Annotated in this window: 191 protein-coding genes and 3 tRNA genes (1 of these 194 only partly in view); 91 read left to right on the forward strand and 103 right to left on the reverse strand. The window is 66.4% G+C overall.

From position 1 onward, the window contains the following. The 3 genes in view from nhaA to AC3WJR_RS15390 are tightly spaced (each overlapping or abutting the next) and all read left to right on the forward strand, a layout consistent with a single transcriptional unit that may run on beyond the window. Nucleotides 1-758 carry the 3' portion of a Na+/H+ antiporter NhaA gene (gene nhaA / locus AC3WJR_RS15380; protein ID WP_492725807.1) on the forward strand. 466 nt of this gene lie to the left of the window's left edge, so 758 of the gene's 1224 nt are visible here — the last part of the coding sequence; the start codon falls outside the window, past its left edge; it ends in the stop codon at nt 756-758. Beyond that, the gene (locus AC3WJR_RS15385; protein WP_492725809.1) at nt 751-1755 is read left to right on the forward strand and encodes a histone deacetylase family protein; all 1005 of its coding nucleotides are present in this window, start codon (nt 751-753) and stop codon (nt 1753-1755) included. Before nhaA ends, AC3WJR_RS15385 begins: the two co-directional genes overlap by 8 nt. Beyond that, a complete protein-coding gene (locus AC3WJR_RS15390; protein WP_492725811.1) occupies nt 1755-2957 on the forward strand; it encodes an MFS transporter in 1203 nt (400 codons plus the stop codon). Before AC3WJR_RS15385 ends, AC3WJR_RS15390 begins: the two co-directional genes overlap by 1 nt. A 260-nt stretch (nt 2958-3217) precedes the next feature. Here the strand turns inward: AC3WJR_RS15390 and AC3WJR_RS15395 are convergent, their stop codons facing one another. The 4 genes from AC3WJR_RS15395 to AC3WJR_RS15410 form a co-directional block, all read right to left on the reverse strand. Further along, nucleotides 3218-4147: an electron transfer flavoprotein subunit alpha/FixB family protein gene (locus AC3WJR_RS15395; RefSeq protein ID WP_492725813.1), complete on the reverse strand. Its 930-nt coding sequence runs from the start codon at nt 4145-4147 to the stop codon at nt 3218-3220. After that, nucleotides 4144-4890 (reverse strand): electron transfer flavoprotein subunit beta/FixA family protein, encoded by a 747-nt coding sequence (locus tag AC3WJR_RS15400; protein ID WP_492725815.1) that lies wholly within the window; start codon nt 4888-4890, stop codon nt 4144-4146. The genes AC3WJR_RS15395 and AC3WJR_RS15400 overlap by 4 nt, the downstream gene beginning before the upstream one ends. A gap of 221 nt (nt 4891-5111) precedes the next feature. Then, the gene (gene sucC, locus AC3WJR_RS15405) at nt 5112-6311 is read right to left on the reverse strand and encodes an ADP-forming succinate--CoA ligase subunit beta (protein ID WP_131531954.1); all 1200 of its coding nucleotides are present in this window, start codon (nt 6309-6311) and stop codon (nt 5112-5114) included. 396 nt (nt 6312-6707) lie between these two features. Continuing rightward, nucleotides 6708-7643 (reverse strand): ribose-phosphate pyrophosphokinase, encoded by a 936-nt coding sequence (locus AC3WJR_RS15410; RefSeq protein ID WP_354278788.1) that lies wholly within the window; start codon nt 7641-7643, stop codon nt 6708-6710. 150 nt (nt 7644-7793) lie between these two features. Here AC3WJR_RS15410 and gltX point away from each other — a divergent pair, with 150 nt between their 5' ends. Continuing rightward, nucleotides 7794-9119, forward strand: a complete 1326-nt coding sequence (gene gltX, locus AC3WJR_RS15415; RefSeq protein ID WP_492725817.1) for a glutamate--tRNA ligase — start codon at nt 7794-7796, stop codon at nt 9117-9119. Nucleotides 9120-9198: 79 nt separating this feature from the next. Here the strand turns inward: gltX and AC3WJR_RS15420 are convergent, their stop codons facing one another. Then, nucleotides 9199-9381 (reverse strand): hypothetical protein, encoded by a 183-nt coding sequence (locus AC3WJR_RS15420; RefSeq protein ID WP_354278786.1) that lies wholly within the window; start codon nt 9379-9381, stop codon nt 9199-9201. Nucleotides 9382-9656: 275 nt separating this feature from the next. Then, the gene (locus AC3WJR_RS15425) at nt 9657-9938 is read right to left on the reverse strand and encodes a hypothetical protein (RefSeq protein WP_492725818.1); all 282 of its coding nucleotides are present in this window, start codon (nt 9936-9938) and stop codon (nt 9657-9659) included. Between the two features lie 407 nt (nt 9939-10345). On the opposite strand from AC3WJR_RS15425, the gene AC3WJR_RS15430 reads away from it, so the two are divergent. The 3 genes from AC3WJR_RS15430 to AC3WJR_RS15440 all read left to right on the forward strand — a co-directional run bounded on the left by AC3WJR_RS15430 (nt 10346) and on the right by AC3WJR_RS15440 (nt 11798). Further along, nucleotides 10346-10519 (forward strand): DUF465 domain-containing protein, encoded by a 174-nt coding sequence (locus AC3WJR_RS15430; RefSeq protein ID WP_354278784.1) that lies wholly within the window; start codon nt 10346-10348, stop codon nt 10517-10519. An 89-nt stretch (nt 10520-10608) separates the two neighbouring features. Then, nucleotides 10609-11058: a hypothetical protein gene (locus AC3WJR_RS15435; protein ID WP_492725820.1), complete on the forward strand. Its 450-nt coding sequence runs from the start codon at nt 10609-10611 to the stop codon at nt 11056-11058. Further along, on the forward strand, nt 11055-11798 hold the full coding sequence (locus AC3WJR_RS15440; protein WP_492725822.1) for a TorF family putative porin: 744 nt from the start codon (nt 11055-11057) through the stop codon (nt 11796-11798). Before AC3WJR_RS15435 ends, AC3WJR_RS15440 begins: the two co-directional genes overlap by 4 nt. Before the next feature lie 216 nt (nt 11799-12014). On the opposite strand, the gene AC3WJR_RS15445 is transcribed toward AC3WJR_RS15440, so the two are convergent. Next, a tRNA-Gln gene (locus AC3WJR_RS15445) sits at nt 12015-12088 on the reverse strand. Between the two features lie 188 nt (nt 12089-12276). On the opposite strand from AC3WJR_RS15445, the gene AC3WJR_RS15450 reads away from it, so the two are divergent. Further along, the gene (locus AC3WJR_RS15450; RefSeq protein ID WP_492725824.1) at nt 12277-13389 is read left to right on the forward strand and encodes a Ppx/GppA phosphatase family protein; all 1113 of its coding nucleotides are present in this window, start codon (nt 12277-12279) and stop codon (nt 13387-13389) included. Beyond that, nucleotides 13386-14060, forward strand: coding sequence for an RlmE family RNA methyltransferase (locus tag AC3WJR_RS15455; protein WP_492725826.1), 675 nt, complete (start codon nt 13386-13388; stop codon nt 14058-14060). The genes AC3WJR_RS15450 and AC3WJR_RS15455 overlap by 4 nt, the downstream gene beginning before the upstream one ends. A gap of 218 nt (nt 14061-14278) precedes the next feature. On the opposite strand, the gene rpoZ is transcribed toward AC3WJR_RS15455, so the two are convergent. After that, on the reverse strand, nt 14279-14623 hold the full coding sequence (gene rpoZ / locus AC3WJR_RS15460) for a DNA-directed RNA polymerase subunit omega (RefSeq protein WP_010161409.1): 345 nt from the start codon (nt 14621-14623) through the stop codon (nt 14279-14281). Between the two features lie 138 nt (nt 14624-14761). Here rpoZ and AC3WJR_RS15465 point away from each other — a divergent pair, with 138 nt between their 5' ends. Beyond that, nucleotides 14762-15934: a phospholipase D-like domain-containing protein gene (locus AC3WJR_RS15465; protein ID WP_492725829.1), complete on the forward strand. Its 1173-nt coding sequence runs from the start codon at nt 14762-14764 to the stop codon at nt 15932-15934. Nucleotides 15935-15981: 47 nt separating this feature from the next. Beyond that, complete coding sequence (locus tag AC3WJR_RS15470; protein WP_492726184.1) at nt 15982-17229, forward strand: MFS transporter; 1248 nt, start codon at nt 15982-15984, stop codon at nt 17227-17229. Between the two features lie 439 nt (nt 17230-17668). Here AC3WJR_RS15470 and AC3WJR_RS15475 read toward each other — a convergent pair whose 3' ends face one another. After that, on the reverse strand, nt 17669-19951 hold the full coding sequence (locus AC3WJR_RS15475; protein WP_354278778.1) for a CDC48 family AAA ATPase: 2283 nt from the start codon (nt 19949-19951) through the stop codon (nt 17669-17671). Between the two features lie 359 nt (nt 19952-20310). Between AC3WJR_RS15475 and AC3WJR_RS15480 the strand changes: the two genes are divergently transcribed. Further along, the gene (locus AC3WJR_RS15480; protein WP_354278777.1) at nt 20311-21201 is read left to right on the forward strand and encodes a LysR substrate-binding domain-containing protein; all 891 of its coding nucleotides are present in this window, start codon (nt 20311-20313) and stop codon (nt 21199-21201) included. A gap of 127 nt (nt 21202-21328) precedes the next feature. Here the strand turns inward: AC3WJR_RS15480 and AC3WJR_RS15485 are convergent, their stop codons facing one another. Further along, nucleotides 21329-21784 carry a peptidylprolyl isomerase gene (locus AC3WJR_RS15485; RefSeq protein ID WP_242138131.1) on the reverse strand — a complete coding sequence of 152 codons (456 nt, stop codon included), beginning with the start codon at nt 21782-21784 and terminating at the stop codon, nt 21329-21331. A gap of 127 nt (nt 21785-21911) precedes the next feature. On the opposite strand from AC3WJR_RS15485, the gene mgtE reads away from it, so the two are divergent. Both mgtE and AC3WJR_RS15495 read left to right on the forward strand, forming a co-directional pair. Next, on the forward strand, nt 21912-23309 hold the full coding sequence (gene mgtE / locus AC3WJR_RS15490) for a magnesium transporter (protein ID WP_354278776.1): 1398 nt from the start codon (nt 21912-21914) through the stop codon (nt 23307-23309). Between the two features lie 24 nt (nt 23310-23333). Then, the gene (locus AC3WJR_RS15495; protein WP_354278775.1) at nt 23334-23759 is read left to right on the forward strand and encodes a DUF1489 family protein; all 426 of its coding nucleotides are present in this window, start codon (nt 23334-23336) and stop codon (nt 23757-23759) included. 24 nt (nt 23760-23783) lie between these two features. Here the strand turns inward: AC3WJR_RS15495 and AC3WJR_RS15500 are convergent, their stop codons facing one another. From AC3WJR_RS15500 to AC3WJR_RS15525, 6 genes are all read right to left on the reverse strand, one after another. Then, nucleotides 23784-24500 carry a head GIN domain-containing protein gene (locus AC3WJR_RS15500; RefSeq protein WP_492725832.1) on the reverse strand — a complete coding sequence of 239 codons (717 nt, stop codon included), beginning with the start codon at nt 24498-24500 and terminating at the stop codon, nt 23784-23786. Nucleotides 24501-24544: 44 nt separating this feature from the next. Beyond that, nucleotides 24545-25264, reverse strand: coding sequence for a head GIN domain-containing protein (locus AC3WJR_RS15505; protein WP_354278773.1), 720 nt, complete (start codon nt 25262-25264; stop codon nt 24545-24547). 522 nt (nt 25265-25786) lie between these two features. Next, nucleotides 25787-26320, reverse strand: a complete 534-nt coding sequence (locus tag AC3WJR_RS15510) for a CarD family transcriptional regulator (protein WP_010161421.1) — start codon at nt 26318-26320, stop codon at nt 25787-25789. A gap of 239 nt (nt 26321-26559) precedes the next feature. After that, nucleotides 26560-26901, reverse strand: a complete 342-nt coding sequence (gene fdxA, locus AC3WJR_RS15515; protein ID WP_131533043.1) for a ferredoxin FdxA — start codon at nt 26899-26901, stop codon at nt 26560-26562. Between the two features lie 33 nt (nt 26902-26934). Then, nucleotides 26935-27279, reverse strand: a complete 345-nt coding sequence (locus AC3WJR_RS15520) for a S4 domain-containing protein (RefSeq protein WP_492725835.1) — start codon at nt 27277-27279, stop codon at nt 26935-26937. After that, nucleotides 27272-29800, reverse strand: coding sequence for a helicase-related protein (locus tag AC3WJR_RS15525; protein ID WP_492725837.1), 2529 nt, complete (start codon nt 29798-29800; stop codon nt 27272-27274). Before AC3WJR_RS15525 ends, AC3WJR_RS15520 begins: the two co-directional genes overlap by 8 nt. Nucleotides 29801-30063: 263 nt before the next feature. On the opposite strand from AC3WJR_RS15525, the gene AC3WJR_RS15530 reads away from it, so the two are divergent. After that, nucleotides 30064-31530, forward strand: a complete 1467-nt coding sequence (locus tag AC3WJR_RS15530) for a M23 family metallopeptidase (protein WP_492725839.1) — start codon at nt 30064-30066, stop codon at nt 31528-31530. A gap of 25 nt (nt 31531-31555) precedes the next feature. On the opposite strand, the gene AC3WJR_RS15535 is transcribed toward AC3WJR_RS15530, so the two are convergent. After that, the gene (locus tag AC3WJR_RS15535) at nt 31556-32128 is read right to left on the reverse strand and encodes a Uma2 family endonuclease (RefSeq protein WP_354278769.1); all 573 of its coding nucleotides are present in this window, start codon (nt 32126-32128) and stop codon (nt 31556-31558) included. A gap of 57 nt (nt 32129-32185) precedes the next feature. Between AC3WJR_RS15535 and AC3WJR_RS15540 the strand changes: the two genes are divergently transcribed. Further along, the gene (locus tag AC3WJR_RS15540) at nt 32186-33754 is read left to right on the forward strand and encodes a lysine--tRNA ligase (RefSeq protein WP_492725841.1); all 1569 of its coding nucleotides are present in this window, start codon (nt 32186-32188) and stop codon (nt 33752-33754) included. An 11-nt stretch (nt 33755-33765) separates the two neighbouring features. After that, nucleotides 33766-34590, forward strand: coding sequence for a shikimate 5-dehydrogenase (locus tag AC3WJR_RS15545; protein ID WP_492725843.1), 825 nt, complete (start codon nt 33766-33768; stop codon nt 34588-34590). Nucleotides 34591-34614: 24 nt separating this feature from the next. Here AC3WJR_RS15545 and AC3WJR_RS15550 read toward each other — a convergent pair whose 3' ends face one another. Beyond that, a complete protein-coding gene (locus tag AC3WJR_RS15550) occupies nt 34615-34887 on the reverse strand; it encodes a GNAT family N-acetyltransferase (protein ID WP_354278766.1) in 273 nt (90 codons plus the stop codon). Nucleotides 34888-35015: 128 nt separating this feature from the next. On the opposite strand from AC3WJR_RS15550, the gene AC3WJR_RS15555 reads away from it, so the two are divergent. Genes AC3WJR_RS15555 through recQ form a run of 3 tightly spaced genes read left to right on the forward strand, consistent with a single transcriptional unit; the run spans nt 35016 to nt 37346 of the window. Continuing rightward, on the forward strand, nt 35016-35249 hold the full coding sequence (locus tag AC3WJR_RS15555; protein WP_492725846.1) for an antitoxin MazE-like protein: 234 nt from the start codon (nt 35016-35018) through the stop codon (nt 35247-35249). Next, nucleotides 35246-35581, forward strand: coding sequence for a type II toxin-antitoxin system PemK/MazF family toxin (locus AC3WJR_RS15560; protein ID WP_492725848.1), 336 nt, complete (start codon nt 35246-35248; stop codon nt 35579-35581). Before AC3WJR_RS15555 ends, AC3WJR_RS15560 begins: the two co-directional genes overlap by 4 nt. Next, the gene (gene recQ, locus AC3WJR_RS15565; protein ID WP_492725850.1) at nt 35574-37346 is read left to right on the forward strand and encodes a DNA helicase RecQ; all 1773 of its coding nucleotides are present in this window, start codon (nt 35574-35576) and stop codon (nt 37344-37346) included. Before AC3WJR_RS15560 ends, recQ begins: the two co-directional genes overlap by 8 nt. Before the next feature lie 90 nt (nt 37347-37436). Here the strand turns inward: recQ and AC3WJR_RS15570 are convergent, their stop codons facing one another. The 4 genes from AC3WJR_RS15570 to AC3WJR_RS15585 form a co-directional block, all read right to left on the reverse strand. Further along, nucleotides 37437-37616: a hypothetical protein gene (locus tag AC3WJR_RS15570; RefSeq protein WP_492725852.1), complete on the reverse strand. Its 180-nt coding sequence runs from the start codon at nt 37614-37616 to the stop codon at nt 37437-37439. A gap of 17 nt (nt 37617-37633) precedes the next feature. Next, nucleotides 37634-39220 carry a GMC family oxidoreductase gene (locus AC3WJR_RS15575; protein ID WP_492725854.1) on the reverse strand — a complete coding sequence of 529 codons (1587 nt, stop codon included), beginning with the start codon at nt 39218-39220 and terminating at the stop codon, nt 37634-37636. Between the two features lie 106 nt (nt 39221-39326). Beyond that, entirely contained in the window at nt 39327-39722 is a 396-nt protein-coding gene (locus tag AC3WJR_RS15580) for a hypothetical protein (protein WP_492725856.1), read from the reverse strand. Nucleotides 39723-39741: 19 nt separating this feature from the next. Then, a complete protein-coding gene (locus AC3WJR_RS15585) occupies nt 39742-40176 on the reverse strand; it encodes a protein tyrosine phosphatase family protein (RefSeq protein WP_492725858.1) in 435 nt (144 codons plus the stop codon). Nucleotides 40177-40338: 162 nt separating this feature from the next. Between AC3WJR_RS15585 and AC3WJR_RS15590 the strand changes: the two genes are divergently transcribed. From AC3WJR_RS15590 to AC3WJR_RS15605, 4 genes are all read left to right on the forward strand, one after another. Further along, the gene (locus AC3WJR_RS15590) at nt 40339-40578 is read left to right on the forward strand and encodes a hypothetical protein (protein ID WP_492725860.1); all 240 of its coding nucleotides are present in this window, start codon (nt 40339-40341) and stop codon (nt 40576-40578) included. Nucleotides 40579-40660: 82 nt separating this feature from the next. Continuing rightward, nucleotides 40661-41755 (forward strand): mechanosensitive ion channel family protein, encoded by a 1095-nt coding sequence (locus AC3WJR_RS15595; protein ID WP_492726187.1) that lies wholly within the window; start codon nt 40661-40663, stop codon nt 41753-41755. Between the two features lie 102 nt (nt 41756-41857). Next, nucleotides 41858-43309, forward strand: coding sequence for an ATP-binding protein (locus tag AC3WJR_RS15600; protein WP_492725862.1), 1452 nt, complete (start codon nt 41858-41860; stop codon nt 43307-43309). Nucleotides 43310-43393: 84 nt separating this feature from the next. Continuing rightward, nucleotides 43394-44137, forward strand: a complete 744-nt coding sequence (locus tag AC3WJR_RS15605; RefSeq protein WP_492725864.1) for a hypothetical protein — start codon at nt 43394-43396, stop codon at nt 44135-44137. A gap of 89 nt (nt 44138-44226) precedes the next feature. Here AC3WJR_RS15605 and AC3WJR_RS15610 read toward each other — a convergent pair whose 3' ends face one another. The 3 genes from AC3WJR_RS15610 to AC3WJR_RS15620 are packed head-to-tail and all read right to left on the reverse strand — an operon-like array spanning nt 44227 to nt 46641. After that, nucleotides 44227-44649, reverse strand: a complete 423-nt coding sequence (locus AC3WJR_RS15610; RefSeq protein WP_492725866.1) for an acyl-CoA thioesterase — start codon at nt 44647-44649, stop codon at nt 44227-44229. Next, a complete protein-coding gene (locus tag AC3WJR_RS15615) occupies nt 44649-45422 on the reverse strand; it encodes a sulfite exporter TauE/SafE family protein (protein ID WP_492725868.1) in 774 nt (257 codons plus the stop codon). Before AC3WJR_RS15615 ends, AC3WJR_RS15610 begins: the two co-directional genes overlap by 1 nt. Nucleotides 45423-45432: 10 nt before the next feature. Continuing rightward, entirely contained in the window at nt 45433-46641 is a 1209-nt protein-coding gene (locus AC3WJR_RS15620) for an LL-diaminopimelate aminotransferase (RefSeq protein WP_354278754.1), read from the reverse strand. 190 nt (nt 46642-46831) lie between these two features. On the opposite strand from AC3WJR_RS15620, the gene AC3WJR_RS15625 reads away from it, so the two are divergent. From AC3WJR_RS15625 to clpS, 3 genes are all read left to right on the forward strand, one after another. Next, the gene (locus AC3WJR_RS15625; RefSeq protein WP_492725870.1) at nt 46832-48583 is read left to right on the forward strand and encodes a PHA/PHB synthase family protein; all 1752 of its coding nucleotides are present in this window, start codon (nt 46832-46834) and stop codon (nt 48581-48583) included. A gap of 136 nt (nt 48584-48719) precedes the next feature. Next, the gene (locus AC3WJR_RS15630; protein ID WP_492725872.1) at nt 48720-49547 is read left to right on the forward strand and encodes a phasin family protein; all 828 of its coding nucleotides are present in this window, start codon (nt 48720-48722) and stop codon (nt 49545-49547) included. A gap of 132 nt (nt 49548-49679) precedes the next feature. Then, nucleotides 49680-50018: an ATP-dependent Clp protease adapter ClpS gene (clpS, locus tag AC3WJR_RS15635; protein ID WP_354278751.1), complete on the forward strand. Its 339-nt coding sequence runs from the start codon at nt 49680-49682 to the stop codon at nt 50016-50018. Nucleotides 50019-50035: 17 nt separating this feature from the next. Here the strand turns inward: clpS and AC3WJR_RS15640 are convergent, their stop codons facing one another. Next, nucleotides 50036-50770: a Crp/Fnr family transcriptional regulator gene (locus AC3WJR_RS15640; RefSeq protein ID WP_492725873.1), complete on the reverse strand. Its 735-nt coding sequence runs from the start codon at nt 50768-50770 to the stop codon at nt 50036-50038. Between the two features lie 148 nt (nt 50771-50918). Here AC3WJR_RS15640 and murA point away from each other — a divergent pair, with 148 nt between their 5' ends. From murA to AC3WJR_RS15660, 4 genes are all read left to right on the forward strand, one after another. Next, entirely contained in the window at nt 50919-52202 is a 1284-nt protein-coding gene (gene murA / locus AC3WJR_RS15645; protein ID WP_354278749.1) for a UDP-N-acetylglucosamine 1-carboxyvinyltransferase, read from the forward strand. A gap of 191 nt (nt 52203-52393) precedes the next feature. Beyond that, nucleotides 52394-53503 carry a serine hydrolase gene (locus tag AC3WJR_RS15650; protein ID WP_492726189.1) on the forward strand — a complete coding sequence of 370 codons (1110 nt, stop codon included), beginning with the start codon at nt 52394-52396 and terminating at the stop codon, nt 53501-53503. A gap of 48 nt (nt 53504-53551) precedes the next feature. Next, a complete protein-coding gene (gene polA / locus AC3WJR_RS15655; RefSeq protein ID WP_492725875.1) occupies nt 53552-56308 on the forward strand; it encodes a DNA polymerase I in 2757 nt (918 codons plus the stop codon). A gap of 8 nt (nt 56309-56316) precedes the next feature. After that, nucleotides 56317-57834: a lipopolysaccharide biosynthesis protein gene (locus tag AC3WJR_RS15660; protein ID WP_492726190.1), complete on the forward strand. Its 1518-nt coding sequence runs from the start codon at nt 56317-56319 to the stop codon at nt 57832-57834. A gap of 251 nt (nt 57835-58085) precedes the next feature. Here the strand turns inward: AC3WJR_RS15660 and purH are convergent, their stop codons facing one another. The 4 genes from purH to AC3WJR_RS15680 all read right to left on the reverse strand — a co-directional run bounded on the left by purH (nt 58086) and on the right by AC3WJR_RS15680 (nt 63700). Continuing rightward, complete coding sequence (purH, locus tag AC3WJR_RS15665) at nt 58086-59651, reverse strand: bifunctional phosphoribosylaminoimidazolecarboxamide formyltransferase/IMP cyclohydrolase (protein WP_492725877.1); 1566 nt, start codon at nt 59649-59651, stop codon at nt 58086-58088. Between the two features lie 67 nt (nt 59652-59718). After that, nucleotides 59719-61461 (reverse strand): heparinase II/III family protein, encoded by a 1743-nt coding sequence (locus AC3WJR_RS15670; protein WP_492725879.1) that lies wholly within the window; start codon nt 61459-61461, stop codon nt 59719-59721. Then, nucleotides 61462-62124: a ribulose-phosphate 3-epimerase gene (rpe, locus tag AC3WJR_RS15675; protein WP_492725881.1), complete on the reverse strand. Its 663-nt coding sequence runs from the start codon at nt 62122-62124 to the stop codon at nt 61462-61464. It lies immediately after the preceding gene. A gap of 301 nt (nt 62125-62425) precedes the next feature. Beyond that, the gene (locus tag AC3WJR_RS15680) at nt 62426-63700 is read right to left on the reverse strand and encodes an RsmB/NOP family class I SAM-dependent RNA methyltransferase (protein WP_492725883.1); all 1275 of its coding nucleotides are present in this window, start codon (nt 63698-63700) and stop codon (nt 62426-62428) included. A gap of 102 nt (nt 63701-63802) precedes the next feature. Here AC3WJR_RS15680 and AC3WJR_RS15685 point away from each other — a divergent pair, with 102 nt between their 5' ends. Continuing rightward, entirely contained in the window at nt 63803-63970 is a 168-nt protein-coding gene (locus AC3WJR_RS15685) for a DUF1674 domain-containing protein (RefSeq protein ID WP_354278741.1), read from the forward strand. Nucleotides 63971-64228: 258 nt separating this feature from the next. Here AC3WJR_RS15685 and AC3WJR_RS15690 read toward each other — a convergent pair whose 3' ends face one another. Continuing rightward, complete coding sequence (locus tag AC3WJR_RS15690) at nt 64229-65206, reverse strand: NAD(P)H-dependent glycerol-3-phosphate dehydrogenase (protein WP_492725885.1); 978 nt, start codon at nt 65204-65206, stop codon at nt 64229-64231. Then, nucleotides 65203-66234, reverse strand: coding sequence for a tRNA (adenosine(37)-N6)-threonylcarbamoyltransferase complex transferase subunit TsaD (gene tsaD, locus AC3WJR_RS15695; RefSeq protein WP_354278739.1), 1032 nt, complete (start codon nt 66232-66234; stop codon nt 65203-65205). The genes AC3WJR_RS15690 and tsaD overlap by 4 nt, the downstream gene beginning before the upstream one ends. A gap of 108 nt (nt 66235-66342) precedes the next feature. Between tsaD and hemC the strand changes: the two genes are divergently transcribed. The 3 genes from hemC to AC3WJR_RS15710 all read left to right on the forward strand — a co-directional run bounded on the left by hemC (nt 66343) and on the right by AC3WJR_RS15710 (nt 69083). Beyond that, nucleotides 66343-67278, forward strand: coding sequence for a hydroxymethylbilane synthase (gene hemC, locus AC3WJR_RS15700; RefSeq protein WP_492725889.1), 936 nt, complete (start codon nt 66343-66345; stop codon nt 67276-67278). Further along, the gene (locus tag AC3WJR_RS15705; protein ID WP_492725892.1) at nt 67275-67958 is read left to right on the forward strand and encodes a uroporphyrinogen-III synthase; all 684 of its coding nucleotides are present in this window, start codon (nt 67275-67277) and stop codon (nt 67956-67958) included. The genes hemC and AC3WJR_RS15705 overlap by 4 nt, the downstream gene beginning before the upstream one ends. 216 nt (nt 67959-68174) lie before the next feature. Beyond that, nucleotides 68175-69083 carry a hypothetical protein gene (locus AC3WJR_RS15710; RefSeq protein WP_492725893.1) on the forward strand — a complete coding sequence of 303 codons (909 nt, stop codon included), beginning with the start codon at nt 68175-68177 and terminating at the stop codon, nt 69081-69083. A gap of 31 nt (nt 69084-69114) precedes the next feature. Here AC3WJR_RS15710 and AC3WJR_RS15715 read toward each other — a convergent pair whose 3' ends face one another. From AC3WJR_RS15715 to AC3WJR_RS15725, 3 genes are read right to left on the reverse strand one after another with little or no spacing between them, the layout of a single operon-like run. Beyond that, entirely contained in the window at nt 69115-69912 is a 798-nt protein-coding gene (locus AC3WJR_RS15715) for a DUF72 domain-containing protein (protein ID WP_492725895.1), read from the reverse strand. 48 nt (nt 69913-69960) lie between these two features. Further along, entirely contained in the window at nt 69961-70446 is a 486-nt protein-coding gene (locus AC3WJR_RS15720) for a metallophosphoesterase family protein (RefSeq protein ID WP_492725896.1), read from the reverse strand. Then, on the reverse strand, nt 70443-71519 hold the full coding sequence (locus AC3WJR_RS15725) for an SPL family radical SAM protein (protein WP_492725898.1): 1077 nt from the start codon (nt 71517-71519) through the stop codon (nt 70443-70445). The genes AC3WJR_RS15720 and AC3WJR_RS15725 overlap by 4 nt, the downstream gene beginning before the upstream one ends. Before the next feature lie 149 nt (nt 71520-71668). Between AC3WJR_RS15725 and AC3WJR_RS15730 the strand changes: the two genes are divergently transcribed. Continuing rightward, entirely contained in the window at nt 71669-72469 is an 801-nt protein-coding gene (locus tag AC3WJR_RS15730; protein WP_492726192.1) for a class I SAM-dependent methyltransferase, read from the forward strand. Between the two features lie 27 nt (nt 72470-72496). On the opposite strand, the gene AC3WJR_RS15735 is transcribed toward AC3WJR_RS15730, so the two are convergent. Both AC3WJR_RS15735 and AC3WJR_RS15740 read right to left on the reverse strand, forming a co-directional pair. Continuing rightward, a complete protein-coding gene (locus AC3WJR_RS15735; protein WP_492725900.1) occupies nt 72497-73144 on the reverse strand; it encodes a DsbA family protein in 648 nt (215 codons plus the stop codon). A 143-nt stretch (nt 73145-73287) separates the two neighbouring features. Further along, a tRNA-Gly gene (locus AC3WJR_RS15740) sits at nt 73288-73362 on the reverse strand. 179 nt (nt 73363-73541) lie between these two features. Here AC3WJR_RS15740 and AC3WJR_RS15745 point away from each other — a divergent pair. Together AC3WJR_RS15745 and AC3WJR_RS15750 are read left to right on the forward strand one after the other, a co-directional pair. Continuing rightward, on the forward strand, nt 73542-74438 hold the full coding sequence (locus tag AC3WJR_RS15745) for a tetratricopeptide repeat protein (RefSeq protein WP_492725901.1): 897 nt from the start codon (nt 73542-73544) through the stop codon (nt 74436-74438). Then, on the forward strand, nt 74435-75061 hold the full coding sequence (locus tag AC3WJR_RS15750) for an LON peptidase substrate-binding domain-containing protein (protein ID WP_492725903.1): 627 nt from the start codon (nt 74435-74437) through the stop codon (nt 75059-75061). The genes AC3WJR_RS15745 and AC3WJR_RS15750 overlap by 4 nt, the downstream gene beginning before the upstream one ends. 243 nt (nt 75062-75304) lie before the next feature. Here AC3WJR_RS15750 and AC3WJR_RS15755 read toward each other — a convergent pair whose 3' ends face one another. After that, nucleotides 75305-76522: a UbiH/UbiF/VisC/COQ6 family ubiquinone biosynthesis hydroxylase gene (locus tag AC3WJR_RS15755; RefSeq protein ID WP_492725904.1), complete on the reverse strand. Its 1218-nt coding sequence runs from the start codon at nt 76520-76522 to the stop codon at nt 75305-75307. A gap of 113 nt (nt 76523-76635) precedes the next feature. On the opposite strand from AC3WJR_RS15755, the gene AC3WJR_RS15760 reads away from it, so the two are divergent. The 4 genes from AC3WJR_RS15760 to ribA all read left to right on the forward strand — a co-directional run bounded on the left by AC3WJR_RS15760 (nt 76636) and on the right by ribA (nt 81894). After that, nucleotides 76636-78969, forward strand: coding sequence for a DNA translocase FtsK (locus AC3WJR_RS15760; RefSeq protein ID WP_492725906.1), 2334 nt, complete (start codon nt 76636-76638; stop codon nt 78967-78969). Nucleotides 78970-79256: 287 nt separating this feature from the next. Then, nucleotides 79257-79820: a LolA family protein gene (locus AC3WJR_RS15765; protein ID WP_492726194.1), complete on the forward strand. Its 564-nt coding sequence runs from the start codon at nt 79257-79259 to the stop codon at nt 79818-79820. Between the two features lie 212 nt (nt 79821-80032). Beyond that, nucleotides 80033-80824: an exodeoxyribonuclease III gene (locus AC3WJR_RS15770; protein ID WP_492725908.1), complete on the forward strand. Its 792-nt coding sequence runs from the start codon at nt 80033-80035 to the stop codon at nt 80822-80824. Next, entirely contained in the window at nt 80821-81894 is a 1074-nt protein-coding gene (gene ribA, locus AC3WJR_RS15775) for a GTP cyclohydrolase II (protein WP_492725910.1), read from the forward strand. The genes AC3WJR_RS15770 and ribA overlap by 4 nt, the downstream gene beginning before the upstream one ends. A 136-nt stretch (nt 81895-82030) precedes the next feature. Here ribA and AC3WJR_RS15780 read toward each other — a convergent pair whose 3' ends face one another. Both AC3WJR_RS15780 and AC3WJR_RS15785 read right to left on the reverse strand, forming a co-directional pair. Then, nucleotides 82031-82693, reverse strand: coding sequence for an HAD family hydrolase (locus AC3WJR_RS15780; RefSeq protein WP_492725912.1), 663 nt, complete (start codon nt 82691-82693; stop codon nt 82031-82033). A gap of 19 nt (nt 82694-82712) precedes the next feature. After that, complete coding sequence (locus AC3WJR_RS15785; RefSeq protein ID WP_492725914.1) at nt 82713-83390, reverse strand: YggS family pyridoxal phosphate-dependent enzyme; 678 nt, start codon at nt 83388-83390, stop codon at nt 82713-82715. 22 nt (nt 83391-83412) lie between these two features. Between AC3WJR_RS15785 and AC3WJR_RS15790 the strand changes: the two genes are divergently transcribed. Then, nucleotides 83413-83922 (forward strand): thiamine phosphate synthase, encoded by a 510-nt coding sequence (locus tag AC3WJR_RS15790; RefSeq protein ID WP_492725916.1) that lies wholly within the window; start codon nt 83413-83415, stop codon nt 83920-83922. A 123-nt stretch (nt 83923-84045) separates the two neighbouring features. Here AC3WJR_RS15790 and AC3WJR_RS15795 read toward each other — a convergent pair whose 3' ends face one another. Further along, nucleotides 84046-84756, reverse strand: coding sequence for a hypothetical protein (locus AC3WJR_RS15795; protein WP_492726196.1), 711 nt, complete (start codon nt 84754-84756; stop codon nt 84046-84048). Between the two features lie 278 nt (nt 84757-85034). On the opposite strand from AC3WJR_RS15795, the gene AC3WJR_RS15800 reads away from it, so the two are divergent. Genes AC3WJR_RS15800 through AC3WJR_RS15815 form a run of 4 tightly spaced genes read left to right on the forward strand, consistent with a single transcriptional unit; the run spans nt 85035 to nt 89699 of the window. Continuing rightward, nucleotides 85035-85484, forward strand: a complete 450-nt coding sequence (locus AC3WJR_RS15800; RefSeq protein ID WP_354278721.1) for a DUF3576 domain-containing protein — start codon at nt 85035-85037, stop codon at nt 85482-85484. 13 nt (nt 85485-85497) lie between these two features. Beyond that, complete coding sequence (gene leuS, locus AC3WJR_RS15805; protein WP_492725917.1) at nt 85498-88152, forward strand: leucine--tRNA ligase; 2655 nt, start codon at nt 85498-85500, stop codon at nt 88150-88152. Then, the gene (gene lptE, locus AC3WJR_RS15810) at nt 88149-88661 is read left to right on the forward strand and encodes an LPS assembly lipoprotein LptE (RefSeq protein ID WP_492725919.1); all 513 of its coding nucleotides are present in this window, start codon (nt 88149-88151) and stop codon (nt 88659-88661) included. The genes leuS and lptE overlap by 4 nt, the downstream gene beginning before the upstream one ends. Before the next feature lie 21 nt (nt 88662-88682). Further along, a complete protein-coding gene (locus AC3WJR_RS15815; RefSeq protein ID WP_492725921.1) occupies nt 88683-89699 on the forward strand; it encodes a DNA polymerase III subunit delta in 1017 nt (338 codons plus the stop codon). 7 nt (nt 89700-89706) lie between these two features. On the opposite strand, the gene AC3WJR_RS15820 is transcribed toward AC3WJR_RS15815, so the two are convergent. The 10 genes from AC3WJR_RS15820 to hemE form a co-directional block, all read right to left on the reverse strand. Then, nucleotides 89707-90615, reverse strand: a complete 909-nt coding sequence (locus AC3WJR_RS15820) for a ParB/RepB/Spo0J family partition protein (RefSeq protein ID WP_492725923.1) — start codon at nt 90613-90615, stop codon at nt 89707-89709. Continuing rightward, a complete protein-coding gene (locus AC3WJR_RS15825) occupies nt 90612-91406 on the reverse strand; it encodes a ParA family protein (protein WP_492725925.1) in 795 nt (264 codons plus the stop codon). Before AC3WJR_RS15825 ends, AC3WJR_RS15820 begins: the two co-directional genes overlap by 4 nt. Then, nucleotides 91403-92017 (reverse strand): 16S rRNA (guanine(527)-N(7))-methyltransferase RsmG, encoded by a 615-nt coding sequence (rsmG, locus tag AC3WJR_RS15830; RefSeq protein ID WP_492725927.1) that lies wholly within the window; start codon nt 92015-92017, stop codon nt 91403-91405. Before rsmG ends, AC3WJR_RS15825 begins: the two co-directional genes overlap by 4 nt. Then, a complete protein-coding gene (mnmG, locus tag AC3WJR_RS15835; RefSeq protein WP_492725929.1) occupies nt 92014-93858 on the reverse strand; it encodes a tRNA uridine-5-carboxymethylaminomethyl(34) synthesis enzyme MnmG in 1845 nt (614 codons plus the stop codon). Before mnmG ends, rsmG begins: the two co-directional genes overlap by 4 nt. A gap of 53 nt (nt 93859-93911) precedes the next feature. After that, complete coding sequence (mnmE, locus tag AC3WJR_RS15840) at nt 93912-95201, reverse strand: tRNA uridine-5-carboxymethylaminomethyl(34) synthesis GTPase MnmE (protein ID WP_492725931.1); 1290 nt, start codon at nt 95199-95201, stop codon at nt 93912-93914. After that, entirely contained in the window at nt 95198-95425 is a 228-nt protein-coding gene (locus AC3WJR_RS15845; RefSeq protein ID WP_354279396.1) for a DUF6489 family protein, read from the reverse strand. The genes mnmE and AC3WJR_RS15845 overlap by 4 nt, the downstream gene beginning before the upstream one ends. A 94-nt stretch (nt 95426-95519) precedes the next feature. Then, entirely contained in the window at nt 95520-96161 is a 642-nt protein-coding gene (locus AC3WJR_RS15850) for a YjbE family putative metal transport protein (protein ID WP_492725933.1), read from the reverse strand. Between the two features lie 126 nt (nt 96162-96287). Continuing rightward, nucleotides 96288-97544 (reverse strand): transcription termination factor Rho, encoded by a 1257-nt coding sequence (gene rho, locus AC3WJR_RS15855; RefSeq protein WP_277969826.1) that lies wholly within the window; start codon nt 97542-97544, stop codon nt 96288-96290. Between the two features lie 188 nt (nt 97545-97732). Further along, nucleotides 97733-98191, reverse strand: coding sequence for a HemJ family protein (locus AC3WJR_RS15860; protein WP_492725935.1), 459 nt, complete (start codon nt 98189-98191; stop codon nt 97733-97735). Then, the gene (gene hemE / locus AC3WJR_RS15865; protein ID WP_492726199.1) at nt 98191-99222 is read right to left on the reverse strand and encodes a uroporphyrinogen decarboxylase; all 1032 of its coding nucleotides are present in this window, start codon (nt 99220-99222) and stop codon (nt 98191-98193) included. The genes AC3WJR_RS15860 and hemE overlap by 1 nt, the downstream gene beginning before the upstream one ends. A 340-nt stretch (nt 99223-99562) precedes the next feature. Here hemE and AC3WJR_RS15870 point away from each other — a divergent pair, with 340 nt between their 5' ends. From AC3WJR_RS15870 to AC3WJR_RS15920, 11 genes are all read left to right on the forward strand, one after another. After that, nucleotides 99563-100387: a pyruvate, water dikinase regulatory protein gene (locus AC3WJR_RS15870; RefSeq protein WP_492725937.1), complete on the forward strand. Its 825-nt coding sequence runs from the start codon at nt 99563-99565 to the stop codon at nt 100385-100387. Beyond that, on the forward strand, nt 100384-100980 hold the full coding sequence (locus AC3WJR_RS15875; protein WP_492725939.1) for a Maf family protein: 597 nt from the start codon (nt 100384-100386) through the stop codon (nt 100978-100980). Before AC3WJR_RS15870 ends, AC3WJR_RS15875 begins: the two co-directional genes overlap by 4 nt. After that, on the forward strand, nt 100977-101789 hold the full coding sequence (gene aroE / locus AC3WJR_RS15880) for a shikimate dehydrogenase (RefSeq protein ID WP_492725941.1): 813 nt from the start codon (nt 100977-100979) through the stop codon (nt 101787-101789). The genes AC3WJR_RS15875 and aroE overlap by 4 nt, the downstream gene beginning before the upstream one ends. Then, on the forward strand, nt 101786-102385 hold the full coding sequence (gene coaE / locus AC3WJR_RS15885; RefSeq protein WP_492725943.1) for a dephospho-CoA kinase: 600 nt from the start codon (nt 101786-101788) through the stop codon (nt 102383-102385). The genes aroE and coaE overlap by 4 nt, the downstream gene beginning before the upstream one ends. 4 nt (nt 102386-102389) lie before the next feature. Continuing rightward, entirely contained in the window at nt 102390-103079 is a 690-nt protein-coding gene (gene dnaQ / locus AC3WJR_RS15890) for a DNA polymerase III subunit epsilon (RefSeq protein WP_354278707.1), read from the forward strand. Between the two features lie 97 nt (nt 103080-103176). Next, the gene (gene hpf, locus AC3WJR_RS15895; RefSeq protein WP_492725946.1) at nt 103177-103767 is read left to right on the forward strand and encodes a ribosome hibernation-promoting factor, HPF/YfiA family; all 591 of its coding nucleotides are present in this window, start codon (nt 103177-103179) and stop codon (nt 103765-103767) included. An 84-nt stretch (nt 103768-103851) separates the two neighbouring features. Continuing rightward, on the forward strand, nt 103852-104319 hold the full coding sequence (locus AC3WJR_RS15900) for a PTS sugar transporter subunit IIA (RefSeq protein WP_492725948.1): 468 nt from the start codon (nt 103852-103854) through the stop codon (nt 104317-104319). Continuing rightward, the gene (locus tag AC3WJR_RS15905) at nt 104297-104773 is read left to right on the forward strand and encodes a PaaI family thioesterase (protein WP_354278704.1); all 477 of its coding nucleotides are present in this window, start codon (nt 104297-104299) and stop codon (nt 104771-104773) included. The genes AC3WJR_RS15900 and AC3WJR_RS15905 overlap by 23 nt, the downstream gene beginning before the upstream one ends. Continuing rightward, a complete protein-coding gene (locus tag AC3WJR_RS15910) occupies nt 104770-105111 on the forward strand; it encodes a DUF1491 family protein (protein ID WP_492725949.1) in 342 nt (113 codons plus the stop codon). The genes AC3WJR_RS15905 and AC3WJR_RS15910 overlap by 4 nt, the downstream gene beginning before the upstream one ends. 153 nt (nt 105112-105264) lie before the next feature. Continuing rightward, nucleotides 105265-105900 (forward strand): cell wall hydrolase, encoded by a 636-nt coding sequence (locus tag AC3WJR_RS15915; RefSeq protein ID WP_492725951.1) that lies wholly within the window; start codon nt 105265-105267, stop codon nt 105898-105900. A gap of 50 nt (nt 105901-105950) precedes the next feature. Continuing rightward, nucleotides 105951-106469 carry an MmcB family DNA repair protein gene (locus AC3WJR_RS15920; RefSeq protein WP_354278701.1) on the forward strand — a complete coding sequence of 173 codons (519 nt, stop codon included), beginning with the start codon at nt 105951-105953 and terminating at the stop codon, nt 106467-106469. Between the two features lie 22 nt (nt 106470-106491). On the opposite strand, the gene AC3WJR_RS15925 is transcribed toward AC3WJR_RS15920, so the two are convergent. Continuing rightward, a complete protein-coding gene (locus tag AC3WJR_RS15925; protein WP_492725953.1) occupies nt 106492-107106 on the reverse strand; it encodes an ankyrin repeat domain-containing protein in 615 nt (204 codons plus the stop codon). Between the two features lie 64 nt (nt 107107-107170). On the opposite strand from AC3WJR_RS15925, the gene AC3WJR_RS15930 reads away from it, so the two are divergent. From AC3WJR_RS15930 to AC3WJR_RS15940, 3 genes are read left to right on the forward strand one after another with little or no spacing between them, the layout of a single operon-like run. Then, entirely contained in the window at nt 107171-107779 is a 609-nt protein-coding gene (locus AC3WJR_RS15930) for an SCO family protein (protein ID WP_492725954.1), read from the forward strand. Next, nucleotides 107767-108207: a YcgN family cysteine cluster protein gene (locus AC3WJR_RS15935; RefSeq protein WP_354278698.1), complete on the forward strand. Its 441-nt coding sequence runs from the start codon at nt 107767-107769 to the stop codon at nt 108205-108207. Before AC3WJR_RS15930 ends, AC3WJR_RS15935 begins: the two co-directional genes overlap by 13 nt. Further along, complete coding sequence (locus tag AC3WJR_RS15940) at nt 108204-108890, forward strand: M48 family metallopeptidase (protein WP_492725956.1); 687 nt, start codon at nt 108204-108206, stop codon at nt 108888-108890. Before AC3WJR_RS15935 ends, AC3WJR_RS15940 begins: the two co-directional genes overlap by 4 nt. On the opposite strand, the gene AC3WJR_RS15945 is transcribed toward AC3WJR_RS15940, so the two are convergent. The 5 genes from AC3WJR_RS15945 to AC3WJR_RS15965 all read right to left on the reverse strand — a co-directional run bounded on the left by AC3WJR_RS15945 (nt 108854) and on the right by AC3WJR_RS15965 (nt 114426). Further along, entirely contained in the window at nt 108854-111040 is a 2187-nt protein-coding gene (locus AC3WJR_RS15945; protein ID WP_492725958.1) for a transglycosylase domain-containing protein, read from the reverse strand. The two genes, AC3WJR_RS15940 and AC3WJR_RS15945, sit on opposite strands and share 37 nt — an antisense overlap. Before the next feature lie 99 nt (nt 111041-111139). After that, nucleotides 111140-111556, reverse strand: coding sequence for a peptide-methionine (R)-S-oxide reductase MsrB (msrB, locus tag AC3WJR_RS15950; protein WP_354278695.1), 417 nt, complete (start codon nt 111554-111556; stop codon nt 111140-111142). Nucleotides 111557-111560: 4 nt separating this feature from the next. Next, on the reverse strand, nt 111561-112691 hold the full coding sequence (locus tag AC3WJR_RS15955; protein WP_492725959.1) for an NAD(P)/FAD-dependent oxidoreductase: 1131 nt from the start codon (nt 112689-112691) through the stop codon (nt 111561-111563). Beyond that, nucleotides 112670-113356, reverse strand: coding sequence for a methyltransferase domain-containing protein (locus tag AC3WJR_RS15960; RefSeq protein ID WP_492725960.1), 687 nt, complete (start codon nt 113354-113356; stop codon nt 112670-112672). The genes AC3WJR_RS15955 and AC3WJR_RS15960 overlap by 22 nt, the downstream gene beginning before the upstream one ends. After that, nucleotides 113353-114426 (reverse strand): type III polyketide synthase, encoded by a 1074-nt coding sequence (locus tag AC3WJR_RS15965; protein ID WP_492725962.1) that lies wholly within the window; start codon nt 114424-114426, stop codon nt 113353-113355. Before AC3WJR_RS15965 ends, AC3WJR_RS15960 begins: the two co-directional genes overlap by 4 nt. A 211-nt stretch (nt 114427-114637) precedes the next feature. Here AC3WJR_RS15965 and AC3WJR_RS15970 point away from each other — a divergent pair, with 211 nt between their 5' ends. Together AC3WJR_RS15970 and AC3WJR_RS15975 are read left to right on the forward strand one after the other, a co-directional pair. Continuing rightward, on the forward strand, nt 114638-115333 hold the full coding sequence (locus AC3WJR_RS15970) for a phosphatase PAP2 family protein (protein ID WP_492725963.1): 696 nt from the start codon (nt 114638-114640) through the stop codon (nt 115331-115333). Continuing rightward, entirely contained in the window at nt 115330-116163 is an 834-nt protein-coding gene (locus AC3WJR_RS15975; protein WP_492725964.1) for an inositol monophosphatase family protein, read from the forward strand. Before AC3WJR_RS15970 ends, AC3WJR_RS15975 begins: the two co-directional genes overlap by 4 nt. 31 nt (nt 116164-116194) lie before the next feature. Here AC3WJR_RS15975 and htpG read toward each other — a convergent pair whose 3' ends face one another. The 4 genes from htpG to AC3WJR_RS15995 all read right to left on the reverse strand — a co-directional run bounded on the left by htpG (nt 116195) and on the right by AC3WJR_RS15995 (nt 121321). Next, nucleotides 116195-118090 carry a molecular chaperone HtpG gene (htpG, locus tag AC3WJR_RS15980; RefSeq protein WP_492725966.1) on the reverse strand — a complete coding sequence of 632 codons (1896 nt, stop codon included), beginning with the start codon at nt 118088-118090 and terminating at the stop codon, nt 116195-116197. Nucleotides 118091-118439: 349 nt separating this feature from the next. Beyond that, the gene (locus AC3WJR_RS15985) at nt 118440-119852 is read right to left on the reverse strand and encodes a hypothetical protein (RefSeq protein ID WP_492725968.1); all 1413 of its coding nucleotides are present in this window, start codon (nt 119850-119852) and stop codon (nt 118440-118442) included. A 348-nt stretch (nt 119853-120200) separates the two neighbouring features. After that, nucleotides 120201-121046, reverse strand: a complete 846-nt coding sequence (locus AC3WJR_RS15990) for a hypothetical protein (protein ID WP_492725970.1) — start codon at nt 121044-121046, stop codon at nt 120201-120203. A 188-nt stretch (nt 121047-121234) separates the two neighbouring features. Continuing rightward, a tRNA-Leu gene (locus tag AC3WJR_RS15995) sits at nt 121235-121321 on the reverse strand. 123 nt (nt 121322-121444) lie between these two features. On the opposite strand from AC3WJR_RS15995, the gene AC3WJR_RS16000 reads away from it, so the two are divergent. Beyond that, nucleotides 121445-122827, forward strand: a complete 1383-nt coding sequence (locus AC3WJR_RS16000; RefSeq protein ID WP_492725971.1) for an MATE family efflux transporter — start codon at nt 121445-121447, stop codon at nt 122825-122827. Here the strand turns inward: AC3WJR_RS16000 and AC3WJR_RS16005 are convergent. After that, nucleotides 122778-123551, reverse strand: coding sequence for a zinc-ribbon domain-containing protein (locus AC3WJR_RS16005; RefSeq protein ID WP_492725973.1), 774 nt, complete (start codon nt 123549-123551; stop codon nt 122778-122780). The genes AC3WJR_RS16000 and AC3WJR_RS16005 overlap by 50 nt on opposite strands. 223 nt (nt 123552-123774) lie before the next feature. Here AC3WJR_RS16005 and ftsE point away from each other — a divergent pair, with 223 nt between their 5' ends. From ftsE to AC3WJR_RS16025, 4 genes are read left to right on the forward strand one after another with little or no spacing between them, the layout of a single operon-like run. Next, entirely contained in the window at nt 123775-124506 is a 732-nt protein-coding gene (ftsE, locus tag AC3WJR_RS16010) for a cell division ATP-binding protein FtsE (RefSeq protein ID WP_492725974.1), read from the forward strand. Beyond that, nucleotides 124503-125390, forward strand: a complete 888-nt coding sequence (locus AC3WJR_RS16015; RefSeq protein WP_492725976.1) for a cell division protein FtsX — start codon at nt 124503-124505, stop codon at nt 125388-125390. Before ftsE ends, AC3WJR_RS16015 begins: the two co-directional genes overlap by 4 nt. Next, the gene (locus AC3WJR_RS16020) at nt 125387-125929 is read left to right on the forward strand and encodes a YdcF family protein (RefSeq protein WP_492725978.1); all 543 of its coding nucleotides are present in this window, start codon (nt 125387-125389) and stop codon (nt 125927-125929) included. The genes AC3WJR_RS16015 and AC3WJR_RS16020 overlap by 4 nt, the downstream gene beginning before the upstream one ends. Continuing rightward, a complete protein-coding gene (locus AC3WJR_RS16025; protein ID WP_492725980.1) occupies nt 125926-126636 on the forward strand; it encodes a lysophospholipid acyltransferase family protein in 711 nt (236 codons plus the stop codon). Before AC3WJR_RS16020 ends, AC3WJR_RS16025 begins: the two co-directional genes overlap by 4 nt. Before the next feature lie 199 nt (nt 126637-126835). On the opposite strand, the gene AC3WJR_RS16030 is transcribed toward AC3WJR_RS16025, so the two are convergent. Further along, nucleotides 126836-127744 carry a prephenate/arogenate dehydrogenase family protein gene (locus AC3WJR_RS16030; protein ID WP_492725983.1) on the reverse strand — a complete coding sequence of 303 codons (909 nt, stop codon included), beginning with the start codon at nt 127742-127744 and terminating at the stop codon, nt 126836-126838. Between the two features lie 99 nt (nt 127745-127843). Between AC3WJR_RS16030 and metX the strand changes: the two genes are divergently transcribed. Genes metX through AC3WJR_RS16050 form a run of 4 tightly spaced genes read left to right on the forward strand, consistent with a single transcriptional unit; the run spans nt 127844 to nt 130449 of the window. Next, nucleotides 127844-128959, forward strand: coding sequence for a homoserine O-acetyltransferase MetX (metX, locus tag AC3WJR_RS16035; protein ID WP_354278680.1), 1116 nt, complete (start codon nt 127844-127846; stop codon nt 128957-128959). After that, nucleotides 128956-129393 carry a GNAT family N-acetyltransferase gene (locus tag AC3WJR_RS16040; protein WP_492725986.1) on the forward strand — a complete coding sequence of 146 codons (438 nt, stop codon included), beginning with the start codon at nt 128956-128958 and terminating at the stop codon, nt 129391-129393. Before metX ends, AC3WJR_RS16040 begins: the two co-directional genes overlap by 4 nt. Next, nucleotides 129390-130022, forward strand: coding sequence for a methionine biosynthesis protein MetW (metW, locus tag AC3WJR_RS16045; protein WP_492725988.1), 633 nt, complete (start codon nt 129390-129392; stop codon nt 130020-130022). Before AC3WJR_RS16040 ends, metW begins: the two co-directional genes overlap by 4 nt. Nucleotides 130023-130050: 28 nt before the next feature. Further along, nucleotides 130051-130449: a response regulator gene (locus AC3WJR_RS16050; protein ID WP_492725990.1), complete on the forward strand. Its 399-nt coding sequence runs from the start codon at nt 130051-130053 to the stop codon at nt 130447-130449. Nucleotides 130450-130452: 3 nt separating this feature from the next. Here AC3WJR_RS16050 and AC3WJR_RS16055 read toward each other — a convergent pair whose 3' ends face one another. From AC3WJR_RS16055 to AC3WJR_RS16080, 6 genes are all read right to left on the reverse strand, one after another. Continuing rightward, complete coding sequence (locus tag AC3WJR_RS16055; protein ID WP_492725992.1) at nt 130453-131976, reverse strand: sensor histidine kinase; 1524 nt, start codon at nt 131974-131976, stop codon at nt 130453-130455. 32 nt (nt 131977-132008) lie between these two features. Further along, the gene (gene ssb / locus AC3WJR_RS16060; RefSeq protein ID WP_492725994.1) at nt 132009-132587 is read right to left on the reverse strand and encodes a single-stranded DNA-binding protein; all 579 of its coding nucleotides are present in this window, start codon (nt 132585-132587) and stop codon (nt 132009-132011) included. A 29-nt stretch (nt 132588-132616) separates the two neighbouring features. Then, a complete protein-coding gene (gene feoB / locus AC3WJR_RS16065; protein WP_492725996.1) occupies nt 132617-134482 on the reverse strand; it encodes a ferrous iron transport protein B in 1866 nt (621 codons plus the stop codon). 14 nt (nt 134483-134496) lie between these two features. After that, nucleotides 134497-134769 carry a FeoA family protein gene (locus tag AC3WJR_RS16070; RefSeq protein ID WP_354278673.1) on the reverse strand — a complete coding sequence of 91 codons (273 nt, stop codon included), beginning with the start codon at nt 134767-134769 and terminating at the stop codon, nt 134497-134499. Between the two features lie 272 nt (nt 134770-135041). Beyond that, complete coding sequence (locus AC3WJR_RS16075; protein ID WP_492725998.1) at nt 135042-135746, reverse strand: COQ9 family protein; 705 nt, start codon at nt 135744-135746, stop codon at nt 135042-135044. A gap of 9 nt (nt 135747-135755) precedes the next feature. Further along, on the reverse strand, nt 135756-136709 hold the full coding sequence (locus AC3WJR_RS16080; protein ID WP_492726000.1) for a DMT family transporter: 954 nt from the start codon (nt 136707-136709) through the stop codon (nt 135756-135758). 53 nt (nt 136710-136762) lie between these two features. Between AC3WJR_RS16080 and AC3WJR_RS16085 the strand changes: the two genes are divergently transcribed. Next, complete coding sequence (locus tag AC3WJR_RS16085) at nt 136763-137851, forward strand: alkene reductase (RefSeq protein ID WP_492726002.1); 1089 nt, start codon at nt 136763-136765, stop codon at nt 137849-137851. Between the two features lie 304 nt (nt 137852-138155). Here AC3WJR_RS16085 and AC3WJR_RS16090 read toward each other — a convergent pair whose 3' ends face one another. The 11 genes from AC3WJR_RS16090 to AC3WJR_RS16140 form a co-directional block, all read right to left on the reverse strand. Then, complete coding sequence (locus AC3WJR_RS16090) at nt 138156-139529, reverse strand: cytochrome P450 (RefSeq protein ID WP_492726004.1); 1374 nt, start codon at nt 139527-139529, stop codon at nt 138156-138158. A gap of 202 nt (nt 139530-139731) precedes the next feature. Next, nucleotides 139732-140292 (reverse strand): GNAT family N-acetyltransferase, encoded by a 561-nt coding sequence (locus AC3WJR_RS16095; RefSeq protein WP_492726006.1) that lies wholly within the window; start codon nt 140290-140292, stop codon nt 139732-139734. Beyond that, a complete protein-coding gene (ribH, locus tag AC3WJR_RS16100; protein ID WP_492726008.1) occupies nt 140285-140704 on the reverse strand; it encodes a 6,7-dimethyl-8-ribityllumazine synthase in 420 nt (139 codons plus the stop codon). Before ribH ends, AC3WJR_RS16095 begins: the two co-directional genes overlap by 8 nt. Beyond that, complete coding sequence (gene ribB / locus AC3WJR_RS16105) at nt 140704-141867, reverse strand: 3,4-dihydroxy-2-butanone-4-phosphate synthase (RefSeq protein WP_354278666.1); 1164 nt, start codon at nt 141865-141867, stop codon at nt 140704-140706. Before ribB ends, ribH begins: the two co-directional genes overlap by 1 nt. Next, nucleotides 141857-142489, reverse strand: a complete 633-nt coding sequence (locus AC3WJR_RS16110) for a riboflavin synthase (protein WP_492726010.1) — start codon at nt 142487-142489, stop codon at nt 141857-141859. The genes ribB and AC3WJR_RS16110 overlap by 11 nt, the downstream gene beginning before the upstream one ends. Before the next feature lie 3 nt (nt 142490-142492). Next, nucleotides 142493-143509 (reverse strand): bifunctional diaminohydroxyphosphoribosylaminopyrimidine deaminase/5-amino-6-(5-phosphoribosylamino)uracil reductase RibD, encoded by a 1017-nt coding sequence (gene ribD / locus AC3WJR_RS16115; RefSeq protein WP_492726012.1) that lies wholly within the window; start codon nt 143507-143509, stop codon nt 142493-142495. A gap of 2 nt (nt 143510-143511) precedes the next feature. After that, nucleotides 143512-143862 carry a hypothetical protein gene (locus tag AC3WJR_RS16120; protein WP_354278663.1) on the reverse strand — a complete coding sequence of 117 codons (351 nt, stop codon included), beginning with the start codon at nt 143860-143862 and terminating at the stop codon, nt 143512-143514. A gap of 51 nt (nt 143863-143913) precedes the next feature. After that, nucleotides 143914-144588: a TonB family protein gene (locus AC3WJR_RS16125; protein ID WP_354278662.1), complete on the reverse strand. Its 675-nt coding sequence runs from the start codon at nt 144586-144588 to the stop codon at nt 143914-143916. 124 nt (nt 144589-144712) lie between these two features. Next, on the reverse strand, nt 144713-145363 hold the full coding sequence (locus tag AC3WJR_RS16130) for a heme exporter protein CcmB (RefSeq protein ID WP_492726014.1): 651 nt from the start codon (nt 145361-145363) through the stop codon (nt 144713-144715). A gap of 7 nt (nt 145364-145370) precedes the next feature. Continuing rightward, nucleotides 145371-145970 carry a heme ABC exporter ATP-binding protein CcmA gene (gene ccmA, locus AC3WJR_RS16135; RefSeq protein WP_492726016.1) on the reverse strand — a complete coding sequence of 200 codons (600 nt, stop codon included), beginning with the start codon at nt 145968-145970 and terminating at the stop codon, nt 145371-145373. Next, the gene (locus tag AC3WJR_RS16140) at nt 145967-146374 is read right to left on the reverse strand and encodes a metallopeptidase family protein (protein WP_492726017.1); all 408 of its coding nucleotides are present in this window, start codon (nt 146372-146374) and stop codon (nt 145967-145969) included. Before AC3WJR_RS16140 ends, ccmA begins: the two co-directional genes overlap by 4 nt. 50 nt (nt 146375-146424) lie before the next feature. On the opposite strand from AC3WJR_RS16140, the gene AC3WJR_RS16145 reads away from it, so the two are divergent. Continuing rightward, nucleotides 146425-146718: a 4a-hydroxytetrahydrobiopterin dehydratase gene (locus AC3WJR_RS16145; RefSeq protein WP_354278658.1), complete on the forward strand. Its 294-nt coding sequence runs from the start codon at nt 146425-146427 to the stop codon at nt 146716-146718. A 28-nt stretch (nt 146719-146746) separates the two neighbouring features. Here AC3WJR_RS16145 and AC3WJR_RS16150 read toward each other — a convergent pair whose 3' ends face one another. The 6 genes from AC3WJR_RS16150 to ispG are packed head-to-tail and all read right to left on the reverse strand — an operon-like array spanning nt 146747 to nt 150321. After that, on the reverse strand, nt 146747-147103 hold the full coding sequence (locus AC3WJR_RS16150) for a TfoX/Sxy family protein (RefSeq protein ID WP_492726019.1): 357 nt from the start codon (nt 147101-147103) through the stop codon (nt 146747-146749). Next, a complete protein-coding gene (locus AC3WJR_RS16155; RefSeq protein ID WP_492726021.1) occupies nt 147103-147582 on the reverse strand; it encodes a GNAT family N-acetyltransferase in 480 nt (159 codons plus the stop codon). The genes AC3WJR_RS16150 and AC3WJR_RS16155 overlap by 1 nt, the downstream gene beginning before the upstream one ends. Beyond that, nucleotides 147579-148430: a DMT family transporter gene (locus AC3WJR_RS16160; protein WP_492726201.1), complete on the reverse strand. Its 852-nt coding sequence runs from the start codon at nt 148428-148430 to the stop codon at nt 147579-147581. The genes AC3WJR_RS16155 and AC3WJR_RS16160 overlap by 4 nt, the downstream gene beginning before the upstream one ends. Nucleotides 148431-148468: 38 nt before the next feature. Then, nucleotides 148469-148867, reverse strand: a complete 399-nt coding sequence (locus AC3WJR_RS16165; RefSeq protein ID WP_492726023.1) for a type II toxin-antitoxin system VapC family toxin — start codon at nt 148865-148867, stop codon at nt 148469-148471. Then, complete coding sequence (locus AC3WJR_RS16170; protein WP_492726024.1) at nt 148846-149142, reverse strand: AbrB/MazE/SpoVT family DNA-binding domain-containing protein; 297 nt, start codon at nt 149140-149142, stop codon at nt 148846-148848. Before AC3WJR_RS16170 ends, AC3WJR_RS16165 begins: the two co-directional genes overlap by 22 nt. 36 nt (nt 149143-149178) lie before the next feature. Next, nucleotides 149179-150321 (reverse strand): flavodoxin-dependent (E)-4-hydroxy-3-methylbut-2-enyl-diphosphate synthase, encoded by a 1143-nt coding sequence (gene ispG / locus AC3WJR_RS16175; RefSeq protein WP_242137921.1) that lies wholly within the window; start codon nt 150319-150321, stop codon nt 149179-149181. A 133-nt stretch (nt 150322-150454) separates the two neighbouring features. Here ispG and AC3WJR_RS16180 point away from each other — a divergent pair, with 133 nt between their 5' ends. From AC3WJR_RS16180 to AC3WJR_RS16195, 4 genes are all read left to right on the forward strand, one after another. Further along, nucleotides 150455-151597, forward strand: a complete 1143-nt coding sequence (locus tag AC3WJR_RS16180) for an acyltransferase family protein (protein ID WP_492726027.1) — start codon at nt 150455-150457, stop codon at nt 151595-151597. Then, entirely contained in the window at nt 151594-152505 is a 912-nt protein-coding gene (locus AC3WJR_RS16185; RefSeq protein ID WP_492726029.1) for an isoaspartyl peptidase/L-asparaginase family protein, read from the forward strand. The genes AC3WJR_RS16180 and AC3WJR_RS16185 overlap by 4 nt, the downstream gene beginning before the upstream one ends. 70 nt (nt 152506-152575) lie before the next feature. Next, nucleotides 152576-153745, forward strand: coding sequence for an ATP-binding protein (locus tag AC3WJR_RS16190; RefSeq protein ID WP_354278651.1), 1170 nt, complete (start codon nt 152576-152578; stop codon nt 153743-153745). A 67-nt stretch (nt 153746-153812) separates the two neighbouring features. Then, complete coding sequence (locus AC3WJR_RS16195; RefSeq protein WP_492726031.1) at nt 153813-154688, forward strand: S1/P1 nuclease; 876 nt, start codon at nt 153813-153815, stop codon at nt 154686-154688. Nucleotides 154689-154716: 28 nt separating this feature from the next. On the opposite strand, the gene AC3WJR_RS16200 is transcribed toward AC3WJR_RS16195, so the two are convergent. The 9 genes from AC3WJR_RS16200 to AC3WJR_RS16240 form a co-directional block, all read right to left on the reverse strand. Next, complete coding sequence (locus AC3WJR_RS16200; RefSeq protein ID WP_492726033.1) at nt 154717-154962, reverse strand: hypothetical protein; 246 nt, start codon at nt 154960-154962, stop codon at nt 154717-154719. Further along, complete coding sequence (locus tag AC3WJR_RS16205) at nt 154955-155167, reverse strand: type II toxin-antitoxin system antitoxin (protein WP_354278648.1); 213 nt, start codon at nt 155165-155167, stop codon at nt 154955-154957. The genes AC3WJR_RS16200 and AC3WJR_RS16205 overlap by 8 nt, the downstream gene beginning before the upstream one ends. Before the next feature lie 10 nt (nt 155168-155177). Next, nucleotides 155178-156077 (reverse strand): SPFH domain-containing protein, encoded by a 900-nt coding sequence (locus tag AC3WJR_RS16210; protein WP_492726036.1) that lies wholly within the window; start codon nt 156075-156077, stop codon nt 155178-155180. 379 nt (nt 156078-156456) lie between these two features. Further along, nucleotides 156457-156966: a peptidoglycan-associated lipoprotein Pal gene (gene pal, locus AC3WJR_RS16215; protein ID WP_354278646.1), complete on the reverse strand. Its 510-nt coding sequence runs from the start codon at nt 156964-156966 to the stop codon at nt 156457-156459. A gap of 88 nt (nt 156967-157054) precedes the next feature. Beyond that, nucleotides 157055-158476, reverse strand: coding sequence for a Tol-Pal system beta propeller repeat protein TolB (gene tolB / locus AC3WJR_RS16220; RefSeq protein ID WP_492726038.1), 1422 nt, complete (start codon nt 158474-158476; stop codon nt 157055-157057). A 10-nt stretch (nt 158477-158486) separates the two neighbouring features. Next, on the reverse strand, nt 158487-159584 hold the full coding sequence (locus AC3WJR_RS16225; protein ID WP_492726040.1) for a cell envelope biogenesis protein TolA: 1098 nt from the start codon (nt 159582-159584) through the stop codon (nt 158487-158489). A 13-nt stretch (nt 159585-159597) separates the two neighbouring features. Then, nucleotides 159598-160035 carry a protein TolR gene (gene tolR / locus AC3WJR_RS16230; RefSeq protein ID WP_354278643.1) on the reverse strand — a complete coding sequence of 146 codons (438 nt, stop codon included), beginning with the start codon at nt 160033-160035 and terminating at the stop codon, nt 159598-159600. Between the two features lie 3 nt (nt 160036-160038). Further along, nucleotides 160039-160731 carry a protein TolQ gene (gene tolQ / locus AC3WJR_RS16235; RefSeq protein ID WP_492726203.1) on the reverse strand — a complete coding sequence of 231 codons (693 nt, stop codon included), beginning with the start codon at nt 160729-160731 and terminating at the stop codon, nt 160039-160041. Between the two features lie 13 nt (nt 160732-160744). Continuing rightward, complete coding sequence (locus AC3WJR_RS16240) at nt 160745-161248, reverse strand: YbgC/FadM family acyl-CoA thioesterase (protein ID WP_492726042.1); 504 nt, start codon at nt 161246-161248, stop codon at nt 160745-160747. Nucleotides 161249-161338: 90 nt separating this feature from the next. On the opposite strand from AC3WJR_RS16240, the gene AC3WJR_RS16245 reads away from it, so the two are divergent. Further along, on the forward strand, nt 161339-162097 hold the full coding sequence (locus tag AC3WJR_RS16245) for an ABC transporter ATP-binding protein (protein ID WP_492726044.1): 759 nt from the start codon (nt 161339-161341) through the stop codon (nt 162095-162097). After that, entirely contained in the window at nt 162094-163539 is a 1446-nt protein-coding gene (locus tag AC3WJR_RS16250; RefSeq protein ID WP_492726046.1) for a hypothetical protein, read from the forward strand. The genes AC3WJR_RS16245 and AC3WJR_RS16250 overlap by 4 nt, the downstream gene beginning before the upstream one ends. A 13-nt stretch (nt 163540-163552) precedes the next feature. Here AC3WJR_RS16250 and AC3WJR_RS16255 read toward each other — a convergent pair whose 3' ends face one another. Both AC3WJR_RS16255 and AC3WJR_RS16260 read right to left on the reverse strand, forming a co-directional pair. Then, the gene (locus tag AC3WJR_RS16255) at nt 163553-165346 is read right to left on the reverse strand and encodes a diguanylate cyclase (protein WP_492726048.1); all 1794 of its coding nucleotides are present in this window, start codon (nt 165344-165346) and stop codon (nt 163553-163555) included. A 161-nt stretch (nt 165347-165507) separates the two neighbouring features. Continuing rightward, nucleotides 165508-166539: an NAD(P)H-dependent flavin oxidoreductase gene (locus AC3WJR_RS16260; RefSeq protein ID WP_492726050.1), complete on the reverse strand. Its 1032-nt coding sequence runs from the start codon at nt 166537-166539 to the stop codon at nt 165508-165510. Nucleotides 166540-166585: 46 nt separating this feature from the next. Here AC3WJR_RS16260 and AC3WJR_RS16265 point away from each other — a divergent pair, with 46 nt between their 5' ends. The 5 genes from AC3WJR_RS16265 to AC3WJR_RS16285 all read left to right on the forward strand — a co-directional run bounded on the left by AC3WJR_RS16265 (nt 166586) and on the right by AC3WJR_RS16285 (nt 170500). Then, nucleotides 166586-167002, forward strand: a complete 417-nt coding sequence (locus AC3WJR_RS16265) for a secondary thiamine-phosphate synthase enzyme YjbQ (RefSeq protein WP_492726051.1) — start codon at nt 166586-166588, stop codon at nt 167000-167002. Between the two features lie 92 nt (nt 167003-167094). Next, entirely contained in the window at nt 167095-167952 is an 858-nt protein-coding gene (locus tag AC3WJR_RS16270; RefSeq protein WP_492726052.1) for an NAD(P)-dependent oxidoreductase, read from the forward strand. 103 nt (nt 167953-168055) lie between these two features. Next, nucleotides 168056-168439: a hypothetical protein gene (locus tag AC3WJR_RS16275; protein ID WP_492726054.1), complete on the forward strand. Its 384-nt coding sequence runs from the start codon at nt 168056-168058 to the stop codon at nt 168437-168439. A gap of 311 nt (nt 168440-168750) precedes the next feature. Then, nucleotides 168751-169791, forward strand: a complete 1041-nt coding sequence (locus AC3WJR_RS16280) for a hypothetical protein (protein WP_492726056.1) — start codon at nt 168751-168753, stop codon at nt 169789-169791. A gap of 10 nt (nt 169792-169801) precedes the next feature. After that, entirely contained in the window at nt 169802-170500 is a 699-nt protein-coding gene (locus tag AC3WJR_RS16285; protein ID WP_492726057.1) for a hypothetical protein, read from the forward strand. A 14-nt stretch (nt 170501-170514) separates the two neighbouring features. On the opposite strand, the gene AC3WJR_RS16290 is transcribed toward AC3WJR_RS16285, so the two are convergent. Beyond that, the gene (locus AC3WJR_RS16290; protein ID WP_354279384.1) at nt 170515-171774 is read right to left on the reverse strand and encodes an aspartate kinase; all 1260 of its coding nucleotides are present in this window, start codon (nt 171772-171774) and stop codon (nt 170515-170517) included. A gap of 54 nt (nt 171775-171828) precedes the next feature. On the opposite strand from AC3WJR_RS16290, the gene ubiG reads away from it, so the two are divergent. After that, entirely contained in the window at nt 171829-172569 is a 741-nt protein-coding gene (ubiG, locus tag AC3WJR_RS16295) for a bifunctional 2-polyprenyl-6-hydroxyphenol methylase/3-demethylubiquinol 3-O-methyltransferase UbiG (protein WP_492726059.1), read from the forward strand. 310 nt (nt 172570-172879) lie between these two features. On the opposite strand, the gene AC3WJR_RS16300 is transcribed toward ubiG, so the two are convergent. Further along, the gene (locus AC3WJR_RS16300; RefSeq protein WP_492726061.1) at nt 172880-174421 is read right to left on the reverse strand and encodes an ABC transporter permease/substrate-binding protein; all 1542 of its coding nucleotides are present in this window, start codon (nt 174419-174421) and stop codon (nt 172880-172882) included. Then, on the reverse strand, nt 174418-175215 hold the full coding sequence (locus tag AC3WJR_RS16305; protein WP_492726063.1) for an ATP-binding cassette domain-containing protein: 798 nt from the start codon (nt 175213-175215) through the stop codon (nt 174418-174420). The genes AC3WJR_RS16300 and AC3WJR_RS16305 overlap by 4 nt, the downstream gene beginning before the upstream one ends. A 158-nt stretch (nt 175216-175373) precedes the next feature. On the opposite strand from AC3WJR_RS16305, the gene AC3WJR_RS16310 reads away from it, so the two are divergent. Then, nucleotides 175374-176159 carry an SDR family oxidoreductase gene (locus AC3WJR_RS16310; RefSeq protein ID WP_492726065.1) on the forward strand — a complete coding sequence of 262 codons (786 nt, stop codon included), beginning with the start codon at nt 175374-175376 and terminating at the stop codon, nt 176157-176159. A gap of 65 nt (nt 176160-176224) precedes the next feature. On the opposite strand, the gene ppa is transcribed toward AC3WJR_RS16310, so the two are convergent. From ppa to AC3WJR_RS16325, 3 genes are all read right to left on the reverse strand, one after another. Next, nucleotides 176225-176797 carry an inorganic diphosphatase gene (gene ppa / locus AC3WJR_RS16315; RefSeq protein WP_354278628.1) on the reverse strand — a complete coding sequence of 191 codons (573 nt, stop codon included), beginning with the start codon at nt 176795-176797 and terminating at the stop codon, nt 176225-176227. Between the two features lie 57 nt (nt 176798-176854). After that, a complete protein-coding gene (locus AC3WJR_RS16320) occupies nt 176855-178780 on the reverse strand; it encodes a M61 family metallopeptidase (protein ID WP_492726067.1) in 1926 nt (641 codons plus the stop codon). A 106-nt stretch (nt 178781-178886) separates the two neighbouring features. After that, nucleotides 178887-179537 (reverse strand): DUF1345 domain-containing protein, encoded by a 651-nt coding sequence (locus AC3WJR_RS16325; RefSeq protein WP_492726069.1) that lies wholly within the window; start codon nt 179535-179537, stop codon nt 178887-178889. 134 nt (nt 179538-179671) lie between these two features. Between AC3WJR_RS16325 and hisS the strand changes: the two genes are divergently transcribed. From hisS to AC3WJR_RS16345, 4 genes are all read left to right on the forward strand, one after another. Continuing rightward, nucleotides 179672-180919 carry a histidine--tRNA ligase gene (hisS, locus tag AC3WJR_RS16330; protein WP_492726071.1) on the forward strand — a complete coding sequence of 416 codons (1248 nt, stop codon included), beginning with the start codon at nt 179672-179674 and terminating at the stop codon, nt 180917-180919. Between the two features lie 43 nt (nt 180920-180962). Beyond that, nucleotides 180963-182036 (forward strand): peptide chain release factor 1, encoded by a 1074-nt coding sequence (gene prfA / locus AC3WJR_RS16335; protein ID WP_354278624.1) that lies wholly within the window; start codon nt 180963-180965, stop codon nt 182034-182036. Between the two features lie 244 nt (nt 182037-182280). Further along, complete coding sequence (gene prmC, locus AC3WJR_RS16340) at nt 182281-183099, forward strand: peptide chain release factor N(5)-glutamine methyltransferase (RefSeq protein ID WP_492726205.1); 819 nt, start codon at nt 182281-182283, stop codon at nt 183097-183099. 256 nt (nt 183100-183355) lie between these two features. Then, nucleotides 183356-184462, forward strand: coding sequence for a DUF4167 domain-containing protein (locus tag AC3WJR_RS16345; RefSeq protein WP_492726073.1), 1107 nt, complete (start codon nt 183356-183358; stop codon nt 184460-184462). Nucleotides 184463-184515: the final 53 nt, after the last annotated feature.

Genomic DNA, 184515 nt, shown 5'->3' on the forward strand with positions numbered 1-184515 from the left:
TGCTCGGGGCCCGCGCGAGCCCTGCGCTCAAGCTGTTCCTCGCGACGGTCGCGATCGTCGACGATTGCGGCGCGGTCGCGATCATCGCGGTCGCCTATACCAGCCAGCTGGACCTGATCGCGCTGGCGGGGGCGGTCGGCGTGGTGCTGCTGCTGCTCGCGCTCAAGCAGCGGCGGGTCATGGCGATCTGGCCGTATCTGGTCGGGTTCGTCGCTTTGTGGTGGCTGGTGTTGCTGTCGGGCGTCCACGCCACGGTCGCAGGCGTCGTCACCGCCGCGCTGATCCCCGTGACCAAGTCGCCCGGAATGCCCGAAGCCGCCGAATCGCCGCTCCACCGGCTCGAACACGCGCTGTCGCCGTGGGTCGCGTTCGGGATCGTGCCGCTGTTCGCCTTCGCCAATGCGGGCGTGTCGTTCGCAGGCATATCCCCCGCAGTGGCGCTCGACCCGCTGGTGCTGGGCATCACCGGTGGTCTGTTCCTCGGCAAGCAGGCGGGCATTTTCGGCGGCGTCGCGCTCGCCGAACGCCTCGGCATCGCGAGCCGCCCGGCCGGCATGACGTGGATGCAATTGTACGGCGTCGCGTTGCTGGCGGGGATCGGTTTCACGATGAGCCTGTTTATCGGGGGACTCGCCTTTCCCGGCAACGCCGCGTTGCAGGACGAGGTCAAAATCGGCGTGCTCGCCGGATCGACGCTGGCGGCGATCGCCGCTTATGCGGTCCTGCGGCTTTGCCCAACGAAGGTCCGTGATGCGTAAGTTCTTCTCTCCCCGGCAATTGGCGCATGCGCCCGCGCGCGAACTCCACAATGGCGGGTTCACCGCTTATGCCGAGACGCCCGCACGCGCCGGGACGATCCTGCGCGCGATCGGGGGCGCGGAAATACCCGAGGATCGTGGCGATGCGGCGATCCGCGCGGTCCATACCGACGACTATCTGGACTTCCTCAGGAACGGTCCGGCGCGCTGGGCCGCAGCGGGACGACCGGGAGATGCGATGGGCTATGTCTGGCCGGTGGTCGGGCGCAGGTCGCTCAAGCTCGACCGGATCGACGGGCAGATCGGGCGCTATAGTTTCGACGCCTCCACCCCGCTGACCGCGCAAAGCTGGGAATCCGCCCATGCCAGCGCGCAAAGCGTGCTTGCGGCCACCCATGCCGTGCTCGATGGCGAGCGCGCCGCCTTCGCCTTGTGCCGCCCGCCCGGCCATCATGCGGGCGCGGACTATTACGGCGGCTATTGCTACCTCAACACCGCCGCGATCGCTGCGCAGGCCGCACGCGACGCCGGACGGCAGCGCGTCGCGATCCTCGACATCGACTATCACCACGGCAACGGGACGCAGGACATCTTCTGGGATCGCGGCGACGTGTTCTACGCGAGCATCCATGCCGATCCAGTCAGCGATTACCCCTTCTACTGGGGCCATGCCGACGAGACCGGAACAGGCGACGGGGAAGGCACCACGCTCAACTTGCCATTGCCGCAAGGGTCGCAGCTCGCCCCGTTCCGCCGTGCGCAGGACCAGGCGCTGGAGGCAATCGCCCGGTTCGCGCCCGATCTGCTCGTCGTCAGCTTCGGTGCCGACACGTGGGAAAGCGACCCGATCGCGCATTTCAAGCTGACGACCGACGATTACGCCGTGCTCGCCCGCGACATCGCCGCCTGCGGCTGGCCGAGCGTAATCGCGATGGAAGGCGGCTATGCGGTCGACGCGCTCGGGGCGAACGTCGCCAGCCTGTTGTCCGGGTTCTGATGGAGCCCCACGCCAAGGGGACGGCAGGCTATCGACGACTGACGCTGGCGATGCTGTTCGCAGGCTTCTCGACCTTCTCGCTGCTCTATTCGGTCCAGCCGTTGCTGCCCGTCTTCGCGCAGCAATTCGCGGTGAATGCGGAGGGCGCGAGCCTCGCGGTGTCGCTCGCCACCGGCCCGCTTGCGATCGGCATCCTATTCGCGGGCGCTTTGTCGGACCGGATCGGGCGCAGGCCGATGATGGTCGCCGCGATGTTCCTGGCCGGCCTGTTCAGCCTCGCCACCGCGGTCGCGCCCGACTGGACGACGCTGCTCGCGCTGCGGTTTGCGACCGGCGTTGCACTGGCGGGAGTCCCCGCGGTGGCGATGGCCTATGTCGCGGAGGAGGTCGATGCGGGATCGGTCGGCTCGGCGATGGGGCTGTATATCGCGGGCAGCGCGATCGGCGGGATGGCGGGACGGCTGGGGGTCAGCCTGATCGCGGACATCGCAGACTGGCGCTGGGCGCTCGGGATCGTCGGGCTGGCCGGGCTGGCGATGGCAGAGGCGTTTCGGCGGCTTGCCCCCGAATCGCGCGGCTTTATCCGGCGGTCCCGGCAGCGCGGGGGCGCGTGGCAGATCACGCGCGCGCTGTTTGCGGACCGTGCGCTTCCGCTGCTCTATGCCGAGGCGTTCCTGCTGATGGGATGCTTCGTCACCATCTACAATTACGTCGGGTTCCGGCTGATGGCCCCGCCCTACCAGCTCGGGCACGCGGCGGTCGGTGCGATCTTCCTGCTGTATCTGCTCGGATCGGCGAGTTCGGCGTGGTTCGGCGGACTGGCCGGGCGGCGCGGGCGGCGGCTGATCTTCTGGATGCCGGTGGTGCTGCTGATCCTCGGCATCGTGCTGACCGCCACGACCCCGTTATGGAGCGTGATCGGCGGAATCGCGGCGGCGACAATCGGCTTCTTCGGCGCGCATTCGATCGCTAGCGCGTGGGTCGGTCGTCGGGCCGCCGAAAACCGGGGCGCGGGGGCGGCGCTATACCTGTTCTTTTATTATGCGGGGTCGAGTGTGCTCGGCTCGGCCGGGGGGATCGCCTGGACACGCGCTGGCTGGCCCGGCGTGACGCTGTTCTGTCTGCTGCTGGCGGGGGCTGCGCTGATCATTGCGCTGCTGTTGCGGCGCGTGCTGCCGCGCGAGCCGCAACCGACTGCTTGATACCGTTCCCACGGCGGATCCGTGGCAGGCGTGGAACGAGACGAGGTTCAGCGGACCGATGCGCTGCTCAACCGCGAGCCCCCACGCGTGGCGCGCAAGCGATTCGCTGAACCTGCCGACTCGAACACGCTGCCCCCCCGAGCAACAGGGGGTTCATGCAGAGTATTCAGGCGGCGGACAATTAACAATGTTGCGTTACCATAACAAAACGGGCGACCCGCAGGCCGCCCGTTCGTGTGTCTCCCTGATCGGTTCGTACGTCAGAGCTTGCCGGTCAGTTCCGGAATGATCTTAAACAGATCCCCAACCAGGCCGATGTCCGCGACCTGGAAGATCGGCGCGTCCTCGTCCTTGTTGATCGCGATGATGACCTTCGAGTCCTTCATCCCCGCAAGATGCTGGATCGCCCCCGAAATGCCGACCGCGACATAGACTTCGGGCGCAACGATCTTGCCGGTCTGGCCGACCTGATAGTCGTTCGGGGCATAGCCCGCATCGACCGCCGCACGGCTCGCACCGACGCCTGCGCCGAGCTTGTCCGCCAGCGGATCGATCAGTTCGTGGAACTTCTCGCCCGAGCCGAGCGCGCGGCCGCCCGAGACGATGATCTTCGCGCTGGTCAGTTCCGGACGCGTGTTCGCCGCGATCTCGGATCCTGCGAAGGTCGACAGACCCTTGTCGCCGGTCGATGCGACCGCCTCGATCTCGCCGCTGCCGCCCTCGGTCGCTGCCTTGTCGAAGGCGGTACCGCGGACGGTGATGACCTTCTTGGCATCCGACGACTGGACCGTCGCGATCGCATTGCCCGCGTAGATCGGACGCGTGAACGTGTCCTCGCTCTCGACCGACAGGATATCGCTGATCTGCATCACGTCGAGCAGCGCAGCGACGCGTGGCGCGATGTTCTTGCCGTGCGTGGTCGACGGCGCGACGAACGCGTCGTGCGTGCCCATCAGCTCCACGATCAGTGGCGCGACGTTCTCGGCGAGCGCATGCGCGAATGCCGCGTCGTCCGCGACATGGACCTTGCCGACGCCCGCGATCTTCGCCGCCGCCGCAGCGACCGCGTCGAGCCCTTGCCCGACGACGAGCAGATGGACTTCGCCGAGCTTGCTCGCCGCGGTCACCGCGGAAAGCGTGGCATCCTTGACGGCGCTGCCGTCATGTTCGACCCAGACAAGCGTCTTCACTTCGAAATCCCCATCGCTGCGAGTTTCATCACCAGTTCGTCGACATCGGCGACCTTGATCCCGGCCGACCGCTTGGACGGCTCGACGACCTTGAGCGTCGTGATCCGCGGCGTGACGTCGACACCGAAATCGGCAGGCGTCTTGTTCGCCATCGGCTTGGACTTGGCCTTCATGATGTTGGGCAAGGACGCATAGCGCGGCTCGTTGAGGCGAAGATCGGTGGTGATGATCGCGGGCAGCTTGAGCGTGTCGGTCTCCGACCCGCCATCGACTTCGCGCGTCACGTTGACCGAGCCGTCGGCGACCTCGACCTTGGACGCGAACGTGCCCTGGCCCCAGCCGAGCAGGCCTGCCAGCATCTGGCCGGTCTGGTTGTTGTCGTCGTCGATCGCCTGCTTGCCGAGGATGACGAGGTCGGGCTGTTCCTCCTCGACGATCTTGGCGAGAATCTTGGCGACGCCGAGCGGCTCGACGCGGGTGTCGCTGACGACGAGGATCGCGCGGTCCGCACCCATGGCGAGCGCGGTGCGCAGCGTTTCCTGCGACTTCTGCTCGCCGATCGAGACGACGACGATCTCGGTCACGCCCTGTGCCTTCAGGCGGATCGCTTCCTCGACCGCAATTTCGTCGAACGGGTTCATGCTCATCTTGACGTTCGCCAGATCGACGCCCGTCCCGTCCGCTTTCACGCGGGGTTTCACGTTGTAATCAAGCACCCGCTTGACCGGTACCAGCACCTTCATCGGCTATCCCTTCCAAGGTCGATTGCGTTCGCCGCCTATCTTTGAGGCGGTGCATCTGGCGATCAGATGGCTATTTTCCGTGCTTTTCGCAAGTCCGGTATGGAAAACCCGCATTGCCGTAAGGGCATTTGCCCGGCTGAGCCGAACCCTACCCCGTCCCAACGAAAAAGGGGGCCGGACGTTTCCGCCCAGCCCCCCTGTTTTCGAGACGTGAAGCCGAATCAGGCGGCCTTCTGAACCTCGGCAACGATCTTCTTGGCGGCATCGCCAAGGTCGTTCGCGGGAACGATCGCGAGACCCGAGGAGGCGAGGATTTCCTTGCCCTTCTCGACGTTGGTGCCCTCGAGGCGGACGACCAGCGGCACCGAGAGGTTCACTTCCTTCGCCGCGGCAACGATGCCCTCGGCGATGATGTCGCAGCGCATGATCCCGCCGAAGATGTTGACGAGAATGCCCTTAACCGCAGGATCGCTGAGGATGATCTTGAACGCCGCGGTGACCTTCTCCTTGTTCGCGCCGCCGCCGACGTCGAGGAAGTTGGCCGGGAACATGCCGTTCAGCTTGATGATGTCCATCGTCGCCATCGCGAGGCCGGCGCCGTTGACCATGCAGCCGATGTCGCCGTCGAGCTTGATGTAGGCGAGGTCGTACTTCGACGCTTCGAGCTCGGCGGGATCTTCCTCGGTCTCGTCGCGCAGCGCGAGCAGGTCCTTGTGACGGAACAGCGCGTTGCCGTCGAACGCGACCTTCGCGTCGAGCACGAGGAGCTTGTTGTCCTCGGTCACCGCGAGCGGGTTGATCTCGATCTGCTCGGCATCGGTGCCCATGAACGCGTCATACAGCTTGGACGCGACATTCGCGGCCTGCTTGGCGAGATCGCCCTTGAGCTCGAGCGCGGCAGCGACCGCACGGCCATGATGCGGCTGGAAACCGGTTGCCTGGTCGATGTCGATCGCGTGGATCTTCTCGGGCGTGTCGTGCGCGACGGTTTCGATGTCCATCCCGCCTTCGGTCGAGGCGACCATCGACACGCGGCCAGTGGCGCGGTTGACGAGCAGCGCGAGGTAGAATTCCTTGGCGATGTCGACGCCGTCGGTGACGTACAAGCGGTTGACCTGCTTGCCCGCGTCGCCGGTCTGGATCGTCACCAGCGTGTTGCCGAGCATGTCGGTCGCGGCCGCACGAACGTCGTCAGCGGTCTTGGCGAGGCGAACGCCGCCCTTTGCGTCGGGGCCGAGTTCCTTGAACTTGCCCTTGCCGCGGCCACCCGCGTGGATCTGGGCCTTGACGACGTAGAGCGGTCCGGGGAGCTTTTCCGATGCCGCGACGGCTTCCTCGACCGACATGGCCGAAAAGCCCGCGGGAACCGGCACGCCGAATTTCGCCAGGAGTTCCTTGGCCTGATATTCGTGGATGTTCATGGGTTCGTGCCTTTCCGGGGTCGGGTTTGTGAGTGCCTAAAGCACAGCGGGCGCGACGAATCCACCCCTTGCAATGGCTGGCCTTAGCCACACCCGCGCCGTCATCCTCGCGGAGGCGGGGATCCATACGGGCTGAACGCAGGGATTGCGGGCTCTGGCGTCAATGGATTCCCGCCTTCGCAAGACCTCTGCATAAAGGCGATCGGAGGTTTGATCGTCACCCGTGCCCCTAAGGCTGCCGTCATGCTGAACTTGTTTCAGCATTTACCTCGCAACAGGCATAGTCCGGACTCGCGGATGGCTGGATCCTGAAACAAGTTCAGGATGACGGACGGTTCTTGCAGACCTCTTGCCTTCGCAGGAATGACGGACGTCGAGGTGGGCGCGGCCCAGTCCTCAGTCAAACAGCGACGACACCGAGCTTTCATCCGCGATCCGGCGGATCGCTTCCGCCAGCAGCGGGGCGATCGTGAGGTTGCGGATCCGCTTGGCCCCGTTGATCACTTCATGCGTCCCGATCGAATCGGTGATCACCAGTTCCTCGAGCGCCGAGCCCTCGACCCGCGCGACCGCGCCGCCCGAAAGAACGCCGTGGGTCACGTAAGCCGCGACGCCCTCCGCGCCCGCTTCCTTGAGCGCGGCGGCCGCGTTGCACAAAGTCCCCGCCGAATCGACGATATCGTCGATCAGGATGCAGAAGCGCCCCTCGACCTCGCCGATGATGTTCATCACTTCGGATTCACCCGCGCGCTCACGACGCTTGTCGACGATCGCGAGCGGTGCGTTGTTGAGCCGCTTGGCGAGCGACCGCGCACGCACCACGCCGCCGACGTCAGGCGACACAACCATCAGGTTGCGGTCGCCGTAGCGCGTCAGGATATCCGCGGACATCACGGGTGCGGCGAACAGATTGTCGGTCGGGATGTCGAAGAACCCCTGGATCTGCCCGGCATGGAGATCGACCGACAGCACACGGTCCGCGCCCGCGACGGTGATGATGTTGGCGACCAGCTTGGCCGAGATCGGTGTACGCGGGCCGGGCTTCCGGTCCTGCCGCGCGTAACCGAAATAGGGCACCACCGCGGTGATCCGCTTCGCCGACGCGCGTTTCAGCGCATCGATGCAGATCAGCAATTCCATCAGATTGTCGTTGGCAGGGTATCCGGTCGACTGGATCACGAAGACGTCCTCGCCGCGGACATTCTCGTGGATTTCGACGAACACTTCCTCATCGGCGAAGCGCCGGACGCTCGCCTGAGTCAGCGGAATCTCGAGATAGGCGGCGATGTCGCGCGCCAGGGGCAAGTTGGCGTTCCCGGTCAAAAGCTTCATGTGCGGGTGCCCCTGTGTTCGACCAAGCGTTACGAAAAAAGTCGCCCCTCCCTTAGAAGCGGCTTTCGCATCGCGAAAGGGGTTGATCGGATCGGCACGTCGCGTTCGCCGGCGCTTGCCCCGCCGCGTGCCCGTGCGTAGGCCGATGGAATGACCGTTCGCACGCGTTTCGCACCCTCCCCCACCGGGCATCTCCACGTCGGCAACATCCGTGCTGCCCTCCATAACTGGCTGTGGGCGCGCGCGCATGGCGGCGAGTTCTGGCTGCGGATCGACGATACCGATGCGGAACGCAGCGAGGAACGCTTCGTCGACGCGATTCGCGCGGATCTTGCGTGGCTCGGCCTGGTCCCCGATGGCGAGGAACGGCAGTCCGCCCGCTTCGCGCTATATGAGGCGCGGTTCGCGGCCTTGCGCGATGCGGGCCGGATCTATCCTGCCTATGAAACGTCGCAGGAACTCGACCTCAAGCGCAAGATCGCAGCGGGGCGCGGACTGCCGCCAATTTATGATCGCGCCGCGCTCGCGCTGTCGGACGCGGACCGGACCGCGCTGGAAGCCGAGGGCGTTCAGCCGCACTGGCGCTTCAAGCTCGACCACGAAGCGCCGATCGTGTGGGACGACCTGATTCGCGGACCCCAGAAATTCGACGCCGCGACGATGAGCGACCCGGTCATCCGCCGCGCCGACGGATCGTGGTTGTACATGCTGCCCTCCGCGATCGACGATGCCGAGATGGGGATCACGCATGTCGTGCGCGGCGAGGATCATGTGTCGAACACCGCGCTTCAATTGCAGATGTTCGCGGCGATGGGCGTTGCGCCGCCAGCGTTCGCGCATGAGGCGTTGCTGACCGGCGCGGAAGGCAAATTGTCGAAGCGGCTTGGGTCGCTCGGCGTTGCGCATTTCCGCGAGATCGGGATCGAGCCCGAAGCGGTGCGCGCGCTGCTCGCGCGGATCGGGACGAGCCTGCCGGTCGAGCCGCTGGTTGACGTGGCGGCACTGGTCGAGAGCTTCGACTTCGCCAAATTCGGCCGCGCACCCGCGCGCTTCGACGAAGCGGAACTGGCGGGGCTCAACGCCAAGATCGTCCACCAACTCGATTTTGCGCAGGTTGCCGACCGGCTTCCCGCCGGGATGGGCGAAGCGGAATGGGCGGCGGTGCGGCCCAATCTCGCGACGGTTGCGGAGGCTGCCGACTGGTGGCGCGTGATCGAGGGGCCGATCACCACCGAGCGTGACCCGGCGGATGCCGAGTTCCTCGCGTCCGCCGCACGGCTGACCAACGTCATCGCCTGGGATGCCGACCCGTGGCACGCGCTGACCACCGCGCTCAAGGCCGAGACCGGGCGCAGCGGCAAGGCGCTGTTCCTTCCGCTCCGCCGCGCCTTGACCGGGCTCGACCACGGACCGGACATGAAGGCGCTGCTGCCGCTGATCGGACAGGATCGCGCACGCGATCGGCTGGCGGGGTAGCGTCCGACAGCGTCGATCGCGCAGCGTCAGCGCATCCGCGGTCGTCAGAGGAACCGGTGCGCCGCGATACGGCCCACGGTTACCAGGCGCGCGGTGGAGACCCGACGCGCTGTGCCACCGCTTGCTCGACTTCGTTGAGCTGCGCCTTGGTCATGACGCCCGATGCGAGCATCGCCCGCATCAGTTCATCGACCAATGCCGCCAGGAAGTGGACTTCCCCACGTTCGGAAGCAGTGTCTTGACCCTCGCCGTTCACGTCCATCACAAGTCTTCCACGCCAGTTAATCCGATTGCGACGAGTAACCGATAGCTGCTGTTGACCGGTTATGTCACAGAAAATACGACCTTCTGGTGATGGGGCATGCCCTTCTGCGACGGCCAGACTTCGCTGTCTGTGACCACAAACCGCCGTGGGCCGCCCCGTGCGTCGGCCCCCGATGCGGAAAGCCGCTGCCCGGGCGGCATGCTTTGGGTACCAAGCGCATTCGGGTGCACGTCCTACCGGTAAGGGTCCAGGCAGATCACCAGCGACAGTGTCTAATTCACCGTCGAAAAAATGGCATGCAGCAAAACCGGAACTCCAACCAGGACAATCAATACAAGCAGATTCTGCTGACGGACCCATTGCAGCCAAGTCTCGGCTCTCGCATCATTTTCGATCGATACCGCTTCTGCGAATTCATCGACACGGTTTCCGCCGAGCTCTGCGCGAAGATCTTTCGCGCGGTGCGGATGGTGTGGCCGAGACGATGGAGCATCGCATTTCTGCTTGTGTCCCAGCGGACGAAGGTCGTCGGTTTTCAAGATAATGTCGGTCACTGTGCGGTTTCCGTTTATTCGAGATCAAGGTCGCGTGAAGCGCGTCCCAAAGGTCAGATCGAATAAAGCCCGAACTCAAACGGCGGATTGCCGTGAGCCCGGGCTAACCGCGTGCGGCGAGTTGGCCGGCGTGGTCGCAAAACCGCTTATGTGTCGGGGGAACGGACATAAGATATACATCGTATGCCGTCCCCGTGATGTCAACGTGCCCCGAATTCCGCCGCAATCATATTGACCCGGAGCAGCGATCCACTAGTTTGACTGGGCGGGCCGGGCCCCTCTGGCGCTTGTCTTTTGACGAGCGTGATGTCGGACCGCATCGAGGTAGCTCGATGTATAGGCCTGGCCTGCTTGCCTGCTTCTATCTCGGCTGAATCGATTGTTCGATCGTTGGTTGGAGAGCGGCTTTGACGATATTTTCCTACAAACTGACCCAGCTGCACAGGCGTCTGGATGATCAGATTCGCGCCGAGATGAAACGACGCATGCCAGATACTTGGCGGATACTGCGGCTTAAATGGCTGCGCCTGACCGTGAAGGAACGCCTGCGGACATCCCCCTGGCAACCGCAATCGCGGTAAACCGAAAGGCGGCGACCGCGCAGACGGATCGCCCGCAAGAATCCGCGTGACCGGTCAGGATGGATCGGAACTGCAAGAGGAGAACGGATATGGCTTATTTTCTAACCGCCGGACTGGTGCTCGCCGCCACTGGCGCGGCGCTCGGCATGACCGTCGATCACCACAACGAAATGGATCATCACAGCGGTCCGGTCGCGGTCAAATATCGCGGCGACGTGGTCATCACGCACAAACAGGTTGGCGCGGTGACGCCCACCGGAGCAGCATCCTCGCTCCGCTGCGATTGGGCCGCAACCATGGCCGTCACCCGCCACGCGGTCGCAGCATCGGGTACCAGGCTGGTCCGCACGATCGACACCGACCCCGTAGCCACCGGCACCAGAGCCGGGTGGTGCATGACCAGCCACCGGGCGATCACCAAGGAAGTCGCCGGCAAGGCAGCGCACATGCAGCGTCACCTGATCGTCCTGGCGCAAGACGACGAGCAGATGCTGCGGGTCGAACTCGACAGGATCCACGGTTCACAGGGCGCGGGATGATCCGGCACCTTCGAATGCGTGGTGTGCTCGCCGCCGCGACCTGCGGCCTGATCCCGCCAGCCGTTGCCCAGGAAACCCGATCGGCAACGCTCGAGGCGATGAGCGAGGAGGAACGCCGCGGCCTGAGCTGGAGCGAGGGCCGCGCCGCACTGGGAGGCGATTTGCACGTCTCGACAGGCAGGCTGGTTGCTTCGGCGCGTGCGGTGACGATCCGCAACAGCATCCGGCACGGCGGGGCGGATGCCGTGGTCGACCTTGCGCTGGGGACCGGGTGGGATGTTGGTGCCGTGAAGCTGCGAACCGAAGTCGTCGGGCATGCATTCGTCGGCGCGCGCGGACGGATGGATTATGTCGAGGCCGGTGGATCGGCAAGCTATGCCTATGGTCCGCTTTACGCCACCGTCGGGGTGATCGGCGCGCCGTCACAGCGCGCGATCGGTGGCAGCAACGTGCATGTCTACGCGGACCTCAACGCCGGCATTCCCGGCACCCCGCTGACCATTCTCGCGGGAGTGGGCCATTCGTCGGGCAAAAGCAGCGATTCGGTCCGAGCGGATCGCCTCCGGCCGGGCGGAAAGTACAGCAACTGGCGACTCGGCCTCGAACACCATCGCGATCGCGTGACGATCGGCGTCGATTATATCGGCACCGATGTATCCGCCGCCGGTGCGGTTGATACCTTTGCCGACCGGCGCAATGCGACGGACCGGATCATCGGCCGGCTTCAGGTCTCGTTCTGACGATTGCGACCGTTGGTGCAGGCGCAGCGGGGCCTGACGGCCTTTTCAGGCAGCGGTCGTCCACCGCGATCATCATCGAACCCATGAACTTCCGGCAGGTCGGGGGTGAAAGCCCCCGCACCAATGGTCGAGCGATCAACTCCATTGCGCGTCAAACGCACGACCGCCGCCCTCCCCTGTCAGGGAGGTCCGGATCTACGGTCGGAGGAGAATGGCTGGATGCCCCGTGAGGATTCGAACCTCAATAGGCGGTATCAGAAACCGCAGTCTTACCATTAGACGACGGGGCAACGCCGGGCCGCGATCTAGGCGGCGCGCGCGCGGGTGTCAACCGGTCTGCGCATCTCCCTTTGCGACAGGTGTTTCGCATCGCTTGCTGCAACGCCATGCCTGCGCTAGCGTTACCCCCAAGCACCGAACGGCGCGCGTATCCCCGCGTAGCCGCGACGGTAAAACAGAATAAGCGAGTTTTAACGGCATGGGGGACGTTCCGCCCGATATGCCGGTCCGGCAGGCCCGCCCTGCCCGTTCGGCGCCGATCCACGGCCGCGAGGTCCGTGGCAAACCAGCCAACGGCAAGAAGCCGGGCGTCGGCAGACCTGTGGGCCAGGCACCGCGCGGTCGGGACAGCCGACATTTCGCGGCGCTCGACCTCGGCACCAACAATTGCCGGCTGCTCATTGCCCGGCCGCAAGGCGACGGTTTTGCCGTGGTCGACGCCTTTTCGCGAATCGTGCGGTTGGGCGAGGGATTGGCCAAATCGGGGCGGTTGAGCGACGCGGCGATCGAACGGACGATCGTCGCGCTCAAGATCTGCGCCGAAAAGCTCAAGCGCCGCAACGTGACGTTGTCGCGTGCGGTGGCAACCGAGGCGTGTCGCCGCGCGGAGAATGGCGCCGAGTTCATCGCCCGCGCCTATGCCGAGACCGGCATCCTGCTCGACATCATCACCGCGGAGGAAGAGGCGCGGCTTGCGGTGCTCGGGTGCCATGCGCTGATCGAACCCGGCGACGATCCCGCACTGGTGTTCGACATCGGCGGTGGATCGACCGAACTGGTGCTGGTCGACACGGCTGGTGAGACGCCGCGCGTGCTCGACTGGCATAGCGCGCCCTGGGGGGTCGTATCGCTGACCGAGAGCGCCGGGCATGGTCCTCCAGGGGCCGATGGTGGCGCGGACGGGCGCGCTGCGGCCTATGCGCGGATGCGATCGCTGGTTGCCGAGAGCATGGCGGTGTTCGCGGCGCGGTTGCCGCGGGGGATCGCGGTGCCGCGGCTGCTGGGCACGTCGGGGACGGTGACGACGCTTGCAAGCGTCCACCTCGGGCTGTCGCATTACGATCGCTCGCAGGTCGACGGGTTGATCGTTCCCGCCGCGGCGATGCGGCGGATCAGTCTCGACCTCGCCGGGCGCGATCTGAACCAGCGCGCGCAATTGCCGTGCATCGGAACCGAGCGCGCGGATCTGGTCGTGGCGGGCTGCGCGATCCTCGAGACAATCCTCGATTTATGGCCCGCCGAACGGCTGGGCATCGCCGACCGCGGCATCCGCGAGGGCATCTTGCGCCGATTGATGGAGAGTTCTTCGTGAGCAGAGACGGCGGCGGACTTCGCGTCCGCGTAAAGACCGCGCGCAAGCGCACCGCGCAATCGACGCGCTGGTTAGAGCGCCAGCTCAACGACCCTTATGTGAAGCGCGCCAAGGCGGACGGGTTTCGTAGTCGCGCCGCGTACAAATTGTCCGAGCTTAACGAGCGGTTCGATTTCCTCAAGGGCAAGCGCCACGTCGTCGATCTCGGGATCGCGCCGGGCGGCTGGGCACAGGTGGTGCGGCGGCAGGTGCCCAAGGCGGCGATCGTCGGGATCGATCTGCTCCCGGTCGATCCAATCGACGGGGTCGAGATCCTCCAGCTCGATTTCATGGACGACGTCGCGCCCGAGCGGCTGATGGCGGCTTTGGGCGGCGCGCCCGACCTCGTGCTGTCCGACATGGCGGCGAACACCGTCGGGCATCCGCAGACCGATGCCTTGCGCACGATGGGACTGGTCGAAGCAGCGCTCGATTTCGCGATCGACGTGTTGCAGCCAGGCGGTGCGTTCGTCGGCAAGGTGTTCGCGGGCGGCGCGGATACCGCGCTGGTCGCGGAAATGAAGCGCAACTTCACCAGCGTGAAACATGCCAAGCCGCCCGCGAGCCGCAAGGCGTCGTCGGAATGGTATGTCGTGGCGCAGGGGTTCAAGGGGCGGAAGGTCGAGGAATAGCCTCGGCCGCATGGCTGCGGCGTCGATGCTCACCCGGAATGGCGCATCCGGGGCAAAGGCCCTTCGACTTCGCTCAGGGCGAACGGTTGGTGGTGGTAGGCGCCAATTCCACCATGACGCTGACACGGATGTGCAGTGGTCACCACCACATCCGTTCCGGCTGAGCGAAGTCGAAGCCCCCGGCACGACGCCGGGGTCAAACTCCGCTCAGAAAGGCCTCAGCCCTCGTAGTCAGCACCCAGATTCTGGTTGCGCGGCGGTGCAGCGGCGGTGAGGCGGAGTGCCTCGGCCGATGCCGACAGGCTGCCGACCGCATCCGCTTCGTCCTCGTCGTCGACCTGGACGCGCTGGAGACCGTTGATGACCGACTCCTTCAGATGCGCCGGGCGCACACGCTCTTCCGCGATTTCGCGCAAGGCAACGACCGGGTTCTTGTCGCGGTCGCGATCGACGGTGAGGTCGGCACCACCCGAAATGGCCCGTGCGCGCTGGGCAGCGAACAGGACGAGATCGAACCGGTTGGGGATCTTGTCGACGCAATCTTCGACAGTGACGCGCGCCATGAATGGCTTCCTTCGCAAACGACGGTATTCGGAAAGATGATCCCCTAGGGGGCGGGGCCGGGAGAGTCAAGAAAATCGGGGCTTGCCCGTACCCCCGCACCTTGCGGCGGCCCGCGGTTGGCGGCATCACCCGCCGCAATGACCGTGCCCGCCCCCCAGCCGACCTTCACCGTGGCGGGCAACCGGCTGACCATGCTCGATACCGGACCGCGCCGACTGGAAGCGCTGATCGGCCTGATCGACGGCGCGAAACAATCGCTGCGGGTGATCTTCTATATCTATGTCGATGATTCCGCGGGCGAAGCGGTTGCCGCTGCCTTGCTCCGCGCCGCCGCGCGCGGCGTGACGGTGAAGCTGATCGTCGACGGACTCGGCAGCGAAGCCGCTGCGGCGAACGACTTCTTCACGCCGCTTCGCGACGGCGGGGTCGAGGTCTGCCGCTTCGTGCCGCGCTGGGGCCGACGCTATCTGCTGCGCAACCACCAGAAGCTCGCGCTCGCCGATGGCGAGACCGATAACCCGCACGCGATCATCGGCGGGTTCAACGTCGAGGACAGCTACTTCGGCACCCCCGCCGAACAGGCGTGGCGCGATCTCGGGCTGGTTGTCGAAGGCCCGGCGGCACAGCGCATCACCGGCTATTTCGACGTGCTCGCACGCTGGGCGGGCCAGCCCAAGCCGCCGCTGCGCACCTTGCGGCGCGCGCTGTCGCGGTGGAGCGAGCCGCAAGGGACGGTCCGCTGGCTGTTCGGCGGGCCGACGCGGCGGCTGTCCCCCTGGGCGCGCGCGGTGAAGCACGATCTGCGCACGGCGACGCAGGTCGACCTGATCACCGCCTATTTCGCGCCCAATCCCGGGATGCTGCGCAAGCTCGACCGGGCGGGGATGCGCGGGCGGGTGCGGATCGTGCTGGCGTCCAAGAACGATCATGGTGCGGCGATCTGGGCGTCGCGCTTCACCTATGCGGGGCTGCTGCGCAAGCGCGTCCACATCTACGAATATCAGCCGACCAAATTGCACACCAAGCTCTTCCTGATCGGTGACGTCGTCTATATCGGCTCGGCCAATTACGATATCCGCAGCCTGTATCTCAACCTGGAGATGATGTTGCGGATCGAGGACCCCGTGTTTGCCGCGCATGTCCGCCGCTATGTCGACGGCGAGGTGGCAAATTCAGAGGCGATCACGCAGGATCTCTACAAGGCGCGCACCAGTCCGTGGATGCGGGTCAAACAGGCCGCCGCCTTCTTCGTGATGACCGTGCTCGACTATAACATCACCAAACGCCTCAACTTCGGGCCCGAGCGGTGAAGACGGCCGCACGCGTCGATCGCGACTTCGCGTTGCTGTTCGTCGTGATGCTGACGATTGCGGGGGGCAACACCGCGCTGCAGTCGGTCCTCCCTGCGCTCGGTCGGTCGCTGCGGGTGCCGGACAGTGCAGTCGCCGCCGCCTTCTCGGTCTCCGCGCTGCTGTGGGTGATCGCCGCGCCGTTCTGGGCACGCCGGTCGGACCGGCATGGGCGCCGCGCGATGATCCTGCTCGGGATGGGCGGGTTCTGCGTGTCGCTGCTGGTGTGCGGGATCTTCCTCACCGCGGGGATCAACGGCTGGATCGGCGGGACGACCGCGTTCGTCTGCTTCATCCTCGGGCGGCTGATCTACGGCAGCTTCGGCTGCGCCGCGCCGCCCGCGGTCCAGGCGCTGGTCGCGGGCAACACCACCCGCGCCGAACGGACCAAGGCGCTGACGCTGCTCGGCTCGGCCTTCGGGCTGGGGACGATCCTGGGGCCGACGATCGCGCCGTTCCTCGTGCTCGGGACGATCGCGGGCGTAGAAATCGGGCTGGCGGGGCCGGCGTTCCTGTTCGCTTTGTTCGGGCTGTGCGTCCTGATCGCGGTGCGGCGCCTGCTCCCCAACGATCTCACGCCCGACACCGCGACGCACGGTGCCGCCAACGCCTATCCCTCGATCGGCGGCCAGAGCAGCGGCGCGAGCATCGTCGCCGCGACCGAGTCCGACACCGAACTGCAGGCCGAACAAGTCGCTTACCGTGACCCACGGATCCGCCCGTGGCTGATCGCGGGGCTGGTATCGGGCCACGGGCAGGCGATGACCGGGCAGGCGATCGGCTTCCTCGTCATCGACCGGTTGAACCTCGCACCCGCGGAAGCGCTGCAGCCCACCGGAATCGTGCTGATGATCGGCGCGCTCGCCGCCTTGCTGGTGCAATGGGGGATCATCCCCAATCTCGACCTTCGCCCGCGCGCGATGATGCTGGCGGGACTCGCGATCGCCGCGGTCGGCTGTGCGCTCACCGGGCTGGCGACGTCGCTATACACGATCGCCTGCGCCTATGCGCTCGCTTCGGTCGGGTTCGGCTTCACCCGCCCCGCCTTCACTGCGGGCGCATCGCTCGCGGTCGGGCACCATGCGCAAGGCTCGGTCGCGGGCAAGGTCACGTCGGTCAACGGTGCCGCCTTTGTGCTCGGGCCGTCGATCGGCGTCGGCTTGTACGAGGCGCAACATGCGCTGCCCTACCTGGTGGCAGGGGCAGCGATGATGGCACTGTTCGGTTATGCCTGGATGCGGTTGCGCGAGCGATGATCCTCCCCTCCCTGGAAGGGAGGGGATCGAGGGGTGGGTCCGCCCGTCATCGAACGCTCCGCCCGACTACGGGCCGCCCCACCCCCAGCCCCTCCCCTTCGCGGAGGGGAGCGGAAGGGTCAGCGCACGTCTTCCTTCGCGCGCGGCGGGAAGGCGAAGCCGATCGGCTGTAGCGCGGTCGCATCCTGCTTGAGCCGGGCCGACATCGCTTCATATTCGCGCTCGAGTTCGGGCGTCACCGACGCCCGCGAATCGCCCTGCGCGGCGATGATGGCGCTGTTCGGTTATGCCTGGATGCGGTTGCGCGAGCGATGATCCGACCTCCCCTCCCCGGAAGGGAGGGGATCGAGGGGTGGGTCGGCCCGTTATCGAACGTTCCGCCCGAGCACGGGCCGACCCACCCCCAGCCCCTCCCTTTTCAGGGAGGGGAGCAGAAGCGTCAGCGCGCGTCTTCCTTCGCGCGCGGCGGGAAGGCGAAGCCGATCGGCTGTAGTGCGGTCGCGTCCTGCTTGAGCCGGGCGGACATCGCTTCATATTCGCGCTCGAGCTCGGGCGTCACCGACGCCCGCGAATCGCCCAGCGCGGTTTCGAAATGCGCCATCGTGACGTGGTTGACCGTCATCGATTCGCGCAACGCTGCAAGCCCCGCGCGCCGCACCACGTCTTCGAGATCGGCACCGGTGAAGCGATCGGTCTTGCCCGCGATCACGTCGAGATCGACATCCTCGGCAAGCGGCATCTTGCCCGTCTGGATCGTCAGGATGCGCTTGCGCCCCCCGCGATCCGGCACGCCGACATAGACCAGTTCGTCGAACCGGCCCGGACGGAGCAGCGCCGGATCGATCAGATTGGGCCGGTTGGTCGCGCCGATCACGACGACCGACTGAAGTTCCTCCAGCCCGTCCATCTCCGCGAGGATCGTGTTGACCACCCGCTCGGTCACCTGCGGCTCACCCCCGCCGCTGCCGCGCGCGGGCACCAGCGAATCGAGTTCGTCGATGAAGATCACGCATGGCGCCACTTGCCGCGCGCGTGCGAACAGCTTGGCGATCTGCTGCTCGCTCTCGCCATACCATTTGCTCAGCAGGTCGGACGATTTGGTCGCAATGAAGTTCGCCTGTGCCTCGCGTGCGACCGCCTTGGCGAGCAGCGTCTTGCCGGTGCCAGGCGGGCCATACAGCAGGAAGCCCTTCGCTGGGCGAATCCCCAGACGGCGGAACGCCTCGGGGTTCTTGAGCGGCAGCTCGACGCCTTCCTTGAGCCGCATCTGCGCAGAATCGAGCCCGCCGACATCGTCCCAGCGGACGCGCGGGGCCTCGACCATCACTTCGCGCATCGCGCTCGGCTGGACGCGCTTCAACGCATCAAGGAAATCCTCGCGCGTCACCGCCAGCGTATCGAGCACCTCGGGCGGGATCGTGCCTTCGGACAGGTTGAGCCGCGGCATCAGCTTACGCACCGCCTCGATCGCCGCCTCGCGTGCGAGTGCAGCGAGGTCAGCGCCGACGAAGCCATAGGTCGTCCGCGCGAGTTCGCCGAGATCGACCTTGTCGCCGAGCGGCATGCCGCGGGTGTGGATGCCGAGGATCTCGCGCCGTCCGCGTTCGTCGGGAACGCCCACCACGATCTCACGGTCGAACCGGCCGGGACGCCGCAGCGCCTCGTCGATCGCCTCGGGGCGGTTGGTCGCAGCGATCACCACGACGTTGGCGCGCGCTTCCAGCCCGTCCATCAGCGTCAGCAACTGCGCGACGAGGCGCTTCTCCGCCTCCCCCGACACCTGCCCGCGCTTGGGGGCGATCGAATCGATTTCGTCGATGAACACGATCGAGGGCGCGGCCTTGGCGGCTTCTTCGAACACCTGCCGGAGCTTGCCTTCGGATTCGCCGTACGCCGAGCCCATGATCTCGGGCCCGTTGATCAGGAAGAATTCAGCCGCGGATTCATTGGCGACCGCACGCGCAAGGCGCGTCTTGCCGGTTCCGGGTGGCCCATGCAGCAAAACGCCCTTGGGCGGATCGACGCCAAGACGCTGGAACAGTTCGGGATAGCGCAGTGGCAGCTCGACCATCTCGCGGAGCTGGTCGATCGTCGGGCCCATCCCGCCGATATCGTCGTACGTGACGTCGGCGCGGCGTGCTTCCTTGGGCTCCTCATATTCGGGGCGAAGCTCGATCTCGGTCGTCTCGTCGACATGCACCACGCCCTTGGGCACGGTCGAAATCACCGCGAGGCGAATCTCCTGCAGCGCATAAGCGGGCGCGCGCAGCATGTTCTGGACACCTGGTGGCATGTTGTCGACGCGTTGCTGCCCTGCGGTAGCGACGACGTCGCCCTGGCACAAAGGCCGCCCGAAGAAGGTCCGCTTGAGCGCGTTGGACGAGCCCTGCAATCGCAGGTTCTGTTGTGCGGGCGCGAACACGACGCGGGTCGCCGCCTTCGATTCGATCTTGCGCACCTCGACGAAGTCGCCCGATCCGACGCCGGCATTGGCGCGCTGGAGCCCATCAATCCGGATGATCTCGAGTCCCTCATCCTCGACATAGGGCGCGACCGCGCGCGCAGGGGTGGTCGACTTGCCGACGATCTCGATCACGTCGCCCTCGCCGATCCCAAGCGCCGCCAGCATCGAGCGCGGCACATGCGCCAGACCCCGCCCGCTATCTTCCGCGCGGGCATTGGCAACCTGCAATTTCCGAATCGGCGCCTCGGCGTCCGCCATAGTCATTCCCTCACGAAACCCGCTGGTGAGCGCGCGAGATAGGGGGTCGGTTCCGCGAATACGAGGGCGCGCGCCGGGGCGGCCCGGTTCCGAGCGCGATCTGCGCGCGATCTGCGCCCGATCTGTAAAAGACAAAAAAAGGGCCGACCCCGGAGGATCGGCCTTGAAAGTTTTAGGAGAGGATGCCTGAAAGGCACCGTCTAAGTGCACCGCAGCGGATTATGTTGCAAGTGCGAAAGGATCGGATACGATTGCGCTTTGTGCAATCGACGTTATTAATTGCACCTGTAGCGCATAGCCGTCCTGAACCATGCGCAGCATGGTGCGTCGCACCATTCAACAAAGAAGGGGCATCCGATATGCGGCGCCTGCCACCACTCACCGCGATCGAAGCCTTCGTCCAGGTCGCGCGCACGGGATCGATCAAGGCCGCTTCACAAGAACTTGCGCTGTCACCCCCGGCGCTGAGCCGTCGCATCCAGGCGCTCGAACGCTTCATCGGTCGCCCGTTGTTCGAACGTCGGCATCAGGCGGTCGTGCTCAATGCGGACGGCGACCGGCTGCTCCAGCAAATTGCCCCCGCTCTGGACCAATTGTCCGATGCGGTCGAAGTGATGACGAGCAATACCGACGTGTTGCGGCTGCGGCTGGGCATCCTGCCGCTTTATGCGTCGCAACGGTTGTTCCCGCGACTCGGCGAACTGCGCAACCGGCATCCCGAACTGCACCTCGACATCGACACCAGCACGCACAACATCGCGCGGCTCGGCGAGGGGCTCGACGCGGTGATTGCTTTGGCACGCGATATCGACCCGGCGTTGTACGCGCGGCGGCTCGATCGCAACCAGGTCTATGTCATCGGCGCACGCTCGCTGATCGAGGGGCCGGATCCGGTGGTACGGCCGGAACAGCTTTCGGGGCTCACTGCGCTGGTTCACCGCGAGATGCCCGACACGTTCACCGCGTGGCGCGCGGCCGCGGGGCTGACCGAACTCGAGCCGCTGGCGGTCGATCATTTCGATTCGGGGGCGTTGATGCTCGAGGCGGCGGCGCAGGGGCTCGGCATCGCCTTCATGCACGAAAGCCATTTTGCGGATGCCAACGATGCGCGGATCGTGCGGCTGTTCGATATCTCGGTAGAAAGCCCGTACAGCTACTGGTTCGCCTGCCGCCCGCGCGCGCTGGCGCAGAAGCCGGTGAAGCTGTTCCACGACTGGCTGATCGCCACGATCGCGGACCCGAGTGTGTAGCAAAATTAGCCCCTCCCCTTCAGGGGAGGGGTTGGGGGTGGGGCAGTGCCTCGCAGAGAGGTTCACTCTGCTGGACTGCCCCACCCCAACCCCTCCCCCGAGGGGGAGGGGCTTTTAGAAAGAACCTTTAAGCAGCCGTCGCCTTCAAAATCTTGCCCGGCTCGCGCGGCGGCTCGCCCTTCGGCAGCGCGTCGATATGCTCCATGCCCGACGTCACCTGGCCCCACACGGTGTACTGGCCGTCGAGGAAGCGTGCATCGTCGAAGCAGATGAAGAACTGGCTGTTCGCCGAGTTCGGATCGTTGGTGCGTGCCATCGACGCGACGCCGCGGACATGCGGCTCCTTCGAGAATTCGGCGGGGAGGTTGGGCTTGTCCGAACCGTGCATGCCGGTGCCGGTGGGGTCGCCGCCCTGCGCCATGAAGCCGGGGATGACGCGGTGGAACACGACGCCGTCATAGAAGCCGTCGTTCGCCAGCTCGGCGACACGCGCGACGTGCTGCGGCGCGAGATCGCCGCGCAGCTTGATCACGACATCGCCGCCATCGAGGGTCAGCGTCAGGGTTTCGGGAAGATCGGCCATGTTGGGCTCCTGAAATGGGGATGACGCTGCCGTAGCGATGCAGCGTCGGAGAGGCAAATCGCCACCGATTGGCTTTGTTCCCATATCGGGCTAGAGCGCACCCCCGGCGGGCAACAGGAGGTCCATGATGAGCGAGACCGAGCTCCTTCCCGAAAACGACGGCGCACAACTCGACGAGGACGATCGGCTCAAGCCCGAATTCGTTCGCGCGGTGCTCGATGCGGTCGAGGCGGGCGATGCGGAGGGTGCGCGCGCGCTGGTCGAGCCGCTCCATCCCGCCGACATCGCCGATCTGTTCGAACTGACCCCGGCGGATTGCCGCGCGGCGCTGGCGAGCGCGATCACCGACCTGCTCGACGGCGACGTCTTCGCCGAAATGAACGATTACGTCCGCGAGGATCTGATCGATTCGCTCTCGGCGAGCCAGGTCGCGGATATCGCGTCCGAACTCGACACCGACGATGCGGTCGCGATCATCGAGGACATGGAGCCCGCCGACCAGCGCGAAGTGCTCCGCGCGCTCGACCCCGACGATCGCGCTGCGATCGAGGAGGCGCTGAGCTATCCCGAGGAATCCGCCGGCCGCCTGATGCAGCGCGAGCTGATCGCGGTGCCCGAACATTGGCGCGTCGGCGACGTGCTCGATTATCTGCGCACGCATGACGCGCTGACCACCGATTTCTGGGAAATCTTCGTGGTCGACCCGGCGCACAAGCCGATCGGAACGGTCGCCTTGTCGTGGATCCTCCGCACCCCGCGCGGGATTGCGATCAGCGACGTGATGCAGCGCGAACAGACGCTGATCCCGGTCGACATGGACCAGGAAGAAGTCGCGCTGCGCTTCCAGAAGTACGCGCTGATCTCAGCGGCGGTGACCGACACCGGCGGTCGGCTCGTCGGCATGATCACGGTCGACGATATCGTACACATTATTTCCGAGGAAGCGAGCGAAGACATCCTGCGCCTGTCGGGCGCGGGCGACGGCGACATCAACGAACCGATCCTGCTGACCGTGCGGACGCGGATCACCTGGCTGGTGGTCAACCTCGGCACCGCGATGATCGCCGCGTCGGTGGTCGGTGCGTTCCAGGGTCAGATCGCGCGCTTCGCATTGCTCGCGGTGCTGATGCCGATTGTGTCGGGGATGGGCGGCAATGCGGGCACGCAGACGCTCGCGGTCGTCGTGCGCGCGCTCGCGACCAACCAGCTGACGAGTTCGAATACCGCACGGATGATCCTGCGCGAATTCCGCATCGCCGCCGCCAATGGCGCGATGTTGGGCGTATTGGTCGGCACCGGGACCTACCTTGCGTTCGGCAATGTTGGGCTCGCGATCGTGATCGCGATGGCGATGGTGATCAACAATCTGATCGCGGGGCTGGCGGGCGTGCTCGTCCCGGTGTCGCTGGAACGCGCCGGGGTCGATCCCGCGGTATCGTCGGCGGTGTTCGTGACGACGATGACCGATGTGATGGGTTTCTTGTCGTTTCTGGGGCTTGCGACGCTGTGGGGGCTTGGCGGCTGACGTGCGCGCGCCCAAATCGGCGACATGTTGCATTTGACCAAGGTTGCGTTCGGCGCGACGAGCCTCGAACATCTCGCCGAACGCCTCAAGCAACGCGCCGCGGACGGGCCGGTGTTTCTCACCACGCGCTATCTGCCCAAACGGCACGAGGAAATCGTCGGTGCGGACGGCCAAGGGGATGGCAAGGGCGGCTCGCTCTACTGGATCATCAAGCACACGTTGGTCGCGCGCTCGCCGATCCTAGGCTTCGGCGAGGCCGAGGGCGGGCGAGTCGCGATCCATATCGACCCCGCGCTGGTGCTCACCGAAGGCCGCCCCAAGCGCGCGCACCAGGGGTGGCGCTATCTTGAGCCGGGGGATGCACCCGCCGATCTGGGCGGCGACGTCGTGGTGGGGGATGCGATGCCCGCCGCGCTGATCGGCAAGCTCGCGGCGCTGGGGCTGATCTGACGAAGGCTTACGGCGTCTCCCCCCTTACGGCGCCGCCTCTACCCCGCATCGGATCGGCCCGCTCGCCGCCTTGGACACCCGGCACGTCGGCTTGCCATAGATCGTCACCGCGCCAAGCCCGGTGCTCGTCGCATCGGCGGTGTAGCGTGCGGTCGCGGTGATCGTCCCCGATCCGTCAAGCCGCACCGTCAGCGCATCGCTGCGCAGCGCGGCGGCAGCGATCCCGCCGGTCCCGCTGGTCAGCAACCGGACCCGACCCCCGCGCCCGCCGAGCGTCATCGCGCCCGTCCCGAGCAGCGTCGCGTTGAGCTCGTCCGCGTCGAGCGCAGGCGCGACGATCGATCCACTCCCCGTCACTGCCAAATCGACTCGCTGTGCGCGGAACGGCCCCGCCACCGTCAGCCGCCCGCCACCGATGACGGTCGCACCGCGCAGCATCGGCACCCCCAGCCGGATCACGAGCGGTTGCGCACCGCCGCGCCGCGGCACTTCACCCCAGCCGCGGCTGCCCGCACGGACGATCAAAGTGCGCCCCTCGACCCGGATGTCGAGCCCGTCGCTCGCTTCCGCCGGCCCCTCCGCCCGCGCCGAGGGCGGTGCGCGCGTCGTCAGCGCGACGTCGAACGGGCCGTCGATCCGGATCCGGTCATAATCGGTGACGACATAGGACCGGCCTGTCGCTGCCAGCGCAACACCAGGCATTGCGAGAAAAAGCAGGGTGAGCAGGCGGACAAGGATCATCCACAGGGCATCGCCGCGATTCCGCGCTCAGGCAAGCGCCCGATTCACCCGCCGCAGCGGACGTTGCCCGATCCGGTCTTGCTCACTGAACACCGCGCCTGCGGCCCGAGATCGACATCGCCCGATCCCACCAGCGAAACCTGCGCCTGCCCGACGACGTCGGCGCGGACATCCCCCGATCCCGCGAGCGAGACGGTCGCCGACCCTGCCTTGACCCCGCCCGCCGACACGTTGCCCGACCCGGCAAGCTTGACCGTCAGCCGCTCGACCCGGCCCCTGGCGTCGATATTGCCCGACCCGGCCACCGTCAGCCGGGCATCGGGCACCGTCAGCGTCGCAATCGACAGATTGCCCGACCCGGCAGCCTCCCCGCCGAAGCGCTGCCCATCGACCCGGTCGATCGCAAGGTTGCCCGATCCGACGATCTGCGCGGTGACGATCCGTGGCATCGTCACGAACACCTTCACGCCGCGCCGTCCGCCGCCCCAGCTCATGCCCGCAAGGTTTTTCTTGCGCCCGACCTTCAACGTATCGCCGTCGCGGAGGATCTCGAGCTTGTCGAGTTCGGCGCTCGGCCCTTCGGCCCGGACCGAGAAGCCGGTGCCGACGCGGACATCGACATCGTCCGATCCCCGCAGCGAGACCCCGCTGAAATCGGTGATCGCGAAGGTGCGGGTGGTTCCTGCGCCCGCGGAGGTGGCCGCATCGCTGGTGTTGGAACATCCCGCAAGCGCGACGGCTGCGAGGAAGGACAGACTGCGCATACGCTACCTCCTGTGTGTTGCCTTATTAGTACACCGTCCGCTTTCGGATGCAACCCCTGTCGTGGGCCCGCCCCCTCCACACGCCGTGATGCTGAACGTGTTTCAGCATCCACCGTGCGACAGGCGCGGACCGTCAATGCGGCGCGGTGGCCCCTGAAACACGTTCGAGGTGACGCAAGGGGCGCGAGCGCCGTCCCACTCCAAACGCGCCGTCATGCTGAACTTGTTTCAGCATCCACCATGCGACGGGCACGGACCGTCATCGCGGCGGGGTGGACCCTGAAACGAGTTCAGGGTGACGCAGGGTGGGGGGGGTCCCGTGCCTCTTCATCCCACCCGTCATGCTGAACTTGTTTCAGCATCCACCGTGGGACCGGCACGGACCGTCATCACGGCGCGGTGGACCCTGAAAGACGTTCGGGTGACGCCGGGAGTGGGAGCGCCCCCGCTGCCCCCAAACGAAAAAAGGGGCGACCGTCGCCGGCCGCCCCTTTTTCAAACCGCGGTATCCGCAAAAGAACGTCAGGCCGGAGCCTTGTCCTTGTTGTGGATCGCCGCTGCCTTGCGCAAAATCTCGAGGATCTTTTCCTGCGCGGTCGGCTCGTCGACCTGCTCCATCGCGGCGAGTTCGCGCGCGAGGCGGCTGGTCGCGCCTTCGAAGATCTGCCGCTCGGAATAGCTCTGCTCGGGCTGGTCGTCGGCACGGAACAGGTCGCGGACCACTTCGGCGATCGACACGAGGTCGCCCGAATTGATCTTGGCTTCATATTCCTGTGCACGGCGCGACCACATGGTGCGCTTGACGCGCGGCTTGCCGGTCAGCGTCTCGAGTGCCTCACGCAGCGTCTTGTCGCTGGAAAGCTTGCGCATTCCGACGCTTTCGGCCTTGTTGGTCGGCACGCGCAACGTCATGCGCTCTTTTTCGAACCGCAGAACATAGAGTTCGAGCTGCATCCCGGCGATTTCCTGCCGCTGAAGCTCGATCACACGGCCAACGCCGTGCTTGGGGTAAACGACATAATCGCCGACGTCGAAGGACAGCGCCTTGGCAGCCATTCCGTTGGACCTTTCTGTGGACCGGGTATCCGGTGCAACGCACTTCTCGCAGCAAAGCTGCATCAGCGCTCGCAGGGTGGTGGGTTGATACGTCTCCGTGTCGGACAGCGCCTGAAGCACCGTCCGTCGTCACCCTTTTAACACAGTCGCAACAAAATTACCAGACAAAGGTCGCGCTCGCGCCGCTCCCGACGGGATCGGACGCACGACGACGTGCCATTTCCGGCCAATCCGGTCGATCAGTCGCCCGCGCCGGGCTCTGCCGAGAAGAACTTGTCGTACTTGCCGGTCTCGCCCTTATGCTCGTCGGCGTCGGCAGGCGTCTGGTTCGCCTTGCGCGTGACGTTGGGCCACTGGCTAGAGAAGGTCGTGTTGAGTTCGAGCCACGGTTCGAGACCGCTTTCCGTATCGGGGAGGATCGCTTCGGCGGGGCACTCGGGCTCGCAGACGCCGCAATCGATGCATTCGCTGGGGTTGATGACCAGCATGTTCTCGCCTTCATAGAAGCAATCGACCGGGCACACCTCGACGCAGTCCATGTACTTGCACTTGATGCAGGCATCGGTGACGACGTAGGTCATTAGGTAACTCCCGGAGCAACGAACTCGACGCTGCTATGCGCGAGCGTCCGCCCCGTCAATGTTTGCGTCACTGATTGCGGTGGCTGTCCGGTCATTTTCGATCAGGTCGACGTAGCACGCCCGCCCCGCTTCGGGCGGGCCGCGACGCTCGGGCAGGCATTCGACGCGGATCGCGCGAATCCGCCCCGAGGGGGTGGCGAAGGCGAGTACGCTCCCGATCCGCACCGCCGCGGCGGGCCGGTCGACCGCGCGCCCGTCGATCCGCAATCGTCCGCTCGCGGCCATCCCTTGCGCGATGCTGCGCGTCTTCACGATCCGGGCGAACCAGAGGAAACAGTCGAGCCGCATGCTCGGGCCGCGGGGGAAAGCTTCAGCCATGCACCGCCAGATCGGCAAGCGCCGCAAAGTGCGTGCCGCGCGGGGCGACGACGGGACGGACGGTCGGCAGCCCACGCCAGACCCAGCGCGGTACCGTATCGTCGGCGGCAGGGGGCGCAGCAGCAGGAGCCGGGCGGAAGCCGAACCCCGCCATCAGTTTCTCGATCGTCGGCGGGGTCAGTCCCATCGACAGCGCGAGTGCGGGATCGAGCGCGAACGGCTGTCGACCCGCCGCACCGCGCGCGTCATGCGCCGCGCGCGCGATTCGTTCGATCAGGTCGATCCGCACCGCTTGCGCCGCGATCGGGCGATAGCCGTCCACCAGCGTCGCGCCGGGCGTGCCGCGCACCAGCACACTCGCGCCGTCGCGCGGTGCGTCGGCGATCCCGCGCGCGTCGCGGATCGCGAACAGGGCGCGCCGCCAGCGTGCGGCGGCCGGCTTGAGCAAGCGCGGATCGAACAGGTCGAGCGCGCCGATCGTCACCCCCGCCCGCCGGAACGCCTTGCGCGCGACGCCGTCGAGCTTGTCGAGCACCGCCACCACTTCGCTCCGCGCGACCATCCCGCCGCCCGCAACCAGCGCCGCCGCGACCGCGCGCGATGCAGGACTGGCGGCCGGATCACGCTGGACCGAGTCGAGCAGCACCGGCCCCGGCAGGGCGCGTGCGACCGAATCACCGAACCAGCCGCGCAGCCGCTGCTCGATCTTGGCGCGGAGCGTCACGTCGAGGCAATCGAGCGCGCGGTCGAGCACGATGCGCGGGCGCACCAGGCTTTGCCCCGGCGCAAAGGTCGCGACCGTAAAGTCGCGCCACAGCAGCACCGGCGTCTCGCCCGCCTCGGTGCGCAGCGACAGGTCGGCATCCGCCGCTTCGGCGAGCGCGATCCCTCGCTTGCCGCGCTCGTCGCCCAGCCGCCGTTCCGCCGCCGCAAGCAGCATGCGCTTGTCGTTCGCGCGCGCATCCGCTGCGACCGTGAAGCGGAACCCGTCGAGCCGCCCGATCGCATGATCCTCGACCATCACTTCGCCTTCCGGCCCGATCGTGACGGGGAGCATCCGCGGATCCGCGCCGATCTGGCGCATCAGCAGCGTCGTGCGCTTGTCGACGAAGCGTTGCGTCAGGCTGGCGTGGAGCGCATCCGACAACCGTTCCTCGACCGCACTCGCGCGCGCCGCGCCCTGCGCCGGGTCCGCCAGCCAGTCGCGCCGGTTGGCGATATACGCCCAGCTCCGCGCCGCCGCGATCCGCCCGGCGAGCGTCTCGACATCGCCGACCACCGTATCGAGCCGCGCCAGTTCCGCCGCGAACCAGGCGTGCGGGATATGCCCCTGCCCCTCGCTCAGATAGCCGAACACGCGCGCGACGAAGCGGGTATGCGGATCGACGCCGAGTTTACGGAAGTCGGGCAGCCCGCACGCCGCCCACAGCCGCTCGACCATCGCCGGATGCCGCGTCCGCGCGCGTACCCAATCCTCTTCGGCCAGGCGCTTGAGCACCGCAAGATCGACCGATTGCGGGGCAGCGCGCAGGCGACGGTTCTCGGGCTTGGCTTCGAGGCTTGCGATCAGTGCGGCAACGCTCGAGAAATCGGGCTCGCCCTCGCGCCAGTAGAGATGTTCGAGCGGCGGGAAACGATGCTCCTCGATCGCGAGCACTTCCTCGGGGCCGAACGCCCCCGGCCCTTCCTCGACCAGCGCGCCGAACGTCCCGTCGCGCTGGTGCCGCCCTGCCCGTCCCGCGATCTGCGCCATTTCGGCGACGGTCAGGCGACGCTGGCGGTGGCCGTCGAACTTGTTGAGGCTGGCGAAGGCGACATGGTTGACGTCCATGTTGAGCCCCATGCCGATCGCATCGGTCGCGACCAGATAATCGACCTCGCCCGCCTGGAACATCGCGACCTGCGCGTTGCGGGTGCGCGGGGACAGCGCGCCCATCACCACCGCCGCGCCGCCGCGCAGACGCCGCAGCATCTCGGCGACCGCATAGACTTCCTCCGCGCTGAACGCGACGATGACGGAGCGTTTCGGGAGGCGGCTGATCTTCTTGGCACCCGCATAGCTCAGCGTCGAAAAGCGCGGGCGGTTGATGATCTCGATTCCCGGGACCAGCGCCTTGAGCATCGGGCGCAGCGCTTCGGACCCGAGCAGCATCGTCTCGTCGCGCCCGCGGGCGCGCAGAATGCGATCGGTGAAGACATGACCCCGTTCCAGATCGGCTCCAAGCTGCGCCTCATCGACTGCAACGAACGCCAAATCGCGGTCAACCGGCATGGATTCGGCTGTGCACAGGAACCAACGTGCGTCTTTTGGGACGATCTTTTCCTCGCCGGTGATCAAGGCGACGCGGTTCGCGCCCTTGATCTTAACGACCCGGTCATAGACCTCGCGCGCCAACAGGCGCAGCGGAAAGCCGATCATGCCGCTGGAATGCCCGCACATTCGCTCGACCGCGAGATGCGTCTTGCCGGTGTTGGTCGGCCCGAGCACCGCAGTGACGGCGCTGTCGTGGTGACGTTGCATGACACAAGCAACATCGCGTCCCCAGAGGCGATACGCAACCATCCCGTTTGCAAAAAAAGACCGCGAGATCATCGCCCAGCCACCGATATGCCGCCGACCCGGCGTGTTCCCGACGCGGTCGTATCGTTCGAACGGTTGACCGCATCCCACCCCATCGCAGGCGGCGGTTAATTTGACTTTAGGACTTGGGCGGCACAGTCCTCGGGCCCGACGCTGCGGGGCAGATCAGGCGGCGGACAACGGATTTCGGGGTCGAAACAGCCTTGTTTGTACCAAATTTGAACGACGTGGAGACTTCGGGCGGCAGCGCAGCGCTGTCCTTCGGCCGCGCCATTGTGCCCGCGGCGCAGACCCGCCGACTCGAACGCCTGCGCGCCGCCGCGGGCCGGGTCGATTGGGTGCCCGACCTCGGAACCCGCATCGGCTCGCGCGACTGGTGGCGCGGTGCCGCGACCTGCGCCGCGCTGTGCGTGACCGCCTTCGTCATCGCACCGCCGCTCACCACGCCGCTGCTCGGCGCGGCCGCCGCACCGATGATCGGCACCGACCGCGAGGAAGCGCGTGCGCAGATGATCGCGCCGCTTGCCTGGGGCGCGGATACCGGGCGGCACATGGCGTCGAACGATCTCGTCCGTCCGCTGACCGAAGCCCCCGAACGCCCGGTCGAGCAACGCACCGCGACGGTCGGCCACGGCGACAGCCTGGGCGACATGCTGCAACGCGCCGGCCTGTCCGAGCGCGATGCGCAGGACACGGTTGCGCTCGTCGCGACGACGGTGCCGCTCGACACGCTCAAGCCCGGCACGCAGATCCCGCTGACGCTCGGTCGCCGCCCCAACCGTAGCGTTGCGCGCCCGCTCGAGGCACTGTCGCTGCGCGCGCGGTTCGATCTCGCGCTCGACCTCAAACGCGTGGGCGACCGGTTGGTGATGGAGCGCCGCGCGATCGCGGTCGATGACACGCCGCTTAGGATCACGGGCGCGGTTGGCTCCAGCCTGTACCGCTCGGCGCGCGCGGCGGGGGTCCCGATCCGCGCGGTCGAGAGCTACATCAAGGCGATCGCGAGCAAGGTCGCGGTCGGCCAAATCGATTCGAACGACACCTACGACCTGATCGTCGAGCGCCAGCGCGCCGCGACCGGCGAAACGCAGCTCGGCAAGCTGCTGTTGGCGGGGCTCGGCCACGGTGGACGCAAGACGCAGTTGGTCCAGTGGAACGACGGCACCTGGTATGAAGCATCCGGCCAAGCCGAACGGCAGGGGCAGTTCACCATGCCGGTATCGATGGCGCGCGTGACCTCGAGCTTCGGGATGCGCTTTCATCCGCTGCTCGGCTTCTCGCGGATGCACAAGGGGATCGACATCGGCACCGCCACCGGCACGCCGATCCACGCCCCCGCCGACGGCGTGGTCGCGTTCGCCGGGCGCAGCGGGGGTTATGGCAATTTCCTCAAGATGGCGCACGGCGGGTCGATCGTGACCTGCTACGGGCACCTCAGCCGTTTCGCGGTGCGCGCAGGCCAGCGCGTGTCGCGCGGGCAGGTGATCGGCTATTCGGGCAACAGTGGCCTTTCGACCGGACCGCACCTCCACTGGGAAGTGCTGCGCGGCGGGGTTGCGGTCAATCCGCGCGGCTTCTCCTTCTCCAGCCTTGCGACGCTTTCGGGGGAGCAGTTGCGCGCGTTCCGGGCGAGGGTTTCCGGTCTCCTCGCGGTAAAGCCGGGCGCCTGAAAGCCCTGAACACGGAGCGTCGCGCTCAGACCAGTCCCGTGCCGTCGATCACGAGGTCGGGCAACGTCGCGCTGGGCACCGCCCCGGCGAGCGGGAGCGACCTGCGGTGCGAGAACCCCTCCGCCGATACCGACCAGAATTGATGGACGGTCGTCTCCGCGAGATCGACGACCCAATATTCCGGGACGCCGTGCCGCGCATAGAGCGCCAGTTTCGCGCCGAGATCGTTCTCCAGCGTCGTATCCGACACCTCGACCACCAGCGCGACATGCTCGATCCGGAAATAATCGCGCGCCATCGGCGCATCGACGACAGCAACGTCGGGTTCGGGAAGATTATACGGCGGTAGCGCGAGCGTTGGCTCGACCACTGCGCTGAAGCGCGAGCCCGTCGCTTCCAAAGCGGCCTGCAACCGATACATGAGCTGACTTTTGACGAAGGTATGCGGGCGGAATTCTGCGCTCATTCCGACGATCATCCCCTCGATCAACTCGACCTTTTTTAAATCGGCGAACGCGCCCGTGCGATCGAGCACCTCGAAGTCCTCGATCCGGAGCTTGACCGGATGCGGCACGTTCACGGGGATCGTCATGTTCATGGCACAAACAGCATAGCATTTGCGCTTGCCCCCCTAAAGCGGCAAACGCGGGGGATTATGACCGACACAGCCTTTCGCACCGCCGCCCAAGACTCCAAAGCCTGGCCCTATGAGGAGGCGCGCAAGCTCCTCAAGCGGTGTCCCGACGGCAAACCCGGTGGCGCACCCGTCATCTTCGAAACGGGCTACGGTCCCTCGGGGCTGCCGCATATCGGCACGTTCAACGAAGTGCTGCGCACGACGATGGTGCGCCACGCGTTCCAGACGCTGTCCGACGCGCCGACCCGGCTGATCGAGTTCAGCGACGACATGGACGGGTTGCGCAAGGTGCCCGACAACGTTCCCAACCAGGCGATGCTGACCGAGCATCTCGGCAAGCCGCTCAGCCGGATTCCAGATCCGTTCGAGAAGTTCGAGAGTTTCGCCGCGCACAACAATGCGATGCTGCGCGATTTCCTGGATCGCTTCGGGTTCGAATACGAATTCATCTCGTCCGCCTCGCAATATGAAGCCGGCGTGTTCGACGATGCGCTGAAGGGCGTGCTGCGCAATTATGCCGCGATCATGGGCGTGATGCTGCCGACGCTACGTAAGGAGCGCGCCGCGACCTATTCGCCGATCCTGCCGATCAGCCCCAAGACCGGGGTCGTGCTTCAGGTCCCGGTCGAGGTCGTCAATGTCGAGGAGGGCACGATCCGCTTCACCGACAGCGACGGCGAAGTGCTGGTGCAATCGATCCTCGGCGGCCACGCCAAGCTGCAATGGAAAGTCGACTGGGCAATGCGCTGGGTCGCGTTGGGCGTCGATTACGAGATGTACGGCAAGGATCTGATCGACAGCGGCGTGCAATCGGGCAAGATCGCGCGCGTGCTCGGCGGTCGCCCGCCGGAGGGGCTGATCTACGAGATGTTCCTCGACGAAAAGGGCGAGAAGATCTCCAAGTCGAAGGGCAATGGCCTGACACTCGAGCAGTGGCTCGATTACGGCACGCAGGAGAGCCTGTCCTTCTTCGCCTACCGCGAACCCAAAAAGGCCAAGCAGCTCCACGTCGGCGTCATCCCGCGCGCGGTGGACGACTATTTCGACTTCCGCGGGAAATATGCCGCGCTTCCGGTCGAGCAGAAGCTCGGCAATCCGGTGCATCACATCCACGACGGCGCGGTGCCGGGGACGACCCCGCCGGTGACGTTCGGGCTGCTGCTCAACCTTGTCGGCGTACTCGGCGCGGGCGCGACCGCGGAGCAGGTGCGCGGCTACCTCAGCAATTACGTTGAAGGCGAGATCACGCCCGAGCTCGACGCGCTGATCGGCCATGCGCTCGCCTACAACCGCGATTTCGTCGCGCCAACGCTCCAGCGTCGCAAGCCCCTGGGGATCGAGGTCGCAGCGCTCGAACGGCTCGATCGCGATCTGGCTGCGGCACCCGCGGATGCCTCGGCGGTCGACTTGCAGAACATCGTCTATGCGATCGGCAACGAAGGCGGGTTCGATCCGCTGCGCAGCTGGTTCGGCGCGTTGTACGAAACGCTGCTTGGGTCGTCGCAGGGGCCGCGGATGGGCAGCTTCATCGCGCTGTACGGGATCGACAACACTCGCACGCTGATCGCCGAGGCGCTGGCGGACTAAGGAAGAGGCACATGCCCAACAAGCCCCTGATCAATCGTGACACGCGGCTGTGCATGTCGCTGGCGGCGCGCCCGGGCAATTTCGGGACGCGCTTCCACAACCGGCTGTACGAAACGCTGGGGCTGGATTTCGTCTACAAGGCGTTCTCGACGCAGGACCTGGAAGGCGCGGTGCGCGGGATCCGCGCGCTCGACATTCGCGGCTGCGCGATCTCGATGCCGTTCAAGGAAGCGGTGATCCCCATGCTCAACGGGCTCGCGCCCTCGGCGGCGGCGATCGATAGCGTCAATACGATCGTCAACGAAGACGGCGTGCTGACCGGGCACAATACTGATTATGCCGCGGTTGCGCGGCTGATCGCCGATATCGATCCTGCCACGCGCTTCGTGCTGCGGGGGTCGGGCGGGATGGCGAAAGCGGTCGCGGCCGCTTTGCGCGACGCGGGCTTTCGCGACGGGACGGTCGTTGCGCGCAACGCGGACGTGGGACAGACGCTGGCGGCGCTCTACGGTTTCGGCTGGCGTGCCGACGTGGACCAGGACGCGGGGGCCGGACTGCTACTCAACGTCACGCCGATCGGCATGACCGGCGGCGACGCAGACGCGCTCGCCTTCCCGGAAGCGATGATCGCGGCAAGCACGGTGGTGGTGGATGTCGTCCAATATCCGCCCGAAACACCGTTGCTGCGGGCAGCACGCACGGCCGGCAAGCGCGTGATCACGGGGGCCGAAGTCGCGACCTTGCAGGCGCTCGACCAGTTTGTGCTCTACACCGGCGTCACCCCTGACGCCGAACAGGTTGCCGAAGCCGCTGCATTCGCCCGCGCAAACGGTTGAAATCGGCACCTAGGTTAGGGCACCCTACCCTAGCAGCGCGCGATATTCCGGGTGTTTCTCGATATAGGCCGTCACGAACGGACATTGCGAAATGACCTTCAGTCCGCGGTCGCGCGCCGAATCAAGTGCGGCGCGGATCAGCTTGGATGCGACTCCTCGCCCCTCGATCGCCTTGGGGACGATCGTGTGGGTGAAGACGATCGTGTCGCCCTCCAGCTGATACGCCGCAACGGCGCGCTGGCCACTCACGATCAGTTCGAATTCGGCCTCGGCCTTGTTGTCGGTAACGCGTTCCATAGCCTTGCATGTGCTGTGCAGCCCCGGCTTGTGCAAGAACGTTTCGTGAAAACCTTGTGAGCGCACCCCGCCAGCGTTACATGTAACGACACCGTCCGGAGACCGCCGCAATGGGCATGGAACGACCGATGACCAGCGCCGAACGCGTCGCCAAGCGCCGCGCGGCGCTCCGCGCGCAGGGCTTGCGCGCGCGGACCTTGTGGCTGCCCGATCGCGCGAGTGCAGCGTTTCAGGCGAACGTCGTCCGGGACACGGCGGTGATCAACGCCATGCAGGGCGAAACCGATACGTCCGCCTTCATCGAAGCGGTCCAGCATTGGCCCGATGCGGACTATGATTGGGGTCCGGACGGCGCACCGTGACGCGCGGTGACATCGTCACCGTCGCCGCAGGATCGGGCTTTGCGGGAAAGCCGCGCCCGGCGCTGATCGTCCAGGACACCGCCTATCTCGGGATTTCGACGATCGTCCTTGCGCTCATCACGAGCGACGACCGCGCCAGTCAGCTGTCGATCAGCGTCCCCGTCACCCCGAGCGCGACGAACGGGTTGCGCGTGCAATCCTATGTCACCGTTCACGAACTGGTGACGGTTCGGCGTGAAAAGCTGGACAAGCATGTCGGCAAGCTCGAAGAGCCCCTGATGCGCCGTGTCGATCACGCCATCATCCTTTTTCTTGGCCTAGACCGTGGTTGATCCTCTCCCCATCCTGCAATCCACCTTCGGCTTCCCGGCGTTTCGCGGCGTCCAGGGGTCGGTCGTCGAGCGCGTGCTCGCGGGCGAGAACACGCTCGCGGTGATGCCGACCGGCGCGGGCAAGTCGCTCTGCTATCAGCTTCCCGCGGTCGCGCTCAACGGCACCTGCGTCGTCGTCTCGCCGCTGATCGCGCTGATGCACGACCAGCTGCGCGCGGCGACCGCGATCGGGATCAGCGCGGCGACGCTGACCTCGGTCGACACCGACCAGATGGAGACGATCGCGCGCTTCCGCCGCGGCGACCTCGACCTGCTGTACGTCGCGCCCGAACGCGCATCGAGCCAGAGCTTCCGCGACTTGCTCGGACAAGCGCCGCTCGCGCTGTTCGCGATCGACGAAGCACATTGCGTGTCCGAATGGGGGCATGACTTCCGCCCCGATTACCGCCTGCTCCGCCCGCTGCTCGATGCGTTCCCGGACGTGCCCAGGCTGGCGCTGACCGCGACCGCCGATGCGCACACCCGCGCGGACATCCTCGACCAGCTCGGCATCCCGCACGACGGGATGATCGTCGCAGGCTTCGACCGTCCCAACATCCAGTATCGCATCAGCCCCAAGGACAATGCCACCCGCCAGATCGCCGACCTGATCGCGGAGACGCCCGGCGCGGGGATCGTCTATGTCCAGAGTCGGGCTGGCACCGAGAAGATGGCCGAGGCGCTCGCCAAGACCGGCCGCCCGACGCGCGCCTATCATGCCGGGCTCGATCCGTCGGTCCGCGCGCGTAACCAGGCCGATTTCGTCGCGTCCGAGGATATGGTGATGTGCGCGACGGTCGCGTTCGGCATGGGGATCGACAAGCCCGACGTCCGCTTCGTCGCCCACGCCGGTCTGCCCAAATCGATCGAGGCCTATTATCAGGAAACCGGCCGCGCGGGGCGCGACGGCGATCCGGCGATGGCGCATCTCTTCTGGGGTGCCGAGGATTTCGCGCGTGCACGCCAGCGGATCGGCGAGGTCGAGCCTGCGCGCCAGCCGGGCGAGCGGCAACGGCTTGCGGCACTCGGCGCGCTCGCCGAGACCGCGGGGTGCCGCCGCCGCATCCTGCTCAAGCATTTCGGCGACGATTCGCCGGAGAATTGTGGCAATTGCGACAACTGCATCTCCCCGCCCGCCAGCGTCGACGCGACGGAGGTGGCGAGGAAGTTCCTTTCCGCCGTCTTTCGCACGGGCCAGAGCTTTGGCGCGGGCTATATCGAACAGGTCCTGATGGGCCAGTCGAGCGAACGCAGCCTGATGAACGGGCATGAAGCGCTCGGCGTATTCGGGATCGCCTCCTCCCCGGAGGAAGCCGCGCTGATCAAGCCGGTCGGACGCGCGTTGCTGCTGCGCGATGCGCTCCGCGCGAACGATTTCGGCGGGCTGGAGTTCGGCCCCGGCGCCCGCGGCATTTTGAAAGAGAACGATCGCGTCGACCTGATCGTCCCGCCCAAGCGGACCCGGCGCGCGCGCGGCGGAGCAGGCAGTGGTGCGGCGGCGAACCCGAGCGGCGATCCGCTGTTCGAGGCGCTGCGTGCCAAACGCCGCGAACTCGCGCTCGAGGCGAGCGTGCCGCCTTATGTGATCTTCCACGATTCGGTGCTGCGCGAAATGGCAAACCTGCGTCCGGCATCGCTCGGCGCAATGGGGCGGATCACCGGGGTCGGGACGCGCAAACTCGAGGCGTATGGCGAGGCGTTTCTGGCGGTAGTGCGACGGTTCTAAAGGGACTGGCGTCGGGTCGGGCGAATGGCCAGCCGGTACGAATCGCCGCCTGCGCGGGGATGACACCTGGGAGGACCACTTCCCTCAAGCTCAAGCGCGATCCTCGCGGCCTTCGTCCAAATCGTCTTCGCTGCCCGATGGCCCGGTCCCCTTTTCCGCCCGCGCCGCGCGAAAGCGCCGCGCCGCTAGCACAGCGCCGAGTGCGAAGCCGCCGGGGACGAGGAGCATCACTGCCGCCGTCCCGATCCTGGTCCAGTCCTTACGATCCATGGCCAGCGCCTAGGCGCTTACCTGAGGTCGGTCGTCACGAAATCGGCACAGCGTTCCCCGATCATGATCGACGGTGCATTGGTATTGCCCGAGACGAGCTTGGGCATCACCGATGCATCCGCGACGTACAGCCCCTCCACCCCGCGCACGCGCAGCCGCGGATCGCAAACGGCGTCCGCATCCGACCCCATCCGCGCGGTCCCGACCGGGTGATACACCGTGTCCGCACGCGAGCGGATCAGGTCCTCGAGCGCCGCGTCGTCGGACAGGTCGACCGGGTGGCGGTCGCGGCCCATATGATCGGTCAGCGGGGGCTGTTCGAGGATGCGGTACATTGCGCGGACACCGGCTTTCATCACCGCCATGTCGCGCGGATCGGTCAGGAAGGCGGGGTCGATCGCCGGCGCGTCGTGCGGGTCGGTCGACGCCAGCCGCACCGTTCCGTGGCTTTCCGGGCGGAGCACGCAGACGTGGCACGAATAGCCATGCCCTTTCACCTTGGTCCGGCCATGATCCTCCAGCGCAGCCACCACGAAATGGAGCTGGACGTCGGGCGCGGGCGCATCGGGCATGACCTTGAGGAACGCGCCTGCCTCGGCGAACGGGGTCGTCATCATCCCCTGCCGCTTGCGCAGCCACTGGATCATGCCCCCCGCCATCGCGAGCGTGCCTTTCAGCGAACTGCCGACGAACTGCGTCCCCGGCGTCTCGAACGAGGCGACATAGTCAATGTGATCCTGCAGGTTCGCGCCGACCGCCGCCCGGTCCACCCGCACTGCAATGCCGTGGTCGCGCAGATGGCCCGCGGGGCCGATCCCCGACAGTTGCAGCAACTGCGCGGTGCCGAACACCCCGCCCGCAAGAATCACCGCGCGCCGCGCGCGGATCTGGCGCATCGCGCCGTCCTGCTGATAGGCGACCCCGCTTGCGCGGACACCGTCGAACAGCACGCGCTCGACCGTGACCCCCGTCATTACCGCCAGATTGGCGAGGCGCGGCCCATCGCCGAGATACGCGCGCGCAGAGGTCCAGCGCTCGCCGTTCCTCTGCGTCACCTGGTACAGCCCGATTCCCTCCTGCCGCACGCCGTTGAAATCGTCATTGTGCGGGATCTGCAGGCTTTCCCCCGCCGCGACGAAATCGCGGCTGCCGGGATTGGCGTGATGCTGTTCGCTGACCCACAACGGCCCTTCGCCGCCGTGGAAGGCATCGCCGCCGCGCGTGTTGCGTTCGCTGCGCTTGAACCACGGCAGCACGTCGTCATACGCCCAGCCTGGGCACCCCATCGCCGCCCAATTGTCGTAATCCCAGCGATTACCGCGGATGTAGATCATCGCGTTGATCGCGCTCGACCCGCCGAGTCCCTTGCCGCGCGGCTGGTGGCCGCGACGACCGTTGAGCCCGGCTTGCGGGACGGTTTCGTAATTCCAGTTGGTCTTGAGGGTCTGGAACGCGAGCATCGCCGGCATCCGCGTGCGAAGCCCGGTATTCCGCCCCCCCGCCTCCAGCAGCACGACCGAGAACTTGCCGCCCTCGCTCAACCGCCCCGCGGCGGCGGCACCGCCCGATCCTCCCCCGATGACGACGATGTCGGCTTCTTCCACAGGTTGTCCTCTCGCGCTCCGCGGCCGTGGCTATGCTGCCGACGTGCCTTGAGGGGAGAACTTGGCACGAACCCCGGGTGCCTGCCAGAGGCTCCGTGTCGCGGTATCAGTGAAAGGTCAGCGCAGATTCGAGCGACCGGACCTCGTCCGCGGTCACGCCGAACAGCAGCACGCCGCCGAACATCTGCTCGCCCGTCTCGACCCGCACGCCCTCGACATCCTGGCTCAGCGCAACCGGGGGGAGCAACCGCCGCGCGACGACCTTGGCGCCCCGCCGCTTGAGCATCGCGACCGCGCCGCTGCCTGCGACAAGCGCGGCATTGCCGTCGGTGCCGACCACCGCCCCGTGCGCGACGAACCCCGCGAGCAAATTCTCCGCCATCTCGCGCGCTTGCGCGGCATCGCCGATCCGGCTTTCCGCCAGCCGCAGCCAGCGCGCAACCAGCGCAAGACCGATCAGTCCGGCGAGGCCATAACCGATCGCGTCCCAGCTCAACGGCATCGACGCGCGCCGGTCTGAGTCACTGCGGGGTGGACAACGCGTCGAGCAACGGGCGCAGACCAGTCAGGTCGTATCCTGCCGCCGCCGCCTTCGCCATGACCGCGTCGGGGTGCGCGCCCGCCTTGACCGCGGCGAGCGCCCACAGGTTGCACGACCGCGTGCCCGAGCGGCAATAGGCGAGCACCGGCCCCTTGGCCTTGTCCAGCACGGCCGCCATCGCGTCGATCTGCGGGTGTGAGAAACCAGCCTGCGTCACGGGGATCGCGGTGTAGGTCATGCCCGCGGCGGCGGCAGCGGCGGCGATCTCGTCGCCGTCCGGCTGGCCGAAATCCTCGCCGTCGGGGCGATTGTTGATGATATCGGTAAAGCCCGCCGCAGCGAGCTCGGCGATCGCCTCGGGCGCGATCTGCGGGGCGACGGCAATGCTGGCGTCGATGGTGCGAAGCGTGGTCATGGGCGCCCTTATACCGTGCGGTCGCGACGGCGAAAGGCTTGGTGCCGACACGGTCGGTCGTTCTTCGGCCTTCGATCAAGAATATTGATTTAAATCAATATCGCTTGCGTGGGTATATGATCACGGTCATGGCCTCCCGCCTTGAACAACAAGGGGATCGTCATGAAGAAGCTGCTGCAAGTTCTGGTCGTGGTTGCAGTCGCGATCGTCGTGATGTTCGGCAGTCGCTGGTACATGTATGTCGCTTATACCGATACGCCGTATAGTGAAGTCGGCATCGCGCTGAACGGTTATGCGCCAGCGCCGCTGCGCCAATGGGGCTGCGCCAAGCTGCACGCCCGTTTCCCGGGACAAATGCCGCCGCTCGGCTGCGGTGCTGCGGACGGGCGCAACTGGATCTGACGCAAGGGATCGGAACGCCCGATCGCGTTGATCCGTTAGAGCAGCGCTGCGGCAGCGCAGCATTACCTCAGTCAGCGGAGATATTGTGATCGGCGACCTTGGATTGTCGCATCTGTGGGAGCAGCGGCTTGCCGCTGCGCTGACCTTCGCGATTGCGATTGTGATCGCGCTGGTGTCCTACCGCGTCGCGATGCTGGCGCTCCGCCGGTTCACCGAACGGACCCCGACCCGTGCCGACAATGTCGTGGTCGAGCGGATCGCCGCGCCGTTGCGCTGGATCTTCGTCGCGGTCGCGCTGAGCATGGCGGGACGCGCGATCGACCTGCCGAAATATCAGGCGGCGTTCGGGCAGCAGATCGCCGGGTTCGTCATTCCTGCGCTGGTCGGCTGGATGGTGATCGCGATGATCCGCGCGGTCAACGACATCGTCGACTTGCGCTACGACGTCAGCGTCGCGGACAATCTCAAGGCGCGCCGCAAGCGCACGCGCTACGCGATCCTGACGCGGATCGCGGTAATCTGCGTCGTCTTCATCACGCTGTGCATGATGTTGCTCAGTATTCCCGCGATCCGTTCGGTCGGCGTCACGCTGATGGCGTCGGCGGGGCTTGCCGGTCTGGCGGTCGGCGCCGCGGCGCAGCCTGCGCTAAAGAACCTGATCGCGGGGTTCCAGCTTGCCTTCACCGAGCCGATCCGGCTCGACGACGTCGTCATCATCGAGGGCGAGTGGGGGCGGATCGAGGAAATACGGCTGACCTATGTCGTCGTACGAATCTGGGACGAGCGGCGTCTGGTCGTGCCGGTCAGCAAGTTCCTTGAGGACAGTTTCCAGAATTGGACGCGGTCGAACGCGCAATTGCTGGGATCGGTGTTCTTCTATGTCGATCCGTCCGCAGACGTCGCGCGGCTGCGCGAACGCGCCGGGCTGATCGTTCAGGACAATCCGCGCTGGGACAAACGTTTCTGGAACCTGCAGGTGACCGACACGACGGTCGACGCGCTGCAACTGCGCGTGCTCGCAACCGCGCAGGATGCATCGATCGCATTCGACCTGCGATGCGACATTCGCGAGGGACTGATGCGGTACATCGCGACCGAAATGCCCGAGGCGATCGTGCGGCGGCGCGTCCTGGCGGACGGGTTCGGGCACACCGCCGTTACGGACAGCCAGCCGTAGCGAACGGGCGCAGCCGGTTTGTAGAGGGAGCGGCGCGATTCATCCGTCGCAAACGCGTCACCACGCTTGCTCATGCCCCCCGGCATCGGCCATTGGACCTGCATGACATTTCAAGTCGACATGGGGCTCGACACGGGCGGGCAACCGGTGCCGATCGATCTCGAGGAATTGCTGGCGACGCGACTGCTGGTCCAGGGCAATTCCGGCTCGGGAAAGTCGCACCTGCTGCGCCGCTTGCTCGAACGCAGCGCAGGCCAGGTCCAGCAGATCATCATCGATCCCGAGGGCGATTTCGTCACGCTCGCCGACGTCTACGGGCATATCGCGATTTCGGCGGCGGACTATTCGGTCGGCGAGATCGCGCGCTTCGGCACGCGGATTCGCGAACATCGCTCGTCGGTCGTGCTAGATCTCGAAGGGCTCGAGATGGAAGGGCAGATGCGCTGCGCCGCCGCCTTCCTTTCTGCGCTGTTCGACGCGCCGCGCGAGCACTGGTTCCCGGCGCTTGTCGTGGTCGACGAGGCACAGGTGTTCGCGCCGTCGATGGGCGCGGAAGTGAGCGAGGAAGTCCGCCGTGCGTCGCTCGGCGCGATGACCAACCTGATGTGTCGCGGGCGCAAGCGCGGTCTCGCCGGGATCATCGCGACCCAGCGGCTGGCGAAACTCGCCAAGAACGTCGCGGCAGAAGCCTCCAACTTCCTGATGGGGCGTACCTTCCTCGACATCGACATGGCGCGTGCGGCCGATTTGCTTGGAATGGAGCGCCGCCAGGCCGAACAGATCCGTGACCTCCCGCGCGGCACCTTCCTCGCACTCGGGCCGGCGGTCAGCCGCCGTCCGGTGTCGATCAAGGTCGGCTCGGTCGAAACCGGGTCGCGCGGTGGCGGGCCGGTGCTGACGCCCTTGCCCGACGCACCGACCGGCGAGATGAAGCAGCAGCTGTTACTCGGACTCGAGGAACCGATGCCGATGCCCGCGGCCCCGCCGCGCCCTGCGCCTGCCGCCAAGGTGATCGACCGGATCGAGGCGGACTCGACTCCCGATCCCGTCCCCGAGGTGCCGCGCCATAGCAAGGAGGAACTCGCCGCGGTGGTCCGCGACGTGCTGTCCGCGATCGTCGAGGACCCGGATTCGACCGCGCGACCCGCGGCGATCCTCTACCAGGACTTCCAGGTCCGCTGCCGGATGGTCGGCGTCTCGCCCGCCCCGCTCGATCCATCCGGCTTTGCACGCCGCTTGGCAGCCGCACGCGCCGGAATCCTCGACGGTCTCGACAGCGACTGGGCCGAGGCGATCGCGACCGCGCACGAACTTCCCGATGAAATGCTCGGCGCGTTCCTGCTCGTCGCAAAGGCGGCGCGCGAGGGCCAGCCGTGCCCGAGCGACGCCGAGATCGCGCAGACCTACGGCACCAGCTCGCTCGGCCGCGCACGGCGCGTGCTTACCTATATCGAGGGGCGCAACCTGTTCGTCACGCGGATCGACCTGGCGGGCAAGCGATCGGTGACGATCCCGACGCTCGGCTGGACGACTCAACCTGCCGATGCGGGATGAATTCGTCGTCATGCGGAATCATGGGCCTTTGAATCGCCCTGATTATCGTGCAGCGCGCGAGCAAGCGCTCTGGGCACCGACTTGATGGCATCCTCGACTTACCGTTCTTCCAATGATCGCGGCCGCGCGCGCGGCATCATCCTTGCGTTGGTCGTCGAGGGCCTCGTCGCGCTGTTGCTGCTGCAGCTCGGCACTGGCGTGTTCACGCCCCCAAAGCCGCAGCGCGAGTTGAAGACGTTCGAAGTTCCGCCCGATGTGCCATCGCTGACGCCCAAGCCGACTCAGCCGACGCGCAAGCCGACCAAGGAACGCACCGCCACCACTACGACTTCGCCCGCGCCGCCCCCACCGGTCGCACCGCCGCCCGTAGTCACGCCCGTACGCCCTAAATTTATCGAGATGAGCCACGACGAGTTCGCCGCGACGGACATCGGCAAGATCCCGTCGCATCAGGGCGAAGGTGATTCGGAGGGCAAGGGCAAGGGCAAGGACAGCGTCGCGGCCTATGGTCCAGGCGAGGGGCCGGGCGGCGCGACGCTCTACAACGCGGAATGGTATCGCGAGCCCACGCATGCCGAACTGGCGACCTATCTCCCCGCCGGTTTGCAAAGCGGCTGGGGGCTGATCGCGTGCAAGACGATCGAAGATTATCACGTCGAGAATTGTCGTTCCTTGGGCGAATCCCCACCGGGATCGGGCCTTTCGCGTGCGCTACGACTGGCAGCATGGCAGTTCCGCGTCCGCCCACCGCGGATCGGCGGGAAGCCGATGATAGGGGCATGGGTCAAGATCCGGTTCGATCTGACGGTCGGGGTGAAGGACCACTGACGTCTTGTGCTCCTGCGCAGGCAGGAACCCAGGGTTACAGACGGTGTGTTTCGTTACTCTGGACTCCTGTTTTCGCAGAAACCAAGCTTTCAACTAGGCATCCGCTCCAGGAACCCCCGCACGTCGTCCGCGATCTGCACTGCCTTGCCCGTCGGCAGATGGACGTTGACCACCGTCATCACGATCACCGTGTGCAGGTCGCCCGTCTCGGCGTGGCACAGCTCGAACCGCTGCGTCAGGCTCGACCCGCCGATCCGGTCGATCCGCACAAACGCCTCGACCGTATCGCCGAGCACAAACGGGCGGAGATAATCCACCGCGCTATGCCGTACGTGGAATTCGGTCTCGTGCCACGCCGCGCCCAGTGCGTCGCCGATCCCGGTCCACTCCCAGAATTCGGTGACCGCGACATCGGCATATTCGAGATAGCGCGAGTTGAAGACGACCTTCTGCCCGTCGATCTCGGCATAGCGCACGCGGAAGCGCGTGGAAAAGGCGAACCCTTCGCGCATCAAAACAGCAACTTAATGCCGACGAGCGCCAGCACAACCGCGAGGATCGGGCTCAGCACGCGGTCCGAGACGCGCGTCGCGATCACGCTGCCGACGATGATCCCGGGAATCGACCCGATCAGCAGCGACACCAGCAACGATCCGTCGACCGACCCCAGAATCCAGTGCCCGATCCCGCCGAGCAGCGTCAGCGGCACCGCATGCGCGATGTCGGAGCCGACCAGCCGGTTGATCGGCAATGTGGGATACAGGATCAGCAACGCGGTCATCCCGAGCGCACCCGCGCCGACCGAGGTCAGCGACACCAGCACCCCGAGCACCGCGCCGAGCAGGATCGTCATCCGCGCCTGCCGCCGCGGATCGACCGCGCCCAGCCGTTGCGACAGCGCCGCAACGATCCGCCTGCGCAGCAGCGTCGCGATCCCCGACAGCAGCAGCGTGATGCCCAACGCGACCGAGATAACGTGCCCGGTATTGGCGGACCGCTCGCCTTCGTAATGGAGGATGACGAGCGTCAGCAACGCCGCGGGGACGCTCCCCGCGGCGAGCCGCCCGACGACGCTCCAGTCGACCGTCCCACGCCAGCCGTGGACGGTCGTGCCCACCGTTTTGGTGGCGGAGGCATAGAGCAAATCGGTGCCGACCGCGGTGGCGGGGTGGAAACCGAACGCGAGCACGAGCAGCGGCGTCATCAACGAGCCGCCGCCGACCCCGGTCAAGCCGACGACGAGGCCGACGAGAACGCCGGCCATCGAGTACAGGGGATTGATCATTTGGCTGGGGTCAACCGGCCTTGGCGCTTGGCGTGTTGACGCCCATCGACTGGAGATACTTCCTCACGTTGCGCGCGGCCTGCCGCAGCCGCTGCTCGTTCTCGACCATCGCGATGCGCACAAAGCCTTCTCCGTTCTCGCCATAGCCAACCCCTGGCGCAACCGCGACGTTGGCGCTTGTCAGCAATTGTTTGGAGAACTCAAGGCTACCTAGGTGCGCGAGCGCGGGCGGGAGCGGGGCCCAGGCGAACATCGACGCGCGCGGGGCGGGAATGTCCCATCCGGCACGCCCGAAGCTCTCGACCATCACGTCGCGGCGCTTGTGGTACAGCTGGCGGTTTGCCTCGACGATATCCTGCGGCCCGTTGAGCGCCGCGCACGCCGCCGCCTGGATCGGGGTGAACGCGCCGTAATCGAGGTAGGATTTGACGCGAGTCATCGCCGCGATCAGCTTGGCGTTGCCGACCGCGAAGCCGATCCGCCAGCCCGCCATCGAATAAGTCTTGCTGAGCGAAGTGAATTCGACCGCAATGTCCTTGGCGCCCGGCACCTGCAGGATCGAAGGCGTCGGATTGCCGTCGTAATAGAGCTCGGAATAGGCGAGGTCGGAGACGATCCAGACCTGGTTCTCTTTCGCCCACGCCACCAGCCGTTCGTAAAAGGCGAGGTCGACCGCTTCCGCGGTGGGGTTGGACGGGTAGTTGACCACCAGCACCGACGGACGCGGCACGGTGAACGCCATCGCGCGCTCGAGCGATTCGAAATAGGCTTCATCGGGCGTGGTCGGCACCGCGCGGATCGTGGCCCCCGCGATGATGAAGCCGAAGGTGTGGATCGGATAGGACGGATTGGGTGCGAGCACGACGTCGCCCGGCGCGGTGATTGCCGTCGCAAGGCTGGCTAGCCCCTCCTTCGACCCCATCGTCACGACGACTTCGGTCTCGGGATCGAGATCCACCCCGAAGCGGCGCCCGTAATAATTGGCCTGCGCACGACGCAGGCCCGGAATCCCCTTGGACTGCGAATAGCCATGCGCGTCGGGCTTGCGCACCACTTCGATCAGTTTCTCGATCACGTGCGGCGGCGGCGGCAGATCGGGGTTGCCCATGCCAAGATCGATGATGTCTTCCCCGCCCGCTCGCGCGGCCGCGCGCATCGCGTTGACTTCGGCGATGACATACGGTGGCAGGCGTTTGATGCGGTAGAAATCGTCGGACATTGCGCGAAACCCGGCTTGAGGAGACCGATCCTTACGCCAAAGCCGCGCGCTTCGTCACCCCGGGTTTGTTTGCGTGCAAAAGCAGCGTCCTTTTGACGCGTTGCGGCCAAGCGGTTGATTGCGGACGTGATCCGGAATGACGGGATCGACGCGACGCGATAGAAGGCGGGGAAACGGGATCGAGGATGTCATGGCCGAATCGGAAACCACCACGCCGGGCGGCTCCGCCCAGCCAAGCCTCGCCGACATGCAGCACTGGACCTGGGTGCTCGGACGCGCCCAACAGATGCTGCTCGAACAGGGCATCGCGACGATGACCGCAAGCAACGCGATGTTCCCGGCGATCCCCGGCCTGACCGATCCCGCGACGATCGCACGAACGCAGGATTTCTGGACGCAGAGCCTGACCTTGTGGCAGCGGATGCTCGATCCGACGACCCCACCGGCGCCGCGTGCCGAGGCACCCGACCGCGCGCGCGACAAGCGGTTCAAGGATTCGCGCTGGCACGATGACCCGGTGTTCGATTTCATCCGCCAGAGCTATTTCCTCGTGTCCGACACGATGCTCGCGCAGATCGAGGCAGTGGACGGCGTCGATGACAAGCAGCGCGAGCAGATGCGCTTCACTGCGCGCGGCTTCCTCGATGCGATGAGCCCGACCAATTTCCCCGCCACCAACCCCGAGGTGATCGAGAAGACGATCGAGACGCGCGGCGAGAACCTGCTGAAGGGCTTGCAGAACATGCTCGCCGATCTCGGCAAGGGGCAATTGACGCATACCGATCAGAGCGCGTTCGAACTCGGGCGCAACATCGCGATGACGCCCGGCAAGGTCGTCCATCGCACCGAATTGTACGAACTGATCCAGTACAGCCCCACCACCGAGAACGTGCTGGCCACCCCGCTGGTGATCTTCCCGCCGTGGATCAACCGCTTCTACATCCTCGACCTGAGCCCCGAAAAGAGCTTCATCCGCTGGGCGGTCGAACAAGGCATCACCGTGTTCATGGTATCGTGGCGCTCCGCGGATGCGACGATGAAGCATGTCGTGTGGGACGACTATATCGGTGCGCAGATCGACGCGATCGATACGATCCGCGGCGCGCTCGACGTGCCCGCCGTCCATACGATCGGCTATTGCGTCGCGGGTACGACACTGGCGGCAACGCTAGCGATCCTCGCGGCGCGGGACGAAGCGGACAAAGTCGCCAGCGCTACCTTCTTCACCGCACAGGTCGATTTCGAGAAGGCGGGCGAATTGCTCCATTTCGTCGCCGACGACCAACTCGCGCTGATCCGTTCACTGACGCCGGACGGGTTCCTCGACGGGCGGTATATGGCGGCGGTGTTCAACCAGCTCCGCGGGCGCGACCTGATCTGGAACTACGTCACCAACAACTATTTGCTCGGCAAGGATTATGCGCCGTTCGACCTGCTCCACTGGAACGGCGACACGACCAACCTGCCCGCGGCCTGGCACATCGCCTATCTGACCGACCTGTACCGCGACAACCGCCTGGCGAAGCCGGGCGAGATGACCGCGCTCGGGACGCCGATCGACCTGTCGCGAGTCGCCACCCCCGCCTACATCCAGGCCGGGCGCGAGGATCATATCGCGCCTGCGGAAAGCGTCTGGGCGATGATGCGGCATTTTATCGGCCCCAAACGCTTCGTGCTGGCGGGGTCGGGGCATATCGCGGGCGTGGTCAATCCGCCGTCGGCAAAGAAGTACCAATATTGGCTCAATCCTGCACCCGTGGAGCGGTTCGAGGACTTTGTCGCGGGAGCAACCGAGACCAAGGGAAGCTGGTGGCCGGACTGGAACGACTGGCTGCGGACGCAGGGGCAGGATCATGTCCCAGCAACGGGTCCGCGCGTCCCGGGCGAAGGGCCGCTGGCACCGCTGGACGACGCTCCGGGAATCTACGTAAAGGCCCGTTAGCAGGAAAATAGTCCCTAAATCCCAAACACCTGGCTAAATCGAATTGTGCATGTTGCAGTGCACCATAGATATTGTGTCCAAGCGAATCTTACGATATATTGCAGCGCAGCAAATGTGTCGTAGGAGAACGCTGGTCATGGCGAGCAAAGGCCCGAAATCGATCGCTCCCAAGCGGACCACCAAGTCGTTGGCCACTGGTCCCAAGGCTGCAGCTGAGACCCCGCCCGTGCCGTTCGTCGCACAGCCCGCCCCGGCCAAGCCAGTTGCCAAGGCCGCCGTCGGCCGATCGATCGCCAAGCCATTGCCCGTCGCGGTGCCCGCGCCTGCCCCGGTGACACCCGATGTGGCGGCAACGCTTCCTGCGGCGGTCGTTCCGAGCGAACCGGCCGCTCCCGCGGAGCCAGTCCTGGCCAGCCCCGAACCGACCGATCCCGAACCCACGATCTCGACCCAGACCGAATCACCCCCCGCCATCGCGCCTGCGACGGCCATCACGCAGAAGGACCTCAGCACCATGGACGCAACGATCAACACCGCCGCAGACACCGCGCAGACCCAGGCGAAGACGATGTTCGCCGATGCGAACGATCGCGCGAAGACCGCGATGGAGAAGGGCTCGAAGATGATTGCAGAGCTGAGCGAGTTCTCGAAGGGCAACCTCGAGGCAGTCGTCGAGTCGAGCAAGATCGCGGCCAAGGGTGCCGAGGATATCGCGCGCTACACCAGCGACTATGTCCGCAATTCGGTCGAGAAGGCGAGCACCACCGCGAGCCAGTTCGCATCGATCAAGTCGCCGACCGATTTCTTCAAGCTCCACAGCGAGATGACCAAGCAAGCGATGGATTCGATGATGGCGGAAACCGCCAAGTTCACCGAGGGCTACGTCAAGCTGCTCGGCGAAATCGCGCAGCCGATCTCGAACCGCGTCGCGGTTGCGGTCGAAAAGGTGAAGGTCGCCGCATAAGCGATTTTCCCGTTGTGACGGCAAAGGGCGGTTCCCGACGGGAGCCGCCCTTTTCCTTTATGCGAACCCCTTGCCCTGAAGGGCTGCAATGCCATATTTTAGCGCTGCATGATTGACCCAAACCCCCTCTCCATGGCTGAGCGCCGCGACGACGGAACCGACGATTCCGATCGGGACGGCAGCACCGGAGTCGCGACGCGTACGCGTTCCAAGACCAAGCAACCGACGCCGTACCGCGTCCTGCTGCTCAACGACGATTACACGCCGATGGAATTCGTGGTGCTCGTGCTTCAGCGGTTCTTCCGCATGGACATGGAAGCCGCGACGCGGGTGATGCTCCATGTCCACCAGAAGGGTGTCGGGGTGTGCGGGATCTTCAGCTACGAAGTCGCCGAGACCAAGGTCGCGCAGGTTCTCGATTTCGCCAGACAGAACCAGCACCCGCTTCAGTGCATGCTCGAAAAGGTCTGAGTCCCAAGCGCCGTCCGTCAGGGATGGCCTGGTAGCCAGCCAAGATTGAGACCCGCGTAGCGATCGACGTAATTTGCCGCGCGCGCCATCCTGGGCTCGTCGAGAAAGCGGATCCGCCCTGCCTCTCGGGAAATGATCTTCTCTTCCTCCAGTTGTCGCAGCATCCGGTTGACGTGAACCGCGGTGAGCCCGGTCGCATCGCCGATCTCCTCCTGCGTCAGCCCGAGGATGAAGCTTCCAGGCGTCGATCGGTCGAGCAGCTGCATCCGGTTACGAATTTCCAGCAGGACCGCCGCGACCCGCGCTTTTGCCGAGGTTCGCCCGAGGGCTGCGAGCCGGTCGGTCAGGGCAGCGCGCTCGATCTGGTTGCAAATCAGGATCAGCGCCGCAATCCGCGGCTGCGCCAGCATCAGGTCGCTCAGCACCGATCGGTCGAACGGTGCGACCACGCAGTCGCCCAGCGCCGTGATCGTCTCGGTCGCACTACTGTAGATCATGTTGGTCATCGCAAGCAGGTCGCCCGCGAAATGGAAGCGCAGGATTTGCCGGCTGCCGTCGTCCAGCAGCACCGAGCTCATCATCTTGCCCTTGCGGAGCACGAACATCTCGCCTGCACGATCGTTTTCGCGCTGTAACGTCATGTTGCGTCGAAGCACACGCTCGCGCTCCTCCAGCCGGCCGAGCGCTATGCGTTCAGACGGCGTCAGTTCCACCAGATCGCCGAGACGGTCGGCGAAGCAACTTTGCGGCACGCGGTGATCACCCCTTGTTCTCGTACGTCAAAAGCAGTCTCTCGGGGACTTCGCATTAAAGTCGATCAACCGTGCTGACCACGCCACCAAAGGGTGAATCCTTTCCGCGCATGCTTGCGCGCGCGGGGTAAGACGATAAACGAGGTCGATGGATCGTATTCTCATTCGGGGCGGCAACCGCCTCTCGGGCCGTCTCCCCATCTCCGGTGCCAAGAACGCCGCGCTCACGTTGATGCCGTGCGCGTTGTTGACCGAGGAGCCGGTGACGCTGCGCAACCTGCCGCGGCTCGCCGACGTCGACAGTTTCGGGCATTTGCTCAACCAGCTCGGCTGCTCGACCCGGATCGAGGGCGCACGGCCCGAGGATTTCGGGCGGGTGATGACGATCCGTGCCGGCAAGCTGACCGCGACCGAAGCCCCCTATGACATCGTCCGCAAGATGCGTGCGTCGATCCTCGTGCTCGGCCCGTTGCTGGGCCGTGCGGGCGAGGCGACGGTGTCGCTGCCCGGCGGCTGCGCGATCGGCAATCGTCCGATCGATTTGCATCTGAAGGCGCTGGAAGCAATCGGCGCACAGCTCGAAATGGCGGCGGGCTACGTCAAGGCGATCGCGCCGGGCGGGCGATTGTCGGGGGGTGTCTACACATTCCCGGTGGTCTCGGTCGGCGCGACCGAGAATGTCGTGATGGCGGCGTCGCTCGCGAAGGGCGGCAGCCGGATCGAGAATGCGGCGCGCGAGCCCGAGATCGTCGACCTGTGCAACCTGCTCGTCGCGATGGGCGCAAAGATCTCGGGGATCGGCACCGAAACGCTCGAGATCGAGGGCGTCGACCGGCTCCACGGTGCGACCTATCGGGTCATGCCCGACCGGATCGAGGCGGGTAGCTATGCCTGTGCGGCGGCGATTACGGGCGGGTCGCTCGAACTTGTCGGCGTCAAGGCGAGCGACATGCTCGCGACGATCGAGGCGCTGCGCCAGGCGGGCGTCACGGTCGAGGAACGCGGCGAGAACCTGTTTGTCGAGGCGAACGGCCCGCTCCGTCCCGTGACGGTGTCGACCGCGCCCTTCCCCGGCTTCGCAACCGACATGCAGGCTCAGCTAATGGCGATGCTGTGCATGGCGCCCGGCGAAAGCACGCTGACCGAGACGATCTTCGAGAACCGCTACATGCATGTGCCAGAGCTGGCACGCATGGGCGCGGACATCCACGTCCAGGGCCGTACCGCGCTCGTCCGCGGGGTCGACCGGCTGGTCGGCGCGCCGGTGATGGCGACCGACCTGCGCGCGTCGATGAGCCTGATCATCGCCGGGCTGGTCGCGGAAGGCGAAACCCAGGTCAGCCGCGTCTATCACCTCGATCGCGGCTACGAACGGCTCGAGGAAAAGCTGAGCGCGGTCGGGGCGGATATCGAGCGCGTCGGCGACGGCTGACGGCCCGCGCATCGCAACCCCGTCTCATCGCGACGATGAGGCGGCTTGTCGCAGCCAGCCACCACAGCCATTCCTAGAACATGATCTGGCTTTATCGCGGCGGTTCAGGGCATAAAGCACGGGCGGGGACAAATTTGGTGGTTGCGCACATCTTTTCTCTTCCTGTGTCCAAGCCGGTGGCAATCCTTGCGATGACCGCGGCGCTGTGTGCGTGCGGCTATGACACGCGCGTCCGGGCGGCGAGAAGCAGCACCGGCGCGCAAGCCCCGCTGATCGTCGCGATCCCGCCACGGTCGGGACCCTCGGCGGGACGGCACGTGCTGCCCGCGCCGCCGATGCTCGCTGCCAACGTCACGCAACTGGTGCGCGGCTTTACCGGCAAGGTCGGTGTCGCGGTGCGCAGCGTCGATGACGGCTGGTTGATCGATGCCGGTGGCAGCCAGCGATTGCCGCAGCAGAGCGTCAGCAAATTGTGGGTCGCGATGACCGTGCTGTCCGCGCGCGATGCGGGCAAGCTCAGGCTCGATGACCCGATCACGCTGACCCGCAACGACATCACGCTGTTCCACCAGCCGATCGCCGGGCTGATCCGCGGCGACACCGGCTATCGCACGACGGTCGGAGAACTGCTTCAGCGCGCACTGACGATGAGCGACAATACCGCCAACGACCGGCTGATGCGGCTGGTCGGCGGGCCAAACGCGGTGCGCGGATTCATCGCGCGCAAGGGGCTGGGCGCGATCGGCTTCGGTCCGGGCGAGCGGATGCTGCAGGCCGGGACCGCGGGGCTGACGTGGCAGCCGTCTTATGCCTTCAACGACGGCTTCAATCGTGCGCGCAACGCATTGTCGCGCGCGGACCGGATCGCGGCGTACCAACGCTACGTCGCTAATCCGCCGGACGGTGCCGCCCCCACCGCAATCACGGGCGCGCTCGCGCGGCTCAAACGCGGCGATCTGCTGTCGGCGGCGTCGACCTCCTATCTGATCGGGACGATGCAGTCGTCGCACACCGGCAAGATGCGGCTGCGCGGTGCAGTCCCGGCCGGATGGAGCTTCGGGCACAAGACCGGGACGGGGCAGGATCTCGCGGGGCGGACCGCAGGCTATAACGACGTCGGCCTGCTGATCGCGCCCGATGGCCGGACCTATGCGATCGCGGTGATGATCGGCGATACGCCACGCCCGATCCCGGCACGGCAAGCGCTGATGCAGGCGGTCGTCAGCAGCGTCGTCGCCAACCATGCCAGCACCGCCTCTGCCAACGCCAGCCGACGGAACGTGGCGCGCTCGAACGGCTGAGCGCAAAGCGGGCTTCTGCTAGGACGCGGGCGCTGCTATCGCCGCACGATGCCGCATCTCTATCTTGTCGATGGCTCGGGATATATCTTCCGCGCCTATCACCGCCTCCCCCCGCTCACCAACAAGCATGGCGAGCCGGTCGGCGCGGTCTATGGCTATACCACGATGCTGTGGAAGCTCGCGGACGAGGTGCATGCCGCGGACGGGCCGACCCACATGGCGGTCATCCTCGACAAGTCGTCCAAGACCTTCCGCAACGATCTGTACGACCAATATAAGGCGCACCGCCCGCCGCCGCCCGAGGATCTGGTGCCGCAGTTCCCGATGATCCGCGATGCAACGCGCGCTTTCTCGTTACCGTGCATCGAGACCGAGGGGCTGGAGGCGGATGACATTATCGCCTGCTACTCGCGCGCCGCGCTCGCGCAGGGGTGGGAAGTGACGATCGTGTCTTCGGACAAGGATCTGATGCAGCTGATCGAGCCTGGGCTCGACATGTACGACACGATGAACAACCGACGATTGGGCGCGGAGCATGTCGCGGAGAAATTCCACGGCATCACCCCCGCGCAACTCGGCGACGTGCTCGCGCTGATGGGCGACAGCGTCGACAATGTGCCGGGCGTCCCCGGCGTCGGCCCCAAGACCGCGGCCAAGCTGATCCTCGAACATGGCGACCTCGAATCCGTCCTCGCCGCTGCCGAGGGGATGAAGAAGGGCAAGCTCCGCGACAATCTGATCGAACATGCCGACATGGCGCGGCTGTCGAAGGAACTGGTGACGCTCAAATGCGACGTCGCGCTTCCCGAGCCGCTCGAGGATCTCGAACTCAAGGGCATTCCCGACGCCCCGCTGCGCGTGTTTCTCGAACATCACGGGTTTCGCTCGTTGCTCGCCAAGCTGTCGGCGGTCGCGGATGCGCCGGTCCCTGCGCCCAAGGCGGTGCCGACCGAGCAGGACCCGCCGTGCGAGGTCGATTCGTACGAGACCGTGGTCGACGAGGCCGCGCTCGACCGCTGGATCACGCTCGCGCGGCACCAGGGCTGGATCGCGATCGATACAGAGACGACCGGGATCGACGCGACTCGCGCCGACCTCGTCGGGATCAGCATGGCGCTCCACCCCAACCTCGCCTGCTACGTCCCGCTCGCGCATGGCGGGAGCGGACTGTTCGCGGAAAAGCCGGAACAGCTGACGGTCGAGGTCGCGCTGGCGAAACTGAAGCCGCTGTTCGAGGACCCGTCGGTGCTCAAGATCGGGCATAACCTGAAGTATGACATGATCGTGCTCGGGCGATTGGGCGTCGGCGTCGCGCCGTTCGACGACACGATCCTGATGAGCTTCGATCTCGACGCGGGCCTCCACGGCCACAGCATGGACGAGCTCGCGGCGACGCATCTGTCGCACAGCTGCATCGCGTTCAAGGACGTGGTCGGCGTCGGCAAGTCGCAGCGGACCTTCAACGAAATCGATCTGGTCGCCGCGACCCGCTACGCCGCGGAGGATGCCGACGTGACGCTGCGCTTGTGGCGGCGGTTCAAGCCGCGCCTCGCCGCAGACGGCGCAACGCGCGTCTATGAGATGGTCGATCGCCCGCTCGCGCCCGTCATCGCACAGATGGAGCGCCACGGGATCAAGGTCGATCGCGAAAAGCTCGCGCAATTGTCGGGAGAATTCTCGACGCAGATCGGCGCGCTCGAAGTCGACATTCACGCGCTCGCGGGCGGTGCTTTCACCATCGGCAGCCCCAAGCAATTGGGCGACGTGCTGTTCGAGCGGATGGGGATCAAGGGCGGGCGCAAGGGCAAGTCCGGGGTCTATTCGACCGACGTCAACGAGCTCGAGCGGATCGCCGCCGACAAGGATTCGCCGGGCAAGGACATTGCGACCAAGGTGCTTGAATGGCGGCAGCTGTCCAAGCTCAAGTCGACCTATACCGATGCGCTCCAGGCGCAGATCAACCCGGCGACGGGGCGTGTCCATACGTCCTACTCGCTGACCGGCGCACAGACCGGGCGGCTGTCGTCGACCGATCCGAACCTCCAGAACATTCCGATCCGCACCGAGATCGGCCGCCAGATCCGCGACGCGTTCGTGGCGGAACCCGGCAACGTCCTGCTCGCCGCCGATTACTCACAGATCGAGCTGCGGCTCGCGGCGCACATGGCGGACGTGCCGCAGCTGCGCGACGCCTTCGCGAGCGGTGCCGACATCCACAGCCTCACCGCGCAGGAGCTGTTCGGCGAGGTCAACCGCGACACGCGCGGGCGCGCCAAGACGATCAACTTCGCGATCCTCTACGGGATCAGCCGCTGGGGTCTCGCGGGCCGGCTCGACGTCACTGCGGACGAGGCGCAGGCGATGATCGACCGCTATTTCGATCGTTTCCCCGGCATCCGCAACTATATCGCGCAGACCACCGAGACTGTCCGCGCGAACGGCTACACCACCACCTTGTTCGGGCGGAAGACGCACTTCCCGCGCATTTCCTCAAAGATCCAGCACGAACGCCAGGGCGCCGAGCGCGCTGCGATCAACGCGCCGATCCAGGGGACGTCCGCCGACATCATCAAGCGCGCGATGGTGCGGATGGGCCCGGCACTGCTCGAGGCGGGGCTGCCCAACGTGCGGATGCTGCTGCAGGTGCATGACGAACTCGTGTTCGAACTCCCCGAAGGCGATGTCGCCGCGGCCAAGCCGGTGATCGAACGCGTGATGGCGACCGCCGCCGAACCCGTCGTCCAGCTCAGCGTGCCGCTCGGCATCGAGATCGGCACCGGCCTGAGCTGGGGGGCCGCGCATTGACGCCAGTCATGGGGGGCGCGACGGGGGGCGTACCGGCCGACCGTGGGGGCACGGACGACGAGATCAACGCGCTCGCCAAGGGCGGGCGGACCAACATCCTCGGTTTCCTGATGCGCCTCGTCGCGCGCATCCCGTTCCTGTTCATCGCGGGGCGGTTGTACGGGCCGGACACGCTCGGCACCTTCGCGCGCGCGGTGCTGTTCGTCGAGGTGGCGGCGTTGCTCGCGACCTTCGGGCTCAAGCGCGGGCTTGCGCTCGCGATATCGGATACCGATCGCCCGCATGTCGACATCGTGTGGGATTGCCTCGTCGTCGCGGCGCTGGCGTCCTTCACCGCAAGCGGCATCCTGCTGCTGCTCCCCGAACTGATGTATCACGGCAGTGCGCCGACCGGGCTCGAACGGCTGCTGCCGTGCATCATCGTCTTCACCGCCTGGTCGGACATTACGCTGGCCGCGCTCGCCTATCGCCGCAACGTGAAAGCCACCGTCACCGCGCGCGCGGTGATCGAGCCGTGGACGATCTCGATCGCGGCCGGAGTGCTCTATCCGATCGCGCCGCATGACGGGCTGGTGATCGCCTATATGCTGTCGATGATCGCGGCGCTGGCCGCGTCGCTGGTGCCGTTCTGGCGAAGCTATGGCGCGCCGGTCGGCTGGCGGCTCCATCCGGGCCGCACGCTCGCGCTGATCCGCCGCAATGCGCCGCTCGCGGGCGCGGATGCGCTCGAATGGGGGACGCGCAACGTCGATCGCTCGATCCTGTTCCTGATGTTCGAGCCTCGGATCGTCGGCATTTACTGGATGGCGCAACAGGTCGCGTCGATCCCGGGGAAACTGAAGACGAGCTTCGACCCGATCCTCGGCCCCGTGATCACCACCAGCCTCGCGCGCGGCGACACCAATGCGGTTGCGGCACAGGTCCGGCAGGTCGGCTTCTGGATCCTCGCAGCGCAGACCGGGCTTGCGCTGATGGGCTCAATTCCGGGCGAAGCGGTGATGGGAACGGTCGGCCCCCAATTCGTCGCGGGGACGGCGGCACTCTCCTTCCTGCTGTTCGCCGAAGCCGCCGCCTCGACCGGCGCGGTGTGCGAATCCGCGCTGGTCTACATCGCTCGGTTGCAGAACATGGCGATTTCGGTCGGCATGCTGCTGTTCCAGGTGGCGCTCAGCTTCGGCCTGATCTTCGCGATGCAGTCGGTCGGCTGGCCGGTCGCGTTCCAGGCGGCGGGGCCGGCGGTCGCGCTGTTCGTGTCGGTGTCGATCACCTCGATCATCAAGTCGACCTATCTGTCGCGGTTGCTCAAGGCTCCCGTGGCAGGATGGCGCTGGGCGATGGCGTGGGCGGTGCTTGCAACGTGCGTCGCGGGCGGCCTGTTTACCGCGCTGCCCAAGCGATACGAATGGGCGGAGCTCGCGATCGGCGAGCCGGTGATGGCGGCGATCTATCTCTACGTGCTGTACCGCTGGGCGTTCCGCGACGAGGACCGTGCGCTGATCCGAAAGCGCCCGGCGGTTGCGGGGTAAACCGAGCACGCTATCGCCGCCATCGTTCCAATTCCGTCATTCCCGCCTTGCATGGCCTTCTGCGAACCTTGGGTTACGAACCTGTCCTTTGCTGTTTTCCCGCGAAGGCGGGAATCTAGAGCCAAGCAGAATTACGGCTTACAGCTTTCGGAACTCCTGGACCCCCGCGTTCGCGGGAGGACAGCTATGTTTTATAGAGGCTTCGCTGTCGCGGGGATGACGGTATGTTCAGGGAGCGGAACGCGCGCCGATCAATGCCGGAAGTGGCGCACCCCGGTGAACACCATCGCCAGGCCCGCTGAATCCGCCGCCGCGATCACCTCGTCGTCGCGGATCGATCCGCCCGGTTGGATCACCGCGGTCGCGCCCGCCTCGACCGCCGCCATCAACCCATCAGCGAATGGAAAGAACGCGTCCGACGCGACCGCGGAGCCGATCGTGCGCGGCGTCGCCCAGCCCGCCTTGTCGGCGGCGTCCTTTGCCTTCCACGCTGCGATGCGGGCGGATTCGAGACGGTTCATCTGCCCCGCGCCGATGCCTGCGGTGCTGCCGCCCTTGGCGTAGACGATCGCGTTCGACTTGACGTGCTTGGCGACGGTCCAGGCGAAGCGGCAGTCGGCGAACTCCTGCTCGGTCGGTGCGCGCTTGGTGACGACCTTCATCTCGGGATTGGAGTCACCGTCGCGGCTCTGCACCAGCCAGCCGCCGGTGATCGCCTTCGCCAGCAACCCGGCGCGCGCCGGATCGGGCAGTTCGCCGGTCAGCAACAGGCGCAGGTTCTTCTTCGCGGCGAAGATCGCGAGCGCCTCTTCATCTGCGTCGGGGGCGACCACGACTTCGGTGAAGATCCCCGCAATTGCGCGCGCGGTCGCACCGTCGAGCGGACGGTTGAGCGCGATGATCCCGCCGAATGCTGACACCGTGTCGCACGCGAAGGCAGCACCATACGCCGCTTCGAGCGTCTCGCCGGTCGCGACGCCGCACGGGTTGGCGTGCTTGACGATCACGCAGGTCGGTGCGGCGTCGCGATACTCGCTGATCAGGTCGAGCGCGGCGTCGGCGTCGTTGAGGTTGTTGTAGCTGAGGTCCTTGCCCTGCATCTGCCGCGCCTGGCCGATGCCGCGCGGTGCGCTGCCGCCAGCGGTGTAGAAGGCCGCCGACTGGTGCGGGTTCTCGCCGTAGCGCAGCGACTGACCGCGTTGCAAAGTGATCGCGAGCGTCTCGGGGAAGGCTTCGCCCTGGTCGACCTGGCCGAACCACGTCGCGATCATCCCGTCATAGGCGGCAGTCGCGGCATAGGCCTTGGCGGCGAACTTGCGGCGATCCGCCAGCGTCGTGCTCCCGCCCGCGACCAGCGCGTAATCCGCCGGATCGGTGACGATCGCGACGAACGCGTGGTTCTTTGCCGCCGAGCGCACCATCGACGGGCCGCCGATGTCGATATTCTCGATGATTTCGTCGCGTTCCGCGCCCTTGGCGACGGTCGCCTCGAACGGATAGAGGTTGACCACGACCAGATCGATCGCGCCGATCCCGTGCTCTTCCATCGAGGCGACATGCGCCGCATCGTCACGCACCGCGAGCAACCCGCCATGGACCACCGGGTGGAGCGTCTTGACGCGGCCATCCATCATCTCGGGGAAGCCGGTCAGGTCCGAAATGTCGCGCACCTCCAGCCCCGCATCGCGCAGCGCCTTGGCGGTGCCCCCGGTCGAGACGAGCTCGACGCCATTCTGCGCCAGCCCCTGCGCCAGTTCGACGATGCCGGTCTTGTCGGACACCGAGAGCAGCGCGCGGCGGATCGGGATGGTGGTCATGGGGAGGCTCCGGGGGCGAGAGGGGGGAGGAATGTCGCGCACCCCCTGCCCGCTTGGGCCTGCAATTTCAATGCGCGCGCTTGAGCACCCAGCCGATGTTGGTCCCCCCGGCGGGGGCCTCCCCCGTCACGACCAGTTGGAGCGTCGCATGCGGACGCCCCTCGGCGTCGATCCACAGGCTGTCCTCGATCGCCAGCTTGCCGCCGCGGCACCGGAATTGCCAGACGCCCCCATGCGGCAATCGCAGCAACGCCGCCATCCCGTCCGCGGTCGGGGAAACCTGCACGCCGAAACCAAGATGGAAGCGCACTGCGAACACCGACGGCTGGATCTTGCGCTGCTTTGGTGCCGGCAGCAGCACATCCTCGCCACGCAGCTCGCGACCATCATTGGCCATCACCAACTGGCGACGGTGGAGCAGCCCGAACCGGCGCGCATAGCCGTCGTGGCTTGCCTCGATCCGGCTAGAGGTCTCGCTCTCCTGGCGGACCAGCTCGACTTCGCCGACGCCGCGGCCAAGCGTTCCGTCGGCATGGATCGCGGTCGAGTTGCTGTCGCCGAGCACGAGCGTCGAATGCGCCGCGGTCGTGCGCAATCCTTCCGACAGATCGGCGGGAAGCTGCGCGATCCCGGTCCGCGCGCCGCCGCAATTGACGACGATCCGGTCGGGGCCGTCGGACAGTTCGATCGCCAGTGTCGAGGCACAGCCGCCCTCGACCAGCCGTGCGACCGGTGGCGGTGCCCCGTCGAGGATCGCCACCGCACTTCCGGCCGCGAGCCGCTGATACCCCCAGTCGCGCGCCTGCCGCAGCGGGCGTGTCCGCACGCCGGTCGCGGCGATGACTTGCGCCAGCGCGTCCGCGCCATAGGGGCCGCCGCCCTGCCAGCTGCCGATGTCGCGATCGCCGTGGCAGATGCCGAGCAGCGCGGGGATCAGCCTGGCCAGCGTATCGCCCAGGAACGCGGGCGGATCGAGCTGACGCGCGTCATAGACCTCGCGCAGGCTGGTCAGCAGCATCACGAGATCGACCTGCACCGCGGGCGACCGCGCGACGTTCCCGCCATCCTCATAGATCGACGATATCAGCCCGCGCAGTAACGCCGCTTCGGTCGCCGACTGGCGCGGATCGCCGCCGGGAATCAGCAACGTTCCCGCGACGACCCCGCACAAAGCGGCAACGCGCGGCGCACCGGGCGGGGCCTTCTCCGCCGCACGATCGATATGCCGCGCCCCGCGCGCAAGCGTGTTGAGCACGCGGCTGCGATACACCAGATCCGCCGACGACAGGATCAGCGGGGCGTGCGCGGTCCAGAACAGAATGCGGCGGCCCCACAGGTCCGCGCGCCACGCCGGTTCGCTGACCGTATCGGCGTGCGCATTGAGCCACAGCCGCATCAGATGTTCCGCGATCGGCGTCGCCTGCGCGCGCGTCGCCACGGTCGACAGGTCGCGCAACCAGGCGAAACTGTGGAGATAATCCGCAAACGCCTTGGAGAAATCGGGCTTGGTGAGATCGAGCGTCTCGATGTCACGGCTCTCGCCGCGAAACGTGAGCATGCCCTCGAGCAAGGCGTGGCCGCGCTGGACGTCCCCTAGCAACGGGTCGTCGGGGACTGCAATCAGTTTGAGCGGATGCCGCCCCTTGAGGCGCATACCGTGGATCGGCGTACGCCACGTCAACCGGTGGAAATGCTCGGACAGCCGCTCGGCGAGCGACAATCCCTTGTCGCCGCCGACGCGCACCAGCCGCTTGCCCTCGTCGATCCCGTCGGGCAGCGTTTCGTCCTGTGGAACCTGCCGGTCGCGCATTTAGCCGCGCAATCCTGCGATGTTGGCGGCATAGGCATCCGGCCCGCCACGGAAGGTCGCGGTGCCCGCGACCAGCGCATCCGCGCCTGCCGCGATCGCGCGCGGCGCGGTGATCAGGTCGATCCCGCCGTCGACCTCGAGGTCGATATCATAGCCGCCCTTGTCGATCATCTTGCGGACGCTCTCGATCTTGCCGAGCGCACTTTCGATGAAGGCCTGCCCGCCGAAGCCAGGATTGACGCTCATGACGAGCACCAGATCAACCATGTCGAGCAGGTAATCGAGCGCCTTGGCGGGCGTCTGCGGGGTCAGCACGACACCCGCGCGCTTGCCGAGTTGGCGGATGTGCTGAAGGCTGCGATGCGTGTGCGGCCCGGCCTCGACGTGGATGCTGATCGTGTCCGCGCCGGCTTCGGCGAACGCCTCGAGATACGGGTCGACCGGCGCGATCATCAGATGGACGTCGAGCGGCTTGGTCGTATGCGGGCGGATCGCTTTCACCACTGCCGGGCCGATCGAGATGTTGGGGACGAAATGCCCGTCCATCACATCGACATGGATCCAGTCCGCGCCCGCGGCGTCGATCGCGCGGACCTCCTCGCCGAGCTTGGCGAAATCAGCCGAGAGGATGGACGGGGCGATGCGGACGGGGCGCTGGGACATGATGCGCTGAGCCTGTAGCACGCCGCCGATTCGGGACAAGCATGCGTTGGACAGGACGGGTCGCGCATACCGTATGTGGTTGTTGGTTTACGGTCGGGTGAGCGAATTGCGCTTCCCTTACCCTTTTCTCCCGCTTCCCCGGCGCAGGCCGGGGCCCAGTAGCAGAACGTCCAAAATCGACGGGCTGTGATTCGTTACCCCGGACATCTCGATTGGGCCCCGGCCTTCGCCGGGGAAGCGCAGGAGGAAGGAGACCGTAGTACGGGATAGGGAAGGCGCGCAAACGGCAGCCCCCCCAAACCTACCCCTGCCGCCGCCAGCGCGCGATGAAGAAGCCGTCGTTGCCACCCGGCTTGACCATGCCGGGCAACGTCCGCACCGTTCCCTCCGCCGTCGGCACGATCCCTGCCGGCAATTCCTCCGCACCAACCGGATCGAGCGCGAAATCGGGGCGGGCTGCGGCAAAGCGTTCGCGCTGCTTCTCGCCCTCGGCGGGTTCGAGCGAGCAGGTCGCGAAGACGAGCGTCCCGCCGGGCTTCACCCATTCCGCCGCGCGCGTCAGCAGGCTGGTCTGGAGTGCGGCAAGATCGGTGATCTGCGACGGCCGCACGCGGTGGAGCACATCGGGATGCCGCCGGAAGATACCCGTCGCGCTGCACGGCGCATCGAGCAGCACGGCGTCGACCGGCGTCGGCGGTGCCCATTCGAGCACGTCCGCCTGGACGATCTCCGCCGCCAACCCCGTCCGCGCAAGATTGTCATGCAGTCGCGCGAGTCGGTTTTCGGACGCATCGACCGAGGTCACGCGCCAGCCTGCACTCGCGAGCTGCATCGTCTTGCCCCCAGGCGCGGCGCACAGGTCGAGCGCGCTGCCCGCACCCTTGCCCAGCAATCGTGCGGGCAACGAGGCAGCGATATCCTGCACCCACCAGCGCCCGTCCTCGAATCCCGGAAGCTCGGGCACATGCGCGGAGTCGATCCGGACATGGCCGGGAAGCAGCGAGACGCCGCCCAATTCCTCAACGAAGCGCGCGGTTTCGGCGGGGTCGGCGAGCGTCAGGTCGAGCGGCGGGGGAGCCGCCATCGCCTCCTCGGCAGCATGGATCCCATCGTCGCCCCAGGCGGCGTGCCAGCGCAAAGCGACCGGATCGGGAAGCGTCGGCAGTTCGGGGAGCTGGTCGCCGTTGCGCGACAACGTCCCGAACACGCCGTGGACGAGCTTGCGCGGGCCACCGTCGACCAGCGGCAGCACGGTCGAAATCGCCGCGTGCGACGGGGTGCCGAGCGACAGCGCCTGCACCAGCGCGATGCGCAGCGCAAAGCGCGCCTTGGAATCATCGGGCAGTCGAGTCTTGGTCGCCGAATCGATCAACGCGTCGAGATCGGGCAACCGTCGCAGCACCTCCGCCGCGATCGCGTGGGCCAGCGCTCGGTCATCGGCGCGGTCGATCCCTCCGGTCGCGCGGCCGATCGCGGCTTCGAGCGGCAAGCCCTGGCGGAGAACCGCGTCGAGCATTCGGAGCGCAGCGCGGCGTGCGGGGACGCCGGGGGCCTCGACGGGTTCGGGGCGGGGCATGTAACGGCGGGGGGGTGGCAGTGTCACGGGCTTGAACTCTTCGCAAAGGACCGCCAACTGACGGGAGACGCTTTATCTCATGCGTCTGCAAGGAAGTCCCTCATGGCCGCTCGTCCGCCGCATGTGAAGCCACCAGCCTATCTGAGCAAGAATACGCCGGTGCCCGCCCCCGACCCCAAACCCGAACCGCGCGACACGCGCGACCATCTCGGGCTCGACCCGACGCGCTACGGCGACTGGGAGCACAAAGGCATCGCGATCGATTTCTGAGGCGGCCCTGTCCGTCACCCCGAGCTCGTCCCGGGGTCCGCCGAACACAGGTCGCGCGACGTATCCCTGGGCAAGACGCCGTTTCTACTAGCCGTTCGTGCTGAGTAGAAACCGAGTAGCCCCTCTTGGAGCGTATCGAGGGCTCGTATCGAAGCACCGTTGCGCGAGGCAACCTGTCCTTCGATACGCCGCTTCGACTTTGCTCAGCAGCACCTCAGGACGAACGGAACGGGTAGACTACCCCGACGCCGTCATTCTCTACCGCACCTCGCGTCGCAACGGCCGCGCGAGCAGCGCCTCGATGACCGCGCCGACATCCGCGCCTTCGAGCAGCGCACATACCGCCGCGACCACGGGCATCTCTACCCCGATCGCAGCCGCCGCCACGCGCAGCACCGGCGCGGTAGCCGCGCCCTCCGCCACCGTCACGCGGTCCGCGAGCAGATCCTGCGCACGCCGTCCCTGCCCCAGCCCGACCCCGAGCGAGAAGTTGCGCGAGCTGGTCGACGAGCAGGTCAGCACCAGATCCCCCAGTCCCGACAGCCCACTCAAGGTCTCGGCCTGCGCGCCGCGCGCGAGCCCGAAGCGGACCATCTCGGCAAAGCCGCGTGCGATCAGCGCGGCGCGCGCGTTCTGGCCCAGCCCGGCCCCCTCGACCACGCCGCACGCGATCGCGAGCACGTTCTTGACCGCGCCGCCGATCTCCGCACCGATGACGTCGGTCGTAGCATAGGGCCGGAGCGCAGGTCCCGCGAGCCGGTCCGCGAGCGCCGCGCCCAACGCTTCGTCCGCACAGGCAAGCGTCACCGCAGTCGGTTGCCCGGCGGCGACTTCATGCGCGAAGGTCGGACCGGACAGCACCGCGATCGGCGCGTTTGGATGGATCTCGCGCGCGACTTCGCCGACCAGCATCTGCGTGCCCGCCTCGATCCCCTTGGCGCAGAGCACCAGCGGCGTCGCGCCGACGGCCGTCTCAGCAAGCACCGCGCGGACATGCTGCGCAGGCACAACGACAAGCAGCGCATCGCACGCCGACAGCGCGCCGAGCGACCCGGTCGCGACGATCGTCTCGGGCAGCGTGATTCCGGAGAGGAAGCGAGCGTTCCTGTGACCGGTGTTGATCCCCTCGACGACATCCGGCTCGCGCGCCCACAAAAGGACGGGTTCGCCGCCCCGCGCTGCGACCTGCGCGAGTGCGGTGCCCCAGGCACCGCCACCGATGACCCCGATCTTCATGCCTTCACTCCTGCACCACGAACCGCTTCCGCCCCCGGATCGAGCGGCCAGCGCGGACGCGCAGCGACATCGAGCGGATCGGTCAGCCCGGCCGCGTAGCGCTCCGCGCCAGCCCAGCCGATCATCGCGGCATTGTCGGTGCACAGCCACAAGGGCGGCGCCACGAACCGCAGACCGTTCGCCGCCGCCAGATCGGCAAGTGCGGTCCGCACCGCGCCGTTCGCAGCGACCCCGCCCGCGACCACCAGCGCAGTCGCGCCATGTGCGGCCTCGAGCGCGCGGACGGTGCGATCGAGCAGGCAATCGACCACGGCCTGCTGGAACGACGCGGCGATATCCTCGACCGACCAAGTCCCTGCCGCATGCGCGCGGACGACCGCGCTCTTGAGCCCGGCAAAGGAAAAATGCGGTTCGGGCGATCCCTTCAGCGGGCGCGGCAGCGGCACGATCGGTCGCCCGGCGCGGGCCGCAACCTCGACCGCGGGGCCGCCGGGGAAGCCCAGCCCGAGCACCTTGGCGGTCTTGTCGAACGCTTCGCCCGCAGCATCGTCGATCGTCGTCGCAAGCCGGCGGTAGCGGTTCACCCCCTCGACCAGCAGCAACTGGCAATGCCCGCCCGAGACGAGCAACAACAGATAGGGAAATGCGAGATCGGGATCGGACAGTCGCGGGCTCAGCGCGTGCCCTTCCAGATGGTTGACCGCGATCAGCGGCTTGCCCGCGGAATGCGCGAGTGCCTTGCCCGTGACGAGCCCTACCATAACCCCGCCGATCAGCCCCGGCCCAGCCGTCGCGGCGATCGCGTCGACCTCGGCGAGCGTGACCCCCGCATCCGCCAGCGCTGCCTCGATCAGGGGGGCGAGCACCTCGACATGCGCGCGCGCGGCGATTTCAGGGACGACGCCGCCGAACGGACGGTGCGCCGCCTCCTGTCCTGCCAGACGGTGTGCCAGAACCTGACGATCCGACGTGACGAGCGCAGCGGCGGTTTCGTCGCAACTGGATTCGAGACCAAGAATGAGTGCCATCCGCCCTCCCTATCGCCGATCCCGCGCATTGTCGAAGCCCCCGCCCTCGCCCGCCACTTGTCGGACCCCGGCGATTTCGTCCATGACACGCAGCGAAGGGGACGCCGCGTGACACAACCACCGCTCAAGCTCGGGACGCGCGGGTCGCCGCTCGCACTGGTTCAGGCCAATCTGGTGCGCGAGGCACTGTGCGCAGCGCATGGCTGGGACCGCGACCGCGTCGAGATCGTCACGATCCGCACGACCGGCGACCGTCGCCAGGATGTCGCGCTTGCCGAGATCGGGGGCAAGGCGCTGTGGACCAAGGAACTTGATCGCGCATTACTATGCGGCGAGATCGATTTCGCGGTCCATTCGATGAAGGACGTCGAAACCGGACGCCCGGATGCGATCACGATCGCAGCGATGCTGCCGCGCGCCGACGTGCGCGATCGGATCATCGGCGCCGACAGCGTGAGCGCGTTGCGTGAAGGCGCGGTGGTCGGCACGAGCTCGCCGCGCCGGGTCGCGCAGGTCAAGCGGTTGCGCCCCGATCTCGTCACGATCTTGCTGCGCGGCAATGTCGACACGCGGCTCGCCAAGGTCGCGGCGGGCGAAGTCGACGCGACGTTGCTCGCGGCGGCAGGGCTCGAACGGCTCGGGCGGGTCGAGGTCGGCAGCTGCATCCCGATCGACGTGATGCTCCCCGCCCCCGCGCAGGGCGCAGTCGGGATCGAGGCACGGACCGGCGATGAGCGAGTCCGCACGCTGCTCGCCGCGATCGACGATGCGCCGACCCATGCCTGCGTCCTGCTCGAACGCACGTTGCTTGCGGCGTTGCAGGCGGATTGCCATTCGCCGGTCGCGGCGCTGGCGACGCTCGCCGACGACGGAGAAGGCGGAACGACGATGACCTTGCGCGGCGAATTGTTCGCCGAGGACGGCAGCGCGCATGTCGCGGGCGTGGTCGACGGCGCGCTCGGCGATGCTACGCTAGCCGCGCGACTGGGAAAGGACTTGCTCGACCGTGCGCCGTCGGCAGTGCGATCATTGTTCGCGGGATGATCCAGCGGCTGGTCGTGCTGCGTCCCGAGCCCGGCAATGCCGCGACGCTCGCGCGCGCGCACGACGCCGGGTTCGACGCGGTGGCGCTGCCGCTGTTCGCGGTCGAGCCGCTCGACTGGGCCGTCCCCGATCCGGAGCAGCACGATGCGCTGATCCTGACCAGCGCCAACGCGCTTCGCTTCGGCGGAGCGTCGATTGCGGCGTTGCGAAGGCTGCCGGTACTCGCGGTCGGCGGACACACTGCTGCGGCGGCACGCGATGCCGGGTTCGAGGTGATCGCATCGGGCACCGGCAATGCCGCGGACATCGTGGCCCTGGCGGAGCGCACCGGCGTACGACGCGCGCTCCATCTGACCGGGCATGATCGCACGCTTGAGGTCGGCGGTGTAATCACGACGCTGATCCCGGTCTATCAGAGCGTGCCCCGCGCGGTCGATCCCGCCGAGCTCGACGTACTGCACGACCGCGTCGCACTGCTCCATTCCGCACGCGCCGCCAGGCGCATCGGGACGCTGGTCGATTCAGCAGGCCTGTCGCGCGCGCGGATCGCGATTGCGGCGTTCAGCCCGGTAATCGCCGCCGCCGCCGGGTCCGGCTGGGCCGGTATTGCCGTCGCGGCGCGACCTGACGACGCGGCGCTGTTCACCGCCCTGAAGGCTCTTCCGACGACGAGCCGTTGACCGTTCGCGTTCGGGCGATGATAAGACGAGGCTATGGACGAAAACACGCCCACCGTCCCCGAGACCGAATTCCCGGCGCAGGCCCCCGGGCAGGACAGGCACCACGCCCCCGAGCAGACTCGGCCCGCCCCTCCAGTACCGCCGCAGCGTACCGTGCCACCCTATACTCCACTCCCCGTTCCCCCCATTACGACTCAGCGCGGTATGGGATGGCGAATGGGAATCGCGCTCGGGCTGATCGCCTTTCTGATCGGCGTCGGCGTGGCCGCGTTGCTGATCACGCGCTTCGGCAAGGGCCTGAATACCGGCGCGGATGGCAAACAGGTCGCGACGATGACGCTCCCGGTGTCGAACGGGCAGCCGCCCGTCGTGATCCTGCCCGGAAAGGCCGGTGCTCCCGGCCCCGCGATCGATATCGCCGCGTTGAGCAGTCGCGAGGCTGAGCTGGCGAGCAAGCTGGATGCGCTCGAAGCGCGCGAGGCAAGCATCGACCGTGATGCGCAGCAGGCCGCCGCTTATGCCACCCGCAGCGAAGGGCTGATGGTCGCGTTCGCGGCCCGTCGCGCGCTCGACCGCGGACTCAACCTCGGCTTTATCGAGCAGCAATTGCGCACGCGCTTCGGCACGACCCAGGCCGCCGCGGTCGCGACGATCGTCCAGGCAGCGCGCAACCCGGTGACGCTCGAAGACCTGCGCGCCGGGCTCGACGGCGTCGCACCCGAACTCGTCACCGGGGTGGCGAGCAGCGGCTGGCTGCAAAGCCTGGCGCGCGAACTGCGCAACCTCGTGGTCCTGCGCAAGGCGAGTGCGCCGTCGCCGCTGCCGGTCGACCGAGTCGCGCGCGCGCAGCGGCTGCTTGAAGCCGGACAGGTCGAGGCGGCGCTCGCCGAAGTGTCGCGGACGCCCGGCGCGAGCCAGGCGACGCGCTGGACCGAGGCCGCCCGCCGTTACATCAACACCCGCCACGCGCTCAACACGATCGAGAGTGCCGCCATCCTGAGCCCCGGTGTCGATCCGCGCCCGATGGCACCTCTGGCACCCGCCACACCGCAGGAAGCGGCGCCCGAAGAGACTGAAGTGGTGCCGGATACGCCCGCGACGCTCGAAACGAACGGAGCGATCTAGAGCGGGATTACTCCCGCTCAGGCAGACGGTTTTACCCCTGCACCCGGTCGATCAGCGCCATCGCACCGTGTGGCGCACGCACTTTCGCGCCGTTAATGAAAAAGACGAACGTTTCGCGCGGCACGACCGGAGCCGCCTCCGCCACGTACGGCAAGTCGCCCGGCGCAGCGCCCGCCGACCAGTCGCGCGCGGCCTTGGCCCAGCGATCGAGCGCCGCCGGGGCGTAACCCGCTGGCTCTTCCTCCACCGCCGCCTCTAGCCGCGCATAGACCATATCCCCGCTGACATCCGCGATTGCGGGGTATTCGGTCGAATCGGCATAAACGATCGCCACCCCCGCCGCGCGCGCCAGCGCGACGAACTCGGGGACGAGGAAACTCTCGTGCCGCACCTGCACCGCATGGCGCAGCGCGACGCCGTCCTGACTCGACGGCAACAGCTTGAGGAACGCGCCAAAATCGTCCGCGTCGAATTTTTTGGTCGCCATGAACTGCCACAGGATCGGCCCGAGCCGGTCGCCCAGTTCGACGATACCCTGCCCGGTGAACTTGGTGATTGATTCGCCCGCCTCCGCCAGCACCTTGCGGTTGGTGCAATAGCGCGATGCCTTGAGTGCAAAGACGAACCCGTCAGGCACCGCCTTCGCCCAGGACGCGAAGGTCGCGGGCTTTTGCGACGAATAATAGGTGCCGTTGACTTCGATCGCGGTCAGTTTCGACGCGGCGTAATCGAGTTCGCGCTTCTGCGGCCATTTTTCGGGAAAGAACGTCCCGCGCCATGGTTCGTAAGTCCAGCCACCAATGCCGATTCGGATGTCGCCGTGTTTCATGCCGGCCACGCTAACCGACCCGGCAGAGGTTAGGAACCGTCTCCGCCGTCACGCGCCGAGCAATTGCGCCAGCCGAACCGGCGCGAACTCGTTGGGATCGACCCCGACGTCATATTGCCGCGGCATCGGCTTGAGCCGGCCGTGGCTGTGCCCGTGGAGGTTGATCGCGCCGCGATGCTGCCCGTTCCACGACCGGAAGGGGTAGTGACACAGGACGAGATTGCGCTCCTCCACCGTGATCTCCGCATAATCGCCGACGCTTGCCCAGCCCGCGGCGGCAAGCGTCGCATCAGGATCGTTGTTGCCGCGGAGCAGATGCTTGCGCCCGTTGAGCCGCGCGAGCAGATCGGCCACCGCCGCCGGACGTCGCGCGACGTCGCCGAGGTGCCAGACCTCGTCGTCTGCGCCCACCACCGCATTCCACCCGGCGATCAACGCCGCATCCATCGTCGCGACATCGGCGAAGGGGCGGCGCTGGATGTTGATCGTGCGGTGGTCGCCGAAATGCGTGTCCGCGGTGAAGAAGACGGTCATGTCCAGTACAGCACGCGCGCCAAGGGCAGCGTCCGCGCGATCGTCTCGGTAAACCAGCCGCGCAGGCGCTGCATCGTCGCGGTGTCGTACACCTGCTTTTCTGTGCCGAATTTGGTGCGCTTGGTCATCCGGTCGGCGTCGGTCATGTCGAGTGCGGAGCCGGGATACCAGCTGTCGAGCACCGCCTTCGATCCGGTCGTGAATCGGTGTGTGATCAGTTCGATCGTCAGATCGGGCACATTGCCGAGCAGCGCCGCCGCTTCGTCGATCAGCGTGCCGTACGCCTCCTCCCAACCGTCCGCCGCGATGATCGGCGCGATGGTCAGGCCAACGGGATATCCCGCGTCCGCCATCTGCCGCAGCGCCGCCAGCCGCAACGCGACCGGCGCGGTGCCGCCCTCGAACCGGGCGTAGCGCTTGGGATTGATCGACGCGCGCATCCGCGTTCGCCCATTGTGCTCAAGCGCGAGCAGCGGCGCGACGTCGGCGAACTTGGAGGTGAAGCGCAACTGCGTGTCCGCATCCGACCGGCCGAACCATTCGATCATCCGCGACAGCGACCCGGTGATCGGCTCGATCCCCAGCGGATCGGTGTAACAGGACGCCTCGAACGTGGTGCCCTCGTGCACCCGTGTTGCCGAGCGCGAGGTGATCGTGCCCTTGTCCATATAGCTCGGCAGCACGCCGAGGATCTCGTCGAGATTGGCATAAGCGCGCGTGATCGGCGGGCCCTTGAGCGAGCCCGCGAGATAACAATAGCTGCAATGCGCCGGACACCCCGCCGCCAGGTCGACGCGCCAGTCCGCACTCGGCGCGATCGGTTCGAGTTTGAGCTTCGACGGCGGCGCGACGACCACAGCAAGCGTAGCCTTCGCCTCGGCATAGGCGGCGCGCGGATCTTCGGGCTGGGCCCAGACGACGCGGTCGTTGGGAAGTTCGATCACCGGCACGCCCTGCTCCGCGGCCCGCTGCGCGATCGCGACGCCGTGGTCCCAGGCGCGCGCGGATCGCGTGATGAGGACGCGCCGGGGGCGCCAGTACGCAGTGTTGCGTTCGGAGGGGAGAGAAGTCACCCAAGCCCAACGCGGCACACGCCGGTCCGTTCATGCCGTCCGACCCAAAATGATCGCGCACGCCGCCGCTTGCGTCGCACCGGATCGCCCTGCACAACAGCACCAACCAGTCGGTAGCGAAGAATTTAGGGAGATGTGCCGTGCGTCCGATGTTTGCGATCCTTGGTGCCGTGACCGCCACCCTCGCCGTGGCGGGTGTCGCCATCGGCCAGGCACCGCGAGTAGACCCGGCGCTGACCAAGGCGATTGCCGCCACCACGCGGACTCCGGCGAACGTGGCGCGCGACCGCTATCGGCACCCCGCAGAGACGTTGGCCTTCTTTGGCGTGAAGCCGACCGATACGGTGGTCGAGCTGATTCCCGGCAGCGGCTGGTATACCGAAATCCTCGCGCCTTATCTCGCCACGCGCGGGACCTATTATGCGGCAGGCGGCATGGCGAAGGGCCTCAACGCGGTAAAGACGCTGCAGACGACCAACCCTGCCGTCTACGGCAAGGTCAAGCTTGCCGCCTTCCCCGCAGCAGCTGGCGAGCCGTCCGTCCCCGCGGGCAGCGCCGACGTCGTGCTGACCTTCCGCAACATCCACAACCTCCGCTTCTCGGGCGTCGACCGCACGCAGGCCGCGTTCGCCGAGATGTTCCGGATGCTCAAGCCCGGCGGGACGCTAGGCATCGTCGAGCATCGCCTGCCCGAGGCGCGCGACGCCGCGGCGGAGGAGAAGAGCGGCTACATGAAGGTCTCGAGCGTCGTCGGCTTCGCGCGCAAGGCTGGATTCGAGGTCGCGGGCATGTCCGAGGTCAACGCCAACCCCAAGGATACCGCGGACTATCCCGATGGCGTCTGGACGCTGCCGCCGTCCTATGCGCTGAAGGACGTCGATCGCGCGAAATACGCCGCGATCGGCGAAAGCGACCGGATGACGATCCGGTTCATCAAACCCAAGCGGTAAATAGTGCTGTGACCCCGCGCGGAACCGTCACGGTGCCGCGCGGGCGCGGGCGAACAGCCGGGCGAACCCGCCCGCGTCGAGCGCGCCGAGCTGAAGGATGGGCCCAGCGAGATACCCCGGCGTCCCCGTCAGCCCAACCGACAGCGCCTCGCGGCCGTTGCTGCGCAGCCGTTCGGTAATCGTGTCACCCTGGACGCGCAGGTCAGACGTCACCCGCGCCCAGTCGCCGCCTGCCGCGGTAACGACGTCCTCCAGCATCGCATCGTCGATCCCCCGGTCGTCCGTCATCAGCGCGTGGTGAACGGCCGGATAGATCCCCTGCGCCACACTCGCGAGCGCGACCTGCGCAGCCCGCTCCGATGCAGCGCCGAAGATCGGCCAGTCCTTGGAAATCACCTGTACCGCGCCATCCGCGCGAATCGCGTTTTCCAGCGCGGGAAACGCCTGCCGGCAGGCAGGGCAACGATAGTCGCTGAACACCGCGAGCCGCAGCGTGGCATCGCGCGGGCCGAATCGCGGTGAATCGGTCCCGTCGAGGATCGCGGCGACGGTATCGGAACGACCGATGTCCCGCCCGACCGGCGTGAGCCAATGTGCCCCCCGCCCGACCGCGAAGCCGCCGAGCAGGACCGCGCCGAGCTGCCACGCCTGTCGACGCGTGAATCGCGATGTCATGCCGACAGTCGCCGGGCTGTGAGAAAAGTGCGTGGTGGCGAAGAGTGCATCGCATACCCCATCCTGCAGCAAAACAGCGCGACAGCACCCAGGCCCTGGGCCGGGTCGGCTTGCGCCGGTATATATAACTACGGATGAGTGACTGGAGCGGGCGAAGGGATTCGAACCCTCGACCCCAACCTTGGCAAGGTTGTGCTCTACCCCTGAGCTACGCCCGCTCTGGCGCCATGTGCCGGACTGTGGAGCCCGGCGGGTAGGGGGCGGCCTCTAACACCGGGTCGGGGGGTCGGCAAGCCTCTTTTCGCACTTTGATGAAAAGGGTTGGCTTGTCGGCCCCCGCCCCCACATAAGACGCAACGATCGAAACGAATTGGAGCATCTCTTGGCGACCCTGGGAATGAGCGCAGCCGAACGCGACGCGGTGGAGGCCTTCCGTCGCGACGTGGTCGAACCGTCGATGACCAAATTGGTGATCATCGATTTCTGGGCGGAGTGGTGCGGGCCGTGCAAGGCGCTGACCCCGGTGCTCGAAAAGGTCGCCGCCGCTTATGCCGACAAGGGCGTGGTGCTCGCCAAGGTCGATACCGACAAGAACCAGTTCATCGCCGCGCAATTCCAGATCAAGTCGATCCCGACCGTCTATGCGATGTTCCAGGGGCAGCTCGTCGCCGACCTTACCCCGGCGCGGACCGAATCGGCGTTGAAAACGATGCTCGATCAATTGCTCAAGCAATTGCCGATCGAGAGCGAGGCCGCGCAGGGTGAGGCCGAGATCGAGCCGCTGATCGCGATGGGCGAGGAAGCGCTCGCCGAGGGCGATGCCGATCGCGCCGCCGGAATCTTCCGCCAGATCGCCGAGGTCGCGCCCGACCACCCCGCGGTCAACGCAGGCTTCGTCCGCGCGCTGGTGGCCGCAGGCGAGCTCGAGGCGGCGCAGGAGCACCTTGCGGCGATGCCCGAGGACACCGCCAAGCATCCCGAGATCGAACGCGCCCGCGCCGCGCTGGCGCTGGCGCAGGATGCGACGCCGGTCAATGACCTTGCCGGGCTCGCCGCCGAAGTCGCCGCCAATCCTGGCGATTTCGACAAACGATTCGCGCTCGCCAACGGCCAGATGGCGGCGGGCGACCGTGATGCCGCCGCGACGACGCTGCTCGCGATGATCGCCGAGGATCGCGCCTGGAACGAGGGGGCGGCGCGCGCGCAGTTGCTCAAGCTGTTCGAGGTGGTCGGGCTCGAAGACCCGTGGGTGTCGGCGCAGCGCCGCAAGCTTTCCGCGATTCTGTTCGGATGACGATCACCCGCCTCTCGATCTTCCCGCTGCCGGGGGCGCTGCTGTTCCCGGGGATGCATCTGCCGCTCCACATCTTCGAGCCGCGCTATCGGGCGATGATTTCGGACGCGATGGCGCGCGACCGGCGGATCGGGATGGTCCAGCCGCGCCCCAACGTGCCCGCACGGCCCGACAAGCCGCCGCTGTTCGACATTGGGTGCGTGGGGAAGATCGCCGAGGTCGAGGCGAGCGAGGACGGGCGGTACAATCTCATCCTTGAGGGGCTGTCGCTGTTCCGCATCGTCCGCGAGCTCGAGGTGACGACCGCGTTCCGCCAGGTCGAGGCGGAGTTGATCGCATCGCCCGAATCGCCCGAGGTGCTGTCGCTGTCGCGGCGTGCCGCGCTGGAAAGCGAATCGCGCGCCTTTGCCGATTCGCAGGGCTATGCGGTCGATTGGGACGCGGTGACGCGCCTTGACGACGAGGCGCTGGTCAACGGCATCGCGCAGATCGCGCCGTTCGACGTCGCGGCGAAACAGGCGCTGCTCGAGGCCGAGCGGATCGAGGAGCGCGCCGAGCTGATCATCCAGCTGATGCAGTTCTTCGGGCGGCACGACGGCGAGGATTCGGTGACGCTGCAATAGCAGCGTTGTCGCCGCTTATAGCTGACACCTCCCACCACCGTTCGGGCTGAGCGCAGTCGAAGCCCATGCCCAGCGCTGGCCCTTCGACTTCGCTCAGGGTGAACGGACTGGGGTAACGCAAGAAATCAGTCCGGCATAACCCTACCCCGTTCGTTTCGAGCGAAGTCGAGAAACCCGGCACAGCGCGTGTTACGGTTTCTCGACGTCGCTCGAAACGAACGGCAGGAGGGTACGCTACGCCCCTTAAACCATCATCCCCTGCAACAACTTCGGCACATTCCCGCTCTCGCCGCGCGCTTCCGCAATGAAACGGCGCTTGAGCGGCGGCATCTTCTGCACCGCGGACAGCCCGAAGCGCCGCACCACATTGGCGGTCTTGCCCTTGACGCCGAACAGCCGCGTCAGCCCGTCGGTCGCCACTGAGACCATCAACGTATCGAGGCTGCGCCACCGGTCATAGCGTGCGAGCAGCGCGGGATCGCCGAGGTCGAGCCCGGTCCGCTTCCCCTCGACCAGCACCTCGACCAGCGTCGCGACATCGCGGAAGCCGACGTTGACGCCCTGCCCCGCGATCGGATGAATCCCGTGCGCCGCATCGCCCACCAGCGCGAGCCGGTCCGACACGATCTTCGCGGCATGATGGAAGCCGAGCGGATAGCTCGACCGCGCGCCCAGAGGCCCCAACTTGCCGAGGAACCCGCCGATTCGCTTGTCCGCCTCCGCGAGCCAGCCGCGATCCGACAGCTTCATCATTCCCGGTGCCTGGTCGCGCGTCACCGACCAGACGATGCACGAACGATGCCCCTGCTCGTCGTCGTTGAGCGGCAGGATCGCGAACGGGCCGTCGGGATAGAATATCTCGAACGCGATGTTCTCGTGGGAATGTTCGTGGTGCAGCGACGTGACGATCGCGGCATTGTCATAGGTCCAGCGCGCGACGTTGAGCCCCGCTGCCTCGCGCGTCGGCGAATTGCGCCCTTCTGCCGCGATCAGTAGCGGCGCGCGAATCACCGCGCCCGAATCGAGCGTCACGGTGACACCCGAGGCTGCGCGATCGACCGACACTGCACGCGTCTTCATCCGCACGTCGACGTTCTTTGCCGCCGATGCCGCCTCGAACAGCGCGGCGCGCAGCCGGCGGTTCTCGACCATATGGCCAAGCGCCTCCTCGTCCGAATCGGGTTCGAAATCGAGCGCACCGGGCTCCAGCCCGTCGCTCACCCGGATCCCCTTGATCGGACACGCGATTGCCGCGAGCTTTTCCGCCACGCCGATTGCGCCGAGCATCCGCCACGGTGCCCCCGCAATCGCCGAGGCGCGCCCGTCGAACCCTGCCGCGAGAATGACTTCGGGGTCCGCGATATCGATGACGATCGCCGACATGTTGTGCGCATCGAGCGCCACTGCGAGCGCGCTGCCGACGAGTCCGCCGCCGAGAATGATGACGTCTGCTGTATCCATGCCCCGTCTGTAAGCCTCTCATACGACGCTGCCAATCGCGGAAAACTTGACGCGACCGCGTGAGAAGGCGATGATTCCGCGGGCACAGACAGCGAACATCGGGAAGACATTTCATGGCGAGCCAAGCGCAGCCACCGCTCTGGCGTGAGACGGTCAAGGCAGGCGCCGTGCGCAGCGGCGCGCTGCTCGGCGCGTTCTCGCTGCTTACGCTCGTCGTTCTGATGGTGATCGTCGTCGCGAGCTATCATGCGAGCGATCCGTCGCTCAACACCGCCTCGGCGGGACCCGCGCACAACTGGCTCGGGCGTCCCGGTGCGCTCGTTGCCGACGCGGCCTTCTGGATTTTCGGGCCTGCTGTTGTCCTGCTGCTGCCGACTATCCTGTTGATTGCGCTCAGACTTTGGCGCGACGTGCCGGTCGGGCGCTGGCGGCGGATGCTGCTGACGTCGGTGGGCGGCACGTTGCTGGCGGGGACGACCTTCGCGCTGGTCTCGGGTGCGGCGGTCGCCTGGTTGCCCGCAGGGTATGGCGGCGTGTTCGGATTGGCCTTGTCCAATCTGGTACGACTCGCGATCGGGCTGCTCGGCGATCCGGTCGCGATCCTGTGGACGACGCGCGGAATCGCGACGGCGTTCGGGATCGCCGCGCTGGTGTTGTGGGCGTATAGTTTCACGATCGACATGGCCGAGCGGACGCTCCGCATCCCGCGGATCGCCAAACGGCTGGGCGAAACGCGCCGGAATCGAGCAGAAACCAACGTGTTTGACGACGATTTCGTGCAGGATTCGGTCGATGATGACGCCAAACCGACCCGGAAAGTGTCGATGCCGCGCGCGATTGCCGCGCCCGATCCGCGCCCCGGCCCGGTCATCTCGGACCGGCAGGTCGCGCAATCGCCGCCACGCCCGCGGACGCAACAGACCTCGCTCGATCTCGGCGACAACACGCAGCTTCCGCCGCTCGACCTGCTGATCCCGACGCCGCCTGCGCCGGGCGGGCAGATCGACAAGGCAGCACTCGAACGCAATGCGCGGCTGCTCGAGACGGTGCTCGACGATTTCCACGTCAAGGGCTCGATCATCAACGTGCGGCCCGGTCCGGTCGTCACGATGTACGAGCTCGAACCCGCGAGCGGGATCAAGGCGAGCCGCGTGATCCAGCTCGCCGACGATATCGCGCGCAACATGTCCGCGGTGTCGGCGCGCGTCGCGACGATCCCCGGGCGGACCGTGATCGGGATCGAGCTCCCCAACGTGCGGCGCGAGATGGTCGGCCTGCACGAGCTGATCGGGTCGCAGACCTTCGAGGATCAGTCCGCCTCGCTCCCGCTGGTGCTCGGCAAGAACATCGCGGGCGATCCGGTGATCGCGGATCTTGCGCCGATGCCGCATCTGCTCGTCGCGGGCACCACCGGCTCGGGCAAGTCGGTCGGGCTCAACTGCATGATCCTGTCGCTGCTGTACCGGTTGAAGCCCGATCAGTGCAAAATGATCATGATCGATCCCAAGATGCTCGAACTGAGCATGTACGACGACATTCCGCATCTGCTCTCCCCGGTCGTGACCGATCCCGCCAAGGCGGTCCGCGCGCTCAAATGGGCGGTCGAGCAGATGGAGGATCGCTATCGCCAGATGTCGTCGATGGGGGTGCGCAGTCTCGCCAGCTTCAACGAGAAGGTGAAGACGGCGAAGGCCAAGGGCCAGCCGCTCGGGCGCAAGGTGCAGTGCGGCTATTCCGAGACCGGCCAGCCGATCTACGAGGAAGAGACGCTCGATTATCAGGTGTTGCCGCAAATCGTCGTGATCGTCGACGAGCTCGCCGATCTGATGATGACCGCGGGCAAGGAAGTCGAATTCCTGATCCAGCGGCTGGCACAGAAGGCGCGTGCGGCGGGCATTCATTTGATCATGGCGACGCAGCGTCCGTCGGTCGACGTCATCACCGGCGTGATCAAGGCGAACCTGCCGACGCGAATCAGCTTCCACGTCACCTCCAAGATCGATTCGCGCACCATCCTCGGCGAACAGGGCGCGGAGCAACTGCTCGGCAAGGGCGACATGCTGTATATGCCCGGCGGCAAGGGAATCGTCCGTGTCCACGGGCCGTTCGTGTCGGATGACGAAGTCCGCGCGGTCGCGGATCACTGGCGCGCGCAGGGCCAGCCCGATTACATCCAGTCGGTCACCGAGGAGCCCGAGGAGAGCTTCGCGCTCGACGGCGCGCCGACCGGCGAGGACAGCAAGGAAGACCAGCAATATCGCGCCGCGGTGCAACTGGTGTGCGAGAGCCAGAAGGCGTCGACCTCGTGGGTCCAGCGGCAGTTGCGCGTGGGGTATAACAACGCGGCACGGCTGATCGAGCGGATGGAGAAGGACGGCGTGGTGAGCCGGCCCGATCATGTTGGACGGCGCGAAGTGCTGCGCGACCGGGATGGGCATCCGGTCTGAGGGGTGCGCGGTCGGTTCACGGGGTGTTAAAGCGCGCACTGGCTTTAGGGAAAAATCGTTTCACAAAGGGCGCTTTGACAGGCGTGCGCTTCCCCGGCGAAGGCCGGGGCCCAGGAGCGGGCGGATAGAAGCAGGTGCTGCGCGCGTTACCTTGGCCTGTCCTGCTGGGCCCCGGCCTTCGCCGGGGAAGCGCCTCTATATCAGCCGGGAGCTCCCGCCCCCGCGTCAGGAGATCATTCGTGTCGTTTCGTTATTCGCTTCTAGTCCCGTTCCTCGCCGCTCCCGCTATGGCGATGGCCGCACCGTCCGCCGACCTGACGCTGGTGCAGAAGCACCTCCAGGCGGTCAAATCGATGACCGCCGACTTCGCGCAGACCGATCGTTCGGGGAAGGTGCTGACCGGCACGTTGACGCTCAAGCAGCCCGGCAAGATCCGCTTCCAATATCAAAAGGGCGTGCCGATCCTGATCGTCGCGGACGGCAAGTCGCTGTGGTTCCTAGATTACTCCGTCGGGCAGAAGCAGCGCTGGCCGATCGGCGGATCGCCGCTCGGCATCCTGCTCGATCCGTCGCGCGACATGAGCAACATCGCGACCGTCGTTCCGACCGGCAATCCCGATCTCGTCTCGGTCGATGCTGCCGACCCCAAGCATCCCGAATACGGCCGGATCAACCTCGTCTTCAAACGCAATGCCGCCGCCCCCAACGGGCTGATGCTGCAGGGTTGGGTCACGCTCGATTCGCAGAACAACCGGACGACGGTCAAACTCTCGAACCAGCAATTCAACGCTCCCGTCGCGGACAATGCGTTCAAGTGGAACGATCCCGTTCGCGCGACCGGAAAAAAGTGATGCCATTCATATTGGCGACAGGTTTGGAAGCCTAAAGCGACCTTGCGGATGTGGGGTGAGCCGGGATTTTTCCCCCTGTTGCCCGGACGCACCACTTCCCGCCTGCGTGACGAACGCTAGGTCGGCCCTCGCTCCATGCCCCCGGAGCGGGGGCCTTTCTGTATGCGCGTCACCGACTGGCGCTGTCGGAACCGCGCGGCTACACACTCCGAATGACGACCCTGAAGATCGTTTCGTGGAATATCAATTCGGTGCGCTTCCGCATCGAGATCGTCGAGCGTTTCCTGCGCGAGGCCGACCCCGACATCCTGTGCCTGCAGGAAACCAAGGTGATCGATCGCGACTTCCCGCTCGCCGCGTTTCGCGCGCTGGGGTACAAATATATCGTGCTCCACGGCCAGCGGATGCATCACGGCGTCGCGATCCTGTCGCGCGTCCCGCTCGCGGAAGACGACCGGTTCGACTGGCAGGCGAACATGGAAGCGCGGCATGTCGGCGTCCGGCTCGACAACGGCATGCGGATCGAGAATGTCTACGTTCCCGCGGGCGGCGACGTCCCCGATCGCAACGTGAACCCCAAGTTCGGGCAGAAGCTCGATTTCCTCGACCGGATGATCGACTGGTCGGCAGGGCTCGACGTCCCCACGTTGCTCGTCGGCGATTTCAACATCGCGCCGCTGCCCTCCGACGTCTGGGGACACAAGCAGTTGCTCGGCGTCGTCAGCCACACCCCGATCGAAGTCGACACGCTCGACCGGCTCAAGGCATCGAACAGCTGGGTCGATCTAGGGCGGCACTTCCACCCTGCCCCCGCGCGGCTCCATACCTGGTGGAGCTATCGCTCGGCCGACTGGACGGTCAACGATCGCGGACGGCGGCTCGATCATATGTGGGCGACCGCGGATGTTGCGGCGAAGGCGGTGCGGCACCATGTCTATGAGGAATGCCGCAGCTGGCTCAAACCCTCCGACCATGTGCCCATCATGACCGAATTCACTCTGTGATCACCACCGCGGGGGACGCGCACAAGACCGCACTGGCGATCGACGCGCTGCGGCGTGGCTGGCCGATCGCGATCGCGGGTGCGGACGGCATGCTTGCGCTGCTGCCGATCGAAACCGCGGACCCGGTGCGGCTCGCTGCGTTCGATCCCGCGGGCGTGGCACCCGTGCTGCTCTCCGCGGGGCGTGCGGCGACGCTCAAGCTTGCGAACCAGCGCGATGCCGCCGAGCCCGATGCCCCGGTGCTGATCGAACGCGCGCCGTGGGTCGATTTTGCGATGGCGACCGCGCTGTCCGATCCGCAGCTCGATCTCGACACACCGTTCAAGGGGCCGTTCCGCGCGATTCCGGTCGCGGCGCTGGAAGCCGCCAGCGCCGCCCTGACGCTCGCGCGCGTGGGCGGCGTGCTCCCGGCCTATTTCGCGATTGCGGACGAGCAGGCGGCGCTCGTGCTGACCCCCGCCGACATCGTCGCGCATGAAGACGCCGCGCGGCTCGCGATCGCGACGCGCGCGCATCTGCCGGTCGCGGATGCCGAGGATGCCGAGATCGTCGCGTTCCGCACCCCCGAAATGCCCGGCGAACATATCGCGCTGTTGATCGGCCAGCCCGATGATCGCGCGCCGCTGGTCCGGCTGCACAGCGAATGCCTGACCGGTGACGTGCTCGGCAGCCTCAAATGCGATTGCGGTCCGCAACTCGACGGCGCGATCCGCGCGATCCGCGACAGCGGCTGGGGAATTCTGCTGTATCTGCGCCAGGAAGGCCGCGGGATCGGGCTGATCAACAAACTGCGCGCCTATGCGCTGCAGGATCAGGGGTTCGACACGGTGGATGCCAACACCCGGCTCGGCTTTGCGGTTGATTCGCGCAATTTCGCGGTGGCGGCGCGGATGCTCGAATTGCTTGGGCAGACGCGCGTGCGGTTGCTGACCAACAACCCGCAGAAGGTCGCGCAGCTTGAGGCGGCGGGGATCGCAGTGTCGGAGCGCGTGCCGCACATCCTTCCGGCGAACCCGCATAATGAACGCTATCTCGCGACCAAGCGGGATCGGACCGGGCACCAGTTCTAAGAGCTACGCGGTAGGGGCGAGGAACGCCCTCCCCTCGCCTTTCCCATCCGTTCGTTTCGAGCGAAGTCGAGAAACCTGCGCTGGTGCCGGGTTTCTCGACTACGCTCGAAACGAACGGTGGGGGTGATGGAGCACCCTACCCCAGCAACCGCCGTACCTCACCGAAGTCCTCCGCGATGTCGTGCACCCCGATCTCCCGCAGCCTGTCCGCATGGTCGGGCCCGCAATGCGATCCGCCGACAAACCCGATGACATGCGCTCCCGATGCCACCGCCCCAGTCGCGCCGACGGGCGAATCCTCGAGGATCGCGCAGCGCGTGATATCGACGCCGATCGCGCGCGCGGCGTGGAGATACAGGTCGGGCGCGGGCTTGCCGTGCGTCACATGCTCCTTGCCCGAGAAGATCAGGTCGCCGAACGCCCCCTCCAGCCCGATATGCGCGAGATGCCGCCGGATCCACGCGGTCGAACTCGACGAGGCGATCGCCTTGGGCAAGTCCGCGGGCAGCGCCTCGATGAAGCGCACCGCGCCTTCGACCGCGCCTACGCCCTCGCGCATCGCACGATCGTCCTCGATCGCGCGGTGCGCGTAGAAATCCTCGGGCAGTGGCCGCTCGATCCATTGTTCGAGCGCGCTGATGAACTGCGGCCCCGACAGCCCCATGAAATTGGCATAGCTGTCCTCAGGCGTCGTCGGATGCCCGATCGCGGTGAGGTAACTCGCGATATGGCGATTTCCGACTTCTTCGCTCTCGATCAAGACACCGTCGAAATCGAAGATCAGGCCATCGAACTTCATGCACGTTCTCCGAGAAATATCATGTTCGTTCTCCGAACAGGGCGGTGCCGACGCGGACATGTGTCGCGCCCAGCATCACCGCGGTTTCATAATCGCCCGACATGCCCATGCTGAGCGCGTCGAGCCCGTTGTCGCGCGCGAGCTTTGCCAGCAGCGCGAAATAGGGTGCCGCTTCGGTATCGGCGGGGGGAACCGCCATCAGCCCGGCGACGGGTAGGTTGGCAGTGCGCGCCGCGGCGATCAGATCCGGCAGCGCGCCAATCGCGCAGCCGCCCTTCTGGTCTTCGTCGCCGATATTGACCTGCAGGAAGCACGCCGGGCGCCGCCCGAGCTTGTCGATCGCCTTGCCGAGCGTGGTCACCAGCGACACGCGATCGACCGAATGGATCGCGTCGAACAGCGCGACCGCGTCCTCGGCCTTGTTTGATTGCAACTGCCCGACGAGATGGAGTTCGACGTCGGGATAGGCCTCGCGCAGCGCAGGCCATTTCCCCTGTGCCTCCTGCACGCGGTTTTCCCCGAACGCGCGCTGCCCGGCGTCGAGCAGCGGGGTGATCTCCTCCGCGCTTCGGGTCTTGGAAACCGCGATCAGCGTCACGGATGCGGGTTTGCGGCCCGCCAGTTCGGCAGAATGCGCAATGCTGGCAGTGATGGCGGCAAGACGGGCGGCGGGGGTGGCGGGATGGGCGGTCGACATGGGGCGCGCTATAGGCGGTGTGATGGCCCTTCGTCACCCCGTCCGATCCGGCGATCGCAAGCTTCCCGCAGTTTGGCTGATGACCGACGAGCGGATGGGGGAGCGCCTGTGGGATGCGATTGCCCGCCTGCCACGCGGAAGCGGGATCGTGCTCCGGCATCATACCACCCCCTCCGACGAACGATTGCTATTGAAACGGCGGATGGCGCGCCTCGCCCGACGGCACGGGCTGCTATTGATCGACGAAGCCTCCCCCAAGACCGCGCCGATCCGGATCGGGCGCGCGCATTCGGTCCGCGAAGGTCTCGCGGCGCGGCGGGCGGGGGCGGCATTGGTGTTCGTCTCGCCGGTCTATGCCACGCGCACGCATCCTGGGGCGCCCTTCCTGGGGCCGCTGCGCGCCGCGACGATCGCACGCGCCGTCGGTCTGCCTGCCATTGCCTTGGGGGGGATGAATGCCCGACGCTATAGGCGGCTGGCGGGGCTTGGGTTTGTTGGTTGGGCAGCGATCGACGCGCTGACTCCGGAGTGAGCGTTTCTGCGGGCTTGATCGGTCGATGAGCGTACCATCGAACCAGTCACCCTGAGCGGAGCGGGTTATGCGGTCGTACACTCAACAAAGAAGGCATGCCGTTCAGCACGGCTTGACCACGCGTTAGAAGCGGAAGGCAGTCCCGATATAGACCGCACGGCTGTCGCGGCGGTCGTCGGTCGGCTGCTGCATCAGGCGGTCACGCTCGCTCTTGTACCGCACGCCCGCGGTCACATCGAGGCGACGCGTCAGCGAATAGGACCCGGCCACGTCGAGCGAATAGGCTGCAGGATCCTCGACCAGCTTCGGCCCATTGGCGAGCGGGCGATCCGCCATCGCGTTGACGCGACCCGAGAAGCGCTTGCCGGTATAGCTCACGCCGATATCGGCGGCTTCGCGGCTGCCCGGGACGCCGGCGAGATCGACCTTGGCGACATCGCCGGATACCGCGAGCCGCTTCCAGCCGACCGCAACACCCAGATTATACGCGATCGGCGTCAGCGCGACCGTCGATGCCGGGATCGGCGATGCGCGATCCGCGCGTGCGATCAGACCACGCGCCGAGCGCGCCTGGACCGCGACCGTCACCGCACGGCTGCCTTCGCGGCGCGTGTCGGACGGCGTGAAGCGGAAACCACTGGTGTCGAGGCCACCGCGCGCGAACATCGCCGCGAGGCGCGGGTCGGCAGACGCCGGCGTGAACGATCCGAGGCCGCGCACCAGCTGGGCACTGTGCTTGGTTACGAGTCGCGGTGCGGGTGCTTCGCTGGCGCCGACTGCCGGAGCCACGGCAATGCCGAGCGCAATCAGCGCTCCCGCGGCAATCCCTGACATCCAACGACCAAGCGACACTTCAGACCCCTTCACGTGTACCTATACGGCACTATCATGTTGCGAAGCGGCTACCATGATTCAATCCGGTAGCGCCACCATTCAGACTCATTTTCCCCCGACAGTGTCGTCAGGGACACACTATGGAACATCTCCACATTCCGCCGAGCAACGACCCCGCGCACCGGATCGCGGTACCGAGGTCCTGCTTGCGGCAAGCGCCGGACATTCTATAGATATCGCCCGAACCCCCGACACTCCGATTTGTTCAGGAACCGCCGATGATCCGCCGCCCACGCACTGCGATTATGCTTTCGCTCGCGCTCATCGCCCCGCTTGCACTCGGTGCGTGCGGGCATAAGGGCGGTCGCCCGAAGGGCCCGGACCTCGCGGCCTCCAAGGTCACGACGATCGGCGTCAACGCCTATCTGTGGCGCGCAAGCCTCGACACGCTGAGCTTCATGCCGCTGCTCCAGACCGATTCCAACGGCGGCGTGATCGTCACCGACTGGTATATCAACCCCGCCGCGCCGACCGAGCGCGTCAAGGTGACCGTGACGATCCTCGACCAGGATCTGCGCGCCGATGGCCTGCGCGTCGCTTCGCTCCGCCAGGTCAACCAGGGCGGCCAGTGGGTCGCGGCGCCAGTCCAGGCATCGACCGTCCAGAAGCTCGAAGACATCATCCTCACGCGCGCCCGCGATTTGCGCCGCGCTGCCGTAACCCAGTAGGAATACCCAACCAATGGCGTCACGCTTCAATGCGCTGAAGGCGGACGCGGCATGGCAGAAGGTGTGGGACGACCGCCGCACCTTCGCCGCGCGTGACGACAGTCCCAAGCCGCGTTCCTATGTTCTTGAAATGTTCCCCTATCCGTCGGGGAAGATTCACATGGGCCACGTCCGCAACTATACGATGGGCGACGTGCTCGCGCGGTTCCGCCGGATGCAGGGGATGGAAGTCCTCCATCCGATGGGCTGGGACGCGTTCGGCATGCCTGCCGAGAATGCGGCGATGGAAAAGGGCGTCCATCCGGGCGGCTGGACCCGCGACAATATCGCGACGATGAAGGCGCAGTTGAAGCGGCTTGGCTTTGCGCTCGACTGGACGCGCGAGCTGGCGACGTGCGAGCCCGACTATTACGGGCACGAGCAGGCGCTGTTCCTCGAGCTGTTCCGCCATGGCCTTGTCTATCGCAAGGAAAGCTCGGTCAATTGGGATCCGGTCGACACGACCGTGCTCGCCAACGAACAGGTGATCGACGGGCGCGGCTGGCGTTCGGGCGCTTTGGTCGAGCGGCGCAAGCTGTCGCAGTGGTTCCTCAAGATTACCGATTTCGCGGACGAGCTGCTCGAGGGCCTGGGTGCGCTCGAGCATTGGCCCGACAAGGTCAAACTGATGCAAGAAAACTGGATCGGGCGCAGCCGCGGCTTGCAGTTCCGGTTCACGCTTTCTTCTCCCCTCCCGCTTGCGGGAGGGGCCGGGGGAGGGCCTGTCGAGACCTCAACCGCCGCTAATCCGACAGCCCCTCCCCTAACCCCTCCCGCAAGCGGGAGGGGGATAGACTCGGTCGAGGTGTTCACCACCCGCCCCGACACGATGTTCGGGTCGAGCTTCGTCGCGGTCGCGGCGGATCATCCGATCGCGCAGGCGCTCGCCGAGCGGAGTTCCGAAGCGGCCGAGTTCATCGCCTTGTGCAAGCGCGGCGGCACCACCGCAGCGGAGATGGACACGCAGGAGAAGCTCGGCTTCGATACCGGGCTGACCGCGCAGCATCCGTTCGATCCCGACCTTCAGTTGCCCGTCTACATCGCCAACTTCGTGCTGATGGAATATGGCACCGGGGCGGTGTTCGGCGTTCCGGCGCACGACCAGCGCGATCTCGATTTCGCGCGCAAGTACGACCTGCCGGTGCGGCGTGTCGTCTCCGATGGCGACGTCACCGATCCGCTGTTCACCGGGAACACCGCCTATACCGGCCCCGGCACGCTGGTGAACTCGCACTTCCTCGACGGCATGGACATCGAGGACGCCAAGCGCGCGGTCATCACCCGCGCGGAGGATGGCGGATGGGGCACCGGATCGACCGTGTTCCGCCTGCGCGACTGGGGCGTGAGCCGCCAGCGCTATTGGGGCACGCCGATCCCGATCATCCACTGCGACGCGTGCGGCGCGGTGCCGGTCCCCGCAGACCAGCTCCCGGTCGTATTGCCCGAGGACGTCAGCTTCGACATCCCCGGCAACCCGCTCGACCGGCATCCGACGTGGAAGAACGTCCCCTGCCCGTCCTGTGGCGGGGCTGCGCGGCGTGAGACCGACACGCTCGACACGTTCGTCGATTCCTCCTGGTATTTCATCCGCTTCGCCAGCCAGCCCAAGGACAAGCCGTTCGACCGCGCGGTCGCCGAGCAATGGCTTCCGGTCGCGCAATATATCGGCGGCGTGGAGCATGCGATCCTCCACTTGCTCTACGCACGCTTCTGGACGCGCGCACTGCGGCATATCGGGATGCTTGACGTAGCGGAGCCGTTCGCGGGGCTGTTCACGCAAGGGATGGTCACGCACGAGACCTATAGCCGCCAGGTGACCGAGGTTGGCACCGACGGCACCGACACGATCACCAAGCCCTTGTGGCTGTCGCTCGACGACATCGACAAGCGTGGCGACGGCTATGTCGAGCGCGCGACCGGCGAGGCGGTCACGGTCGGCCGCATCGAGAAGATGTCGAAGTCGAAGAAGAACACCGTCGACCCCACCGGCATCGTCGACCAATATGGCGCCGACGCGACACGCTGGTTCATGCTTTCGGACTCTCCACCCGAGCGCGACTTGCCGTGGAGCGAAAGCGGGATCGAAGGCTCGTGGCGCTTCATCCAGCGCGTCTGGCGGCTATTCGATGGCGACAAGAGCGGCCAATCCGGCACCGTCGACGCCCCGCTCGACCGCAAGCTTCACCAGACGATCGCCGGCATCGCGGTCGATATCGAGTCGCTCGCGTTCAACAAGGCGGTCGCCAAGCTGTTCGAGCTGGTCAATGCGATCGAGCGCGCCGCCCCCTCCGCGTCGCGCGACACTGCGATCGCGACGCTGATGCGGCTTGTGGCACCCATGGCGCCGCACATTGCGGAAGAAGCCTGGGCCGCCGCAGGAAACGACGGCCTGATCGCCGACGCGCCCTGGCCCGAGGTCGACCCTGCGTTGCTGGTCGAGGACGAAGTTACGATCGCGGTGCAGATCAACGGCAAGCTCCGCGACACGCTGGTCATGCCCAAGGGCACTGCGCGTGACGTGCTCGAAGCCGCCGCGCTCGCGTCGGACAAGATCGTCCGCGCGCTCGAAGGCAAGACCCCGCGAAAGGTCATTGTCGTGCCCGACCGTCTCGTGAACCTCGTCGCATGATGCGCGCGTTCCCCATCCTCCTGGCGGCCAGCGCCTTCGCCCTCAGCGGCTGTGGCCTGCGGCCGCTCTATTCGGGCGGCAGCACGGGTACGGTCGCCACGACGCTCGCACAGGTCGATGTCGCGCCGATGGAAGGCAAGGCGGGCTGGCTGATGGGCAACGCGCTCCGCGACCGCCTGCACACGGGTCAGGGCGTGACGCCGCGCTACCGGCTCGAGATCAAGCTGGACGACAAGATCATCGGTCTCGGCATCCGGCGCGACGACAGTATCTCGCGCGAACGCCGCACGTTGCGCGCGCGCTATCAGCTCGTCGATCTCAGCAACGGTGCGGTGCTGCTCGACGCCGCAGCACGATCGGACGCGGGAATCGACTCGGTCCGCTCCGAATATGGAACGATCGCGGCGGAAAACACCGCGCTCGAGCGGCTCTCGCAGATCGTCGCGGATCAGATCGTCACGCGCGTTGCCACCTATGTCAGCCGTTCGGGCGACCGTGCGGCGCGCTGACGCCGCCCGGGCGCACCCCGCGTGAAAGCCACGCTCAACCAGCTGACTCGTGCGATCGACGCGGTCAGCCCGGACGTCCGGTTGTACGTCCTCTACGGCCCGGATGAGGCGGGCGCACGCGACGTCGCCAACCGCCTGGCACGTGCGCTCGGCCCCGATGCGGAACGGGTCGATCTCGACCCCGGGCAGATCAAGGCCAACCCGGGCCTGCTCGCCGACGAAGCCGCATCGCTCTCGTTGTTCGGGACCGCACGCCATATCCGTGTCGCAGGCGCAGGCGAGGAGAGCGTCGCCGCCTGCACGCTGCTGCTTGCGGCCGAACGCAGCGGCAACCCGGTGGTCGTCATCGCCCCCAGCGCCAAGGCATCGTCGGGCCTCGTCAAGCTCGCGACCGCCGAACCGCGTGCGATGGTCTGCGCCTTCTATGTCCCGGATGCCGGCGAAGCCGACAAGCTCGCCACCAGCATCGCGCGCGAACAGGGCCTGCGCACCACCGGATCGACCGCCGCGCGCATCGCTGCGGCGGCGGGCGGCGACCGCGCGGTGATGAGCCGCGAGCTCGAGAAGATCGCCTTGTTCCTCGATGCAGCGCCCGAACGCCCGCGCGAACTCGATGATACGACGTTGGATGCGATCGGCGCCGACCTTGGGGATTCCGAGATCTCGCGCGCGATCGAGGCGGCGATCGATGGCGGGCCGGACCGGCTCGCGGACGAACTCGCACGGCTTGCGGTTGCGGGCAGCTCGCCGATCCCGTTGCTTCGGCAATTGGTGCGCCGCCTGATGGCCCTGGCCGAACTGCGCGCCGAGATCGATGGCGGTGCGAACGCCAACACGCTGATGGAACGCGTCTTCTTCCGCGAACGGGCGGCCACCACGCGCGCGTTGCGGATCTGGTCGGCACCCGCGATCAGCGCCGCGATCGACCGCGTCCGCCGCGCCGAACGCGCGACGATGGCACCGCACAATGCGGGCAGCGTCTTAGCGGATCACGCGATTGTCGCGGTTGCGCGCATTGCGGCGCGCCAGAACAGTTAAACCAGCGTCAGAGCCGGTCGCCGGTCAGCCGCTGGCACACCATGTCGAGCTGATCGAGCGTCGAATAGCTCAGCGTCAACGTGCCGCCCTTGGGCCCGTAATTGACCCGGACGCCAAGCCCGAGCAGATCGCCGAGCTGATGCTCCAGCGCCGCTAGGTCGGGATCGCGCCCTGCCCCATCCCCGCGACTGTCCGAATCACGCTGGCTTGGCTTGGACGCGCGCACGAGCTTCTCCGTATCGCGGACCGACAACCCACGATCGACGACTTTGTCCGCGAGCGCCTCGACGTCTGGCGCGCCGATCAGCGCGCGCGCGTGGCCCATCGTCAGCTTCCCGTGCAGCACCCGTTCCTGCACCTGCCGTGGCAATTCGAGCAGCCGCAGCAGATTGGCGATATGGCTGCGAGACTTGTGGACGAGCTTGCCGAGCGCATCCTGGGTATGCCCGAAATCGGCGATCAACCGCTGATACGCCTCGGCCTCTTCGATCGCGTTGAGGTCCTGCCGCTGGATATTCTCGACCAGCGCGACTTCCAGAGTCTGCGTGTCGTCGAAGTCGCGGACGATTACCGGGACTTCATGGAGCCGCGCGCGCTGTGCAGCGCGCCAGCGGCGTTCGCCCGCGACGATCTGATAGCCCGTGCCATGCGGCCGCACGACGATCGGCTGGATCAGCCCGCGCTGCGCGATCGACTGGGCGAGTTCCTCGAGCGCGCTTTCCTCGAAATGGCGACGCGGCTGACCCGGATGCGGGGTCAGCGACCCGACCGGTAAGGACCGGATCCCCGGCGAGGTCCCCGTCTGTGCACCACCGACCGGCTCCTCGCGCGCAAGGTCGCCCATCAGGGCATTCAGGCCCCTGCCAAGGCCGGAGCGGGGTTTCGGGCGGGAAAGCGGGGTTGGTGCGTCGGTCATGCGGCTCTGGCTGGCTGAGGGGCGATTTGGGTCGGCAGGCGGTCGATCATCTCGCGGGCCAGCGCGATATACGCTTCCGACCCCAGGCACCTATGGTCGTAGATCAATGCCGGAAGCCCGTGGCTTGGCGCTTCCGACAGGCGGACGTTGCGGGGGATCACGGTGTCGAACACCACCTTCCCCAGCACCGCGCGCACATCGGTCGCGACCTGTTCGGTCAGCCGGTTGCGACGGTCGTACATCGTCAACGCGACCCCCATGATCGACAAGCCAGGGTTGAACCGCTCGCGGATCCGCTCGACCGTGTTGAGCAACTGGCTGAGCCCTTCGAGCGCGAAGAACTCGCATTGCAGCGGCACCAGCAACGCGTTGCTCGCCACCAGCGCGTTGAGCGTCAGCAAACCCAATGACGGCGGACAATCGATCAGCACCACGTTCCAGCGATGGTCGGATCGTGCCAGCGCACGCGACAAGCGATGGGTGCGTTCCTCATATTCCACGAGCTCGATTTCTGCCCCGGACAGGTCGACCGTCGCCGGCACGACGTCCAGCAACGGGACGACCGTAGAAACCGCGGCGGCTTCGATCGTCACTTCGCCGAGCAATATGTCGTAGGTCGAATGCAGCCGATCCGCACGACTGATGCCCAGCCCGGTCGAAGCATTTCCCTGCGGATCGAGGTCTAGCAACAGCACCCGCAACCCCGTCGCGGCGAGCGCAGTGCCAAGATTGATCGCTGTCGTGGTCTTTCCCACGCCGCCTTTTTGATTCGCGATCGCAATGACGTTCATCGACGTGTCACCCCTGATGCGAGTACGATCATCGACGTTGGGTCGGTGATGCTATGTTCCACGTGAAACACACCATGCCATGCCTTCTGCGCACTGGCCACCTCTTCCAGCGCGGACTTGCCTTTTGGCAGGATCCACCGTGTGTTTATCGTGGCTGATCGCGCGCACCAGTCGAACAAATTGTCGAGCGAGGCGACTGCGCGCGCGGTGATGACATCGGCGGGAACCGCGACGGTCTCTACCCGGGCACACTGCACCTGCACACGCGCCGCGTCGAGATCGAGTGCCTGGACAAGGTCCGACAGGAAGGTGGCTCGACGACGGCGCGGTTCAACCAGGCTGATATGATGCGCGCCGAGGATCGCAAGTACGATCCCGGGAAATCCTGCACCGCTGCCGACGTCCAGCCAATGCCCGGCGTCGGGCGCATGGACGAGCAACTGCGCTGAATCAACGATATGCCGATTCCAGATGTGATCGACCGTTGATGGCGCGATCAGGTTCTGGCGGAGCGTTTCATTGACGGCATGATCGACTAGCACCGTCAGTCGATCGACCGCCGCATCTCCATGCCGCTCGGCAATCCAGCCCTTTGCTTCGTCTTCGGTCATGCTGCCCTTCGCCGAACATGGAGGAGGATCGCCGTCAGGGCGGCGGGCGTGATGCCGCGGATCCGCCCTGCGCCACCGAGCGTCGCGGGTCGCGCTGCTGTCAGTCGTTCGATCATTTCCGTCGATAGCCCCGCAATCGCATCGAACGCCAAGTCCACCGGAAGCAAGATCGTATCGTTCGCACGCAAGGCGATGACCTCCTGCTCCTGCCGCTCGACATAAGGCGCGTAGCGTGCATCCTCGGCCGCCTCGCTTCGCACATCGACCGCGATGGCGTCACTCAGTTGCGGCACCACCATATCGAGCGTGACCCCCGCAACCCGCAACCATTCCGCCCCATTGCGAATTTCGGGATTGGCTTCGATCGGCGCACCCCGTTCGCGCAGAGTCGCGTTCGACACCTTCTGGTCGAGAACCGCGGCGACATGAGCAAGCTGCTCTTGCCGTGCCTGCAGGCGTGCCTGACGCTTGGGCCCGAGACATCCCAGGCCGTCCGCGATGTCCGATAGGCGCGTTTCCGCATTGTCTGCGCGAAGCCGCAGGCGGAATTCCGCGCGCGCGGTCAGCATCCGATACGGCTCGGTAATCCCCTGCAGGACGAGATCGTCGATCATCACCCCCAGGTAGCTTGATGCCCGATCGAGCACCAACGTCGCCCGGTCCATCGCCCGCGCGGCCGCATTGATCCCCGCCACGAGTCCCTGCCCCGCCGCTTCCTCATACCCCGTCGTACCGTTGATCTGCCCGCAACAGAACAGCCCCGGCATGTCGCGTACCTCGAGCGTCGGGGACAGCGCGCGTGGATCGATATGGTCATATTCAACCGCATATCCGGGCGCGAGGATTGTGGTGTGTTCGAGGCCGGGGATCGTCGCGATCATCGCCTGCTGGATATCGAGCGGCAATGAGGTGGAGATGCCGTTCGGGTAAATGATATGGTCGTCCAGGCCTTCCGGTTCGAGAAAGATTTGATGTCCATCGCGGTCGCCGAAGCGATGGATCTTGTCTTCGATCGACGGGCAATAGCGTGGCCCCTGCCCCGCGATATCTCCGCCGAACAACGGCGAGCGATCGAGTCCTGCGCGAATGGCGTCATGCGTTGCCGGCGTGGTGCGCGTAATCGCGCAATGCACTTGCGGCAGAAAGCGGGATGGCGACGCGGGCGACATCGTCCAGGGATCGGCGTCACTCGGTTGCTGCGCAAGCGCTGCCCAGTCGATCGTGCGACCATCAAGCCGGGGTGGCGTTCCCGTCTTCAGCCGCGCCATCGGCAGTTGCGCGGCATAGAGTTGCGCTGCCAGTTCTGAGGCGGCTGCTTCGCCGATCCGTCCACCGACACTGCGGTCTTCGCCGCAGAACATCCGCGCACCGAGGAACGTACCCGTTGCCAGAATCACCGAGCGTGACCGAAGGTGTCGACCGTCCGCCAGCGTCACCCCGGTCACGGTCTGCGTGTCGTCAATGATCAGCGCGATTACCTCGCCAGTCACGACATGTAGGCACGGTTGTTCCGCGAGCATTTCCTGGATCGCCGCGGCGTAGCGTTTGCGATCGGCCTGCACCCGCGGACCTTGCACAGCTGCGCCTTTGCTGCGGTTGAGCATGCGATAGTGAATGCCCGCGCGATCGGTAGCACGCCCGATCAGCCCATCGAACGCATCGACTTCCCGCACCAGATGCCCTTTGCCTAGCCCGCCGATCGCAGGATTGCACGACATCGCACCAATCTTGCTCGCGTCGAAACTGACCAAGGCAGTTTGCGCACCCCGTCGCGCCGACGCGGCAGCCGCCTCGGTCCCGGCGTGACCGCCGCCGACAACGATAACATCGAACTGTTCCATACTGTCTCGCTAGGTCGCCACGCACCTGCTGTCAAAACGTTCCACGTGGAACATCACTTGCCGATGCAGAAATGGCTGAAGATCGAGTCGAGCACATTCTCAATCCCGCTCCGTCCGGTCACCTGATCGAACAGCCGCAGCGTTGCGCGCACCTCCTCGGCAATGACCAACAGGTCGCGTTGATGCTGCGCTGCACCCAGACGGATGGTGCAGGTGCGAAGCAAGGCGCGTTGCCGCACGTTGATCGTCAATGCGTCCTCCTCTGGGAGCAATTGCGCAGCGCGCCGCTCTATCTCCTCCCAAAGCGTGTCGACCCCAACCCCGGACTTTGCCGCAATCCCCAAACGCCCCGGGGGGCTGAGCTCCCGTCCGGCAACGTCAGTACGCGCATGGACCAGCAGATACTCGTCGCGATCGGGCGCCGCATCGTCGAGCCACAGGACGATATCGGCACCCACCATCGCCGACCTCGCGCGTTCGATCCCGATCTGCTCGATTTCATCCCCCGGCGTGTCGGTCAGTCCGGCAGTATCGGTGACCGTGTAGGCGATCCCGCGCCGGACCACCGAAGCCTCGATCCGGTCGCGCGTGGTCCCCGATATCGCGGACACGATCGCCACGTCTCGTCCCGTCAAGGCATTGAGCAACGTCGATTTTCCGCTGTTGGGCGGTCCAGCGATGACCACGCGCACGCCGTCATGCAACCGCTCGACCGGCGGGGCGGCGAGCAGGTGATCGATCCCCTGTGCGATGATGGCAATCTTTGCGATCGTCCGCTCGACCGGCACATCGCTGACATCGTCCTCGTCCGAAAAATCGAGCGCCGCCTCGATCTCCGCGGCGACCGCCACCAAGGCATCGGTCCAGCGATCGATTTCGGCCCGCAGCCCGCCCTCTGCGACACGTAGCGCCGCCTTGCGCTGGCTTTCGGTCTGGGCAGCGAGCAGATCGCCAAGCCCTTCCGCCTCGGTCAGATCGATCCGCCCGTTCGCGAGCGCCCGCCGGGTGAATTCGCCGGCGTCCGCCAGCCGCGTCCCCGGAACGCATCCGATCGCCGCCTCGACGGCTGCCACGACCGCACGACCGCCATGAACATGAAACTCGACCAGATCTTCGCCCGTCGCGGTCGTCGGCCCGGGGAAATACAGCACAACCGCGCGATCGAGCAGCACGTCCGTGTAAGGGTGCCGCAAGGCGCGAACCGAAGCCCGCCGCGGTGCCGGCACAGATCCGGCAAGCGCGGTCGCAACGCCGCACGCCCCTGCCCCACTGACCCGCACAATCGCAATCGCCGCGGGAGGCGCACCGCTCGACGTCGCGTAGATCGTGCCGTCGCCCGTCACTTCTTGGTCGCGGTCTCGAACATCTGGCGCCACATCGCCATTCCGGCATCGCCCATCGGCATCCAGCTGCGCATCACGGTCTCGAGCATCTCGGGCGCGACCGAGCCGTCCATCGAGGTGGTCAGCATCTGAAGATATTTATCGTGCACCGGCGCCATGTCCGGCAGCCCCATGAACCGCCGTGCTTCCTCGGGCGTACAGTCGACTTCGACGTTGATCTTCATCGTGGCTTCTCCGCTCGAGCGGGCGAGCCGCCGCGCTGCTTGATGGCCCTGTATGCGCGCGATCATGCCTGGACCGCAACGCCCCCTGCAGCGGTCAGCGGCGCGCGAGCCATGCCAGCACGCCGACCTCGGGATCGACCACCCCGTCGAAGATCATCCGCCCGGCGACGAACAGGATGACGATCAGCCCGATATAGGCGATCCAGGCATGTTTACCGATGATCCGCGCGATGAAGTTCGCCGCGACCGCCATCAGCGTGACCGACAGCGCAAGCCCGAAGAACAGCACCGAAGGGTGCGCACGCGCCGCGCCTGCCACCGCCAGAACGTTGTCGAGGCTCAGCGAAAGATTGGTGATCGCGACCTGGACCGCGGCTTGCGCAAAGCTCTTGGGCCGCTTGGGAACGTGTCCGGCTGCGTCGATGTCTTCAGAAGGGCCATGCGATCGGATTTCGCCGAACAGCTTCCACGCCACCCACAACAGCATCAACCCGCCGACCAGCAGCAGCCCGACGACGTGGAGCAACTGCGTCGCGATCAGCGCGAAGCCGATCAGGCACACCAATGCCATGATGATCCCAAGCCCGAGCACCTGCTTGCGCTGCTTGGGTGGAAGCCCCGCGGCAAGCGTGCCGAGAACCATCGCATTGTCGCCCGAGAAGATCAGGTCGATCAGGATCACCTGCCCCAGCGTAGCGAGCCCCGCGGCGGTGAAGACGTCGGCAATATCGAACATGGTGCTACCCCACACGGCAATGGCCGGGATCGGGCATCACCCCCATCCCGGCCATTCCAAACCGCTGAACATCTGCGCAAGCCTAGTCTTTACCCTTCGGCACCAGGTCTTGTGCAGCGGAAATGATTACTGGTTCATGCTTTCGAAGAAGTCTTCGTTGGTCTTCGAATTCTTCATCTTGTCGAGCAGGAACTCCATCGAGTCGATCGTGCCCATCTGCATGAGGATGCGGCGCAGCACCCACATCTTCGAGAGCTTGCTCTGGTCGACCAGCAACTCTTCCTTGCGCGTGCCCGACTTGCCGACGTCGAGCGCCGGGAAGATGCGCTTGTCCGCGACCTTGCGGTCGAGCACGATTTCGGAGTTACCCGTGCCCTTGAATTCTTCGAAGATCACTTCGTCCATGCGGCTGCCGGTATCGATCAGCGCGGTCGCGATGATCGAGAGCGATCCGCCTTCCTCGATGTTACGCGCGGCACCGAAGAAGCGCTTCGGGCGCTGGAGCGCGTTCGCATCCACACCACCGGTCAGCACCTTGCCCGACGACGGCACGACGGTGTTGTAGGCACGGCCGAGACGCGTGATCGAGTCGAGCAGGATCACGACGTCCTTCTTGTGCTCGACCAGGCGCTTGGCCTTTTCGATCACCATTTCGGCGACCTGGACGTGGCGCGTCGCGGGTTCGTCGAAGGTCGAGCTGACCACCTCACCCTTGACCGAGCGCTGCATGTCGGTGACTTCCTCGGGGCGCTCGTCGATCAGCAGGACGATCAGGAACACCTCGGGGTGGTTGTCGGTGATCGCCTTGGCGATGTTCTGGAGCATCACCGTCTTGCCGACGCGCGGGGGCGCGACGATCAGCGTGCGCTGGCCCTTGCCCTGCGGCGAGATGATGTCGATCACACGCGCCGACTTGTCCTTGACGGTCGGGTCGGACGGGTCGAGCGTGAGCTTCTGCTCGGGATAGAGCGGCGTGAGGTTGTCGAAATTGACGCGGTGACGGACCGCATCGGGATCGTCGAAATTGACCGCGGTGAGGCGCACCAGCGCGAAATAGCGTTCGCCATCCTTCGGCCCGCGGATCTCGCCTTCGACCGTGTCACCGGTGCGCAGGCCGAACTTGCGGACCTGGTTGGGCGAAATGTAGATGTCGTCGGGACCTGCGAGATAGTTCGCCTCGGGGCTGCGCAGGAAGCCGAAGCCGTCGGGGAGCACCTCGATCGTGCCGAGGCCCATGATCTGCTCGCCCTGCTCGGCCTGAACCTTGAGGATCGCGAACATCAGATCCTGCTTGCGCAGCGTCGACGCGCTCTCGATGCCGAGTTCCTCGGCCATCGCGACCAGCTCGGCCGGCTTCTTGTTCTTCAGGTCTTTGAGATGCATTTCGGGCGTCCGGAGCATGGAGATGCGAGGGAGGAGCTTCAGTCGGCGAAGGGTACGCGACGATGCTTGAGGAAGGATACAGTAGCCGAACGGCGCGAAGCCGTCGCACTACAATACCCCCGCCAGATACGACCGTCTCAGGAAGGCGTCAAGGCGCGACGTTAGGGCGCGAGTTTGGGGGGGTCGCGTCAGAACGGCTGGACGATCGCCAGGATCACGATGAACGTCACCAGCACCGCTGGCACTTCGTTGATCATCCGCAACTGCCGCCCGGTCATCGTCGGCTTGCCCGCCTTGAGCTTGCGCGCATAGCCGACTGCCCAGCCGTGATAGCCGGTGAGGACGACGACCAGCAGCAGCTTGAGATGCAACCAACCAAGCCCCGCCCCGCCCGAAAACAGCCCGGCATTGGCGGCGAGCAACAACCCGAGCACCCAGACAACGATCATCGCGGGCGTCAGGATGATATTGCGGATCTTTGCCTCGCGCTCGACCCATAAGCCTGCGTCGCCGCCCGAACCGGCCAGCGCTTCCTGGTGATAGACAAGATAGCGCGGCAGCATGAACAGCCCCGCCATCCAGAAGATCACGAAGATCAGATGCGCCGCCTTGACCCAGAGATAGGCGTTGCCGAGCATTCCAGCCATCATGCGTTCCGTACAAAGGCGAGCAGTTGCTCGACATGCGCGATCGGCGTGTCCTGCAGAATGCCGTGGCCGAGGTTGAAGACGTGCGGGCGGTGCTCGAACGCCTTGAGGATTCGTGCGGCCGCTGCCTCGAGATCGCGACCGCCCGCGATCAGTGCGAGCGGGTCGAGATTGCCCTGGACCGGCATCCCTTCAGGCAGGTTCGCCGCCGCCCATTCGGGGTTGATCGTCTCGTCGACGCCGACCGCATCGACCCCGGTTTCGCGCGCATAGATCGGCAATTTCTCACCGGCCCCCTTCGGAAAGCCGATCACCGGTACGCCCGGGTGCCGCGCATGGAGCAGGGAGACGATCGCCGCATTGGGCGCGATCACCCAGCGTTCGAATTGCGCGGGGCTGAGGCTGCCCGACCAGCTGTCGAACAATTGCACCGCCTCGACCCCGGCGATGATCTGCTTCGACAGATAGTCGACGGTGGACGTCACGATCGCGTCGATGATCTCGCCGAACGCTTTCGGGTCGGCATAGGCGAAGCGGCGGGTTTCGCTCTGGTCACGGCTACCCTTGCCCGCGACCATATAGGTCGAGACGGTCCAGGGGCTCCCTGCAAAGCCGAGAAAGGTCGTTTCGCTACCCAGCATCGCCGCGACCTGGCGGACCGTCTCATAGACCGGCTCCAGCCGTTCTGGGGCCTGTTCGAGCGACGACAGCGCATGGTCGACCAGCGGCGGAGTCAAGGCGGGGCCTTCGCCGACCCCGAAGGTCAGCCCCTGCCCGAGCGCTGCCGGGACCATCAGGATGTCCGAAAACAGGATCGCGCCATCGAATCCGAAGCGACGGATCGGCTGGATCGTCACTTCCGCGGCCGCTGCACTGTCGTTGACCAGCGCGAGGAACCCGCCCTTTTCGGCGCGCAACGCCCGGTATTCGGGCAGATATCGCCCCGCCTGCCGCATCAGCCAGATCGGCGGAACGGCTTGGCGTTGTCCTTTCAGCGTCGCGAGCAACGGCTTGAACGGTGCCTCGGACAGAGGTCCGGCGGGAGTCGGTTCGGGAAGGATCGCGGATCCCCTCTTCAATAAGAGTCTAGATTCTTATGAGGTAATAAAGGTTGTTGGTCGGTGGAAGTCGGGGCTTAGGCAATTGTCCCGGAAATGCCAACAGGTCGGGCTGAATCGCACGCCCGATTCAGCGAGACGATCGGCGATTCCATCCCCATGATTCACAGCCTGTGGATAAATCGGGGGGCTGTGCACGCGATTGTGGAAAACTCGGGCGTTTTCCACCGTTCGTGGCGGCTTTGCGCGGCTGGGAAGTTACGCTAGCGGTTATCCCCATGTTATCCACAGGCCTTTGCAAGGGGCGCGGCTGATGCGGCTTCACCTCCATCTCTTGTCGGATTCTACCGGCGAGACGCTCGAGAACATCGCCAAGGCGGCGCTCGCGCAATATGACGACGTCGAGACGATCCGGCATTTCTGGCCGATGGTGCGCACCGAGGCGCATCTCGAACGGATCCTGCAGGAAATTTCGCAGAATCCCGGGCTCGTGCTGTTCACATTGGTCAACAGCGCGACCCGCGCGACGCTCGAGACGCGGTGTCGCGCGCTCGGGTTGCCCGCGGTCGCGCCGCTGGACGGCGTGACGGGTGCCTTGTCCGGGTTGCTTGGTCAGGCCGCCAAGGCACGCCCGGGGCGGCAGCACGTGCTCGATGCCGCCTATTTCGCGCGGGTCGACGCGATCCAGTTCACGATCGCGCATGACGACGGCATCCTCGCCGAGGATTGGGAGGAAGCGGACATCGTGCTCGCGGGTGTATCGCGCTCGTCCAAGACGCCGACGTCGATCTATCTCGCCAATCGCGGGTTCAAGACCGCCAACATTCCGATCGTGATCGAAAGCCCCCCACCAATCAGCCTGTATTCGCTCAAGCACCCGATTGTCGTCGGGCTGACGACGAGTGCGGATCGGCTGATCCAGGTCCGGCGCAACCGGTTGCTGTCACTCAACCAGAAGACCGAGACTGCTTATGTCGACCAGGAATCGGTTACGCGCGAAGTCGCTTATGCGCGGCGGATGTTCGCGGACAATGGCTGGCCAGTGATCGACGTAACGCGCCGCTCGATCGAGGAAACCGCCGCCGCGATCATCGCGTTGGTGGGGGAACGCGGTATCGCACCGCGAGGCGACCTGTGAGGGTCGTCCTCGCATCCCAAAGCGCGTCGCGGCGCGCGATGCTCGCCGCCGCGGCAATCCCGTTCACCGCCGTCTCGGCCAGCGTCGACGAGGAGTCCGCCAAGGCCGCGCTGCTGGCGGAAGGGCTTGCGCCGCGCGACATGGCGGATGCGCTGGCGGAACTGAAGGCGGTCAAGGTGTCGTCGCGCGACGGTCAGGCGCTGGTGCTCGGTTGCGACTCGGTGGTTGTGCTCGACGACGGGTCGATGCTCGACAAGCCGCGCTCGCGCGAGGAAGCGGGCGCGCATCTCGCGCGGATGTCGGGGAAGCGGCACGACCTCGTCAGTGCGGCGGTGATCGCCGAGGGCGGACGCCCGGTCTGGCGGGTGGTCGATCGCGCCAAGATGCACGTGCGCACCCTGTCGGATGCGTTCATCCAGACCTATCTCGACCAGGAATGGCCCGAGATCGCCGGCTGTGTCGGCTGTTACCGGATCGAGGGACCGGGCGCGCAGCTGTTCACCCGGATCGAGGGAAGCCAGTTCACCGTCCTTGGCCTGCCGCTGTTGCAGGTGCTCGATTACCTACGTGTCCGCGGAGTGATGCCGTCATGATCTATGCAGAAGTCATCGGCGATCCGATCGCGCATTCGAAGTCGCCGATCATCCACGGATTCTGGCTCGATGCGCTCAAACTGGAAGGCAGCTATCGCGCGCATCATGTCGCACCCGAAGGGTTGGCCGCCTATTTCGCCGAGCGGACCGCCGACCCCGACTGGCGCGGCTGCAACGTCACCTTGCCGCACAAACAGGCGGTGTTCGATCACATCGCGGATCCCGGCAACGTGCGGAAAACGATCGGTGCGGCAAATACGGTGTTCCGCGGCGAAGACGGTGCGTTCCTGTGCACCAATACCGATGCCGCGGGATTCTACGCGCCGCTCGATGGGCTCGATCTGACCGGCGCGCCGGTGGTGGTGATCGGTGCCGGCGGGGCGGCGCGCGCGGTGTTGTTCGCGCTGGCCAAACTCGGGGTCGGTCCGGTGACGGTGCTCAACCGCAACGTGCTGAAGGCGGCGGCATTGCTGTCGTCGTTTGGCCTCAAGGGACAGGCGCTGCCGCTGACCGCGCAGCTTCCGCCCGCCGCCCTGGTGGTCAACGCGAGTTCGCTCGGCATGACGGGTCAGGCACCGCTGACGATCGACCTCGATCCGCTGCCGCAGGATGCGCTGGTCTATGACGTCGTCTATGCGCCGCTCGAGACTCCGTTGCTCGCGGCCGCCCGCGCGCGCGATCTCGATACGATCGATGGGCTCGAGATGCTGATCGGCCAGGCAGCGCTTGCGTTCGAGCTGTTCTTCGGCGTGGCACCGCCGCGGGACGAGGACCACGATACGCGGCTCAGGGCGTTGCTGACGGCATGATCACGATCGGCCTGACCGGTTCGATCGGGATGGGCAAATCGACCGTCGCTGCGATGTTCGCGGACGCGGGCGTTCCGGTGTTCGATGCCGACGCCGCGGTCCACCGGTTGCAGGCGTCGGATGCGGCGGTGATCTCCGCGATCGAAGCCGCCTTTCCCGGATCGACCGGTCCCGGCGGAGTCGATCGCGTGAAACTGGGGCCAATGGTGCTGGGCGATGGCGCGGCGCTCAAGCGGCTCGAAGCGATCGTCCATCCCGCGGTCCAGGCGGATCGCGCAGCGTTCCTGGAACGGCATGCCGCGGCACCGATCGTCCTGTTCGACATTCCGTTGCTGTTCGAAACCGGCGGCGAGTCGCGCGTCGATGTGGTCGTCGTCGCGTCCGCGCCCGAGTCGGTGCAGCGCGCGCGCGTTCTGCAGCGCGCCGGCATGACTCCAGACAAGCTCGACGCGATTCTGGCGCGGCAAATGCCCGATGTCGAAAAGACCGTGCGCGCAGATTTCGTCGTTCCGACAGGGGGTTCGCTGGATACGACGCGTGACGCGGTGCGGCAGATCATCGCTTGCCTCGCCGCGCGCAAAACCCCACTATCATGACCCTATGAGAGAGATCGTCTTCGACACCGAAACCACGGGGTTCAGCTTTTCCGATGGTGACCGCATGGTCGAAATCGGATGCGTCGAGATGATCAACAAGGTCGAGACCGGCCGCACCTTCCACGCCTATTTCCACCCCGAACGCACGATGCCGCCCGAGGCGCAGCGCGTCCACGGGCTGAGCGACGCGTTCCTGTCGGACAAGCCGCTGTTTCACCACGGCGCGGATGCGTTGCTCGAGTTTCTCGGCGACAGCCCGCTGGTTGCGCATAATGCGAGCTTCGACTTCGGCTTCCTCAACGGCGAATTGACGCGGTGCAGCCGTGCGGCGATCAACATGCAACGCATGATCGATACCGTCGCGATGGCACGGATCCGGCACCCCGGCGCGAAGCACAGCCTCGATGCGTTGTGCAACCGGTACGGGATCGATCGCAGCCACCGTACCTTGCACGGCGCATTGCTCGACGCGCAGCTGCTCGCGCAGGTCTATATCGAACTGACCGGCGGGCGGCAGATCGGGCTCGGCCTGGTCAGCGAAACGATCGAGGTTGCCCTTCCCGTCGCACCGGCAACGCCCGCGAAAGCGCGCCCGCCGCGGACCTTCGCGGTGCCGGAGGCGGATCTTGTGCGGCATGCAGCGTTTATGAAGTCAGTGGTCAATCCTTTGTGGGGAGGCGAGACGGCCAACTGATTCAACCTATTGGGGGGTCGAGGCGTCCGGCAGACGTCATCTACCAGCCGGAACATCCGTACAGCGGAGTCCGGCAGTACAGTATGGAGAAGTGCTCATGGATATTCGGGTTTCCGGCCATCAGGTCGAAACGGGCGAAGCGCTCAGGACCCATGTCGACGAGCGACTCCAAGGCATAGCGACCAAATATTTCGCCAGGACGATCTCGGCACAGGTCACCTTTGGCAAGGGACCGCATGACAACCGCTTCACCTGCGATATCGTGTGTCACGTCATGCAAGGGTTGATCCTGAAGGCGAGTGGCGATGCCGCCGAGGCGCATCTCGCGTTCGATTCGGCCGCGGGGAAAATCGAGAAGCAGCTCCGCCGGTACATGCGCCGTCTGAAGGATCGCAGCGCAACACCGACCAGTGCATCCGCCACCGCTGAAGAGGTGGCCGCGAGTGATGCCGGCTATACGCTGTTCCAGGAACATACCGCCGAAGAGGAAGCAGAGGATTTCCCGCTGATCGTTGCCGAAACGCGAGTCGATATCCCCGATGCGAGCGTGTCCGATGCGGTGATGATGCTCGACTTGCGCAATACGACCGCATTGCTGTTCCGCAACTCTTTGTCCGGCACGTACAACATGGTGTACCGCCGCGGCGACGGGACGATCGGTTGGGTGGAACCACAGCGCGTGTCGTAATGTTGCGGTCCGCTTTCGCCGATCCGTGATCGGCGCTATGAGCCCGCGCAAGCACCCGTGCTTGACGCGGGCTCAAGGATTGCGATGACCGATTTGCACGACCTTCTGAGCACCGATGCGGTGCTCGAACGCGAAAGCGCGGGCACGCGCAAATTGCTGTTTCAACACCTCGCCAGCGTTGCGTCCAAAGTCTACGGCGTCGATGCGGCGGCGGTCGCCGAGGCAGTTGGCGCGCGCGAGAAGCTGGGGTCGACCGGCTTCGGTCGCGGTGTCGCGACTCCGCACGGACGGCTTGCCGGATTGCCCAAGGTCTGCGGTATCTTTGCCCGACTGACGAACCCGATCGAATTCGCGGCAGTCGACGATCTTCCCGTCGATATCGTGTTCATGCTGTTGTCCCCGCCCGACGCGGGTGCCGAGCATTTGAAGGCATTGGCGCGCGTCTCGCGCATGCTGCGCGATGCCAATTTCGTCGACAAGTTGCGGGGCGCAGGGTCGCGCGACGCACTGGTCGCATTGCTGATGGCGGATGAAGCGCGTGACGCCGCCTGACCCCGCGCTGTCGGGCGAGGCGGCGCATTTCCGGGCGCTGGAAGCGCTCTACGCGGCCGCACCGATCAACACGCTGTTCGATTCCACCCTCGAAATCCCTTCGGCCGGGATTGCGCGGATCCGGTTCACGATCCACCCCGACGTCTTCCATGCCGGGGGCGCGGCGCATGGAACCAGCTACTTCAAGATGCTCGACGACGCGGCATTCTACGCCGCCAACAGCCTGGTCACCGACCGGTTCCTGCTGACCACCGCGTTCAACCTGTTGCTGACCAAACCCTTGCGCGAAGGCCCCGTCGTGGCGGAGGGGCGCTGGGTATCGGGGCATCGCCGGGTGTTCGTTGCGGAGGCGCGACTGGTTGATGCGGACGGCGAGGAAGCTGCCCGCGGAACGGGTACGTTCATGCGCTCGCAGATCCCGCTCGCGACGCTCCCGGGCTATCGCACGGCATGAGTGCCACCCTCCCGACCGGTCTGCTCGTGTCGGCGCTGCTCAAGCGCGTCAACGATGCGGGTGGCATGGGGATGGTGCGTGCGCGCGGTGAACCGAGTTCTGGCGCTATATTATTGATATTAAACGATAATGAAGGCAATACACAGCTGGTGGAGCGGGCGCTTGGCCCAACCGGGCAACCGGCGCTGATTCCAACCGGTCCGGCGGATGCCTTTGACCCGTTGGCGCGCGAGTCGTATTGGCAGCGCCGGCGCGCGCGCGACCCGGATCTGTGGGTGATCGAACTGGACATCGCGTCGCCGGAACGATTCGCCGCAGAAACAATCCTGGCCAGTTGACCGGTCCGCTGCGGCCCTGAATAGACGGTCCATCGATTGAGCGTTGTGCTTCACCGGGTGCGATCCGGTAGAGTTACGCAGTCGGGGGGCTGTCCGGATAAACGACCGAAAGATCGTTTGTCTCCGTGCACCAACCGCATTTTTGTAGTTTGAATGTCGTTTGCCAACCGTGTCGCGACCTGCGCGACCATGATCCTTACCGCAGCCGCCATCATCGGCGCGGGCACGCCGGGGTTCGCCCAGCAACTCGATCGGGCCATTAACGCCCCGGTCGTTGCTTCGGTTCCCGAAGCGGGCGTCGTCCAGGCAGCGGACATTACCGACCCGACGACCCTCGAAGATACCAGCGATACCCTCCAGGACGGCGACACCGTCGCTTACGGCACCCTCGACGCGGCGGTTGCCGCACAGTCGGTCCCGGATGACATGGGTGACGAGCTCCAGTGCATGGCCGGCGCGATCTACTTCGAAGCCAAGGGCGAGCCCCTCAGCGGCCAGCTGGCGGTTGCCGAAGTCATCCTCAACCGCACCAAGTCGGGCAACTTCCCCAAGTCGGTCTGCTCGGTCGTGACCCAGCGCGGCCAGTTCTCGTTCGTTCGTGGCGGGCATGTGCCGTCGGTCCCCTCCAACCGCCAATATCGCACCGCCATCGCGGTTGCGCGCGTTGCCCTCGCCGACAGCTGGGACAGCCCTGCGTCGGATGCGATGTACTTCCATGCGCGCCAGGTCACGCCGGGCTGGCATCGCCAGCAGGTCGCCTCGATCGGCAACCACATCTTCTACCGCTGAACACACCGCGTCGGGTTTGACGCGTTCGTGAAATGTTCTAGGATCGGCGCATGTTGCACGATCCGCCAGACTCCCCTCCGCAATCTTGCATAGACGAACCCGGATCGCCGCTCTGTGCGGCGGACGTTGCGCGCGGCACGATCCGGATGCTGCTGCGGCATGATCTCGTCGCGCTTTCGGAAGTTCCGCTGGACGGCAATCGCCGCGCGGACCTGATGGCGATCGACGCACGCGGACAGATCGTTATCGTCGAGATCAAGGTGTCGCGCGCGGATTTGCTCGGCGATAACAAGTGGACCGAATATCTCGGCTGCTGCGACCGCTATTATTGGGCGGTCCCCGCCGGTTTCGATGCCAGCCCGCTCGACCGCGAAGGGTTCCTTCCCGAACGCACCGGAATCATCGTCGCGGACCGCTACGACGCCGCTATCCTGCGCGAGGCGCATACCGATCCGCTGTCCGCCGCGACGCGCAAACGCGTGACGCTGGCCTTCGCACGACGCGCGGCACGGCGGATGATCGCGCTGACCGACCCGGAAGCAAACGGCTTGCTCGCCATCCGCAGCTGACGGGCGGTCGCGCGCGAAAAATTTAGAGCTTGGGTCCCGACACGGCCTTGCGGACCTTCTTCGGGGCCGCGTCGATCAGTGCGGCGATCGCCGGGGTGCGCTTGTCCTGATGCGCATAATCGCGTGCCGATGATCCCTGCAGCAGGTCCTTCTGGTCCGGGTCCGCGCCAAGGTCGATCAGGCTGCGCACCATCGTCGTATCGCGGCGCTGCACTGCGCGGATCAGTGCGGTTTCACCGCTCGCATTGCCCATGTTGACGTTCGCACCGTGCTTGACGAGCGTTTCGATCATGTCGGTCGACCCCAGGCTCGACGCGATCAGCAACGGGGTTTCGCCCCGTTCGTTGCGGAGGTTGGGGTCGGCGCCACGCGCCAGCAAATAGTTGAGATAGGTGGAATCCTGTCGCCGAACGACGATGTGGAGCGCACCGTCTCCACTGGTGATGTCCTTGGCGTTGATGACGGTCGCCCCGGGCTTGTCGAGGAACTTGGTGACCTCGTCCCCCTTCCCGTCCTTGATCGCCTGCAGGAACTTGTAGCCCTCCGATTGGCCCATCTGCGCAACGGCCGGGGTGGCCAGAAGGACAAGCGGCGTGGCGGAGAGCGTCAACACGGCGGCGAGGAGGCGACGGGTCATCGGATAAGTGTCCTGACAGAAGGCGAAACCGGTGCAATGCTTGCGTGCTGCGACCTAACAGATCATGACGGAACACGCCATGAACCAGATCGCTCGCGCGCTGTCCGCCTTGCTGCTGACCGCGCTTCCCATCGCCTGCAGCAGCCCCGCCCCCACGACGCACGCTCCGCTGGAGGGTGCGCGGATCGGTGCGCCGTTCACGCTGACCGACCAGGACGGCAAGCCGCGCAGTGATCGCGACTTCGCGGGGCGATATCGCATCATGTATTTCGGCTACACCTTCTGCCCTGACGTCTGCCCGGTCGACGCGCAAACGATCGGTGCGGGATTGCGGCTGTTCGAGGCGAAGGACGCCACGCGCGCCGCCAAGGTGGTCCCCATCTTCGTGACCGTCGATCCGGCGCGCGATACACCCGCGGTGCTCAAGACGTTCGTCGCGGCGTTCCATCCGCGCATGGTGGGTCTTACCGGGGATCCCGCCGCAATCGCTGCGCTGACCAGGGCGTACGGCGTCGCCGTCCAGGCGGAGAAGCCCAATGCCGATGGCGGATATCTCGTCGCACACGGGCGTTTTGCCTTTCTGATGGGACCGAGCGGCAAGCCAATCGCGTTGCTGCCGCAGGACCAGACGCCGCAAGCAGTCGCGGACGAACTCGAACGGTGGGTCAAGTGAGCAGTAAATTCTGGGAAGAGCCGATCGACACGCTCGACCGCGGGCAGTGGGAAGCATTGTGCGACGGCTGCGGCAAATGCTGCGTCCACAAGCTCGAGGATGAGGAAACCGGCGAGTTGCTGCCGACCAACGTGTCGTGCCGCCTGCTCGACCGGTCGACCGCACTCTGCTCGAACTACAAGCACCGCCACGCCTATGTCAGCGAATGCGTCCGCCTCAGCCGCGACAACGTCCGCACGATCGACTGGCTGCCCGCCACCTGCGCCTATCGCCTGCGCGCGGCGGACGAGCCGTTGCACGAGTGGCATTACCTCGTCTGCGGCGACCGTGAGGCGGTCCACCGCGCGGGGCAATCGGTGCGCGGCTGGACGATCTCAGAGGATGATGCGGGCGACCTCGAATATCATCTGGTCGACCGCGAGCTGTGATCGATCCGCCCGAGGTCGTTCGCAACGCGCGTGCGCGGCGCGCGCGGCTTTCGGTCGATAGCGCGACGGGGCGCGTGCGGCTGGTATTGCCACCGCGCGCTTCGCTCAAGACCGCGCTCGCTTGGGCAGCGGGCAAGGCCGACTGGATCGCCGAACAGCGCGCGCGCCTGCCGCAGGCGCTTCCGTTCGAGCCGGGAAGCGCCTTCCCGTTCGGCGACGGCACGCTGACGATCGCGTGGGAGGAGACCGCGTCGCGCCGGATCGTGCGGGACGGCGACATTCTGCGCTGCGGGGGGCCGCGCGATGGCCTTTCGCGCCGTATCGCGCTGTGGCTGCACCGCGAAGCTTTGCGGGTTCTGAGCGAGGAAACCGCCGAGTTTGCCGCGCGGGCGGGCGTATCGGTCGCCAAGGTTGCGGTGGGCGACCCAAAGACGCGCTGGGGCAGTTGTGCCTCGAGCGGGACGATCCGTTACAGCTGGCGGCTGATCCTGATGCCGGCATTCGTGCGCCGCTCGACCGTCGCGCACGAAGTCGCGCATCGGCTGCACATGAATCACGGTCCGCATTTCCACCGCGCGGTCGCGCAGCTCGACGAAAGCGACCCGGCGCGCTCGCATGCCTGGCTACGCGCCAATGGCGCGGCGCTTCACTGGGTCGGGCGGGGGTCCGGAACCGGCGACTGACGCGCGTTCGGCGCGCGCGCAGGCGTGTTGGCGCGCGACGTTTCGCGACCGAGCACATGGTCCAGCCACGCCTGATCGAGCTTCTCGCCTTCCGCCGGACGTTCGGTGCCATCCTGTCCCGCGCCCTGCCCCTGACCCTGCTCGGGGCGTTCCGCTGGGCGCGGCTGGCGGACGATCGGATTGCCGTCCTGATCGACCTGTTGCCCCTCGACGGGGGCCGGTGCGACGCCCGGTTCGAGCGGCGCACCGTTCTCGTCGACGAACAGCCCGTTGTCGGCTTCGCCGAAATAGGATTCTTGGTCGGGCTCGAGCTGATATTCGGGCAACGTCACCTTGGTATCGAACTGTTCGACCGGGCGATTGGCGACCGCCACCTTCATGAACGCTGCGAACGCGCGAGCCGGGGCGGTCCCGCCGTGGAGACCCGCGATCGGCTTGGCATCGTCGCGCCCCATCCATACACCCGTCGTCAGGCCGCTGGAGAAACCAAGGAACCAGCCGTCCTTGCTCGACGTCGTCGTGCCGGTCTTGCCCGCGACCGGGCGTCCGATCTGTGCGGCGCGCCCCGTGCCGGTGTTGACCGTCGTCTGTAGCAGGTCGGTCATCTGCGCGGCGACATAGGGCGCGACCAGCACATGGCTGGTGTCGATCGTCTGGGCATAGATCGTCTCGCCCGAAGCGGTCACCTTGGTGATTCCGTAAGGCGTCACCGCGACCCCCTTGTTGCCGACACTTGCGAAGGCGCGGGTCATGTCGATCAGCCGCACGTCCGACGTGCCGAGCACCATCGAGGGATGCGTATTGACCTTGGTGGTGATGCCGAAGCGCCGCGCCATGTCGGCGACGGTCGCGAACCCAACCTCCTGCCCGAGCTTCGCGGCAATCGTGTTGAGCGAATAGGCAAAGGCGGTGCGCAGCGAAACCGCGCCAGAGTTGCGGCGGGAGTCGTTGCGCGGGCTCCAGCCGTCGATCGTGATCGGTTCGTCGACGATCGAATCCTCAGGCTTGTGGCCCGCCTCGAGCGCCGCCAGATAGACAAACAGCTTGAACGCGGACCCCGGCTGGCGTTGCGCCTGGGTCGCGCGATTGTAGATCGAGGAGACGTAATCGGTCCCGCCGACCATCGCGCGCACCGCACCGTCGCGGTCGATCGCGACGAGGGCACCTTGCGCACCGGACGGTGCATTCGCGCGGATCGCGGTATCGGCGGCGCGCTGCATCCCGAGGTCGAGCGTGGTCCACACTTCGAGCGGACGCTGCGTCTCGTCGATCAGCACTTCGAGCTGCGGCAACGCCCAGTCGGTAAAGTAGCGAACGCTGTTCTGCCGCGGTTCGGGGGCGAGCTTGACGTCCTTGGGGTTGGCCTCTGCCGCCTGCTCGGCCGTGATCGCGCCGGTTTCGCGCATCAGACCGATGACGACCCCCGCGCGACCGACCGCAGCCTCGGCATCGGCGGTCGGCGAATAGGCCGACGGTGCCTTGACCAGACCCGCGACGATCGCAGCTTCGGCAAGGCTCAGCGTCTCCGCGCCATGCCCGAAAAAGCGCCGTGAAGCCGCATCGATCCCGTAGGCACCTCCGCCGAAATAGACCTTGTTGAGGTACAGCTCGAGGATCTGGTCCTTGCTGAACTTGCGCTCGAGCGCGAGCGCGATCAGCGCCTCGCGACCCTTGCGGCCGTAGGTGTATTTGTTCGAAAGGAAGATCGTCCGCGCGACCTGCTGCGTGATCGTCGACGCGCCCTGCAGGCGGCGGCCGTTCCCACGGTTGTTGAAGGCAAAGCGGATCGACCGGGCGAGCCCGATCGGATCGACGCCGATGTGCGACCGGAACCGGCGATCCTCGACCGAGACCATCGCCTCGCGCATCACCAGCGGGATCCTGTCGTACGGCAACCATTCCCCGTAACTCGGCCCGAGCGAGACGATGACGGTGCCATCGGCGGCATGGACTCGGATCATCTGGCCGTTGGGCGACGACTTCAGTTCATCGTAGCTCGGCAGCTGGCTTTCGGAGACGTAGACGGTGATCGCGAGCACCGCGAACGCGAGCACCATCAGTCCCGCCAGAATCTGCAACGCGAGCACCACCCGACGGCGCCACAAGGGCGCGCGCGCAGAACGGGGGGAAGAAGCGGAAGAGCGGGCCATGCGCGGTTGAGAGCGTTAAGGCTTGCCGAACCATCCGGCAAGCCATGCCTTGGCGAACGATGCCGCGGGAACGCTCGTCCGGTCGATCAACCGCATCGTTTAGGCGCGCCCCTCGTCGCCATTCCCGCGCGCGCGGAATTCGAGGCTGAGCGAGTTCATGCAATAGCGCAGCCCGGTCGGCGGCGGGCCGTCGGGAAATACATGGCCAAGATGCCCGTCGCAGCGCGCACAGCGTGCTTCGGTGCGGGTCATGCCGTGGCTGACGTCGCTATGGTCGGTGACATTCTCGGGATCGATCGGCTGGGTGAAGCTCGGCCAGCCCGAACCGGAATCATATTTGTCCGCCGAATCGAACAATGGCAGTGCGCACCCGCCGCAGCGATAGATGCCGTCCGCCTTGTTGTTGTTGTAACGCCCTGTAAACGCCCGCTCGGTCCCGGCCTCGCGCAGCACGTGATAGGCTTCCGGGCTGAGCTTCTTGCGCCACTCGGTTTCGGACAGGGTGATGTGCTCCATGGATTCAGTTTTCCTGTTGGCGTGCGTCGTGGTCAAGCCTCGAATGGCCGATCCTTGTAGCACGTGCGATGATATCGATCAGTCCCGGCACGTGGCCGACCAGCGGAAGCAGTGCCGCGCCTAGCCGTGGCCGTTCCGCCACGTCGCGCACCAGTCCTGCCAGCCGGATCGGCCGGGCGGTCGCCGCCGCGAAATCGCGCTGGAAGCGCGGTGCCGCCGCTGCACCGCCCTCGATATAGGAACGCCCTGCACGGATGCCACTGGCGATCGCGATTCCCATCCCCTCCCCGGCAAGCGACGGAATCACGCCCGCCTGATCGCCAAGCCGGAATACGCCGTCATCCGTGCGCTGCGCACGCCAGCCATAGGGAACGTTGGCGATCGCATCGATCGGTTCGCGCCCCGCCCGGAACGCAAGACGGTCGCCAAGCGGTGGGTGATCGCGCGCCAGCACGTCGAGCAACGCAGCGGGGGAGCCGGCGGCGGCCATCTTTGACCGATGCACCGCCATGCAGACATTGGCGCTGCCGTCTTCCTGCAACACGATCCCGACATAGCCGCGATCGAACAGGTGCAATTCGATCGCATCGCCGATCAGGCGCGTGAGCCCGGGGGCAGCAAAAAGCCGGATGCGTAGCCCAAGCACCGGATCGTCCCCGCGCGCTGCGCTCGGACGCGCGGAGCCCCGCACGTCGTGCTTGCCGTTGGCGAGGAACAGCGCGTCGGCGACGAGATCCGTCCCGTCGTCGAGCGTTGCGCTGGTGCCGTCGACGGTGCGCACGGTGACACCGCGTTCGACCGCTGCCCCCATCGCGACCGCCTGCCGCAGTAAAACCGTATCGAGCAGCCGGCGCGACACGCCGTGCGCGGGGCGTGGCAGGAGCGCCTCGGCCGTGCGGTTCCCGGCGAACAGCCGGGTGCGCAGGATGCGCGCGGGGCCAAGCGCGCTCGGGTCGATCCCGAGCCGCCCCAGCGATTCGAGCGTCCGCCAGCTGAGGAACCCACCGCAGATCGCGTCACCGGTCTCGCGGCTGCGTTCGATCAGCAGATGTGGCGTACGGGCACGGGCCAGCAGAATCGCGGCGCTCGCGCCCGCGGGGCCGCCGCCGACGATCAGCGCAGGTGTTCGACGCATAACCGGTACGGGAAGGCGCGGTAGACGCGTGCGGACACGCCTGCTTCCGCCAAAATCGGGGGCCATTCGCCGGGCCGATAGGATCGCGCGACCGAGAGCGTGCCGTCATGCCGCACGATCGGATGCCACCGCGCGAGCGCCGCGAGGATCGGAAAACCCCAATGTGCGATCGGGTGACGGTGGAGGTCGTTGACCAGCCAACCACGCGCGCTTTCGCGGTCCATGAAGCGGAGGAAGGCGACGAGCTGATCGTGCGTCATGTGATGCGCGACGAGACTGCTGATGACGAAGTCCCACCCTGCCCCGGCATGATCGGCGTAATCGCCGGTGACATAGCGGATCGGCAGGTCGGCGGGGGTATGCGCGGTGGCCGCAAGTGCGCTCCGCGGGTTGAGGTCGACGCCGACGAGATCCGCCTCCAGCCCGCGTCGTGCCGCCCAGCGCGCGATGCGGCGGAGCATGTCGCCATCCCCGAACCCGACGTCGAGCAGCCGGAACCGAGTCATGCCCCTGGTCGCGCGGCGCAGGAAATCGAGCGTCGGTCGCGGCGCCATGGTGATGCCGTTGACCTTCGCCAGATCCGCGACCACCGCGGCATAGGTTTCGGCCGACAGATCGTCCGCGTCCATCAGCTCTTCGGCGATGGCGCGCTGTTTCAGGGTCATTCCGCGCTCCGGAAGGCGAAGCCCTCCGCGGCAAGCCCCGGGCCGAATGCGAGCGCGACGCCATTGTCGATCTTCGGCCCGTCGAGCAATCGCGCGAGGACGAACATCAGCGTCGCCGACGACATGTTGCCGACATCCGCCAGCACCCCGCGCGACGTGGCCAGCGCATCGTGCCGGAGCGATAGCGCGGTCTCCACCGCATCGAGGATCGATCGTCCGCCGGCATGGACCGCCCAGCCGTCGATCCCCTGCGGGTCCTGCCCCCCGGTCGCCGCCGCGGCGAACACCGGGTCGGCGAGACCGGCGGCGATCCGGCCGGGAACCTCACCCGACAGATGCATCGCGAAACCCTGGTCGGTAATGTCCCAGCGGATCAGTTCAGCGGAATCGGGGAGCGTGGTGGCGAAGGGTGCCCCCAGCGCAAAACCGGTCGGTTCGGCGCACACCAGCGCCGCCGCGGCCCCGTCACCGAACTGGAGCATCGCGAGCAGGGGTTCGAGCGCCGGGCTATCCTGCAAGTGCAGCGTCGACAGTTCGACGCACACCACCAGCACGCGTGCGTCGGGTTCCGACCGGACGATATGCCGCGCACTGCGCAACGCCGCGACCGCAGCGTAACAGCCCATGAACCCGACCAGCAGCCGTTCGACGCTCGGCGCGAGCCCCAGCTTGGCGGCGATGATCTGGTCGATGCCGGGGGCCACGAACCCGGTGCAACTGGCGACGACCAGATGCGTGATCCCGTCCAGCGCGACCTTCTCGCCAAGCGCCGCGATCGCGGTCAGTGCGAGCGCAGGTGCGGCCTCGGCATAGAGTTTCATCCGCTCCGCCGTCCCCGGAAGGATGTCGCGTGCGTAAAAGCCCCCGACATCGACCGGCGATCCGCCATCCGCGCCGATCGGGAGGATCGACCAGCGATGATGGATCGCAGCCCGCGATGCCATGCGATCGAACACGCGCGCGCTGCGCGGATCGGGCAAGCGGGCGCGCGCCCAGGCGATGAAAGCCGCATGGATGTCGTGATCCGGAACGGCGGTGCCGATCGCGGTGATATGGGCGTTGATGGGCAATGCACGCTTTCAGACGGACGACCGGAGAAATCCGCTCGCCGTGTAGATACGTTATCCTGCCGCTTTGGATCCGGGAAGCCCGCAGGATCGCGGAATGCCAGCGAGCCAAGGGAGCCTTACCCGGTCTTCCTCGTTTCCGCAGCCTGATCGTGCCCGTTGCCCTGTGGCACTGCAGGAGTGCGCGCGTGACGAGACCATGACGATCCGGCTATTGGAGACTCTCCGTACCCGCCCCGATCGCGCCTTGCTGGTTGCGTTCGGCGTGGTTGCCGCGTTGCTGTTGTTCGTCCTGCACATCGCGTCAGAGGTCGGCGCGGGGGATACCGATGCGTATGACTCGTCGATCCTGCGCGGCATCCGCGCAGCCGCCGAGCGCCCGGGACCGGTGACGCATGCGGTTCGGCTGGCGATGCAGGACTTCACCGCGCTCGGCGACGTGACGACGCTGACGCTCGTCGTGATTCTCGTCGTCGGCGGATTGCTGATCGTACGCAAGGTTGCGATGGCCTGGTTCCTGGTCGGCGCTTCGGTGCTGGGCACGCTGTCGGTCGAACTGCTGAAGGCGCTGGTCGATCGACCGCGGCCAAACGTTGTCGCGCATTGGGCGACCTTCTCGCACGCCAGTTTCCCGAGCGGGCATGCCGCGGATTCGGCGATCGTCTATCTCACGCTTGCCGCGCTGGTCGCGCGCAGTGTCCAGACCCGCGCGTTGCGCGTGTATATCCTGGTTGCGGCGATGCTGCTGACGCTGTTGATCGGGCTTTCGCGCTTGTATCTCGGGGTGCATTGGCCGACCGACGTGCTCGCGGGATGGATTGTCGGCGCGGGGTGGGCGTTCCTTGCGGCGACGGCGGCATGGTGGCTGCAGGCCCGTAACGCGCTCGAAGCGCCAGGAGCCGAACGATGACCGAGACCGACCCCGTCGCAACATTGATCCGGGACGTGGCGGAGCGCATCATCCTGCCGCGTTTCCGCAATCTCGCCACAGATCAGATCATCGAGAAGGCGCCGGGCGACCTGGTGACCATTGCCGACCGCGAGGCCGAGCAGGCGCTGTCGGAAGGGCTTCGGCGGATCGACGGCACCGCCGCAGTCATCGGCGAGGAAGCCGCGGCGGCGGACCCGTCCGTGCTCGACGCGGTCGGCGGTGCGCGGGTGTGGATCATCGACCCGATCGACGGGACCGAGCATTTCGCGGCGGGGCGCAGCCCGTTCGGCGTGATGGTCGCACTGGCGGAACACGGGCGGGTCGAGGCGGCGTGGATCTATGATCCGGTGCGCGGCCGGATGTGCCACGCGCGGCGGGGCGGCGGGGCGTTCATCGACGGGGTCCCCGTCACGATCCGGACGCCGCCGAACACCAGACCGATCGCCACGCTCGCGACCAAGTTCTTCCCCGCATCCGTGCGCGAGACGGTCGAGGCGCAGGCCGCTACGGCGTTCGACCTCGTCCCATTCCCGCGCTGTGCCGCCGAACACTATCCGACGCTGTGCCTAGGCGGAAACCAGGTCGGCTTCTTCCTGCGCACTTTGCCGTGGGACCATGCCGCCGGATCGTTGCTGCTCGAGGAAGCGGGCGGGTGCGTGCGGCGCTGGGACGGAGCGCCCTACCGGTTGGACGACCGGAAGACTGGACTGCTGCTGGCGTGCGACGCGGCGACGTGGGACCTGGCCCACGCCACCTTGTTCGCCGAACAAACTGGGCTCGACCCGAACGCCCCCCCGCCGCTCGCCTGAGACGAGCCCGGGGGGGCGGCGGGTCAGCCGATCACCCGAGCGCGCGCGTCAGGACCCGCGCGAGCCGTGCCGCGAACGCGCGCGGGTCGACCGGTTGTTCGCCGTCGGCGATCTGCGCCTCGTCGAACAGCAGATGCGCGGCATCCGCGCGCAACGCATCCCCCTCGCCCAGCCCGGCCAGCTTGACGATCAGGTCATGCTGCGGGTTGATTTCGAGCACTGGCTTGGCCTTGGGCGGGGCCTGCCCCGCACTCGCGAGCATCCGTTCGAGCTGACGGTCCATCCCGCTCTCGGTCGCGACCAGACACACCGCACTTTCGGTCAGCCGGTCCGATGCCCGCACATCCGAGACGTCGTCCGCCAGCGTCGTCTTCACGAACGCGAGGAAATCCGACACTTCGCCGCTCGCCTCGGTGGCGGGCGGGGTATTCCCCTCGAGCAGCGGGATCAGCGCGAGGTCGGCGGACCCTTGCGTCACCGAGCGGAACGGCTTGCCTTGGTAATCGACGCCCGCGGTCACCCAGAAATTGTCGATCGGGTCGGACAGCAGCAACACCTCGACCCCGCGCGCGCGGAACCCCTCGAGCTGCGGCGCGGTCGCGATCCGGTCGAGATCGGTCCCCGTGACGTAATAGATCGCGGTCTGATTCTCCTTCAGCCCCGCGCTATACTCCTCGAGCGAGCGCCATCCGCCGTCGGATGTGGTCGTATGGAAGCGCGCAAGATCAAGCAGCGCCGCACGGCGCTCGAAATCCTCGTACAGCCCTTCCTTGAGGACCGGGCCGAACGTCTCCCAGATCTTGAGATACGCGTCCTTGTCCGACGTCGCGCGCTTTTCGAGCTCGGACAGGACCCGCGCGGTGACGCCCTTCTTGATCGCGCCGAGCACCGGGCTCTGCTGGATCATCTCGCGCGACATGTTGAGCGGCACGTCCGAGGAATCGACCAGCCCGCGCACGAATCGCAGGTAACGCGGGAGCAATTCCGCCTCGTCGGTGATGAAGACGCGGTTGACGTAGAGCTTGATCCGCCCGGCGCGATCAGGATCGAACAGGTCGAACGGCTTGGACGACGGCACGAACGCGAGCACCGAATATTCGTGCCGCCCTTCCGCGCGGTAATGCAGTGTCAGCGCGGGGTCATCGAACTGGCCCGATACGCTGCGGTAGAAATCGGTATAGTCCGCTTCGGTGATCGCGGACTTGGGCTTGGTCCACAGCGCCGCACCATCGGCGATCTCGACCGGCTCGGCATCGGGCTTTTCGCGCAGCGCAATCGGTACCGGGACATGGCCCGACTGTGCCTTGATCGTCTGTTCGACGGTGTAGCGTTCCGCATAGTCCTTCGCATCGTCGAGCAGGTGAAGCACGACGCGCGTCCCCCGCGCGGGCGCTTCGGCGAGATCGACCGGTGCGATCGTGTAGCTGCCGAGACCGTCCGACGACCAGAGCGATGCCTCGTCGCTGCCGGCGCGGCGCGACACCACGTCGACGCTCTTCGCGACCATGAACGCCGAGTAGAAGCCGACGCCGAACTGGCCGATCAGCTGCGTATCCTCAGCCCCTTGCGCGCCTGCGAGCTTGTCCATGAAGCTCTTGGTGCCCGACCGCGCGATCGTGCCGAGCGCATCGGTCATCTCGGCCGCGGTCATGCCGATGCCATTGTCCTCGATCGTCAGCCGCTGCGCGTCGGGATCGAGCGTTACGGTGATCTGCGGGCGGGGATCGTCCCCGAGCAGCGTGGGATCGGCGATGCCTTCATAGCGCAGCTTCTCGCACGCGTCCGCCGCGTTGGAGATTAGTTCGCGCAGGAACACGTTCTTATCCGAATAGACCGAGTGCACCATCATGTGGAGCAGCTTGGCGACATCGGCCTCGAAGGCGTGGGTTTGCGGCGTGGCGGTGTCCGGAGCGGTGGTGGTCGTCATGGTCTGGTCGCAGCCCCTATGCGGTGAATGGTTGCGCCGGAGTTGGGTGGAGGCGGCGGCGGGGTCAAGGGCTGGCGGTTTTGCGGGGGTGGTGCGGGTCGGAAGGTTAGGGGTAAACGCATTGCGTTTCCGCCGGTTCGGTGGGGGAATGGGTGGAGGCCGGTGCTGTCAAAGAGCACGGTCGGATTTTAGCGGGAATGGAGTTTGTAGGACAGCGGGTGCCCGCCTTCTCCTCCCCTCCCTGACAAGGGAGGGGCCGGGGGTGGGTTGGCCCCTTGTCGCGCGTCGCGTCCGCCCCATACGAACCCACCCCCAACCCCTCCCTTGCAGGGAGGGGAGAGGATGCCAGTTAGCGTTGCGCAGGTGCGTATTGCTCCTTGGGCGGTGAGGCCGTCACTGCAACGCCAAGGTTCAAAATGCCTGTATAAGGCCCGCCACGATTGTTCATGACGATCCCGCGAGCGACCTTTACCGCAGGCAGTGGAGCGGATTGTGGGCCGCAGCGCGTTGCCGACATACACGCCCAATACGACCCGCCGTTCCCCCGCGCGTCGAGACTGACGGTGCGATTGGCAGGCAGATAGCCAGCCATCGGGCGGTAGGGTGGCTTGGCCCAGGCCGGGGATGTCCGCATCGCCTGGTTGTTTCCAACCAGAACGAGCACGCGCCCTTCCGGCGGCACCCTGCTCATCAACGATGTCGCAAGCGCGTTCTCATAGTCGCCTGCCTTGAATCCGGCTGGTCCGGGATTGTACACAGGCTGGAAGGCGACCACGCTCGTGATATGCCCCGCCGCGCGCAACGCGCGCAGGCGCTGGAAAAGGTCGAAATACGCTTCGCTGGATCGACCGTCCTTGAACGGTTCGGTCCATAGCCTGCTCTCGAGAAAGCGTGATGTCGCTTCGGCATCACCATTGGACCCGATGAAGGCATCGATAGCGGGCTGTTCGATGGTCAGCTGTTCTACCGCGACGACCACCGGGCGGGTTGCGGATGCCAGACAAGCGAGGTCACCGAAGGTTTTTGGCGTTTCGGTCGTCCCATGGATTTCGCCGATGACAATCCACCGTAGCGAAGGTCGGCTGAGCAGCTTTTCTGATCCGGGGATCGGCTCGCACTCTGCCGGTTGCAGCTTGGCCGCGAACATTCTTGCCGGGGGTGCCGGCGTAAGACGCCGAAGCGGCGACTTCGAGCCGTCAGCAAGAGGAAGTTGTGCGGCCCTTTCAAGGGATTTTCGTTGTTCTTCCTGCGCCGCCAGCGGGGGCACGCCGAGGGCACCGCGGAGTGCGTCCGAAGCAAACGCGCGATTGAACGGCTCCTGCGATGTTCGACCATCCGCCTCGGTACGAAATTGCGTCCCGAGAATTTGCGGCTTGCCCGTGTTCTGCAGGTACCGATCAAGCGTGGCGGCCGCGATCCAGGTGGCACCGACCTTGCCCTTGGCGACGGCGATCGTGGCAAGCAAATGCGCTTTCAGATAGTGGTCGGGCGATCCCCCATGCTGAAACACAAAGGCTGCGTTGAAGAAGTCGTCACCGCTCTTCAAGGCACCGGCATCCAGCAAGGTTTGCGTACGTTTCAGGCGGGCCTCGTCTTGCGGGCCTACGATTGCCCAGTCGATAGCAGGGTCTTGTCGAGCCTTCTGGTCGGCGTTGAAGATCGCCGTCATCCCGGGATTGGAGGGTGTTTCGGGGGTTCCCGCGGGCGGTACCGATAGCGTGGACGCTGCCAGCAGGGAGAGGACAATCATCTGATTGAACATTGCCGGCCTCTCGCGGTTGATCGCATCAATCCCGCAAATGACTATCTTCGGTGCATGTGTTCAAGGCAATAATACTAGCCAGCATTGGCCTGCTGCACATCGATCCACCAAGGGGCCTGATAATTTTCGGGAAAGCGAGACTGCCATGCCTGCTCAAGGCGAACCTTGGTTCTTGCGCAGTCCAACGCGCACGATATTCGGTGGTGCAGTGGCGCGAGCCCAGACTGCGCGTCAACAGTTTCGCCACGGCTGTCCCTAAGCAAGCCTGGCAGCCCGCCAAGGCGCGTGGTCACCCTAGTCGATGTGCCAAAAGACCATGCCGCAGGACCCTGCGACATGGTCCTTACATCATTTGTCCGAACGAACAGGGGCCGTCGCAGCGGCGGGGAGACTGCCCGTCGTGGGCGTGGCGCTCGGCTTGAGCGACGTCTGCTGGAGCGGCATTGCCGCTGCCACGATTGGCTTGGGCGGCGTGGCGTCTGCAAAGGACACCGGAACGTCCTCGTCCAGCGAGCCCTTAATGATCGTTCCGGCGGGCATGTGAGGGCTCGTGCCAGTCATGAAAAATCCTGCTGGCAGGAACACAATGGCGGACACGGCCGCCGCGCCCAGACCAAGTGCGACGCCTTTGTCATCGAGGGTTCCCGACAATCGAATTTGGCGGTCTCCAATCCGCAGGTACAATAAGCGGATACCGAAATGACCCGACTTTCCCCACATTCCCTTGTTCGTTACGCTGGTGACTTCTCCGACGCCTGACGTTCCCGTCGGGATAACGATGTGATCTTCCAGTGTGATCGGCTCGCTGGTCTCCACTTCGAACCGCTGCCCGACTCGCAGAGCCTTGTTCTGGGTCGTCAGTTCAGATCGCAGCCTGACAGGAACTTGGGTTCCGATCCTAAGAACGGACGGAGCCGAGCCCCCAACGACCAGCGTTTGCTGTGCCGCAGCTACGGTCGCGAAGGTCTGCGTCGTCAGAAAGACGATCGCGCACAGTCTCAGGCTCATATTAATCCCCCCATTGAACAGGCTTGCCCCCAAGCCAGTTCTGAGCAGAGGATCATAGGCGATCGAAGTCAATTGCTGCTGATCAGCTAGTTTTAGCCGCGACTTGAAAATGCAAGAAAACAGCGCGCTGCTACTGTAGATTATTGGATATTTCGCTTTTTTGCGAACGCAGGAATCCAGGGTCAAGCAAGACAACGTCTTGTAGCGTGTGGAACCCTGGGCTCCTGCCTGCGCAGGAGAGCAAGCCGGGTTTCGCTTCCGTCTGACGAGGGGAGTCAGACTCCCGTTCGTACGAAGGCGACCAACGTTCGGTCAGGACCGGACAGCGCACTGGGCTCCCTGACGGGAGTATCTCATTTCAGCATCTGGGAAAATGGTGCGGCCGAGAAGACTCGAACTTCCACGGGCTTTCGCCCACAACGACCTCAACGTTGCGCGTCTACCAGTTCCGCCACGGCCGCACGTAACATCACCGGGCAAGCCCGGCAGCTGGTAGGCGAGCGCCCCTAGCAAGACTATTCGGGGGACGCAATGGCTGACGCTCAAGGCTTTCGCTTTTTATGCGCTTCCCGTAGCAGCAGGGTATGACCCCAGCGCGCCCTTCCACCCTGGCGGAGACGCGCCGGATCCTCGCGCTGGCGTGGCCGGTGATGCTCACCAGCCTCAACTGGACGATCCTCAACGTCACCGATGTCGTCGTGGTGGGCCTCACCGGGACCGAGCAGGTCGCCGCCTTCGGCGCGAGTCGCGCGCTGACCTTCGTGACGATCGTCGCGGGGCTGGCGTGGTTGTCGGGGATCCTCGTCTTCACCGCGCGGGCGGACGGCGCGCGCGATCTGCCCGCGACGGGCGCGACGCTGCGCGAGGGACTCGTGCTTGCGGCGATGTTGGGGCTGGTCGGCGCGCTCGGGTTCGGGCTGTTCGCGGGTCCGCTGCTGGGAATCATCGGAGTCGCGCCTGCGCTGGTCGATCCGGCGGCGGCGGTCGTGCGGGTGATGGCGCTCGCCTATCCCGCGCAAATGATCAGCATCGCGGCGAGCTTCTTCCTGGAGGGCGTCTCGCGCCCGCGGCGGGTGACGGTGGTCAACCTCGCGACGCTGCCGATCAACGCGCTGCTCGCCTGGGTGCTGGCGGACGGGCATTTCGGCGCGCCTGCGCTGGGGGCGGTCGGCGCGGCGCTCGCGACGACGATCGCGTCGCTGCTGGGCGCGGCGGGGATGCTCGGCGTGGCGTGGACGACCCGCGACGCGCGGGCGCGCGGCGTGCGGATCATGACGCTTGGCGCGTGGCGGGCGGCGGTGCCGGGCGCGCTCCGGCTCGCGCGGTTCGGCGCGGTGCCTGCGGTTGCATCGGGACTGGAACTCGCGGGATTTTCGATTCTCATCGCCCTGTCGACCGATCTCGGGCCGGTGACCGCGCATGCGTTCCAGATCGTCTTCTCACTCCACAACGTGACGTTCGGGGCGGCGGTCGGTCTTGCCTCGGCGGCGGGGGTGCGGGTCGGCAATGCGGTGGGGGAAGACCTGCCCGCGCAGGTCCGCTCGCGCGCGTTGATCGCCGTGGGGCTTGCGGCGGTGATCACGGGCGCGCTGGCGGTGGTGGTGCTGCTGTTCCGCGTGCCCGTGGTCGATGCGTTTCCGGCGGCGGCGGGGGTCCATGCGGCGGCGTTGGCGATGCTGCCGGTGTGGGTGCCGTTCATCCTGTTCGACGGGGTGCAGCTCGTGTTCGTCTACGCGCTCCGCTCGCTCGGCGATCAGATCGTCGCGGGGGTGAACAGTATCATCGCCTTCTTCGTCGTGACCGGGGGCCTCGGCTGGCTGCTGGTAACACAGGGCGCGGGGCCGCTCGGGCTGGTCTATGCCTCGGGTCTGGGGATGGTCGCGGCGACGGTGTTGCACGGCGCGCGATTCGTGCTGGTCAGTGCGCGGGTTCGCCCGAAAAGCTCAGCGACAGGAACTTCGCATTGACCGGCACGTCGAGTTTCGCGCTGTTGAACTCGACGCGCCCCTTCGGCGGCAGCGCGGTCGCCTCGGGGCGGATCACCCAGCTGAACACCACGCGGCGTTGCGAATCGAGCAGGTCGGCGCGGATATCGGGAACGCGCTGGCGCGTGTCGCTCGGGTTGAGCACCGTTCCGCTGACCGCGAAGACCTCGTTGCCGTTGTAATCGTGCCGATCGATCGGCTTGTTGACGATCCGGAGCGGGGTCTCGGTCGTGGAATGGAACAGCGCCGCGGCGGTCCGCGGGGCACCGTTGGTGATGATCGCCGCGGTCGCGCCGAGCATCGCGACGCCCGCGATGACCGCGGCGATCGTCCAGCGGCGTGCCGGGTTGCGGCGTGCGCGGAACGGTGGCTGATGCGCGAACGCGTCATAGTCGACAAAGCCGCGCGTTGGCTCGGGCGCTGCGGTCGCGGGACCTTGCGCGATCGGTGCGGCGTCGCGACGCAGCAACGCCGGGGCTTCGACCGGTTCGAGTGTGCGGGGCTTGAGTGGAATCGCCGCCGGGGCGTCCGGTTCCCCGTCATCCTCAACCTCTTCCGCGATCGGCTGATCGAGTTCGAGCGCGGGTTCGGGCTCCTGGAACCAGCTATGCTTGCAATTGGCGCAGCGCACGGTGCGCCCTTCCGGCCCGATCGCGCCATCGGGGATTACATAGCGGGTTTCGCACTCGGTACATTCGAGGATCATCGGGGGCATTCAAAATAGGGCAGACGCTGGGGCCCGGCAACGCGCAGCATACACCGGCCGGAACGTCCACGATGTACCGGGAATCTACGCGCTCCACGGTCCCCGTGGCAAGAGCCGTACGGGAAGCGTCGGATCGGCAAGGCACCTGCGCGCTTGTCGCGGCGGCGGAGATCGTGCGATGCAGGATGCGGGGCATGGACAAGTAGCGAGTAGCGCACGCCGCATGGCGAATATCGTTCAATTCGAGAATGTGGGGCTTCGCTACGGGACGGGGCAGGAGACGTTGTCCGACGTCAGCTTCGTGCTGTCGCGCGGCGCCTTCTATTTCCTGACCGGCGCGTCGGGCGCGGGGAAGACGTCGCTGCTCCGCCTGCTGTATCTCTCGCAACGCCCGACGCGCGGCAGCATCCGGCTGTTCGGCGAGGATGCGGTGACGTTGCCGCGCGCGCGGCTGCCCGGGTTCCGGCGGCGGATCGGGGTGGTGTTCCAGGATTTCCGGCTGGTTCCGCATCTGTCCGCGTTCGACAATATCGCGCTGCCGCTGCGCGTCTCGGGGGTGCCCGAGCGCGACGTCGCGGCGCCGGTGCGCGAGATGCTCGGCTGGGTCGGGCTGTCGGACAAGGTCGATGCGCGTCCCCCCACGCTGTCGGGCGGCGAGCAGCAGCGCGTCGCGATCGCGCGCGCGGTGATTGGGCGCCCGGAGATTCTCGTCGCAGACGAACCGACTGGCAACGTCGATCCCGACATGGCGGAACGCCTGCTCCACCTGTTCGATTCGCTCAACCGGCTGGGGACGACGGTGGTGCTCGCGACGCATGACTTCCACACGCTCGCCCGGATCCCGCACGCGCACATGCTGCGGCTCGACCAGGGGCGGTTGGTCGATCCGACGGGCGCGTTGCGCTTCCCGCCGCCTGGCGCAGTGCCCGGCACAGTGCCCGGCACAGTACAATGACCGCACGGCTCCTTGCGGCGGATCGGCGGTTGCTCGATGATCGGCGCGGTACGCGCGCGATGGCGTGGGTGATGGCAATCATGCTGTTCCTGACGGTGCTCGCCGCCGCATTCGGGCTCGCGACGCTGGGGGTCGCGGCGGTGCTCGACCGCCAGCTTGCCGGGCGGCTCACGGTGCAGATCGCCACGCCCGCCGAACACGCCCGCACCCGTGAGGCCGCAGCGGCGCTGGCGGCGTTGCAGCGGCTCCCCGAAGTGCGCCGCGCGGTCGCGGTGGACCCGGCGCATCTCGCCGACATGCTCGAGCCGTGGCTCGGCGCGGACGGGGCGGACTCCGACCTGCCGATCCCCGCGATGATCGATGTCGACCTGGCAGAGACGAGCCCTGCCACGCTGGCGCGGGTCCGCGCTGCGGTGCGCGCCGCCGCACCGGGCGCGCGGGTGGATCGTCAGGAAAGCTGGCTGGCGCCGGTGCGCTCGGTCATGACGATGCTGACCGGCATGGCGGGCGGACTGGTGCTGCTGATGGCGGGCGCGACCGCCGCCGTCGTGATCCTCGCGGCGCGTGCCGGGCTCGACACGCATAGCGATACGATCGACGTGCTCCACATGCTCGGGTCGACCGATGTCCAGGTCGCGCGGCTGTTCCAGCGGCGGATCGGTCTCGATACGCTGATCGGCGGCGTGATCGGGATGGCGGTGGCGTTCGGTGTGGTGATGCTGGTCGGCGCGCAGCTCGACGCGCTGGGGTCGGATCTCGTCGCCGGGTTGCGGCTCGGGGTGAGTGACTGGGTGATTCTTGCGTGTCTGCCGATTGCCTTTGCGCTGCTGGCGACGCTGGCGGCCCGCCTGGCGGTGCTCGCGGCATTGAGGCGGGTGTTGTGATCCTGCGCCTGATCGGAGTGTTGGCGGTGATGTGGGGCGGCGGGTTCGGCTTGTTCCTCGCGACCATGCCTGGGCCGGCACCCGTAGCGGGGGCGAAGACCGACGCGATCGTCGTGCTGACCGGGTCGTCGGGGCGAATCACGCGCGGGCTCGCGCTGTTGCAGGATCATGCCGCCAAGCGGATGTTGATCAGCGGTGTTGCGCCGCAGGTCCGACCCAGCGAGCTGGCGCACGAATATGACGTCAGCGCGCGGTTGTTCACCTGCTGCATCGATCTCGGGCACGAGGCGGTCGATACGCGCTCCAATGCGGACGAGACCGCCGACTGGGTACGCGAACACGGCTATCGCTCGGTCCGGCTGGTGACGTCCGACTGGCATCTGCCGCGCGCCCGGCTCGAACTCGTCAACGCGCTGGACGGCGACGCGACCGTGCTCGGCGACGGGGTGCCGAGCAAGCCACGCTATCCGGTGCTGATTGCCGAATATAACAAATTGCTGTTGCGCCGCGCGGCGTTGCTGATTGGGGCGGCTACATGAACGCGATACGCAATCTGATCTTCAAGATCGTGTTCTATACCGGGTCGGTGCCGATCGTGCTGACCTCGGCGATCTCCGCGCTGTTCGGCACCAAGGCGATGATCGCGCACACCCATTTCTGGACGCAATATCACGGCCTGACCACGCGGACGTTCCTGCGCATCTTCAAGCGGATCGAGGGCGAGCGATTCTACGACGGCCCGGTCCTGTACGCCGCCAAGCATCAGGCGATGTACGAGACGCTCGAGCTCGGGCGGATGCTGCGGCACCCGGCGATCGTGATGAAACAGGAGCTTGCCGACATTCCGGTATGGGGCTGGGCGGCGAAGCAATACGGGGTGATCGTGGTCGACCGCGAGGCGTCGGCGGGTGCGCTGCGGCGGATGCTGCGCGAGGCGCGGGTGGCGTTGTCGGCGGGGCGATCGATCTTGATCTTCCCCGAAGGCACGCGGGTCGCGCCGGGCGAGGAACCCGAACTCAAGGCGGGGTTTGCGGGTCTGTACCAGATGCTCAAGATCCCGGTCGTGCCGATCGCGATCGACAGCGGGCTGGTGTGGCCGCGCGAGGGGCCGCACCTTCCGGGGACGGTGACGTACCGCTTCGGCACGCCGATCCCGCCGGGCCTGCCACGCGAGGAAGCGGAAGCGCGCGTGCACGCGGCGATCAATGCGCTGGAGCGGGAGCCAGCAGGGGTGACCTCACTCTAGTTGCGTCATCCCCGCGACGGCGGGACATTTGCATTAAAGGCAATCGGTGGTTTGATTGTCATCCGCGCCCCAAAAGCTGCCGTCATGCTGAACTTGTTTCAGCATCCACCGTGCAACAGGCATAGTCCGGACTCGCGGATGGCTGGATCCTGAAACAAGTTCAGGATGACGGACGGTTTTTCAGCACCAACGAAGCGCGTTATTCGTGCGTGCGCCCGAAATCGGGGGCCGGATCGTCCTGCCCCTGTTCGATGATCCCGCGCCGGATATCGCGCGTCTTGGAGAACAGCTCGAACAGCTCGTCGCCCTTCCCCCAGCGGATCGCGCGCTGGAGTGCGGTCAGATCCTCGGAAAAGCGTTGCAGCATGTCGAGCACCGCCTCGCGGTTCGCGAGGAACACGTCGCGCCACATCGTTGGGTCGGACGCCGCGATCCGCGTGAAATCGCGGAAACCGCCCGCCGAATATTTGATCACCTCGGACTGTGTCACTTCCTCCATGTCCGATGCGGTCCCGACGATCGTATAGGCGATCAGATGCGGCAAATGGCTGGTGATCGCGAGCACACGGTCGTGATGGTCGGGCGCCATCATTTCGATCTCCGCGCCCAGCCGCCGCCAGAATTCCGCGACGCGCTCGACCGCGAGCGGATCGGTCCCCTCGGGCGGGGTGATGATGCACCAGCGTTTGTGGAACAGCGTCGCGAAGCCCGCCTCTGGGCCGCTGCGCTCGGTGCCCGCGACCGGATGCGCGGGAACGAAGACGACCCCCGGCAACGCTTCGCCCAGCGCGCGGACGACTTCCGCCTTGCAACTGCCGACATCGCTGACGATCGCCTCCGCTGGCAGGTCGGCGGCGAATTCCACGGCGGCGGCGCCCATCGCGCCGACGGGCACGCACAGGATGACGAGATCGGCGTCGATCACCGCAGCGCCACTGCTGTCGGCAACGTCGTCGAACAGCTCGATCCGGTCGGCAATCGCGCGGACGTCGGGGTCGGCGTCATAGCCGGTCAGCCGTACCGTCGGCATCGTCGCGCGGACCGCGCGCGCGATCGAGGATCCGATCAGACCGATGCCGATGATGGTGACGCGGGCGAAGGGCAACATGGCGCGCGGCATGGCGGATCGATCTGGCGAAGGCAAGCCGGAGCGCCGCCGCGCCGAGACGCTTGTACGCACGGCGGCACAGGCTTATCCGCTACGGCCATGGACGACACGCGCTTCGGGCTTGCCCGCCACGTCATGGTGCCGGGCCCGTTGCGGCTCGATGGCGGTGCGCTGCTGTCCCCGGTCGAGATCGCCTATGAGACCTATGGCACGCTCAATGCCGATCGCTCGAACGCGATCCTGATCTGCCATGCGCTGACCGGCGACCAGCATGTCGCCTCGCGGCACCCGGTGACGGGCAAGCCCGGCTGGTGGGAACGGATGGTCGGCCCGGGCAAGCCGGTCGATCCGACGCGGCATTTCATCATCTGTTCAAACGTCTTGGGCAGTTGCATGGGGTCGTCGGGTCCCGCCACGGTCAACCCCGCGACCGGCGTTCCGTGGGGGATGAGCTTCCCCGTCATCACGATCCGCGACATGGTGCGCGCGCAGGCGATGCTGCTCGATCATCTCGGGATCGAGACGCTCGCGGCGGTGGTCGGCGGGTCGATGGGCGGGATGCAGACGCTGAGCTGGCCCGCGACCTTCCCCGACCGGGTCCGCGCGGTCGTCGTCATCGCCTCGACCGCGCGGCACACCGCGCAGAACATCGCGTTCCACGAAGTCGGGCGACAAGCGGTGATGGCCGACCCGAAATGGCGCGAGGGGGCCTATTATGCCGAGGCCGACCCTCCCGCCGCCGGCCTCGCGGTCGCGCGGATGGCGGCGCATATCACTTATCTGTCCGAGGCCGGGCTCACCGCCAAGTTCGGGCGGCGGCTGCAGGCGCGCGACGCCAAGAGCTTCGGGTTCGACGCCGATTTCCAAATCGAAAGCTATCTGCGGCACCAGGGGATCAGCTTCGTCGACCGGTTCGACGCCAACTCCTATCTCTACATTACGCGAGCCATGGATTATTTTGATCTTGCGGAGGAACATGGCGGCCACCTCGCCAACGCCTTCCGCGCGACCAAGGCGCGCTTCTGCCTGGTCAGTTTCGATACCGACTGGCTGTACCCGACCGCGGAATCGCGCGCGATCGTCCACGCGCTCAACGCGGCGGGTGCGCCGGTCAGTTTCGTCGAATTGTCGAGCCCGTTCGGGCACGACGCGTTCCTGCTGGAGGCGCCCGAGTTGAACCGCGTCGTCGATGGTTTCCTGAGGGCTGGCGCATGACCGAAATTATCCTGTCCGACGACAGCGCGCTCTCGCAGGTGGATCGCATCCACGGCTGGCTCGCGTCGAGCTACTGGTCCCCCGGCATCGCGCGCGCGACGGTCGCGCGTGCGATTGCGGGGTCGCACGCGCTGGGCGCGTATCGCGGGACCGAGCAGCTCGGCTTTGCGCGGATGATCACCGACGGCGCGACCTTCGCCTGGCTGGCGGACGTATGGGTCGACGAGCCCGGCCGTGGCCGCGGGCTCGGGCGGCGGATGGTGGCGTGGTTCCTCGACCGCTCCGATTATGCCGCGCTCCGCCGAATCGGGCTGGTCACCAATGATGCGCACGGCGTCTATGCCGCGCTCGGCTTCCATCCGTTGCTGCGTGCCGACCGCTATATGGAACGGCTGTCGCCCGAAGCCGCCGCGATGCTGCGGGCGCCGCAATGACGCTCCGCCCCGATCTCGCGATCATCGCCGACCGGATCGAACCCGGCGCGCGCGTGCTCGACGTCGGGTGCGGCGATGGCGCACTGATGGCGGCGTTGCGCGATACCAAGCACGTCGATGCGCGCGGGCTCGAACTCGATGCGGGCAATGTCGCGGCGGCGGTGTCGCGCGGGCTGTCGGTGATCCAGGGCGATGCCGACATCGACCTCGCCGAATATCCCGACGCCAGCTTCGATTACGCGATCCTCAGCCAGACGCTACAGACCGCGCACCGCCCCGACGTCGTGCTCGATCATCTGCTCCGGATCGGACGGCGCGCGTTCGTGTCCTTCCCCAATTTCGCGCATTGGCGCGTGCGGCTGTCGCTGCTGTGGGGCGGGCGGATGCCGGTGACGCGGTTATTGCCCGAGCAATGGTTCGACACGCCCAACATCCACCACGTCACGATCGACGATTTCCGTGCGTTCGTGAAGGTGCGCGACATTGCGGTCGAGGGGGCATGGTTCCTGTCGGGTGACAAGCAGACGACCTCCGCGGCCGCGAACTTCCGTGCGGAACATGCTGTATTCTTACTTAGTTCTAAAGATTCTGCGGAACCAAAGCTTTCTGCGCGGGGTTCGCAGCATTAACTTACATCATGCAGATCGTGTTCCCGTTATGTCCATCCCCACCGCGCTGATCGTCGAAGACGAGATCTTCGTCGCGCTCGATCTCGAGCGTATCCTGGTCGACGCGGGCTATGCGGTGAAGGCAATCGCGGCGGACAAACTGGGCGCCCTCGATGCTGCCGAGAATTGCAGTTTCGCGCTGGTCGACATCAATCTGCGCGACGGTCCGACCGGACCCGAGCTTGCGAGGACGCTGGCGGAAAAATACGGTCTGAAGGTCGTGTTCGTGACCGCCAACCCGAGCCAGATCGCGCACCCGAGCGGCGCCCTCGGCTATGTGCGCAAGCCGTTCAGCGAATCGGCGATCCTGTGCGCGGCGGCTGCGGCAACCGCCGGGGACACGCCGCGGCAGGAAGGCGTCAACGCCGACTTCGTCCTGCTCGCCTGACCGTCAGCCGCGGCTCAGCGCCGCGTTCGATACCTTCAACACGACCCGCAGCCCGTCCTCCGCCCAATCGTGGACGACGGTCCCGCCCAATTGTCGCGTCGCGCTCAGGTCGATCAGCTGCGCGCCAAACCCCACGGTTGCGGGATGCGACACCGCAGGCCCCCCATGCTCGTGCCAGGTCAGCGCGACCTGGTCGGCATCGACATCGATCGTCACCGCGACATGGCCCGAATCGTTCGACAATGCGCCATATTTGACCGCGTTGGTGGCGAGTTCGTGAAACAGCAACGCAAGCGGTGTCGCCGACCGGTCGTCGATCGCGACGTCAGTCCCGCTGACGCGGATTCGCGCGGCGTCAGCCGGCTGATACGGCAGGAACAGCGCCTCGAGCAGTCCGTGAAGGCTGTTCTGGTGCGCGTGCGGCCGTGAGTTCGCGCTGTGCGGGCGAACGAAGTCGTGCGCGCGGCCAAGCGCGGTGACACGCGAACGAAGATCGTCCGCGATCGGGCGGAAATCGGGATGCGATCGCGCGGCAAACGAGATCAGTCCCGAGATCACCGCAAAGATGTTCTTGATGCGGTGGCTCAATTCCTGCGCGATGACCTCGCGCTCTTCGCTCGCCAGTTTCTGTTCGTGGATGTCGGTGCAGGTGCCGATCCAGCGCAGGATCGCGCCGCTGTCGTCGGTCATCGGCAGCGCGCGGCCGAGCGTCCAGCGATAGGTGCTGTCATGGTGTCGCAGCCGGTATTCGATCTGATACGGCTCCCCGGTCGCGAGCGAATGCTGCCACACGGCCCACGCGCGATCCTGATCGTCGGGGTGGAAAATGTCGTTCCAGCCCGCGCCATCGGTCGACCCTGCGGGCACGCCCGTGAATTCGTACCAGCGCGCATTGTAATAATCGTGGAAACCGTCGGGCAGCGTCGACCACACCATCTGCGGCATGCTGTCCGCCAGCGTGCGGAACCGCCCTTCGCGATCCGCGATCACCGCGCGCGCGCTTTCCTTGTCGCGGCTGTCGGTCAGGCGGTTGAGCACGTCGTTCGCCAGAACCTTCAAACCGCGGCGTTGCAACGGGGTCAGCCCTTCGCGCGTCTCGGTGTCGATGATGCACAGCGACCCCAAAGGAACGCCGTCGTCGCTGACCAGCGGGACACCGGCATAGAAGCGGATCCCCATCTCGCCGGTGACGAGCGGATTGTCGGTAAAGCGCGGGTCCAGCCGGGCATCGGGAACGACCATCACGTCGTCGCCGAGCATCGCATGCGCGCAGAACGACATTTCGCGCGGCGTCTCGGTCGCATCGAGCCCGGTGCGCGACAGGAATGTCTGCCGGCTGAGTTCGACGATGCTGACCAGCGCGATCGGCGCGTCGCACAATTCTGCGGCGAAATCGGTGATCGTCTTCAGCGCCGCGTCGTCGCGCAGCGTGTCGATCCGGTGCTCGGCAATGGCTGCCGCGCGAACCGTCTCATCGACGCGCCAGCCGTGGCCGATCGGCGCGTCGAACGAAAGGGCATTTATCATAGGTTAACCGAACGCTGCGGGACCGGTTCAGTTCAGAACGGAACGTCGTCGTCGAGATCGTCCGCGAACCCGCCGCGAGCCGCACCACCACCGGACGAACCGCCGCCGGACGCGCCGCCGCCGCGGCTTGCGCCACCACGGTTGCCGCCGCCGCCGTAGCCACCACTACCGCCGCCGCCCGAGCCGCCACCGAAGTCGTCGCCACCGCCGAAGTCGTCACGACCACCGCCGCCGCCGCCCGCACCGCCGCCCGCACCCGGCGCACCGTCGAGCATCGTCAGCACGCCGTTGAAGCCCTGCAGCACGATCTCGGTCGAATAGCGGTCCTGCCCCTGCGCGTCCTGCCATTTGCGCGTCTTGAGCGCGCCCTCGATATAGACCTTGGAACCCTTGCGCAGATAGCGCTCCGCGACGCCGCCCAGCGCCTCGTTGAAGATCGCGACCGAATGCCATTCGGTCTGCTCCTTGCGCTCGCCGCTGTTCTTGTCTTTCCAGCTTTCCGACGTCGCGATGCGCAGGTTGACGACCTTGCCGCCGTTCTGGAAGCTCTTGCTTTCGGGATCGCGGCCAAGATTGCCGACGATGATCACCTTGTTGACGCTGCCCGCCATGTCTTTCGCATCCCGCTGCTAGGGGGCCGTTACAGCCCGAGTCCGATTGCCGCCCAATAGGTGGCTCCTGCAGCGATGTAGGCGAGCGTGAACAAATAGCCAACCATGAAGGCGGGCCAGCGCCAACCGTTGGTCTCGCGCCGGGTGACGGCGATCGTGGAAATGCACTGCGGCGCGAAGACGAACCACATCAGGAAGGCGAGCGCGGTCGGCAGGCTCCAGCGCCCACGGAGGTTGTCGATCATCTGTCGCCCCCCCGACGCGCTGTCGGGATTGTCGATCGCATAGACCGTCCCGATCGCGGCGACCGCGACTTCACGCGCCGCCATCGCCGGGATCAGCGCAAGCACGATGTCGCGGTTGAACCCAATCGGGCGGAACGCCGGCTCGATCGCATTGGCAATACGGCCTGCAACCGAATAATTGACCGGCGAGACTGTGCTTCCGACCGGCGGCTTGGGGAAGCTCAGCAACGCCCACAGGATCACGGTCGAGAACAGGATGATCGTGCCGGCGCGCTTGAGGAAGATCTCCGCGCGCGCCCACAGCCCGATCGCGACGTCGCGCAACCGCGGCATCTGATATTTGGGCATTTCCATCATGAAGCCCGACGAGACGCCTTGGGTGACGGTCCGCCGCAGCACCAATGCAACGACGAACGCACCGACCACACCGAGCAGATAGAGCGAGAACATCACCAGCCCCTGCAACCCGATGAAGGGCAGCACTTGCCGGTTGGGAATGAACGCGCCGATCACCAGCGTGTACACCGGCAGCCGCGCCGAGCAGGTCATCAGCGGCGCGATCAGGATGGTGGTCAGCCGGTCCTTCTCGTCCTCGATCGTGCGAGTCGCCATGATCCCGGGAATCGCGCAGGCGAAACTTGACAGGAGCGGAATGAACGCACGCCCCGACAGGCCGACGCTCGCCATGATGCGGTCCATCAGGAAGGCGGCGCGGACCATATAGCCCGATGCCTCGAGCACGAGGATGAACAGGAACAGGATCAGGATCTGCGGCAGGAACACGATCACCGCGCCGACCCCTGCGATCACCCCGTCAGTGACGAGCGAGCGCAGAATCGAATCGGGCAGGTTCGCCTTGATCATGTCCTCGAGCGCCTTGAACCCCGCGTCGATCGCGTCGGCGGGGACGGTCGCCCAGCTGAACACCGCCTGGAACATCACGAACAGGATCGTGGCCAGCAGCAGCAGCCCGAACACCGGATGCAGCGCGACGGCGTCGAGCGCATGCGTCCAGCGGCGCACCGGTGCTTCGGAAATCGTCGCCGCGGTCGCGATGTGGCGTGCGCGGCGTTGCAGCGTGACAATGTCCTCGCCGATCGCATGGTTGCTCGGGCGCAGCCGGATCGCGGCGTCGGCATCAACGATCCCGGCGAGCAGCGTCTTGAGCTCGTCCAGCCCGCGCCGCCGCACCGCGACGGTCGCGACGACCGGGACTCCGAGTTCCTCGGACAGTTTTTTGGGATCGAGCGTCAGACCGTCGCGCTCGGCGAGATCGAACATGTTGAGCGCGACCACCACCGGTAAGCCCAGCGCGATCAACTGGAGCGCAAAGCGCAAGTGGTTGTCGAGGTTGGACGCGTCGAGCACCACCACCAGCGCATCGGGCAGCCGCTCGCCGGTCTGCGTGCCGGTGACGACGTCACGCGTGACGCGTTCGTCGGGGCTCGAGGGATCGAGGCTGTACGCGCCGGGAAGATCGACCAGATCGACGGTCCGGCCATCCGCCAGCACGAGCTTGCCCGAATGCCGCTCGACCGTGACGCCGGGATAATTGCCGACCTTCTGGCGCGCGCCGGTCAGCGCGTTGAACAGCGCGCTCTTGCCGGCATTGGGATTGCCGACCAGCGCCACGAGTGGCGTGGCGGTCATCGTTGAGGAATCACTTATTGCGTGACGGGCGAAACAAGGATCGCGCCCGCAACCGCGCGGCGCAGGGCAACGGTCATCCGCCCGATCCGGCATGCGATCGGCCCCTTGCCGAGGCTTGCGCGGTGCAGCACTTCGACTCCAACGCCTTCATCGAAGCCGAATTCGCGCAAGCGGCGCGCCTCCGGAGTCGACAGATGCGTCCAGTCGATCGCGGAAACGGTCGCGACCTGACGGTGCGGCAGCGATTCGAGGCTGAGGGAATGCTTCACGGGAGTGGACATATCCATGATGCGACTGATTATCAATAACGGGAGCGGATAGCCAGTGATATTTGCGATCGGTTCGCAGCTCGTCGTATTAACGCCGCAGGATGGCGCGGTCGCTCGCCGTCTCCTCGCGCGCCCCAAAAGTTGCCGTCATGCTGAACTTGTTTCAGCATTCACCGTGCGACAAGCATGGACCGGACTCGTGGAGGGCTGGATCCTGAAACGAGTTCAGGATGACGGACGGTTTGGCAAAACGCGCGCACCCTGTCGGACGACGCTTGCCCCCCGCGAAATCACACCGCCGGATACCGCAACCGCCCGACAAACCGCGAGAAACTCGGACGCAGCTCCGACTGGCCTACCAGCCGTGCCTTGACGCGTTCGAACCGCATGATCCCCCAGATCCGCCGCGCGAGGAAAGCGCGCGTGTCGGCATGGCCGTCGCTCGCATCGTCCAGAAACACGGTAACCGTCGCGCCGTAAACGCCCGCGAGCAGCGTGCGCTTGGTATAATGGTTATAGTCGGTCGCGGTATCGCCCGCCGCGCGCCACATCACGTCGGCGGCGTGCCAGCCGAGCTTCACCCCGCGCACCGCATTCTGCGGCAACGCCAGGATCGCCAGCGCGCGCCGCAATGCCTCGCGGTTGGGCGCGACGATATCGAGCCGCGCCTCGACCAGCGCGGTGATCCGGTCGCGGATCTTCATCGTCATCAGCCGTTCCTGCGGCAGCCGCGCAAGCATCTCCGCGTCGATCGCTGCGAACCACGCCTCGATCATGTCGACCGCTCCGCCCGGAAAGGCGAGCCGTGCGACATCGCGGTCGACCTCCGCCTGATCCGCCGCCATGTCGCGCGCGGCATCGCCCCAGCCGTCGAACCCGGCATTGTCCGCGATCGACGGCGCGAGCGCGGCGCGGATCTCGTCGAGCGTCGCATCGGCGAGCCGATTGGCGGTGAGGGTGGCGGGGGCTACGGAGAGCGGGATCGGATCGGCCATCCGCCCTATCTAGTCGCGGGCGCGGCGGCTTACCAGCACCAGCGCGACCGCGACGAGCGACGCGCCGAACAGGTCGGGCAGGCCGAGCTTCTCGCCGTAAACGGTCCAGCCGATCGTCGCGCCGACCACCGGCTGCACCAGCAGCGCAAGTCCGACGATCAACGGCGGCAGGCGGCCGAGCGCGAAGATCATCAGCCCCTGCCCGATGATCTGGCTGACCAGCGCGAGCCCGAGCAGCGGCCCCCACTGTGTCGGCCACATGCGCTCGCCGAGCAGCAGCGCGAAAATGAGGAGCGGCAGGATGCTGGCGAGCGTGGACAGCGCGAGCGCCGGGATCGGCGCCATCGTCGCGCGGGCGCGTGCCATCAGGATGAAATAGCCGGTGTAGAGCACGCCCGCGAGCAGGCAGAGCATGTCCCCCGCCAGATTGCGCGGATCGAGCTGATACGACCGCCCCATCAACAGGATCGCACCGACGCCGGCGAGCAGCAGCGCGATTCCCTGGATCCGCGTCGGCCAGGCGCGCGCCACGAGGAAGCCGTAGATCGGGAACATCAGGATCGCGCAATTCCCGAACAGCGTCGCATTGGCGAGCGTGGTGCGCAGGATGCCGAGATGCCAGCTCGCGAGATCCGCGGCAAAGCACACCCCCCCGAGCGCGATCACGAACCACAGCATTGGCGACAGGCCGACGTTCGCTGGCCGTGGCTTGCCCCCGGTCTCGATGCCGCTAGTGGCCCATGGTCGCCAGCCGGTCGACAGCGCCGCCGCCATCAGCACGGGTGCGGCGAGCGTGATCCGCCAGAAGGCGGAGGACACCGGCCCGACATCCGCCAGCCGCACGAACCACGGCCCGAACGCCAGCGCGACATTGGCGAGGATCACCGCCGCGATCGCGATCGCGGTCGGTTCGACCGGCATTTTGGACGAGACAGTTTTTCTTTCGGCGGTGCGGCGATGCATGGCGTGCTGTAGCGTCCTATCTGAGTGCGTCATAGCAAAAGGACTTTGCGCATATGCCCAGCCTGTTCGACCCCATCCAGCTTGGCGCCATCCACTCGCCCAACCGCATTCTCATGGCACCGCTGACGCGTGGCCGCTCGACCCGCGAGTTCGTGCCGACCGAGATCATGCAGACCTATTACGAACAGCGCGCGAGTGCCGGGCTGATCATCACCGAAGCCACCGGCATCAGCCGCGAAGGGCTCGGCTGGCCGTTCGCGCCGGGCCTGTGGAACGACGAGCAGGTCGCGCAGTGGAAGCTGATCACCGACCGCGTCCATGCCGCGGGTGGCCGGATCATGGTCCAGTTGTGGCACATGGGCCGCCAGGTCCATTCCTCGGTGATCGGCATGCAGCCGGTCTCGTCCTCGGCAACCGCGACCGCGGGCCAGGCGCACACCTATGAGGGCAAGCAGGACTTCGAGACCGCCCGCCCGCTCGAGCTGTCGGAAATCCCGCGGTTGATCGACGATTACGAACTGGCGACGCGCAATGCGATGGCGGCCGGGTTCGACGGCGTGCAGATTCATGCTGCAAACGGGTATCTGATCGACCAGTTCCTGCGCGATAACGCCAACTTCCGGGACGATTCCTACGGCGGATCGATCGAAAACCGCGTGCGTCTGCTGCGCGAAGTGACCGAGCGCGTCGTCAGCGTCGCAGGGGCCGACCGCACCGCAGTCCGCCTCTCGCCCAACGGCGACTCGCAAGGGGTGGACGACAGCAACGCGACCGCGCTGTTCACTGCGGCTGCCAAGGTGCTCGACGATCTCGGTATCGCCTTCCTCGAACTGCGCGAGCCCGGCCCCGACGGCACCTTCGGCAAGACCGACGTACCCAAGCAGTCGCCCGAAATCCGCAAGGTTTTCAAGGGGCCGCTGGTGCTCAACTCGGACTACACGACGGTCGAGGAGGCGCAGGCCGCGCTCGATTCGGGCGTAGCCGACGCAATCGCGTTCGGGCGCACCTTCATCAGCAACCCCGACCTCCCCGAGCGCCTGCGCACCGGCGCGCCGCTCGCGAAGGACAACGCCAAGACCTGGTACAGCCAGGGGCCGGAAGGGTATATCGACTACCCCGCCCTGCAGACTGCCGACGCGTAAGCGTTATTTGACTACCGCCGCGCCAGCGATGGTGCGGCGGCCATCCCCCAGATTCGTCATCCGAGACGAAGCATTCCTGCCTGCGCGAAACCTTTGCATACCCACAGTCGGAGGTTTGATCGTAACCTCGCGCCCCAAACGCTGCCGTCATGCTGAACGTGTTTCAGCATCCACCGCGCAACAGGCATAGTCCGAGCTCGCGGAGGGCTGGATCCTGAAACGAGTTCAGGATGACGGACGGTTTTGCAGACCTCTCGTCTGTGCGGAATGACGGACTTGGGATGACGGCATTGCACTCAACCCCCTACCCCAGCGGCACGAACCGCAACGGCAACCCATCCTTGGGCTGCGGAATCGGCCACGCCTGCCATTCCGCGCCGGACCCAGCAGCGAGCTCGATCCGGTAGCGGCTCAGCAACTGCGTCATCAGGATCCGGATCTGCATCGTCGCAAAGTGCAAGCCAAGGCACATGTGCGCGCCCCCGCCAAACGGCACCCACGCATATTTATGCCGCGCACGCACCGCATCGGGCAGAAAGCGCAGCGGATCGAACCGCGCCGGATCGGGCCATAGCTCGGGCATCATGTGCGTGTACGCCACGCTGACGCTGACCGTGCTGCCCGCGGGAATATGATAGCCCCCGAAGTCAAAATCCTTGACCGCGCGCCTGGGCAGTGACGGCACCGGCGGAATCATCCGCAGCGCCTCCTTGAACGCCATGTCGGTCAATTCCAGCCGATCGAGCTGGCCGTAAGGCAACGCGCCGCCGTCATTGAGCCCGAGCTCCGCGATCTCGGCACGAAGCTTTTCCTGCCATTCGGGGTTGCGCCCGAGCAGCATGACGAGGCTCGTCGCCGACGAAGTGATCGTATCGTGCGCCGCCATCATCAGGAAGTTCATGTGGTCCGCGATGGCATCGGCGGACAGCGGTTGCCCGTCGTCGCCGGTCGCGCGGCAGAATTGCGAGAAGAAGTCCTGCCCCTCGCCTGCCCGCCGCGCCGGGATCTCGCGTTTGAACAGGTCGATCAGATAGGCGCGCGCCTTGACGCCCTTGCGCATTTGCGTCCCCGGCAGCGGAATGCGGATCGGGGTGATCGACGCCTGCACCTCGTCGACGAACGCCTGGTTGATCCGGTTCGCTTCCGCACCGAGCGGCATCCCGAGGAAGCTCTCGGCGGCGAGATCGAGCGTCAACTGCTTGATCGCATCGTAGAAGCGCATCGGCCGGTCGCCCCAGGTTGCGACTTCGCGCGCGATCCCCGCATTGAGCGTCTCGGCATAATGCCGCATCGGCTCGGGCTTGAACGCGACCGCCATCACCTTGCGGTCGGCGCGGTGCTTTTCGAAGTCCATCAGCATCAACCCACGCGGGAACAGCAGGTTGAGCAGCGGCCCCCAGCCCTGTTCGGACGAGAACACGCGCTCCCGGTCGAACAGCACGAGTTCGTTCGCCTCGGGGCCGACCAGCGTCACGGTCGGGCCGCCGAACGCGTTGTTACGGAACACCGGACCATATTGCGCGATCATCCGCCGCCCGAATGCACTCGGATCGCGCAGCATCCGGAAGGTGTTGCCGATGAAGGGAAGCCCGTCCTCGCCGGGAATGGCGCGGATCGCGGATTGTTTCTGGCGTGGCAGCCAGTGCGGGTTCGCCTTGAAACTGTGGGCGTAGGCCATCGTGTCGCTCTCCCGCTTATTGACACGAGTATAAGTAAGCGGGGGGATGGTGGGAAGGGGGCAGCCCCCTGTCATGCTTCCCCGGCGAAGGCCGGGGCCCAGTAGCGAGACCTGAGAAGTTCAGGCGCTGCGCTTGCTTACCAGCGCCTGCGCAACTGGCCCCCGGCCTTCGCCGGGGAAGCGCTAACTATGAAGATCCAGATTACCTGGATCGCGCCCGCGCACGCCATTCCGCCGCCGTCTGCCCCCACGCATCCACGGGCAAATGCGCAAGCGGCGCAGGCAATTGCGTTGGCCCGCGATTGACCGACCCAAGCCGTGCCGCCAGCGCGGCAGATTCAACGTTGTCCGGTGCGATCGTGTGGATCACCTCGTCCCAGCCGAGCACGTCGAACGCATAGTCGATCGTCGCCACCGCCGCCTCGCGCGCAAAACCCCGGCCCGCAAATGCCCGCGCAACGCCCCAGCCGACTTCGGTCCCGGGCCAGCCCTCGGGCATCCACGGCCCGACTCGCCCGACCCACCGCCCGGTGCCACGCTCGATCAGCGAGAACATCGAGAACCCGCGGATCTGCCAGGCACCCGCCATGATGCACAGCGAGCGCCACGCGGTACTGCGGTCCTGCACGCCGCCCAGATGCCGCATCGTCACCGGATCGGCATTGAACGCATACCAGCCTTCCGCATCCTCCGCCGCAAGCGGGCGGAGGATCAGCCGTTCGGTAAACAGGATCGGCCCGTTTACCACGCGCCGCTCAGCCAAACCGGTCCTTGAGCGCCATCATGGCGATCGCCGCCTTGGCGGCCTCGCCGCCCTTGTCCTTCTCGTCCCGCCGCGCGCGCGTCAGCGCCTGCGCTTCGTTCTCGGTCGTCAGGATGCCGTTGCCGATCGCGAGACCGTCCATCGACAGCGCCATCAACCCGCGCGCGCTCTCGCCCGCGACGATCTCGAAATGATAGGTCTCGCCGCGGATCACCACACCCAGCGCGACGAACCCGTCATAGTCGCCGTTATCCGCCGCAAGCGCGACCGCGCCCGGAATCTCGAGCGCACCGGGGACGGTGATCGTCTCGTGGCTGTGCCCCGCCTCCTCGATCGCGGCGCGTGCGCCTTCGAGCAGCAGGTCGTTGAGATGGTCGTAAAACCGTGCTTCGACGATGAGGATCTTGGCCATTATTCTCCGCCCGTACCGGGGATGGAACGTTCGTCGACGATCGACAGGCCGTAACCTTCGAGCCCGACGAGCGCGTGATGTGTGTTGGTGAGCAGGATCATTTCCTCGACCCCGAGCTCTGCAAGGATCTGCGCGCCGACGCCGTAATCGCGGAGTTCCTCGACCTCGGGCGCGCCAGCGCCCTTGCCCTCGCCGCGCAGCTTGATGAAGCGCGTGAGCGAATCCTTCATCGGCCGGTTGATCACGACGATCACGCCTGCGCCTTCCTCGCCGATCAGCTCCATCGAGCGTGACAGCAGCCCCGATCGTTCGTTTTCCTCGCCGAAGACATCGACGAAGGTCGACATGGTGTGCATCCGCACCAGCGTGGGCTTGGCGGGGTCGATCCGGCCTTTGACCAGCGCGATCGTCTCGTCGCCGGTCGCCTTGTTGTGGAAGGTCATCGCCTTCCATTGGCCACCCCAGCGCGAGTCGAACGCCATTTCGGCGCGCTTCTCGACGAGATGGTCGTGGCGGCGGCGATAGGCGATCAGGTCGCGGATCGTCCCGATCTTGAGATTGTGGAGTTGTGCGAACGCCACGAGGTCGTCGAGCCGGCTCATCGTGCCGTCCTCGTTCATGATCTCGCAGATCACGCCCGAGGGATTGAGCCCCGCGAGCCGCGACACATCGACCGCCGCCTCGGTATGGCCCGCGCGCACCAGCACGCCGCCGTCGCGCGCGACCAGCGGGAAGACGTGGCCCGGCGTGACGATCTCGTCCTTGCCCTTGGACGAATCGATCGCGACCGAGATGGTCCGCGCACGGTCTGCGGCGGAGATGCCGGTCGTCACGCCGTCGCGGGCCTCGATCGAGGTGGTGAAGGCGGTTTCGTGCCGCGTGCCATTGTGACGGCTCATCAGCCCGAGGCCGAGCTCCTCAACCCGCTTCTTGGTCATCGCGAGGCAGATGAGACCACGGCCATGCTTGGCCATGAAGTTGATCTTCTCCGGCGTCGCCATCTGCGCGGGGATGACGAGGTCGCCCTCGTTCTCGCGGTCCTCGTCATCGACCAGGATGAACATGCGGCCGTTCTTGGCCTCGTCGATCAGTTCCTCTGGCGAGGACAGGAAGCCGTGGCGCAGCCGCGCGACTTCGGGACCGGAGGACGGGTTAGCGGCCACGATAATGCTCCATGCGCTTGAGATACCTGGCCAGCACGTCGATCTCGATATTAATCGGCGAACCGGCGTGAAGACTGCCGAGGGTGGTGACCGCGGCGGTGTGCGGGATCAGATTGACCCCGATCAACACGCGTTCGGGCTCGTCGTCGACGCTGTTGACGGTGAGCGATACCCCGTCGAGCGTGATCGATCCCTTGGGTGCGACAAACGGTGCGATGTCCGGCCCCGCCGCGATCACGACACGGTGCGATCCGCCCTCGGCCGTGACCGAGACGATCTCGCCGATCCCGTCGACATGCCCCGTGACGATATGCCCGCCGAGTTCCTCGCCGAGTTTTAGCGCCCGTTCTAGGTTGAGCTTCGCGCCCGCGGTCCATTGCCCGGCGGCGGTGCGCGACAGCGTCTCGCCCGACACGTCCGCGGCGAACCAGCCGCTCGCACCGCCGCCTGTACCGCCGCCCGCTCCCTTGTCGACGACAGTCAGGCAAACGCCCGAACAGGCGATCGACGCGCCGAGATCGACGCCCGCCATGTCATAGCCGGTCGCGACGATGACGCGCAGGTCGCCGCGTTGCTCGACCCGGTCGATCGTGCCGACGTCGGTAATGATCCCGGTGAACATCGCTTATTCTCCTGCGCCCGGCGTTACCGTCCCGGCGCGCTCCCTTACGCATTCGTAAACCTCGAGCCGGTCGCTGCCAAGCGCGCGCGCATCGGTCAAGACCCAGCGGCCATGCGCCGCTGCCAGATCGGTCAGCCCGATGTCGGGCAAGGTGCGCCCCCCGCCGACCAGGATCGGCGCGCGGTACAACAGCAGCCGGTCGACCAGATCGGCGGCGAGGAAGGCGGCAGCGGTCGTCGGCCCGCCTTCGATCAACAGATGATCGACCGCATCGAGAGCCCCGATCGCATCGGGCGCGGCAAGGTTTTCCCACGCTACCCCGGCATCGGGGTGCGCGAACGCAGGCGTATGCGACAGGATCAACCGCCGTGGCGCACGCTCTGCGAGACCATCGAGCCGGACGTCCAGCGTCGGCGCATCCGCCTCGATCGTCGCGCGACCGACCAGGATCGCCTCATGCCGCGCGCGTTCGAGATGTGCGTGCGCGCGCGCCTGCGGGCCGGTGATCCACTTGCTCACACCCGAACCCAGCGCCATCGCGCCGTCGAGCGACAATGCCAACTTCAGCGTGACATGCGGCCGCTGCTGCGACTGGCGGGTCAAGAACCCCGCGATCTGCCGGCGTGCCGCCGCCTCACCGATTCCAACGTCGACGGTGATTCCAGCCTCGCGCAACCGTGCGATCCCGGTGCCATTGGTCCGGGCGTCCGGATCGCCCATCGCGACGACCACGCGCGCGACATTGGACAGGATCAACAGGTCCGCGCACGCAGGGCCACGCGACGACAGATGCGCGCAGGGTTCGAGTGTCACGTAAACAGTTGCGCCGCGCGACTTTTCGCCCGCCTGTGCGAGCGCCATCGCCTCGGCATGCGGACGCCCGCCCGGTTGCGTCCAGCCGCGTCCAACGACCTTCTGGTCCGCCACGATGATGCAGCCCACATTGGGATTGGGCGCAGTCCGCCCGCGCCCGCGCGACGCCAGCGCGAGCGCCGCGTCCATCCAGCGCTGGTCGCTCATGGCTAGATCCCCCAGGCCTTCAGCCCGTCGTTCACCTTCTTGAACTGCGCCTTGCGTTCGTCCTGGAGCCGCTTGAGTTCGGCGTCCTGCTTGGCCTTCTCCGCGCTGTCGATCTTCTGCTGCGCGATGATCTGCGCATCGGTGCGGTCGAGCCGCCAGTTCTGCACGTAGATGATGTCGCGGTGATACGGCTTGGGCGGGATCCGCGATTCATAGATCACGCCCATGATCATCACATAGGTCAGCGCGAGCGCCACCCCCATGAAACCGAGCTGATGCGGCCGCCGCGTCGTCACATACGACTTCACATCGCGGAACGCCTGCTTGGGCGAGAGGTACTGCAGGAACTTCATCGCACAGAGATAGGCGTGGGCGGGGGGCTGCGCCAGCCCCGCCCGCGCACGCTATTCCTGCCCGAGCTGGAAGCGGACCGCCATCTGCTGCCATGCCTCGACCGCTACGCCGTCGCGCGTTGCGGGGGTGAAGCGCCATCTGGTCAGCGCCTGGCGGCGGGTGGCTTCAAGGAACGCCGGCGAGGCGGCGCTGATCGCCTCGACCTGCTTCACCCGACCGTCCGCACCAACGAGGACGCGCACGACCACGCGACCCTCATGTTCTGCGAGTCGTTCGTCGGCGGGATAGGCGGGCTGGAACGAGTCGCGATAGCGCGAGTCGATCCGGGGTGCGGTCAGGATCGGTACCGGCGGCAGCGGGATCGTGCCGACATCGCCGGTATCGCCCGTCGTAGCAGTACCCCCGATCGGCGGAAGGTCGACCTTTACCCCGGTGAAGCCGCTGGTGGTGATCGGGATCGGCGGATCGGTGACCTCGACATGGTCGATCGGCCGCGGCACCTGTGTCTTCGGCAGTGCGTTCTGCGGTTGCGGCTTGGGGTGCTCAGGCGGCGGTGGATCGGTCGGGAGCGGAATGTTGGTCGCGGCGATCGTCGGAACGACATTCCGCACGAAATGCGGAGCGGTCAGCGACAGCCCGAACAAAAGCACGCCGCTCGCGCCGAGCGCAAAGGCGAGGCCACCGGGGTTGAGTCCACCGGGCCGGGAATAGCGATCTGCAACCATGCGCTCATCTCCACCTAAGACCACCCGGTCTCTGCCGGGATTAGCGAGGATGTTACATCATAACCTGTCCGGTGAAAGAGACGTTGTCACATGTCATCGATCGGCGCATGTGCGCACGATTCTGTCACTCCATCGCCGAGCGCATCGCCGCACCCGCAACGAACGGTGCCCCCGCAAGCAACAGCAGGCTGACCGCGCCGAGCAGCTTGAGCGCACCCGTTCCCGCATCGCCCCCGACCCCCTCGATCGATCCCGCGCCGAAGATCAGCAGCGGCACCGCGAGCGGCAGCATCACCAGCCCCGCGACCGATCCCGCCCCGCGCAACCCCGTCACCAGCGCCGACGTTGCCACCGCCAGCGCTGCAAGGCCGGGGGTGCCGATCAGCAACCCGATCTCCACCGTCGTCAGCGTCGCAAGCGGCAGCCCGAGCAGCCCCGCCGCGATCACCGCAGCCAGCATCAGCGGCGGCCCAAAGCCGAGCCAGTGCGCGACGATCTTCGCCGCCGCGACCGACGCTAGGCTCATGCCGCGCACCGCCAGCTGATCGAGCACGCCGCTTTCGGTGTCGGGGCCGATCAGCCGCTCGACCGGCATCAGCGCGGCGAGCAGCGCCGCCGCCCAGATCACCCCGCCGCCGATCCGCGCGAGCAGCACCGTGTCGGGGCCAACCGCAAACGGGAACAGGATCGTGACGAGCAGGAAGAAGGCGAGCGCGTTGACGATCCCGCCGCTTGCCCAGCCGATCCGCAGGTCGCGCAGGATCAGCGTCAGCATGATGGCATCAGCATGGCAGGGTGATCCTCTGCGCGCCCGGCAGGTCGAGCGGCATGTGCGTCGCGACCAGCGCGATCCCGCCATTGGCACGGTGGCGCGCGATCAACCGTTCGAGCACCGCAACGCTCGCGACGTCGAGCCCGTTGGCGGGTTCGTCGAGCAGCCACAAGGTCGCGCCGCTGGCGACCACGCGTGCGAGCGCGGCGCGGCGGCGCTGCCCGGTGGACAACAGCCGCACCGGCACTTCGGCAATCGCGGACAGGTGCACCGCCGCCAGCGCATCGGTCGCCCGGTCGCGCGCGCGCGCAGGATCCGCATCGAGCGACGCCCAGAAGGTAAGCGCATCGATCAGCCGCCGGGCCGGATCGAACGCGTGCGTCTCCGCCATCAGCGCACGGGTCGGCGGATAGTCGATCGTCCCCCCATCGGGACGCAGCAACCCGGCAGCGATGCGGATCAGGCTTGATTTGCCGACGCCATTCGGTCCCGCGACCAGCCCCGCCGCGCCAGCAGGCAGCGAGAAGGACAAGCCATCGAACAGCATTCGCCCGCCACGGACGCAGCGGACGTCCGAGAACGCGAGCCCAGATGGGGTGGGGTCGTTCACTGGTCCGAAACCGTTGCTTCCAGCGCGTGCATGTCGGCATCCGACAGACCGAAATGATGCCCGATCTCGTGGATCGTGACATGCCGCACCAATTCGCTGAGCCCGACCCCGGTCGCGATCCATTCGTCGAGGATCGCGCGGCGATACAGATGGATCCGGTCTGGCAGTGCACCGCTTTCCATCGACGATTTCTCGCCGATCGGGCGGCCGTGATACAGGCCGGTCAGGTCATACGGATCGTCGATCCCGAGCGCGTCGAGCGTCTCGTCGTCGGCAAAGTCCTCGACCAGCAGCACGACGTCGCCGAGATGGTCCAGAAACGCGCGTGGCAGGCCCGCGATGGTCGCGCGGGCGATCGTTTCGATCGTCTCGGCATCGGGCGGGAGTTGATCGGGCTGCTCCATGCGGTAAGCCTTACGGTGATGGCGCACGGTGCGCCAGCGGGAGAGCATGTGTGACGGTGGAGCCGCTCAACGACGAAGACCGGGCAGCAGCGCTCGATACGCTCGACGAATGGGATTATGACGAATCGCGCGACGCAATCACGCGGCGCTTCACCTTCGCCGATTTCAGCGAGGCGTTCGCGTTCATGACGCGCGTCGCGCTGCTGGCGGAGAAAGCGGACCATCATCCCGAATGGTCCAACGTGTGGAACCGCGTCGACATTGCGCTCACCACGCACGATGCGGGCGGGCTGTCGCACAAGGACGTCGCGATGGCGGAGGCGATCGAGGCGCTGGCGGAATAGCGGATATCCCGGCGCGACGGGCGCGGCGTTATTTGGGCGGCTTCTTCCGCTTGACCGGCGCCCGCGCTCCCGCTGCAACACCCAGCAGCGCCCATTCGCGCAGCACGTCCGCGTCGTCGTACACGTCATCTGGCGCGCGGCGGTAGTTCATCGTGCCCGTCCGCCCCTCGCCCATCTCATAGGTGAAGCGCGCACAGCCAGCGTCATCCCAGGCTGTGTCGCTTGTCGCATCCGCCTTGAACCACAGCAGGTCGTCGTCGACGATCCCGAAGATCGTGCCGTCGAGATAGAGCGTCGCGCCGCCCATCATCGCGCGCTTCGTCACGGTTCCGACCGGGGCGAGCGCTTCCTCGACCCAGGCGAGCAATCCCGGGTCGACCGCCATCAGCTCTTGTCCGCGAGCTTCGCCAGCGCATCGCCGGTGACTCGGTAGACGGTCCATTCCTCCATCGGCAGCGCGCCGACCGAGCGGTAGAAGGCGATCGCCTTCTCGTTCCAGTCGAGCACCGACCATTCGAACCGCGTGCAGCCACGCTCGACCGCAAGGGCCGCGAGATGCTGGAGCAACGCCTTGCCGACCCCGCTGCCGCGCGCCTCCGGCGTGACGTAGAGATCCTCGAGATACAGCCCGCGCCACCCGGTCCAGGTCGAGAAATTATGGAAGAACAGCGCCATCCCGACCGGCTTCCCGTTTAACGATGCGATCGCGGCTTCGGCCGCGGGATGCGCGCCGAACAAGGCGTCGTGGAGCAACGGCTCGGTCGCGACGACCTTGTCGGCGGCGCGCTCGAACTCGGCGAGTTCGTGGACAAAATGCAGAATCAGCGCGACATCGTCGGCGGTGGCGGGGCGGATTTCGATCATGCGGCGGCCTCGGTCTGGGGTGCGGGAGCGGCGGTGCCGCGAATGGCGAAGATGCAGCCCGCGATGATGAGGGCCGCGCCGGCGAGGGTGTAGAGTGAGACGCGCTCGTCGAACACCCACCAGCCGAACATCCCCGCCCAGACGAACGCGGTATATTCGACCGGCGCGAGCACCTGCGCCTCGGCATGGCTGTACGCCCACGCCAGCGCGATTGCCGAGATCGACCCGAGCACCGCCGCGCTACCAATCGCGGGGAGCTGCGCCACGCTCGGAACCGCGGCGAACCACCAGGCGCCGACGAGCAACAGTCCGGTCAGCACGATGCTGGTGAACAGCGCGACCTCGAGCGGATCAGCGACCTGCGCCTGTTGCCGCAACAGGATCAGCGAATACGCGTAAAAGATCGACGCTGCGAAGATCGCGAGCGAGCCGAGCACATGGGCGGTCGAGGCATGCGCCTGCACTTCCCCCGCCGCGATCGCAAGCACGCCGAGGCTCGCGATCACCGAGCCGAGGATCGCCGCGCGCCGGATCGTCTCGCCGAGCAGCACGGCGGCGAAGAACAAGGCGATCAGCGGCGCCAGAAAGGTCAACGCGACCCCCTGCGCCATCGGCACGCGGACCAGCCCCCAGAAGAACAGCAGCACCGAGATCCCCCCGGTCGCCCCGCGCAGCGCATGAAGTTTCAACGCCGCCCGCCCCGGGAAGGCGCGGCGCTGGAGCAGGAACACCGTGCCGAGCAGCATGACCCCGACGAACGAACGCCACAGCACCGCGCTATACGCGCCGCTGGTGATGCTGAGGCCCTTCATCAGGACATCCATCGCCGAATAGGTTGCGATCCCCATCGCGGCGACGGAGAAGGCATGTCTAGCGCTGCGAACCGTCACCGAATCAGCCGTATGTCTAGGTCCAGACCAAGGTTCAGCCATTTGCCGTCGCACGTGAAGATCGACCGCCCCGTCGCAATGCCAAGTGCCAGACAGGCGCGATCCGCGAAGGACGTTCCCGTTCGATCGACTCGCGGATGCAACGCGGCAGCGATACGGGCGTCCGCCGACGCGAATGGCACGATCACGATGCCCAGTTTCGTCAATTGTTGTTCCACATCGGAACCCGCGATGTCGCGCCGCGCGCTCTTGTGCAGGACTTCGTCGAGATTGACGGCAGATAGCAGCGCGCCATCGCTGTGCGCGATCACGAGATCAGCGCCAGGTTCCTCGAAGATGACAGCCAGGATCGACGACGCATCCAGAACCGGGGTCACCGCTTCCCCGCCAGCCATTCGTCCATTTTCCGTTGTTCCAGTCGCGCCTGTTCCTGCCGCTCGGCAAGCAGTTCATCGACGATGCTGCCCGCCCCCTCCGCCGCCGGGCCGCGCAAGGCCCGGAACCTCGATTGCACTTCCTGCACGACCTGGGCGCGGGTCTTGAGGACGATGTGCCCCGCTTCGTCCCGATCCACGGCCAGCGAATCGCCGGGTTCAATTCCCAATTCGCGCCGAAGTTCGGCGGGAATGACGAGCTTGCCGCCAGTGATCACTTTGGCATGATAGGTCATGTCAGGCCTCCCGAGACCTGACATGTACCACAGGACCTATTCCGCCGCCACGGGCACCGGCACCGCCGCCGCCAACGCGGCATCATGCGCCTCGATCGCGGCGGCCTTGTCCTCGACCAGCTTGACGATGTGTTCGAGCATATCCTCGCTGTTGACCGTGTGGTCGGTCACGCCCGACAGATACACCATGTGCTTGCCGTTGCCGCCACCGGTCAGCCCGATGTCGGTCTCGCGCGCTTCGCCGGGACCGTTGACGACGCAACCGAGCACCGACAGCGACATTGGCGTCCGGATATGCTGGAGCCGTTCCTCGAGCGCCTGCACGGTGCGGATCACGTCGAACCCCTGCCGCGCGCACGACGGGCACGACACGACGCGCACGCCGCGGTTGCGGATGCCGAGCGCCTTGAGGATCTCGAACCCGACGCGGACTTCGTCCTCGGGCTCGGCCGAGAGCGAGACGCGGATCGTGTCACCGATCCCGGCCCACAGCAGCGAACCGATTCCGATCGACGACTTGACCGTCCCGCCGACGAACCCGCCCGCCTCGGTGATGCCGAGATGCAGCGGGCAATCGACCTGCTCCGCCAGCTGATGATAGGCGGCGACCGCGAGGAAGAAGTCGGACGCCTTCACCGCGACCTTGAATTCGTGGAAATCATGGTCCTGCAGGATCTTGATGTGATCCATCGCGGATTCGACCAGCGCATCCGGGCACGGCTCGCCATATTTTTCGAGCAGATGCTTCTCGAGCGAACCGCCGTTGACGCCGATCCGGATCGCGCAGCCGTTCGATTTTGCGGCGTCGATCACTTCGCGGACGCGCGATGCGGAGCCGATGTTGCCCGGGTTGATCCGCAAACAGGCGGCGCCTGCGTCCGCTGCTTCCAGCGCGCGCTTATAATGGAAGTGGATGTCCGCGATGATCGGCACGCGGCTCGCGCGGACGATCTGCTTGAGCGCGGCGGTGCTTTCCACGTCCGGGCAAGAGACGCGGATCAGATCGACGCCGGCATCCTCGCAGCGGCGGATCTGGTCGATCGTCGCACGCGGGTCGCTGGTGGGCGTGTTGGTCATCGTCTGCACGGTGACTGGCGCATCGCCGCCGACGGGGACATTGCCGACCATGATCTGGCGGGACTGACGACGCATGATATCGCGCCACGGACGTAGGGACATGGGGGAGAGTTTCCTTCGCTGTGCGGCTGATATAGCGGCTCAATCGCGGGACGGGAACCTTTTGCCGCGCGAAAGCGGCGGCACCGTCCCGCACGCGCTGGCCAAAGCGCGATCATCGGCTAAGGGAAGCCCGATGGAACGGCATTATGGTCTGGACTGGCTGCGAATCGGCGCGTTCGGCCTGCTCATCTTCTACCATATCGGCATGGTGTTCGTCCCCTGGGGCTATCACGCCAAGACCGCGCACCCGATTCCCTGGGTCGCGGTGCCGATGCTCGCGCTCAACAGCTGGCGGTTGCTGCTGCTGTTCGTGGTGTCGGGCTATGCCAGCCGTGCATTGCTCGCGCGCGGGCATGGCGCGGCGCGGTTCGCGCGCAACCGGACGTGGCGGCTGCTCGTGCCGTTGCTGTTCGGCGTGCTCGTCATCGTCCCCGTCCAGCCGTGGATCGAGCTGACCACGCAGCGCGGCTACGGCCACGACTTCGGCTATTTCCTGCTCCACGATTACTTTCGCTTCGCAAAGGTCCACGGCCTGCCGCTGCCCAACTGGCAGCATCTGTGGTTCGTCGGCTATCTCTGGCTCTATACGATGCTGCTCGTGCTCGGCGTCGTGCTGGTTGGGCGGCGCAGCCTCCAGCGCGGGTTCGACTGGGTGTTCGGGACCGTGCTGGTGTGGCTGCTGCCGATGGCGTGGCTGGTGATCGTCAGCGTGTGGCTGTTCCCCGGCAAGGGCCCGACCAACGACCTGATCCGCGATGCGGTGTCGCACGCGCAATATCTGCCCGGCTTCCTGTTCGGCTTCGCACTAGCGGGCTCGCCGCCTGCGCTCGCGGCGATCCACCGCTGGTGGCCCGTCGCACTGATCGTCGCGCTCGTCAGCTATGCGGTGTCGGCGGGGATCGAATGGCACTGGCCCGGACTCGCACATCCCACGGCCCCCTTCGGCACGGTGTTCGCGGTGGCGCGCCCGGTACATGGCTGGAGCACCATCGTCGCGCTGATCGGGATCGCCGACCGCTTCCTCAATTTCGACCTGCGCTGGCGCCGGACACTGACCGAGGCGGTGTTCCCCTTCTACATGATCCACCAGACGATCATCGTCGGGGTCGAGGGCGCGTTGCTCCCGTTCCGGCTGCCTCCGATCGCCGAATTTGCGCTGCTCGTCGTCGCGACGATCGGCGGGTGCTGGCTCTTTTATCTGATCGGGCGACGGATCGGCTGGCTTCGCCCACTGATCGGGCTGCGCCCCTTAGCTCGCAAGGAACATATGACATGAGCTGGACCCTGATGCTCCACGGCGGTGCCGGGCAAATGACCCGCGACACACTCACCCCGGCACAGGTCCAGGGCGCGGAGGCCGCGCTGGGTCGTGCGCTCGATGCGGGCGCGGCGGTGCTGGCGAGCGACGGCAGCGCGCTCGACGCGGTCGAGGCGGCGGTGCGCGTGCTGGAAGACGATCCGCACTTCAATTCGGGGCGCGGGGCCGCGCTGACGCACGACGGGATCGCCGAACTCGATGCCGCGATCATGGACGGGCGCGACCGCAACGCCGGGTCGGTCGCGGGCGTCACCGCGACGCGCAATCCCGTGTCGCTTGCCCGCGCGGTGATGACGCACAGCCCGCACGTGCTGCTCAGCGGCGCAGGCGCGGATATTTTCGCGCGCGAACAGGGCTGCGAGGCGGCGACGCAGGACTGGCTCGTCCTCCCCGAACGCCGCGGGCAACTAGAAGAGATGCTTGCCGGGGGCGGCAAGTTCGACGTCGACATGAAATACGGAACGGTCGGCGCGGTCGCGTGCGATTCGCACGGCCACGTCGCCGCCGCCACCTCGACCGGCGGCGTGACCGGCAAACGCTGGGGCCGGATCGGCGATTCACCGCTGATCGGCGCGGGCACCTATGCCGATGACCGCGCGGGCGCGATTTCGTGCACCGGTTCGGGCGAGTTCTTCATCCGCGTCGGCGTCGCGCATGAAATCTGCGCCCGCGCGCGGATCGGCGGGGAGCCGGTGACCGACGCGGCGAAGGCGGTGCTCGACGAAGTGCGCGCGATGGGCGGCACCGGCGGCGTGATCGTCGCCGCACCCGACGGCAGTGCGGCATGGCATTTCACCACCCCCGGCATGTACCGCGCGCGGCTTTCGTCCGAGGGTGGGCGCGAGATCTGGGTGTTCGAGGACTGACCCACGCGCAACGCATATCAAGCGACATTAGCGAGTTTACAGAAATTCGATAATATCCGATAACATTACTATGGATCCCCGACGCAACCCTTTCGCTCCCGGTGCCGGGACCCCGCCGCCCGAACTCGCGGGACGTGCCGCACTGCTCGACCGCAATGCCGTCGCGCTCGACCGGATTCGCGCAGGGCGGGCCGCGCGCCCGAGCATCCTCTACGGGCTGCGCGGGGTCGGAAAGACCGTGTTGCTGTCCTCGATGCGCGACGCGGCGGAAGGCGAAGGGATGACGGTCGTCACGATCGAGGCCCCCGAGAACCGCTCGCTTCCGGGAATCCTCGTGCCGGCACTCCGCGCGGCATTGCTCAGGCTCGACCGGATGAAACAGGCGACCGCCGGCGTGACGCGGGCACTGCGCGCCCTTGCGGGTTTCGCGCAACTCAAGGTCAAGTTCGACGATCTCGAAGTCGCGCTTGATTTCGAGCCCGAGGCGGGCCTTGCCGACAGCGGTGATCTCGAGACGGATCTCGCCGATCTGATCGTCGCGGTGGGAGAAGCGGCGAAGGAACGGGGTTCGGCGATGATCCTCGTGATCGACGAACTGCAATATGTCCCGGAGGAACAGCTCGCCGCGCTGATCAGCGCGCTCCACCGCGCGAGCCAGAAGCAGTTGCCGGTGACGATGCTCGGTGCGGGACTGCCGCAATTGCTCGGGCAGATGGGCCGCGCCAAATCCTATGCCGAGCGGCTGTTCGAATTCGTCGCGGTCGGCCCGCTTGAAGCGGACGCTGCACGCGCTGCGATCCGCTTGCCGGTAGAGCGCGAGGAAGAGGCGATCGATGCCGCTGCGCTCGACGCGATCGCGGCGGAGACCCAGGGCTATCCTTATTTTCTGCAGGAGTGGGGCAAGCATAGCTGGGATGCGGCGGATGCCTCGCCAATTACGGCGCAGGATGTCGCCGCGGCGACGCAAAGTGCGCTGGCAGAGCTCGATTCGAGCTTCTTCCGGGTGCGATTCGACCGGCTGACCCCGGCTGAAAAGCGCTATCTGCGCGGGATGGCGACGCTCGGGCCGGGGCCGCACCGCTCAGGCGACGTCGCGGAAGCGCTCGGCGTCAAGGTGTCGAGCGTCGCGCCGACGCGCAACAGTTTGATCGCCAAGGGGATGCTGTACAGCCCTGCGCATGGCGACACAGCCTTCACGGTCCCGCTGTTCGATGCGTTCATGCGGCGCGTGATGCCGTAGCCATACCGGCCCATCGCGCCAGCATTCCCGCTTTCGCCAACCCCGTCAGACGCCTAAAGCGCGGCTCATGACCAGTCTCCGTCGCGTTCGCCCAGCGCTTGTCGCTGCCGCCACCCTGTTTGCCGCGGCCAGCGCCACGCCTGCCGCCGCTTATTGGGAGTACGGCCACCAGACCGTCGCGCGGATCGCCGAGGCCAATATCCGCCCGCAGACCCGCGTCGCGATCCGTCGGTTGCTCAAGCAACAGGCGCTGCTCGATACGCCGACGTGCAAGGCGGGGACGATGGCGGATGCGAGCACCTGGGCGGATTGCGTCAAGCCGATCAAGGGCGCCGACGGCAAGCCCCGCTTCGGTTACGCGTACACATGGCACTATCAGGACGTGAACATCTGCCGCCCTTTCTCGCTGACCGAGGCGTGCAAGGACGGCAATTGCGTCTCGGCGCAGATCACCCGCGACGTCGCAACGCTCAGGAACCGCCGCGCTTCGCAGAAGGACAAGCTCGAGGCGCTCGTCTTCCTGATCCACTTCGTCGGCGATCTCCATCAGCCGCTTCACGCCGGCGAGAAGGACGACAAGGGCGGCAACGACGTCAAGGCGACCTATGACAGCTATGGTCCGCCGAAACTCAACCTGCATTCGGTGTGGGACGGCCTGCTCGCCGAGCGCGCGATCACTTCGGGCCCGTCGCTGGTGCATCGTTATGCCCCCGCGGTGCGGGCGAAGGTCGCGGCAGGGACCGTCACCGACTGGAGCCGCGAAAGCTGGCAGGTCGCGCATGACGTGGCCTATGCAAGCGTGATGGCAGACCCGTGCGCGCCGACCCCGGAGCGGGTGAAGCTCGACGAGGCGACGATCGCCAAGCTGGTGCCGGTCGCGCGGCTCGAGGTCGAGCGCGGCGGGTTGCGGCTGGCGAAATTGCTGGACGCGGCGTTGGGGTAAGGCGCGGGCCAAAGTCGGGGTGGTGCCGCTACCTCCGCCGACCCCAATGCCAGCTCCAACCGCCACGCGTCTTGCGGATCGCGATCAGCGTGAACAGCAGCAGCAACGCGACCAGCACGCCGACCCGCGCAACCCGGTCCGGCATCAGCGTCATGTCGAGGACCGCAAGCACCGCGAACCCCAGCGTCAGCGCCCACCCCTGCCACGTCACCGGGGTCGCACCGATCCCGAATGCCTTGGGCACGAACCAATAGCCGTCTTCTGCATCACGCATCGCCATCTTCCTTCGGTGGCCGTCCCCGCCGCGGCGGGTTGGGCGCGTCGAGCTTGACCCCGCGTCGCGCCAGCGCCTCGCGCAGCAGGCATTCGACCTGCGCGTTGACGCTGCGCAGCTCGCCCGCAGCGAGCCGTTCGACCGCCGCATGCAACGCGGGGTCGAGCCGGAGCGCGAACGCCTTCTTCGCGGGGGGATCCGCCATCCGTTCGCGCCTATTGGTACAGCGAGCCGGCGTTGACGACCGGCTGCGTATCGCGCTCGCCGCACAGCACGACCATCAAATTGGAGACCATCGCCGCGCGGCGCTCGTCGTCCAGTTCGACCACGCCCTTCGCCGACAACAGGTCGAGCGCCATCTCGACCATCCCGACCGCACCTTCGACCAGCGTCGCGCGCGCCGCGACCACCGCTTGCGCCTGTTGCCGCCGCAGCATCGCACCCGCGATCTCGGGCGCGTAGGCCAGATGCGTAAAGCCGCATTCGTCGACCGTGATCCCCGCCGTCACCAGTCGTGCGATCAGCTCGGCGCGGAGTTCCTGCGCGACCTGGTCGTGATTGCCGCGCAGTGTCACTTCCTGATGCTCGTAATCGTCATAGGGATAGCGCGCGCCGATCGTCCGCACAGCCGCCTCGATCTGGACGATCACGAACGCCTTGTAATCGTCGATGTCGAACAGCGCCTGCGCGGTGTCGGTGACGCGCCACACGACTTGCGCCGCGATCTCGATCGGGTTGCCGCGCAGGTCGTTGACCTTCAACCGCTCCGAAATCATGTTGTTCGCGCGCAGCGACACCTGCTTGCGCCACAGCCACGGCAGCACCCAGCGTAAGCCCGTGACGCGATCGGTGCCCTTATACGCGCCGAACAAGGTAATCGCGGTCGCCTGATTGGGCTGCTGCATGTAGAAACCGCCTGCGACGAACGCGGTGACGAGCGCGCCGACCGCAATGAGGATCCCGCCAAGATCGGACTGGTCGACTTCGCTGATGCCGAACCCCGCGCACGCGAGCGCGGCGACGATCACCAGCAGCATGACATAGCCGTTCGAGGTCTGCGCGGAGCGTTCGTGCGACAAGGTGAGTGCGGTGTTGCGTTCGAGCGACTCGGCCATTCGTACCTCCCGTTATTATGATATCATATTTATATCATTACGGGGTGAGAGGCAATCAGGCACTGGGGTGCCGATGGGTTCAAACGTGCCGTCATCCTGAACTTGTTTCAGGATCCACCGCCGTCCGCGCCCAACGCCCACAGAATTAGCGGCCCGGTGGATCATGATACAAGTTCAGGATGACGGGTGGGTGGGGGGAACGCGGGCTTTCCCCGCCCCGTTCGGGCTGAGCGCAGTCGAAGCCCCCAGCGCAACGCGGGCCCTTCGACTGCGCTCAGGGCGAACGGGGGGTCAAAACGTCATGCACCTTGGAACTGCGCACAAAAAAAGGGCGGCGTCCCTGCGGACACCGCCCTTCCCAACCGAACCGCGAGAAGGATCAGTTCAGAACGATCGTCACCGCACGACGGTTCTGCGCGAGGCTCTGGTCATCCGACCCGAGTGCAAGCGGGCGTTCCTTGCCGTAGCTGATCGTCGAGATCCGCCCTGCCGTGACACCACGCGCCGCGAGATAGTTCTTCGCCGAATTGGCACGGCGATCGCCGAGCGCGAGGTTGTACTCGCGCGTCCCGCGCTCGTCGCAATGGCCTTCGAGGCTGACCGTCACGTTCGGATATTTGGCAAGCCATGCCGCCTGGCTGTCGAGGATCGCACGCGCCGAGCCGTCGATGTCATAGCTGTCGAGCGCGAAGTTGACGGTGTTGCTCGTGACCGAACGCTCGAAGTCCGCACGCGAACCGGGGACTATCGCGCCATTGCCGCCGGCATTGGGGTCGACCGGTGCGGTATCGCTCGGCGCGGGCGGAATCACGGCGGGGCGCTTCTTGCTGCACGCCGCGGTTGCGAGGAGCGCAGTCGCGATCAGGATCGAGGTCGTTACTTTTGCCATCGGGTTTTCTCCTTGGGGATTGGGAACGAACACATCCGGTTACACGACATGATTAAACAATCGACCGGCTCACAGTTGGAAATCGATATTAAGGGCGTAACGGTCCCCAGGCCGGATCGGATCCATCGAGCACGGTCGGCACGCGCCGGACATTGACTCCGGTCAGATCGACCGACCACAGATCGGCCTTGCCGCTGCCGCCGCCGGACGATCGGAAGAACATCAGCACGCGGCCATTGGGCGACCAGCTCGGGCCCTCGTCCTGCGATCCGTCGGTCAGCAGTTTCTCGTTGCCACCCGCCGGGCTCATCACGCCGATGCGGAACGATCCCCCGATCTTGGTATAGGCGATCAGGTCGCCGCGCGGGCTCCACACCGGGGTCGCATAGCGCCCGCTGCCGAAGCTGATCCGCTGCTGCTGCGATCCGTCTGCGTTCATCACGTACAGCTGCTGCGTGCCCGAGCGATCGCTCTCGAACGCGATCCGGCTGCCGTCGGGCGAATAGGTGCCGCCGGTGTCGATCGCGGTCGAGGTGGTCAGCCGTTGCGGCGTGCCGCCGCTCAGGGGCACGCGGTAGATATCGGTATTGCTCGACCGCGCCATCGAGAACAGCACCCAGCGGCTGTCGGGCGAGACGCGCGGGGCGAACGTCAGATCCGTATTGCCGACCAGCAGCCGCTGCCGCCCCGACGCCAGATCATAGACATAGATCGCCGGCCGATCGTTGAGATAGCTCATGTACACGATCGAGCGCTGGTCGGGCGACAGCCGCGGGGTCAGCGCGATCGCCTGGCCGTTGGTCAGGAAGCGGTGGTTCTCGCCGTCCTGGTCCATGATCGCGAGGCGCTTGATGCGGCGACCCTTGGGGCCGGTCTCGGAGACATAGACGACGCGACTGTCGAAATACGGGCCTTCGCCGGTCAGCTTGGAATAGACCATGTCGGCGCATTTGTGGCCTGCGCGGCGCCAGTCGCTCGGCGGGACGACGAAGCCCTGCCGCGCGATCTCGTTGCGCGAGGTGACGTCGTAGAGATAGCAACCGACCGTGAGCGTCCCGTCGCCGGTCGCGCGGACATAGCCCTGCACCAGCGCCGAGGCCCCGGCGCCTGTCCAATATTCGAACGTCGGTGCGGTCACTTCGGAGAAGGCGACCGGCTTGACGCCCGCTTCGAGCGGCTTGAACAGCCCCGAATTGCGCAGGTCGGTCGAGATGATCTTCGACAGCTGGACGCCCAGCGCATCGGTGCGTCCAGCCGGCGTATCGACCGGCTCGGTCGTCGGCATCGTCGGAATCGCGATCCCGAGCGGTGCGGCAATCCCGCCGACCACGTCGACGACGAGTTCGCCCCCCTGCTGAGGATTGGGTTGTTGGGGATTGGCAGCGCCGGCTGGGGCGACAGGCGCGGGCGCGGCTTGCGGTGCGGGCGCGTCCTGCGCCGCCGCGGTCCCGGCCAACAGCGCGGCCCCGGATACGGTCAGCAGGGTCTTGAGCATTGTCTTGGGAAGCATCGGCAGTTCCTCAGCCCGGAAGTTTGTAGCGCAGGATAAACGTCTTCCACCCGCGCGGCACGTCATAAAGTTCGGGCGGCAGACCGCGCAGCGGCGCGCACCCCGTGAACGTCGCGATCGCATTGCGATCGACCACGTCGACATAACGGCGATTCTCGTCATCGACCCCGCCATGATCGTCCGCCACCGTCGGTCGCCCGGCGAGCGAGCCGTCGCGGTTGAGCTGCAGCCGGATCGTCACGATGATCCGCGATGCGCCAGGTCCCGGATTGGGCTGGCGATCCGCGCACGGCTGGACCTGCCGCCGGATCGCGGAGCCGATATCGGCGGCGGCCTGCGCGTTCATCGTCGCGCCGGGGGCGGCGTCGGATGCCTTCGCCTTGCTCGGGCTTTGCGTCAGGCCCTTGCGGAAATCGTCGTCGAGCAACGATCCGGTGGCGCGCGCCTTGGTCGACTTGGCGTTCGTGCCATTGCCCTTGGCCGCTGCGCTCTTGGCCGCTGCCGCCTTTGCCGCCGCCGCCGCCGATGCTGCGGCGGCGGCTTTCGCGGCCTTGGCGTCCGCCACGGCCTTGGCCGCGGCATTGGCCTTCGCCTGCGCAGCCTTGGCTTGCGCGGCCTTCTCCTGCGCCTCCCTGGCGAGGTCGGCCTTGCTCGGCTTGGCTTCGGCCTTTGGTTCGGGCCTGGGTTTGGGTTGCGGCTTGGGCACCGGAACGGGTTTGGGGACCGGCTTCGGTTCGGGCTTGGGCTGCGGGACCGGCTTCGGCACCGGTTTGGGTTGGGGCTTTGGTTCTGCCTTGGGTTCCGCCTTGGGTTGCGGCTTTGGCACTGGGGCCGGCACCGGCTCCGGCGCAGGCGCGGCCGGCGCTTCCTCAGCAGGCGGTGCGGCGTCCTCGGGCGGGCCGGCGTCGGGCGCAGCGGACTGCGCGGGCGGCTCGGCGGCGGGCGGCGCGGTCTGCTCGAGCGCGACATTATCGACCAGCGACACGTCGATCGGCTGATTGGCGGGCGGGGGCAGCTTGGCGGCGTTCCAGCTCAGCGACAGGATCGCGAACAGCACGACATGGCCGAGCGCGGCCACGCCCAGCGCGATCCCCTCGCTACGGGTCATCCGCCCGTCCATCTCAGTTGCCGTCCTGGCTGACCGTCACCAGCGCCACGCGGTTGAGCCCGGCGCGATTGAGCTCGCCCATCACGCGCATCACCTTGCCGTAATCGAGCTTGGTATCCGCGCGCAGGAACACCTGCGGCGGCTTGGCGGCATCGCCCTTGGCGGCGAGCTGCGACAGGATATCGGGGAGCATCGCGTCGCCGACCAGATCCTTCTCGACGAAGACCTGGCCTTCGTTGTCGATCGAGATCTCGATCGGCTTCTGGTCCTGGTCGAGCGCCTTGGCGCGGCTGTCGGGCAGGTTCACCGGCACGCCCGCGGTCAGCAGTGGTGCGGTCACCATGAAGATGATCAGCAGCACGAGCATCACGTCGACCATCGGGGTGACGTTGATGTCGGCCATCGGTGCGCGCCGACCGCGCCCGCGCTGCGAGGGGAGGTTCATCGCCATCGCTTAGCGCCGACCCTCGCTCTCGAGCTGTCGGCTGAGCGTCGCGTGGAACCCGTCGGCAAAGCGGTTGAGCCGCGCCTCGACCCGGTTGATGCCGTGGCTGAAGCGGTTGTACGCGATCACCGCTGGGATGGCGGCGAACAGGCCGATCGCGGTCGCGAACAGCGCCTCGGCGATCCCCGGCGCGACGACCGCGAGCGAGGTGTTCTGCGCCTGGGCAATCCCCGTGAAGCTGCGCATGATCCCCCAGACCGTGCCGAACAGCCCGACGAACGGCGCGACCGAGCCGATCGTCGCCAGGATGTTGAGCCGGTCCGACAGGATGTCGACCTCGTTGGCGACCGACGCGCCCATTGCCGTCGCAAGCCGTTCGCGCGTCGCGCCGCGATCGACCTGCCCGCCGACCGTCGACCGCCGCCATTCCGCGACGCCTGCAACGAACACGCGCGCGATCGGCAGCTTGCTGTCGACATGCTCCTTGTAGAAGGCGTCGATGTCGTCCGCCTTCCAGAATGCCTTTTCGAACGTGCCGACCTTGCGGCGGATCCCGCTCAGCTTGGCGACGAACCCGATGATGATCGCCCAGGTCCACACGCTCGCCAGCAACAGCCCGATCATGATTCCCTTCACGACGATATCGGCCTGGAGGAACAACGCGATAGGCGACATGCTCGCGGCGTCGGTATTCAGCATCATCTCGTTCACGACGTCATTTCCCCTGATCGCTTCGCATGTCGCCCATCACCTGCCGAAACGCGGTCACCCATGCCTTGGGCTGGCGGAGCGGGCGTCCGCCGGGCGAAACCAGTGCCGCGGTGACATCGGCTTCGGTGAGTATCTGGGCACCCAACATGACCTGCTGATGAATATCAACCGACGCCGCACGAATTTGTTGTAATTGTGTGATAATAATCAGCGCATCGTCGAGCCGTGCTGGCGCGCGGTAGCGGATCGCCAAGGCGGTGACCGCATAGGCACCCCCGCCCGCCTCCTGATGCGCGCGCTGGTCGATCCCGGCGCGCACCAGCATGTCGGAGCGCGCGCGCTCCATGTAGCGCAGATAGTTAGCGTGATAGACGATCCCCGAAAGGTCGGTATCCTCGAAATAGACGCGCACCGGAAAGCGGTGCTGCCCGTCGACGATCCGCCCGGCGGCGGGCTGATCGAGCAGAGCGTCCGAAAAGTCGGGAAGGGTCGGATCTTGGATCGGCATCGCACGTCGCTCTAGCCGCAAGCCCCCCCGACGCAAACCCCGCGCGGGCAATCCGCTGGACGAGCCCGGTGTATTGCGTAAACAGGACAGATGACGACATCCGCGCTGCGCATCCGGGGGCTTGCGAAGAGCTTCGACAAGCCCGTCATCGAAGGCCTCGACCTCGATATCGCGGCGGGAGAACTGTACGCCTTGCTTGGGCCGAACGGCGCGGGGAAGACGACGACCTTGCGAATGGTCGCAGGTCTTGCCGCGCCCGACGCGGGATCGATCGAGATCTTCGGGATCGACACACAGCGCGATCTGCTCGGCGCCAAGGCGATCACCGCCTGGCTGCCCGACGAGGCGATGCTCTACGACAAGCTCACCCCGCTCGAATATCTCGCCTTCGTCGCCGGGCTGTGGCGGATGGACCCCGCCCATGCCGCCGCCGAGGCCGACCGGCTGCTGCAATGGCTCGACCTGTGGGAACAGCGCGACACGCGCTGCGAGGGGTTCTCGCGCGGCATGAAGCAGAAGGTCGCGCTCGCGGGCGCGCTGATCCACGATCCACGGCTGCTGATCCTCGACGAACCGCTGACCGGGCTCGATGCCACGATGGCGCGACTGGTCAAGGATGCGCTGCGCGCGCAGGTCGATGCGGGCAAGACCGTGATCGTCACGACGCACATCCTCGAAGTGGCCGAGCGGATGGCGGACCGGATCGGGATCATCGCGGGCGGGCGGCTGCTCGCCGAGGGCACGCTGCAGGACTTGCGCGACCGTGCCGGGACCGCGGGGATGACGCTGGAGGACACGTTCATCCGCCTGACCAGCCCGGCTTCGGCCGCAGCGCCGGTCGCGCCATGACGATCGTGCCCGCCGGGAGTTTCGGCTGGCTCGCGCTGCACGAACTCCGCCTCGCCTTCCGTTCGCGCGCGACACGCGGGGCAGCGCGGTGGATCGGCTATCTGCTGCTCGCGGGTTGGCTTGCGATCGGGTGCCTGACCGGCTGGGCGCTCCGCCACACGCCGATCCCGGTCCCGCCCGAGGCGATGATCGGGGTGCTCGCGGTCAGCGTGCTCGGGCTCACCTTCATGACCGCGCAGGCGATGATCGGCAGCCAGCGAACGCTGTACGAGCGCGGCGACCTGCCATTGCTGCTGTCCGCGCCGATCCCGGGGCGCAGCGTGTTGCTGGCGAAGCTGCTCGGCATCGCCGCGACGATCGCGCTGACCTATGCAGCCTTGCTGTTGCCGATCGTGCTGCCGGTCGCTATCCTCGGGCATCCGCGCTTGCTCGGGCTGGTCGCGCTGCTGGTTGGGCTGGCGCTGGTTGCCGCCGCGCTCGGCCTTGCCCTGACGCTGGCGATCGCGCGCCTCGTCGGCCCGCGCGCGGCGCGGACCGTCGGGCAAGTCGTCGCAGCGGTGCTGGGTGGCGCGCTGTTTCTCGTCACGCAGTTGCTGCCGCATGACGAAGGCCGGACGGGGACCTTTGCGGCACTGTTCGATCGGTTGCGTGCCGCACGGATCGGCACCTCGGGGATCAGCGCGCTCCCCGGCCATGCCGCGCTCGGTGACCCGTTCGCGATTCTCGTGGTGCTCGGCGTCGGGGTTGCCGCGTTCGCCGCTGCAGGCGCAACACTCGAACGCGCGTTCCTGTCGGGCTTTCTCGACGGCAGCGCCACCGTGTCGCGCAGCCGCCCGAGCGGGCGTGCGAGTGGACGGCTGTTCCACACCGGGCTGACGCGCACCGTGTTCGCCAAGGAATGGACGCTGCTCGTGCGCGATCCGGCACTTGCGTTCCAGATCGTGCTCCGGCTGATCTATCTGGTGCCGCTGTTCCTCGGGCTGGTCGGCGGACGGCACGCGCTGCCGATCCCCGCTGCGCTCGCCTTTGCGAGTGTGCTCATCACCAGCCAGCTCGTCGGCAGCTTCGCCTGGCTGACCGTATCGGCGGAAGATGCGCCCGACCTGCTCAGCGTCGCGCCCGTCGCGCGCGCGCAGGTCGACCGTGCCAAACTGCTCGCGGCGTTCGCGATGGCGGCACCGTTCGCGCTGCTGTTTCCGATTGCGATCGGCGTGCAGACGCTTGCCGGTGCCGCGATCACGCTGGTGATGACGGTGCTCGGCGGGGGCGCTGCGGGCTATATCGAACTCAAGCTGGGGAAGCCGGGCAAGCGCGGGGCGTTCAACAAGCGGCGCTCGGGGTCGATCGTCGCGGGGATCCTGTCGCTGCTGGTGGCGCTTGCGTTCGGCGGGGGTGCGGCTGGGCTGGTGTTTCTGGTGACCGGCGGGATCGCGGTCCCCTAGTGCAGACCGGATGCTACGCTGCGATCCTGCTGATCAACGCGCGGTTCCGCCCCTCGCGCTTGGCCTGATAGAGCGCGCTGTCGGCCGCCTGCATCAGCGTCAGTCCGTCGCGTGCCATCGTCTTGTTCCAGGTCGCGATGCCGAAGGACATGCTGGTGGAGCCCAGCGTACTGCCATTGCGATGAAGGGTAAGGTCACTGATCGCCTGGCGGACGTCGTTGACTCGGCCCATCAACGCCTCGGCGCTGGTTCCCGGCGCGATCACGGTGAATTCCTCGCCGCCATAGCGGCAGACGACGTCTCCATCGCGGAAGCGACTGCGCATCACGCCGGCAACCGCCTGCAGGACGATATCACCCGCATCATGCCCGTATTCGTCGTTGAAGCGTTTGAAATGATCGATGTCGCACATCACCAGGCTCAACGGCGCGTCCGAGCGGCTGGCGCGCGCGATTTCCAGCGTCAGCGCTTCTTCCATGTAGCGCCGGTTGAACAAGCCCGTCAGCGGATCGCGGATAGTCTGCTCGCGCAGACTGCGCTGAAGCCGATGATTGACCAGTGCCGAGGAGATGTTTTCGGTGAGGACCCGCAGCGAGAAGCGACTCTCCTTGTTCAGCGCGCCTTGCAGATAGAGCACGCCGATGACCTCGCCCCCTGCGAGCAGCGGCTCGCAGTGATACAGGTCCGGGACATCGGCATGGCCACAAACGATATCGCCGCCCGCTTCGCTCACACAATGGCTCTGGCCGCGTCGCAGCGCCCAGCACTGGTCCGGCGCGAAACCGTCTTGCGGGACCTCGAGTCCGCCCCAACTGGCGATCGGGACCAGCAAATTGCGCGAATGGTTATGCGCGTACAGCGCGCCGGGAAGCTCGGGCAAGACGCGCGGGACGAACACGCAGATGATCTGCGCCAGTTCGTCATCGGTCCGCGCCGCGTGCATCCGGTGCGCCATCGCCCCCAGCAATTCGATCACCTCGCCGCGTTCCTGCAGCATCGCGCCGTTGGTGTGGAGCTCGGCATTGGCGATCTGGAGATGCCGCTCGCTGGTCGCCTGTTCGGCCAGCGCATCCTCGAGCCGGTCCGCCATGACATTATAGCCGGTGGCCAGCCGGGTGAATTCGGTGGATCCCATCGCCGTGTCGATCCGCACCTTTTCGCCCTGGCCAAGATCGGTCATCGCTTGGGTCATCGTACCGAGCGGGCGGCGGATGCTGCGGATCAGCAACGCGAAGCTGATCGCGACGAGCAGCGCCACGACCGACGCCCCGATCAGCGCGAGTTGCTTGCCGCGCGCGAGTCGCTGGTCCGCTGCGGTGGTACGATTCGTTTGAAGGACGCGTTCCTCTTCGAGGAAAGCTTGCGCCCGCACCGTGATGGCGTCCGCCAGATCGCGCCCTCGCCCGCTGGCAATGATCGCGACGGCGTCCTCGAACCTGCCGCGACGACTGAGCACGAGCGGTTCGCGCAGGCCCACCCCGCGTTGCGATATCAGGCCGCTGATCGTCCCTGCACGGGCGTGCTGGAGCGGATTGTCCGCCGTCAGCGCCACCACCTGTGCGATGTTGCGTCTGGAACTGGCGATGCGCTCCGCAAAGGAGCGGGCAAACGCGGGGTCATGCGTCAGAATGAAACCGCGCTGCCCGGATTCGGCCTCGCGCAAATCGGCCATCGCCTGCTGGGCGATCTCGATCACCCTGTCCGAATGCCGGACTCGTCCGAAGCTCTGACTGGTCTGGTTCGAAGCATCGACCAGCAGCCCCGCCAGCGAGGCAAGCGCGAAAACGACGATTACGCCGATAACCACGATACGAGTCGATAGGGATGCGAACATTACGGAACGCTAACGCTCAAGGGTTAGCGAGGCATTACTATATGACGACCAACGACTTATTGATCGAAGTTAAAAAAAACGGAGGGGTGCGCGACGGCCCCTTTTTACGCCGCGCCCCCTTACGCCGCGCCCCCTTACGCCGCTCGGAGCGCCAGCGCCGCCGCCGCCTCGTCCATCAGGCTCGCGATGATCTCGGTGACGGGTTCTTCCTTGGTCACCATGCCGACCGACTGGCCCGCCATCACGCTGCCATGCTCGACATCGCCGTCGATCACCGCGCGACGCAGCGCGCCCGCCCAATAATGCTCGATCTGCAACTGCGCCTCGAGCATCGCGACCTTGCCCTCGTCGAGCGACAGCGCGACTTCGCGCTGCTTGGCGGTGAACAGCTCGGCGCCCGCATTCTTGAGCGCACGCACCGGGATGACCGGCAAACGCGGGTCGAGCTGGACGCTCGCCACCGCATCGCGGGCCGAGGCGCGCAGGAACGCCTTCTTGAAATTGGCATGCGCGATGCTCTCGGTCGCGCAGACGAAGCGCGTGCCGAGCTGGACACCCGCAGCACCCATGTCGAGATACGCCGCGATCGCCTCGCCGCGCCCGATCCCGCCGGCCACGAACACCGGCACCTTGTCCGCGACTTCGGGAAGGATTTCCTGCGCGAGCACGCTGGTCGATACCGGGCCGATATGCCCGCCCGCTTCCATCCCCTCGACGACGAGCGCGTCGACGCCCGAGCGGATCAGCTTCTTGGCGAGGCTCAGCGCGGGCGCGAAGCAGATCAGTTTCGCGCCGTCCGCCTTGATCTTGTCGATCGACCCCGTCGGCGGCAGCCCGCCCGCGAGCACGACATGGCCGACCTGATGCCGCGTGCACACGTCGATCAGGTCGAACAGCGCCGGGTGCATCGTGATGAGGTTCACCCCGAACGGCTTATCGGTCAGCAATTTGGTCGCGGCGATCTCGCGGTCGAGCAGTTCGGGCGTCATCGCGCCGCACGCGATCAGCCCGAAGCCGCCCGCGTTCGAGATTGCGGCGACGAGGTTGCGCTCGGACACCCACGACATCGCGCCGCACACGATCGCGACCTCGCTGCCGAGGAACGCCGCGCCACGCGCCATGCGGCGCTGAAGGCGCTCTGCGCCGATCGAGGATGTCTGGTTCATGCCAGTGGCCTAGCCTTCCCCGGGGGTTTCGGGCAAGTGCGCGCGGATGCGACAGGAAATTGGTGAACTCACCTTCGATACGCCCGGCCAGGGCTTGCACGACTGTACCCGCGCGGTGAACCGCTGGGTGGCGGCGACCGGGATTACGACCGGGCTGCTGACCGTGTTCGTGCGCCACACCTCGGCATCGCTGCTGATCCAGGAAAATGCCGCCCCCGCCGCACGCCGCGACGTGGAACGCTATTTCGTCAAGATCGCGCCCGAGAATGCGGGCTATGAGCATGACGACGAAGGATCGGACGACATGCCCGCGCATCTGCGCGCCGCGCTGACCGCGACCAGCCTGTCGATTCCGGTCGCGGATGGCGAGCCGGTCTTCGGCACGTGGCAGGGGCTGTATCTGTTCGAACACCGCCGCGCCGCGCATCGGCGCCTGATCGCGGTGCATCTGATCGGGGAATAACCCGCTTCGGACCGTTGGTGGTCCCGCACGGAACCGACTGCCGGTCCAGGACGCTTGGCCCCACAACGTCTTTCGCTGCGTGGAGCACCAACATGGATATCGGTTTTGTCGGACTCGGGCTGATGGGTGGCCCGATGGCGGCCAATCTCGTCAAGGCGGGCCACCGCGTCGTCGCGTGGAACCGCTCGCCGGTAAAGCCCGAGGATGCGCCCGGCGTGACGATCGGCACGCTCGACGACGTGCTGCGCTGCGAAGCGGTGTTCACGATGCTGTCCGACGATGCCGCGATCCGCAGCGTCCTGCTCGATTCGGGCGCGCTCGACAGCGTGAAGCATGATCTGGTCCACGTCGTGACCGCGACGATCTCGGTCGCCTTCGCGCAGGAACTCGCCGCGGACCACGCCCGCCGCGGGATCGGCTATGTCGCCGCCCCCGTCTTCGGTCGCCCCGATGCCGCCGCCGCCGCGCAGCTCAACGTCGTGGTCGCGGGCGAAGAGTCCGCGGTCGCACGCGTCCAGCCGCTGCTCGAGGCGATCTCGAGCAAGGTCTGGCCGCTCGGCCCCGACGCGAGCAGTGCCAACGCCGCCAAGATCGCGGGCAACATGATGATCACCATGGCGATCGAGGCGATGGGCGAGGCGTTCGCGCTGGTCGGCGACAATGGCGTCGACAAGGCCGCGTTCCTCGATCTGATGACCGGCACGCTGTTCGGCGCGAAGGCGTATCAGAATTACGGGCCCAAGATCGTGGCGGAGGATTTCACGCCGGGTTTCCGGATGAAGCTCGGCCTCAAGGACCTCCGCCTCGCGACCGAACTGGCGGACGCGGCGAACGTCACGCTTCCGGTACTCGATGCGATCCGCACCCGGATGGTGGACGCGGTCGAGGACGGGATGGCGGATCAGGACTGGTCGGGGATCGCGGCGCGACCGTACACCGCCAAGCGGTAGGGCTGACCACGTCCCTGCCGTCGGTTTGCTGCGCTGACGAGAAAACATTCCGCCGTCTTTTCGCCGTCTTGCCCCGACAGGATGCATGCGGGGAGACGGTGGAATGGCGCTGGTGATGCTGATGGTGCTGGCGCAGGCCCTTCCGGCCGCGAATCTGCCGGCAACCGAGTTCGATCTCGCACGCGCCACGCCCGCAACCGCCCCGCGCTGCGGCTCGGCAACGCAATCCGACGATATCCTGGTCTGCGGCGGACGGCGCGACCGCTTCCGCCTGCCCTTGCCGGTCGATCACTCGGGCGAACCCAGCCGCAGCGATCAGGGGACGGGCATGGGCGCGCTCACGCCCCCCACACCGTGCGGACTCTTCGCCGGCCAGCGCAAATGCGCCAAGCACGAAGCGCGCAAATACGGGTACGGCGGCGGGCGCGATCCGGTCACGCTGCTGTCCCGGCTCGCCACCAAGGTCGTCGACCCCGACTCGGAGTGAGCGGCGGGAATTGCCGCCGGAACGGCGCAAAGCCCTGCGCCACGCCGGGGCGATCGGGTCGTTTCGGTCGCGCTTGACCGGGCGCGCGGGCGTAAAGCCGATAAGATGGCGTCACGGATTTCGCGCAGCCTCGAACCGTTTGTCGCGTCCCCTTCTCGCCGGGATCGCCCCTACGGGCATCACCACCTATCCCGATCCCGGGTCACAACGATCGCATGCCGTCATCGTGCAATCCGCACGGTGCGACACTGTCCGCACAGTCCGTGCGGGCGACGGCCAGTTCTGCGTCTTCCAACATCTCGGAGGATTCCATGACAACGAACTATACAATCTACCTGGTCAACCAGATGAATACCGAACAGAATTTCTGGTTGTTTCTGACCCCGCCGCAGGAACTGGCCGGCGACCCGAACGTCTACGCGAATTCCAGCGTGTCACTGGACATCGACCCGAACGATCCCTCGACCAACTCCTTCACCGTACCGGTGCAATATGTCGTCGCAGCGGGTGCCAGCAACAACGCGGTCGGGCTGAACGTACAGATCAATTCGTCGATCTCGCAGAACAGCGACCTGACCCAGACCTGGGATGCGGTTTATGCCAACGTGCCGCCCAACAAGGGCCCAAAGCTGACGCTGGACGCAGCGTCTTCCCCCGCAAATACGATCAAGATTTCGACCAACCCCTTCGATCAGGCCAGCAACGAAGCACTAAATTGGTATGCGAGCCAGTCGTTCGGTATTCAGACGATGGCCGGGTTCATCGGTATGACATGGTCGCCGACGCCAAATCAAAGCCGTACGCTTACACCCCAACTGAAATTCTATGTCAGTGCCGGGACCTACGGCGAATCGACGCTGGCCGACTGGACGCAGGTCAGCAACGATGCTGCGCAACTCTCCGTCCCGTCTTCGTTCAGCAACTTTGCAGCGACGGTGACGCTGCTCAACAACGGAACTTGGCGCGTCACCCCCGGCAAGCCGACCAGCGTCGCGCTGCTCGACGACCTGTCGCTGCTCACGTCAGCGCGCGTTCGCGAACTCACCGCCATAGCCTATCTGTCCGACGGATCAGTCCAACAGGACCAAGTCACGGCTGTGAAATGGTCCGGTTCGAGCGCGGATCTCGCTGCCGCGGAAGATACGATCCTGAGCGGCACGATCACGGTGCTGACGGCGCTCGCCGCAGGATTCGTCTATTTCACGATGAGCGGCGTTACCTTCAACATCACCAGCAGTACCGCTGGCGCAACCACCGTCAATTTCACCTATAACGGAGCGATGTCCGCGCAAGCGGTCAAGGATATCGTCGTAGCGGGTGCAAACGCGATCTTCCATTCGCAGAAAGCATAGGCGGCGCGCGATGGTCACGGCGGCTGGCGCAGATACGATGGGCCAGCCGTTCGCCATCACGCCGGCCGACCGGGCAGATGCCCGCCGCCGCTTTCCGCCAGTAACCGCGACGTCGACCGTCGCGGTTACTGGCGGAACGTCGGATACCACCGTCGAGATCGTTGCGGAGGTGGACTATGCGATTCCGCTCGTCGCAACCTTCGCCGCCGCGAGCCCCATCCCGCCTTCGGGGCAGCAGATGGTCGCGGCGCTGCAAACCGTCGACACCAAGGTTTACATCGATTTCAACCGGGATCTGCCGCTGTGGTGGTTCGCCGCCGCCTACAAGACGGGTGACATCGCGGCGAACACCGCGGCCTGCGCGTATTCCAGCGATGCCGACGCGTTCAGCCTTGCGCTGACCCCGTCGATCACCGTCACACACGACAGCGCCGGCTGGACGATGCCGGTCTATGACGGGACGCAATATGCCGTCACCGTTGGTTTCGGGCTTGGTACCAGCCTCGTCTTCTTTGCCTACGCCGTGCCCACCAGCCCCAATGCCACCCTATTGGTCAAGGCAGGCGGCTATGGGCTTGCTCAGTCGAGCGGCACGCAGAAGATCGGCGACCCCGTTACCAGCAGCCAGAAAGCGTGGACGATGCCGCTTGGAGGCGCATATCTCCTGACCTTCGACTCCACCGGCACGGGAACGCTGACGACGACTTGAGCCTGCACGCGTCGTCAGGCGGCATCCTCGGCGTCGAGTCCGTACGCCGTGTGCAGCACGCGTACCGCGAGTTCGGTATAATCCTCCTCGATCAGCACCGAGACCTTGATCTCGCTGGTCGAGATCGCCTGGATATTGATCCCGCGCTCGCCGAGCGTCGAGAACATCGTCGAGGCGACACCCGCATGGCTGCGCATCCCCACGCCGACGACCGAGATCTTGGCGACGCGCGTGTCATGCACCAGCTCACCGAAGCCGATTTCGCCGCGCCCCTGGTTGAGCACCTCGATCGAACGCGCAAGGTCGGCGGCGGGTACCGTGAAGGTCACGTCGGTCGAGCGTGCGGCGTGCGCGATATTCTGGATGATCATATCGACGTTGATATTGGCAGCCGCGAGCGGCGCGAAGATCGCCGCCACCGCGCCGGGCTTGTCGGGCACCGCGATCAGCGTGATCTTGGCTTCGTTCTTGTCGTGCGCGATGCCGGTGATGAGCTGGCTTTCCATATCGTCGATCTCCTCTTCGCCCACGATCATCGTGCCGGGTAATGTGTCCGCCATCGGCGCGTCCTCGCCGGTGAAGGACGACAGCACCTGGACGCGCACGCCTTCCTTCATCGCAAGACCGACCGAGCGGGTCTGCAACACCTTCGCGCCGACGCTGGCGAGTTCCAGCATCTCCTCATAGGTGACCTTCTTGAGTTTCCGCGCGCGCGGCACGATCCGTGGGTCGGTCGTGTAGACGCCATCGACGTCGGTGTAGATGTCGCAGCGGTCCGCCTTCATCGCCGCCGCCATCGCGACCGCCGACGTATCGGAGCCACCGCGCCCGAGCGTGGTGACACGGCCGTCGGCATCGACGCCCTGGAACCCCGGGATCACCGCGACCTCGCCCGCGGCAAGGCTCGCGTCGAGCGCGGCCATGTCGATGTTCTCGATCCGCGCGGAGGCATGCGCATCCGACGTCGCGATCGGCAATTGCCAGCCGAGCCAGCTTCGCGCGGGAACGCCCGCCGCCTGCAATGCGATCGCGAGCAAGCCCGAGGTGATCTGCTCGCCCGCCGAAACGACGACGTCATATTCCTTGGGATCGTAGAGCGACGACGCCTCGCGGCAGAAGCCGACGAGCCGGTCGGTCTCGCCCGCCATCGCCGATACGACCACCGCAACCTGGTTGCCTGCCGCGACTTCGCGTTTCACCCGCGCAGCGACCGAACGGATCCGTTCGATTCCGGCCATCGAGGTGCCGCCGAATTTCATCACGATACGCGCCATGATCTGGGTCACGAAGTCCTTGGGGTGCGGGGGCCGTCCTGATAGGAAGCGGACATGGATAGCGCAACCGTAACGTCTGTAACCACTATCGACCCGGCCGAGGCCAAGCACTTCGGCACGATGGCGGCCGAATGGTGGGATCCCAAGGGCTCGTCCGCGATGCTGCATCGGCTGAACCCGGTGCGGCTGGGGTATCTCCGCACGCAGATCGACGCGCACTGGCATGGCGACGAGACGGGCTTCACGCCTTTGGCGGGGAAGCGCGCGCTCGACGTCGGCTGCGGTGCGGGGCTGCTGTGCGAACCGCTCGCGCGGCTGGGGGCGGACGTCACCGGGCTCGATGCGGCGGCGGAGAATATCGCGGCGGCACAGATCCATGCGGCGGCGTCGGGGCTTTCGATCGACTATCGCACGGGAAGCGTCGAGGATCTCGCCGACGCGACCTATGATCTCGTCACCAGCCTAGAGGTAATCGAGCATGTCACCGATCCGGCAGGCTTCGTCGCGGGCCTCGCGCGCGCGCTGGCGCCGGGCGGGCTGCTCGTGCTGTCGACCCCCAACCGCACCGCGTTGTCGCGCCTCGCGCTGATCACTTTCGCCGAGGGCAGCGGAACGATCCCGCGCGGGACGCACGACTGGAACAAGTTCCTGACACCAGACGAGCTGACGCCACTGGTCGAGGCGGCAGGTCTGCGCGTCATCGACGTGCGCGGGCTGGCGTTCTCGGTGGCGAAGGGCTTCGTGCTGAGCGACGACACCAGCCTCGATTACTTCGTGACCGCTGTGCGCGGCTGAGGGGGGCAGGACGCCCCCCCACCTCCGTCATCACGCGTAAGCGGGGGCTCTGCACAACCGTCCGTCATCCTGAACTCGTTTCAGGATCCAGCCATCCGCGAGTCCGGATTGTGCCTGTTGCGCGGTGGATGCTGAAACAAGTTCAGCATGACGGCAGCTTTTGGTGCGCGCGGTGACGATCAAACCTCCGATTGCCTTCGTGCAGAGGTCTTGCGAAGGCGGGAATCCATTAGCGCGTCGCCCTACCATTGCCACCTTCAGCCAGTATGGATCCCCGCCTCCGCGGGAATGACGGGGGTGGGGTTAAGCGTCACCGCCCCACCCCGATCTTCCGCCCCAGCCACCGCGCCGCCGCCTCGGGCGATTCCTTCGCATCGTCCCGGTCCACCCGGTAATTCGCCGCGCGCATCGCCTCGACCGACACGCGCCCGATCAACGGCTGCACCGCCGCCAAAAACTTCGCGTCACGCGCATGCGCCTTCCCTACCAGCACGATCGCATCATACCCCGGGATCGCCCCGCGCGGATCACTCAGCACGGTCAGATGCTGCGCCGCGATCCGTCCGTCGGACGAGAACGCCGAGATCACATCCGCCTGCCCGCTCTCCAGCGCGCGGTACATGAAGGTCGGGTTATACGCGCGCGCGCTGGCGAAACGGATCGGATAGGCGCGCTGGATCGCGACCCATTCGGGGCGTTCGAGAAACTCGAGGTCCGAGCCGAACTTGAGCTGCGGCCCCGCGCGGACGAGATCGTCGAGCGACGCCACCCCCAGCTTGCGCGCCGCATCGCCCTTCATCGCAAAGGCGTAGGCGTTCTCGAACCCGAGCGAGCCGAGCAGTTTCACGCCCGACGTCTTTGCGCTCCATGCGCCGATCGCCGCGACCATCGCCGCGCGCGGGGGTACGTCGCGGCGCTTCATCTCGTTCGCCCAGATCGTGCCCGCATAATCGACGTAAATGTCGATCGCCCCCGTGCCGACCGCGCCGTAGATCACCGCCGACCCAAGCCCGTCGCGATAGCGCACCGTATAGCCCGCCTGCTCCAGCCGATCGCCGATCAGCCGCGCCAGGATATATTGCTCGGAAAAGTTCTTCGCGCCGATCGTGATGACGCTCCCGCCCGTCGGCCACAACGGCGCAAGCGCGAGGAGCACGCCCGCGATCAGCACGCCCCCCGCCCCCAGCGCGACACCACGCCGCCGCCGCGCGATCGACCGTTCGATCAGCCCGAGCAACGCATCCACCGCCAGCGCCAGCGCCGCCGCGCTGAAACACCCCGCCAGCACCAGCGCCCAGTTCTGCGTCTGGAGCCCCGCGAAGATCATGTCGCCGAGGCTCGGCTGGCCGACCGTGGTCGACAGCGTCGCCGCGCCGATCGTCCACACCGCCGCGGTGCGGATTCCCGCCATCAGCACCGGCGCGACCAGCGGGGCCTCGACCAGCCGCAGCTTCTGCCACGGCGTCATCCCGACCCCGTCCGCCGCCTCGATCACTGCGGGGTCGATCCCCGCCAGCCCGGTCACGCCGTTGCGCAGGATCGGCAGCACCGCATACAGTGACAGCGCGAGCAGCGACGGCAGGAACCCCAGCGCCGGAATCCCCCCGCCGACCAGCCCGGACAGGAACAGCAGCAGCGGATAGAAGAGCGCGAGCAGCGCGAGGCTCGGGATCGTCTGGACGAGGCTCGCTACCCCGAGCGTGACGCGCGCGACCCGCGGCGACCGCCCCGACCAGATCGCGAGCGGCAGGCTGATCACCAATCCCAGCGTCAAAGCGGCTGCAGACAGCAGCAAATGCGCTGAAAGCAGGTCGGGAACGCGCGTCATCGCGTCGAAAAACGGGCCATTCATGCTGCGTTTCCGGCCGGTTCGGCGGCAAGGGTGCGCATCCGCGCCGCCTGATCGCGCGGCACCGCGACCAGCGCCTGCGCCACCGCCCCGCCCGCGCCGCCGAGCAGCCCGCGCGGCGTTTCGTCCGCAACGATCCGCCCGGCGTCCATCACCAGCACGCGGTCCGCGAGGATCAGCGCCTCTGCCATGTCATGCGTCACCATGATCGTGGTCAGCCCGAGCCGATCATGCAACGCACGGATTGCGTGGCCCAATTGATCGCGCGTGACCGGATCGAGCGCGCCGAACGGCTCATCCATCAGCATCAGCCCCGGCGCCGTCGCGAGCGCGCGCGCGACGCCGACGCGCTGGCGTTGCCCGCCCGACAGCGCATCGGGCAGCCGCGTCGCGAAATCCCGCGGCAGATCGACCAGATCGAGCAACTCCCCGACGCGCGCTCCATCGTGCTTGCCGCCAGCCAGCCGCACCCCGATCGCGATGTTCTCGGCGACCGTCATGTGGGGGAATAGTCCAATGTTCTGAAAGACATAACCGATCTTGCGGCGCAGCATCGGGGGAGGCTCGGCGGCAACGTCGGCGCCGGCGATGCGTGTGCAACCTTCGCTTGGTTCGATCAGCCGGTTGATCATCTTGAGCAGCGTCGATTTGCCCGATCCCGAGCTCCCGACCAGCGCCACGAAGCTCCCGCCCGCGATCTCGACCGAGACGCCATAGACCGCGGTCGTTCCGCCGGGATAGCGTTTGGTGACGGCCTCGAACGTAACCGTCGGGCCGGGGGATTGGGTCTGTGCCATCAGGTCGCTTGTGCGGGACGGTGCCACAGGCGTCAAACCCGTAGCGGAGGGACGGGGGAAGGGATTGCGGCATCGGGCTTGTCCCGCGGTCCACCATGCCGCAAACCCCTGCTGAGAATCCGGCACGAGCCGGGCCCAAGGGAGGGGTGCAAACAGCGATGCAACAGGCGATCTTCATCACCGGCGGCGGCTCCGGCATCGGCCAAGCGACCGCGAAACTGTTCGCCGCGAAGGGCTGGCGCGTCGGGCTCGCCGACGTCAACCGACAAGGGCTCGCCGAGACCGCCGCGATGCTGCCGCCCGGCATGGCCGAGACTTACGCCATGGACGTCCGCGACCGCGACGCCTGGGTCGCGAGCCTCGATGCGTTTACCGCCACGACCGGGGGCCGGCTCGACGTGCTGTTCAACAACGCCGGGATCGGCACGGGCGGCCCGATCGCCGAGATGCGCTTCGAGGATCTCGACCGCGTCGTCGCGATCAACCTCGTCGGCGTGCTCAACGGCGCGAAGATCGGCTACGCCTATCTGGCGCGGACGCAGGGATCGTGCCTGCTCAATACCGCGTCTGCCTCGGCCATCTATGGCAGCTCAGGCCTGCCGGTCTATTCCGCGACCAAGTTCGGGGTGCGCGCATTGACCGAGGCGCTCGACGGCGAATGGTACGGGGCAGGGATCAAGGTGCGCGACATCGTGCCGAGCTTCATCGACACCCCGTTGCTCCATGCGCCCGCAGGCAACAGCAACCAGTCGATTCGCGAGGTCGTCACCAACGCGGGGCTGGAACTCACCGGGGTGGATGCGGTTGCGCAGGCGGCATGGGACGCGGTGCATGGCGACCGGGTCCACACTTTCGTCGGCAAGACCGCGGACCGCATGGCGTTCGCGGCGCGCTGGTTGCCGGGGCGGCTGCGCAAGATGATGCGCCGGGGCGTGACGGGCTAAGCACCGGCGGCACCAAACCCGTTTCAGCCCGTCGTCGCGCCGATGGCGGCGACGGGCCGATGGCGTCAGGCGTCGACGTCCATGCCGGGGGCCGGATCGCCCGCCTTCTTGGCTTCTTCGTAGCGCTCGATCGCTTCGATCACGACCTTGCGCGCCTCGTCACGGTCGCCCCACTTGCCGACGCGGACCCACTTCTTCTTCTCCAAGTCCTTATAGTGGGTGAAGAAGTGCTCGATCTGCTCGAACACGATCTCGGGCATGTCGCCACGCTCGCTGACGTTCGAATAATACGGGAAGGTCGAGTCGACCGGAACGCACACGAGCTTCTCGTCGCCGCCGGCTTCGTCTTCCAGGTTGAGCACCGCGATCGGCCGTGCGCGCACGACGCAGCCCGGGATGAACGGCGAGCGCGCAACGACCAGCGCGTCGAGCGGATCGCCATCGGGCGACAGCGTGTGCGGCACGAAGCCATAGTTCGCCGGGTAGCGCATCGGCGTGTGGAGGATGCGATCGACGAACAGCGCGCCGCTCGCCTTGTCGAACTCATACTTCACCGGCTCGCCGCCGGTCGGGACTTCGATGATGACGTTGAGGTCGTCCGGCGGGCTCTTCCCGACCGAGATCATGTCGATACGCATGGTGATTCCTGACTTGTTGATTTGGTTAAGGGTTAAGGAACGTTTACTGAGCCTCCCTTAGCGGGGCATCAGCAGACGATCCAGACCGCCCTCGCCGGTGCCGCTCTTCTGAAGCCGCGGATAGCGCAGCCCGTCGTGATAATCGATGTTGACAGACGTGATCGAATCGTTCGCCTTCACCAGCAGCACGATCGGCGTCTTGCTCGTTTTCGCTGCGGTGATCGCAGCTTTCAGCACGCTGTCCGAATAGGCCGTCCCGTTCACCGCGACGATGCTGTCGCCGACCGTGATCCCCGCCTTGAAGGCTGGGCTGTCCCAGCCGACGCCCGTCACGCCGCCGTCCTTGTTGAGCGTGGTGCCGATCGAATAGGTCAAGTCGGTCATCTTGCGCGACGCCTCGGCGTTCTTGAACGAAAGCGTCTGCTCCTCGGTATAGACGAGCTTGTACCCGTTGTTCTCGAATCCGGTGATCGGCGCGCGCGCGCCGGTTTCGGTGAGCCGCTTGGTGAGTAGCCCGGCCCAATCATAGGGCTGAATCGCCTGGAGCGTCTTCACCACGTCCTCAAACGTGTAGGTCACCTGACCATAATCGCCGTCCTTCAGCCCGAAGAACGCGCGGCCGAAATCGTCGATCGACTTCTTGCCGCCGGATTGCTTGCGGAGGATCGAATCGACCTCCATCCACACCAGCAGGCCCTCGTTGTAATAGTCCTCCGACCGCTGATAGCTCAGCCAGCCCTTGGGGCGGCGCTGCGAGATGACGGGGTCGTTGGTGGTATCGACCATGTCGCGCCACTCGCGGGCCGGACGGTTGTCGAGGCTGGCGAGGATCATCGCGTACATGTCCAGCGTGTCCTGTTTCGAGACGATTCCCGACCGCGCTTGCAGCACATACCCCCAGAACTGGGTCTGTCCTTCATACACCCACAGCAGGCTACCACGCATCGGCGTGCGGAAATCGGGGGTCCACAGGTCGGCGCCGCGGCGGAACTTGCCGTCCCAGCTGTGATTATATTCATGCGGCAGCAGGTTGCGCGATCCCGGGCCGTCGCTCCACTTGGTGAAATAGCCGGGCTTGACCCCATCTTCCGACGAGCGGTGATGCTCGAGCCCGATTCCGCCCATCAGGTCGGAGATCGACAGCAGGAATTCGTACGTGTCGTAATGCTGCGATCCGTAGAGCTTGACTGCCTGGTCGACGAGCCGCTTGTGCGCCGCGATCTGTTCGGGCGTCGCGGCGAGTTCGGCGGGGGTGTCGGCATAGACGTCGAGATTGACCCGCGGGCTGAGCGCCCACTGCTTGTAATAGCGCCCTGCGAGCACGGGGGAGTCGACCAGCACTTCGTAATTGGTCGGCGCATAGCTGTAGACCGCGCCGGCCGCCTTCGACGGCAAGCCCGACGAGGCGGTGAAGCCCGCAGGGTAAGTGACGGTCGCGGTGACCGGAATCTGGCGGGTGAAATAACCGGCCGGATAGAGGCTCATCGCGTTCCACTGGAGGCGCAGCATGTTGGGCGTCATCACCACCGACCCCTGGTCAGGCGCGGTGGCCGAGAGGAATTGCAGGTCGATGTCGAGCTGAGTTACGCCTGCGGGAATGTCGATGTGATAAGCGTAGACGTCGACCGGATCGCGCGTCCAGGCGAGTTCTTTGCCGCCGCCGCGGATGTGGACCCCGGCAAGCTTGTCGAGCTGGCCCGAGGGCGAATGGTTGCCGGGGAGCCATTTGGGGAAGAGCAGCGTCATCGGTCCGGCGGTGACCCCGGTGAGCGTTTCGCGCGTCTTGAAAATGCCCCGCGTCGTGTCGGTCGCATCGATCGCGAGCGTCATCGTGCCGGGGAAGGGCGTGTCCTTCGCGGCGGGGATGGTGTCGACAATCGGCACCGGCTGCGGCTTGGAATTCTGGACGTTCGAAGTCTGGGCGAAGGCGGTGGTGACGGTCGTGGACAGCAGCAGGGCGGTGAACGCGGCGCGACGGATCATGCAGGGGACTTTCCGAATAAGGCGCCGATCGCGACGCCAGGAGGGGTGGAGCAAAACTCGGCTGTTGCGGTGATTTAAGCGGGTAACGCGGCGCGCGTCCACCCCATCATCCACCGCTACTGCTGCCGCCCAGGACGTTGATCGTGAAGGCGAGCACGCCGATGTTGAAGACGAAGGCAGCAACGGAATGTCCCAGCACCGTCCGCCGCACCCGCCGCGACGAGATTTCGACGTCGGAGGTCTGGAACGTCATCCCCAGCGTGAAGCTGAAATAGAGGAAGTCCCAGTAATCGGGTTCGTCGCATTTGGGGAAATCGATCCCGCCGTGATCCTTGCCGTCGTCATCGTCGTCGGAATAGAAAAGATGCGCATAATGCATCGCATAGACGGTGTTCGAGAACAGCCACGCCACGACCAGCGTGCCGATGATCAGCAGCGTGCCGATCAAGTTGGTCTTGCCCTGCGTTTCCTTGAACACCGACGTCAGGATGACGAGCATCGTCAGCCCGGTCAGCACGAGCAGCCCCGCGCGATTGGCATCGTTGGCGGCGGCCTGTTTGCGCATCTGGCCCGCTTCGCCCCGGCGCAACAAGGGTATGACCGCGATCAGGAAGACCGTGCCCGCCACGTCGAACGCCGCCATCGTCCCGCGCCCCCAGCCGAGCGGCGGGATCGCGATGAATATGCCCGCCACGAACAACAGGGTGAACAGGACGAAGCGGGGTGGGGCAATCCGGTTGCCGATATCGAAGGCCATGGAGCGGGTGTTACAGAGCGTGTGCGCTACCGCAATGCCGCGGCGGCTACATGGCAGACTTGTCATCTTGCGGGGGCCCGCCCGCGACAAGTATCTGGCGCAACCGGTGACGCTCCCCTACAGGATCGCGGGTTATGGCCCGTATCGAAACCCCCAAGCGCATCCGCGGAACGCAGGACATCTTTGGCGACGAGCAGCGTCGCTTCGCCCGCGTGGTCGAGGCGTTTGATCGCGTCCGCAAGCTGTACTGCTTCCAGCGCGTCGACATCCCCGTGTTCGAGAGCACCGCGGTATTCGCGCGTTCGCTCGGCGAGACGACCGACGTCGTCTCGAAGGAAATGTACACGTTCGAGGATCGCGGCGGCGATTCGCTGACGCTGCGCCCCGAATTCACCGCGGGGCTGGCGCGCGCCTATCTGACCGAGGGGTGGCAGCAATATGCGCCGTTGAAGCTCGCGACGCACGGGCCGGTGTTCCGCTACGAACGCCCGCAAAAGGGGCGCTTCCGCCAGTTTCACCAGATCGATGCCGAGGTGATCGGCGCGGCCGAGCCCGCTGCCGACGTCGAGCTGCTCGTGCTCGCGGACCAGTTGCTGCATGAGCTCGGGATCGCGGATGGCGTGACGTTGCAGCTCAATACGTTGGGGGACGCCGAGACGCGCGATGCATGGCGCGCCGCGCTGGTCGCGCATTTCGAAGCGCACCGTGACGTGTTGTCGGAGGACAGCCTTGCGCGGCTCGACAAGAATCCGTTGCGCATCCTCGATTCGAAAGACCCGCGCGATCGCCCGGTCGCCGACAGCGCGCCCGATATCGATGCCTATCTGACGGATGAAGCGCGTGGCTTTTTCGATGCGGTGACGGCGGGGCTGGATGCGGCTGGCGTTGCCTGGACGCGCAACGCGCGGCTGGTGCGGGGCTTGGATTATTACCGCCACACCGCATTCGAATTCGTCACCGACCGGCTGGGCGCGCAAGGCACCGTGCTTGCGGGCGGACGCTATGACGGGCTGGTCGGGTCGCTCGGCGGGCCGGACACGCCCGGTGTCGGCTGGGCGGCGGGGATCGAGCGGCTGGCGATGTTGCTCGAGGAGCCTGCGGTCGAAGGCCCGGACGTCGCGATCGCGGTCGAGGACGATGCCGCGCTGGCGACCGCGTTTCGCGCGCTCAAGCTGTTCCGCGAGAATGGCCTCTCCGCGGAGATGGTCGCGACGGGCTCGCCGCGCAAACGCTTCGACAAGGCGGCGAAAATGGGGGCGAAGGTCGTCGTCGGGCTGCGGCTCGACGGGGATGCGCCCGTGTTCAGCACGCGCGCCGCGACAGATGTCCCGGAACATGAAACGGTAAAGACGCTGACTCAGCGACTGGTCGGAGCATGTTGACGCTTTCCTCGCTCGCTTCCCCGGCGAAGGGTATGCGCACCGCATGAGCTCCATCTCCCCCGAACGGATCGCGCAGATCGAGGCGCGGCGTGACGAATTGTCTGCGCTGATGGCAACGGGCGATCTCCCGTCCGACCGTTTCGTCGCGGTGTCGAAGGAATATGCCGAGCTCGAACCGGTCGCGCGCGCGGCGGGCGAAGTGCGGCGTTTGCGCGCAGAACTTGGTGTGCTCGCGGGCATGGAAGCGGACGAGGACCCCGAGATCAAGACGATGGCGCGCGAAGAGATCGAGGCGATCCGCGGCACGCTCCCCGATGCCGAGCGCGCGCTGTCGCTTGCGCTGCTTCCGCGCGACGCGGCGGACGAACGCGCCGCGATGCTCGAAATCCGCGCCGGCACCGGCGGCGACGAGGCCGCGCTGTTCGCCGCCGACTTGTTCCGCATGTACCAGCGTTATGCCGAGGGACAGGGGTGGAAGGTCGAGCTGATCTCCGCCTCCAGTTCCGAAAGCGGCGGCTTCAAGGAAGCGATCGCCTCTGTCGAGGGCAAGGGCGTGTTCGCCAAGCTAAAGTTCGAAAGCGGCGTCCACCGCGTCCAGCGGGTCCCCGCGACCGAAGCGCAGGGGCGGATCCACACCTCGGCGGCGACGGTGGCGGTGCTGCCCGAGGCGGAAGAGGTCGACGTCAAGATCGACGACAAGGATCTTCGGATCGACGTGTATCGCTCGTCGGGGCCGGGCGGGCAGTCGGTCAATACGACCGATTCCGCGGTGCGGATCGTCCACATCCCGACCGGGCTGGTCGTGATCCAGCAGGACGAGAAGTCGCAGCACAAGAACCGCGCCAAGGCGATGAAGGTCCTTCGCACCCGGCTGTACGAGGCCGAGCGTGAGCGGCTCCACACCGAACGCGCAGGCGCGCGCAAATCAATGGTCGGGTCGGGCGACCGGTCGGAGCGGATTCGCACCTATAATTTCCCGCAGGGGCGCGTCACCGATCATCGGATCAACCTGACGCTGCACCGGTTGCCGGAGATTTTGCAGGGGGAAATGGAAGAATTGCTTGGCGCCTTGATCGCGCAGGATGAAGCGGAGCGGCTGGCGTCGCTGGATGGCTGAGCCGGTGGATACGTCTAAGCACCTCCCCTTCAGGGGAAGGGTTGGGGTGGGGCCGTCCAGCACGCCCGACCTCGGCAGTCTCTGCGAGGCTCCCCCCACCCCCATCCCCTCCGCTGAAGGGGAGGGGCTAGAAGAAGACGCAGAGGGTAAGCCCCTCCCCCTTGGGGGAGGGGTTGGGGTGGGGCCGTCCAGCGCACCCGACCTCGGCAGTCTTCGCGACGCCTCCCCGCGAGGAGAGGGCAAAATCAGAACAGCGCTCGCCTCCGCCAGCCAACACCTCGCGACATTCAGCCACACCCCGCGGCTCGATGCCGAACTGCTGATGGCGCACGCGCTCGCCATCCCGCGCGAACGGCTGCTGCTCCATCATCTCGATGCCGCCGTGCCCGATACCTTCGCCCCGCTGCTGGCACGCCGTCTTGCGCAGGAACCGATCGCCTACATCACCGGCACGCGCGGCTTCTGGACGATCGAGCTCACGGTCGGCCCGGGCGTGCTCGTTCCCCGCGCAGACAGCGAGACGCTGCTCGACGCGGCGGTCGCACATTTTGCCGAAAGGCCGCCAGCCCGCATTCTCGATCTCGGCACCGGACCCGGAACGCTCCTGCTCGCGGCGCTCGCCGAATGGCCGGGCGCGACGGGGGTCGGGGTCGACCAGTCCGACGTCGCCCTGGGCTACGCCCGGCGCAACGCGGTCACGCTGGACCTGGCGGACCGCGCGACCTTCGCGTCGGGCAACTGGGCGGATGGCGTGACCGGGCGGTTCGACCTGATCCTCGCCAATCCCCCCTATATCGGGACGACCGAGGTCCTGCCGCGCGAAGTCGCCGAGCATGAGCCCGGCGCGGCGCTGTTCGCCGGAGCGGATGGGCTGGACGACTATCGCGCGATCGTGCCGCAACTCGCGGCCGTGCTGGGCGACGGTGGCGCGGCGATCCTCGAGATTGGCGCAACCCAGTCGGAACCGGTCACCGACCTGCTGGTCGAACACGGGTTTACGGTGACGCTCCGGAAGGATCTCGGCGGCAATCCCCGCGCGCTGGTCGCGACCCGGCAGCTATGAGCGATCGCACGCCAGTGCTAATATTCCGCTTGGAGAATGCGCCGCAAACCGCTATTGCAGCCCATAGGGGCTCGCATTTTCATCGTAACGTGTTGAAAATGGGCTGTTGCCCGCTCCCTTCGTCATGCAGTTGCCCGGTCCGGCGACGCTGGCAAGCGCACTTCGCCGATGGTCGGCGGTCGGTGCGCAAGGGGCATTTGCATCCATATTTCTGGAGCACGACCCGGTTGGTTTCCAAGGACAGGACAACAAGAACTTGATCAACAATCGTCAGGCCGGCCGCCGTCGCGGCCGTGGCGGGCAGCAACAGCGCTCGCAAGGTGGTGGCAATCCGGGCCGTCTCGATACCGGAAACCGGATCGACAATCGCGCCCGCGGCAATGCGGCGCAGCTGCTCGAGAAATACAAGACGCTCGCGCGCGATGCCCAGATGCAGGGCGACCGCGTCAACGTCGAATATTACCTCCAGTTCGCCGATCATTACTTTCGCGTGCTGGCCGAGACCCGCGCCCGGATCGAAGAGAATGGCGGCCCGGTCCAGCGCCGCATCCAGGGTGCCACGCTCGACGAGGACGACACCGAATTCGAGGACGAAGGCGAGCGTATCGCTCCCGCGGAACAACAGCGCGGCAGTCAGAACAGCTATCGTCAGGACGGGCGCCAAGAGGGTCGTCAGGAAAACCGCGATAGCAACCGCCAGGATGGCAACCGGTCGGATTCGCGCCAGGAGCCCCGTCAGGATACTGTCCGTCAGGAGGGCAACCGTCCCGACGTGCGGCAGGACACATATCGCAACGACAATCGCAGCGATGCCGATCGCGGCTATGCCCGCAACAGCACCCGTTCACTGGGTGATACCCAGAATGGCGCGACGGACTCGCGCGGAGGCGACGACCAGAACGAACGTCCGCGGCGGGCCTCGAACGGCAACGCTCAGGAGGACGGCGGTTACGATCGCCCCCGTGAGGATCGCCCGCGTGAGGACAGGAAGCGCGACACCGCACGCACAGAAGACCGCGCCCCGCGCGATGTGCGCAGTGAGGACGCTCCTTTGCCATCCGCAACGGAAGCGCAACCCGAGGCGATGGACGCCGTCGTGCTGACCCAGCCCGAAGCGAGCGAGCCACCCCGTCGGAGCCGTGGTCGCCCGCGGCGTGACGCAACCGCAGTCGCACCCGAGCCCGCTGCAGCAACCACCGACAGCGCCGATGAGGGGGAAGATAACGGCTTTTCTGCCGATCTCCTCCCGCCGTCGCTCAACGTGTCGGCGGTGACGCCCGGCGATGCGGATGGCGAAGCTGAAAAGCCGCGTCGTCGGCGCGGTCGTCCGCCGATCGTCCGCGAGACCGATCCGGTCGCTTGACCCCTAGTCGGGGGGGGGGGGGGGGGGGGGGGGGGGGGGGGGAGGGGGGGGGG

The organism is Sphingomonas sp. FW306-05-A (genome assembly GCF_058782275.1).

Coding starts and splice junctions, on each gene's coding strand:
- AC3WJR_RS15925 (WP_492725953.1), bottom strand. CDS start 107,106: ATGACCCGTCGCCTCCTCGCCGCCGTGTTGACGCTCTCCGCCACGCCG.
- AC3WJR_RS16250 (WP_492726046.1), top strand. CDS start 162,094: ATGACGATCGTGCCCGCCGGGAGTTTCGGCTGGCTCGCGCTGCACGAA.
- AC3WJR_RS15465 (WP_492725829.1), top strand. CDS start 14,762: ATGACCGTGCCCGCCCCCCAGCCGACCTTCACCGTGGCGGGCAACCGG.
- AC3WJR_RS16290 (WP_354279384.1), bottom strand. CDS start 171,774: ATGGCGCGTATCGTGATGAAATTCGGCGGCACCTCGATGGCCGGAATC.
- AC3WJR_RS15825 (WP_492725925.1), bottom strand. CDS start 91,406: ATGAACGTCATTGCGATCGCGAATCAAAAAGGCGGCGTGGGAAAGACC.
- leuS (WP_492725917.1), top strand. CDS start 85,498: ATGGCGTCACGCTTCAATGCGCTGAAGGCGGACGCGGCATGGCAGAAG.
- AC3WJR_RS16050 (WP_492725990.1), top strand. CDS start 130,051: ATGTCCATCCCCACCGCGCTGATCGTCGAAGACGAGATCTTCGTCGCG.
- purH (WP_492725877.1), bottom strand. CDS start 59,651: ATGACCACCATCCCGATCCGCCGCGCGCTGCTCTCGGTGTCCGACAAG.
- AC3WJR_RS16140 (WP_492726017.1), bottom strand. CDS start 146,374: ATGGAGCAGCCCGATCAACTCCCGCCCGATGCCGAGACGATCGAAACG.
- AC3WJR_RS15915 (WP_492725951.1), top strand. CDS start 105,265: ATGTCGTTTGCCAACCGTGTCGCGACCTGCGCGACCATGATCCTTACC.
- AC3WJR_RS15720 (WP_492725896.1), bottom strand. CDS start 70,446: ATGACCGTCTTCTTCACCGCGGACACGCATTTCGGCGACCACCGCACG.
- AC3WJR_RS16075 (WP_492725998.1), bottom strand. CDS start 135,746: ATGGCCGATCCGATCCCGCTCTCCGTAGCCCCCGCCACCCTCACCGCC.
- AC3WJR_RS16030 (WP_492725983.1), bottom strand. CDS start 127,744: ATGTTGCCCTTCGCCCGCGTCACCATCATCGGCATCGGTCTGATCGGA.
- ppa (WP_354278628.1), bottom strand. CDS start 176,797: ATGCGTATCGACATGATCTCGGTCGGGAAGAGCCCGCCGGACGACCTC.
- AC3WJR_RS16240 (WP_492726042.1), bottom strand. CDS start 161,248: ATGCCGATCCAAGATCCGACCCTTCCCGACTTTTCGGACGCTCTGCTC.
- AC3WJR_RS15745 (WP_492725901.1), top strand. CDS start 73,542: ATGAGCGCAGCCGAACGCGACGCGGTGGAGGCCTTCCGTCGCGACGTG.
- AC3WJR_RS16310 (WP_492726065.1), top strand. CDS start 175,374: ATGCAACAGGCGATCTTCATCACCGGCGGCGGCTCCGGCATCGGCCAA.
- AC3WJR_RS16185 (WP_492726029.1), top strand. CDS start 151,594: ATGAGCTGGACCCTGATGCTCCACGGCGGTGCCGGGCAAATGACCCGC.
- AC3WJR_RS15625 (WP_492725870.1), top strand. CDS start 46,832: ATGGCCGAATCGGAAACCACCACGCCGGGCGGCTCCGCCCAGCCAAGC.
- AC3WJR_RS15400 (WP_492725815.1), bottom strand. CDS start 4,890: ATGAAGGTGCTGGTACCGGTCAAGCGGGTGCTTGATTACAACGTGAAA.
- AC3WJR_RS16180 (WP_492726027.1), top strand. CDS start 150,455: ATGGAACGGCATTATGGTCTGGACTGGCTGCGAATCGGCGCGTTCGGC.
- AC3WJR_RS16265 (WP_492726051.1), top strand. CDS start 166,586: ATGCGACAGGAAATTGGTGAACTCACCTTCGATACGCCCGGCCAGGGC.
- AC3WJR_RS15590 (WP_492725860.1), top strand. CDS start 40,339: ATGAAGAAGCTGCTGCAAGTTCTGGTCGTGGTTGCAGTCGCGATCGTC.
- AC3WJR_RS16225 (WP_492726040.1), bottom strand. CDS start 159,584: ATGACCCGTAGCGAGGGGATCGCGCTGGGCGTGGCCGCGCTCGGCCAT.
- AC3WJR_RS16160 (WP_492726201.1), bottom strand. CDS start 148,430: ATGGGGATCGCAACCTATTCGGCGATGGATGTCCTGATGAAGGGCCTC.
- AC3WJR_RS15905 (WP_354278704.1), top strand. CDS start 104,297: ATGAAGCGCGTGACGCCGCCTGACCCCGCGCTGTCGGGCGAGGCGGCG.
- AC3WJR_RS15985 (WP_492725968.1), bottom strand. CDS start 119,852: ATGTTCAATCAGATGATTGTCCTCTCCCTGCTGGCAGCGTCCACGCTA.
- AC3WJR_RS16260 (WP_492726050.1), bottom strand. CDS start 166,539: ATGAACCAGACATCCTCGATCGGCGCAGAGCGCCTTCAGCGCCGCATG.
- coaE (WP_492725943.1), top strand. CDS start 101,786: ATGATCACGATCGGCCTGACCGGTTCGATCGGGATGGGCAAATCGACC.
- AC3WJR_RS15685 (WP_354278741.1), top strand. CDS start 63,803: ATGGCCGCTCGTCCGCCGCATGTGAAGCCACCAGCCTATCTGAGCAAG.
- AC3WJR_RS15900 (WP_492725948.1), top strand. CDS start 103,852: ATGACCGATTTGCACGACCTTCTGAGCACCGATGCGGTGCTCGAACGC.
- AC3WJR_RS15450 (WP_492725824.1), top strand. CDS start 12,277: ATGGGGGACGTTCCGCCCGATATGCCGGTCCGGCAGGCCCGCCCTGCC.
- prfA (WP_354278624.1), top strand. CDS start 180,963: ATGAGCTCCATCTCCCCCGAACGGATCGCGCAGATCGAGGCGCGGCGT.
- AC3WJR_RS16040 (WP_492725986.1), top strand. CDS start 128,956: ATGACCGAAATTATCCTGTCCGACGACAGCGCGCTCTCGCAGGTGGAT.
- ribH (WP_492726008.1), bottom strand. CDS start 140,704: ATGGCCAAGATCCTCATCGTCGAAGCACGGTTTTACGACCATCTCAAC.
- AC3WJR_RS15470 (WP_492726184.1), top strand. CDS start 15,982: ATGCTGACGATTGCGGGGGGCAACACCGCGCTGCAGTCGGTCCTCCCT.
- AC3WJR_RS15570 (WP_492725852.1), bottom strand. CDS start 37,616: ATGGATCGTAAGGACTGGACCAGGATCGGGACGGCGGCAGTGATGCTC.
- hpf (WP_492725946.1), top strand. CDS start 103,177: ATGGATATTCGGGTTTCCGGCCATCAGGTCGAAACGGGCGAAGCGCTC.
- AC3WJR_RS15535 (WP_354278769.1), bottom strand. CDS start 32,128: ATGAACATGACGATCCCCGTGAACGTGCCGCATCCGGTCAAGCTCCGG.
- ssb (WP_492725994.1), bottom strand. CDS start 132,587: ATGGCGGGCAGCGTCAACAAGGTGATCATCGTCGGCAATCTTGGCCGC.
- AC3WJR_RS16125 (WP_354278662.1), bottom strand. CDS start 144,588: ATGGTTGCAGATCGCTATTCCCGGCCCGGTGGACTCAACCCCGGTGGC.
- AC3WJR_RS15660 (WP_492726190.1), top strand. CDS start 56,317: ATGGGGGGCGCGACGGGGGGCGTACCGGCCGACCGTGGGGGCACGGAC.
- AC3WJR_RS15760 (WP_492725906.1), top strand. CDS start 76,636: ATGGCGAGCCAAGCGCAGCCACCGCTCTGGCGTGAGACGGTCAAGGCA.
- AC3WJR_RS15765 (WP_492726194.1), top strand. CDS start 79,257: ATGGCGATGGCCGCACCGTCCGCCGACCTGACGCTGGTGCAGAAGCAC.
- ispG (WP_242137921.1), bottom strand. CDS start 150,321: ATGTCCCTACGTCCGTGGCGCGATATCATGCGTCGTCAGTCCCGCCAG.
- gltX (WP_492725817.1), top strand. CDS start 7,794: ATGACCGTTCGCACGCGTTTCGCACCCTCCCCCACCGGGCATCTCCAC.
- AC3WJR_RS15845 (WP_354279396.1), bottom strand. CDS start 95,425: ATGAAGATCAACGTCGAAGTCGACTGTACGCCCGAGGAAGCACGGCGG.
- AC3WJR_RS15615 (WP_492725868.1), bottom strand. CDS start 45,422: ATGATCAATCCCCTGTACTCGATGGCCGGCGTTCTCGTCGGCCTCGTC.
- polA (WP_492725875.1), top strand. CDS start 53,552: ATGCCGCATCTCTATCTTGTCGATGGCTCGGGATATATCTTCCGCGCC.
- AC3WJR_RS15505 (WP_354278773.1), bottom strand. CDS start 25,264: ATGCGCAGTCTGTCCTTCCTCGCAGCCGTCGCGCTTGCGGGATGTTCC.
- AC3WJR_RS16130 (WP_492726014.1), bottom strand. CDS start 145,363: ATGCTGACGCTGATCCTGCGCGACCTGCGGATCGGCTGGGCAAGCGGC.
- aroE (WP_492725941.1), top strand. CDS start 100,977: ATGATCTATGCAGAAGTCATCGGCGATCCGATCGCGCATTCGAAGTCG.
- AC3WJR_RS15385 (WP_492725809.1), top strand. CDS start 751: ATGCGTAAGTTCTTCTCTCCCCGGCAATTGGCGCATGCGCCCGCGCGC.
- AC3WJR_RS15750 (WP_492725903.1), top strand. CDS start 74,435: ATGACGATCACCCGCCTCTCGATCTTCCCGCTGCCGGGGGCGCTGCTG.
- AC3WJR_RS16000 (WP_492725971.1), top strand. CDS start 121,445: ATGACCCCAGCGCGCCCTTCCACCCTGGCGGAGACGCGCCGGATCCTC.
- AC3WJR_RS16170 (WP_492726024.1), bottom strand. CDS start 149,142: ATGACCTATCATGCCAAAGTGATCACTGGCGGCAAGCTCGTCATTCCC.
- AC3WJR_RS15715 (WP_492725895.1), bottom strand. CDS start 69,912: ATGAAACACGGCGACATCCGAATCGGCATTGGTGGCTGGACTTACGAA.
- AC3WJR_RS15735 (WP_492725900.1), bottom strand. CDS start 73,144: ATGACATCGCGATTCACGCGTCGACAGGCGTGGCAGCTCGGCGCGGTC.
- AC3WJR_RS15620 (WP_354278754.1), bottom strand. CDS start 46,641: ATGTCCGACGATTTCTACCGCATCAAACGCCTGCCACCGTATGTCATC.
- metW (WP_492725988.1), top strand. CDS start 129,390: ATGACGCTCCGCCCCGATCTCGCGATCATCGCCGACCGGATCGAACCC.
- AC3WJR_RS15540 (WP_492725841.1), top strand. CDS start 32,186: ATGACCGACACAGCCTTTCGCACCGCCGCCCAAGACTCCAAAGCCTGG.
- AC3WJR_RS15555 (WP_492725846.1), top strand. CDS start 35,016: ATGACCAGCGCCGAACGCGTCGCCAAGCGCCGCGCGGCGCTCCGCGCG.
- AC3WJR_RS15960 (WP_492725960.1), bottom strand. CDS start 113,356: ATGACCCTGAAACAGCGCGCCATCGCCGAAGAGCTGATGGACGCGGAC.
- tolB (WP_492726038.1), bottom strand. CDS start 158,476: ATGCTTCCCAAGACAATGCTCAAGACCCTGCTGACCGTATCCGGGGCC.
- AC3WJR_RS15630 (WP_492725872.1), top strand. CDS start 48,720: ATGGCGAGCAAAGGCCCGAAATCGATCGCTCCCAAGCGGACCACCAAG.
- AC3WJR_RS15690 (WP_492725885.1), bottom strand. CDS start 65,206: ATGAAGATCGGGGTCATCGGTGGCGGTGCCTGGGGCACCGCACTCGCG.
- AC3WJR_RS16070 (WP_354278673.1), bottom strand. CDS start 134,769: ATGGATATGTCCACTCCCGTGAAGCATTCCCTCAGCCTCGAATCGCTG.
- sucC (WP_131531954.1), bottom strand. CDS start 6,311: ATGAACATCCACGAATATCAGGCCAAGGAACTCCTGGCGAAATTCGGC.
- tolQ (WP_492726203.1), bottom strand. CDS start 160,731: ATGATGCTGAATACCGACGCCGCGAGCATGTCGCCTATCGCGTTGTTC.
- AC3WJR_RS15420 (WP_354278786.1), bottom strand. CDS start 9,381: ATGGACGTGAACGGCGAGGGTCAAGACACTGCTTCCGAACGTGGGGAA.
- AC3WJR_RS16090 (WP_492726004.1), bottom strand. CDS start 139,529: ATGGCCTACGCCCACAGTTTCAAGGCGAACCCGCACTGGCTGCCACGC.
- AC3WJR_RS16155 (WP_492726021.1), bottom strand. CDS start 147,582: ATGATCGAAATCCGCCCCGCCACCGCCGACGATGTCGCGCTGATTCTG.
- hisS (WP_492726071.1), top strand. CDS start 179,672: ATGGCCCGTATCGAAACCCCCAAGCGCATCCGCGGAACGCAGGACATC.
- AC3WJR_RS15390 (WP_492725811.1), top strand. CDS start 1,755: ATGGAGCCCCACGCCAAGGGGACGGCAGGCTATCGACGACTGACGCTG.
- AC3WJR_RS16190 (WP_354278651.1), top strand. CDS start 152,576: ATGGATCCCCGACGCAACCCTTTCGCTCCCGGTGCCGGGACCCCGCCG.
- AC3WJR_RS15785 (WP_492725914.1), bottom strand. CDS start 83,390: ATGTCGACCGCCCATCCCGCCACCCCCGCCGCCCGTCTTGCCGCCATC.
- AC3WJR_RS15955 (WP_492725959.1), bottom strand. CDS start 112,691: ATGCGTCGAACACCTGCGCTGATCGTCGGCGGCGGCCCCGCGGGCGCG.
- AC3WJR_RS15795 (WP_492726196.1), bottom strand. CDS start 84,756: ATGTCAGGGATTGCCGCGGGAGCGCTGATTGCGCTCGGCATTGCCGTG.
- AC3WJR_RS16110 (WP_492726010.1), bottom strand. CDS start 142,489: ATGTTCACCGGGATCATTACCGACGTCGGCACGATCGACCGGGTCGAG.
- pal (WP_354278646.1), bottom strand. CDS start 156,966: ATGGCAAAAGTAACGACCTCGATCCTGATCGCGACTGCGCTCCTCGCA.
- AC3WJR_RS15820 (WP_492725923.1), bottom strand. CDS start 90,615: ATGACCGACGCACCAACCCCGCTTTCCCGCCCGAAACCCCGCTCCGGC.
- AC3WJR_RS16165 (WP_492726023.1), bottom strand. CDS start 148,867: ATGGCTGGCGGGGAAGCGGTGACCCCGGTTCTGGATGCGTCGTCGATC.
- AC3WJR_RS16275 (WP_492726054.1), top strand. CDS start 168,056: ATGGCGCTGGTGATGCTGATGGTGCTGGCGCAGGCCCTTCCGGCCGCG.
- feoB (WP_492725996.1), bottom strand. CDS start 134,482: ATGACCGCCACGCCACTCGTGGCGCTGGTCGGCAATCCCAATGCCGGC.
- htpG (WP_492725966.1), bottom strand. CDS start 118,090: ATGACGACCACCACCGCTCCGGACACCGCCACGCCGCAAACCCACGCC.
- murA (WP_354278749.1), top strand. CDS start 50,919: ATGGATCGTATTCTCATTCGGGGCGGCAACCGCCTCTCGGGCCGTCTC.
- AC3WJR_RS16305 (WP_492726063.1), bottom strand. CDS start 175,215: ATGGCACAGACCCAATCCCCCGGCCCGACGGTTACGTTCGAGGCCGTC.
- AC3WJR_RS15860 (WP_492725935.1), bottom strand. CDS start 98,191: ATGGCTGGAATGCTCGGCAACGCCTATCTCTGGGTCAAGGCGGCGCAT.
- AC3WJR_RS15800 (WP_354278721.1), top strand. CDS start 85,035: ATGATCCGCCGCCCACGCACTGCGATTATGCTTTCGCTCGCGCTCATC.
- AC3WJR_RS15975 (WP_492725964.1), top strand. CDS start 115,330: ATGACCGAGACCGACCCCGTCGCAACATTGATCCGGGACGTGGCGGAG.
- AC3WJR_RS15600 (WP_492725862.1), top strand. CDS start 41,858: ATGACATTTCAAGTCGACATGGGGCTCGACACGGGCGGGCAACCGGTG.
- ribD (WP_492726012.1), bottom strand. CDS start 143,509: ATGAGCGACCAGCGCTGGATGGACGCGGCGCTCGCGCTGGCGTCGCGC.
- rpe (WP_492725881.1), bottom strand. CDS start 62,124: ATGTCCCAGCGCCCCGTCCGCATCGCCCCGTCCATCCTCTCGGCTGAT.
- AC3WJR_RS16280 (WP_492726056.1), top strand. CDS start 168,751: ATGACAACGAACTATACAATCTACCTGGTCAACCAGATGAATACCGAA.
- AC3WJR_RS16325 (WP_492726069.1), bottom strand. CDS start 179,537: ATGGCCTTCGATATCGGCAACCGGATTGCCCCACCCCGCTTCGTCCTG.
- AC3WJR_RS15585 (WP_492725858.1), bottom strand. CDS start 40,176: ATGACCACGCTTCGCACCATCGACGCCAGCATTGCCGTCGCCCCGCAG.
- AC3WJR_RS16200 (WP_492726033.1), bottom strand. CDS start 154,962: ATGCGTGATGCAGAAGACGGCTATTGGTTCGTGCCCAAGGCATTCGGG.
- AC3WJR_RS15680 (WP_492725883.1), bottom strand. CDS start 63,700: ATGCCCCGCCCCGAACCCGTCGAGGCCCCCGGCGTCCCCGCACGCCGC.
- AC3WJR_RS16015 (WP_492725976.1), top strand. CDS start 124,503: ATGACCGCACGGCTCCTTGCGGCGGATCGGCGGTTGCTCGATGATCGG.
- AC3WJR_RS15780 (WP_492725912.1), bottom strand. CDS start 82,693: ATGAAGTTCGATGGCCTGATCTTCGATTTCGACGGTGTCTTGATCGAG.
- tsaD (WP_354278739.1), bottom strand. CDS start 66,234: ATGGCACTCATTCTTGGTCTCGAATCCAGTTGCGACGAAACCGCCGCT.
- AC3WJR_RS15670 (WP_492725879.1), bottom strand. CDS start 61,461: ATGCGCGACCGGCAGGTTCCACAGGACGAAACGCTGCCCGACGGGATC.
- AC3WJR_RS15495 (WP_354278775.1), top strand. CDS start 23,334: ATGTTGCATTTGACCAAGGTTGCGTTCGGCGCGACGAGCCTCGAACAT.
- AC3WJR_RS16055 (WP_492725992.1), bottom strand. CDS start 131,976: ATGATAAATGCCCTTTCGTTCGACGCGCCGATCGGCCACGGCTGGCGC.
- AC3WJR_RS15475 (WP_354278778.1), bottom strand. CDS start 19,951: ATGGCGGACGCCGAGGCGCCGATTCGGAAATTGCAGGTTGCCAATGCC.
- AC3WJR_RS15790 (WP_492725916.1), top strand. CDS start 83,413: ATGGCCCTTCGTCACCCCGTCCGATCCGGCGATCGCAAGCTTCCCGCA.
- ubiG (WP_492726059.1), top strand. CDS start 171,829: ATGGATAGCGCAACCGTAACGTCTGTAACCACTATCGACCCGGCCGAG.
- mgtE (WP_354278776.1), top strand. CDS start 21,912: ATGAGCGAGACCGAGCTCCTTCCCGAAAACGACGGCGCACAACTCGAC.
- AC3WJR_RS15610 (WP_492725866.1), bottom strand. CDS start 44,649: ATGCGCGAAGGGTTCGCCTTTTCCACGCGCTTCCGCGTGCGCTATGCC.
- lptE (WP_492725919.1), top strand. CDS start 88,149: ATGATGCGCGCGTTCCCCATCCTCCTGGCGGCCAGCGCCTTCGCCCTC.
- rho (WP_277969826.1), bottom strand. CDS start 97,544: ATGCATCTCAAAGACCTGAAGAACAAGAAGCCGGCCGAGCTGGTCGCG.
- AC3WJR_RS15705 (WP_492725892.1), top strand. CDS start 67,275: ATGATCCAGCGGCTGGTCGTGCTGCGTCCCGAGCCCGGCAATGCCGCG.
- AC3WJR_RS15410 (WP_354278788.1), bottom strand. CDS start 7,643: ATGAAGCTTTTGACCGGGAACGCCAACTTGCCCCTGGCGCGCGACATC.
- rpoZ (WP_010161409.1), bottom strand. CDS start 14,623: ATGGCGCGCGTCACTGTCGAAGATTGCGTCGACAAGATCCCCAACCGG.
- clpS (WP_354278751.1), top strand. CDS start 49,680: ATGGCTGAGCGCCGCGACGACGGAACCGACGATTCCGATCGGGACGGC.
- AC3WJR_RS15770 (WP_492725908.1), top strand. CDS start 80,033: ATGACGACCCTGAAGATCGTTTCGTGGAATATCAATTCGGTGCGCTTC.
- AC3WJR_RS15850 (WP_492725933.1), bottom strand. CDS start 96,161: ATGTTCGATATTGCCGACGTCTTCACCGCCGCGGGGCTCGCTACGCTG.
- AC3WJR_RS15945 (WP_492725958.1), bottom strand. CDS start 111,040: ATGGCCCGCTCTTCCGCTTCTTCCCCCCGTTCTGCGCGCGCGCCCTTG.
- AC3WJR_RS15650 (WP_492726189.1), top strand. CDS start 52,394: ATGACCGCGGCGCTGTGTGCGTGCGGCTATGACACGCGCGTCCGGGCG.
- mnmG (WP_492725929.1), bottom strand. CDS start 93,858: ATGGAACAGTTCGATGTTATCGTTGTCGGCGGCGGTCACGCCGGGACC.
- AC3WJR_RS16210 (WP_492726036.1), bottom strand. CDS start 156,077: ATGGCCGAGTCGCTCGAACGCAACACCGCACTCACCTTGTCGCACGAA.
- ftsE (WP_492725974.1), top strand. CDS start 123,775: ATGGCGAATATCGTTCAATTCGAGAATGTGGGGCTTCGCTACGGGACG.
- AC3WJR_RS15710 (WP_492725893.1), top strand. CDS start 68,175: ATGGGAATCGCGCTCGGGCTGATCGCCTTTCTGATCGGCGTCGGCGTG.
- AC3WJR_RS16025 (WP_492725980.1), top strand. CDS start 125,926: ATGAACGCGATACGCAATCTGATCTTCAAGATCGTGTTCTATACCGGG.
- AC3WJR_RS15500 (WP_492725832.1), bottom strand. CDS start 24,500: ATGATCCTTGTCCGCCTGCTCACCCTGCTTTTTCTCGCAATGCCTGGT.
- AC3WJR_RS16300 (WP_492726061.1), bottom strand. CDS start 174,421: ATGAATGGCCCGTTTTTCGACGCGATGACGCGCGTTCCCGACCTGCTT.
- AC3WJR_RS16150 (WP_492726019.1), bottom strand. CDS start 147,103: ATGGCGGTCGACCCGGGATTGCTCGCCTGGGTCGAGGAAGCGCTCGCC.
- AC3WJR_RS15580 (WP_492725856.1), bottom strand. CDS start 39,722: ATGCCGTTGAGCTGGGACGCGATCGGTTATGGCCTCGCCGGACTGATC.
- AC3WJR_RS15755 (WP_492725904.1), bottom strand. CDS start 76,522: ATGGATACAGCAGACGTCATCATTCTCGGCGGCGGACTCGTCGGCAGC.
- AC3WJR_RS15910 (WP_492725949.1), top strand. CDS start 104,770: ATGAGTGCCACCCTCCCGACCGGTCTGCTCGTGTCGGCGCTGCTCAAG.
- AC3WJR_RS15550 (WP_354278766.1), bottom strand. CDS start 34,887: ATGGAACGCGTTACCGACAACAAGGCCGAGGCCGAATTCGAACTGATC.
- msrB (WP_354278695.1), bottom strand. CDS start 111,556: ATGGAGCACATCACCCTGTCCGAAACCGAGTGGCGCAAGAAGCTCAGC.
- AC3WJR_RS15440 (WP_492725822.1), top strand. CDS start 11,055: ATGATCCGGCACCTTCGAATGCGTGGTGTGCTCGCCGCCGCGACCTGC.
- AC3WJR_RS16320 (WP_492726067.1), bottom strand. CDS start 178,780: ATGATCCGTCGCGCCGCGTTCACCGCCCTGCTGCTGTCCACGACCGTC.
- AC3WJR_RS16080 (WP_492726000.1), bottom strand. CDS start 136,709: ATGCATCGCCGCACCGCCGAAAGAAAAACTGTCTCGTCCAAAATGCCG.
- AC3WJR_RS16195 (WP_492726031.1), top strand. CDS start 153,813: ATGACCAGTCTCCGTCGCGTTCGCCCAGCGCTTGTCGCTGCCGCCACC.
- AC3WJR_RS15545 (WP_492725843.1), top strand. CDS start 33,766: ATGCCCAACAAGCCCCTGATCAATCGTGACACGCGGCTGTGCATGTCG.
- tolR (WP_354278643.1), bottom strand. CDS start 160,035: ATGGCGATGAACCTCCCCTCGCAGCGCGGGCGCGGTCGGCGCGCACCG.
- dnaQ (WP_354278707.1), top strand. CDS start 102,390: ATGAGAGAGATCGTCTTCGACACCGAAACCACGGGGTTCAGCTTTTCC.
- AC3WJR_RS15485 (WP_242138131.1), bottom strand. CDS start 21,784: ATGGCCGATCTTCCCGAAACCCTGACGCTGACCCTCGATGGCGGCGAT.
- rsmG (WP_492725927.1), bottom strand. CDS start 92,017: ATGACCGAAGACGAAGCAAAGGGCTGGATTGCCGAGCGGCATGGAGAT.
- AC3WJR_RS15920 (WP_354278701.1), top strand. CDS start 105,951: ATGTTGCACGATCCGCCAGACTCCCCTCCGCAATCTTGCATAGACGAA.
- AC3WJR_RS16120 (WP_354278663.1), bottom strand. CDS start 143,862: ATGAAGTTCCTGCAGTACCTCTCGCCCAAGCAGGCGTTCCGCGATGTG.
- AC3WJR_RS15510 (WP_010161421.1), bottom strand. CDS start 26,320: ATGGCTGCCAAGGCGCTGTCCTTCGACGTCGGCGATTATGTCGTTTAC.
- AC3WJR_RS15930 (WP_492725954.1), top strand. CDS start 107,171: ATGACGGAACACGCCATGAACCAGATCGCTCGCGCGCTGTCCGCCTTG.
- AC3WJR_RS15605 (WP_492725864.1), top strand. CDS start 43,394: ATGGCATCCTCGACTTACCGTTCTTCCAATGATCGCGGCCGCGCGCGC.
- AC3WJR_RS16205 (WP_354278648.1), bottom strand. CDS start 155,167: ATGGCGGATCCCCCCGCGAAGAAGGCGTTCGCGCTCCGGCTCGACCCC.
- AC3WJR_RS16005 (WP_492725973.1), bottom strand. CDS start 123,551: ATGATCCTCGAATGTACCGAGTGCGAAACCCGCTATGTAATCCCCGAT.
- AC3WJR_RS16245 (WP_492726044.1), top strand. CDS start 161,339: ATGACGACATCCGCGCTGCGCATCCGGGGGCTTGCGAAGAGCTTCGAC.
- AC3WJR_RS15730 (WP_492726192.1), top strand. CDS start 71,669: ATGTTTGCGATCCTTGGTGCCGTGACCGCCACCCTCGCCGTGGCGGGT.
- AC3WJR_RS15520 (WP_492725835.1), bottom strand. CDS start 27,279: ATGGCTGAAGCTTTCCCCCGCGGCCCGAGCATGCGGCTCGACTGTTTC.
- fdxA (WP_131533043.1), bottom strand. CDS start 26,901: ATGACCTACGTCGTCACCGATGCCTGCATCAAGTGCAAGTACATGGAC.
- AC3WJR_RS16085 (WP_492726002.1), top strand. CDS start 136,763: ATGCCCAGCCTGTTCGACCCCATCCAGCTTGGCGCCATCCACTCGCCC.
- AC3WJR_RS15525 (WP_492725837.1), bottom strand. CDS start 29,800: ATGCAACGTCACCACGACAGCGCCGTCACTGCGGTGCTCGGGCCGACC.
- AC3WJR_RS16285 (WP_492726057.1), top strand. CDS start 169,802: ATGGTCACGGCGGCTGGCGCAGATACGATGGGCCAGCCGTTCGCCATC.
- AC3WJR_RS15435 (WP_492725820.1), top strand. CDS start 10,609: ATGGCTTATTTTCTAACCGCCGGACTGGTGCTCGCCGCCACTGGCGCG.
- AC3WJR_RS15480 (WP_354278777.1), top strand. CDS start 20,311: ATGCGGCGCCTGCCACCACTCACCGCGATCGAAGCCTTCGTCCAGGTC.
- AC3WJR_RS15870 (WP_492725937.1), top strand. CDS start 99,563: ATGCGGCTTCACCTCCATCTCTTGTCGGATTCTACCGGCGAGACGCTC.
- metX (WP_354278680.1), top strand. CDS start 127,844: ATGGACGACACGCGCTTCGGGCTTGCCCGCCACGTCATGGTGCCGGGC.
- AC3WJR_RS16270 (WP_492726052.1), top strand. CDS start 167,095: ATGGATATCGGTTTTGTCGGACTCGGGCTGATGGGTGGCCCGATGGCG.